Below are 229431 nucleotides of genomic sequence, written 5' to 3' on the forward strand. Positions count from 1 at the left end.
GGTCGCATCGGCCGCATGCGGCGGTGGCGGCGGTGGTGGCGGCAGCACCACTTCGCCAACGCCGCCCGCCGCCCCCGGCGCAACGCCATCCTCGACACCTGCCGCGAGGCTGACGCTGAACGGCGCAAGCATGATCGCACCGGACGGGAATTCAATCATTCTTCGCGGCATCAATGAAGGCACGTGGGGCAAGATGCGAAGCGATGATGCGCCGACAATCGCAGCGCAAGGCGGCAACGTCGTTCGCGTCCTTATCCGCTGGTGGGGCCTGTACGGCGGCGCCGACGTCGAGAGTCGAGCGGATACGGCTCCCGGGCATTTCGACCCGGCCCACCTGGCCCAGTTTCTGCGGGAAATCCAATGGTGCATCGATGCGGGGCTGTGGGTCATACCGGTCATCGATTCCAACTGCGGCCAGAACGGCGTGCAGGATGCGTCCATGGCCCAGTACTGCGATCCGAGCGGCACCTACCCCGGCGGCCGCAACTTCTGGACCGACCTGACGCAGCGCCAGCTGTTCAAGGAAGCATGGATCTATCTTGCCGGCATTCTCAAGGATTACCCGAAGATCGCCTTCTATGAACTGCTGCCGGAACCGCTGGCGGGCAGGGTTTCCACCTATGGCGACGACGTGTCCGCGTTCTACCAGGAGCTCATGGCGGCCATCGAAGACGTCGCCGGCGACAAGAAAACGCCGTTTCTTGTCGGCCCGCGCGACGCCTACAACATCAACCTGTGCGATGAAGCGTATATCGCGGCAAGCCGATGGGCGAACCGGGTCGTCTATACCGGCAACCTCTTCATCCGCACCGGCAAGTCGCAGGCAGAAAACATTGCCAACATCGAGACGCGGCTGGGCGCACTGGCGACGATGAAGACATCGCGCAACGTTCCCGTTTTCATCCAGCAGTTCGGCGTGCGCACCGGCGACGATCCGAGCGGGTTCTATCTGGATGCGGGATTAAGCCGCATGAATGCCGCTGGGATCGGCTATACCGGATGGCAGTGGCGCCAAAACACGTCGAGCCCCGATGAATATGCCGTCATTGTCGAAGACCCGGCTACGGGGGCCGATGTCGTCAAGCAGGATGTGCTTGCGACTTACTCGAAGTACTGGAAGGCGTAGCGGCCGGCAGCTCTTGCGTCCGAGCCGCCCCTTCATCGGGTGCGGCCCATAGTGTCGCTCGGGCACCGCACGTTGACGCAAGGCGCCCGCCCATGTTTTGATTGGCCCTTGCTCACGCCTCGTATTTGCAGAACGATTGTTGCGAGCCGATGCCGTATTGTTATTCCATACCTGTAAAACCAGACCGATGCATGAAGAATCACAAAACAAGTTGCCCACGAATGCCGAGCAAGCCAGGCAGTGGATTGCCGACCTCCTTGGGCAGCTAGCGCAACGGGGAATGTCGTTTCGCAATCCGCCGGAAGAGCCGACCAGCTGTTGCGGCCGGGGCTGCAATGGCTGTGTTTGGGAAGGCTATCTCGGCGCGGCCGGGTACTGGTGCGAGCAAGTGCGGGAAATCCTGCTCAATAAATCGCAAGCGTAGCAAGCGCCCCGCGCACGGGGGCCGGTCTCCCGATATACTGTGCCCCTTCCCCAACTCGACCCACGCCGCGCCTCATGCCAATGACCTACGAAGCCTATCTGGACGAAGTCACCACGCTTCTGACCGAGATGTTCGACATGAGCGACGAAGCGGCGATCAAGCATGTGATGCGCGTGCAGGCGGCCGACTTTTTTACCCTGCATGATGACCATCCCGAGATGCGCACGCAGGAACGCGCGGTGCAGGACGCGAAAACCATCTTCAGGCAAATCGAACAGTCGCGTGCCCACACGCCGCCCAGGCAATCGGGCAAGCGCAATAAATAGTCGGCCCCGGCCAGAGAGCGGCTGCGGGAGAGGCGTGCAAACGGCAACAGCATGCATGCTGATACACTCCGCTAACCACACGATCGCGGCGACCGCCGTTTCCCCCACCCCCGCCCTTTCCACGGCCGAGCCATTTAATGAAAATCCCGAAAAGAATCCAGCCGCTCGTCGAAGAGGGCTTGGTCGATGCCGTCGTCCGCCAGCTCATGAGCGGCAAGGAAGCCACCGTGTACGTGGTGCGCTGTGGCGACGACATCCGTTGCGCCAAGGTCTATAAGGAAGCCGCCCAGCGCAGCTTCCGCCAGGCTGCGTCATATCAGGAAGGCCGCAAGGTGAGGAACAGCCGGCAGGCGCGCGCGATGGAGAAAGGCACGCGCTACGGGCGCAAGATGCAGGAAGAGGTGTGGCAAAACGCGGAAGTGGATGCCCTGTACCGGCTTGCCGCCGCCGGGGTGCGGGTGCCGCGCCCGCATATCTGCTTCGAGGGCGTGCTGTTGATGGACCTGGTGACGGATGCGCGGGGCGAGGTGGCGCCGCGGCTCAACGACGTGGAACTGACCGAGGCGCTGGCGCTGACCTACCATGCCTGCCTGCTGCGGCAGGTGGTGCTCATGCTGTGTGCCGGCGTCATCCACGGCGACCTTTCCGAGTACAACATCCTGGTCGATGCCGATGGTCCCGTCATCATCGACCTGCCGCAAGCCATTGATGCGGCCGGCAACTCGGAAGCCGGACCGATGCTCGAGCGCGACGCCGCCAACCTCGCGAGCTATTTCAGCCGCTTTGCGCCACAGCTTGCCGATACCCAGTATGGGAAGGAAATCTGGGCGCTCTACGGCGCGGGCTTGTTGACTCCGGAGACCGTCTTGAGCGGTCGCGTGGCCACCGACGATAGGCCGGCGGATGTCGGCGCCGTCATGCGCGAAATCGCGCTCGCCCGCAAGGAGGAGGAAGAACGGTTGCGGCGCGAGCAGGACATGCGCGAGGCCAACGCGGTTTCATGGTCATATCGCTAGCAAGAACGGGATCACACACTTCTCACAGGAAAAGACGATGGACGACAGTTTGACGAAGGATGAATTTGCCGCACTGGCCGAGATCCGGCAGGCAAAAAAGGGCCAACGTGCCAGCGCATGTGTGGCAAGGAACGCCAAGCGGCTCATCGGGCTGAAATATATCGCCGCAGGCAGGGATGGCGCATTCGCGCTCACCGAAAAAGGACAGCAGACCTTGTTTGTTAAGCGCTGTATCGACGGGTTGCGCACAGTGGCGAACGCTGCGGTGGTGGCTGCGGCGCCGGCGTCGCTGGAGACCGATGTCGCCACCTTCCTGAGCAGGAAAGGATTGATTGCGCCGACGGCAGAGCCACGCGGCTTTGCGCTGACCGAGCGCGGCCGCGAGTCGCTGGCGGATATCGAAGCAAGGGAAGACAAGCCCGCTTAGCCGTGCGCGTCATTCGAGGCGAGTGACTTCCTCGCCCTTGTGGGTCAATTCGATGAGCAAGCCGTTACGGCGCGCGATGCCGGCGGCCAGTGCCGCTTCGTGGGCCGCCAGCCCCGGCTGATATACGGTATCGGGGCGATTGATGAGGAGAGCGGCTTCGTAAAGTTCGCGGCTGATGATGTGCATACGGCGTCCCGGTAGGATAAGGTCGTCGATGGTACCCGTTTCCGGGCTTCTGCGCGAGACGATGCGTGACGAGCCGGAGGCGATCGAGACCGGACACGATCAGGCTTGCCATCGCATCCGGGCTCGCGTTTTCCAACACGGGCGGTTTAGCCCAGCGCCTTCAGATCGGCTTCGATCTTTTCGAGTGCGTCGTTGGAGATGAGTCCGCCGGAGAAGCCGGCTACGGTCTTGAGCGGAAAACCGCGTCCCATGCCAATCTGCGGATGGGTGGATACGCCGGGAAGGTGCTTTTCGAGGATGGACTTGCTTGCCTCGTCGTCGAGCAGATCACCGAGCGTCGAGTTGATGGAAAGGGACATACATTGCTCCTGTAGGTAAGGACAGCATGGAAGCGCCGTCTAGTTGATGAAAGGTAATGGGATCATATATGGGGTGCGACGCGAATTGAAGCGGAATCGAGCCGTGCCTCTAATTTGCGCAGGCACGCGGCCGGGAGGGTATCGACGCCGCTTGAACATCCCGTCTTGCGGCGTCGGCGCCGGGCCGAAAGTTGCCGTTCTCCATCAATGAAACCTGCCATGGCAGTCACCAAAATCCAGCCCGGCTGCCGCGCTGGTGCTTTTTCGATTTCCCTTATCGCTCATCAATATCTTGCCAGATCAATTCGGGCTGCCCAATGATCTAAAGAATGACGTCCCGCGCTTACGGCGGCCGTGGACGAAGCTTGACGCGGCAATGAAAAAAATTCTCGCTTTCGCGTTCCTTTCCTGTTTCCTGCTTCGCGCCGTGGCGGGAGGATTCGTCGTCAATGCAGCCAACCTCCCGCCATTTTGTTATGAGATCAACGGCAAGCCCGGCGGCATTGCGATCGAAATCCTCGACCAGGTAGGCCAGACAACGGGGATCGATTTCCGGTACCGCTTTTTACCCTGGATACGTGCGCAATTGGAGACGCAAGTGGCAAACGATGCCCTGGTGATCCCATTGACGCGCTTGGAAGAGCGCGAAAGGGATTACGAATGGATCGCACCGCTGTTCGAGTACCGGTTCGTGATTGTCACGAAGATAAATGCGCCTCCCATCCGCACACTGGACGACCTGCAGTCGCTGACGATCGGCGTATTGAGAGGCAATCCGATGGAGGCGCGGTTGCTGCAAATGGGGCTCGACAATATCCGGTCGGTGAAATCGGAAGATGACCTCGCCAGGCAGCTCAGAACCGGGCTGATTGATGCATGGGTGGTCGCCGATCTGGCCGCCAAACAAATCTACCGCCGCACCGCTGGCACGCCGGACGAACTGCGCTTCAGCATGAAGATCGGCGACCCGATGTGGGTCTATCTGGCGGCTTCGCGCGGATTTCCCATTAGCGAACAACGCAGGATCGCCATGGCAGTGGCGCAACTGCACCGCACCGGTGCGATCGATCGCATCGTCGATAAATACCGCGCCCAGCAATGAGCCTGCACTGACACGGCCGGCACCTGGCGCCAGTGCAGCCAAGAATGCGCGATACATCTTGTTGCAAAAATGTTGCCTTGCAGCACATGCATGGCGCAACACTGCTATAAAATCGCTTGGCATCGCGTTGCATCGGCACACCGGGAAGCAGGTCAAGACTGGTTGCGCGGCGATGCGCGGACCTTCCGGCTCGAACGACGAGCCACTCTCGATTCAAAGGCAAAAATATGTTGCGCAAACTACTGAGCACCGGCGTGATTGCCGTCCTGCCCTTGATGGCAGCCGCAAGCGAATACCAAATTGTCGAGCGCCCGCGCCAGGAGTGCTGGAACGAGCAAGTCCCGGTACAGTCGGGCGGACAGGGATACGGCGGCGCCATTGTCGGCGGCATTGCCGGCGGCCTGCTCGGCAACCAGGTCGGCGGCGGGAATGGGAAAACCGTGGCGACAGCGGTCGGTGCGGCCACCGGCGCCGTGGTCGGCGACAGGATGGCCGGACAGGGTTCTGCCCAAGGCACGTCCTACCAGACGGTGCAGCGCTGCCGCACCGTGACGGAGCGGGTGCGGGTGCCGGTCGAGCACGAGCGCGGCCGGTTCTGCCCCCCGGGCCAGGCAAAGAAAGGCAATTGCTAGAATTCAGCCGATCATGCGGGATGAATCGTGATGCTTCGCGGCTGCACCGCGATCGCACGCGCCCGTAACTGCCCGCAGCCGCCATCGACTTCCTGCCCCGCCGAATTGCGCAGCTTGGTCAGCACGCCGCGCTGATGCAGGCGGCCCGCAATGGCACGCGCACGCTCCCATGACGGGCGCTTGAACTGCAAATCGGGAATCGTGTTGTAGGGAATCATGTTCAGCACCGCATACTTCCCCTTGAGCAGGTCCACGATGCCATCCATCTCGTCCTCGCCATCGTTGACGCCTTCCAGCAGGGTCCATTGATATTGCACCGGGTAATGGGTAAGGCGGGCGTACTGCTCGCCCAGCGCCACCAGTTCTCCCGGCGTCAGGCGCGGCGCGCGCGGCAGCAGCTGGGCGCGCAAGTCCGGCTTGGTCGTATGCAGTGACAACGCCAGCGCCGGCTTGACCACGCCTTGCGGCAAGCGCTCGAACACGCGCGCATCGCCCACGGTCGAGAACACCAGATTCTTGTGCCCGATATTGCCCTCGATGCCCAGCAATTCGATCGCTTCCATCACGTGACTGAGGTTATGGGCAGGCTCGCCCATTCCCATGAAGACCACCTTTTTCACCGGGCGCTGGGTGCGTGCCAGCGCGACTTGGGCGACGATCTCGCCGCCAGTGACTTGCCGGATCAGTCCGCTGCGCCCGGTCATGCAGAACTGGCAACCGACCGCGCAGCCGACCTGGCTGGAGACGCACAGCCCGCCGCGCGGCAGCAGCACGCTTTCGACGGTCTGGCCATCGCTGAGTCCGACCAGCAGACGGGCTGCGCCATCCTCCGTCGGATGGGAAGACAACAGGCGTGCCAGTCCATGCAGTTCGGCGTCGAGCGCCGGCAATGCCTCGCGCAGCGTCTTGGGCAGGAAGTCGTCGAGGCGCCGGCGCACCTGGTCATGCGGCCGGGCCCGCACCCAGTCGCGCAGCAGGCGTTGCTCGTGGATCGGTCCGGCGCCCAGCGCGCGCAAGCGCTGGCGAATGAATTCGATTTGCATAGGGGAAGATTCGCAGGCAATGCAGCGTTGAAAGCCGCCTGCTTCCGTGTGATAGGCGGCATCTTCCAATCTTTCCGGGTATTGCGCAAGGCCGGGTACGGCCGCCGGCTGGCGCAGCGCCACCCCTGCGTTTCATGCAACAATTCCGCTTCCCTCATTTATTTCCCGCATTCATGTCGTTCGCCAAGGATTTCTCGCTGTCCGCCGTCGCCGCCGGCTTTGTCACCGTGCTGGTCGGATTCACCAGTTCCGCCGTCATCGTGTTCCAGGGAGCGCGCGCGCTGGGCGCGGGGCCAGCCGAGATTGCGTCGTGGATGTGGGCGCTCGGGCTTGGCATGGGGCTGACCTGCATCCTGCTGTCGCTGCGTTACCGCGTGCCGGTGGTGACGGCCTGGTCGACGCCGGGCGCGGCCATGCTGATCACGGGCGCGGCCGGGGTGTCGCTGCAGGATGCGACCGGCGCCTTCCTGCTGTCGGCGGCGATGATTACCTTTTGCGGCTTTTCCGGCCTGTTCGAGCGCATGATCAGCCGCATTCCGGTGTCGCTCGCGTCCGGCATGCTGGCCGGCGTGCTGCTGCGATTCGGCATGGATGTGTTCGTCGCGATGAAGACGCAGTTCGGGCTGGCATTGGCGATGTTCATCGCCTACCTGGCCGGCCGCCGTCTGTTTCCGCGCTATGCGGTGATCGTGACGCTGTTGCTCGGCATTGCCATTGCCGCCGCTCAGGGCTTGCTGCACATGGACGGCGTGCGGCTGGAACTGGCGCAGCCGAAATGGATCACGCCCGGGTTTTCGCTGGCGGCAACGATCGGCGTGGCGCTGCCGTTGTTTGTAGTGACGATGGCCTCCCAAAATGTGCCGGGCGTGGCGGTCATCCGAACCTTCGGCTATGCGGTGCCGATCTCGCCGGTGATCGGCTGGACCGGCGTCGCCAACCTCTTGCTGGCGCCCTTGGGCGGCTACGCGCTGAACCTGGCCGCGATCACGGCGGCTATCTGCATGAGCCCGGAAGCGCATGAAGACGCGAAGCGCCGCTATGTGGCGGCGGTCGCGGCGGGATGCTTTTACCTGCTGGTCGGCGTGTTCGGCGCGACGGTCGGGGCGGTGTTCGCCGCATTTCCGAAAGAGCTCGTGCTGGTGATTGCCGGACTCGCGCTGTTCGGCACCATCGGCAACGGGCTGGCCGCCGCGCTGTCGAACGAGCGCGAGCGCGAACCGGCGCTCGTCACGTTCCTCGTGACTGCGTCCGGTGTCACGCTGTTCGGCGTGGGTTCGGCGTTCTGGGGATTGGTGGCTGGCGTGGCAGCGATGCTGGCGCTGCAGGGAGGCAAGAAATAGCCGGGCAGCAGGTTCTCAGTGATCGTATTTCAGTGTCTTCATGCGCAGTATCCAGGCGCTGACACCGAGGCCGATTGCCATGAGCATGCCTTTGAGCAGCAGCGGACGCACGGTATAGATGGAAAATGCCAGCGAAGCCCAGAGCAAGATCAGCGTCATGACCTTGCCCTTGAGCGGAATGCCCCGCTTTTCCTCGATATTGCGCAGGTATTCGCCGAACAAGCGATTGGTCAACAGCCAGCCGTGCAAGCGTTCCGAGCCGCGCACGAAGCAAGCCGACGCCAGCAGCAGGAAAGGCGTGGTCGGCAAAAGCGGCAGGAAGATGCCGAGGATCGCCAGCACGACGGCGAGGATGCCAATGATGTTCAACAGGATTTTCACGGTTGCCGTGGCCATGTTTCTTCCATGTGAAAATAGAGGTAAAGACGCACCCGGACACCGGGAGCAACCCAGTTAATCCCAAGACATTGGGCGTGCGCTTTTTCGCTTCAATGTAATCGAAAAATACGCATCGTTGAAAAAAATACGAATTCTGTTCCCGCATGCGCCAGACTGCCGGGCGTACGTGCCCGATGTCCGGGACGGTAATCGCTGAATGAAAAAGAAAATGAAGAGGAAAAAAATGCAAACATGGTATGTATTGCTCGCCATCGCCGCGGGCGCGGTCTTGCCGCTGCAGGTCGGCGTCAACAGCACCTTGCGCCAGGGGATCGGCAGCCCTGTCGTCGCCGCGCTGATTTCCTTTGCCGTGGGAAGCGCATGCCTGCTGGCATATGCGATTGCCTCGCGCGCGGCCTGGCCCAGCGCGCAAATGCTCGGCAAACTGCCGGCATGGGCCTGGATCGGCGGCGCGCTCGGCGCGTATTACGTGGCAACGGCCATCCTTGTCGCGCCGAAACTGGGCGCGGCCAACCTGGTGTGCCTGACCATCACCGCGCAATTGCTCGCCTCGCTGCTGCTGGACCACTACGGCCTCATCGGCTTTGCCCAGCATGGCATCAATACGGCGCGCGTCGCCGGCGCCCTGCTGCTCGTGGCGGGAACGGTGATGATCGTGAAGTACTGACCTATTGTGCACCGGGGGCCGCGTCGAGGCGGCCTGTGCCCTCGCCGCCCTCCTTCGACCAGCGCTGCGCCAACTGTCCCGCTTCGGCAATCTGCCCGGCGCTCATGCCGCGCTCGATCGCCTGCATCTTCCGCGCGGCATCGGCATAACCGCCCTTGCCGGCCAGCACAAACCACTTGTACGCCTGAATCGCGTCTTGCGGCACGCCGCGTCCGGCTTCATATAACGATGCGAGGCGATACTGCGCAATGGCATACCCCTTGTCTGCGGCTTTCGCAAACCAAGTCGCGGCCTGCGCGGCATCCTGCGCGACTCCGCGCCCGTCCTCGTACGCGGCGCCTAACGCGAATTGCGCGCGCTCGTCGCCCTGGGCGGCCGCTTTCTCGAACCAGTAGATCGCCTGCGTATAGTTCAGGGCGATTTCCTGTCCCAGGTAATTCATCACGCCAATGCGCATCTGGGCGTCCACTTCCCCTTGGGCGGCGGCCTTGGCGAGCCAGGGGATGGCCTTCCTGACATTTTTCGGCAAGCCGCTGCCGTGATAGTAGGCCACGCCTAGGCTGTACTGGGCCTTGGGATGCCCCTGCGCCGCCGCACTCGTCCACCAGTGCTCCGCCTTTTCGTAATCCTGGGGCACACCCCGGCCATCGAAGTACATCTTGCCCAGATTGAACTGGGCGCCGGCATTGCCGTATTCGGCCGACTTGGCGAGCCAGGATGCGGCAAGGCGATCATCCTGCGGCACGCCTTTGCCGAGCAAGTACATGGAACTGAGCTGGCGATAGGCATCGTCGAGCCCCAGCGACGCGGCCTTTTCGAACAAGGCCAGCGCCTTGCCGGTATCGCGGGAAATGCCTTCCCCCTCAAAGTACAGCTGGCCCAGGTTGAAGCATGCCACCGCGTTATTCTGCACGGCCGCGCGCTCGTACCACTGCAGCGCCAGCCGGTAGTCGCGGTCGACGCCTTGTCCGTTCTCGTACATCGCCCCCAGGTAGAGCTGGGCATCGGGATTGCCGCGCTCAGCCTCCCCGGAAAACACCGCATAGGCGCGGTCGAACCTTCCGGATGCGTAATCGTCCTGCGCGTCCTCGAATCCGCCCGCCGATGCTGCGCTCATGGCGACGGAAAGCGCCAGGAACAGGGTTGGAACGAGCCGGTCTCTGATGGATTTCACGTTGCTCCTCCTGCGCGTGAATGCGGCCTTGGTTGTTTTTTATGGAGCGTACAGTTCTACATTCAAATTAGCAAAAAATCAATAAAAGACCGCAACGATGAATAAGCTGCGTTGCCTGCCGGTACGCTCGACGCGACAGAGCAACCAACAGTTGCTCCCGCATCGGCCGGGCTGGCACGCGCCCTGCTGTATCCGCTGCCGAGCACCGCCCATACCACCGGCAATGCTCGGATCGTTTCAAGACGCGTTGTGCTTTTATTGGAGCGAAACTGCCATGTTATCCACCTTGAAGGTCTTTCCAGCGGCCAGCCTGCTCATGTTGCTCGGTGCATGCGGCGGCACAGGAAACCCGGACGCCGGCCCATCCGGCGCTCTACTCCTGCCCACCACCTTTACGTCCGAAGGCAGGTTACTCAATACCTGCAGCCTCGACCCACGCTGTTCCGGCGTGCCGACAGCCCCCTTTTTTGCATCGACGTCGATGGCGCCAGCCGAGGGGGCAGTGCTTGCCGGCCTGGTGCGGCTCGAAGTGAGCGGCAATGACATGGCCAACGTCGAATTGCTGCCGGCGACCGGCTACACCCCGCAGCTGGGCGTGTTCAACCTCTCCGGGGACAAGACCCGGGCGTGGATGGATCTCGATACCACGGTGCTGCCCAACGGTCCCTTGAACGTACGGATCAGCGCTTTCAATGTGCCGGCGGGGCAGGCGGGTGCGACTGAAATCGTGGCGATGCCGGCGCGCACTTGGAACATCAGCAACACGGCCGCGCCGCCGGCCAGTTTTGTCGCCACGCTCACTGCTGCGCCTGCCGATGGCGCGATAGTCAGCGGCACGACGCGTCTTGAAATTCGCGGCAGCGCGATTGCTAATGCCGAACTCTTGCCGGCGAGCGGCTATGCGCCCCGATTAGGCGTATTCAATGTCTCGGCAGACAAGACGCTTGCTTGGCTGGATTTCGATACCCGGTCGTTGCCGGATGGCGTGCGCGACGTCAGGGTCAGTGCGTTCAACGTGACGGATGGACAACCCAATGCCCGGGAAATCGTCGCCATGTCCGCCCGGCGCTGGGACTTCAGGAATGGATCGGCCTCCTTTACGGCATCAGTGACGATGGCGCCCGTGCATGGCGACATCGTCAGCGGCGCCACCCGGCTCGAAGTGCGCGGCAGCGACATAATGAATGTCGAGCTGTTACCGGCAAACGGTTATGCGCCGCGCCTGGGCGTGTTTACCGTGTCGGGCGACCGCAAGTTCGCATGGCTGGACTTCGACACGTCCGCATTGCCCAATGGCGTGCTGGAAGCGCGGATCAGCGCATTCAATGTCGCCGCGGGCCAGCCAAATGCGAAGGAAATCGTCGCCATGCCAGCGCGGCAATGGAACCTGCGCCACTGACCGATTTCGCCGCGAGCGCGGCACGCAGCAGCAACGGCAACGATAGGCAGGACGAAAAAAAAGCCCGTCATTGACGGGCTTTCGTTCTCCACAGTGATCGATACCCAAGCTATCTGCGAGGTGTCTTCAATCCCATCCGGCACTCAGGCGCCGGACGGCATGCGAAAAAGGGGTTCGCCTTAGATGGGGCGGATATTCGTTGCCTTGGCGCCCTTGGGGCCCATGCCGCGCTCGAAGGACACGCGCTGGTTTTCAGCGAGGCTCTTGAAGCCGCTGGACTGAATGTCCTGGAAGTGCGCGAAGAGGTCGTCGCCGCCCTCGTCGGGTTTAATGAAGCCGAAGCCCTTGGAGTCGTTGAACCATTTTACGGTGCCGGTTTGCGTAGTCATGTGATTTCCTATCAATGCAAAATAAGGGCGTGTGCCCGAAATGCACTCGACACCAAGGAATACGACCGAAGGGAATCAGACAGGAATGGCTCTTCGTTGAAGAGCAAGACGGGAACGAGACCAGCAAAGACGACGACTTGATACAAGTGCGGAAACCCACTATACAGGCAATTGGGCCAAACGCCTAACACTATCTCCAGTTATTTTGAGGTATTGGCCAGCATTGATGCCACCTTGCATTTCTATGCTGGCATGCAACGCGCGCATGTTCTGCCCGGCACGCTTTCGTGCTCGGCAAAGCCAGCTTCGAACAGTTGTCCCCTGCCGGCATGGATGCGATCAACGCGGCTGCCGATGCCGGAACCCGCTGCGTGCAGGAAGCGGGAGAGGCCAGTTTTCGCACGCAGGGAACAAGTCCTCGAGCGGAACGGCCTGCTTGCATTGATCGACACCGTACTGGTAGACCGCGCTGCCGATTTGAATCAGCTCCGCAAGTTCTTCATCGCATAAACGTTCGGACAATGGTTCCAGACAGGAAGCCAGTTTTGCAGCAATGGTAAACGGATCCCCGTCGAACTGACTTTCCTTGCGCATAATCAGGGCCATGATTTCATACTTAGTCATGATGACTTCTCCAAAGGAGAAGAAACAAGCATAAGGCGTACCGCAACCGATGCGTCATTTACGCACATCACTGGCGTGACGATGAAAATTGGCGGCATGGATTCGCGGCGCATAGTCGGCGATCGCCGGTGTTGACATGTCCCGGCCACAGGCTGCCAGCAGGCAGCGTAGCCACTGCTCTCTCCATGCATCGACACGTTTTCTTGACAGCGAATGCCATGAATACATTGCAGCCATGCCCCCCATGACTGCGCCCCTAACGCAGCATTCCCAAAGGAACATCATGAACCAACCGGTCAGCACCCCGCGCCTCTCGCCCGAAGGCGTCGCCTTTACAGTCGTCGTGGACTATGCCAGGCACGATTGCCTGATCACGACGCAGGCACTATGCAAACTGCGCGCATTCGACAGCAATGATCCGGATGCCGATATCATGGGCATTTTCAAGGCCTTTGAAGCGAACATCCATGGAATCGCCCGCCGGTTGGCTGCCGCCGGCGTGGCCGGCTCGCCGCTGGTGTTGCGCCCGGAAACCTTCACGTCGCCGCGCACGCAGTAAGCCTTGCAAAGCGCGCTTGTCTTCCCTTCCTCGCTGCCGAACGACGCCGGCATGACGTTTGGCATCGGCAGCGTTGCATGACCGCGTGTGGTATAGTGCGGCAGTCCGATGGCGATTGTCCGCTTGGCCGGAACCCGGTTTCCGCATCCGCCTTTTCCAGTTCCTCGGTCGCGCAGAGATCACCCCTTTACGTGCGCTGACCACCTTCATCGTTCATTGCCGTACTCGTCGCCGCCCTTTGCGGCGCCCTATTCGCGCTCCAGCCTGCTTGCAGCCGGTGCAGCGTTGTTTGCTTTTCTCCACCTGGCGCTTGCGCGTTCACTGGCTCGCATACCCGCATCGATGTTACGCGGGCACCCCATCGGGCTTGGGTCCTCAGGCGCAATTTGATATTGGATTACATCATGGCTAAAGAAGACTTGCTCGAAATGAATGGCCTCGTCACCGAAGTGCTCCCGGACTCGCGTTTTCGCGTCAATCTCGAGAACGGGCACCAGCTGATTGCTTATACTTCGGGAAAGATGCGCCAGCACCATATCCGCATCCTGGCAGGCGACAAGGTATCGATTGAAATGTCGCCCTACGATTTGAGCAAAGGCCGGATTACCTTCCGTCATCTCGAACAGCGCGGCCCTGCCCGCACGGGCTACCAGCGTCGCCGCTGATGCCGCTTTGGTCCCGGCATGACGCCGGGACCGACTGATCGGGAATTCGAGGCAAAAACAGAAAAGGGGCCACATTTCGAAAAATGTGGCCCCTTTAAATATGGTGCGGCTGGCAGGAATCGAACCCACGACCCCTTGGTTCGTAGCCAAGTACTCTATCCAGCTGAGCTACAGCCGCAAGGGGCGCAAGTGTAACACGACTGTCGAAAAAAGTGGCGCTTTTCGTGATGCGGACAGCGCCTCGCGCCTCATCAACCCACTACTTAGTGCGGCGGGTGCGCCCTGCCATGCTCGCCCAGGGCATCGGTCTTGCCAGTCAATATTCCTTTTGCCAAGCCATACAGGCGTTTGACGGCGCTGCCGGGTGCATCCCAGTAGTAGGCCTGCTCGATCCTGACCTTCAGCAGCGCGAGATTCGGGTCATCCAGGCCGTCGCGAAACCAGGGCTGCAGCCAGGGCGTCCATAACTCTTCCATTTTCTTGCGATCACGCACCAGTTCCGCAGAGCCCGCAATCGACAGGTAGTCTTGCTTGTCCGGACGTGCATAGGCCAGGTTCACGCTGGCTTGCTCGTTGACGTCGTCAACCTTGTAGGAATCCAAGCCCGTAAAAAACCAGAGGTAGCCGTCGCTATCCAATTGCAGCGTCGTCATCGGCCGGCTATGCAGGGTCTCGTCGCTCTCGCGCGTCGTCATCATCGCAAACTTGATTTCTTCAACAAGCTCTGCAACCTTTTCCATGCCTTCATTTGCTTGCTGCTGCACATCCATATCGATCTCCGTGGATTTTGGAAAAGAACCGGTTGGACCGTACTTGAAGCGGATATATCCCGCCAGTTCCGCAGGCAGCAATGCGGCTCCAGAGGCGACCCTCAAGAAACCGGTAACAATGACGATAACGACGGTAGATCAGCGGAGGGTTCCATGGAAATCAGCGGCATCGCCAATGTGGCGACAACCATGCAAGCAGCAGCGACACAGCAAGCGGTGGAAATTGCAGTTCTTAAAAAAGCCATCGACATGCAGGCCGCCAGCGGCGCAGCCCTGATCGATGCGCTCCAGCCGCCGACGGCAGACCACCGCCTGCCGCCCCATCTTGGTCAACACATCAATACCACAGCGTAATCCGCGCATTGTTTTGCGCCAGTGCCGCTTGCGCTCGGATAGCTACCGATCCGATCAGGGGTTCGGGCTCTTGCCGGGTGTTAGCCACCGACCGGATTGGAGCCGGCACCACCCGATGAACCGCTGCCGGTTGCGCCGCTGCCGGTTGCACCGCTTCCCGATGCCGGAGTACTGGCCGCTGTCGGCACCGCCTGTGCAGTGCAGGCAAACGATGGTGCCGCGCTTGTGCTGGCGCTGGTGCTTGTGCTGGTGTTCGATTGGGCGCAGAACACCACCAAATTCCTGGTCGTATCAATGAACCATGCCGAGCTGGGTGTCGTCGTGCCGGTCAGCGTGCTGCCACCGCCATTGGAAATCAGCGGGATGAAAGGAATCGTCCCGGATGAGGTAGTCGTAGTGCTGGGAGTAGTTGGAGTTTGCGCGGATGCAATGACTGCGGGGATCGCGAGGGATGCCGCCAGGAGAGTAAAAGACTTCATGAGTCGCTCCTTGTATAAGGGTTAAAGGATTTACCATTATGTGGAGCGATTCGGGATGATCAATGCGGGCACGGAAATTTCGGCCGGCATTGACAGAGATCGCGACCGGTATTTGACCGATGTCCGACGCTGTGCACTTTCAGGAACTTACGTTAACCAACCATCAGTGCAACAGCTGCTCCCGGGAGAGAGTCGAGATAAAAAATAGTCGCCAGTTAGCCATTCCTCAATAGTAACGTTCAATCGCACGCATAGACCCAAGATAGGTGTGGCGGATCTGTTCGTCGCTATACCGGTGGCTGCTGCCCACGGGGCAACTGATCCTGGCCAGGCATGTCTCCTTGCAACGCGATCCCTCGCGCTTGCGATAGTTGACGCATTTCGCCAGATCAAATTTTTCTGCATCCAATGCGCCGGCCGGACAACTGGCGACACAGATCCGGTGCGCGCACTCCCCGCACGGATGCGCGCCATGGATTGGCGAGGTCGGCTCGAACCGGGTATCGGCCAGCACCAGCGCGCGATAGGCATACCACGACCCCCACTCGCTATCGATGCCCATCATGAACGGGCTGGCATGGTGCCAGCCCGCCAACTGGCCGAGGCGCTGCAAGCCGATCGCCTGGCTTCCCGGGTAAATGATTTCGTAGGTATGTTGTGCGAGGCTGCCGGCGAACCATTGATTTACCGTTTTCACGGTGAAGTCGTCGATTGGATCCTCCGAGGCGATGCCGGCGGCGGTGACGGATTGCCAGAGTTTTCTGCCGGCGTGCGCGATCAATATCAGCTGGCGATAGGCGCGGCCGGGAGTGCAACTTGCAGCGAGCGAGGCGGCGACGTCCGCCGGCAGCGCGTCGATATCGAACACCGCTTGCCGGTTCAAGCCCACGCTGTCGAGCAGGGTGGGATTAAATGTCTGGAAATTTTCCATCATTTTTCCATGATTTCTTTTTATAGTTGCGCTGAAGACGTCACGTTACCGCAGGAAATTGCAGTGTCGCGCGTGAAGTCAACGATTCTCGCAGTTCTGTCATCCGGAGTCATCCATGAAACGGTTCGCCCCCGCTGCCCTTGTCCTTGCGCTGTTCTCCTGCGCCATCGCCTTTCTGCCGCCATCGGCCGGCGCCGAGGACGGGCCGTTCCGGCAGCGGCTGAAAGAGCGCCGGCTGCAGCGGCAACAGAACGCCCCCGAAGCCGATGCCGACATCGCGGGCCGCATCACGCAGCCGGGCGACTATCGTTTTCAGCTTGAGCACGACGGGCTGGCGCGCATGTACCGGGTCCATGTGCCGGAGAAGTACGACCCGGCCGCGCCCGCCCCGCTGCTGGTGGCGCTGCACGGGGGCGGCGGCAGCATGGATTACCAGGCCGACGACTCCCGCTACGGCTTGATCAGCAAGTCGGAGCGGGAAGGCTTTGTCGTCCTGTTCCCCAATGGCTTCAGCAAACTACGCTCCGGCAAGCTGGCGACATGGAACGCCGGTAACTGCTGCGGCGGCGCGCGCGATGAACATATCGACGACGTCGGATTCATCCGCACGGCCGTCGATCGCCTCACGCGCCAGATGACTATCGACCGCAACCGCATTTACGCCACCGGCATGTCCAACGGCGGCATGATGGCTTATCGCCTCGCCTGCGAGCTGCCGGATGTGTTCAAGGCCATTGCATCGGTAGCGGGCACCGACAACACGCGCAGCTGCAATCCGACGCATCCGGTGGCGGTACTGCACATCCACGCCAAAAACGACAACCATGTGCTCTTTGCGGGCGGCGCGGGACCGGGGGTGCCGAGCGAGTCGAAGGTCACCGACTTTACGTCGGTAGCCGACACGGTGGCCAAATGGGTGAAGCTGGATGGCTGCAGCGCCGCGCCGCGCCGCATCCTCGACAAGGACGGCGCCTATTGCGAAGTGTATGCGCCGTGCCGGGGCCAGGCCGAGGTCCAGCTTTGCGTGACCGAGAGCGGCGGCCATTCCTGGCCCGGAGGCCAAAAATCGCGCGGCGACGAACCGCCCTCGCAAGCGATCTCGGCCAACGATGTCATGTGGGATTTCTTCAAGCGGCACTGAGCGGACATGGCGCTTCATGCATACCGGTGCCGATTTGCGGTGCAGCTATCCTGATTAGAGCCCCTACTACTGGTCGCATGACCTATTTGATTGAGGAAAGTCCAAATCGTGCTTGTTCAATATGGAAGACTGACGCGTTTCCCGACCAGTCAGTCCACATAGGAGAAGCAATGAAACAACTCAGCGGCCTGGATGCGGCATTTCTGCATCTGGAACTGCCGGAAATGCCCATGCATATCGGCGCTCTGCACCTGTTCGATCTTCCGGAAGGCTATCGCGGCGACTTCTATGAAGAGGTGAAGGCGCATGTGGCAAGCCGCATGCACCTGGCACGACTCTTCACCAAGAAGCTCGCCCACCTGCCCCTCGATTTCGCCAACCCAGTATGGGTCGAGGATGACGAGGTCGATCTCGATTACCATGTGCAGCGCGTCATGCTGCCCAGGCCGGGCACCATGGTGCAACTGGAAGCCGTCGCGGCGCGGCTGCATTCCCACCTGCTCGACCGCAGCCGGCCGCTGTGGGAGTTCCATGTGATCGAGGGCTTGAGGTCGGGGCAGGCAGCGCTCTACATCAAGGTCCATCATGCGGCAATCGACGGCGTGGGAGCGGAATCGCTGTCGCGCGCCGTGTTCGACCCGAGCCCGGAGCCGCGCGAGGCCGCTGCCGTGCCCGAGCGCAAGAAAACGGCTCAACCCAGCGTCAACGCCATGATCGCCAACGTGCTGCGCCACACCGCAACGCAATACTGGAAGATCGCGAAATACCTGCCGACCACGGCCAAAGCCGTGGGCAGCCTGATGCTGCCGTCCAAGGGGAAAAGTGGCAAGCGCAGTGGTGGCCTGGCGAACCGTCTCAAGCCGGGCCCGAGAACGCCGCTCAATGTCACCGTCACCAACCAGCGCGTCTTTGCCACCGTCAGGGTTCCCCTGAGCGAAGCCAAAATGCTCGGAAACGCGTTCGGCGGCAGCCTCAACGATGCCGTGCTGGCCATCTGCAGCGGCGCTTTGCGCCGCTACCTCGACGCCAAGGGCGCGTTGCCCGCCGAGCCGCTGAAGGTAGTCATGCCGGTGAATCTGCGCGCACAGGGCAATACCGAACAAAACAACCAGTTCAGCCTGGCGCTGGCCAGCCTGCCGACGAACCACTCCAGCGCCAAGGAGCGCATGCTGGACATCGTCCAGTCCTCCAGTTCCCTGAAGACGACGCTCAACCGGGTCAAATCGGTGCTGCCCACGGATCTCCCCAGCCTGGGCGTGCCCTGGCTGATGAGCGCGCTGGCCTCGCTGTACAGCCGCACGCGCCTGGCCGACAAGATTCCGCCGCTTGCCAATGTGCTGATTTCCAACGTGCCGGGCGTGCAAGCGCCCTTGTACATGGCAGGCGCGCGCATGGCGAGCTATTACCCGTTGTCGATTCCATTGCACGGCATCGCGCTCAACATCACCGTGATGAGCTATAACGGCGCGCTTGAATTCGGTTTGATCGCGTGCCGCCGCGCCATGCCGGACGTGCGCGAACTGGCGAAGTACATGAGCGAAGCGCATCTGGAACTGATGGCGCTGCTGCAGGAAGAAAAGAAGGAAGCGCCCGCCACCCGGCGCAAGGCCGCCAGAAAGACGGCCAAGGCACACGCCGGAGCGGAAGAACCAGCCCGCGCCAGCGTCACGCCCTTACCGCTGAAAGCAGCGGGCAAGGCGGTGCGACGCGCCAGGCGGGTAGCCGCCGAGGCAGCCTGAGTTCGGCGGGCAGCCGTTGCCCGCCGCAGGAAGGCGTTATTTGGCAGTTGCCGCCAGCGCGCCAGCCTGTGGGATGGCGCCGGCACGTTCGCCCCTCTCGACGTCGAGGGCCGGACGATATTCGTCCGCCTTGACGAACTTCCATTTGCCGCCGATGGCCGCGATCAGGAACGCGGCCACGCCTTCGATAAGCACGATGCCCAGCGCGTTCAGCCAGACCTCGGCTGGCGCGCCGGACAGGCTTGCGCGCAGCGCATGAACGACACCGCTCATCGGCAGATAGGGTTGCACTGCGTGATAGGCGCCGGTGGTCAGTTCTACCGGCATCAGTGCGCCTGCAGACGTCAGCTGCACGAGCAGGAGCAGGACGGCGGCAGCCTTGCCGGCCGCACCGAACACCCTGACCAGCGCCAGCAGGATCGCAAGGTAGGCGAATGCCGCCACCGCCAGCGTCGCGCCGAAGCTTGCTATGTCGGGGATACGGACCTCGAACAAGAGAACCAGCGCCAGCAGCATGATGATGGCCTGCATCAGCACCAGTACGCTTGGGGCCGCCAGCTTGCCGATCATCTTGGACAATCCCGGCGCCTGCTGCACGGAAGCCGGCAAGCGGTTGAAATAAAACAGGAAGGCCATCGATACCACGCCCAGCCACAGGGCCACCGCCAGCAGGTTCGGCGCCAAGCCGCTGCTGCGGCTGGTCACGGGTGCGGCCACCTGCAGATCGATCTTCACCGCGCCGGCCGGAATGGCGGTGCCGGTGTCGCCGTCGGCGCCCGGTGCCGGCAGCGATGCATCGACTTGTTGCAGGCCGGCGGAAATGGCCGATGCGCCCTCGTTCAGCTTGACCAGGCCGGCGGCCAGCTTGCCCGCGCCGTCGTTCAGGCGCATGGTGCCGCTGGCAAACGCCCCGGTACTGTCGGCCAGCTGCTTCATGCCGGCGCCAAAGGCATCGATTCGGGCGTCTTCCGGCATCTTGCCTGCCATGGCGTGGATGCCTTCATTGAATTTCATCAGGCCGGCGGCCAGCTTGCCGGTGTTTTCATCCAGCCGGCGCGCGCCTTCCGCCAGCCTGGCCTGCCCTTCGCCGGCCTTGCCCATGCCTGCGGCGAGCTGGGCTGCACCGGCGTCGAGCGGGGCCAGCGCCTGGGAAATCATCGGATCGGGCGCCCGTTCTTTCAGCTGGTGCACGCCGCCGGCCAACTGCTTGGCGCCTCCCTGCAGCTGCGCCAGGCTCTTGCCGAACTCGGCCTCGCCAGCCACCAGGCCGTGCGCGCCATCGGCCAGCGCCTGCAGGTCGGCATTCGAGGGCTTTTTCGCATCCATCATGCGCAGGCCCGCACCGAGCTGCTTCATCCCCGGAACCAGTTCGCCGGTGCCGGCATTGAGCTTCTTGGCGCCTTCCTGCAACTGCAGCGCGCCGTCCTTCAGAACGACGGTGCCTTTTTCCAGCTCGCCGCTACCCTTGACGGCGCCTTCCAGGCCAAACGTCAGCAGGGATGCGCCGACGTTGAGCCGCATAACCGCTTCTTTCAGTTTTGAGAGGCTTTGCAGGGAACCGGCGGCATTCAGTTCGGCGCGCTTTACGCTCATGAGGGCGTTGACGCTTTGCGCGAGTTCCGGCGCAAAGCGCTTGGCAAAACCGGCGCCGACATAGTTATTGGCTTCCGAGGTATAGACGGACAGCTTGGTCGCGCCCGGCTGGGTGCCGGCGACGACATGCTGGCTGAAGTCCTTCGGAATCAGCACCGCGAAATGCAGTTTCCCGTCCCGCACCGCCTGCTGCGCCGAGAGCGCGTCGGAAAAGCGCTGGTAGCCGAACTGCCCCTGCTTTTCCAGTGCAGCGGCCACGTCATTGCCGAGCTTGACATCCTGCCCGCGAAAGCTTGCCCCGCTATCCAGGTTGACCAGGCCGACCGGTAAGGCCGACGTTTTCGCATTCGGATCCCAGACGCTGCCCAGATAAATCGCGGCGTAGATCGCTGGCACAAACACCATGCCGAGCGCGGCCAGCTTAAGCGCGGGGAATCGTTGAAACAAATGGCGGTCGGCTTGAATGACTGCGGCGACGCCCTGCATGAAGCGACGGATTGATTTCATGGTTCTCCTCTCCCATTGTTTTTTCATGGCTCCAATCTGTGTTGGATCTGGTCATCATCCCATGAAATGCGCTAGCAGAGTTGATGACTTATTGTCTTGAGCGGCCACAATCTTTTTAAGATTAAGCCATCCATCCCTGCTACGCATTATTTTTCTTATATGAAATAAGCTCTCACAATTCCTCACTTAAATCAAATGCACGATGCCGAAAAGCGGTGATCTCGGCCGGCATGAGCAGGTGCGCGCAATAGACGTCGGGCGGCCTTCGCGCACTCGCGCGAACGCCTGGTGGCGGTGCTGCAGGAGCGGCAGGAAAGGCTAGCCAGCGGGGGCCACTTCGGACTCCGGCGCGGCCCCCGAGCTCGGCTGGCCGGTGCGCCGCCCGGCGACGGCCATGGTCTTCATCAGTTTGAAAAAGCCGAACGGCCCCATGAGCGCGCCGGCGGTTTTCACGCCGCCGATCATTGCCCCGACCACGCCGGGAGACATGACGTCGCCCCCGGTCAGGTAAAGGTTCCGGACTGGGGTTTTGGCGCTGGTCCACGGCTGGAACAGGCGCTCGGGCGTGGCGGGCAAACCATAGAATTCGCCGCGCGAGTTGCCCTGGAAATGCTCCATTGTCAGCGGCGTCGAGACGTCGATATAGTCGACCAGGGCGGCAAAGCCCGGAATGCGGCGCTCGACCTGGTCGATGAGCTGCCGCGCGATGTCCTGCTTGAGCCGCTCGTAATCGTCGCCGCGTTTCTTCCAACGGCCGTCGGCCCATTGGGCGAAGCGGTCATATGGTGCGAAGGCGATGATCTCGGCGGTATGCGATCTGGCCTGCGGATTTTTCAGCGACGCGAACGACAGGTAATAGCCTTGCGTGAAGCTGGTATCGGCCGCCGCCCGGTTGTGGTCGTAGCCGCTGTAGACCCAGTGGTTCTCGCCGCGAATGCCCAGCGTGGCCGGCGACGCTTTCAGGCCGAGGTAGACCGAAATGGCGCTGGTACCCGGCGGCAGCTGGTGCAGGCGGTCGCGGAAGGGAATGTCGACATGGCGCGGAAGGAGCTTGAGATAAGTGTTGACCGCGCCGGCGCCGGAGATGACGATCGGTGCGGCATAGTCCACCGGAGGCCGGTTGGGCTTGAGGGTGGCGACGGTGCGAACGCCGGTGGCGCGGCCGCGTTCGACCAGGATTTCGGACACGGTCTTGCCGGACAGGACTTGCCCGCCACTGCGCTCGATGACGGGGATGATGGCGCGCGCGATCTGCTTGGCGCCACCGACCGGATACCACGCGCCGCGCCAGTAATGGGTGACGATCAGCGCATGCATGCCGAATGCCGCCTGGCGTGGCGGCAAGCCGTAGTCGCCCCATTGCGACGCCAGCAGCGCCTTGAGGCGCGGATCCCTGAAGTGCCGCTCCAGGTACGCTTCGACAGTCAGTGCCGCCAAGCCGCCTTTCCAGCGAAACGCCAGTTTCAGCAGCGGCCGCAGCACCGCAGGCAGGGCATCACCCAGATGCCCCATCGAATACCAGCCGGCCGCCGTTTTCACGTCGCGGAAGTATTGCTCGATGGCAGCGCGCTCGGCCGGAAAGCGCTCGACCAGGCGCTGGCAGTACAGCTTGCCATCGGACGGCACATTGAATTCCATGTCCGGGTAGACAAATTTCTCAAACTCGTCCGGCATCTTTTGCCAGTGCAGGCGCCCCTCGGTGAGGTAGTCGAATACTGCCTTGCCGCTGCCCTTGTCCATGCCGCCGATGTAGTGCAGGCCGACGTCGAACTCGTACTTGCCCTTGCGCTTGAATTCATGGGTCTGGCCGCCGACGTTGAAGTGCTTTTCCAGCACCAGCACGCGCATGCCGCGCTCCTTCGCCAGCAAGGCGGCGGTGGTCAGCGAGCCGATGCCGGAACCGATAACGATGGCGTCGAACGAGGCATTATTCTGTTGCATGGACTTTCTCCCGCTGCCGGAGTTTAATGTTATCAACGATTACATTTGATCGGGCCACGATAGCACCGCGCGGCGCCCGGCGTCAATCGAAATGTAAGTACCGCTTACATTTCATCATGGCGGTGCATGTGAGAAACAGAGCGGCGATAATGCGGGGATGAAAAAATCAACCAAGGGCTATCACCACGGCGACCTGCGCAATGCCTTGCTGGATGCGGCGATCCGCCATATCGCAGCGGCGCGCGAAGTCAGTTTTACGTTGCGCGAGCTGGCCGGCACGCTGGGCGTGAGCAGCGCGGCGCCGTTCCGGCATTTCCCGAGCAAGCGGGCCTTGCTGGCGGCGATCGCCCAATCCGGCTTCCAGCAACTGGCTGCGGCATTCGAGGCCATCGATGCCCAGTTTTCGGGCGACCCGGTGGAGTGCTTTCGCCGCAAAGGGGTCGCATACGTGCAGTTCGCCGTCGCACATCAGCCCTATTTCCTGGCGATGTACCACCCGGATTTGAGCGACAAGAGTGACTTTCCGGAGCTGAAGGCAGCGTGCGACCAGGCGTTGGCGAGCATGCGGGAGACCGTGCGCAGCTGCCAGGAAAACAAGCTGCTGCATGATTTCGGCGTCGAGAAAATCACGCTGACTGCGTGGTCGGCGGTGCATGGCTTAGCGGCGCTCCTGATCGATGGTCAGCTCGCCGACCTGGGCATCGACGCCAGCGAGCAAGCCGCAATTCAGGCAGCGGAAGCGGTGACCATGATTGCCGGCACGGGTTTTCTGAAACTTGACCGGATCAAGCCGAAAAAATGAGGGCAATGCGCGTGCTTGCGCCGCCTAGTCAGCGCTACCGAGGCAATGCGCATTGATTGGGTGTACCGGCAAGGGCTCTTGCCCCGGAGGATTGAACTTGCTGGGATGACGCAACCCCTGGCGCAGCAGGTCGATTGCCCGTTCCTTGCCGACCTTGTCGACCAGGCGGATCAAGTCGGTGAAGGCGGTAACGCCAAGCACTTCCGCCGCCCGGCGCATGCCGTGCACGATGGACGGCGAGTAACGGCTACTGTTGCCGAGCAGGATAAATACCGGAATATCGCGCCCCGCCGGATGGGTGCGCACATGGCGCAAATAATCAAATACCTTGCCGTTATCGAAATGGATGCCGCATACCACCGCGTAAATGTCTTCATCCAGGCAGGCTTGCGCCTGCTCATAGGTATGGCAGTACACGGCGTGGTAATCGTCGTCGATGATGGCGGTTGCCAGCGGCTTGTCGTCTGGCCGGATTGCCAATAATAACGTTCGCTTTTCCTGCTGCATGGTGGGCCGAATCAGAAATGGCGCGGATGCTCACGTCCTGCAAAACGCGGCTCCTGACGGGCTGCCATTGTATCGCACGCAAAACCGGCTTCCCGCCCCGCGCGTCGCGGCCGCCCTGGCTCAGGATTACTTTCCGGGGGCATCAGTCCGCTCGAGGCCGCTGCCGGCCGGAATTGTTTCTTGGCGACCGGCGTCGCCTGGCATCGCCGGTTCCGGCGGGGTGCTCGTGCTTCCGGTGTCGGGCGCGCCGCTGTCTTGCACGGGGTCGTCGGCCTGATTCATGATCCGCTCCATTTCATCCGTGCGCGGATCGGCCGCCTCGGGCAGCGCCGGTGCGCGCGGCTGCGCCGCCGGTTTGGCGGGATCGGGCGCCGGCTTGGGCTGTGCCGTGTTCCAGCCGAACCACCCGCTGACCTTGTTCATCATCGATTGCAGGAAGGAGTCCGGCGGCTTCGGGAAATGCGCGCCGGCATCGATCAGCCGGGCGCGGAACGTGCGCCGGTAAAAATCGCCGACCAGCGGCAGCGCGGCATGCGCGCCCTGCCCCCAGTAGTTGCTGCGCAACGTCACGCGCGCATCGTTGAAGCCGACCCAGGCGCCAGTCACCAGGCGCGGATGCATGAGCATGAACCAGCCGTCGGTATTGTTTTGCGTGGTGCCGGTCTTGCCGGCGACATCGGCGCGCGTGCCGATCTGCCACTTGACCGGGCGCCCCGTACCCTGGTTGATCACGCCGCGCAGCATGTCGGTCAGGTCGTAGGCGGTTTTTCCGGACAATACGCGCTTGCCGTCGCTGGTGAAGCTGTCGAGCTCCTTGCCGTTCTTGTCGAGGATGCGGCTGACCAGGATCGGCTTGCGCAATTCGCCGCCGCTGGCGATGGTGCTGTAGGCGGTCGTCATTTCCAGCAGCGTGACCGGGCTGGTGCCGAGCGCCAGCGCGGGCACCGCCTCCAGCGGGCTTTGATCGACGCCCAGCTTGCGCGCGAAGCTGATCACTTTCCGGGGGCCGACTTGCTGCATCACTTGCGCGGTGATGGTGTTCTTCGAATAGGCAAGGCCTTCGCGCAGCGTCATGTCGCGTCCGCTCGGGCCGGACATGTCGGTCGGGCGCCACACGCTGCCGTTACCCATCGGGATGTCGACTTCCTTGTCGGTGAAGCGCGTCTCCGGCGTCATGCCGTCTTCCAGCGCCGCGCCGTACACGAAAGGCTTGAAGGTCGAGCCGGGCTGGCGTCTTGCCTGTGCCACATGGTCGTACTGGTCGACTTCGAAATCGCGGCTGCCGACCCACGCCTTCACCTGGCCGTTGGCCGGATCGATGGCGACGAATCCGGTTTCCAGCCGCGTCTTGTCGGCGATCAGCTTGGCCATGAATTCGCCGTTCGCCTTGAGCTGCCGGAGCGCCGTCTCGGGCGTGACGCCATCGCCGAGGGACTTGCGGTAGGCGGCCGACTCGCGCACGAAGGCATCGAGCAGTTCGCCGCGCGTTTTCCAGAGATAACCCGACTGACGCACTTGCCGCAGTCCGCGCAAGGCAGAGGGGTTGTTCGCCAGCCGGCGCTCGGCAGCGACGCCCCATTCGGTGTCGGCCACCGCCTGCAGCATCTGCATCTGGCGCACCACCGCCTGCTCGGCAAACTGCTGCAGGCGCGAGTCGACCGTGGACACCACTACCAGGCCGTCGGAATACAGGTTGTAATCGTTGCGGTCGGCCCAGTCGATCAGCCATTTGCGCACTTCGACCGCCAGATGGGGTGCCGCGCCGACAGGTTCCGGCTGGCGCTCGAAGTCGAGCCGGATCGGGCGCGTCTTCAGCCTGTCGAATTCAGCCTGGCTCAACACGCCGCGCTTGGCCATCTGCGCCAGCACGACATTGCGGCGCTCAAGCGCGCGCTCCGGGCGCAGCACCGGGTTGTAGTAGCTCGTGCCCTTCAACATGCCGACCAGGGTCGCGCTTTCCAGCACGTTCAATTCCGCGGCGGACTTGTCGAAATAGGTGCGCGCGCCCATTTCGATGCCGAAGGCGTTGTACAGGAACGGCATCGTGTTCAGGTAGGTGAGCAGGATCTCCTTTTTCGAATAGGCGTATTCGATCTTCAGCGCAGTGATCAGCTCCTTGAGCTTGCGCGTAACCGAGCGCGAGCGCCCGATATCTTCAGGGTAGAGGTTGCGCGCGAGCTGCTGGGTCAGCGTGGAGCCGCCTTCCGGCCGCCCCTGCAGCGTACGCACGATGCCGGCCGCGGTGCGCTTCAGGTCGACGCCGTGGTGTTCGTAGAAGCGGTGATCCTCGGTGGCGATCAGCGCCTCGACGACGTGCGGCGAAATATCGCTCAACTCGACCCACTCGCGGTTCATGCGCTTGAACACGGCCAGTTCCTTGCCGTCGGCCGACATCAAAACGCTCGGCGTGTCGGCCTTGGCCTTGCGCAAGTCAGCAATGCTGGGCGTAAACGGGATCAGGACAATCGCGTACGCCAGCAGGAGCACCGCGCCGATCGCGGCGCTGGCCAGCGCCGCCTGGAGCGAAGCCGTCAGCCTGGCCGGCCAGGGCAGCGTGGAGTCGATGACCGATTTGAAATAACCTGCGATGCGCGCGGCAATGCGCGCCAGGCGCGTGCGCGGCTTTATGTCTGCTTGCAAGATGAATTCCTACGTTGTGGCGCTCCCTGAATTCGGGATGCGCCATTACTGTAGGGTAATTATTCCATCTCCTTCAGTTTTTTGCCGGTAAAAGTGCGGTAATGCGCCTGTTATCCGGCTCAGAAGTGGTAGCCGACGTTCAGTCCGGCGCCCCAGTCCGGGCTGCCGTCGGAAAAGCCCTTGGTTGCGTATGCCTGCAGCTTGTAGGCCTCGCCCAGCTTGCGGGAATAGAAAGCCGTCAGCTCGCGCTGATCGAAGCCGGCATCGCTCGCCTTGCTTCGGTAATCGAAGACCGCACCGGCGCTGGCCTGCGCATCGAGCTTGTAGGACAGGCCGGCATTGGCGCTGACGACGTTATTGAGCTGCAGCGTGCTGGAACTGCCGAGGATGCCCAGGCCCACACCGCCGAAATACGTCACGTCGCCGAGCTTCTTGTAGGGGTCGATCATGAGCCAGTAATCGTTCTCGCCGGTGCCCAGGCCCTTGTCCTTGTCGGCGGTGCCGAACTTGATCTTGCCGGTGACGTCGACGCCGAACTGGGTCTTGGGATCGGCGACCAGGGAATAAGTCGCCGCGGTCGTCAAGTCGCCCAGCCCCGACTCGGTGCGCACCGCGGTCGTGCTCTTGCGCACCGCGCCGACTCCGGCAATGACATTGTCCGAGCCAGTGATGCGCACGTAAGGCAGCGTCGCCTTGAAGGTCCAGTTGCCGGTTTCGTAGCCGGCGATAAAGGGAACCGAGGTAATCTCGGTACGGTTATTGGTGCCGTAAGTGCCGGTGGTGTAGTCATACCCGGTCTTGAACGAAACACCGCTGTCCGCCAGGGCCACGTGCGAAAACAGCGGCGACAGCAGGGCGACAGCCGCAAAAGTCAGTCTTTTCATTCGAATAACAATCAAAAATCCAATAAAAAACCGGGCAACATCGGTTGCCCGGCCCATCGTCGCACCAGCCTGACAGGCTGATTAGTTACGGCGCGTGCGCTCGACTTTTTCGGGGCGCTCGACCTTTTCGATCCTGGCCACCTTTTCAATTTTTTCAATCTTCTCGACTTTTTCCACCTTGTCGACTTTTTCAGCCTTTTCCACTTTTGCCAGCTTTTCCGCCGTGAACGCGTCGATGGCTTCGCGCTTTTCCGCAGCGAAGGCCTTGCCTGCCAGTGCTTGCGCCGGCAGCACGACGGTGGCGCCATGCTTTTTCGCAGTCATGCCGTCCGGCAGGGTGGCGCCCCGCTTGTAGACGGTTGCCCCTTTCTTCACGGCCGCGGTGTTGGTCGTGGCCGTCGCGGTGGTGGAAGTGGTCGTGGTGGTAGCCGTTGCGGTGGTCGTGCTCGTGACCGGAGCGGTGCTCACGTCGGCGGTCGTGGTGCTCGTCGCAGTCGTCGTCGGCGTCGATGCGGTCGTGGTGGTGGTCGGTGCCGTCGTGGTGGTCGGTGCCGTCGTGGTGGTCGTTGCGGTCGTATCGGCGGAGGTGGTCTGGGCGAATACGGTACCCGTCATCAGCATGGCAGAAGCGAGTGCGCTCAGAATTGCGGCGTGGCTAACGATCTTGGTGTGTTTCATGGTTTTCCCCGTTGACGGTTTTTAAATAAGTGATGCCATGGAGATATTACGGATGAAGCGCCGCCGCGTGAGCCACCTAAGTTGTATCAGCTGTAAGAGAACGTTACCGCTATCCTGGGCTCCCTGTTGTGAACCGCCGCCTTCCTGTCCGATCTACCCGACTGGGGCGCTCGAGGGCGCAACGTTTTTCCGGATACGCGCAACATCAACCAGGAGGAGGCATGAAAACGGAAAAAGAGAAGATGCTGGCCGGCGAACTGTATAACCCGCTCGACCGCCAACTGTCCGACGAGCGCCACCATGCGCGCCTGCTCCTCAAGGCATTCAACGACACGCGCGACGACCAGGCCGGGGAGCGCAGCCGCCTGCTGAGGGAGCTCATTCCCGCCGCCGGGTCCGGCGTCTGGATCGAACCGCCCTTCTATTGCGATTACGGGAGCAATATTGTCCTGGGCGACAAGGTCTACTTCAATTTCAATTGCGTCGTGCTCGACATCGCGCCAGTGCGCATCGGCTCGCGCGTCTTGTTCGGCCCGGCCGTGCAAATCTATGCCGCCAGCCATCCGCTCAGTGCGCTGGACCGCAGGACCGGACTCGAACTCGGCAAGGGCATCGAGGTCGGCGACGATGCCTGGATCGGCGGCGGCACGATCCTCTGTCCGGGCGTGCGCATCGGAGCGCGCAGCGTGATCGGCGCCGGCAGCGTCGTGACCAGGGATGTTCCGGAAGACGTACTTGCGGCCGGAAATCCTTGTCGCGTGCTCAGGCGCCTGAGCGGGTGATCGTGCCTCGCGCGCCAGGCATTACGCGAATGCATGAGGCTATAATCTCGCCAATTCTTTTCCACGAGGTTGGCCGTGCCCAAGCGAATTTCCGTATTACACCAATATCTGTTGCCGAAGCAGGCGCTTACCACGCTCGCCGGCCGGGTCGCGCGCGCCGAGGACGAGCGTTTCACGCCGCAACTGATCCGCTGGTTCGCGAAACGCTATGGTGTGAACATGGAAGAAGCGCTCAATCCCGACCTCGCGAGCTACACCAGCTTCAACGATTTCTTCACGCGTGCCTTGCGCCCCGATGCGCGTCCGCTGGCTGCGGCCGACTTCGTGTGCCCGGTCGACGGCGCGATAAGCCAGTGCGGCGCGATCGAGCGCGATCAGATCATCCAGGCCAAGGGGCACCGCTATTCGACAGCCGCGCTGGTGGGCGGCGACGGCGCCCTCGCCGCGCAATTCGACCACGGCAGCTTCGCCACGCTGTACCTGAGCCCGCGCGACTACCACCGCATCCACATGCCGTGCGACGGCCGCTTGACGCGCATGATTTACGTGCCGGGAGCGCTGTTTTCAGTCAATCCGGCCACGGCACGCGGCGTGCCGGGACTGTTTGCGCGCAACGAGCGTGTGGTGTGCGTGTTCGAGTCGGCATTCGGCCCGTTCGTGCTGACTCTGGTGGGCGCCACCATCGTCGGCAGCATGGCGACCTCCTGGTACGGCGTAGTCAATCCGCCGCGCACGCGCACGGTGCGCGAGTGGCGCTACGACGACCAACAGATCGTGCTGAAAAAAGGCGAGGAAATGGGACGCTTCCTGCTCGGCTCCACCGTCGTGATGCTGTTCCCGAAGGGCGTGCTCGAATTCAATCAGGACTGGACGCCGGGACGGGCGATCCGCATGGGCGAGGCGATGGGGCGCAAGCCGAAGGCGTGAGCCAAGGTCACGCGCCGGCGATAACGGAGATCGGATGACGCAGCAAACCATACTCGAATTCACGACGCCCGGGCGCGGCACCAGCAACATCACCGGCGCGGTCGCGCAAGCCGTGGCCGCCTCCGGCGTACGGACCGGCCTTGCGCACGTCTTCGTGCAGCACACCAGCTGCTCGCTGACGATCACCGAGAACGCCGACCCCGACGTGCGGCGCGACCTCGACACGATCCTCGCGCGCCTGGCGCCCGACGGCGACCCGGCCTACCGCCACCACCTCGAAGGGCCGGACGACATGGCCGCGCATGCGCGCAGCGTGCTGACCGGCACTGCGTTGACGGTCCCGGTCGGCGCCGGCCGCCTGCTGCTCGGCACCTGGCAAGGCATCTTCCTGTGGGAGCACCGCACCGGCGCGCAGCGGCGCAGCGTGGTCGTCACGGTGCTGGGGGCCTGAGCCCGCGCACCCATGCGGCAGCTGACTTTCCTGATCGTCTGTTGCACTTAAATCAACGCGATGTTTTAACATGATGCCTTCGCAAAGCGGGAAGGCAGGGCAGGCCCGATTTTTTCGGCGGTCCGCCCTCCCCGCCATTTTGTAAGGAGCACGAGTGCAACCAGTCATTTCGATCAAGGCACTGACCAAGACCTACGCGTCCGGTTTCCAGGCGCTCAGGGAAATCAATCTCGACATCCGGCGCGGAGAAATCTTCGCGCTGCTCGGCCCCAACGGCGCCGGCAAGACCACGCTGATCAGCATCATCTGCGGCATCGTCACGGCCAGCACCGGCAGCGTCACGGCCGACGGCCATGACATCGCCCGCGACTACCGCGCCGCGCGCATGAAGATTGGCCTGGTGCCGCAGGAACTGTCCACCGATGCCTTCGAAAGCGTGTGGGACACGGTGAAATTCAGCCGTGGCCTGTTCGGCAGAGCGCCGGACGACGCCTACCTGGAAAAGGTGCTGAAAGACTTGTCGCTGTGGGACAAGCGCGACGCCAGGATCATGGCTTTGTCGGGCGGCATGAAGCGTCGGGTGATGATCGCCAAGGCGTTGAGCCACGAACCGGCCATCCTGTTCCTCGACGAGCCGACCGCCGGCGTCGATGTCGAGCTGCGCCGCGACATGTGGGCCATGGTGCGGCGGCTGCGCGAGAGCGGCGTGACCATCATCCTGACCACGCATTACATCGAGGAAGCCGAAGAAATGGCGGACCGCATCGGCGTGATCAACAAGGGCGAGATCCTGCTGGTCGAGGACAAGACGGTGCTGATGAAAAAGCTGGGCAAGAAGCAGCTCACGCTGCTGCTGCAGCATCCGCTCGATGCCGTACCGGCGGACCTGGCCTCCTATCCGCTGGAGCTGTCCGCCGACGGCAGCCAGCTAGTCTATACCTTCGATGCGCAAAGCGAGCATCCGGGCGTGCCGGACCTGCTGCGGCGTCTCGACGAGCACGGCATCCAGTTCAAGGACTTGCAGACGCGCGAAAGCTCGCTAGAGGAAATTTTCGTCAATCTGGTACGCGGAGAAGGAGGACGGGCATGAACCTGCACGGGATGAAGGCCATCTACCGTTTCGAAATGGCGCGCTGGTGGCGCACGCTCCTGCAAAGCATTGCGTCGCCGGTCATCTCGACGTCGCTCTACTTCATCGTGTTCGGCTCGGCCATCGGCTCACGCATGGCCCAGATCGACGGCGTCAGCTACGGCGCGTATATCGTGCCCGGACTGGTCATGCTGTCGGTGCTGACCGAGAGCATTTCCAATGCCTCGTTCGGCATCTACATGCCGAAATGGGCCGGCACGATCTACGAGGTGCTGTCGGCGCCGGTGTCGCCGTTCGAAATCGTGGTCGGCTATGTCGGCGCGGCGGCGACCAAGTCCGTGCTCCTCGGCCTGATCATCCTTGCCACGGCGCGGGTGTTCGTCGATTTCTCGATCGTGCACCCGTTTTGGATGGTGGCCTTCCTGGTGCTGACCTCGGTGACGTTCAGCCTGTTCGGCTTCGTCATCGGCATCTGGGCCGACGGCTGGGAAAAGCTGCAGATCGTGCCGGTCATGATCGTCACGCCGCTGACCTTCCTCGGCGGCAGTTTTTACTCGATCAACATGCTGCCCGCGTTCTGGCAAAAGGTGACCCTGTTTAATCCGGTGGTCTATCTCGTCAGCGGCTTTCGCTGGAGCTTCTACAGCGTGTCCGATGTCGGCATCGGGCTCAGCCTGGGGATGACGCTGATGTTCATGCTGCTTTGCCTTGCCGCGATCTGGTGGATATTCAGGACCGGCTATCGGTTGAAGAAGTGAGCGTGCGCGGGCGGGGACGCACCGCGCGCAGCAAGGCCCGGCCCAGACACGCCGCCCAGTTGGCCTGGGTGAGCGGACACAGGCATACCAGGTCGTCGCCGCGCGGCTGGCCGGGATTGACGCGGGAATAAAACGCCACGTCCGCATCGCGCAGGTCGTCCGGGTTCACGCCGATGCCGCCGTCCACGTAGACCAGGCCGGGATGGCTCATGACGCTGGCCCCGGGTCTGTACAGCGGATCGTCGAACTCGCGCGCGACCGCATCGAGCAGCGCCCGTTCGCGCGCCGGCAGCTCGGCGCCGGGCCGCGGCCAGTAGGTGTGGAAATTCCGAGGCAGCAAAAGATAGCTCTTGAACGAACCGGCGCCGAACATCCAGTAGATGCGGCGCAACGGGTTCGCCTTCAGCCGCTGCATGTAATACCTGAAGCCGATGCGCTGCAGGATGCTGTTGCCGCGCACCGAGGGATGGAGGCAGACGCGGCCTGTAAAAATCACGCAGCACTTGCGCCCGCGCCACTCCGGATGGAAGAGGCGCACCCCGCCAAAGCCCATGACGACGCCGTCAACCTCCAGCAGCCAGATTTCATCCATCTTGTTGACGCCACGTTCGAATTCCTCGCGGCTGCCGCGCACGGCCAGCAACACGACCGCCCACATCGCATCGCGCATCCCCTTCGACAGCTCGGACGGACGGTGAAAGGTCAGGCGGCGCATCGGCGCGGCACCGGAAGGCGGCAGAGCGTGAGTGGACACGGCGGATAACGAACGGCGGCAAAAAGAGCCGGCGATTATCGCATCGCCCCCGGCACCGCGCGTCGGCCTATTTTAGAACGATCCGTCGAATACCGGCCGCAGCGCATACATACCCATGGAAAAACCCCAGGCGACACCGGCTGTAATTTTCCAGTAAGCTACTCGCCACTATACTTGCCCCAGATTGACCGGCGACCATCCCGGCACGCCAGATCCTGTCCTTACCGTTGCGAGGAATCCGATGCTTGTCTCCAGACTGATGCGCACAGCGCTGATCTGTGCGCTATCGCTGCGCGCCCTTGCCGCATTTGCCGAAACCGGCGTTACCGACAACACCATCGTGCTCGGCATGTCGACTCCGCTCAGCGGCGTCAACGGCGCCTACGGCGTCGAAATGAAGGAAGCGATCGCCGGTTATATCCGCCAGATCAACGCCGAAGGCGGCATACACAACCGCAAGATCGAGCTGGTGGCGCTGGACGATGGCTACGAAACCGAGCGCGCGGTCGCCAACACCAAGGCGCTCATCGATAACCACAAGGCGTTTGCGCTGCTGGGCTATTACGGCACTTCCCCGACCACTGCGGCGCTGCCGGTCATCTCGGCGGCCAAGGTGCCGCTGATCGGCACCATCAGCGGTGCGGACAACCTGCGCACGCCGGTCAACCGCTACCTGTTCCATGTGCGCGCCAGCTATGGCGACGAAACCGAGGCCATCACCGATCAGCTGGTGTCGCTCGGCCTCAAGAACATCGCCGTGTTCTACCAGAACGACGGTTTCGGCAAGTCCGGCCTGGATGGCGTGACCGCCGCCCTGAAAAAGCATGGACTGGCGCCGTCGGCGCTGGGCACGGTGGAGCGCAACTCGACCGACGTGAGCGCGGCCGTGCAAGCCATCGCGAAGGTGCGGCCGCAGGCGGTCGTCATGGTCAGCCTGTACAAGCCGACCGCCGCCTTTGTGCGCCAGATGAAGAATGTGGGCTCGCATCCGCAGTATGCGACGCTGTCGCCGGTGGGCGCCGACCTGCTGGTGGCGGAACTGGGCAACGATGCGCGCGGCATCGGCATTTCGCAGGTGGTGCCCTATCCATGGAATGACACGGTTCCGCTGGTAAAGGAATACAAGCGCATGCTATCCCAGCAGAGCAAGACGCCGACGCTATCCTACTATGGCGTCGAAGGATTCATCACCGCCAAGACCATGGTCGAAGCGCTGCGCCGTGCTGGCCGCGACCTCACCCGCGAGAAGCTGGTGGCCGCACTGGAAGGCATGCAGGGCTATGACGTGGGCGGCTACAAGCTCGGCTATTCGACGACCAGCCATAACGGCTCCAAATTCGTCGACCTGACCGTCATCGGCAGCGCGGGCAAGGTGCTGCACTAGCCCGCACCGTTTTGCCGCCGCTTAGTTTTGTCGCCGCTCAGATTACGAGGGACACTGGCACCAGAAGGCTGACCAGGACCAGCGTGACGACCGAAACGGGATTGGCGCGGCGCGGATGGTGCCCGATGTCGGCGCCGTCCGACGCGTCCCGGTTGCTGGCAAAGAGGCGCTCGTAGTACTGGTTATGTATTACCCGGTAGCGGTAATGGGAATAACCGGCGCCGGCGAGCGCCGCCAGCGCAAGTACCGCCCATAATAAAAATAGCAACATCGCAGCGACCTTGAATGAAAGGCGCGCATTCTAGCACGGCCCCCCGGCGCACTGCTGCGAGCCGTTCTTCGTTGTGGAACTACGCATCAACCGCCTCGGCAAGGCCTGGCAGCCGCCGGCTAGTACGCCATCTTGAAATCCACGCCTTCCGCGTAGCGGCTTTGCCAATGCCGTGCATACGAGGCGGCCAGTTGCGGGTTGTGCCAGACGACGATCACGTTTTCGCTGTTGGAGCTGGCGGCCGCCTGGCTGTAGTTGAACGAGCCGGTCTGCACATGCTCGCCGTCGACGATGATGTATTTGTCGTGGTGAATCGCGTACTCGCCGTTGGTGCGGGCCGGGATATGCGCGCTCGTCAGCAGGTTGAGCGCGGCGACGCCGGACTTCGACTTCGGTCCGCTGTCGTCGACCACCACGCGCACATCGACGCCGCGCTTTTTCGCCTTGATGAGCGCCTGCACGATTTTCGGCGAGGTGAACGAGTACGCTGCCAGGCGCAGTTCGCGCGTCGAGGAATTGATCACCTTCAGGATGAGCCGTTCGGCATCGCCGTCGGGGGAAAAACCGGTTTCGATCTGCGGCGTGGCCGGCGCCTTGTCGGTGCGGGCCTGAACTGCCTGGCTCAGTTCGTCGAGCAGCGAGGACTGCTTGGCGAAGGCGGGGGAAGCAAGCGATAAAAATGCGGATAGTACGACAGGAAAAGCGATCTTCATTGCAAACAGCGCGGTGCTGCTCGAATTGCGGCGATCCGTGTACTGTACACCGTTCGATATTGATTTACAGCAATAAAAGGAGAGGAAAATGGTAACACTTCGTTTCCATTCCGCCACCTTGCGCTGTTCACGCCGGTTGCGCGCCGTCATTCCGCGCAGCCTGCCCACTCTGCCCTGACCTCAGGCCAGCCCATAGCTGACGACGGTCTTGATCCTGGAATCGAACTGCAGCCGCGCCGCTGATGCCGGATAGCTCCTGTTCCTGTAAGTGAAACCGGGGATTTCCAGCGTGCCATTGTCGAGCGCTTCGCAGTCGCTCGGCAGCGCATAGGTCAGTTCCGTGGTGCCGCCGTCGGCACGCCGCGACTTCGGCGCATCGGGTACGACAACCTGCTGTCCCACATAGGTCGTGATGCGGATTTGCGGAACCGCTTGTTCTGCATCCTGCGGCACCCTGATCTTCAGATAGGAAACGTGCTTGTTGACAAACCCGACCGGGACCACCGGTGGCAATGGGTAGAAAAACGAAGTCATCGCGCTGAAGATCTTGGTGGGGCACGAAAACTCGATCGACAAGGGCATGCCGTTATGGGGCTGCAGCACGGCGTGCTGCCGGGCCTGGTCGGCAGCGTTGCCCACAAACGAAACCTTTTCCTCGGTGCCAGATTCGGAAATGACGGCGCAGGCCGACAGCAACAATGCCAACCCGGAAATCAAACTACCACGCATGATTCACCTCCACAGGTGTGTAGGACGACTGTCAATGGAAAACAGTGGCTGTCCTGGTGTGCATGGGAGTGCTCCTGCAGAAGTCATGCCAGCGCGCTCGATATATTTCTTCGAGTGCATGAAAGGGATAGCGAAAAAGAAAGCAGCGCCGACTATCCAATACCACTGTAGGGCGGGCTACGGGAACGGGCAAGGCCGCTTCTGGCGCTCGCGGTGGTGTGGAGTACGCGTTCGCGGTGCCGGTCACGTCCCGTCGTAATGCTTCTGCATGAGCCGGTAGAACCAGAACGCTTCGTCATGGGCCATAAGATCGTCGAGACGTGCTGGCGACAACCCTGTCACCCGGCGAACCTCGCGCCCCATATGGGACTGATCAAGCGGGAGGATGCGCTTTTCCAGCATCCAGGCAGACTGAAGTCGATTGCCTCCAAAGATAAAGGCGTAGTTTCGTAAATACCCTTCACCAGCACTTCCTGTCACAGCAGGTCAACATCCTCAATGCATCATCGACGCGCAAAGCACACCCTATGCTTGCCACTTGTTTGTAACCGAAAGGCGGTCGCTATATCCGCGTCATGGAAAACCTCTCTACAAATGGTCGAACGCAGGCCAACAGCAGTAGCCCTATAGACACACTACTTTATTGCGGCGCACCTTGTGTTTGTACAAATTCAGCTCGAAAATCAATTGGTACGATGTTGGCCATGCGTTTGCTTCGCCAGCGATCAGGCGCGTACCGGGAGCGGCATACAGCCTCTAACGCCGCTCTCAGTAGATTCATCGGGGAGACAGAGGCATCACGTACATAGACTGCCGAAAAGGCAGCAACAGCAGTAAAAAAAACCACCACCAATTCATGGAGACAAAGATGAAAAACCAGCTATGGCGATGGCTGTCCGCAGCCTTTTTAGCCTTTTGTATTTTGCCGGCCCAGTCCTGGGCACTCGGCTACACCCAGACCAGATACCCGATCGTGCTCGTGCACGGACTGTTCGGCTTCGATAACATCGGTCCGTTCGGCTATTGGTACGGCATTCCGTCGGCATTGACGAACGACGGCGCCAAGGTTTATGTGGCACAGGTGTCGGCCGCCAACAGCACGGAAGTGCGCGGCGAACAATTGCTGACCCAGGTGAAGCAAATCCTAGCCGCAACCGGCGCCACCAAGGTCAACCTGATCGGCCACAGCCACGGCGGCCCGACCACGCGCTATGTCGCATCGGTGCGGCCGGACCTGGTCGCTTCGGTCACTTCCGTCGGCGGCGTCAACAAGGGCTCCGCAGTCGCCGATCTCCTGATCGGCGTGGCTCCTCCGGGATCGTTGTCCAATGCCGTGCTGACCTCCGTCACCAATGGTCTGGCCAGCCTGATCAGCTGGCTGTCGGGCAGCCCGACGTTGCCGCAGAATTCGTGGGCAGCCGCCAATTCGCTCAGCACGGCCGGCTCGGCAAAGTTCAATGCAGCCCATCCTGAAGGCGTGCCGATCACCTCCTGCGGCGAAGGCGCGTATCAAGTCAACGGTGTGCGCTACTTCTCCTGGAGCGGCGGAAGTTCTTACACCAATGTCCTGGACGTCGTCGACCCATGGCTGCTGTTGACGTCGGCTGCGTTCGGCGGCGCCAAGAACGATGGCCTGGTCGCGAGCTGCTCCACCCACCTGGGCAAGGTCATCCGTGACGACTACGGGATGAATCACCTCGACGAGGTCAATCAGACGATCGGCATCGTGAATCTTTTCGAAACCAATCCGAAGACGCTCTATCGCCAGCATGCCAATCGCCTGCAAAGCCTTGGACTGTAATGCCCGATAGAGTGAGCCAATGAAAACAAAAAAGGTATATCTTGGCGTGGCGGCGGCAGTGGCCGCCGCCATTTTTTTGACTGTCTGGCTGACGCAACCCGAACCCGTAGCCGAGGCCACGGCTAAGACCGACGGTAATCTCTTCCCATTTGTTAAATCCATGGAGGGCACCCGCCCGGACGGCAATATCGCTGCATCCGCCGACGATACGCTGGAAGTCAATGCGGAGCTGCCGCGCATGTTCGATTACTACCTCGCCGCAGTCGGCGAAAAATCGCTTGACGCGATTCGCGCGGAAATCGAACGCCAACTGGAGCAGCGCCTGAAGCCGAACGCAGCCGAGCAAGCCAAGCGCCTGCTGGCCCGCTACCTCGATTACAAACGCGATCTGGTCACGGTGGAAAAGGACGTGCAAGCCAAGGCTCCCAGCAACGGGGTCGACGCGATCAGGTCCCGCCTGGACGCAATACAGCAATCGCGCCTGAAATTCTTCAGCCCGGAAGAAGTGCAAGCTATGTTCGGCCTGGAGGATGCCTTTGACCGGGACAACCTGGCACGTTATGAAATCAGCGAGGATAAAACGCTGACGGACGCGCAAAAGAAGGAAAAGCTGGCGGCGCTGGATGCAGCCATGCCCCCCGAATTGCGCAAGGAGCGGGAAGCGCCGCTGGCGATTGTGAAGCTGGAAGAGACTGTGCAGCAAATGCGGGTCAGCGGCGCCAGCGATGACGATGTTTACCGCATGCGTGCCGCCGCGCTTAATCCGGAGGCAGCGGCGCGCCTGTCCGAGGTGGACCGCGACGAGGCTGCATGGAAAAGCCGAATTATCGATTATCTGGGCGAGCGCAGCAGACTGCTTAATTCCAATATGGCGGATGCCGACCGGCAGGCGGCCATTCAGCAATTACGCGATAGCCGTTTCACGCAGTTGGAACAAAGACGGCTTCCGGCCTACGAGTAACCGGCCGCGTTCGCGGACGGCCGCCAGAGGCAATTTATAAACGTCGCGGGCGAACCGATTTTTGGCGGAGGAGCGCACACGTACAAGGCGTACGTCGAGCACCGCAGGCTGAAATGCGGTTCGCGCAATTGTTATCAAACAGGCTCTTAACACCACGAGCAGGATCATCATCAAAGCAAAACCGGACAAGACCGTGTCATGGCCTTGTAGCAGGCCAGTAAATCTCTAAGCAAGGCGGCGTCGTACGGTATTCTTAGCCGCCTCGATTTCACTTCGCCAGAAACCACTCATCTTTGCCACATCATCTGCGGCGTCTAGCTTCCGACGCTGATAAAGATATGCGCGTTCGGACGCGGCAGTTCCAAACCAGCCGCCCTGCGCGCTCCACGACCTCCGGTAAATAAAGTGAAGCCTAGTTTGCGGGGCCCTTACTTGTCACCTATATAATATTTCCTAATTAATCGCTGACTGAACCGTATTGCAGCTGTGTGACCCAGACATACTGGGAGAGCGTGCCGAAATCTGAAGTCGCGGAATTGATGAATGCTGGCAGCTTCCAAGGCATTCGTACAAATCAAAAAACGCGCATGGACGCCGCTAAAAGTGCGTGCAAAAAGAAACTAGGCTTTTCAACACCACGTAGCAAGACGATTTGCGTCGATCGAGCGGGCCTACTTACGGCACGCCGCTGCGTTTGCTCGCGTCGGAGGCATCAAGTGCTTATCCCTGAACCAAGGCGTCACAATCGTTGGAGCGACTTCTGATGAGAGTATTGATTTCAGCAGCAGGCAGTCATGGCGATGTTCTGCCATTTATTGCACTCGGCCGGGAATTGGCCGCTCGCGGACACGAAGTCATCTTTTATGCGAATCCCTTCTTCCGCCCTTATGCAACCGATGCATCGATTCCATTCGTACCCATAAGCACTGAAGACGCATACAGAACGCTCTTTAGAGAAACGGCCGACAGCGCCCCTAACAAGGCGTTCAAGCGTGTGGCAAAAGAACTGGCCGAGATTTGCCCCGCGTATTATCGCGCCATGAAAGCCGATGTTCTTCCCGGCGACACAATCACCATCGGCAGCTCCCTACTGTTTGCACCACGCTTGCTGCGGGAGACCGACGGTGTTCCTTGCGCAACGGTCCATCTTGCCCCATCCGTCTTTCAGTCGAATCTCAGTCCAGCGCGGCTGGCGCCCAACTGGATCAATGCCCGCTCCCCGATGTTCGTGAAACGCTTTGCTTGGTGGATGCTCGACACCTTTTTTTATGATCCCAATTTTACGGCGCCGTTGAACCGCTTTCGCGCCACGCTTGGTTTGCCGCGCATCGAGCGGATATTTCATTCGTGGATTCACGAGGCAGACTGTGTGGTCGGACTGTTCCCGGACTGGTTCGCCGAGCCTCAAGACGACTGGCCCAAGCATGTGGTCCTGGCTGGCTTCCCGCTGTATGACCATGGCGAACAAGTTCCACTGTCGCCGAGCCTTGACGCATTCATCAAGGCAGGGTCGCCCCCTATCGGCTTTTCGGCAGGGACTGCGACAGCAACTGCTCACCAATTTTTCAATGCCTCTATCGAGGCTTGCCAGGAAGCGGGGTTCAGAGGGATTCTCCTGTCGCCTTTTCCAGAGCAAATCCCGGCTTCGCTACCGAAAGACATTATTCACGTTAACTATGCCCCGTTTAGCACGCTGTTGCCCAAACTGGCGGCATTTGTCCATCACGGCGGCATCGGCTCCACCAGCCAGGCGCTACGGGCAGGCGTGCCCCAACTCATTCGACCGGTTGCCTATGACCAGTTTGATAACGCCAGCCGAGTGATGCGGCTAGGCGTGGCAAAAGAGGTATTGCCGAAGAAATACAACGGACGAGTTGTTGCTGATGTATTGAAGACGTTAATCGCTGACGAATCGCTTCGCTTGCGATGTCAAGAAGTCGCGTTGCGCCTTGCTAACTGCAACGCAACCACCGTTGCCTGTGACTCAATTTTAGCCCGCCTAGAAAAAATGATGCCTAACCAAACGGTCCAGAAAATTGTCTTGAGCGGCGGCTGACCTTCACCGTTGAACGTTTACGTTCTGGCGTAGGCCATCTCCGCTTGAGTCGGTAGTTGTCTGTTGAGAGAATTTATCGGCTTAAAGCCCACGGTGATCATGAACGCGGGATCGGGTATTGACGTTGCGCCATGGTCGTTCGGCCGGATGGATGCGGCGCCGGCGTTCTTGCTCGCGCCGCAATTCCTCTCGTTGCAATTCCTCTCGGTCTGGCCCTCGCACCCGCACTGGCCGCTGGCACTGGGCTCACGACCTTATCTGGTGCTGGCCGCAGCCGGCTACGGGCTGAAGGCGGCAGTGAGCGCCGGCACGGCTTACTGCTTCAGCGACGCCATGTCGATCACGAAGCGGTACTTCACGTCGCTTTTCAGCATGCGCTCGTAGGCATCGTTGATATCCTGGATGCGGATCATCTCGATGTCCGACACGATGCCGTGCTCGGCGCAGAAATCGAGCATTTCCTGGGTCTCGGCGATGCCGCCGATGAGCGAGCCAGCCAGGCGGCGACGCTGCATGATCAGGTTGAACACCTGCGGCGACGGATGGGGCGTGGCTGGCGCGCCGACCAGGACCATGGTGCCGTCGCGCTTGAGCAGTTCGATGTAGGCGTCGAGGTTGTGCGGCGCGGCCACCGTGTCGAGGATGAAGTCGAAGGAGTTGCGGTGCGCCTGCATCTCGCCGGCATTCTTGGAAATCACGACCTCGGACGCGCCGAAGCGCTTCGCGTCTTCCGCCTTGTCGGGCGAAGTCGTAAACAGCACCACGCGCGCGCCCATCGCATGCGCCAGCTTGATGCCCATGTGGCCCAGTCCGCCCAGGCCGACGATGCCGACCTTCTGTCCCTGGCTCACCTTCCACTGACGCAGCGGCGAATAGGTGGTGATGCCTGCGCACAGCAGCGGCGCGGCAGCGGCGGGGTCGAGCGTGTCGGGGATGCGCAGCACAAACTTTTCGGTGACGACAATATTGTTCGAATAGCCGCCATATGTCATGCCGCCCACATGCATTTCCTCGCCGTTGTAGGTGCCGACGAACCCGTTTTCGCAATACTGCTCCAGCCCTTCGGCGCAGGCGCTGCACCGCTGGCAAGAGTCCACCAGGCAGCCGACGCCGACCAGGTCGCCCGGCTTGAAGCCTCCCACCTGATTGCCGACAGCGCTCACGCGCCCGATGATTTCATGGCCGGGCACCACCGGATAGGTGGTATTGCCCCATTCGTTGCGCGCGGTATGCAGGTCGGAATGGCAGACGCCGCAGAACAGGATGTCGATCTGGACGTCTTTCGGCTGAAGATCGCGGCGCTCGAAATTCAGCAGGCTGAGCGGTTCGGTGGCGTTGGTGGCGCCATAGCCCTTGGATGGCAGCATGGGGAAGATCCTCCTTGCAGAATGGATACTGACTGGGAATACGCGCATGCCGCCGTCAAGACAGGCATACGCAGCCTGTGTTGATGACACCACCATTGGCGCCCGGTTCGCAGTACAGCTTTGACACGGGCGTGCTGTTTCGCAGCACGGGCAACAGGTCTTCCGGATTGCCGTACCCGGTTCCCAGGTTGGAACATTGCTGTGGCGGCGTCGACGTCGGTGCCCCCGTGATGCATACCACCGGCAAATCCGCGCTCGGATCGGTATAGGGAAACCCCATCATCTGGCATCGCGCCGCGCGCCCTTCCTGGGTACCGAACGGCGCCGGCTGGTTGTCGAAGCGCCAGGTTCGGGGCGGCATGGCGATGAGCTCGCTAGCGCCGGCAGCGCCGGGCGGCAGGTTGAAGGCGCTGATGCGCACGCGCAAGGTGCCATTCGGGATGGTGGTGGTATTGAATACCAGCGATGCCGACTGGCGGTCGGGTGCGACCACGAAGACGCCGAGCCGGGGCGTGTAGCCGGTGGCTGGCAGCAATTCCGCGTTCTGGATATTCGTGCCTTCGATTTTCAAGTGCACGTTCCCGCTCAGGGTCGCTCCGTCTTGCGGCGCCGTGACGGCAGTGACGATGACAGGCGTACTGCCGGGCGTGCTGGCGGAAGTCGTTGTCGTGCCAGAACCGCTGATCGCGCCAATGGTGCCGGACGGATTGTCGGGGCTTTGCAGCGGGATCAGTACCGTGTCGCCGCCGCCTCCACCGCATCCGCCCAGCATGAAAAGAAGAAAACCACTGCCTGCCCACAGGTTGAACCGCATAGACGCATCCTCTTGCGAAAGGAACACGCTCCCTGGTCTTCTCTTGGAATTGTCATGCCCGCCTGAAAACCGAATGTCTTCGAACGCGGTCCATCGAGTGTGCCCACGTTATCACCGGGAAGTTTGATGTATTCGAAAAACGGCTTTGCGGCAATCGACACACGATCATTCCCGTGACAAGAACGTCCAACATGATGCATATTTGCATGCGCCGGACCGCGCGACAGCCGTCGCCCCCGCCGGTGGACAGTTTACGAAGAGAAAATCATGCAAAAGAATAAGCGGCCAAACCGGAGCGCTCCCGCCCCATCTCCGGAACAGCAGGATGATGCGTTGACGCAAGAGCTGGTCGACCTGGGCATTGAACTGGCACGCTATGACGATGCAGCCCTGTCCGATCCGCTGAAAAGGAAGATGGGCGACCTGCGCCGCCTGGTCAGGAAATGCCTGCAGCAGAGAAAGGATGACGTGCTCGACGAAGCGCTGGAGCGCGTGCATGACGAGGACCGCGACGCTTACCTGTTCCTGAAGAATAACGTCGAGGAAGCGGCAGAAGTCGCGGTGTTCCGGCGCGAACACGGCCCCGACCTCGAAGTGAATGCCTTTGTCATTCCCCTGTTCGCGCATAGCGAGGGCGGCCTGCAGCGCGACCAGTGCTTCCAGGATGAGGAAGCGTTTGCGCAATTGCGCGACAGCCTGTTCGATGCCCGGCTGGAAAGCCCTGACGCGAAGATCGTCCTGGTAGCCCACGCCTACCATCTCGATGAACTCGAACACATCGGCTACGGGCAGCTGAGCGGCATGGTGCGCGAAGCCTATGAAGCCATGACGCGCAAGAAGGCAGCGGACGCGCCGGACATCGCGCGCAGCATCAGCGGCTGGCCGGAAAGCCGGTTCGCGCCACACGACACGGCGGTCGAGCTGCGCTTCTTGCTGGGCTTTGCGTTGAAGGCGCTGGATGATCCGTTTTACCGGGTGCCGGACAATGAAGCGGCGGCCGACCGCTATTTCGATGCGCGCGCGGCCCGCTTCCGGCAATGGGCGCAGCAGCACGCGTCATTGGTCAAGCGCTGCCTGGTCACGGACGGCCGCGACATTCAGATCGATTTCCTGTACCAGGACCTCTTTTACGGCGGCAAAGAGACAGGCATGGCCGAGTATTTCATGCTGCAAATGATGGCCGACCTGCATCATGCCCTGGAAGAGAATGGACTGGCGCCGGAACGCGCCCATGCCGTCATCGGCCCGGCCGAAGCCGATGGCGACGCGGTATTGCGCGTCAACTTGTATGCGCAGGGAAATGACGAGCCGCTGGTCTCGGTGGACAAGCCAGTCGGCCTCGGCAGCGACTTGCGCATCGAGGCCGACGATGCAGCCGATGCGCTGGCAACGGTCGGCGTGAAATCGGTTGCGCTGGCGATGAAGTTCGATGCCGATGGACGGCCGGTGAATGCGCGGCCGTACAAGAAATCCGCTTAATCGCGGCTACTTTTCCGCCGCCTTTGCCGGCTCCGCGTCGGCATCGAGGCCCCACTCCGCCCAGTCGTCGCCAAACAGCTCGGCCGGGTGCTGCGTGCGTTCCGAACCGTTACCGCATGCCAGCGAATCGGTCGGACAGTACTTGTCGCAGCCCCAGCAAATCCGTTCGGGGTTCTTTGGATGGATGGGAAACTTTTTAGCCATTTGAGGTACATCCCGCAAATTTGCATGACCGCACACGGCGCGGTCATGCCTGCACACTGACTTTGTCCTGCGGCTAGGCCTGGTTGTGAAGAATCAGTTCCGGATCGTCCGCGTGGTCGATCAGGATGCGCCGCACCCGTTCCTGCCAAAGTTCCGCGAATTCGCCGCGTTCCTGCAGCCCGGCCTCGCCTGACAGGATCTTGCGCAACAGCGGCCCGGTGCGCGGGTCGGGCTCGACCCGGTTCATACGCATGGAAAGCATGACAGAGGAACCAGTGTCGAGGCGGTCGAAACGCACCTCGCCTTCCAGAGCGCAAGAAAAATACATCAGGTTCTGGCGCCGGAAATCATGCCCGATGCCTTTGAAGCCACCCAGGCCCGCCGCGCCCGTGACCAGGCTGACGACGCTGCCGATGACGCCGGTCACGCCTTCGTCGAGCGGCGCGGCGAAGCGCACTTGGATCGCGCCGCGCTCGGGCACCTGTTCCGGATAGAGCAGGTTCAGTGCCCTGCGCGTGAGCAGGTAGGCGCCGGCGACCGTCGGGCAGGAGTGCCCGGCCAGGCGCACCGCGTCAAGATAGCGATACGTGATCATGCCATCGCTGCAGGCGCCGAGGAATTCGGCCAAACCGTCGTGGACGGTGATGGCGGGAGCCTGATCGAAGAACGCAGGGTAATTCATCGTCTTCATTGCCTTTTTATCATGGGCGCAAAAAACTCCGGCACACGGCCGGACATATCAGCTGCCGCAGCTGCCGCAGCACATGCCTTCTTCGCCGTGCGCGGGTTTCTTGACGCTAATGCCGGCACGCTGCAAGGTGGCGCGCAATTCCTGCAGTGAAGTCACGTCTTCGTCGAATTCGACATTCACGGCGGCGGATTCGGCAGATACCTTAAGTACGCCATTGACGGCGGCCAATGCGCGGGCAGCGTTGGCGGCAGCGTCTTTATCGAGCGAGTTCAGCAGCGAGAGGGTTTCGGATTTCATGATCGTCCTTCGAAGTTGGGGAAACAGGTTTGAACAACCGGATGGAAGTACTCTATCATAACATTTATTTTAAATGAATGTTTAAAGCCGATTTTTTACACACGCCAGATTCGACTTGGCTCCCCTGCAACACATTAGAAAAAAATGCCGCCTTATCCAAGACCGCCGGACCCGGCGGGGCATTGCGATAGGGAACGCGCGATGGAGAAATGCAAATGGGGATGGTATACAGTCAATCGGCGCCAGAGGCGCCGATTGAGGATGCGGAAGCGTTCATGAGGTCGAGCGCGGAAATGTCCGCCCTGCTCGCCTCTTGCTTCGGCTCACCGAACACCATGCAAGTGTCGGCAGATTGCTCTGTTGAGCAATGCTTGGATGTGCCAGACAGTAAGTTAATCGATTTTCTCGACTTCACGCGTATCGGCACTCGGTTTCGTTTCGATATCTTCCGTTTGCGAAATATCTCCTTTGCCTTTACTGAACGGTGCAAGCACTTTGTGCAGCATGCCTGCAAAGCCTGACTCGGACACCGACGGCGGGTCAGATGCTGCCGACGCCATGGTGTCTTCCCGCGGAGTAAAGACGCTCTCTTTTGCTGAAGAGAGTGTGGATACATCCTTCTCCGCGTCTGCGGGAATTCTGTAACACATGATCAACTCCTTCATGTCAGAGGTCATTCCCCCAATTTCAGAATAGGACGAAGTATCTCGTATGGCAAGGATCGTTGATGTAGCAACGGTGCGGAAGCGGCAGGCTTTCCTATAATGGTTTGCAGCCATGATTTGCAGGCGAAGCAAGCCTTTCCCGGGAGGATGACCGTGACGCGCACCACTCCGATCGAACGCTACCGCAACATCGGCATCAGCGCCCATATCGACGCCGGCAAGACCACGACCACCGAACGCATCCTGTTCTATGCCGGGGTGAGCCACAAGCTCGGCGAAGTCGACGATGGCGCGGCCACCATGGACTGGATGGAGCAGGAACAGGAGCGCGGCATCACCATTACCGCGGCGGCCACCACCTGCTTCTGGAGCGGCATGGCCGGCGACTATCCGGTGCATCGCATTAACATCATCGACACCCCGGGCCATGTCGATTTCACGATGGAAGTCGAACGCGCCCTGCGCGTGCTCGACGGCGCCTGCATGGTGTTCGATGCCGTCGGCGGCGTGCAGCCGCAATCCGAGACGGTCTGGCGCCAGGCCGACAAATACCGGGTGCCGCGCCTTGCCTTCGTCAACAAGATGGATCGCGTCGGCGCCGATTTCTTCCAAGTACAGCGGCACATCCGCGAACGGGTCAACGGCAACGCGGTGCCGGTGCAAATCCCGCTTGGCAGCGAAGACCAGTTCCACGGCGTCATCGACCTGATCAGGATGAAGGCGATCGTCTGGGACGACGCGTCGCAGGGCGCGAAGTTCACGGTAACCGACATTCCTGCGGCATTGCAGGCCAGCGCGGCGCAATGGCGCACCCGCATGGTCGAGGCCGCGGTGGAGGAAAACGACGCGCTGCTGCAGAAATACGTTGGCGACGAAGCGCTGACCGAAGCGGAAATCAAGGGCGCGTTGCGCGAGCGCACCATCGCCGGCGCGCTCGTGCCGATGTTGTGCGGCAGTGCGCTGAAAAACCGCGGCGTGCAGGCGCTGCTCGACGCGGTGATCGACTTCCTGCCCTCGCCGCTCGACATTGCGCCGGCGGCGGGCGTCGACGAGCATGAGCGGCCGGCGCGGCGGCGCGCCGGCGACGACGAAAAGTTTTCCGCGCTGGCGTTCAAGATCGCCGCCGATCCGTTTGCCGGCGACCTGGTCTACCTGCGCGTCTATTCCGGCGTGCTGGCCTCGGGCAGCGTGGCCTACAATCCGCGCAACGGCAAGAAGGAACGCATCGGCCGCTTGCTGCAGATGCATGCGAACCAGCGCACCGAACTGGCCGAAGTGCGCGCCGGCGACATCGCGGCGGCAGTCGGCTTGAAGGACGTGACCACCGGTGACACGCTGTGCGATCCGTCGGCCGTGATCGTCTTCGAGCGCATGGTTTTTCCGGAACCGGTGATCGCGCAAGCCATCGAGCCGCGAAACCAGGCCGACCAGGACGCGATGGCCGCGGCGCTGGCGCGCCTGGCGCGTGAGGACCCGTCATTCCACGTGAAGACCGACGATGAATCGGGGCAAACCGTCATCTCCGGCATGGGCGAGCTGCACCTCGACATCCTGGTGGAGCGCATGCGGCGGGAATTCGGTGTCGAAGCCCGGGTCGGCCAGCCGCAGGTCGCCTATCGCGAGACGATCCGCCATGCCTGCCCGTCCTGCGAAGGCAAGTTCATCCGGCAGACCGGCGGTCACGGCCATTATGGCCACGTGGTGCTGAAAATCGAGCCGCAGCCGCGCGGCCAGGGATTCGCCTTTGTCGACGAAGTCAGGGGCGGCGCCATTCCCGCCGCCTACATCCCCGCCGTCGAGCGCGGCATTCGCGACAGCCTGACGGCCGGCGTGATGAGCAGCTACCCGGTGGTGGATGTGAAGGTCACATTGCTGTCCGGTTCCTGGCACGAGGTCGACTCCGACGACAACGCCTATCGCACCGCCGCCTCGATCGCCTTTCGCGACGGCTGCCGTCAAGCCGGCCCGGCGCTGGTGGAGCCGCTCATGCTGGTGGAGGTCGACGCGCCCGAGGAAGCCATGGGCGACGTGATGGGCGACCTGTCGGCGCGGCGCGGCACCATTCTGGGCGCGGACGAGACGGCGGGCGGCGCGGCCAGGACAATACGCGCGGAAGTGCCGCTGGCCGAAATGTTCGGTTACGCCACCGCGCTGCGCTCGCTGTCCCACGGGCGCGCCAGCTATACGATGCAGTTCAGGTGCTATGGCGAGGTGCCGGACAAGCTGGCCGACGCCGTACTAACCGGGAAATACATGGGCGGCGCGCGCCATTGACGGCGTCCCCGGGCGGTCGCGCCTCAGTCGCCGATGATCTTGACCAGCACGCGCTTTTTGCGGCGGCCATCGAATTCGCCGTAAAAGATTTGCTCCCACGGGCCGAAATCGAGTTTTCCATCGGTAATAGCCACCACCGCTTCACGCCCCATCATCTGCCGCTTGATGTGGGCGTCGGCATTGTCCTCGCCGGTGTCGTTGTGGCGGTACTGGCGCAGCGGCTCATGCGGCGCCAGCTTTTCCAACCACGTATCGAAGTCGTGATGCAGCCCGGGTTCATCGTCGTTGATGAAGACCGATGCCGAGATGTGCATCGCATTGACGAGCGCCAGCCCTTCCCGGACGCCGCTTTCGGCCAGCGCTTCCTCGACCTCAGGCGTGATGTTGAGAAAGGCGCGGCGCGTGGGGATATTGAACCAGAGTTCCTTGCGGTAGCTTTTCATGTCGGATGCTCCTGTCCATGCTCGGGGATCGACGCATGCAACCGATTATCCGCTTCCGGGCAGCCGCCGCCATGATTTCGCTCGGTTCTGACATGCGGCGCCATGCGGGAAGGAACTTCCTCACCGCATGGATTGTCGTCCTGTAAGGGATTTCACAACAGTCACAAAACAAGCGTGGAGAAACGGCGTGAAAATTCTGTTATGGGCGATCGTCATTATTTTCCTGATCGGCTTGCTCGTGGTAACCGGCGTCCTGAAGCTGATCTTCTAGGTTGTCCGAACCGCTAGCGTCGTCGACTAGCCGGGCAGCCAGCGCTGGCTCGTCCACCGGCAGCGCCCAGCCGGACTGCCCGTTGCCTGCGCCGAGCAAGTCGTGCGCGTTCAGGATCGCATAGACGATGTCCGGATGGCGATCCAGGCAGCGCCGCACGGCGGCGGGGATCGACTGCCGGATTTTCCGGCACAAGCCCGGCTGCTCGGCGAGCCGGATGGCCAGCCCGCGCACCGTGCGCACTTCGCGCGCGCCGGGCGTGATGCGCAGCTCGATTCCCAGCTGCGCCTGCATGCGCCGCGCGACATGCTCGAGGTCGGCATAGCTGGCGATCGCCTCGATACGGGCGATCAGCCGTTTTTCTTCCTCCCGCGTCAGCCGCAATACCCGCAAATCGCCGCCGGGCGCTTGCAACAGATCGTCGCGGCCGCAGATGCAGGCGCCGGGCGGGCATTCCTTACGAAGTGGATATGAAACCGGTTCGACCATGAAGCTCGGCTGCTCGCAGGTTGGGAGCGAATTAGAGCTGGCGCCCGCGGTTTTCGTTTCACGAAAACGGGTGCCGGCCTCCTCCTACTGGAATGCGACCTCGGCAAAGCTGCGCAATTTCCGGCTGTGCAACTTGTCGACGCCCTGGCGGCGCAACAGCTCCACGGCGCGAATGCCGATGCGCAGATGCTGGTCGACGCGCTCGCGATAAAAATGGTTGGCCATGCCGGGCAGCTTGATCTCGCCGTGCAGCGGCTTGTCGGAGACGCACAGCAGCGTCCCGTACGGCACCCGGAAGCGGAAACCGTTGGCGGCAATCGTCGCGCTTTCCATATCCAGCGCGATGGCGCGGCTCTGGCTGAAGCGGCGCTCGGGCGTGCGATGCGGCAGCAGCTCCCAGTTGCGGTTGTCGGTGCTGGCCACCGTGCCGGTGCGCATCACCCGTTTCAGGTCGAAGCCGGTCAGCTGCGTGACTTCCGCCACCGCCGCTTCCAGCGCCAGCTGCACCTCGGCCAGCGGCGGGATCGGCACCCACAGCGGCAAATCTTCGTCGAGCACATGGTCTTCGCGCACGTAGCCGTGCGCCAGCACGTAGTCGCCGAGTTGCTGGGTATTGCGCAGCCCGGCGCAATGCCCGAGCATGAGCCAGGCGTGCGGGCGCAGCACGGCAATGTGGTCGGTGATGGTTTTGGCGTTGGCCGGTCCCACGCCGATATTGACCATGCTGATGCCGCTGCCGTCGGCGCGGATCAGGTGGTAGCCCGGCATTTGCGGCAGGCGCGGCGGGCGTACCCCGAGCTCGTCGCCCGGCTGCACGCCCTGACCGGCGCGGCGCGTGATCACGTTGCCCGGCTCGATGAAGGCAAGGTAGTGGTCTTCGTCTGCCGGCGCGTCGGGGTCTGGTGCGCGGTTCATGATTTCGTGGCCGAGGCGCACGAACTCGTCGATGTAGAACTGGTAGTTGGTGAACAGCACGAAGTTCTGGAAATGCTCCGGCGCGGTGCCGGTGTAGTGGCGCAGCCGCTGCAGCGAATAATCCACCCGCGGCGCGGTAAACAGCGACAGCGGATGCGCCTCGCCCGGCGGCGCTTCATAGGTGCCGTTGGCGATGCCGTCGTCCATCGCCGCCAGGTCCGGCAGGTCGAACAGGTCGCGCATGGCCAGGCGCCGCTCGGCGCTCATGTTGCCTTCGATATGGTCGTGCTCGGCAAACGAGAAATGGATCGGGATCGGCTGCGTGCTGGTGCCGATTTCGAGCTGCACCTGCTGGTGGTAACCGTGGTTCTTGAGCAGCAGGCGGAACTGCTCCAGATAGTAGCTGGAGAACAGGTCGGGCCGCGTGATGGTGGTCTCGTAGGTGCCCGGTCCGGCCACGAAGCCGTATGACAGCCGGGAGTCGGCGCGGGCGACGGTATCGGTGTGCACCCGCACGAACGGATAGCAGGCGCGCACCCGGCCGGGCAGGTCTTCGCCGTTGACGAAGCGCTGCAGGCAGTCGCGCAGGTGTGCGATGCTGCAATCGTAGATGGCCTGCACCTGCTTGAGCGCGGCGGCCGGGTCGTCGAATCGGGCGGGTGCGATGAAATTAGGCGTCAGCAACTTGCCACTCCTGAAGAAGAAGTCTGGGGGAAAAGCGGTTGTCGTTGCAGGTATTGTAACGAGGCCGCCCCGCTCCCGCTTGACATCGGCAGGAAATAATTCCGCGCGCACTCCCCATCGCATGGCAGACGAATGATCTCCCGAAACAGCCCTGCGTCGAGGTAAAGTAGCTACATTGGCATGTCGCTATAACGCCCGGGATCGTCGATGGAACACAGTCTGCTATTTAATGCCCTGATTTACCTTGCCGCCACCGTGCTGGCGGTGCCGATTGCCAAGCGGCTGGGACTGGGAGCGGTGCTCGGCTATTTGCTGGCGGGCATTGCCATCGGGCCGTGGGGATTGCGCCTGATCGAAGGCGTCGAAGTGATTCTGAGTTTTTCCGAATTCGGCGTGGTGCTGTTGCTGTTTTTGATCGGGCTCGGGCTCGACCCGAAGCGGCTGTGGTCGCTGCGCCGCTCGATCTTCGGCTGGGGTGCGCTACAGGTCGGCGTGTGCACGCTGTTGCTGTTCGGCGCCGCAGTCGCGCTGGGCGCGGCCTGGAAGATCGCGCTGATCGCCGCGCTCGGCCTGTCGCTGTCGTCGACCGCCATCGCACTGGCCACGCTGGACGAGCGCAACCTCACCAGAACACCGGCCGGCTCGGCCGGGTTTTCGATCCTGCTGTTCCAGGATATCGCCGCCATCCCGATGATCGCGCTCGTCCCCTTTCTCGGCGCGGGCGCGCGGGCACAAGCCGACGACGGCTGGATGGTGGCGTTGAAAGTATCCGCGGTGCTGATGGCGCTGGTGCTGTGCGGGCGCTACCTGATGCGCCCGGCCATGCGTTTCATTGCCAAGACCGGCTCGCGCGAAATATTCACGTCGTTCGCACTGCTGCTGGTGATCGCCATCGGCTGGCTGATGCAGTCGGTCGGCATGTCGATGGCGCTGGGCACCTTCCTGGCCGGCGTGCTGCTGGCCGATTCCGAATACCGGCATGCGCTGGAATCCGACCTGGAGCCGTTCAAGGGCTTGTTGATGGGCTTGTTCTTTACCGCCGTCGGTATGTCGGTCGACTTCGGCGCGTTCCTGGCCCAGCCGTTCCTGGTCGTGGGCCTGGTGCTGGCCCTGCTGGCGATCAAGATCGGCGCGCTGTACCTGCTTGCCAAATGGTTCGGCATTCCGCGCGGCGAGCAGGCGTTGTTCGCCTTCCTGCTGTCGCAGGGCGGGGAATTCGCCTTCGTGGTGTTTGGCGCGGGCGCCGCCGCGCAAGTGTTTTCCGAACAGGTCGCGTCGCTGCTGGTGGTCGTGGTGGCCCTGTCGATGGTGACCACGCCGCTACTGCTGATACTGTACGACAAGCTGATCGCACCGCGCTTCCGGCTGGACAAGCGCCGCGCGGCCGATCGCATCGAGCCGCAGGAAGCCCCGGTCATCATCGCCGGCTTCGGCCGCTTCGGCCAGATCATCGGCCGCATGCTGTTGGCCAACCGCATCCGCGCCACCGTGCTGGACCATGATGCGGACCAGGTCGACCTGTTGCGCAAGTTCGGCTTCACGGTGTTCTACGGCGACGCCACGCGCGCCGACCTGCTGCGTGCAGCGGGCGCGGCGACGGCGCGCCTGCTGGTGGTGGCCATCGACGACGTGGAGGATAGCCTGGCGCTGGTGGACCTGGCCCGGCGCGATTTTCCACACCTGACGATCCTGGCGCGCGCGCGTAACCTCACCCACTACTATGACTTGATGGACCGCGGCGTCACCATCATCGAGCGCGAAACCTTCGAAGCGTCGCTGCAGCTCGGCGGCAAGCTGCTGCAGGAGCTTGGCCATAGCCGCGCGCGCGCCCAGAATGTGGTGAACAAGTTCCGCGAACATAACCTGCGACTGCTGCAAGCTGCCTATCCGCATTACAAAGACCAGCCGCAGATGATCTCGATGGCCAAGCAGGGGCGCAAGGAGCTGGAAGACATGTTCGCGCGCGACGCCGAGGCGCTGCAGGCAGAAACGCGCGAAGCGGCCAACAGGTAGGCCGGCGGCAGGCGCTACGCGGCGGCGGCCATCAGCGACTCGAACGCCTCGGCGGCGAGCGCCTCCGAGAACAGGAAACCCTGCCCGTAATCGCAGCCGGCGCGCAGCAGAATATCCCTTTGCTCGGGCGTCTCGATGCCTTCCGCAACCGCCTGCAAGCCCAGCTCATGCGCCATCACGATGATCGACTTGACGATCGTGCGGTCGCTGGCGCTGCTGACCATTTCACGCACGAACGACTGGTCGATCTTCAGGTAATCGATGTCGAATTTCTTCAGGTACTGCATGGAGGAGTAGCCGGTGCCGAAGTCGTCGATCGCCACCTGGATGCCGGCGTCGCGGTACGCCAGCAGGCGCTCGGCGACCGCCGGCGACGCGTTGAGCAGCAGGCCTTCCGTGATCTCGACCGCCACGGCGCTGCCCAGCAATCCGAGCATGTCGAGGTACTGCAGCCAGCCCACCCCCTGCTCGGCCGCATGGAACTGGGCCGGCGATGCGTTGACGCTGACCTGCACGGTCTTGCCCAGCTGCGACTGCCACTGGCGCGAACGCCCGGCCGCCTGCCGGAACACCCAGTCGCCGATCTCGTTGATCAGGCCGGTTTCCTCGGCAATCGGGATGAACTGAGACGGCGGCACCGGGCCCAGCGTCGGGTGGTGCCAGCGCAGCAGCGCCTCCGCCTTGACGATGCGCCCGGTCGCCAGCTCCACCACTGGCTGGTAATGCACTTCCAGCTGCCCGACGGCGAGCGCCTCGCGCAAGTCGTTTGCCAGCCGCAGGCGGCGCTGCGCCCTTTCCTGCATCGAGGGCGTGAAGTAGCGGAACTGGTTGCGCCCGGCATGCTTGGCGGCGTACATCGCCTGGTCCGCATTCGTGATCAGCTGTTCGGCGGTGGCGGCATCGGCCTCGAACATCGTGATGCCGATGCTGCCCGAGATGTACACGGTCTGCTGGTTGATGAAAAACGGCTTGGCCAGCGCGCGCAGGATCTTCTGCGCCACGTCTTCGACATGCGCCAGGTCGACCAGCTCGGTCAGGATGACGGTGAATTCATCGCCGCCCAGGCGTGCCACGGTGTCCGACTTGCGCACGCAGGCGGTGAGGCGCTGCGCGGCTTCCACCAGCAACTGGTCACCAGCGTCGTGCCCGAGCAGGTCATTGACTTCCTTGAACCGGTCCAGGTCGATGAATATCAGGCTCATGGTGTGCGGCGAGCGCGGCGCCTTCCTGACCTCCTGGTCCAGCCGGTCGCGGAACAGGCGCCGGTTCGGCAAGCCGGTCAGGGCATCGAAATTGGCCTGGCGCCAAATCAGCTCGTCCGATTCCTTTTTCTCCGAGATGTCGGTGACGGTGCCAGTCATGCGCGACGGCAGGTCGCTGCTTTCATGGCCCACCACGATGCCGCGCGCGCGCACCCATTTCCAGCTGCCGTCGCTGCACTGGAAGCGGAATTCGAATGCCACCGGCATACCCACGCGCGCGGCTGCGCGCACGGCGTTGAGCGCGCCCTCCAGGTCGTCCGGATGCACGCGCTCCTTCCATGCCTCGATCCGGTTGGGAAAATCGTGCTCGCCGTAGCCGAACATTTCCCGGAAGCGCCGCGAAAACACGACTTCGCCGGTGCGTATGTTCCAGTCCCAGATGCCATCGCCGGCGCCTTCCACGGCCAGTTTCCAGCGCTCGTTGCTCGCCTGCAGCGCTTCCTTTGCCAGCACGTGCTCCGTCACGTCCTGCCCCTGGATGAAGATGCCCGCCATCTTGCCTTCGAGGTCCGTAAACGGCTGGAACACGAAATCGACGTACCGCTCGCTCAGCGGCGCATCGGGCTGCTGCTGCAGCATGGCCTTCATCTGGCGCCCGACAAAGGCTTCGCCTGTCCGGTACACCTGGTCCAGCAGGCAGCCGTAGCCCTGCGCGACGACTTCCGGCAAGGCCTCGACGACCGGCTTGCCGATCATTTCGCGGTGGCCGAACAGCTGGCAGAACGATTCATTGACCACATCGAGCACATGATCGGGGCCGCGCGTGATGGCGACGAAGCCGGGCGCCTGCCGGAACAGGTGCAATAAATGTTCGCGCTCCTGGTCGAGCAGGCGGTTGGCCGCCTCCAGCGCCTGCGCGCGGCTGAAGACGCTGCCGGCGATTTGGTAGTCGACATCGTCGCGCACCGGCAGGTCGCCCCTGCCCTGCTGCAGCCTGACCAGTTCCGTGACATCGATCGGGCTCTGGAACAGGAATGACACATTGCCCTGCGCGTCGAGCACCGGGGTGTGGATCAGGCTCCAGTAGCGCTCCTCGAACTCGCTTTTTCCCTCCGACGTGCGACGCGGGATGTTGTAGTGGACGAGCGCGAGATGGTCCGGCCGGCGGGTGCTCAGGACGCGTTGCAGCGATGCCTGAATGGTGGTGAGGCCGCGATCGGGAAGCATAGCGGGATCGACGGGAAAAACATCGAACAGACCGCCCCCCACGATCTCTTCCCGGGTACGGCTGGTCAAGCACAGGTAGGCGTCGTTCGCGCCAAGAATGACGAAATCGGTGGATAGCAGGAGGTAGGGAAACGGCGACGCATTAATCAGCGCCACCAGGTCCAGGTCATCGCACAATGCGCCCAGCTCGCTCATCGGATCGAGTCTCCCGCTTCTCATCGTAAAACAGCGCGATGAACAAGTCGCGATGAAAAATTGCTCATCAGCTATATCACCTTGTTAAAGCCGCAAACCCTTTGGTTCCTTCTCCTATGGTTCGTTTTTTTGCAAAAAGTTTAACTGGCAGGCACACATTCATTCCGTTCGTCGTGCTGACGCCACACCTCTTCGCCATTGCGGTCCGATGGCGGTATTGATGTTTGTCGCCGGCAAGATATCGAGCGCTTGCCGTGGTCGGCACGCTCAGCGGACTATCTTTTAAGGCAACAGGCGCGCCGGAATCAGGCGGCGGATTGCGCGGCCTGCGACGTCGCGACAGCGCGGGTTGTGCAGGCATATGCCGCCCATCAATCCCGCCACGCAGCCCAGCACCGTATCGAAGAAGCGCGCCTCGATCAGCATGTAGGGCGAGCCGTGCCCCAGCGTGGCCGCTTCGGCCAGCAGGATGGTCAGCGGCGTGATGAAGACCGCGGCCAGCGCGTAATGCCGCACCACGATCGATTCGATGATGAACGTCAGCGCCATCATCATCAGAGAAATGCTCCACTTGTCCAGCGGGATCAGCAGCAAGCCCCAGGACAGCAGCAGGCCGATACTGGTGCCGATCACGCGGTGCAGCTGCCTGGTCCAGACCGCGCGCAGCGACGTGCCCTGGATCACGGCCAGGCAGCTCACCGGGACCCAGTAGGCCTTTTGCAGCTGCAGCACCTGGGCCAGGGCGAGCGATAGGCCGACGAACACGCCGATGACCACCGAGTCGAATACCACGAAATCGAAGGTTGGCTCCGGCAAGGGAGCGACCGGCTTGGGCGCATGCAGGCGCAGCATGTAGACGCTGTAGAAAAAACCGATCACGCAGGCCAGCACGCTGCCCATCGCGATAAGCCCCACCAGCAGCGGCAGTTGCAGCAACTGGACCGGAGAATACGCGCCGATCGACGCGGCCATGATGAAAAACAGGCCGCCAGGCGGCCCCATGCCGTAAAAGCGGCAGACCATCATCACCAGCAGCGCAAGTACGGCCAGCACGGGCATCATTGCCACCGGAAAAAAGTGACTCATCAGCCCGAGCGTATAGCAGGCGATCATGCCGAAGGCGCAAGCCATCAGCGTGATCATGCGGTGATACAGCGGTGTGCCGGGCAGGTAGAGAAACACCAGGCCCCCGAGCGAGGACACCAGCCCGTAGCCGAGATGATCGAAATAGGCGCCGATCAGCAGCGGCAGGCCGGACGCCAGGGCCGCCGCGAACGGCATTTGCCAGGCCCGGTCGCTGGCTTGGATGATCGTCAGCTGACGCAGCTCTTCCCGCATCAGCGCCTGCAACCTGCTCCATCTGCCGGCGCGCGTCATCGGCTGCCTTTCTCGTTTTTCATTACGCGCTTGGACCGGGCGAACGGGTAAGCATTCCAAGCGACCACGGCGGCTACTTCTTCAGGCTGTCGCGGATTTCGCGCAGCAAGACGATATCTTCCGGTGTGGGTGCCGGTGCCGGGGGCGCCGACGGTTTTTCCTTCCTGAAGCGGTTCATCTGCTTGACCATGATAAAGATGACGAAAGCCAGGATGAGGAAGTTGAGCGTGACGGTCAGGAAGTTGCCGTATGCAAGCACCGCTCCCGCCTTCTTGGCTTCGGCCAGCGTATCGGCGCTCTGGCCCGCCAGCGGAATGAAGTAGTTGCTGAAGTCCAATCCGCCGAACAGCTTGCTGACCACCGGCATGATGACGTCGCCGACCAGCGAATCGACGATCTTGCCAAACGCACCGCCGATGATGACGCCGACGGCGAGATCCATGACGTTGCCCTTGACGGCAAATTCCTTGAATTCACTCATGATGCTCATGGATAGGATTCCCTGAAAGGTTGGAAAAGAGACTGCCGGCCGAAGACGGTTTTTAAGATTATGCCATTCAGAAACGGAATATCGTTGGCGGGCGTTGGTTGGGGGATATCCACAGTACAATAAGATTCTCCTCGCAGTTACCATCGCCCTTCCGCATGACGACTTCACCGACCGGCCTCGCACCCTGGATCCAACGCCTGAGCAATCAGGAAATTCCGGTCTTGCGGCAAACCGCCCGCGCGCTTGCCGATGTGCGCCAGTATGCCGACAGCGTCGGCGTGCGCAAGATCGCCGCCATCGTGCTCAACGATCCGCTGATGACGGCGCGAGTGTTGCGATTCGTGGCCAGTCGCCGCAGCCGGCGTCAGTTGCAGGACCTGTCAACGGTCGAACATGCGGTGATGATGCTGGGCGTCGAGCCTTTCTTTCATCACTTCGCGCAATTCGACATCATCGAAGACCGGCTCAAGCCCTATCCGCAGGCATTGCTCGGACTGCTGCATGTGGTGCGGCGCGCCCAGCGCGCGGCGCGTTATGCGCTTGACTGGGCCACCTGGCGCCACGACCTCAACAGCGAGGAAGTGGCAATCGCCGCGCTGCTGCACGACCTGGCCGAAATGCTGGTCTGGTGCGCGTCGCCGCAGCAGGCGCTGGGCATCCAGGCGCTGCAGGCGGACAACCTCGCCATGCGCAGCGCCGACGCCCAGACGGCCGTACTCGGCTTTGCATTCAACGACTTGCAAACCGTGCTGTGCAAGGACTGGCAATTGCCGGAACTGCTGGCGAACCTGATGGACGACAAGCACGCCGGGCGCGGGCGGGTGAAGAATGTCAAGCTGGCGGTCGATCTGGCGCGCCACTCCGCCCACGGCTGGGACGACCCGGCGCTGCCGGACGACTTCCGCGCCATTGCCGCGCTGATGAATATCGACGAGGCGACGCTGCAGCTCAGGCTGGGCTTGCCGCGTCCCGCCGCAGGCTAAAACGAGCGGCCGAACTCGCTTTTACTCGGAAAAGCCGAGAAGTTGCGCGATGTCATTGCGCCCGGAGCGTAGCGCGAACGGATCAGGCATCGATGGATGCCACCGGACTGGAACCGCCCGGGCCACAAGCGCGTCAGCATCTGGGCCACGGGCGAGCTGGAGGGAAAACGAACGTCCTAGAAATACTTCTTGAGGACTTCGCCGAACGCTTCTTCGACGGACTTGCCCTGCTTCATCAGGGTGGTGATCTCATCCGAATGTTCGGAAATCGTCGACGGCAGCGTCTGGCGATTGTTCTTGAAGTATTCGTAGCGTTGCGCGGCGAACTGCTCTTCCAGGCGGGCTGCGCTGGTGCGCGGCGTACCGCTGGCCCGCACCACGCGCGCGCCGCGCACCGAGGAAGCGGTGCGCACGCCGGCAATCGCCGCCTTCACCTGGTCGAGCGTATAGACCGAGGTCGCGTTGGCGCCTGCGAATTCTTCCTCGGAAGGACGCAACAAGTGGTGGTTGCGGTCGAACGCCATCGTCTTGTCGAGCGACGTGATGATCTGGTAGCTCGGCTCGGCGCCGATGCTGACACGGGAAAACTGCACGCGGTCGCCATAATCGACCATCTTTGCCATGACCGCCTTGAGATATTCGACTGGAAGGCTATCGAAATTGCCGTTCCAGCGCTTGCTTCTAGATGTAACCAATCTGCTCTGCTTTCAAAAAAGTTGCTCATTTTCCTACAGCCTGCATATGCCGCATGCGGCAACGTCAGGCAGGGGGCGCATTATCTCCTGATTATCCTCTGTATTGGCTGAACACGCTTTGATCTATCGGACCAGCCCTTGTTCTGCGCGGGCCATGGCCGTGTTGCACAACCGCATTACCTGTCCGAATCGCATGGCTATTGGGCGCCGGCGGCCATCGCAACTGCGCTCTCATTGTCACAATACTGCATCCGGTGCTTTTCGCCTTGCGCAATGACGACGTGCATGCGCGACAAGTGAACTGGTTGCCTATCCTCCAATCGGATGAGCATGTCCTCCCCCGAGGTACGTATTGGCGCCAACTTGCGTATTGCCAATAATTAGCGTAACCGGCGCTCCGGCCCGCCCGGCGGTAGCCATGACTCTGATATATGAAGGACAAGTAAGTATGCTGCGACAAGCAATGTGGGCGATCTCGATTTCCTGCCTGGGCGGCGGGCTCATCGCAACAGCGACCGCCGTCGCGGCGCCGGCGGTCGAATCGGCGCACGCGGAGCCGTCCCGGGGCGAACTCGTCAATGAATCTGGCCGCCTGCGCATGCTGGCCGAACGCATGGGCAAGGCTTATGCGCAAATCGCGTTGAACGTCATGCCCGACAAGGCGCGCGAACAGATGGCGCAGTCGCAAAAGCGCTTCGAGGACAATCTGCGCTTCGTCGCGCGCGGCGCTAACACGCCGGAACTCAAGAGTCAGTTGCAAGCAGTCACCACCGCCTACCGCTCCTACGCGCTTGCACTGACCGTGCCGCCGACCCGCGACAGCGTGGCGCTGGCGCATCGCCAGACCGAGCAAGTGGTGGCCGACGCGGACCGCCTCACGGCGGCATTCGATGCCCACGCCCAGGGCGGCACCGCCAAGATCGTCAATATCTCGGGGCGCGAGCGCATGCTGTCGCAACGCCTGGCGCGGCTGTATTTCGCCGCTGCGCTCTCCGGCAACAACAAGAGCGACATCGAGAAATACCGCATCGAATTCAAGAATGCGCTCGTGACGCTGGAAGGCGCGCCCTTGTCGAGCCCGGAAATCAAGCGCGAGCTGGAACTGGCCAAGACCCAATGGCTTTTCTTCGACCAGGCCATGCAAGGCATCGGTGATACCGCCAGCAATATCCGCAATGTCGCCACCACCAGCGAGCGCCTGCTCGAAACGATGGACAACATCACGGCCATGTACAGCAATTCGCTCAAGTACCTGGTCGGGGCCTTGCCCGCCTGGATCGCGTCCGGCATCGCCTGATCCAGCCCGGAAGCCGCGCCAGCCGGCACGACGGGAGCTGCGCGCCGCACCGGAAAAGCAGTTCCTCTTGGATTATCCCACGCAGTGCGAGGGGGCCGCAGCGGCGCCGTTTGCGCTGCCGCGCCGCCGGCGTCGGTTATACTTCAGCCCCCAATCATTTCTGCACTAATCGAGGAATCATGTCTGCCATACCCGCCTGCCCCCAATGCGCCATGGAGAACACTTATCCGGACGCGGACAACTATGTGTGCGCCGACTGCGGCCACGAGTGGCCGCAGTCGCAGGCTGCGCAGGCGGAAGAACCGGCCGGCGCGGCAGTCAAGGATGCCAATGGCAATGTGCTCAGCGACGGCGACGCAGTGGTGCTGATCAAGGACCTGAAAGTCAAAGGCTCGTCCATCACCCTGAAGATGGGCACCAAGGTCAAGAGCATCCGCTTAGTCGGCGGCGACCATGAAGTGGACTGCAAGATGGATGCGGGCAATTTCATGCTCAAGGCGTGCTACCTGCGCAAGGCGTGAGCCGCCTCTTCACACCAACCTGTTCCAGCCTAAAAAAATGAAGATCGACGCTTTTCTCAAGAAACTCAACGATGTGCCCGAGTCAGTCACCTTCGACGACACCATGGCCGTCATCGGCGACGCCTATGAATTCACGCCGGCCGCCTTTACCAATGGCGCGCTCAGGAACGAAGCCGGCCAGAATTCCGGCTCGTGCAAGCTGTTTGCATTCGCCAAACTGAATGCCTTGTCGGAGCAGCAGACGCTGGCCTGCTTCGGCGCGTACTACCGCGAAGACGTGCTGAAGAACCCGAACGGCAGCGACCACCAGAACATCCGCAATTTCATGAAAACCGGCTGGTCCGGCGTGCAGTTCGACAGCATGCCGCTGCAGCCCAAGGCGGCGTAACTCCTCCTCTTCGCAACGCCCCAGGGCGCGCCACGCCTGCGCCCTGCCCGGCCCGCGCTCAAGCCGGCATCACGACGGCCTGCCTGCCATAGGCGACCACGTGGCCGCCGTTTTCCCGCCGCCACATGCGGACGCCCCACCCGGTCCAATCCCTGCCTCGCAAAATGTTGCTTTATTGCAAAAATTGATTTTCCTCATGTTTTTCCTGAACATGCCGAGATATAGATAAAAATTGGCGCGGCAATTTCACGTCTTGGCGGCGACAACGCACTGACAAGGTGCAGAAGGAGCGGACAAAGCATGAAAAGAATCTTGTCGATACAGTTCCTGGCGGCCGCGGTCCTTCTGTTGTCCGGCCTCGCGACCATGGCCGGCTGGCTCATGCGCGAAGCGGCACTGGTGCGGGTCACTCCCGAATTCGTCGGCATGGTGTTCAGCACCGCCTTGGGCTTTACGGTCATCGGCGCCGCCTTGCTGCTGCCGCTGGCTGCGCAAAAGCCGGACCGGCCCCAGGCCGCGCTCGGATGGATTCTGGCCGGCCTTGCCTGCACGACGCTGGCCGAGTACCTCGCCGGCGTGCCCTCGCCGTTCAACCTGCCCTGGCTCCATGACTGGCTCGCCGACGGCAACCCGGTGCCGGGACGGATGGCGCCCAATACCGCCGTCGGCTTGCTGCTGGCAGGTTTCGCGCTGATAACGATGCACCGGGTGCAGTCGAAGCTGGCCGGCGGCGCAATCCAGGTCGCCACCTTCCTGCTGCTCGTGCTGGGATTCGTCGGCCTGGCCAGCCATTGGCTGCACCTCGATTTGCTGTATTCCTGGCTGCCCGCCAAGCGCGTGGCGGTCCAGTCCGCAGCCGGCATGATCGTGGCCGGCGTCGGGCTGTGGGACCAGTGGCGCCGCTGCGAATGGTACCGCTCGCAGCGATACTTCCGGGACGACGAAAAGACCGGCTATGTCGCAGCAACCATCCTGAGCGTGATTGCGCTAACGGCCGGCATCGTCGGCTTCGCGGTGCAGCAGGCAACGCTCGGCAAGACCCTGGGCGAGAACCTGCTGGCGCAGCTCGACAACCAGCGCACGCTCTTCCAGACCGTGCTGCTGGAGGCGGTAGCCGACGCCGACAGTATCGCCGAGCGCTCGCATCTGGCGGAGCTGGCTCGCGCGCGCGCCACGCATCCGGACAATCCCGATGCGGTAGCCCGCCTGCGCGCCGCCGGCCAGGGCCTGCTCGCGACGCGCTACAGCGGCGTCGTCATCCACGACGCGCAAGGCCGGGAATTGCTGCGCGCAGGCCGCTTCGTGCAACAGCCCCAGATCGAGGTCGCGCTCGGGCTGAGCCAGCCGTCGTCGCTGCTGTGGCAGGAAGGCGTGGTTTTCCATACGCGCCTTGCGCTGCGCGACGAGCGCGGGGTCGTCGGCACCGTCACGCTCGAACAGCCGCTTCCCTTGATTACCGGCCAGCTCGCACGCACGGAAGGTTTCGGCCAGACCGGAGAGCTGGGCGTGTGCGCGCGCCAGGCGCAGCTGCTGCGCTGCTTTCCGCAGCGCCGCAATCCGCAGGTGCACGTGATCCCGGAACGGAACGCTTCCCGCCAGCCGGGGCCGATGGCGCGCGCCGTGCAGGGCCGCACCGGCATCTTCACCGGGCGCGACTACCGGGGTCGCAACGTCATTGCCGCCCACGGGCCGCTGAGCATGACTGGGCTGGGCATGGTGATCAAGCAGGACACCGAGGAGCTCTATCAGCCGATCCGCGGGCAGCTCCATCTGTTCCTGCCGCTGCTGCTGGTGCTAGTGGTGGGCGGCGCGGCGCTGCTGCGCTCACAGGTCAAGCCGCTGGTCGGCATGCTGCTGCAATCCGAGCGGGAGGCAAGCGCGCGCGAACTGCATATGCGCACCGTCGTCGACAACGTCGCGGAGGGCATTATCACGTTCGACGAAGATGGCGTGATCGCATCGTTCAACAGCGCCGCTGCACGCATCTTCGGCTATTCGCCAGCCGAAGCGGCCGGCATGCGCATTACCGCGCTGTTGGCGGCGGAACCGGGCGCCGGGGACGATGCCGGCGTGCAGCGCCGCCTGTGCGACGGGCTCGCTCACTGCGCCGGCGCATGCACCCGCGAAGTGACGGCAGTGCGGCGCAACGGCGAGCGCTTCCCGCTCGAGCTGTCCATCAGCGCCATGTGCATCGACGAGCGCCGGCTGTTCGTCGGCATCGCGCGCGACATATCGGAACGCAAGAAGGCGGCCGAGCAGGTGCAGCACCTGGCGCACTACGACTTGCTGACCGACCTGCCCAACCGCGCGCTGCTGGGCGACCGCTTGCGGCAGGCGATCGCCCAGGCCAGGCGCGACCAATGCCGGATGGCGCTGCTGTTCATCGATCTCGACAAGTTCAAGCCCGTCAACGACACCTTCGGCCACGAGGCAGGCGACCTGCTGCTCAAGCAAGTGGCGCGGCGGCTGCGCGATGGCTTGCGCGAGTCGGATACGGTGGCGCGCGTCGGCGGCGATGAATTCATCGTCCTGCTGCCGCAGATCGAGTCGGCGCAGACCGCGGTGCGCGTGGCGGAAAAGCTGCTTGCCGCGCTCAACGTCCCATTCATCATCGCCGGCCACGAGATCGGCATTTCCGCCAGCATTGGCGTTGCCATCTACCCGGAAGACGGCAACGATCAGGAAGAACTGATGCGCGCCGGCGATCGCGCGATGTACCACGCGAAAGAAAACGCGGGCGGTGCGGTCGCTTCCTTCAGCCAACTGCGCGCTGCGGCGTTGCCTGGAGCAATGGCCCAATGAGCGCCATTTCATTTCCCGGTTGAACATCCGAAGCGCTGCGCAATGCGTCCTTTGATATCGCTCAAATAATCAAATCTTCACGCGCACGAACCGGAGAAACGGACTTCATAAGCGAGAGTCCGAATCCGTTTGTAGCTCGAACCAGAAGCGGATGGCGCGGCAGGCCCTCCTCTGGCTCGCCGCTGTCCCTTCTCCGGGCCTAGGCAAAGGAACGATGCAATGAGCCTGACCCTCTCTTCCGCCGCATTCGCTCCCGGCGGCAGTATCCCGCCGGTACATACCTGCGACGGCAGCGATGCGTCGCCGCCCTTGTCCTGGTCCGGCATTCCGCCCGGTACCCGCAGCCTGGCGCTGGTGGTGGACGACCCCGACGCGCCTGACCCGGCGGCGCCGCAGCGCGTATGGGTGCACTGGGTGCTCTACAACATCCCGCCGGAGGCTGCCGGCCTGCCGCAGGGCGTGGGCAGCGACAATCTTCCGTCCGGCACGCGCGAGGGAAAAAACGACTGGAAGCGCACCGGCTACGGCGGCCCCTGCCCGCCCATCGGCCGCCACCGGTATTTTCACAAGCTCTATGCGCTCGACATCGTCCTGCCCGACCTGAACCATCCGGCCAAGCGCGATCTCGAGCAAGCCATCGAAGGCCATGTGCTCGAACGCGCCGAACTGATCGGCTTGTACCGGCGGCCGTAACCGATTGACGCGCCAGGCCGCAACGCCCTGCGAGCCGGCACAACAGCACAAGAAGGAGACCGACGTGAAAACCGAATCCGCATCGTCACCAAGATGGATCACCCTGCTGGGCGCCGCCGTGCTGGGTGCAGCCGGCATGTATTTTTCCGATCCGATGCGCGGCCGGCGTCGGCGCGCATTGCTGCAGGACCAGATGCGCCATCTGCGCGCGACGACAGCGCGCGGCGCGGATGTGACCGCGCGCGACTTGTCCAACCGGCTGACCGGCATGCAGGCGCGCTTGCGCAGCCTGCTGTCCCGGCGCAGCGCGATCGCCGACGACGATCTCGTGGTGGCGCGCGTGCGCGCCAAACTGGGCCGGGTGGTGTCGCATCCGCACGCGATCGAAGTCGCTGCGCAGCAGGGACAGATCAGCCTGCGCGGGCCGGTCCTGGCACACGAAACGGACAACCTGCTACGAGCCGTGCGCGCCGTTCCCGGCGTGACCGGCATCGACGACCGGCTGCAGGCGTACAAGCGCCAGAGCGGCGTATCCAGCCTGCAGGGCGGCAACGCACGAGCGGCGATGCGCTCCGCATTCATGCAGGAAAACTGGACGCCGGCGCTGCGTGGCGCGGCCCTGGCCGGCAGCGGCGCCTTGGCCGTGCTCGGGCTGATGCGGCGGCGGCCGGCGGCCCTCGCCCTGGTCGCGGCTGGCGTCACGCTGGCCGCGCGCGCCCTCAGCAACCGCCCGGTGCGGCGCCTGACCGGGTATCACGCGGGGAATCGCGCGGTCGACCTGCAAAAAACCATCGACATCTCGGCATCGCCGCAGGAAGTGTGGGACGCCTGGGCCAATTATGAAAACTTCCCTCGCTTCATGTCCCACGTGCTGGAAGTGCGCGACCTGGGCGACCTGCGGTCGCACTGGGTGGTCCGGGGGCCGATGGGCGCGCGCATCGAATGGAATGCTGGCCTGACCGAATGCAAGCGCCCTTCCGTCATCGCCTGGAAGAGCGAGCCCGGTGCGGTGGTGGAACATGGCGGCATCGTGCGCTTCGATCCGTCCGAAAGCGGCACGCGCGTCACCGTGCGGCTGTCCTACAATCCGCCGGCCGGCGCCCTCGGGCACGGCGTGGCCGTACTGCTTGGCAGCGATCCCAAACGGGAAATGGACGACGACCTGATGCGCATGAAAAGCTTCATCGAGACCGGTATTCTGCCGCGCGACGCGGCGCAGCACGGCACCGTCGCCAGCCGCAGCCTGCACTGATCTTGCTGCCCCCGTTGCAACGGACCTGGCGCCAGCCGGGCCTATTGCCTTCGCCTGCAGCGGCTGCCCGCGCCGCTTCTTGCACGCCAGGAACTGGCTTGCGCAGGCGTATCGTGGCGGCCCCGGTGCTTTCAGGGCCAGTTGACATGGATCATTGAAATCGGCCGGCGCCCCGATTACGGTAGGTCGATGTCAACCCGGACGACCATCATGCCCCTTCCCGCCGCGACCGCCACGCCTACCGATGAGCGTTGCGCCGTATTCCGGCTGCGCGGCGTTTCCAAGATTTATACGATGGGCGAAGTGCGCGTACCTGCGCTGATGGATGTCGATCTCGACTTGTACGACGGCGAGTTCGTGGTCCTGCTGGGCGCTTCCGGCAGCGGCAAGTCAACGCTGCTCAACATCCTGGGCGGGCTGGACACACCCAGCGCCGGCAGCGTGGCCTATCTGGACCACGACCTGAGCCACGCGGGCGACGCCGGCCTGACGCGCTTTCGGCGCGAGCATGTCGGGTTCGTGTTCCAGTTCTACAACCTGATTCCCAGCCTGACCGCCCTGGAAAACGTGCAGCTGGTCACCGAGATCAGCCCGTCGCCGATGGATGCGGCCGAGGCGTTGACGCTGGTGGGTCTGGGCGACCGCCTGCACCACTTCCCGGCGCAGCTGTCGGGCGGCGAGCAGCAGCGGGTAGCGATCGCGCGCGCCATCGCCAAGCGGCCCGACGTGCTGCTGTGCGACGAGCCGACCGGCGCGCTCGACTTCCGCACCGGCAAGCTGGTGTTGCAGGTGCTGGAGCGCATCAATCGCGAACTCGGCACCACCACCGTCATCATCACCCACAATGCCGCCATCGCCGGCATGGCGCACCGCGTGGTGTCGATCAGCAGCGGCCGGATCACCCGCATCGAGCAGAACGCGGCGCGCCTGTCGCCGGACGAGGTGACGTGGTGAGCGCATTGGCGATGTCCTCGCTCGACCTGAAGATGCTGCGCGACCTGTGGCGCATGCGCAGCCAGGCATTGGCCATCGCGCTGGTGGCGATGTGCGGCATCGCCACGTTCGTCACCATGCGCGGCGGCTACGAAGCGCTGCTGGCGGCGCAATCCGCGTACTACGAGCATTACCGCTTTGCCGACGTGTTCGTCAACGTCAAGCGCGCCCCGCTCTCTCTGCTCGAACGGGTGCGCGCCATCCCCGGCATCAACGACGCCGACGGCCGGGTCGTGTTCGACGCCTCGCTCGACGTGCCCGGCCTGGACGAGCCGGCCACCGGGCGCCTGGTGTCGCTGCCGCTGCAGCCGGGCACCGGCCTGAACCGCGTCCACCTGCGCGCCGGGCGCCTGCCGCAGGCCGAGGGCCGGCGCGAGGTGCTGGTCAGCGAAGCGTTCGCCCAGGCGAACAACCTGAAGCCGGGCGACAGTTTGGCGGCCATCATCAATGGCCGCAAGGAGCGGCTGCGCATGGTCGGCATCGCGATTTCTCCTGAATATGTCGCCGAAATCAACGGCAACAGCTTCCCCGACAACCGGCGCTTTGGCGTGATGTGGATGGCGCGCGACGAGCTGGCCGCCGCGCTCGACATGCGCGACGCCTTCAACGACCTGTCGGTGACGCTGGCGCCGCACGCCAGCGAAAAGCAAGTCATCGAAAAGCTCGACGCGCTGCTGGGCACCTACGGTTCGCTCGGCGCGTACGGCCGGGAAGACCATGTGTCGCACCACTTCCTCGACAACGAGCTGGCATCGAACAAGGTCAGCTCGAGCATCATCCCGGCGATTTTCCTGGGCGTCGCCGCCTTCCTGATCCATAACGTGCTGCTGCGGATCACCGCGCTGCAGCGAGCGCAAATCGCCCTGCTCAAGAGCTTCGGCTACAGCGATGCGGCGGTCGGCATGCATTACCTCAAGTTTTCCCTGCTGACCGTGATGACTGGCGCGCTCGCCGGCATCGGCCTTGGCAGCTGGCTGGGCAACGGGCTGGCGGTGCTGTATGCGCGCTTCTACCATTTTCCGGAGCTGGAGCTGAAGCTGTCGGCCTTTTCCATGTTGGTCTCGCTGCTGGCGGCCGTGGCAGCGGCCTCGGTGGGCGCGGCATTCGCCGTCAGGCGCGTGCTGGCGCTGGCGCCGGCCGAAGCCATGCGTCCCGAGGCGCCCGCGCATTTCAAGCCCGGCCCGCTGGAACGCCTCGGCCTGCAACGCTTCATGCCGCTGTCGCTGCGCATGGTGCTGCGCAACCTGGAACGCAATCCGGCCAAGTCGCTGCTGTCCATCCTCGGCCTGGCGCTGGCGATGTCGCTGCTGGTCAGCGGCCAGTACACCTTCGACGCGCTCAACGAAATCATCCGCCTGCAGTTCCGCACCGCCCAGCGCGACGATGTGACGGTGGCCTTCAACGAGCGACGCGACGTCTCGGTGGCGCACAATCTGGCATCGCTGCCGGGCGTGCTGCGGGTCGAGCCGTTCGACAGCGTGCTGGTCAGGATGCGATTCGGGCATCGCAGCAAGAAGACCATCGTCAACGGGCTGGCGCCGGGGCGCGAGTTGCGCATGGTGCTGGACGAACGCGAAAGGCCGGTCGAGCTTCCTCAGGAAGGCCTGGTGCTGACCAAGATGCTGGCGCAGATCCTGGACGCGCATACCGGCGACGTGCTGACGCTGGAACTGCTGCAGGGACAGCGCCAGACCGTGCGGGTGCGGGTGGCCAGCATCGTCGACGAGCCGATCGGCACCTTTTCCTACATGGATCGCGCCGCGCTGGCGCACCTGATTGCGGAACCGGACAGCGCCTCCGGCGCCTTCCTCGCGATCGATCCGCAACGCCAGGCCGAACTCTACCGCACGCTCAAGACCGTGCCCGCGATCCGCAGTGTGACCTTGCGCGAAGCGACGCTGCAAAGCTTCCTGTCGACCGTCGCGGAAAACATGAAGATCAACACCTTCGTGCTGGTGGCGTTCGCCTGCGTGATCGCAATGGGCGTGGTTTACAACTCGGCACGCATCGCCTTGTCCGAGCACGCCATCGAGCTGGCCAGCCTGCGCATTCTCGGCTTTACCCGCGCCGAGGTCGGCCGCATGCTGCTGGGCGAACAAAGCCTGCTGACGCTGGCGGCGATCCCGCTCGGATGCGCGCTCGGCTACGGCCTGTCGGCCTGGCTGTCGGTGCTGCTGAGCCAGGAATTGTTCCGCATTCCGCTGGTCGTCAGCAGCCGCACCTTCCTGATCTCGATCGCCGTGGTGCTGGCATCGGCCACCCTCTCCGGGTTGCTGGTGTGGCGCAAGGTCAAGAAACTCGATTTGATTGAAGTCCTCAAGACACGTGAATAAACCATGGATTCCCGCATAGAAGCCGCTGCCGTTCAAACCACCGAGCACCGCTCACGCCGCGTTCGCACCTGGCTGGGCGCGCTCGCCGCGGCGGCGCTGCTGTTCGCCTTGCTCTGGATGCTGTTTGCGCCGGACCCGATCCGGGTGGAACTGGCCACCGTCACGCAGGGGCCGATGCAAGTGACCGTCGACAACCAGGGCCAGGTGCGCGCGCACGACAAGTACGTGGTGGCCGCGCCGGTGGCCGCCGGACTGTTGCGGGTGGAGCTGCACGACGGCGACCCGGTGCAGCGCGGACAGCTCGTTGCCACGCTCGATCCCCTGCCGATGGATGCCCGCCAGCGGCAGGAAGCGGTGGCACGGCTGGATGCGGCGCGTGCGCTGTCGCGCGAAGCCGCGCTGCGCGTGCAGCGCGCCGACACCGACCTGCAGCTTGCAGTCAACGAGCGCGCCCGCGTGGAGCGCCTGGTCGCAGACCGGTTCGTGTCGCCGCAGGCGCTCGACAAGGCGGTCAGCGCGGAAAGCGCGGCACGCGCCGAGCGGGCCGCCGCGAAATCGCGCGAACAGGCGGCGCAGGCCGACGTCCGAGCGGCCGACGCGGCGTTGCTTTCCGCTGACAGCAGCGGCGAAGACCGCACGCTGGCACTCTCTTCCCCGGTCGGCGGCTACGTGCTCAAGGTGCATGAAAAAAGCGCGCGCACGGTCGCCGCCGGCACGCCGCTGGTCACGATCGGCGACCCGGCCCGATATGAAATCGTGGTCGACGTGCTGTCCACCGATGCCGTCAAGGTCAAGCCCGGCAATACGATGCTGCTGGAAGGCTGGGGCGGCGGCAAGACCCTGCGCGCCAGGGTGCGCCTGGTCGAGCCGGTGGCGTTCACCAAGGTTTCGGCGCTGGGCGTGGAGGAACAGCGCGTCAACGTCATCGCCGACCCGGTCGACGAACTGGGGCCGCTGGGTGACGGCTACCGGATCGAGGCGCGCATCGTGATCTGGTCGGATGACAAGGCCGTCAAGGTCGCGGGTAGCAGCCTGTTTCGCGTTGACGGCGCCTGGCATGTATTCGTAGCCGACGGCAATCACGCACGCGAGCGCGAAGTGCAGGTCGGACAGCGCAACCAGGATGAAGCACAGATCCTATCCGGACTGAAACCCGGCATGACCGTGGTGCGGTATCCGAACAACCAGCTGGCAGACGGCGCGCGCATCGCGGCAGCCAATGGCGAAGGCAAGCGGTAGACGAAAAAAGAAGCGGGCTGCCTCTTCGCCGGAGCTAATCTACAAGTTTCGGCTTCCCCTATTTTCCCGACCCGCCCAGGGCGCGGCACGCCACTTTATTGTAGAGTAGACAATATGCTTTTTCACTGGGCACTGCGTGAAAGGCAGTAGCGACTGTCCGCCTTTTTCGATTTTTTATCTGCCCGCATAAATCAAGTTAAACAGAATATGTACCAATGCCCGCATTGTGATCAGCCAGGAATTTCGTACCTAAGAAAATGGTGGTCCTTTGCTGCTGCGCCGACACAATGTAATCGGTGTGAGAAGCTAAGCTATGTTCCCGATACAGTATCTAACGGAATTTTTAGCGTTGGCGTTCTGCTGCTCGTGCTTACCGTTGTATTTGCGATTGAAACGAAGTCGTTGACCGTAGCGGCGCTAGGATTTGCTGGTTCGGTGGCTTGTTATTGTTTTCTATGGCATGTGGTTAAGCTGCGACCGACGTCGCCCGAGCAAGCTGCATCAGCACGGAAATTGAGCTGGGGTATGCTGATTATTGCTGGAGTTGCTGCGTTACTTAGCTAAAGGAAAAGGTATGGCCGCACGTCTGTTTAACTCGTCGCTCGACGCCCACACTGCGTGTGGGTCAGCTCGGCGTTAGGCATCAGTCAAAGCGGACTTTCAGCATGCGCAGTGTGCGCTTGCTGCTTCATTCGTTCATCTACAGGGAACCTCATGATCAAAATCAGTATTCTGTATCCTAATCAAAGCGGTGCCAGGTTCGATTTCAAGTACTACACCGAAGTGCATATGCCGCGCTCCATTCAGCTCCTGAGTGCGCACCCGGGCTTTAGAGGTATTTCTGTTGAGCGCGGTGTCGGCGGACCAGTGCCTGGCTCTGCACCGACTTATATCGCCATGTGCCACTTTCTGTTCACAAACGTCGAGGCATTTCTGGAGGCTTTCATGCCTCATGCGCCGGAGCTTCAAGGCGATATACCGAATTACACCAGTGTTGAGGCTGTCATTCAGTTCAATGAGGTTCTTATCCAGCAAAGCGTCTGAACACCGGACATAACGCAGCGGCAGCATCGCCGGTCATGCCAAAAACAAACATCCTATAGCCAGTACATTGGAGCGTCACCTTGATTTCCAGATTATTTATCCTCGCTACGCTACCGCTGCTTTTCGCTTCAGGCTGCACCACATCGACCGCTTATCTGTCCCTGCAAGAAATGCAGCGCGACGCATGCGAAAAAAATTCCGACATGCAAGAACGCCAAAGGTGCCGGGCACAGGCGAATACCTCTTACGACGATTACAAGCAGCAGCGCGAGGCGGCAAAGACTGCGCGCTGATAAAAGCGGAGCACAGTCAGCCGTGCAATCCGGACCCGCCAGTCGCAGCGCCTGTCAGACTTCATGCTTCCTATGAACCGAGATTCCTACAATAAAATCGCACGGGAATGGAGTGACGCCCGCAGAGATTTTTTCGGGCGGGAGCGCGCGTATCTCAATTCGGTATTGGAAGCGGCGCCTGCGGGTGCCGCGATTCTGGACCTGGGCTGCGGCACCGGACGCCCGATGGCGGAATACGCGGTATACCGGGGATACTGCATCATTGGGGTAGACCAATCGGAGTCCTTGCTGGACCTGGCGAAGGCCCGTCTCCCGCAGCAGCACTGGATTCTCTCCCCCATTGAAACCGTCGAGATCGGGAACGGGTATGCGGGCGCCATTATCTGGGACTCGCTGTTTCATATTCAGCGTTCCGAACATGAAAGCATATTGCGCAAGGTCGTCGACGGCTTGCCGCCGGGCGGCCGCCTGATGCTGACCGTCGGAGGATCGGCGCACCCTCCATTCTCGGACGTCATGTTCGGGCAGCCGTTCTTCTATGATTCCAACACGCCTGCAGAGACCGAGCAGATTCTGCGCGGCCTTGGCTGCCGGTTGGTACTTGCGGAGTTCATGAACGTACCCGATGGCGCTGCGGACAAGGGCCGCTACGCCATCGTCGCGGAAAAGACATGACGACGTGCTGTCGGCAGCGGCACTGAGACGCCGCCGATCTCTTAGCGCGTTTTACCTGCGCATTCAGGTTCGGCATGCGCAAGTCCACGTTGCGCCCGCCGTGCATCCCGAAAGGCGCGTTCGGTCTCGCTCAGGCCACTCTGACGGACGTCGCGTGCAGATGTTCTTCCGGCAGCGGCGGATGTACATTGGCCCGCCGCAGGAAGCGCTGTTCGCTGCCCGGGTCCTGCAGGTGCAGCATTTGCGCCGCCATCACGTCGAACACCGGCACGTCGCCGGCTGGATGGGCGCACAGGCGGTGCCGCACCCTGCCCTCGGGCGTGAGCACATCGATGTTGGCGAACGCCGCGATCCGGATGCGGTAGCGGTTGCCGCTGCGCCCGCCGGTGACGTGGAAGTACCGGAAATTGCGGAACTCCTCACGCTGCTGCGGGTTGAGCAGCTTCATCAGCAGGCTGAGCGAACGGCGCTTGGCGCGCCGCTCATCCCGCATTTCCCCCTGCCGCACCAGCTCGTTGTTGCGCTGGTTTTCGACCACCTGGTCCCTGAGCCAGCCGTACAGCCCGTGCAGGCTGGAGCCGCCCTGCGCGTCGCCGGCGCGCCGGGCATCGGGGCGCGTGTCGCGCGTATCGGCGCCGCCGAGGAAGCGGCGCAGGGCCCGCCATGCGGCGCTCAGGATGGGCATGTCAGCCTCCTACCGTCCTCGGCACCATCACTACTTCTTCCATCGTCGGGTCGAATTCCTTGAGCGTATGCTTCGCCTCCGCCTTGGTTTTCGAGCCGAATCCCGTGTAACCGCGCTTGACCAGGTTGTCGAACGTATCTTTCGCGACCGCGATCTCCTCCAGTTTGTCGGTGTTCCACTTCAATTCCTTGTGCCCGGATTTGTCCATGATGCTCATTTCGCCGACCAGCGATTGAGGTGCCTTATCCATCATTCATACTCCTTGCTAACTGACTTCCAAATAAACTCCCTGATGGTGCCGACTGCAGTTTTTTCGTATGCGAAGTTCATGCCTGGACTTGAGACGTTATCCGGCCACTCCATGCACTCTAGACATCACCGCTGCAAACAAGATCAATTTGCGCCTAAGAAGCTGTGATTTATCTCAATGACGATGCGCCATATCAACAAAACCGCCGCTTGCGTTCAACATTCCTTGTCTGCGGGGCGGTGAATGGACCTTAGTTCCGAAGTGAGGGCGGAAAGATCCGGAAACAGCGTGTATTTTCTGATACCCAGTGCGGTAAGCTCTTCAAAGAAGCCCGCGACGGCGCAGCGGTCGACCACGTATTGGCGCAGCCAGGCATCGGCCCCGTCCATCAGGTTGAGCGGTGTGCGGCTGGAATGGATCGTAAATGCGCCTTGCTGCAACTGGATGCGGGGATCGTGTTCAATCGCCATGGCAACGCCGACAGTGTTCAGCTCTTCCCGGTTCTTGAACGCGGGCACGATGAGCGGCTCATAGGAAGAGGCATCGAGCGGGAAGATCAGCGGCTCGAACCCTTGGGCTTCATTCAGTTTCCTCGCATCCAGCGCCCAGATACAGGCATCGCAACCGCCGTTCCTTGCCGCGACATAATCCGGATGGACCGAGAAAAAGGCGGCGATCAGCGGCGAATACGTCCAGTCCAGCAACCGCGTCGGCAGCCCATAGTGCTGCATGAGGGCAAGCCAGCCCGGATAATCGTCGCTCGACGGGCAGACGGCGTGCCGGCTGCGCGCCCGCACGCGGAATTCGTTGGTCAGGTAGCGTTCCTGCTGCGGCGAATAGCCGCGTTGAACACTCGGCGTAAGGTTCCAGTCGGCATCGGTCTGGCCGCGAAACAGCCATTGCTGGTCTCCCGACGCAAGAGCCAGCGCTTCGCGCGACAAGTCGCCGATGGTCCTGATGGGGGTTACGGTGATTGTCATGATCGGCTCGCCAGGCACACTCGGTCGATGGCGCTTACGCCATGCGCTCCCTGCGGCGCGAGCGCGCCTCCAACAGCAGATAAGCCGGGATCGCCAGCGCCAGCGGCACCAGATAGTAAATGGTGCGGTACGCCAGCAATGCAGCCAGCACTTCGCTTTTGGGCAGCTGGGCGGACAGCAGCACGACAAACACGCCTTCGAGCACGCCAAGGCTGGCCGGAATGTGCGCGACGACACCGGCGATGGCGGCTACCAGCATCACGTTGAGCACGGTAGAGAAGCCGACCTTCTGCTGCATGAGCAGGAACAGCAGCGCCGCAATCAGCAGCCAGTTGACCGACGACATGGCCAGCTGCAGCAGCGCCAGCCGCAGCGACGGCAGCATGATTTCATGCCCGCGCACGCGCCAGACGCGGCGGTGCGCGCGCGCGCACAGCAGCAGATAGGCGACGATTGCCATGCACAACAGCGCACCGAGCGCGCGCAGCCCGGGGAGATCGAGCTGCCATTCGGGCGGCAGCGCCAGCGGCACGAACCAGAAGGCCAGGCCGGCCAGCAACACATAGCCCAGCCAGTTGGTCAGCATGCTCATCACCACCACGCCGGTCACGGTTTGTGCATCCAGCCCGAGCAGCGAATACATGCGGTAGCGGAAGGCGACGGCGCCGACCACGGAACCGAGATTGAGATTGAATGCATAGCTGATGAAGTTGACCACCATGACTTGACGCGTCGGCACGGTATGGCCGGTGCTGAAGCGCCCCAGCAAGTCGAAGCAGCAATACAGCAGGTAGCTCGCCACCCCCAGCGCCACGGCGCCCAGCAGCCCCGGCGCCGAATGCCGGCGCAGCGACGCCAGCACCTCGGCCCAGTCAACCGAGCGCGCCTGGACCACGAGCAGATAGGCGACCAGAATGAAAAACGCCAGCGTCAGCACGCGCCGCACAGGCGGCCACCACGCCCGCACGGCAAGGCGATCCGGCGGCGGACACGGCTCGGGGTGCGGCGCTTCGCTCATGGGCATGCCGTCTCGTCCAGGCCGTCGGCCGCATCGGGCCGCGCCTCGGGCTGCAGCAGCGCCAGGCGCGGCGCGTGGGCCGGCAGGCGGCCTGCCCAGTACGGGTAGCGCCGCAGCAGATGGAACAGGAAAAAGCTGCGCACCTTGCGCCATGCCTTGGCCTCGGTCAGGTCGCGCGCGGCGATCTGCCGGCAATGGTGGGCCATGAGCCGTTGCAGACGCTCGTCCAGCACGCGGTTGAATGCGCGGTCCCGGATCAGCAGGTTCGCTTCGAGGTTGAACGCCAGGCTGAGCGGATCGAGGTTGCTGGAGCCGACGGTGGCCCATTCATCATCGACCAGCGCCACCTTGCTGTGCAAGGGCCGGTCGCAGTACTCGAAGATTTGCACGCCGCCGTGCAGCAAGTGCTCGTAAAGCATGGCAGCGGCGGTCTGCACGATCGGCATGTCGGGATTGCCCTGCAGGATCAGCGAGACATCGACGCCGCGCCGCGCCGCATTGCGCAAGTCACGCAGAAAGCTATAGCCCGGGAAAAAGTAGGCATTTGCAATCACTACGCGCCGGCGCGCCAGTCGCAGCGCCAGGCGGTACTGGCGCTCGATGTCGTTGCGGTGCGCGCCATTATCGCGCCACACGAAAATCGCATCGGCAGCGCCGCCCGGCGGTGCCGTCGGCTGCGGACAACGGCAGCGCCGCAGTGCCGGCTCGCCCGTCTCCATGGCGGCGTGGATAAAACGGTGGATCTCGGCCACGACCGGCCCCTCGGCTTCAACAGCGTAATCTTGCTTGGCAGCGGGGCCATCGTGCACCAGATGTTCGGCGGAGAAATTGATGCCGCCGACGAAGGCACGCACCCCGTCCACCACCAGCAGCTTGCGGTGCAGGCGACGAAAATAACTGATGTGCCGCAGAAAGCGCGATACCGGTGCGTACATATGCACCCGCACACCGGCGGCGACCAGCGCGGCAATGAATTGCTGCGACAAATCATGCGAGCCGAAGCCGTCGATGGTCAGATCGATATGCACGCCACGCCGCGCCGCTTTCAGTATTGCCGCCTGTAAGCTCTTTCCGACTTTGTCCTCGCGCAGGATGAAGGTTTCGATCAACACTTCGTGCTGCGCGCAGGCAATCGCCTCGCACACGCGCGGAAAAAATGACTCGCCATTTTCAAGGAGCGTGAATTTATTACCGCTAATCCATGGCTGGCTCAACGTTCGCTATCCCTTCGTCTGTCAATCATTGCCGGCTGTGGCGTGATGCATAAAACGCACCAGAAAGCGCGTCGCGCGCCAGTAGGAACATGCGTAAAGGTGCGCCCTCGGATCGCGCAGGCATTGCTATGGAGACGACTCCGGACGAAAGGTTTTCTGCCATGGCGCAATTAGCGCTTCATATGGATACACAGCGCTGCACGGACGGCACTATGCAGCGCTGTGCAGTATCAGCGCCCGATACCGTTGGTCGGGCCGCTTTGCGTGCCAGTGGGCGCGCCGGCAGAACCGCCGCTGCCGACCGCGCCGCTGCCGGGCGACACTGGGTAGGCGGACGAATTGGTGGCCGGCGAGGTGCCGCTCGTGCCCGAAGTGCCTTCCGTGCGGGATGGGCTTCCCGACCCGGAAGCGGCGCAATCGGTATTCCCGGTCGGCGCAACAGGCCCGGAAAGGTTGCTCCCGCCCGTCGTACCGGAACTTCCTGTGGCTGGATTGTTGTTGCGCATCACCGCTGGCGGGCAATCGACCGTGGCGCCGGAAGCCGAGGTGGCGGGCGTACCGGAGTTGCCGCTGCTATCGGGAACCGGCGACGGCGTGGCTACGGTGCCCGGCCTGCTGCTTGGGGAACCGGGCGGTAGATCTGGCATGGCCGGGCTGCCGCTGCCAAAGGTGCGCGCGTCGCCTGCGGCCGCATCCGGGGACGGCGCTTGCGCGCTAGTCAGTCCTGCGGCCGCCGCCAGCGCCGCACAAAGAATCGTTGACGATAGTGCTTTCATCTTGTTTTCTCCTCGAAAAGACAACTCCGTGCCGTAATTGGCTGCAGAAAAAGTAGGTAAACGCCACTTACCTTGCATTGCCTGCGGGTAGATTACGGCCGCGATGGCTAGACGCGTCCTCACTCGGTGCGGCGCCGGTATTGCCCGTGCCCGTGCCCGATGCCTTCTTGCCGCTTCCCGATGCGCCCGACGCCGCTGCCGCGCAATCGGCGCCGGCCGAAGGCGTGCTCGGCCCAGACAAGGCATAGCCGCTTCCGGTGCTGGCGCTGCCGCCATCCTTGTGCGCACTGCGCGCAATCGCGCCGGGGCAATCTGCCTTCTCGCCGGAAGCGGAGGTATCGGGCGTATGCGATCCGCCCGTCGAATTGGGCGAAGCCGGTGCCCCGCCCGAAGCGGCGCTGCCTGCGGTGCCACTGGCGCCGGAACTCTGCGCCGACGTGTGCTGATCCTCCGGGCCACTCGTGCCGAGCGTGCGGTAACTCACCCTGGAAGTATTGTGCGAAGGCACTTGCGCCGGCGCCGTTGCACTCGCCGCCATGAGTGCAGCAAAAACCAAGGTCGATGATGCTTTCTTCATCATTCCTCCACGATGACAGTCAATAGGGTGCGCTATCGTCTGCAAAGACCATGCCATTGGCAATGCCGGCAACCGTGCCATCAGGCCATGTCCTGCCTTGCCGCATGTCACGCAATGGCTTGCGATGTCAAGCCTTTGTCCCTGGAGGACAAGAGGCGGCGTGAATGCGGCGGCGTGCCCGCTGTCTATCGGTGGCGATATGCATTCGTTTTTTTTCGTATGTAGTCGAATACGATCGTTTGCATACCAAAAAAAATTAAAACACCGATCCCACGGACAGGAGACAAAACGTGCACCCCATCCCATTCCGCTTGCCGCACCACTAGCTTCAGCCTGACTGCCCGTTGCAGTCGTTCGCCTCGCGCGAGGTGACGACGCGTCTGCGCGCATATCCGCCGGTGCGCGCCGCTGGCGTACGCCTGTTTCTCATCCGCGTCAGTCAGCAACGGGCCTGTTTTTTGTTGACGAGAGTTTTTGACCAAGGCTCTGCCAAGAGAGTCCCCCACCACAACCAGCCATCTTTATTGGAGACATTTATGGTTATATGGAAATCAGTAATGAATCGAGCGGCCAGCGCGCTGGCCTATGTGACGGTCGCAGCCTCTGCGCTGGCACTGATGCCATCGGCATTCGCGGCCAACAACGATCCTGTCGTACTGGTGCACGGCTTCCTCGGCTTCGGCCCCGCTGAATTGCAGGGCACCGGCTTCAAGTACTGGGGCGGCTACAACGATGTCGAAGCCCACATGAAGACGTACAACGGCTCGCATCTGGTACGCACCGCGAGCGTCGGCCCGGTCAGCTCGAACTGGGACCGCGCCGTCGAGCTGTATTACCAGATCAAGGGCGGCTGCGCCGACTACGGCGCCAAGCGCACCGCGCAATTCGCCGCCTACGGCAAGATCCAGAAGCCGGCTGGGAAATGCTGGGCCGCCGATCCCAACAACAACCCGAACCACTACCCGGTCGCACTGTATCCGCAGTGGGATGCGGCCCATCCGATCCACCTGGTGTCGCACAGCCAGGGCGGGCAATCCGTGCGCACCCTGATCCAGTTGCTGGAAAACGGTTCGCCCAACGGCGACGAGGGCGGCGGCGAACTCTACACCGGCGGCAAGATCGGCTGGGTCAAGAGCGCCACCACCATCTCCACCCCGCATAACGGCACCACCTTGCGCGACGTGATCATCGATTACGTGCCCAAGGTGTCGGAACTGGCGGGCGACATCATCCAGGTCGCGGGCCTCGGCGGCAGCAACGCGCTCTACGGATTCGATCTGGAGCAATACGGCCTGGCGCAAGGGCCGGCCGAATCGTTCAGCGATTTCATCGAGCGCACCAAGGGCGCGCCGTTCTGGTCCTTGTCCAATCGCGATTCGGCACAGTGGGACCTCGGCCCGGATGGCGCCAAGGAGCTGAACAACTGGGTCAAGACTTCGCCCAACGTGTTCTACTATTCGATCGGCAGCAAGGCGACCGAACAAGGCAGCTTCTGCTGCAACTCGACCGACCGCCTCATCGCGCCGTTCCAGAGTTCCAGCTACCAGTACGCGCGCGACGACATGATCTTCTTCACGAAGAACACAGCCGGCGAATGGGTGGTGCCGTCGATCCTGATGCGCGGCATGGGGTCGTATACGCAGACCGATCCGAGCCGCGTGATTATCGACAGCAACTGGTTCGCCAACGACGGCGTGGTCAACACGATCAGCATGAAGTCGCCGGCCGGACAGTCGGTGCGCAGCTATGACGGCACGTCGGTGCGTGGCACGTGGAACTACATGGGGTATTACAATCAGTACGACCATTTCGACGTGATCGGCTGGTTGCTTCCGGGTTCTTCGGTCTATCCGATCTACGACAACTTGACGAAAATTCTGTATGGCTTGTGACCGTGCAGCGCATGCTCGGAAAACGACGATGGAAATGAAACAGATACTTGCATGGACAGGAGCGGCGGCGCTGACCACATCCTTTTTCGTGTTTGTGATGTGGCCGGACGAAAAAGCGGCACAGCGCGGTGCCGCCGAACCCAATCTTTTCAGCTTCATCAAGCCGATGGGCGCCGACGCATCAGCGAGCGGCAGCGCGCGGCCGGCACCGGTTGCCGGCGTCACGGCAGCAGAGCAAGCGGCGTCCTACGCCGCCGAGCAGCCTTCACTGCGCGACGTGCCTGACGCCACCATGAAAGTCGCCCGTGTTCAGGAAAGCGTGCAAAGGATGCGCCTCCGGGGCGCGAGCGAGGATGAGGTGTACCGCATGCGTGCCGCCGAATTGTCGGCGGACGCGGCAACACATCTGGCGGGAATGGAGCGGGATGAAAATGCATGGAAATCCCGCGTCGGCGCTTATCTTGCCGAGCGAGATAAGCTACTTGGCAGTAATTCCGGCATGTACCCTGAAGAGGCATTGCAGCAGTTGCGCAATGCCCGTTTTACCGCCGACGAACAAAAACTGCTCGCCACCTACGAAAGCGCCGGAATCCCCCGGTTGACGCTGGAGTGAGTCTCCGGCGCGCGGCCACCCGGGCTATGATGCCTGAGTGAGCCGCGACCCAGATATTCCCGTCCTCCTGTTCGGCGCCTTTGACCGTCACAACTTCGGCGATCTCTTGTTTCCGCATGTCGCCGCAGCCTTGCTCGTCCGGAAAAAGCTGATCTTCGCCGGATTGAGGCAGCGCGACTTGCGCCGTTTCGGCGGACATCGGGTGCAGGCGCTGCCGCAGCTTGTCAGACAGTGGAAAAACCGGCCGCTGCATATCATTCACGCCGGCGGCGAACTCCTGACTTGCGATGCATGGCAGGCTGCGGTGATGCTGTTGCCGCCGGACCAGGCACAAGAAACCGTCATGCGCTTCGCTGCGCGCCCGGAACAAGGACGGGAATGGGCGTGCCGCATGCTGGGGCTTTCCGATCTGGCACCCTATGTCGTGTCGCGTGACCTGTTTCCCGGCGCAGGCAAGGTGATCTGCAATGCCGTCGGCGGCATGGACCTCGATGTGCGCAATCCTGCCTTGCAGGATGAAGTGCGGGCGAAACTCCGTGCGGCTGACTGGATCGGCGTGCGCGACGGCCGGACGCAGGCATTGCTCAGTGCTGCGGGAATTGCGGCGCGCCTGATGCCCGATCCCGCAGTGATGGTGGCCGAACTGTTTGGCGACACGATAGGCGCGCGCTGGCGGCAAGGCGAAGTTGCCCGAGTGTCGAACGCTTTCCCGGAAGGGTATGTGGCCGTGCAATTCAGCAACGACTTCGGTGATGACAGGACGCTGGCTGCCATTGCCGCCCAGCTTGACGGCCTCGCGTTGTCCAGCGGCCAGGGCATCGTGTTCTTCCGCGCCGGTGCGGCGCCTTGGCACGATGACGTCGATGCCTACCGGCGTATCGTGACCCGCTTGCGCGCGCCATCGGTCATCTTCAACTCCCTCCATCTCTGGGATATCTGCGCGCTGATTGCCGGCAGCCGGGTGTACGCGGGAAGCAGCCTGCACGGCCGGATTGTCGCGATGGCGTACGCGGTCCCCCGCGTCAGCCTGCGCTATCCGGCGCAGGCAGGGCAGCTGGCCAAGCCGGAAGCCTTTGCCGCTGCCTGGGACCCGGCGCTGCCGGCCGCGGTCGAGGTGCATGACATTGCGCATGGCATCGAGCAGGCACTGGCGGCCGACCCGGCACAGTTGCGCGATACCGCCAGACATCTGGCGGCGCGCTACCGCACGGAATTCGCGGCGTTATGCGCCGGGATCCAGTAATGTGTCGCGGCTTCAGCTTCCCGCAGGCCATTCGTTGAAGGGGAAGGGCACGTCTTCCGAGACAAAGGTCAGGAAGTTCACCAGCTGCCGCATATAGAGCCCGAGGCTGCGTCCGAAGGATTGCAGGCGGGCGTTGGGGGCGCCGTTCACCAGGGCCAGCACTAGCTGGATGATTGCGACGCAGAACAGCACCGTGCCGGACAACTGGTACGCGAACGCCATCAGCACCATGAACAATGCGCGTACCAGCAGGCTGCGTTCGCCGGTCGTGATAACGGGAGGATGATTCATGATGACTCCTTTCAAAACATGGACTAATCGTGCACTAATCGCCGTCGCGGCCAAGCCTTTCCAGCTTGGTGAGATGTTTTTTCACCGCTTCGGGTTTCATGTCGCCGGCCATGCCGATCAGGGTTTCATTGACCGGCGCAATGCCGACAAAGCCGAGGATATTGCGTTCGAGCGACTTGATGCTATGTGCGCGGAAATACCACCGATAGATGGCGGCGGGCATACCCATGGTGACGACGACGCGCGCGGAGCGGCCGGTCAATCCCTTGTTGTTGAGCGGATTATTCCTGCCTTCGCGCGCGAACGCGAAGCCGGGACGGGCCACCTGCTCGAGGAAGCCCTTGAGCAGCGCGGGCATGTCGCCCAGCCAGAGCGGAAAAAACAGCACCAGGTGTTCGGCCCATTTGATGGCGGCCTGCGCATCGGCCAGCCCCGGCGGAAGTGCTCCGTCTTCCCATTCATGCTGGCTGCGCAGCAGCGGAAACTCAAGAGCCGCGACGTCGATGCGTCGCAGTTCGTGGCCGGCGGAAGAAGCGCCTGCTGCATAACTGTCTTCCAGCGCATGGCACAAATGGTGTTGGCCATTGTCCGGATGACCTTGAATCAAGAGAATTCGTTTGCTCATGATCGGCTCCCTAGGTATGGTTCAGGCTGTCATACCGTCGTCGTAAATTCCTTGATCCATCACAAAGCGTTCAGGATTCGGAGTGCCAGTCCACCTTCCACCATCGGGGCAACAGTGTTCGCACGTTCAGGCGCGCGAACCGATCATCGATCAGGTACACGATGCCGCGGTCGGATTGCGTGCGGATCACGCGGCCTGCCGCCTGCACCACCTTTTGCAGGCCCGGATACAGATAGGCATAGTCGTAGCCGGCGCCGAACGCGGCATCCATGCGCTCCCTGATCTGTTCGTTGACCGGGTTGAACTGCGGTAGTCCGAGCGTCGCGATGAAGGCCCCGACCAGGCGTTCGCCCGGCAAGTCGATGCCCTCGGCGAACGCGCCGCCCAGCACGGCAAAGCCGATGCCGCAGCCGGCAGGAGTAAAGCGCGCCAGGAATTGCTCGCGCTCTTGCTCGTCCATGCGGCGCGACTGTTCCCACACCGGAATCGCGGGATGGCGCGCGCGAAACAGCTCGGCCACGTTATGCAGATACTCGAAGCTGCTGAAGAACGCGAGGTAGTTGCCGGGCCTCTCGCGGTACTGCCGGGCCATGAGTTCGACGATCGGCGCGAACGACTGCGCGCGATGCTGGTAGCGGGTGGAGATGCTGCCGGCGATCCTGACCGTCAACTGCTCCGCCGTGAAGGGCGACTCCACGTCGATGCAGGCCGTGTCCTGCGGCAGGCCCAGCATGTCGCAATAGAAGTGCCAGGGACTGAGCGTGGCGGAAAACAGGGTGATTGTGCGTGCCGCCCCAAAGCGGGGCGCGAGAAACGGCGCCGGGAGGATGTTCCTGATGCAGAGCACCGAGCGGTCACGCCCGCCATGCTGCTCCTTGGCGACATCGAACAGCGAGTGCGCATCGAATGACTCGATCAGGCGCGAGAAATGCAGCGCATCGAAATAGAAGCGCTGCAGACCGCTGTCGAAATAGGTCGGATTTTCGGCCAGAAAATCGGTGATCGCACTGATCGCCTGCTGCAACGCGCCGGCAAACTTGGGCGGAATTTCCGGATAGGCGCAATAGGCCTGCCCCTGTTCCTTATGCAGCGCATTCCAGGCGCGGTTGAGCCGGTCCAGGCTTTTTTTCAGCGCTGCGGGAGCGGACTGGCGCATGAAGTGGAATGCCGCCTGATCCAGTTCGGCGCTGTACATCTTGCGGGCGCGCTCAATTAGGTTGTGCGCCTCGTCCACCAGCACGGCGGCGCGCCACTGGTTATCGAGCGTCAGGCCATGCAGCACCGCGCCGGTGTCGAAATAATAGTTGTAGTCGCCCACGACGACATCGCACCAGCGCGCCAGCTCCTGGCCCAGATAGTAGGGGCAGACCCGGTACTCGAGCGCGATGGCGCGCGTGGTCGCCTTGTCCAGTGCGCCAGTGACGAGTGCGGCCTGCCTGGCTTGCGGCAGGCGGTCGTAGAAACCTTGCGCGAGCGGGCAGGACTCCCCGTGGCACGCCTTGTCCGGATGCTCGCAGGCCTTGTCGCGTGCGATCAGTTCGAGCGTGCGCAGCGGCAGCGTCGGCGCCCCCTGTCTTATCTGCGCCAATGCATCGAGCGCCAGCGCGCGGCCGGAGGTTTTCGCCGCCAGAAAAAAAATCTTGTCGAGTTTCTGTGCCGGGCAGGCCTTGAGCAGCGGGAACAGCGTCCCTATCGTCTTGCCGATCCCGGTCGGCGCTTGCGCCATCAGGCAGCGCCCGCTGCTCGCCGCACGGTAGACGGCCTCGGCCAACTGGCGCTGGCCGGATCGGAAGGCGGCATGCGGAAAATGCAGCGCGGCCAGTGCCTGGTCGCGAGCGATGCGATGCGCCAGTTCCTGATCGGCCCAGGCAAGGAAACGTTCGCACTGTTCATCGAAATGCTGCTGGAGTGCGGTCGCCGCATACTGTTCGACCAGTACCGTTTCCTTCTGGCTCCCGATCTCGAAGTACACCAGCGCCAGGCGCACTTCGGACAGCCCCAGTTTTTGGCACAGCAGCCAGCCGTACATCCTGAGCTGCGCCCAATGCAGGTGGCGGTGATTGTCGGGAATGGCTTCGAACTTGCCCTTGTAGGTCTTGATTTCTTCCAGCTGGTTCGAGGCCGGGTCGTAGCCGTCGGCACGCCCGCGCACCAAGAGGTGCTTGTATTGGCCCGCCAGGCTGACTTCAGCCTGATAGCCGGCGGCGCGGCGCGCGGTGACGGTAGCATGCCCGGCTATGCCTTCCTGCGCCGACGGCGCGGGCGTGAAGCGTAGGTCGAGGTCGCCTTGCTTGGCGGTGAACTCGGTCAGTGCACGTACCGCGACCGTGTATTTCACGTGCGCTCCTGGGTCCATTGCACATAGCAGACCGCGACCGGCATGCCGTGTTCGACGCAGTAATCCAGCCAGCGCAGCTGGTTGTCCTGCAGCCGGTCGCCCGGGCCTTTCACCTCGATCATGCGGTAGCGCTTGTCGGCGGGCCAGAACTGGATCAGGTCGGGAAAGCCGGCGCGATTGGACGGGATGTCCTTCAGGATGCGCTCGAACCATTTCTTCAGATGGGCGGCAGGAATGCAGGCCAGCGCCATGTCCTTGAGCTCCTCGTCCAGGATGTCCCAGAACACGAAGGGCGACTGTATTCCTGCCTTGTCCGCGAAGTGGCGGTTGATGGTATCGATGTATTGTCCGGAATCGAGCTGGGCCAGGCAGTGCGCGAATTCCCGCTCGCGCCGCCACTGAAAGTCCGCGCTGTGCAAGTCGGCCGGGCCCACATGGAAGGGATGGAAAAAGGCGCCGGGCACGGCGGCGAAGATCGCTTGCCAGCACAGCAGCCCGAACAGTGAATTGATCAGCGTGTTTTCGACGTAGCGCAGCGGCGCGTCCGGCTGCGCGAGATGGGTACCGGCCAGCGCTTCCACCGAAAAATCGGTGTCGGGGCGGGGCAGGACGAGGTCGATGCGCGCCACCGGATGCGCCGGGCGCGGCGCAGTCTTCGGCAAGCCGAGCCGGCGCTGCAGGCGCGGCAGGATGCGCGACAGCTGCTGGCTTTCGGCTTCGCTTTCGGGCTCCCGGCTGGCGGCACCTGCCAGCGCGAACGCTTCCGGGATCTGCCCGCAGCGCTCCAGCACGCGGATTGTGCGCAGGCGTGCTTCAGGAAAGCGGCATGCCGAATAGATTGCCAGCGCCTCGGACAGCGCGGCGTTGCGCTCGTAGTGCTGGGCGATCCGGAACAGCAGCTTCTGGCGCCGGCGCTCCAGCCAGTCGTTGTCCAGCGCGCCGGGGAGATCGCGCAGTATGTCTGCCGCTTGCTCGCCCTGTTCGAAGCGCTCGCCGCACTGATGCAGATGCAGGCAGGTATCGACGTCGGCCCGCGTGCGAAATGCCAGCGAGGACGCGGAAAACGCGACCTTTTCATACATGTAGATGCCGAGGTCGGACAGCACGAATTCTGACCAGTCCTGGCGGCAGTTGCCGAAGAAGATGAGTTTCAGGCGGTCGCACAGCGCATTGACCTGCACCTGGTACACGCAGTCGCCGGCGCCGGGATGCCATGCCTCGAAAGGGCGGGCTTCGGGAAAGTCCACTTGCAGCGCTTCGAGCAGTTCGGCCTTGCGCGCATGGGGATTGGGCAGGCGGAAGGCTTGCGCAATTTCCATTTTGGTCAGCAGGGCGAACGCCTGTTCCAGCGTGAGCAGCGGCCGGTCGTCGATCCAGCCCAGCTGCACCAATGCTTGTGCCGCTTCCCGCGTGCAGCCGATTTCGTCGTAACGCAATTTGCTGGCACGGAACAGCTCGCCCTTGCGCATCACCATGCGCACTAGCAGCGCGCGCGATGGCTGCGCCAGCGCGGTAAAGCGCACGATGAAGGCATGTTCATCGTGCGTGAGCAGGGCACCGTAACGTTCGCTGATCCACTCCAGCACCCGATGGAAATTGTCGAGGTAGTAGAAGCGGTTTTCGAGCGTCCGGATCATCGAAGGAGGTGGCAAATCGGGCAAGGCATGCAGCGCTTGTGGGGCTGAAAAGGCAATGAGGGAGTCCACGGCATTATCGCGAAGCACCGCTTCATCCGCAACTTGTCAGGAATGCGTGACATACGAATAACGCTTGCAGTTGCACTGCGGATCGATTGAATTCTTCAATGAAAGATTGCGGCAGGAAATGGCATAATCGGCGAATCAAAAAATTGCCGTAGGTCAAAACGCTTCATGTATACATCACCGTTTTCCCGCACCACACTTCATGACCTGTTCTCACGCAAGGGCTTGTCTTCCATCTCGGTACTGATCGGTGGCATCTGTTTCATGCTATCGCTGGTGATGGCATTGATCATCGCGCAAGCCAATCCGGGCATGCTGGCAATCTGGGTTGTCGCGATACTTGCAACACTGGCATTCATGCGCATCCATCGCAGATGGCGCGCCATGTTTGAGAGGATTTATGCATTTCAGCCGGCACAGACGGTCCTGGCGGCGCGCAAGGACTGGCGGGGAAATGTGGAAGACGTGGCTTTTCGGGAAATAACTACTTGAGTGGCTGGCATCCCTGACGCTGTCAGACAGCATCAGGGAAAACGCAGGGCGGCAAGCGCCGCTGCGTCGTCGTAATACTTCAGAGTTCTTCGCCGGCGCGCTTGATGCCTTCGTGCTGGTGACTCTGGATCTTTTCCTTGTGCTTCAGCACCTGGCGGTCGAGCTTGTCGGCCAGGCTGTCGATGGCTGCATACATATCGTCGGCGACGCTATCCAGATGAATCGCATTTCCCTTCATGCGGACATTGACTTCGGCACGTTGACGTTTTTCCTTTTCGGTCAGTTGTTCCACGCCGAGGATGACCGCAATATCGGTGATCTGGTCGAAATGGCGCACCACCCGTTCCAGCTTGCTTGTTACATAGTCGCGAAGCGCTGGCGTGACTTCGAGGTGCTGTCCGGTGATTGTCAGGTTCATGCAGTTAACTCCAATTAAGATAAGAAACAGTGGCTGCCCCCGACATGCCGGTCGGCAGGTACTGTCGGCTGTGTACGCCTAGTGTGATCTATTTACAGGTTTGACACAGGGTTCGCGGATGATATGACGCTGGCAGATGGTCGATAAATGATTTAAATCAAAAACTCATGCAAACAAGCCATGCAAAAACCAGCAGATTTCCTCGCCGCTGCGTTCGCGGTAAATCCAGTAGCAAGCCGATGCCGCATCCTGCGCAATGAAGTAGTCGCGCACCACCAGTCCACCATCCCACCAGCCGCATTCGATTCTTTCCGGACCCTTGAGCATTTTTAACGGCGAACCGTAAAACGGCCGGTGCTGGCGCACGGTCAGCGCAACCGGCTTGTCCAGTATCCAGAATGGCCGCTCGGCATGCGGCAGGAACGAGGCGGTCGGACGGGAAACCGTGGCGGCCGGAATCCAGGCGTTGCATATTTCGGGCCGGTGATCCGCGCGCGGCGCCGGTACCAGCACACCCTGGCTGCCCAGGCGCGCGGCCAGCAGTTCCAGCAGGCGGTGGTAATCGGCGCAGGTGCCGCCAGGGTCGGGGAACAGCGACCCGGTCGGCGGCAGCATGGGTTGTGCCTGCGCTGCTTCCAGGTGCAGCGCGATCACCGGGGCGGTGAGTTCGATGCGGCCGAGCCGTTCCTTCAGCAGCCGGGTCAGGTGCTCTTCATGCCAGGCCGGCGCGGCCAGCGCGATCTCGACTGGCGTGGGCGCAATTGCGCTGCGTCCGCGCTCGTGCTGCAGCAGCAGCACGAAGCGCGATATCGCCAGCTGCTGCGCCACCAGCCAGCCGGTCATCTGCAGCAGCAGGCGGCGCGTGGCGAACAAGACGGCTTCCGCATGCTCGATGCGGCCGGGCAGCTCCAGCCCCGCGGAAAATGCCTTGGGCGCCTGCACCCACTGGCACAGTTCGGGCGCCAGTCCGTATGCGCGGTCGAGTGCCTCCAGCACCTCTTTGCCGGTGCGCCGCTGCAGCCCGGCGCGCGGTAGCCGGCGCAGCTCTCCCAGGGTGCGGCAGTCGATCCCGGCCAGCCATTCATGATAGGGCCGCAGCGCGGGCAGCAGGTTGCAGGGCAGAAGATCGAGCCGGCGCATCATGCTGTCGATGCGAATTGCGCGCCGTTGCAGCGGCATGCGGCTGCGGTGGCGCGCAAGCAGCCATGCGCCCTGAGCGGTCGGTCCCATGCCAAGCTGCGGCGTGAAGCCGAGGGCGGCGACGGTGCCGCGCACCAGGCGGCACAGCGCCAGCCGTCCGCCAAACGCGCGCAGGCTGGCCGTCACATCCAGCAGCAGGCTCGACTCTTCGGCAAGTGCGACTTCCGGCGTGTACTGCAGCAGCGCGAGCGCGATGCCGCCGAGCGCTTCCTGCTCCCGCAGGGTGTCGCGCTCGTGGAGTTGCGCATCGGGGCAGATGGCCTGCACCCCGGCGCGCCGCATACCGCTGCGCACTCCGGCAGCAGCGGCAGGTGCGCTCATCGCCAGCACCCGCTCGCGCTCGACGACGACGTGCCTGCCCGGCTCACACCAGCGCGGCAGGAACGCTTCGAGCGGCAGCTGCGGCAGGTGCACGGCGATCCAGGCGCGCATGGGCGGAAGGGGCAAGAAAGAATGGGGATGACGGCATGCCGTCCAGCTTGAGATGAAGCGTTTCGCCATGCAGCGGGCCGCGCCGCTTGATGATGGCGATCCTGACGCCGCCGTTGGCGGGATGCAGCGCCAGCCGCAGCGGCGCGGGCGAGGCATCCTGACCGTCGGCGAGCGGCCGCATGGCCCAGAACAGGATGTCTGCGGCTTGCGCCGCCAGATGCAGGCGTCGCAGCGCTTCCGGGCGTGTGTGTGTTTGCCAGAACAGCAACGCGCCGCAGCTGCCATTGCGCAGGATCTGTTCCGCGCTCCACAAGGCATCGGTATTGCGCGCGGCCTTGACCCAGAGCAGGCGCTCGGCAGGCAGGCCCCATGCGCTCCAGGCCGCTGCCTGCGGCGCATGGGGCGGCTGTACCAGGGCGATGCGGCGTTTTTGCGCGATGGCGCCAAGGGCCGGGCGCAGCAGATGCATTTCGCCGATGCCCGCTTGTGGCAGCAGCAATTCGATCAAGGCTGCACTCGGCCAGCCGCCGCCGGGCAGTTCCCGGTCCAGTGTTGCATAACCGGTAGGCGTGACCGCGGCCCGGTACGAACCCATCTGGCTGGCGCGCCAGACCGCATCCGGCAAAGTGGCCGGGTGCGCAGCCAGCTCCGGGGTAGGGGAAACTAATGCGGGCATCGCACCTCCTAGTTATTCTTTTGAGCGATTGTTTATTTGTTCTGCACTGTATAAATATACAGTATTATTTCGAGCCCGGATAGTTATACCTCAAGTGATTGAGGCCTCGCATTTTCCCGAAGCTGCTTTTCATGCAAACCCGCATTACATCGGTCGGACTATTGGTCAAGGCCGGCCCCGACGACAAGTTTAAATACCCGCACCACATCGATCGCGCCAGCCTCGATGCGCTGCCGGCGAAACCAGGCATTTACATCTTCCGCGACGAACAGGACCGGCCGCTTTATGTCGGCAAGAGCGTCAGCATCCGCACGCGTGTGCTGTCGCATCTGCGCACGCCGGAAGAGGCGCGCATGCTCAGGCAAAGCCGTTATGTGGAATATCGCCGTACCGCCGGCGAGATTGGCGCGCTGCTGCTGGAGGCCCGTCTGATCAAGGAAATGCAGCCGCTGCACAACAAGAAGTTGCGTCGCACCCGCGAAATGTGTTCATTGCACCTGCTGCCGGAAGCGGGCGCAGTGCCCGAAATCGTCTATGCGCGCGAGCATGACTTCGCCTGCACGACGGACTTGTATGGATTGTTCGCCACGCGCAAGGCGGCGCTGGAAAAACTGCGCGAGATCGTCGATGCGGAACGGTTATGTCCGGCCATGGCAGGGCTGGAAACGTTGACGCGCGGCCGTGCCTGCTTTGCGCGCCAGATCGCGCGCTGTCTTGGCGCATGCGTTGGGGAAGAATCGGCGCAAGACCACCATCGTCGCCTGCACGCAGCGCTGGACGCCATGCGGGTCGTGGCCTGGCCCTATGCCGGTCCGATGGGCATTGTTGAGGAGTGCGATGGGTGGATGCAAACCCATGTGATCGACCGCTGGTTTTATCTCGGGTCGATCGACCATGCCGAAAACGCGACGCAGCTCAAGCGTCCGACCAGGCGCGCCTTCGACATCGACACCTACAAAATTCTCGTCAAACCGATAATGCGCCGGGAATTGCGCATCGAGCCTGTGGCGTTCTCAATCAAAAAATAGCGTCACCATCAGGCCGCGTCCGACACGGTGTTCATTGACTTTTCGCCAATGAGCACACCGGTCAGGCCGCCGCTTTTCTCCAGTTATTTGGATGTGCCCGGCGTAGAGGAAGACGAGGAAGAACCGCCCGGTGGTGGAGTGGTGGTGGTGGTACTGCTGCTTCCGTCCGGCGCCGTGGTGGTGCTGCTGCTGCTGCTGCCCGGCGGAGGAGTCGTGCTGCCGGCGCTGCTTTCGGTGCCGCCGGCGCTGCCCGTAGTGCCGCCAGTTGTGCCGCTCGTGCCTGGCGTGCTCGCACTCGGGGCGCTGCCTGGGGCGCTGCTGGTTGCGCCGCCAGTCGTGCCGGTCGTACCACTCGTCGATCCAGCGGTGCTGCCGGCCGTACCGGAACTGGGAGCGCTGCTGGTGGCGCCGCTGCTAGGTGCTTCCGTCGACTCTTTCTTTCCGCATGCAGTGACTGCAAGAGTGGCTACCAACGCCGCGAGCAATACTGAGTATTTCATATCGGTTCCTCTCAAGAAATATAGTTGTAAATTGAGTACTCGGCTTATTGGAGGAACCACAAAAGCGTAAGTGCCGATGCAAACATTGATTAATATCAGTAGCTGATATGTTTTTTTCAATATCTGCTGCCGGCCTGGTTGCATGGGAAATGCGTTGCTATAAAATATTGACTATGGGCAACTTTTTCTGCCGTTATGAAAAGTTGTAGGAACTTAATAATAAAGGCTATGCAAATAGCCTCGGCCTCAGGCAGCACTCAAGGCCGCAGGCCGATTTCAGCCTGCCGGGAGTTACATGAACAAATCATCATTACGCCGGCAACTGGTCTGGCCGTACGTGCTGCTCGTACTGTTCGTTTCAGCGACGATCGGCTGGGTGTCGTACCGCGCCGGCGAGGAAGCCGTCCGGGAGCTCTCGCAGCGCCTGCTGACGGACATGGCGGACCGCATCGGCCGTGCAACCGAACAGCATCTGGCCGGCGCGCTGACCGCGCTGAACGCGGTGGCGCCCGATCCACGCACGCTTCCCCGGGAACAACCGTTTTCCGACGACCTCGCCGCACTCGAGCGGCGCTTCTGGGTAGCCACTGGCTTATCCATGGACATCAACAACTACGTCTATTTCGGCGGCGCGGACGGGCGCTTCATCGGGGTTGACCGGGTCAACCGGGATCTGGTGGAACTCTATCTGCGCGAGCCCGGCGCCGGCAAGCGCACGGTGTATGCAGTGGAGGCTCCTGGCGACTGCAGCCGCGTACTGCGCACCGACGACTATGACGCGCGCAAACGCCCCTGGTACGCCACGGCCGTCAGAAGGAGCAAGCCGGTGTGGTCGCCGGTATATAACGATTTCACCTCGAAGGAGCCCACTATCACCCTGGCCAAGCCGGTGTATCGCGCGGACCACAGCGTGGCTGGCGTGCTGGCGACCGATGTCACGCTCCGGATGCTGACGGACTTCCTGCGCACGCTGAAGATCAGCGAGCATGGCTTGGCATTCGTGATGGACAGCGATGGCGTCATGATCGCCACTTCAGGCGGCGAGCTGCCGTTCAAGATGGTGCAGGGCGTGCCCGCTCCCCGACGCATCGAGGAAATGCAGACGCCGCTGATCCGCGAGGCCTATGCCAAGGTACTGGAATGGAAAAACCGGGAAACAGACGGCGGCGCACCTGGCGAAAACGACTTCACGGCCGTTGCCGGTTCGCTTGAAATTGCCGCCAGCCGGCTTGGGCAGAAGTACGGCGTGGACTGGATCAGCGTGGTCGTCGTGCCGCGCTCGGATTTCATGGGCGGCGTCACGCGCAGCTTCATCCAGGGCATCTTCATCGCCGCCTTCTGCGTCATCGTCGCGCTGGTGCTCGGGCTGTCGCTGCTTAACCGGGTACTCAACGACATTCGCCAGCTCACCGACGCAGCTAGGAAGATCGGCGACGGCGAGCCGCTGCCTGCGCTCAACATCCGCCGTCGCGACGAGATCGGCCAGCTGGCGATGAGCTTCAGCGAGATGGAGCACAACCTGCGCATCGACAAGCTGACCGCAGTGTTCAACCGCGCATCGCTGATTGCGCAGATCGGTTTCTTGCGGCGCCAGCTGGCGCAGAAAGGAAGCGAGCAGCCCAGCTTCGCGCTGCTGTTCATCGATCTCGATAATTTCAAGACCATCAATGACCACTACGGTCACGGCGCCGGCGACCGGGTGCTGGTCGCCGTTGCGGCGCGCCTGAAGGAGGCGGTGCGCGTGAGCGATGTGGTGGCGCGCTACGGCGGCGATGAATTCGTCGTGCTGCTCAAGGGCGTAACCGACGTCCATGACGTGATCGCGACCGAGAACAAGATCCGCGATATCGTGGAAGAGCCGGTGCAGCTCGAGCATGGCTCGGCGCAGGTCGGCATGTCGATCGGCTGGGCGCTGTTCCCGCAGGATGGCGAGGATGTCGACGCGCTGATGAAGATCGCCGACCAGCGCATGTTCGAAGCCAAGAAGGGCCGCAAGGCAGCGCGCTAGAGTCTGTCATGCCGGCTTCACATAATCGCGCAGGAAGGTGCGGGTTTCGCTGTCGGGGAAGACGATTGTCACCTTGTTGCCTTGCGAAGAAACGACCCGCCCTTCGCCGAACTTGGGCACCCTGACGGCGCTGCCGCTGGCCAATGGCGGAGGCACTTCGCCGGACGGCGGAATATGATGCCGCACGTGTTCCGGCGTGAGCGACTGTTCCGGTGGGCGCAGGCAGTTGTCGCAGGTGCCGCAACGTTCCCAGCGGACTTGCTCGCCGAAATAGTCGAGCATTACCTTCCATCGGCAAAAGCCGGTCTGTGCATAGAACACCATGCGTTCCAGCGCTTCGTGGTCGCGTGCGCTCTTGTCACGATAGGTGTCGACCAGTTGTGCCAGTTCGCGCGGCTTGGCCTGGCGCTTTTGCAAACGGTAGGAAAGGTTGTCGTCCTGCGCCACTAGCCCGCCATCCTTGAGCAGCTTCAGCGCCACATGCAGCTTGCTGTCCGAAATTTGTTCCAGCGTTTCATGCAGTCGTGCGAACGGGACGGCCGGATGCTCCGCTGCCATTTCCTGCAGTGCCGCATAGATGGTCGTCAGGTCATCCACGCCGGGATAGCGCCGCGCCAGGAAAAACTGCTGCACCTGCTTGTCCTTCAGATAGTGCAGCAGCGTGCATTCGGATGGCACACCATCGCGCCCCGCGCGCCCCGATTCCTGATAGTACGCTTCCAGGTTGGCAGGCAACTGGTAATGAATCACGAAGCGGATGTCGCGCTTGTCGATTCCCATCCCGAATGCGTTGGTGGCCACCATGACGCGCGCTTCGCCCCCCATGAAACGATCCTGGTTCTGGGTGCGTGCCTTGGCCGGCAACTGGCCGTGATAATGCGTCACGCTTTCGCCGGCTTGCCGCAACATCTCGGCCACTTCCTCGACTGCCTTGACAGTGGCGGCATAGACGATGCCCGCGCCGTGCGACTCGCGCACCAGACGCAGGACATGGCTCGCCTTTTCCGCCTCGTCGGTTGCAGCAATTACACGATAGTGCAGATTTGGCCGGTAGATGCCGGTGTTGATAACCTGCATTTCCGGCAAGCCAATCTGCTTGCGTATATCCGCGACTACATCATCCGTAGCAGTGGCCGTCAACGCCAGAACGGTCGGATGGCCGAGCGCCTCGATGGCGGCGCCGAGCTGCAGATAGCTTGGCCGGAAGTCATGCCCCCATTGTGAAATGCAATGTGCCTCGTCGATGACGAACAGGCTGACCTTGCCTTGCCGGAGCGTCGCCAGGAAATCGGGATCGGACAGGCGTTCCGGCGTGGCGAATACGAATTCGTTACTTGCGTTTTCGATGCTCTGCAGCGCGGATTCCTCCTCGCGGCTGGTAAGCGTGCTATTGACTTCAGTAGCGGCGACGCCATTGTCTTCCAGCTTGGATGCCTGATCCTTCATCAGGGCGATGAGGGGGGAAATCACCACCGTCGTGCCGGGAATTTTCAGAGCGGGAAGTTGATAGCACAATGACTTGCCGGCGCCGCTAGGCATGACGGCGAGCGTGTCGCGACCCTGCAGCACGCTTTCGATGACATCCTGCTGCCCCGGACGCAGGCTTTCGATGCCGAATGCTTCCTGCAATGTTTCCTGCCAGGTTTCCTCCTCGGGAGCATGGGGATCGCGCCCCGGCTTGAGGGAAGGCGGAATGCGATAGCGTGGCTTTCTCGATGAGGAACTGATTGCGCTTGTCATGACAGCGATGCGTTGAGGCGGATGAAACTCACCTTAATGCAGCAATCATGCCAATGAGAGTGTTCGCGGCTGTCCAGCGGCGTGCCGCGAAGACCGTGCGGGCCGACGACTGCAAGCGGGAAGCCTGGCCATCGACTCGATTAATTCAGGTAAAAATTGGCAAACCTGCGCTGGTGTTGGGATGAAATATATGCGTAGAGGAGGGTGCGAATAATTTGCACTATGGTGTTTGCATATGGGGTACAATGCGACACCGATTGAAGTTTGAGCTAGCAGTGCAGTGTCGATCTGTCATTTCTTTTCTTGCTTCAAAGGATAGACCGGGCGCAAGCCCATTAACTGAAATAGGAATGTAGTAATGGCAACAGGCATTGTTAAGTGGTTCAATGACGCAAAAGGTTTTGGTTTCATCACTCCGGACGAAGGCGGCGAAGATCTGTTCGCACACTTCTCCGCAATCCAGTCCAACGGATTCAAGTCGCTGAAGGAAAATCAGCGCGTATCGTTTGAAGTGACGACTGGCCCGAAGGGCAAGCAAGCATCGAACATTCAGCCCCTGTAATTTCGGACTGATTCAGTAAAAACCCCGGCATGCCGGGGTTTTTTCATTTCTGCGTACAATTTTTTGCCGGTCCTTGATTGGCGCGCCGCGATGTATTGTTCAGGATTGCGGCAGCAAGACGGCGGCGCCGTCGAATTGTCCGGTGCGCAGTTCCGCCAATGCGCGGTTTGCCTCTTCCAGCGGATAGGCAACCGGCGCGGTTTGGATATCGATATCCTGCGCAAGAGAAAAAAATGCATCGCCGTCGGCGCGCGTCAGGTTGGCAACCGAGCGCACCGTCCGCTCGCCCCATAGCAATGCATAGGGAAAGGACGGGATGTCGCTCATGTGGATGCCGGCACAAACCACAGTTGCTCCCTTGCTGGTTGCCGCCAGCGCCGCCGGTACCAGTGCGCCCAGCGGTGCAAAAATAATTGCCGCATCGAGCAGCTGCGGTGGCTTCACCGTAGAGTCGCCGGCCCATGCAGCACCAAGCGAACGCGCAAACTGCTGCGAGCGGGTATCGCACGGGCGCGTGAAGGCATAAACTTCCTTGCCTTGCTGGCGCGCGACCTGTGCAATGATGTGCGCTGCGGCGCCGAAACCGTACAATCCTAGCCGCTGCGCATCGCCGGCCATGGCGTAGGCGCGATAGCCGATCAGTCCCGCGCACAGCAGTGGCGCCGCGTGGATATCATCGTAGCGCGATGGAAGATCGAAGCAATAGCGCGCATCGGCCACAGCAAATTCCGCATACCCGCCGTCGCGGTCATAACCGGTGAAGCGCGGCGTGTCGCACAGGTTTTCATGCTGTGTTGCGCAATACGCGCAATGGCGGCAGCTGCCGCCCAGCCACGGCACGCCGACGCGCTCGCCGATGGAAAAACGCCGCACCCGCTCGCCCACGGCGGCTACCGTGCCGACCACTTCGTGCCCCATGACGAGCGGGGCTTTATGCGGAGGCAGCTCTCCGTCCGCGATATGCAGGTCGGTACGGCAAACGCCGCAGGCGCTGACCCGGATCAGCACGTCGTCCGGGCCCGGCGTCGGTATGGGGATGTGCGCCAGGCGCAGCGATGTATGAGGCTGGTCCAGCAGCATAGCGCGCATCATGCCGCCGTGGGCGTGCTCCGGCATGGCCTGATCCCTTCATCGGTCGTTAATGGCTTCATGATATACATCGATCCGTTGCCCGGGTAAGGTGATGCCGGCTGCTGGCGAAAAAAAAGCGGCCATTAACATGGCCGCTTGCGCATTGTCTGGAGCCGCTTGTCCGGATTCGGACGCGCTCAATGCATGACGCTCATTGCTTGTAGATGCCGGCGCCCACGATCATGTCATCCACTTTTTCGACATAGCTTGATTTCGCTTCGACTTTCTTTGTGACTGGGTTGGGCCACTTGTAGTCGACCCAGCCCTTGCCCTTGGCATTCAGAATGTCGATGAAGCTGCGGATGATGTATTTGCCGTCCGCATCGCGCATGTCGAGCATGTTCTTGCCGACCATGCGGCCAGCGTTGCCATTGCCGATCGCCATGTTGTTTCCCTGCATATCGTAAACAAAGATATACAAATCGCGGTCGATGAACTGTCCCTTCGTGTCATTGAATGCGGCAAATGCTTTTTCCTTGCCATTCGCCTTCAGATAGGCGACGGCTTTCTTCACCAGCGCGCTTGCTTCATCGGCGCTGGCGCGCTCGGCTGCGCTGGCGGCGCTGACAAAACCGGCAAGCACGATTATTGAGACTGCTTTGAGAATGGCTTTCATTGGTATCTCCTTTACTCTTCCTGAACATCGGTGGCTTTCCTTGCAGCGTGTGCGGTCCGCTCGTGGCGGCGCAGATGGCGGCAAAAGGAAAGAATTATCCTAGTTGTTTCACTACAGAAACACCAGCTTTGTCGCGCTAAAGCATTTCCATCGAGAAATAGTAGCGCCGATTATGGCGTATAAGCCACAGTGCTCGGATGAAAAACTTGCAAGTGTGACGTGAAAGCTATTGCTTTAGGTATTGCGCCAGTAATCCGGCTGGGCATAGGCGTGGCGCAGGAAATCCACAAATGCCCGAATGCGCAAGGGGAGGTGGCGGCGTTGCGCAAACACTGCATAAATGTCGTTGCCCGGCGCGGCAAATTCATCAAGCACGGTCACCAGCCGGCCGGATTCGATCGCCGTGCCGACTTCCCACATCGAGCGCCATGCCAGTCCCTTGCCGCCCAGCGCCCATTCATGGAGCACCGCGCCGTCGTTGCATACCATGTTGCCGGTGACTTTCAGGGTCACATTCTTGCCGTTCTGGCGAAAGGTCCAGCCGCGCTGGCTGCCTTCGCTGCTGATGGCCAGGCAATTGTGCTTGGCCAGGTCGTCCAGCGAGGCCGGCGCGCCATGGCGCTTGATATAGGCAGGAGAGGCCACCACCACCCGCTTGTTGTCGGCCAGTTTCACACCGATCAGGCTGGAGTCCGACAGTGCCGCGATGCGGATCGCCACGTCGATGCCTTCGCCGATGAGGTCGACCACGCGGTCGTTCAGGTTCAGCGTTACTGATACGTTGCGGTGCTGCGCCAAAAACGATGGAATCAGCGGCGCCACGTGCTGCCGGCCGAATCCGGCCGGCGCCGAAATCAGCAGATGTCCGCTCGCGTTCGCGCTGCGTTCGGATACCGCCGCTTCCGCATTTTCGAGGTCGGCCAGGATGCGCTGGCAATCTTCGAGAAACGTGATGCCTTCATTAGTCAGGGCAATCTTGCGTGTCGAGCGTTGCAGCAGCTTCACGCCCAGACGCTCTTCCAGCGCATCGAGGCGCCGGCCGATCATGGCTGGCGCAATACCTTCGGCGCGTGCGGCGGCCGACAGGCTTCCTTTGGCAGCAACGTCGACGAAGGTGGAAATCTGCTTGAAATGATCCATTTCGAGGGTTTCGGCTTTTACTTAAATGAAATAATAAAGTGATTATTCGTTTCGGTTGTGAGAATTTATATTGAATATACTTTGCCACATATAAACTCGACAGATTGCCATGACCTCTCACGCCATAAATGCCGATGTTTGCCGGACGCTATCCAGCCTGGTTGCATTGAGGGACTTTATTCAACCATGGAGCGGAGCAATACGATGAGCGCATGGCAAATCGCCCTGGTGGGTTTCGCCGCGTTCTGCGCCGGCGCGATGAACTCGGTCGCCGGTGGAGGAACCTTCTTTTCCTTTCCGGCCCTGCTCGCGGTGGGGGTGCCGCCTGTGGTGGCCAACGCCAGCAACTCTGTGGCCCTGTGGCCGGCCAGCCTCTCGGGCGCTTGGGCCTACCGCAAGGAACTGGCGCGCTACAAGCGCTACCTGATCCCGATGGGCCTGGTGTCTTTCGTTGGCGGCATCGGCGGCGGCTTGCTCTTGCTGGCGACCAAGGATGCTACCTTCTCGCGCTTGATTCCTTGGTTGCTGCTGTTCGCTACCGTCCTGTTTGCCTTTTCCGGCAAGCTTTCCCTCCTGTTGCGCGGCGCCGAGTCCGGACAGCCTGGCAACAGTCCGGTCGCGCTGGCCGGGCAGGCGGTGGTGTCCGTCTATGGCGGTTTTTTCGGGGCCGGCATGGGCATCCTGATGCTCGCCAGCCTGGCCATGGCCGGGCATGACGATGTACACGAAATCAACGCAATCAAGAACTTGTTGTCGGCCGTCATTTATAGCGTGACGGTGCTGACTTTCGTGATTGCCGGCGCAGTCAGCTGGCCGTACACCCTCGTTATGCTCGTCACCGCCACGCTGGGCGGCTATTGGGGCGCCAGCATTGCGCGCAAGATTCCGGCGCTTTGGTTGCGCCGCTTCATCATCGCGGTCGGCTTCACCCTGACCGGGTTTTATTTCTACAAGACGTTTTAAGAGGCGCTGCCGTTGGCACTTTCTGTCCGGCAATCGGAGAGAAAAAACCGGCGCCGATCGTTTTTTCTTGTGCAGTTTGGGTAACATGCATGGTACCGGGATGGTCGGAGGGATTATGTACAAGCTCAAACTGACGCAAATCGGCGATGCCGTCGGCATCGTGTTGCCGCCCAAGGCGCTCGGCATGCTCAAGAGGCGCAACGGCGAAACGATCTATGTGTCCGAGATCGAAGAAGGCTTGCTCATGCTGTCTGCGTACGATCCGGCGCTGCAGGACCAGATCGATGCGGGGCGCGAATTTATCCAGGATTACGGCGACACCCTGACGGCGCTGCTCAAATGAACCTGCGTTCCATCGATGCCGAGGCGCTGCTTTTCCTGCATCAGGAAAATATGGGCGCGGACACCCTGTCCTGCGACCGCGGCATGCTGAACGCCGCGCTTGCCTATCCGCTGGTGCAGGCAGAAACCGCCGCCGCTGATGTCGCCACGCTTGCCGCCGCCTACGCCTTCGGCGTGCTGAAATACCAGCCTTTTGCGAAGAACAACGAGAGCGCGGCCTTCGTGGCGATGGGACTGTTCTTGTATTCCAATGACTGGCGGCTTTCGGCCGCCCCGGAAGAGGCAACCGCGATCCTGCAGCGCGTTGCGGCCGGTACGGCGGATGAAGCGGAATTGGCGAACTGGGTACGCGCCAATCTTTGAAGGTTGCTTAAAGCGACTTGATATAGGCGCGAATCCCTGCAAGTAGCATTTCCACCGCCATCGCCGTCAGGATCAAACCCATCAGGCGCTCGAACGCGGTCATGACGCGCTCGCCGAGCGCTCGCTGCATGCGTTCGGCGCTCAGCAGCACCGCCAGCCAGACCACCGCCACCAAGGACAGCACGGCGAGGTGCAGCAGGGTCTCTAGCGTGCTGTTCGACGAAAACAGTAGCACGGTGACCAGCGCCGACGGGCCCGCCAGAGCGGGAATTGCCAGCGGGACGATGAACGGTTCGTGCGCACTTTCGTGGTCGCCGAACACGCCGCCCTGCTGGGGAAAGACCATGCGCAACGCGATCAGGAACAGGATCACGCCGCCGCCGATGCGCAGCGCGATTTCGGACAGCTGCAGCGCGGCCAGGAAGTGCCTTCCGAAGAACATGAAGACCAGCAGGATCAGAAAGGCAATCGCGCATTCGCGTACAATTACGCGCCAGCGCCGTTCGGCGGGCACATGGGCCAGGGTGCTGACGAACAGCGGCACATTCCCGAACGGATCTGTCACCAGCAGCAAGAGGATGAAAGCCTGGAAAAAACTCTGGGTCATGATGAGTCGCCGCAAGTGCCGGTTGCTTTAGGCAGCGGGCTCTAACGTGTGGATTGAATAATTCGCGTAGGATGCCACAAACAATTCAAAACAATATACGGAGAGAGCATGCGGTCTGCTGAACTGAAAAAGAAGTCGCGGCGCAGTTTCATACTGGGAGGGCTGGGTGTGACCGGCGCCCTCATCGTCGGCTGGGGCATTCTCCCGGCGCGCCAGCGACTCAACGCCTCCCATCCCATGCCAGTCGAGAATGGCGAAGTGGCACTCAATGGCTGGATCAAGATCGGTTCGGACGGCACCGTGACGGTGGCCATGCCGAGCAGCGAAATGGGGCAGGGCGTGCATACCGCATTGCCGATGCTGGTCGCAGAGGAACTCGATGTGCCGCTGGCGGCAGTAAAAATCGAACAGGCGCCGATCGATAAGATCTTCGGCAATGTCGCGGTCATGCAGGACAGCCTGCCTTTTCACCCGGACGACAACGGGATTTACAAGCGAACCGCGCGCTGGCTGACCGGCAAGGCTGCGCGCGAACTTGGCATCATGATCGTCGGCGGTTCTTCCAGCATCAAGGACGCCTGGGCGCCGATGCGCCAGGCGGGTGCGACCGCGCGCGCGATGCTGGTGGCAGCGGCGGCGGCCGAATGGAACGTGCCGGCGGCGCAATGCCTCACCGATGGCGGAGCGGTGACGCACCCCAGTGGCAAGCGCGCCGCCTATTCGGAACTGGCCGCGAAGGCGATGTCGCACGCGCCGTCCGAGATCCGTGTGAAAAGTCCTTCGGAGTTCAAGCTGATCGGACGTTCGCAGCCGCGCCGCGATGCCGCCGCCAAGGTCAATGGCCGGGCGGGCTTTGGCCTGGATGTCCGGTTGCCGGGCATGGTGTATGCGGCAGTGAAAATGTCTCCCGTCATCGGCGGTGCCGTTGGCAAGGCGGATGGCAACGCAGTGCGGTCGATGCCGGGTGTGCTGAAGGTTGTCGATTTTTCGCACGCAATACGGGATAAGTTCGGTGCCGGCGCGGGTGTCGCCGTGATCGCCAAATCGTTCTGGCAAGCCAGGCAGGCGGCGGCAGCGTTGCCGGTCGAGTGGCGCCAGGACGAGCACGCGCATTTTTCCAGTGACGACATGTTCAGGGAGCTGGCGCAGAAACTGGACAGCGAAGAGGGTGATGTATATGCCCGGCACGGGGACATGGAGGCCGGGAAGGCTGCTGCAAAAACGGTCAGGGCGGAATATCGCGCGCCGTTTCTGGCGCATGCGGCAATGGAGCCGATCAATTGCACTGCGCAAGTGAAGGATGGCAGGGTGAAGCTATGGGTGTCGACCCAGGCGCCGAGCATTGCGGTGGACATGGCTGCCAAGGTGGCCGGCGTGAAAGCCGACCAGGTGGACCTGGTCGTCACTTACCTTGGCGGCGGCTTCGGACGCCGGCTGGAAACGGACATGGTGGCGCAGGCGGTGGCCATCGCGATGGAAGCCAATGGCGCGCCGGTGCAGATGATCTGGACGCGCGAGGATGACATGACGCACGACGTGTATCGTCCAGCCGCACTCGCGCGCTTTTCGGCTACGCTCGATGCCGCGGGCAATGTCCTCACGTATGACAACAAATCGGCCGGTGGCGCATTGATGCAGCAATTCCTCAAGCGCAATCTGGACCTGGATCCGATTTCGATCAAATACGAGGTGCTGCGGCAGCCGCTTCCCGGCATGGGGCCGGACAAGACCACCGCCGAGGGCGAATACGACCTGTGCTACGAGTTCCCGAACCAGCGCATTGCGCACGTCATCGTGCCGACGCCTGTTCCTCTTGGTAACTGGCGTTCAGTCGGTCATTCCCATAATGCGTTTTTCAAGGAAAGCTTCATTGACGAACTGGCCCATGCGGCGGGCAAGGATCCGGTCCGCTTCCGGCGCGACTTGTTGAAGAACCGCCCGCGTCATCTGGCTGTCCTCAACGCGGCGGTCGACAAGGCCGGCAAGCCGGCGCCGGGGCGCGCGCACGGCGTCGCCCTGCATCAGTCGTTCGGCTCGATTGTCGCCGAAGTGGCCGAGGTGTCGGTCGAAGACAATGAAATTCGTGTGCACAAGGTGACCTGCGCGGTCGATTGCGGTATCGCCGTCAACCCGGATGGCGTCGCGCAGCAAATCGAATCCGGCGTCATCTTCGGGCTGTCGGCAGCACTGTTTGGGGAAGTGACGATCAAGGACGGGCGGGTCGAGCAGCAGAATTTCCACAATTATCCGCTGGTGCGCATGCAGCAGGCACCGCAGGTCGACACCGTGATTATCCAGAGCGCGGAGCCGCCCGAGGGCGTCGGCGAGCCGGGAACGCCGCCGATCGCGCCGGCGGTAGCCAACGCCGTGTTCGCGCTCACCGGACAGCGCTTGCGCACCTTGCCGCTGCGCCTGGCTTGAGCACCGCTTTGCCTTAACCGAGCACTTCGCTCAAGCGCACGCGCAGATTGCAATCCTGCTGCCAGCCTTGTCGCTCGGCGCTGCTGACTGCTTCTGCGCGGATTTCGCTGTCGCTCTTTGCTGCCTGCGCGGCAATCAGGCGGTCGGCTAGCTTCGCGTCCGGCAGGACCGTGCCGAAAAAGGCCACGGTATCACTGCGCTGAATCAGCAGGGTCGGGAAATTCTCGACATCGATGTCGCCCACCACGTCAGCCTCATCCTCGATATCGATCCACACGAAACGCTTGTCCGGATGGCGCGCTGCCAGCTCGTCGAACGCGTTGCGATAGGCGCGGCACGTATCGCACCACGCTGCGCACAAGCAGGCAATCACCCATGCGTCGCCGCTGAGCCATTCCGCCAGCTGTGCACGGGTATTCGGTTGTAGGGTGAGAATGGACATGGATGCTATTGCGAAAAAGGTAACTGCATGCGTGATATCGGCGCCGCTATTGTACGGGAACGAAGGCATTGTTGCGGACATGCAGGCCGCATGAAAAGACTTGCAATATCAACATTGTCCTCTGGTACATGTCATTGCCCGAAGCCTAGGAAACGGACAACAAATTCGGCGCAAGGCAGTCGCGGGGCAGACGGCCCACGGTAAAATATCGTCATGCGTACCATTCTTGCCATCGAAACATCTTCCGAACTCGCTTCCGTCGCATTGCTTCATAACGGGAGCACCTTCGCGCACGAGGCGGCCGGCGTACAAACCCATTCGCAGACCGTGCTTCCACTGGTGCAGACATTGTTGACGCAGGCCGGGATCGCGCTGGCCCAATGCGACGCGCTGGCATTCGGCGCCGGGCCGGGGTCGTTTACCGGCGTGCGCACGGCGTGCGGCGTCATCCAGGGACTGGCATTTGGCGCCGGCCTGCCGGTCGTGCCGGTCGTGACTTTTCAGGCGGCGGCGCAGGCGTGCCGCGATCTGTCCGGCGCGGCTGATGTGCTGGTGGTACTTGATGCGCGCATGGAAGAAGTCTATTGGGCGCAGTACCGCTATCAGGATGGATGGCAGACCGTGATCGCGCCAACTTTGTCGGCGCCGTCCGATGTCGCGCCGGAAGGCGCGGTAGTGGCGTGCGGGAACGGCCTGAGCGCATATCCCTCCCTCTTTGACAAGGCACTGTTGAGCCACGGTTCGCATCCTGATGTGATGCCGCATGCAATTCAGATTGCACAACTGGCACAGTCCGAATTTGCAGCGGGGCGCACCGTCCATGCGCGCGACGCGCAACCGATTTACCTGCGCAACAAAGTCGCTTTTACCACCGCCGAACGTATGGCGAGGGCGGGCACATGAGCGCGGTCTATATCGCAAGCGGCGAGACGCCCGAACCGGCGACGATGCACTTTGCCCCGATGAAGGTCGACGATTTGCCGGAAGTGCTGGTGATCGAAAACGACGTATATCCCCATCCTTGGACCCGCGGTAATTTCCTCGATTCGATGTACAGCGGCTACCAGACTTGGACCTTGCGCGAAGCGTCGGGCGCGCTCGCCGGATATTTTCTTTTGATGCTTGCCGTCGACGAGGCGCATCTGCTCAATATCAGCGTGCGGCGCGACTTGCATGGTCATGGCGTGGGGCGCCTGGAGCTCGACAAGGTGGTGGCGCTGTCGAAGGAAAGCGGCATGCAGTCGGTGCTGCTGGAGGTGCGGCCGTCCAACCGGAGTGCGCTCGCGGTGTACCAGCGTTACGGATTCGTTCAGATCGGCCAACGCAAAGGATATTATCCGGCCGCAGGCGGCGCGCGCGAGGATGCGATCGTGATGAGGTTTCACCTATGACGTCGAACACGCAACGCCGTGCTGCATTTCTGGATGAAATCGGGGTCGGTCCGCTATGGGTGCGCCGCGATGCCACACCGGGCGAAGCCGTTCACCCTAAGGGCAGGGTAGCTGACGACATCGAGCCGATGGCTGCTGCCTTCGATGCCGCGTCGGTCGTGCCTGAGCACGCGGTGCCGGCGGACGCATTCGTGCCGCTACATGCCCCGAATACGCCGAACGCAGACGAAGTCGCCCATATGGACTGGACGGCACTCAAGGCTAGCGTGGCTGGATGCACCAAATGCCGTTTATGCCATGGCCGCACCCAGACCGTGTTTGGCGTCGGCGACGAAAAGGCCAAGTGGCTGTTCGTCGGCGAAGGCCCCGGCCGTAACGAGGATATGCGCGGCGAGCCGTTTGTCGGCCAGGCTGGCAAGCTGCTCGACAACATGCTGCTGGCGATGGGCTTGCGGCGTGGCGAGAATGCCTATATCGCCAATATCGTGAAGTGCCGCCCGACCGACGACAATGGCCGCGACCGGCCTCCGGCGCTGGACGAGGCGGCCGCTTGCCTCCCATACCTGCAGCGCCAGATCGCGTTGATCCAGCCGTCTGTCATTGTCGCGCTAGGCAAGACCGCCGCCCTGTCCCTGCTAGGCCTCGATCCGGAAACGCCGGTCTCGAAGTTGCGCGGCAGCGTGCACCGTTACGCGGACCGGCCTTTGATCGTGACTTATCACCCCGCCTATTTGCTGCGGAATATGGCCGACAAGAGAAAGGCATGGGCCGACCTGTGCCTGGCGATGGCCATCTATGCCGGCGCCGACTGACCCGCGGCGAGACACTTACCAGGCGTATTTCCATCGCCGCTGGAATCACTTGCGCGACCCGCACGTGCGCACGCTCGCGTGGCTGCTGGACGCGCCGGACCTGCTTGATCCAGCGGCACCCGAATGGCAAGGGCGCATCGCCTCGATCGGTGCAATGGATGAGGCTACCTTGAGCTGGCTGATGACGATCGACCGCGATCCGTCCGCCTTGCACGCCTGGCTGGATATTAAGCCCTTCACCCGGCTCGGCCGTTATGCGGAAAAGCTGATGGCCTTTTATCTGCGGCATCAGGGCAGGCTGTTCGCGCACGGAGTGCAGGTGCGCGCCGGGAAAAATGAAACGATAGGGGAATTCGACTTCCTGTTGCGGCAGAGCGATGCGTTGGTGCATTGGGAATTCGCGACCAAGCTGTATCTGCTGGAGGCGAGCGGCAACGGGCGTCATGCCGACTATTTCGTCGGCCCCAATCTGGCCGACACGTTGGGCGCGAAGGTGCGCAAGATCATGGACCGGCAGTTATCGCTGTCGCAGCACCCGGCGGCCAAACTCCATGTGCCCGAACCGATTGTGCAGGCCCAGGCGCTGGTCAAGGGCTGGCTGTTTTATCACGGGAAAACGCCATTGCCGGCAACGCCAGCGGGCGTTTCAAGCGGGCACTGCCGGGGATTCTGGTGTGCCCATGAAGAGCTGCACTGGGTCGCAGGCGAGCGTTTCGCCATTCTGCCGCGGCTGAGCTGGCTTGCGCCGGCGAAGGTCGCCGTCGAGCAGTCGCTCGACAGGCATGCTGTGCAGGAAGCGCTCGCCAGTCATTTTCAAACGGCGTCAACGCCACTGTTGATCGCGCAGCTGGAACAGCGCGACGGTTACATGCTGGAGGTCGATCGTGGGTTCGTGGTGCCGAACGACTGGCACAGCCGGGCCGAGCAACGCGTCAAACAGGCCGGGTAGGAAGGGCGGACGTCTGAAGTCAGTACCTGTGCTCGCCGATTAACGCCAGTGAATCGAACTTGCGCTGATTGTTGGCATGCCTGCGCATGGTCAGCAGCATCGTACCGGAAACAAACAGCCCGAACAGGATGATGACGATGTTGACGTTCAGGTTCAGCTTCACCATCATCGCGTACAGCATCAGCATGGTCAGCACTGACATGTTTTCGTTGAAATTTTGGACTGCAATCGAGTGGCCGGCACTCATCAGCACGTAGCCGCGATGCTGCAGCAACGCATTCATTGGCACCACGAAATACCCGGACAACGCGCCAATCAAGACCAGCAGCGGATAGGCAATCCACACCGAATGCACCATGGTCATGGTCATCACGAGCAAGCCCATCGCGACCCCCAGCGGCATGACTGTAAGGGACTTTCTTAACGGTACGACACGGGCTGCAGCGCCAGCGCCAAGTGCAACGCCAATGGCGAAAATGCCTTGCAAGACCGCAGCCTTATCCAGCGGCATCTGCAAGGATTTTTCCGCCCATTTCAGGACGATGAATTGCAGGGTGGCGCCAGCCCCCCAGAACAATGTAGTAACGGCTAGGGAAATCTGGCCCAGCTTATCCTTCCACAGGGTAATGAAACACCCGGAGAAATCGGCGATCAGTCTGATCGGATTGCGTTCCTGGTGCGGATAGCGCGCTCCGGTATCGGGAATTTTCGTGTTAAACACCATGGCGACGATATAAACGATCATGATGATCGTGAGGGCGGCCGCCGACGGCGTATCAATGAATGGAATCTTGATGCTTAGTAAGGCTGACGAAATGGTGGGGTTGACCAACGCGCCCCCCATGACGGTGCCAAGAATGATCGATACCACGGTCAGGCCTTCGATCCAGCCGTTGGCCGCGACCAGCTTTTCTGGAGGCAGCAACTCGGTCAGGATGCCGTACTTGGCCGGCGAGTAAGCCGCTGCGCCGAATCCGACCACGGCATAGGCAATGAGCGGGTGAATGGCGACGAACATCATCCCGCAGCCGACAATCTTGATCAGATTGGTGATGAACATAACGCGCCCCTTGGGCAGCGAATCGGCAAACGCCCCGACGAAGGCCGCCAGCAGCACGTACGAGAGCACGAAGAACAGCTTGAGCAGCGGCGTCATCCAGGGCGGGGACTTCATTTCTGCCAACAGCGCGATAGCCGCGATCAGGAGGGCGTTATCCGCGAGCGACGAAAAAAACTGCGCCGCCATAATGGTATAAAAACCGCGATTCATCCGCATGTTGACTAAGAACAGTGTATCTCCGGCTTGCTTTATACCATGAAAATGGGAGCGTTCCCCGGAATTAATATGCGTGACACCCAGCGCTCCGGTAAAATGAAAGACTACTTGGATCTATCATAAGTCATCCCCTCAATGCCAAGACCGCTCGTCGCCACCATTCACCTCGCTGCATTGCAGCATAATCTCGCCGTCGCAAGAAAATCAGCGCCATCTTCGAAAATCTGGGCAGTCGTCAAGGCCAATGCCTATGGGCATGGGTTAGCGCGCGGCATGCGTGCGTTTTCGTCCGCTGATGGACTGGCGCTGATCGAAGTGGACGGTGCAGTGCGCCTGCGTGAAATGGGCTGGCGCAAGCCAGTTCTATTGCTCGAAGGCTTTTTCGATCCAGCCGATGTGCCGGTTCTGGCGGCGCATCAGGTGCAAACCGCCGTGCATTGCGTCGAGCAGATCGAGATGCTTGAACAATCGCCCGTGCGCTCCCCAATCGATGTTTATTTGAAAATGAACAGCGGCATGAACCGCCTCGGCTTTCCTCCGGAAACCTATCGCGCCGCCTATGAGCGCTTGCGGGCAACTCCGATGGTGCGCCATATCGGCCTGATGACGCATTTTGCCAATGCCGACGACGTTCTTAATCCGGGCTTGCCGCTGGAAGAGCAGCTGCGGCGCTTTCAGCGCGGCACCGACGGTATTTCCGGGGAGCGCAGCGTGGCCAACTCCGCCGCAGTGCTGACACGTCCCGAAACGGCATCCGACTGGATACGCCCCGGCATCATGCTCTACGGCGGCACGCCCGGTGGCGCTAGCGCGCAGGAGTTCGGATTGCGACCGGCTATGACGTTAACCAGCGAGATCATCGGCATGCAGGAGATCGATGCATCGGAAGCGGTCGGCTATGGCAGCCGTTTCATTGCCGACAAGCCAATGAAAATCGGCGTCGTCGCCTGCGGTTACGCGGACGGCTATCCACGCCATGCGCCGAACGGCACGCCGGTCCTGGTCAATGGCGTGAAAACGCGCATCGCCGGCCGGGTATCGATGGACATGCTGACCGTCGATTTGACCGACGTCCCCGGCTCGCGTATTGGCAGCAGGGTCACGCTGTGGGGCGAAGGCCTGCCTATCGACGAGGTTGCTGGCGCGGCCGGAACCATCGGTTACGAGCTGATGTGCGCGCTGGCGCCGCGCGTCAAGGTGATCGAGCAATAATGGCGTTTTGATGGCAAAGCAAAAAACCAACTACACCTGCACAGAATGCGGCGGCGTCAGCAGTAAATGGGCTGGACAGTGCCCCTCATGCGGGCAGTGGAACACGCTCGTGGAAACCGTGGTCGAGGCTGCCGGCAACCGCTTTTCGGGCCAGTATCGCGGCCTGGCGCAAACTTCCCCCGTGCTCAGCTTGGCCGACATCGAGGCGATCGACGTGCCGCGCTTTGGCACCGGCATCGAGGAATTCGACCGCGTGCTTGGCGGCGGCTTGGTCGCCGGCGGCGTGGTCCTGATCGGCGGCGACCCCGGCATCGGCAAATCAACCCTGCTGTTGCAGGCGCTGGCCAACATGTCGCGCCTGAAGAAGGTGCTGTACGTCAGCGGCGAAGAATCCGGCGCCCAGATTGCACTACGCGCCAGGCGCCTTGCCATCGATGCCAAGGAACTGCAGCTGCAGGCCGAGATTCAGCTGGAAAAAATCCTCAATACGCTGGCCGAACACAAACCGCAGGTAGCGGTGATCGACTCGATCCAGACCATTTATTCCGATGCCCTGACGTCGGCTCCCGGCTCGGTGGCGCAGGTGCGCGAATGCGCGGCCCAGCTCACGCGGGTCGCCAAACAATCCGGCATCACGATCATCATGGTCGGCCACGTTACCAAGGAAGGCGCCCTGGCCGGACCGCGCGTGCTGGAGCACATCGTCGATACCGTGCTGTATTTCGAGGGCGATACGCACTCCAGCTTCCGTCTGGTGCGGGCATTCAAGAACCGTTTCGGTGCCGTGAACGAGCTGGGCGTGTTCGCGATGACCGAGAAGGGGCTCAAGGGCGTATCGAATCCTTCCGCCTTGTTCCTGTCGCAGCATGACAGCCAGGTGCCGGGCTCCTGCGTGATGGTGACCCAGGAAGGCACACGCCCATTGCTGGTCGAGATTCAGGCGCTGGTCGATACCTCGCATGTGCCGAATGCGCGGCGGCTGTCGGTTGGCCTGGAACAGAACCGGCTGGCGATGCTGCTGGCAGTGCTGCACCGTCACGCCGCCATCGCGGCATTCGATCAGGACGTGTTCATCAATGCCGTCGGCGGCGTGAAGATCACCGAGCCGGCAGCCGACCTGGCGGTGCTGCTGGCGATTCATTCATCGATGCGCAACAAGCCCTTGCCGCGCGGGCTGGTCGTGTTTGGCGAGGTCGGCCTGGCCGGAGAAATCCGGCCGGCGCCGCGCGGGCAGGAGCGCCTGCGCGAAGCAGCAAAACTGGGTTTTTCGCTTGCATTGATCCCGAAGGCGAATGCACCCAAGCAGCCGATCGAAGGGCTCAACATCATCGGCGTCGAGCGTATCGACGAGGCGATGAACCGCATACGCGACGCGGAATAAGACGTTCAGGATGCGGCAAAGAGCGTGCGCGCGGCCATTACGCCGCTGCGCACAGCGGACTCGAGCGTGGCGGGATAGTCCCCTGCGGTATAGTCGCCGGCAATCGCAAGACCGGGGATGCCGGTACGATTGGTCGGGCGCGAAAGCCCTGGCGTGCAGGAAAACGTCGCGCGCTTTTCAGAGATGACCTTTGTCCAGCGCGGCGCCGCCAGCGACGGCTGCATGAAGGCGCCTGCGAGCTGCTCGGCCACTGCACTTGCCAATGCTTCGTGGCCGCATGAGATCGCTTCACCCGATGCGCTCACGACCACCGCCAATAATCCCGCCTGCTTCGCATCGAGCTGGCCGCGGTCGAACACGAATTGGCCCCACAACCCGGACGCGCCATCGTCCGGCAAGGCGAAGAAGGGGCGAGCAAGACGGGTTTCCGGTGCATACTGCAGGAAGCACGTCGTGATCGGTTCGTGCTCGAATTCCGGCAGGCGCTGTGCTTCGGAGAAGTCTGCGAGCAGACGCGCTGCTTGGTTGGACTGCGTCGCAACGATAACCGCATCGAATATCGAAACATCCTCCTTCGAGGCGTCAGAGCTAGCCGCAAGGTGCCAGCGTTCGCCATCGCGCACCACGCTGCTGATCGTCGTGCCGCAACGGACTTCACCACCACGGCGTGCGAGATAGGCGGCGGCATGTTGCGGCATCAGCGTGCTCAGGTCGACGCGCGGAACAAGCATGTCGGACGCGGCGCGTCGTGCGCCAAGGCTGTCGCGCAGCACGTTCAGGAATATTTGCGCAGAGGCCCGTTCCGGCGGCGTGTTCAGTGCCGCAATGCATAGCGGGCGCCACATCAACCGAATCAGGCGGTCGGTTTGGTCAAACTGGTCCAGCAGTTCGTTAACACTGCAGTCGTTGTCGAGGCGCCAGTCCATCCAGCGCGCAGCGGTCGAGAAGCGCGCCAGCGACAATTTGTCTTGCCGCGCCAGTCCGGTTGCGCACCAGAGGCCGGTGAGCACATGCAGCGGTGCAGGCAGGCGCGGCGCGACGAACTGCATGCCGTCGCACCGCTCCGGATAGCACATCTGCAAGGGCAGGCGCAGCAGAGCCGCGGCGGTATCGATGCCCAGCGTATGCATGAGGCGCAGAGTTTCGGTGTAGGCCCCCAACAGGATGTGCTGGCCGTTATCCAGCGATAACCCGTTGATGTCGACGCACCGCGCGCGTCCGCCAAGTGTGCGTGCCGCCTCGAACAGGACGACCGCATTGCCCTGCCGCGCCAGTTCGACCGCCGCGGCGCATCCGGCCCAGCCGCCGCCGATGACGGCGACGCGGCTGCTGCTAGCCGCGGACATACGTCTTCCACGCCATCCACAACTTGCGGATCGGCGTGAGGGAAATTTTCTGGTTCAGCACATGAAAGCCGTCGCGCTCGATCTCGTCGAGCAGCGCGCGGTAAATCGCCGCCATGATCAACCCGGGACGTTGCGCGCGCCGGTCGGCGCGCGGCAGCAGGGCGAACGCTTCGGCATAAGCCGCGCGTGCCCGCTCGGCCTGGAATCGCATCAGCTTTTCGAAATTTTCGCTATGCTTCCCTTTCAGGATGTCGGCGGCAGTGACGTTGAACTGCTGCAGGTCATTCACTGGCAGGTAAATGCGGCCCTTGCGCGCATCCTCGCCGACATCCCGGATGATATTGGTCAGTTGAAAGGCAAGGCCGAGCTTTTCCGCGTATTGCAGAGTCTCCGGCTGCGTCGCGCCGAAGATGTTGGCGGACAGGATCCCGACCACGCCGGCAACATGCCAGCAGTACCGCTTCAACCCGGCGAAATCCAGATAACGCGTCTGGTCCAGGTCCATTTCCATGCCGTCGACAATTGCCAGCAAGTGTTTTCCATCGAGCGAACAGGTTTTCAGGTGCGGCTGCAGCGCCTTCGTCACCGGGTGAGTAGGGGCGCCGTCGAGCATTGCTTTAATTTCTTTGCGCCACCATTGCAGCTTGTTACGGGCAATTGCGACATCGGAGCATTCATCCACCGTGTCATCAACTTCTCGACAGAGTGCGTACAGGGCGGTTATGGCGCGCCGCCGCTCCACGGGAAGGAACAGGAAACTGTAATAGAAACTGGAGCCGCTTTGTACGGCTTTTTGTTGGCAGTATTCGTCTGGCGACATGGGCGTGGCGGCGTGAGGTCTGTGTAAAAGGCGCTATAGTAGCCCGGATGCCGCGCAAGTGGCACTGGCTTTTACCATATACGCTTTGGGCTTGTCTTCAGCGGCACCGGAAATACGATGTGACGAGCCAGATTACATGCGGATTGCCCGTCCGAGCATAATGCACCAATCCCGCGGGCCCAGCTGCGGCCGGTGCCGGAATACATCAAAGCCTGCCGCTTCGATGCGCTCGAGAATGCGCAGGCCACCCTGCACAACCAGGCGCAGTTCCCAGCCGATACGCCCCCCCAGGCGCACAGCGAGCGGTGCGCCGGACAGCATCATTGTGCGCGCACGTTCAACTTCATAGCGCATCAGGGCGCGCCACGCGTCATCGATCCTGGCTTCAGCGATATGAGTAACAGTAACGCCAAATCGTTCGAGATCTTCCTCGGGAAGATAGATGCGCGACTTGGACCAGTCAATTGCGACATCCTGCCAAAAATTAATCAACTGCAAGGCTGTGCAAATCGCATCCGAATCCCTGAGGTTTTCCTTAGTGGCGCTTTCATAGAGATGCAGCATCAAGATGCCGACCGGATTTGCAGAGCGCCGACAATAGTCCAGCAGCGACGTGAAGGTATGGTAGCGGGGCGTCGATACATCCTGCTTGAATGCCGATAGCAGGTCGCGCAACGGTTGCAGGGGCAAGCGGTGGGCTTTGATAGTCGCGGCCAGTCGGCGGAACAGTGGCTGCTCAATTTCATCGCCGTATTCGATGGCGTCAAGCGCGCGTTCGTATGCCGTCAGTGCATGCAAGCGTGTATCCGGAGTAGCGTCTCCTTCATCAGCCAGATCATCCGCACTGCGGGCGAAAGCGTAAATCGCCTCGACGGCAGGGCGCAATCGTGCTGGCAGCAAGATGGAGGCGACTGGAAAGTTTTCGTAGTGATCGATAGACATTAGGGCATTAATGACCAAAAAGTCATATGCAAAACATGTTTGGCGTGCTTATAATTACTAACCAGTCAGTCATTAATTGTATAGCGCATTTAACAACATGCGGCGCCGCCACCCGAAGCGGCGCATTTTTTATGCCGGAATAGTAAAGGAAAAAGCATGGCCGTTCATAGAAATCCATGTCAATCAGCATCGTCATGGCAGCCTCGTCCTCGCGTTGCGCTGTTGGCGCTGTCGAGTCTTATTCTTCTGGCCGCGTGTTCCAAACCGGTCGAGAAGACGGAGGAAATACGGCCGGTACGAGCAATTCAATTGGCAGCGGACAATGTCGACGTGGCCGCCGAGTTTTCCGGCGAGGTGCGAGCACGCGTCGAATCGCGTCTGGGATTTCGCGTCGGCGGCAAGATTATTTCGCGCAAGGTGGATGTCGGTGCCATCGTGACGCGCGGCCAAGTATTGATGCAGCTCGATCCGCAAGACATGCAGTTGGCGCAGTCGCAAGCCAACGCGGGCTTGAAGGCGGCAGAAAGCAATCGCGATCTCGCCAAGGCGGAATTGAAGCGTTACCAGGATTTGCGCGAAAAGAATTTCGTCAGCCAAGCCGTCCTTGATAGCAAGGAAACAGCGTTCAAGGCTGCGCAAGCCAGCTACGATCAGGCGCTTGCCGCCTTCCGCAATCAGTCGAACCAGGCGGGTTACACGACACTCGTTTCTGATGTGAATGGCGTCGTGACCGGGGTCGATGCCGAGGTGGGGCAGGTCGTCGCGCCGGGCACGCCAGTGGTGCGGGTTGCCCAAACCGGTGAAAAGGAAATCGTGATCGGCATTCCTGAAGATAAGGTCGACGCATTGCGGCGAATGACGGACGTGCGGGTGCGCACATGGGCCAAGCCGGAAGTGGTTGTTCCCGGTAAGCTGCGCGAACTCTCGCCGGTCGCCGACCCGGCTACCCGGACCTATACCGCAAAAATCGCCATTCCAAATGCACCCGACCACATCAAACTCGGCATGACGGCATACGTCATATTTTCCGCGCGATCGCAGAATGCGATGATCAAGCTGCCGTTGACGGCTTTATTCCAGGATAAGTCGGCAACCGCCGTGTGGATCGTGGAAAACGGCGCCGTAAAGCCCGTGCAGGTTCAAGTCGCCGGAACTTCCGGCAATGACATCGTCATCGCCGGCGGCATCACTCCTGGCCAGACGGTCGTTACCGCCGGCGTCAATCTTCTCAAGCCGGGCCAAAAGGTGAAAATCCTGGGGGCTGACGCCCCTGTGTCAGATGAGCAAAAGGTGGCGTCCGGCAGCAGCGCCTCGTCGATTGCGCCCGCCATCCTCAACGCCGGAGCCGGCAAATGAGGGGCGGCTTCAATCTTTCTCGCTGGTCCCTCGAACATATCCCGCTCATACGGTATCTGATCGTGGCACTGCTGCTCGGCGGCATCATCAGCTACGGCCGTCTCGGCCAGGATGAGGATCCGCCTTTTACCTTCCGCGCCATGGTGGTCCGCGCGATCTGGCCGGGCGCCACGGCGCTTCAGATGGCGGACCAGGTGACCGACAAGCTGGAAAAGAAGCTGCAGGAAACACCCTATATCGACCGGATTCGCAGCTATTCCAAGCCGGGCGAAACCACCATCATCCTGCAACTGCGCGAATCGACCCCGCCCAAGGAAACCCCGGGCGCCTGGTATCAGGTGCGCAAAAAGATCGGCGATATCAGGAATACCTTGCCGCCTGGCGTCATCGGGCCCTTCTTCAATGACGAGTTCGGCGATACCTACGGTTCGATCTTTGCGCTCTCCGGGGACGGTTTCAGTTATGCGGAAGTCAAGGACTACGCCGATTTCGTGCGCCAGCAATTCTTGCGCGTGCCGTCGGTGTCCAAGGTCGAACTGTTCGGCGTGCAGGACGAAAAGATCAACATCGAGTTCTCGCACAAGAAATTCGCGCAGCTTGGCATTCCTTTTGATTCCATCATCGCCCAACTGAACGCTCAGAATGCGGTCGAGGCTACCGGCGTGCTGGTGACGGCGACCGATAACCTGCAGGTTCGGGTAACCGGCGCGATGAAGTCGGTTAAGGACCTCGAAGACATGGAGTTGCGCGCCAACGGGATTCCTTTCCGCCTTGGCGACTTCGCCAAGATCAAGCGCGAGTACAAGGACCCACCGCAGGATAAGATGCGTTTCAACGGCAAGGAGGTGATCGGCCTGGGCATCTCGATGGAGAAGGGTGGCGATATCATCGTGCTCGGCCGTAATCTCGAGAATACCGTCAATGAAATCAAGGGCAAGCTGCCCGTCGGGATCGAACTGGAACGCGTATCGAACCAGCCCAAGGCGGTCGCGTCGTCGGTCAATGAGTTTCTGCGTACCCTGGCCGAAGCGGTCCTGATCGTGCTTGCGGTGAGTTTCATCGCACTCGGCTTGCATACCAAGCCCTTCCGGGTCGATGCACGTCCGGGGCTGGTCGTCGCATTGACGATTCCGCTGGTACTCGCGGTTACCTTCCTGTTCATGCGGATCTTCGACATCGACTTGCACAAAATTTCGCTTGGGGCGCTGATTATCGCGCTCGGACTTTTGGTCGACGACGCCATCATCGCGGTCGAGATGATGGTGCGAAAAATGGAGGAGGGTCTATCGCGCTTCGAAGCAGCGACTTTTGCTTACACGTCGACCGCGATGCCAATGCTGACCGGCACGCTCATTACGGCCGCCGGATTCCTTCCGATCGGACTGGCTAAGTCTGCAGCGGGCGAATACACGTTTTCGATGTTTTCCGTAAACGCACTTGCGCTGCTCATTTCATGGGTGGCCGCCGTGCTGTTTACGCCATATATCGGGTACATGCTGTTGAAAGTAAAGCCGAAAGCCAATGCCGACGGTCAGCACGAGCTGTTCGATACGCCGTTTTACACACGCTTTCGTGCGCTCGTGAACTGGTGCGTCGAATGGCGCAAGACCACGATCCTGCTGACACTTGCTGTTTTTGCGCTGGGCGTGTTCGGCTTTCGCTTTATCGAGCAGCAGTTTTTCCCCGACTCCAGTCGCCCGGAATTGATGGTTGAGCTATGGATGCCGGAAGGTACGGCATTTAACGCCACCGAGGCGCAGGCGAAGAAGTTTGAGACCTTCATCCGCAAGCAGGATGGTGTCGAGAGCGTCACCAGCTATGTGGGCACCGGAAGCCCGAGGTTCTATTTGCCTCTTGATCAGATATTCCCGCAGACTAATGTCACGCAAATCGTGGTACTGCCCAAGGATTTGCAGGCTCGCGAAGCATTGCGCCTGAAAATCATCGACGCTTTCAAGAACGATTTTCCGGAGGTGCGCGGGCGCGTGAAATTGTTGCCGAACGGGCCGCCGGTGCCTTATCCGGTCCAGTTCCGCGTCACAGGCACGGAGGTTGGCAAGGTGCGTGCCATCGCCGATCGGGTGAAGGAAGTTATGCGCGCCAATCCCAATTCGGTCGGCGTCAATGACAACTGGAATGAGGCGGTGAAGGTGCTGCGACTCGATCTTGACCAGGACAAGTTGCGCGCGCTCGGCGTCAGTTCGCAAGCGCTCATGCGTACGGCAAACACGATCCTGACCGGCACCACCATCGGCCAGTTCCGTGAAGAGAATAAGTTGATTGATATCGTGGTCCGACAGCCTGTCGAGGAACGTTCGACCATTTCAGCGCTCAACGAAGCCAATATCCAGACTGCGAGCGGCCGTGCTGTTCCGCTGGCTCAGGTGGCCCGCGCCCATTTTGTCTGGGAGCCGGGCGTGGTATGGCGCGAAGGGCGGGAATGGGCGATTACCGTGCAATCGGACGTGATCGACGGCATTCAGGGGCCAACAGTATCCAGTCAAATCAATCCGAAACTTGACTTGTTGCGTGCCGAGCTGCCCGCAGGGTACAAGATTGAGCTTGCCGGTGCGGCTGCGGATAGCGGCAAGGCGCAACAATCGATCGCCGCCAACGTGCCCTTGGTCGTCTTCATCATTTTCACGTTGTTGATGCTTCAGCTGCACAGCTTCTCGCGCTCGCTGCTGGTATTCCTGACTGGTCCGCTCGGTGTTGCCGGTGCCGCGATGGCGTTGTTGATCCTGCATCGCCCGTTCGGGTTTGTCGCTCAGTTGGGCGTGATCGCGCTGTTCGGCATGATCATCCGGAATTCGGTGATCCTGATCGACCAGATTGAGCACGACATCCGTGAAGGCGTAGCACCGTGGAATGCGATCGTGGAGTCGGCGGTGCGCCGGTTCCGGCCGATCATCCTGACGGCGGCAGCAGCCGTGCTGGCGATGATCCCGTTGTCGCGATCCGTGTTCTGGGGGCCGATGGCAGTTGCCATCATGGGCGGCTTGATCATTGCAACGGCGCTGACGTTGCTGTTTTTGCCGGCACTGTACGCGGCATGGTTCCGGGTGAAGAAGCCCCAGCCCGACGTCGCGGTTATCCCGTAAGTGCCGGATGCAAGGTCATTGCTTACGGCAGAAACGATGTGTCCGCCTGTCCCGCGAAAAATCGGGACAGGCGGTGCAAAAATCCAGTAAAATGCCGGGTTGAAGTTGAAGAGCTACTAACAAAGGCAGGGCGACCGAATTATTCACTTCATGGTCGCCCTTTGCTTTTGTGCAAAATCAACGCAAATAAAATTGCAAATTTGCGCGAGGATGGCGAAATTGGTAGACGCACCAGGTTTAGGTCCTGACGCCAGCAATGGTGTGGGGGTTCGAGTCCCCCTCCTCGCACCACAGAATATTAATTTTTGGGACGATTCTCATGGCAACTGCAGTCGAAACCTTGGATAAACTCGAGCGCCGCATCACCATCAAGCTGCCGGTGGCAGACGTGCAGGCGGAAGTTGAAAAACGTTTGAAAATTCGCGCCCGCACAGCAAAGGCGCCTGGTTTCCGTCCGGGCAAGGTGCCGATGAAGATGGTTGCGCAGCAGTACGGCTATCAGGTTGAGACTGAAGTGTTGAATGACAAGGTCGGCCGCGCATTCAGCGAGGCTGCCAGCGAAAACAATCTGCGCGTCGCCGGATACCCGAAGATCGAACCGAAGACTGGCGATGGCGTGAGCGAAGGCGAGGTCGCATTCGACGCTACGTTTGAAGTCTACCCGGAAGTCAAGATCGGCGATCTGTCCGGCGTCGAAGTGGAAAAGGTTACGAGCGCCGTTACCGACGCTGAAATCGACAAAACTATCGATATCCTGCGCAAGCAGCGCGTGCATTACCACACGAAGGGCGAGCAAGGCGCGCATGGCGACGGTGGCGCTGATCAGACGGCCCAAAGCGGCGACCGCGTGACGCTCGACTTCGTCGGCAAGATCGACGGTGTTGAGTTTCAGGGTGGTAAGGCGGAGGATTTTGCATTCGTTCTGGGGGAAGGCCGCATGCTTCCTGAATTCGAGGCAGCGGCGACTGGCTTGAAGGTCGGCGAATCCAAGACCTTTCCTCTGACTTTCCCGGCCGATTACCACGGTAAGGAAGTTGCCGGCAAAACAGCTGATTTCACGATCACGATTAAGAAACTGGAATGGGCGCACCTGCCGGAAGTCGATGCCGAGTTTGCGAAGTCCCTCGGCATTGCCGACGGCGATTTGGGCAAGATGCGTGCGGACATCAAGCAAAATCTTGAACGTGAAGTGAATGGCCGCGTCAAATCCAAGACTAAAGACAGCGTCATGAACGCACTGATCAACGTGTCAGAACTGGATGTGCCGAACGCTCTGGTCGAGCAAGATGTGGATCGTTTGATTGAAATGGCGCGCCAAGACATGGCGCAGCGCGGCATGAAGGTTAACGACATGCCGTTCCCGCGCGAACTGTTTACTGCTCAGGCAGAACGTCGCGTGCGCCTCGGACTGATCCTGGCTGAAGTCGTCAAGTCGAACAAGCTGGAAGCGACTCCGGAGCAGGTCAAGGCGCAGGTGGAAGAGTTCGCGCAAAGCTACGAAGATCCGCAACAAGTTCTGAAGTACTATTATGCAGATCGTCGTCGTCTGGCTGAAGTGGAGGCCCTTGTTTTGGAAGAAAACGTCGTTAACTATGTGCTTGGTCAGGCAAAGGTAAACGACAAGCCGGTTTCGTTCGACGAATTGATGGGTAATTCCGCGCAAGCCTAATCAGCTTGTGCGTACTCCTTGAGGAAAGCACATGTCAGGCATGATTAGAAATTCTGCACTAGAGACCGAAATGCTCGGTATGGTGCCGATGGTGATTGAACAAAGCGGACGCGGTGAGCGCGCATACGACATCTATTCGCGCCTGCTGAAGGAGCGTGTGATTTTTCTGGTTGGTCCGGTCAATGATCACTCGGCCAACCTGATCGTCGCGCAAATGCTGTTCCTGGAAAGCGAGAATCCCGACAAGGATATTTCGCTTTACATCAACTCTCCGGGTGGCTCGGTTTCGGCAGGCATGGCGATTTATGACACTATGCAATTCATCAAGCCGGACGTGTCGACGCTTTGTACCGGCTTGGCTGCGTCGATGGGCGCTTTCCTGCTCGCGGCCGGAGCGAAGGGAAAGCGGTTCTCGCTGCCGAACTCGAGGATTATGATTCACCAACCGTTGGGCGGCGCTCAAGGGCAGGCCGCAGATATCGAAATTCAGGCTCGCGAGATTCTCTATCTGCGTGATCGCCTGAACCACATCCTGGCTGAAAAAACCGGTCGATCTGTGGAACAAATCAGCAAGGATACAGACAGAGATAATTTCATGTCTGCTGCGGAAGCAGCAGAATATGGGATGATTGACAAGGTGCTGACCAGCCGCGCCTAAGGTGCCTGTCCAAGCGGAAAACGCCCGGGCGCACCGCGTTCGGGCGTTTTGTTTTATAGCGACGAAATTTGTCAACTTTGCTCTAAATTCTTGAGCGCTGTCGTGACGAATTGGGATTTCGCAGGTAATATCGAATTCATACCTAACCACACTGTGCCCTATGTCTGACAAAAAATCCTCCAGTGGCGAGAAATTGCTCTATTGCTCCTTCTGTGGCAAGAGCCAACACGAGGTAAAGAAACTTATTGCTGGTCCGTCGGTTTTCATTTGCGACGAGTGCATCGATCTGTGTAATGACATCATTCGTGACGAAGCATCCAGTATGGAGTCGGTTACCGGCCCAAAATCGGATTTGCCGACGCCGCAAGAAATTTTCGAGTTACTAGGGCAGTACGTAATTGGCCAGGAAACAGCTAAGCGCATCCTTTCGGTAGCGGTATATAACCACTACAAGCGCCTCAAGCATCTGGGGAAGAAGGATGATGTAGAACTGGCCAAGAGCAACATCTTATTGATCGGCCCAACGGGGTCAGGCAAGACCTTGTTGGCGCAGACGTTGGCTCGCATGCTTAATGTGCCGTTCGTGATTGCAGATGCAACGACGTTGACCGAGGCGGGTTACGTCGGTGAGGATGTGGAAAACATTATTCAAAAGCTTTTGCAAAACTGTAACTACGAAGTTGAAAAAGCGCAGAAAGGTATCGTATATATCGATGAAATCGACAAGATTTCGCGCAAATCCGACAATCCATCGATAACCCGTGATGTATCTGGCGAAGGTGTGCAGCAGGCCTTGCTGAAATTGATTGAGGGAACAATGGCCTCAGTGCCACCTCAAGGCGGCCGCAAGCATCCAAATCAGGATTTCGTGCAGATTGACACCACCAATATCATGTTCATCTGTGGCGGTGCTTTCGATGGTTTGGCAAAAATCATTTCGAATCGCTCGGAGAAGAGTGGAATTGGTTTTTCGGCCAGTGTGAAAAGCCAATCGGAACGCAGCGCCAGCGAAGTTTTGCTTGATGCGGAACCGGAAGATTTGATCAAGTTTGGTTTAATTCCGGAATTGGTTGGCCGTCTGCCAGTCGTTGCGACGTTGAGTGAACTAAATGAGGAGGCATTGATCCAAATCTTGCTTGAACCCAAGAATGCACTGATCAAGCAATATGCAAAGCTGCTTCAAATGGAAGGTGCAGAGTTGGAGGTTCGGCCGGCAGCATTGCATGCAATTGCCAAAAAAGCGCTTGAACGCAAGACTGGTGCACGTGGTCTACGCTCTATTCTTGAACATGCTTTGTTGGATGTAATGTTTGAATTACCGGGGCAGCAGAACGTAGCTAAGGTGGTTATTGATGAAAATACGATCGTCAATGGAGCTAAGCCTTTGTTGATTTATCACGAGCAGCCTAAAGTGTCAGGGGCCAAGTAGTATTCCACTGAATCTGTTCTCACAGTCGCATGTTCCACAATTTTAATGAATTGTGGAGCATCTAACTGAAGGCCAAAGCCCGTTTTTTCCTAGAAGCAGTACAATTTGAATCACAGGAATCACTTCAGGCTTCCAATGCAAGGCTACCCGAAGGCGACTTCGTGTGTGGCCTTTTTTATTGGTGAATTCTGTAGTGATTTTTGTTGCCGCTTGGACTTGAGTTTTTGGCTGTCGGGCCAACATCATAAACAAGCTCTTAAATAAGGTTCGCCATGACGACTACTACATTTACTGAAAACACCCAACTGCCGCTATTGCCGTTGCGCGACGTTGTTGTCTTTCCGCATATGGTGATCCCTCTATTCGTTGGTCGTCCTAAGTCGATCAAGGCATTGGAAGCTGCAATGGAGCAGGGCAAGAGCATTATGCTTGCAGCTCAAAAGGCGGCTGCCAAGGATGAGCCGTCAGCCGCGGATATTTATAAGATTGGTTGTGTCGCCAATATTCTGCAAATGTTGAAGTTGCCTGACGGGACGGTTAAGGTCCTAGTCGAGGGAGCTCAACGTGCTCACATTCATAACATTACTGAATTGGAAACGCATTTTGTTGCAGAATTGACTCCGGTTGAATCTGAGCCCGGGGACGAATCTGAGGTCGAGGCTATGCGCCGGGCCATCGTGCAACAATTTGATCAGTATGTGAAACTGAACAAGAAGATTCCGCCGGAGATACTGACTTCTCTCGCTGGAATCGATGATGCTGGGCGACTTGCCGATACCATAGCAGCGCATTTGCCGCTTAAGCTTGAGCAAAAACAGATCATTCTTGAAATCTTCAATGTAGCCAAACGTCATGAGCATCTGCTCGGGCAACTTGAGGCGGAACTCGATATTCTCCAAGTCGAGAAACGCATTCGCGGTCGTGTCAAGCGCCAGATGGAAAAGTCCCAGCGCGAGTATTACCTTAATGAGCAGGTAAAAGCGATCCAGAAAGAACTTGGCGAAGGAGAGGAAGGTGCCGATCTCGAAGAACTCGAGAAGCGGATTATCGCTGCCAAGATGCCAAAGGAAGCGCGTGAAAAGGCCGAAGCTGAACTGAAAAAACTGAAGCTGATGTCGCCAATGTCGGCCGAAGCGACCGTGGTGCGCAATTATATCGATACCTTGGTTGGCCTTCCGTGGAAAAAGAAATCGAAGGTTAACAACGACCTTGCTCATGCTGAACAAGTGCTTGAAAGCGAACACTATGGACTGGATAAGGTCAAGGAACGCATTCTTGAATATCTCGCCGTCCAACAGCGAGTTGACAAGGTAAAGGCACCGATTCTCTGCCTCGTTGGACCTCCAGGCGTAGGCAAAACTTCGCTGGGCCAATCAATTGCACGCGCCACCAATCGCAAATTTGTCCGTATGGCCCTTGGCGGTGTACGAGACGAAGCCGAGATTCGCGGCCACCGTCGCACATATATCGGTTCGATGCCAGGCAAGATTCTTCAAAGCTTGGCAAAGACTGGCGTGAGAAATCCGTTGTTCCTGCTGGATGAGGTGGACAAGCTTGGGCAAGACTTCCGTGGCGACCCGGCTTCTGCCTTGCTTGAAGTACTCGACCCGGAGCAGAACCATACATTCTCGGATCATTACATCGAAGTCGATTTTGATTTGTCGGACGTGATGTTCGTTGCCACGTCGAACTCCTACAACATTCCGCCGGCACTGCTGGACCGAATGGAAGTGATTCGATTGTCGGGGTACACGGAAGACGAAAAAACGAATATCGCTCAGCGTTATCTGCTGCCTAAACAGATCGCAAACAATGGTTTGAAGGATGATGAAATTACTGTTTCCGAGTCAGCAATTCGCGACATCATCCGGTACTACACGCGAGAGGCGGGCGTTCGCTCATTGGAGCGCGAAATCTCCAAGATCTGCCGCAAGGTGGTGAAAATGCTTTTGTTGAAGAAACAGGATCATAAGATTACGGTTTCTTCAAAGAACCTCGACAAGTTCCTCGGTGTGCGTCGGTACGATTTCGGTATTGCGGAGAAAGAGAACCAGATTGGACAAGTGGTCGGTCTCGCATGGACCGAGGTGGGCGGCGATCTTCTGACGATTGAGGCCATGACGATGCCTGGCAAGGGCGATATTATTCGTACCGGGACCTTGGGCGACGTGATGAAGGAGTCGATTGAGGCGGCGCGTACTGTCGTGCGCAGCCGTGCGAAACGGCTTGGTATCAAGACTGAGTTGTTTAGCAAGACCGATATTCATATCCACGTACCGGAGGGTGCGACACCGAAGGATGGTCCTTCGGCTGGCATTGCGATGACGACGGCGTTGGTTTCCGTGTTGACCGGTATACCAGTGCGTGCGGATGTGGCGATGACGGGTGAAATTACCTTACGTGGCGAGGTGCTGCCGATCGGTGGTTTGAAGGAAAAGCTGCTTGCGGCGCATCGCGGGGGAATTAAGACGGCATTGATTCCGGAGCAAAACGTGAAAGACCTCACGGATATTCCCGATAACGTGAAGAACAAGCTTGAAATCATTCCGGTTCGTTGGATTGACAAGGTATTGGAAATTGCCCTTGAACGGCAGCCAGCCCCATTGGCAGATGAGGCTGCGGTGGACACCGCGGTTGCGCAAAGTCCCGGAACTACCGACCCGAATGTTGTGAAGCATTGATTTCAAATCGGTAATTTAAAGCGCTCTTCGGAGCGCTTTTTTTTGCCTGGAAATTAGCCTTTGTGGAGCAGCGTTTGCCAACAATTTAAGTTTTCGATGCTCGTTTCCATAAAGCTAAATTGCCGGGGATGCGCTTGACACAAGGGATTGAGGCTTGTCTAATACGGGCTGCAGAAAATTTCTTTTCTGCATTTCATAACGGATAAGCTGGCAAAAAAAGTAATAAAAGCTGTTATGAAATCCAACCTTTTGAGGGGGCGTCAGTGAATAAGACAGAATTAATCGATCACATTGCCGGTACGGCCGACATTTCCAAAGCAGCAGCGACGCGGGCACTGGATGCGTTGGTCGGTGCGGTTAAGACCACGTTGAAAAAGAATGGAAGTGTTACGCTGGTCGGCTTTGGTACATTTTCCGTTGGTAAGCGCGCAGCGCGCACAGGACGTAATCCGCGCACTGGAGATGCGATCAAGATCAAAGCAGCAAAAGTTCCGAAATTCCGTCCAGGAAAAGCACTGAAAGACGCGGTTAACTAATTAGTGCATCTTGTTAAAAGATGCGCTATAATTTCGGTCTTTACGACGTGGTGACAAACGTCTGAACATGGCTGGCTAAGTGGCACCTCTTGCGGGTGCTTAGCTCAGTTGGTAGAGCGGCGCCCTTACAAGGCGTAGGTCGGGAGTTCGAGCCTCTCAGCACCCACCAGTACAGCCAGGTTATGCAGTAGATTCAGGAGTGGTAGTTCAGTCGGTTAGAATACCGGCCTGTCACGCCGGGGGTCGCGGGTTCGAGTCCCGTCCACTCCGCCAAATCCAGAAAAGGCGAACGCAAGTTCGCCTTTTTTCATATGCGGGCAGATTTCTGTTTTCGCTGCGTGCAAAGCTAGTTAATATGCTGCGCTGAAATCGCATTTTCGTGTTCCGTTCGAGATAGGCTCTACGATGTTTGAATTTATCCGCACTCATCAACGTTTGATGCAGTTTCTGCTGCTCCTGTTGATTTTTCCATCCTTTGCGTTTTTTGGAGTGGAGAGCTATACACGCTTTCGCGAGCATGACAATGCGGTGGCCAAGGTCGCGGGACATTCGATTACGCAGCAGGAATTCGATGCAGCGCAACGTGAACAGATGGATCGGTTGCGGCAAATGTTCGGCGCTCAGTTCGATCCTAAAATGTTCGATACGCCGGAGGCCAAGCAGGCCATACTCGACAATCTGATTGCCCAGCGCGTCATGGCCGAGACCGCAGCACGCAACCATTTGTCGGTATCGGATCGCACACTGCAGCAGACGATCCTGGCCATTCCCGGACTGACTACCGCAGACGGGAAGTTCGACGCGGATCGTTACAAATCGCTGCTCGCGATGCAGGGTATGACCCCGGCAGTCTACGAGGCGCGCCTGCGTCAAGACTTGGCTTTGCAGCAAGTGAGCAGCGCAATCCAGTCATCTGCATTTGCACCGAAAACAGTTGCGAATCGCCTCTCTGATCTCAATGATCAGGAACGTGAAGTCCAAGAGCAATTGTTTAAGGCGGCGGATTATGTGTCTCAAGTAAAAGTCACCAACGAGATGCTGAAGGCGTATTACGAGAAGAACAGCGCCGACTTTCAGATCCCTGAGCAAATCAAGGCCGAATTCGTCGTTCTGAACAGCGCTGCGCTGGCTGCGCAAATTCCGGTCAGTGACGCCGACATCAAATCGTACTACGAACAGAATTCAAAGCATTATGCGGAGGAAGAGCAGCGTCGCGCCAGTCATATCCTGATCAAGGTCGACAAGAACGCGTCGGCCGCAGATAAGGCCGCAGCCAAAGCGAAGGCTGAAGCCGTGCTTGCACAAGTTCGTAAAAACCCGGCCGATTTCGCCAAGCTGGCGAAAGCAAATTCGCAGGATCCCGGTTCAGCCCAAAATGGCGGAGACCTCGGTTACTTCGGCAAAGGCATGATGGTCAAGCCGTTTGAAGATGCGGTCGACAAACTCAAGCAAGGGGAAATCAGCGACCTCGTGCAATCCGATTTCGGCTACCACATCATTCAGCTCACCGGCACCAAGCCAGCATCAGTCAAACCGCTGGCCGAGGTGAAGGATGAGATCGCCGCCGAAATCAGAAAGCAGCAAGCAGCGAAGAAGTATTCGGAGCTGGCGGAGTCGTTCACCAATACCGTCTATGAACAGTCGGACAGCCTCAAGCCGGTGGCAGACAAGCTCAATTTGAAAATCGAGACCGTATCGAACCTGACGCGCACGCCGAATCCGGCGGCTTCTCCAAATGCGCCGTATAACAATCCCAAGTTTTTGAAGGCGCTGTTTTCGGATGACGCGATCAAGAACAAGCGCAACACCGAGGCAGTTGAAATTGCTCCGAATACGTTGATTGCCGGGCGGGTACTCGAATATAAACCGGTGACCAAGCGGCCTTTCTCGGAAGTTGAAGCTATCGTACGCGAACGTGTGACACAGATTGAAGCCGCCAAGCTGGCGAGGCAGGCAGGTGAGGCGAAACTTGCGGCAGTGAAGGCGAATGGCGACGCGAGCGGCTTTTCAGAGCCAAAGACCGTCTCGAGGGTGAAAGCCGACGGCATTAATAGCGCGGCCTTGGGTGCCGTTATGAAAGCGGATGCTGGAAAATTGCCGACCTATGTTGGCGTTGATCTGCCACAGGGATATGGCGTTTATCGGGTCAACAAGGTGCTGCAGCCGAAGACAGTGGATACTGTTCGCCGTCAAGCGGAGCAGCAGCAGATCGGCAACACGCTGGCACAGCAGGAGGTGTTGGCTTACCTGAACGCATTGAAAAAGAAGGCAAAGGTTGAAATCCTGAAGCCCGCCGCTCAGAAGACTGAGGTGGATGCCGGCGAAACCAAGTAGCCATTCCTTTTCCCTGCAAACGATAAAGAGCCGCCATTCAACTGGCGGCTCTTTTGTTTTTCGGTAGCCTAATGCCGCGCTTGCTTGCGTAGCAGCGGTTTCAGATGTGGCCAGATATTATCGAGAATGATCGGCTGCGCCTCCGCAAGCGGGTGCAGTCGGTCGGCTTGAAAAAGCTGCGGATTGTCTGCTACGCCGTCGAGCAGGAACGGAACAAGAGGTACATCCAATTCTCCGGAAAGCTCCTTGTACATCGATGAAAACCGTTCGGTGTATTGGCGCCCGTAATTCGGCGGAATTTGCATGCCCACAAGAAGAGGCTGTGCATGCGCCTTGCGCACCGCGGCAATCATTGTCCTAAGGTTTGCTTTTGCAGATGCAACGGGCAATCCGCGCAAGCCATCGTTCGCCCCGAGTTCGATGATGACGATAGCTGGACGATGCTGTTCGAGCAGTGCCGGCAGGCGTGCTTTGCCGCCGCTCGTGGTTTCTCCGCTGATGCTGGCATTGATGATGCGCGTATCCAGCTTTTCCGCGTTCAGGCGCTTTTCCAGCAGTGCTGCCCAGCCGCTTCCGCGCGCCAAGCCATATTCGGCCGCAAGGCTGTCACCGAGCACAAGCACGGTTTTTGATGCAGAATAGGCCCAATTTGTCATCAGGGCTAGCATGAGTGCCGTGATGATCTGCAGCGAACGTACCGATCTTCCGAATCTTATTAAATCGTTTGGCATGCCGGATCTTTCCTCTCTACCTGACACCATTGAAGTTATCCATTTGTGCAAGCGTGTCGCGGATGCAACCGGTGAATTGAGTATTTTGCATGACATCGATTTTACCGTGCGTGCGGGAGAGACTCTCGCCATCGTCGGTGCTTCCGGTTCCGGCAAGTCGACCTTGCTTGGTTTGCTGGCGGGCCTCGATACGCCATCAGACGGTACGGTAAAACTTGGCGGGGTCGATATTTTCGCGCTGGATGAGGACGGCCGCGCCGCACTTCGTCAAGCCAAACTGGGCTTCGTATTTCAATCATTTCAGTTGCTTGCGCATCTGACAGCGCTGGAAAACGTGATGCTACCCATGGAATTGCGGCGCGACGGCGATGCCAGGGAAAAGGCGGAGGCCATGCTGGGACGCGTCGGACTTTCCAGTCGCTTGCGACACTATCCGAAATATCTGTCTGGCGGCGAGCAGCAGCGCGTGGCGCTGGCGCGCGCGTTCGTGACCGAGCCGCCACTGCTGTTTGCGGATGAGCCTACCGGAAGCCTTGATGCAGCCACTGGCGAAGCTGTCATCCGGCTGATGTTCGAACTGAATCAGGAGCGCGGCTCAACCTTGGTGCTGGTTACGCATGATCCGTCCATTGCCGCACGCTGCCGGCGTACGATTACCATCGCTGCGGGGCATCTGGTAGTGTAAGCAGGGGCGTTTGCAGGTTTTTCTTATCTATTTGCTGGTGCTTTGATGCGCATGCTCGGCGGTGAGGCGATTAAGAAGCGTGCGAACGCAGGGAATAAGTTCGCTTGCGGTCATTCCGATCGGGCCTACGCCTTGCGACACTAGTGTGTCGGCCGCAGCGCCATGCAGCCAGCAGCCCGCCAAGGCTGCATGCCATGCGCGCCATCCTTGTGCAAGCAGGGCACCGCATATCCCGGCAAGCACATCGCCGGTTCCAGCCGTTGCCAAGGCGGGATTGCCGGTGGTGTTCACCACCAGTTCGCCGCTTTTCTGCGCAATGACGCTTCCCGAACCCTTTAGCAGAACCACGCAATTCAGTTCGGCGGCCAGCTGACGTGCCGCTGCCAAGCGGTCGGCTTGTACTTGGGCCGCAGAGGTATTCAGCAACCGGGCTGCCTCCAGAGGGTGGGGCGTCAGGAGGGCTGGATGGGCGCGGTCGTGGAGTTTTTGGCGCAAATCGCCCTGCGATGCGATCAGGTTCAGTGCGTCGGCATCGATGACTAGCGGTGCATCGGCCAACAGGGCTCGCGCCAGCATTTCTTGCGCAACATCTGCATTGCCGAGGCCGGGGCCGATGGTGACTGCCGTGGATGCAAAATTCATTTCTTGTGCAAGGCGACACATCAATTCGGGCTGCATGCAGTCATAGGCCGGCGGATCCGCAAGGAATGCTGCAAACACGCGTCCGGCACCGCACTTTGCCGCGGCGCGTGCTGCCAGAACGGCTGCGCCGCTCATCCCACGCGCGCCGCCGACCACGATGAGATCGCCGAAAGAGCCTTTGTGCGAGTTGTGCGGGCGGGGCCGCATGGATTCGGAAAACAGTTCCGGCTGATTGAGGTGCGCTTTCGCGGCGACGAAGAATTCGGATCCGATATCCAGGTCTGACACCTGCACGCGTCCGGCATAATCACGGCCATGTCCGGTATGCAGACCCGGCTTGTTGCCAATGAAGGTGATGGTGTCGGTCGCCCGAATTGCAATCCCTTCGGCGCCAACGATATTCCCGGTATCGGCATCGAGACCGCTAGGTATATCCAGTGCCAATGCCCTGCAATCAAGGTTGTTGATTTGTTCTATCACTCCGCGCAGCGGGGCGGAAATGCCGCGCTTCAGGCCGATCCCGAACAAGCCATCGATGACGAGCGACCAGGGCGATGAAGTAATGACTTGGTCGGAGTTGGCCGGCTCCGCAAATTGCGCCGCGCTATTCCTCACATGATCGTACGCAAGCCTGGCATCGTCCGGCCGACGGCCTGCATCCGCATATAACAGCACGGTGACTGATGCACCTTGCTGCGCAAGGCAGCCAGCAGCTTCCAGCGCATCGCCACCATTGTTGCCGGGGCCGGCCAGAACAAGAATACGCGCCAAGTGCGGCGGCGAGCCGACGAGCTCCAGGGCGCGATTTGCAGCGGCCTGGCCGGCGCGTTGCATCAAGGTGAAGGGCGGCAGCGCAGCGAGGGCAGCCTGCTCGATGGTGCGAATTTCCGCTACCGAGTACAGCGCGTTAGGCGAGGACATGAAGCAATGACGGGGCTGATTGGTTGGATGGATGCCAGAGGTCGAGATGTCGCTTGATTTTATGCCAAGTCTGCACCCGTTGCGAATGTCCCAGGCCATTGAAAAAAACATTCATTTTGTTTGCATCATTTAAAAGCTGCATTTAAAATAGATGTTAAATCCGGGCAACGCGGCGGATTAATGAGAGCGTCCCGCTGCGGACGTTTAAACCAAGGAAGATTTCATTTCACATCAGGAGTAGTTTCATGGCACACGATTGTTCCCATCCGGTGATTGCTGAAGGCGTTTATCCATTCGATGCGCGCGGTATCGCAAAGCGTTTTCGCCATGCGGCGATCTTCGGCGCGCTCAGCGCCTTGCAACCGGGCGAGACCATGCGCTTTTGTAATGATCACGATCCGTTGCCGCTGCTGTCGCAAATTCATGCGCACTTTGGCGATGGAGTCAAAATGGCTTATGTGCAGCGTGAGCCGGGCGCAATCGTGATCGACTTCCTGGTAACCGCCTGACGCGCTCAGGAGTGCGATAACAGCTTGGCCGCATGCGCCGCAATGGCGAGCGATGCGGTCAGGCCGGGCGATTCAATGCCATACAGGCCCAGATATCGTAGGTTGCCGTGTGACGCGAATAGGAAGTCGGCATTGCCGTCTGGCGGGGCGATTTTCGGGCGTACGCCGGCATACGCGGGCTGCAGGGATGCATCCGGCAACTGCGGCCAGTACGCGCGGATTGCGCAGTAAAACTTGTCGGCCCGTGTGGGTTCAACGGTGTAATCGACTGCTTCGTCCACGTTGTCGAGCCATTCCACGTCCGGTCCGAAACGCGCCTGCCCGGCCAGATCGAGCGTCAAGTGCACGCCCAGGCCGCCCGTTTCCGGGACTGGATAGATCAGCCTCGAAAAAGGGGCAGGGCCGGCGAGCGAATAGTAGTTCCCTTTGGCGAAGTAGGGGGGCGGGATGCTTTCTGCATTCAAGCCGGCGATGCTACGCGCAAGGCGCGGCGCCCAAAGTCCGCCGCAATTGATAAGCGTTTTTGCCAGTACTTCCGTTTCCTGTCCTGTCCCATCGCATACCCATACCGCAATGCCATCGGCAGTTGCGATGCCGCCGACGACTTCGCTGTCAAAAGCGAATAACGCGCCAGCGTTCTCGGCATCCGCGCGCAGCGCGAGCATATAGGCGTGACTATCGATAATGCCGGTGCCGGGGGATGAGAGCGCTGCCGCACAGGACAAGGCCGGCTCCATTGCCTGCGCTTGCACGGCGGTGAGCATCGTGACCTCATGACAGCCGTTGGCATGCGCCTGCGCATGGATTGCGGCGAGCTTTTCAAGCTGGGTCTCCGAAGTGGCGACGATTAGCTTGCCGCACCGGCGGTATGGAATGTGCCGCTCTTCGCAATAGGCATACAACGAATTGCGGCCTTCCACGCAAAGATGCGCTTTCAGGCTGCCTGTCGGGTAGTACAGGCCGGCATGAATCACTTCGCTATTGCGCGAACTGGTTTCCATGCCGGCGTCCTGATGTTTTTCTGCTACCAGCACCTCTCGCCCGAGCTGTGCGAGCGCCCGTGTGATCGCAAGGCCGACGACGCCCGCGCCGACGACCAGGCAATCGACCTTATCCATAGCGGGCGAGGGTCAGTCCATCCAAGTCGATGTCGGGAGAGCGTCCCGATATGATATCGGACAGCACCTTGCCGGAACCGGCTGCCATTTCCCAGCCGCTGTTGCCGTGGCCGATATTGAGGTAGACATTGCGCACCGGCGTGGCGCCCAGAAGTGGTGGGCCATCCGGCAGCATGGGGCGGACGCCGCACCAGAAATTGGCTGTCGCATAATTGGCCGCGTCCGGGAACCAGTCGGCACCGACCTTGACGAGCGTACGCAATGCGGCTTGATTCATTTGCGTGGTGTCTGCACCGAGTTCTGCCGTACCCGATACGCGCACCCGGCCTCCCAGTCGCGTGATGGCGACATTGTAGGTTTCATCGAGTAACGCGGCGTGCGGCGCCTGATCGAAGTTCTTGATCGCGGCGGTCGCCGAATATCCCTTGACCGGATACATCGGAACGGTGATGCCGATCGACTTGAGCAGGGACACGCTATCGATGCCGGCTGCCAGCACGACCGCATCGGCAGCAAAACGGTTATCGTCGATGTTTATCCATACCTGTCCGCTTTCCTGTTCAATCGAGCGCACCGTGCTCGAGAAATGGAATTGCACGCCCATTGAACTGGCGACATGGCGCAGCCGCTTTGCAAACAGCGGGCAGTTGCCTGCGTGATCCTGCGGCAAATGCAATGCACCGGCCAGTTTCGTTTTTGTAGAAAGTGACGGCTCGATCAGGCGTGCTGTTTCGGGATCGACCAGCTGGTGCATTACTTCGTATTCAGCAAGCAGTTCCAGCGCCGGTTCGGCCAGCTTCATCTCTTGCTCGGTGCGGAAAAGCTGCAGCACGCCTTCGGTCTGCTCGTAGTCGATCTCGTAGGTTTCTCGCAACTGATGCAGCAGTTCTCTGCTGTAGAAGGCGATGCGCTGCATCCGGGTCGTGTTAATCCGGTAGCGCTCCAGGTCGCATTCGGCGACCCAGCGCCGCATCCAGCGCCACAAGGTGCGGTCAGTGCTCGGCTTGAGCAGGACCGGCGCTTCCGAGCTGAAGAGCGACGACAGAATCTTGCGCGGCATGCCCGGTGCCGCCCATGGCGTTACATATCCTGGAGCGACGATGCCGGCATTGGCAAAGCTTGCTTCGTGAGCGACATTCTGGTGGCGCTCGATGACGGCGACGTCATGTCCTGCTTCGGCAAGAAAATAGGCGGTGCAGACGCCGACGACGCCTCCGCCGATAACTACGACCTGCTTTGTCACTTATTTAACCTGTCATTGGGTGTGTGGACGGGAGTCTTGCGGGCCGCGCTGTATCTGACGATGCAGAAAGCTGCCCAAAAAGGCTCGGAAACGCGCTTGCATGAACAAACAGGTTTGCTACGCCATTGCAGTACAAAATGTGTTGAAAGATAAAGGTGCCATCCGGCTTGCGCCGTCACTTGCTGGGTGACAGCATAGACTGCCGGACATATATCTAGTTCGCAGGCATCATTTTATTCTTTCAGCAGGGAAAGTGGTTGCTCGATTCATCAGGCATGTGACTGCGGTGCATCATGTTTGATCGTTCAGATAACATCCTACGGAAGGCAGTGCCGATCATGCATTGCGTGCATGCTATTTCCCTGTGCTGCAGGGGCCAGCATACCCAGGTAAATCCCGGGCTTCCGGCTGGCACGCCAGTTTTTCCGCCGTCTGCAGCGCGGAAAGCAGGTTCAGTCGGTCAATCGGTTGCCAGCCCATGCGAGAGCCGAAGTAGCGCGCCCACACGAATTCCATGAAGTAGGCATCGGTCTTCTTGAAAAAGCCGGCGTTCTCCGCGTAGCCGGCAAGTGATCGGTAGGCATCGTCGCCCATGTCTCTGATATGCGCTGGCAGAGCCTCCGGCGTAATGGGCTTGCCATGGGAGTCGAACAGATACACCCAGTGCCGGACCTGCATCTCATTCCAGAAGGTGGCAGGATTGTCGAAGCGGTGAATGACTTCAGCCGTAATTTTTGTGGCGCCAACGCGGGTGAGCACGCTGGCAAGATGATGACCGTCGGTAAGGTAAAACTTGCCATCCGGTGCCTGTACGACCGGAACTGCCCACTTGCTGGTGTATTCGGCGCCGTCGATACCGGGAGTCATGCGCGCTACGCGTTCTTCGACCTGCATTGCACCGATCGCCGACTGGGTCGGATGCAGCGCATCCAGTGCAATTTCACATTTTCCATGAACCGGAATCGTCCGGCTGCATTCCGATGCGGCCAGCGCGCTACTGCCGGCGAATGCGAGGGACGCGAGCAATGTATAGCCGAACGCTTTGAAATTCGGCCGGGAGCAGCGTCGGACAATACGAGTGCGTGACATGAAATTTCCTGCGTATGCAAAGGCGCCATGATAACGGCAAGTCTCGAGCATGGTGGTCAAATCAGGGTGTTATTGACGCAATGCGGCTTCGGCGGCGCGTGCAATGGCCAGCACCTTTGCATCCGCCATTGCCGGTCCGGCGATCATCAATCCTACCGGCAGGGTGCCTGGCGCATGGCAGGGCAGCGAGATGGCGCAGCCGTCGAGCAGGTTGATGGTGGACGGGTTGCGCAGCAGGAGGGCATTGGCCTTGAAAAAGGCCTCTTCCGATGCCTCGAGGTCGGCGATGGGGGGCGCGACGATCGGGACGGTCGGAATGACCAGCGCGTCGAACGCGTCCAGTTCCCGTTCCATCCTTGTGATCCAGTCGCGTCGCTGTCGGTGCAAGTCGATGTAATCGGCGGCGCTCATCGCAGCGCCCAGCCTGATCCGCTTGGCCACGCGGAAGTCGTACTTGTCCTCGTGTGCCGCAAGCAATGCGCGATGCCAGGAATAGGCCTCTGCGCTGGAAAATTTGTTGAGCGCGGCTGCTTCTGCCAGCAGGGCGAACGGCGCATCGATCACTTGGGCTCCGGCCCTGGACAGGCGCGCCAGCGCGGCGGAGAACGACGCCGCGACATGCGGTTCCAGAGCGTCAAGCACCACCGTTCCGGGCACCGCCAGTCGCACGGAATTGAGCGGCAGCGCGGGCACGGCTAACGGCTCGTCCGCAATCAAACTGTCGATGAGGATGCAGTCGTCAACCGAGCGTGTCGTCGCGCAAATCGTATCGAGCGTTGTCGACAGCGGTAACGCTCCCGCGGTCGGAACGCGCCGGGCCGTCGACTTGAAACCAACGATGCCGCACAGGGCCGCTGGAATTCTGATCGAGCCGCCCGTGTCCGAGCCAAGTCCCGCGACGCAAAGGCCACTTGCCACCGATACCGCGGCGCCGGAGGATGAGCCGCCCGGAATGCGCATGACGCTGTCATCCGCAGGATTTGCCGGTGTGCCGTAATGCGGGTTCAAGCCGACGCCGGAGAATGCGAATTCGGTCATGTTGGTTTTGCCGAGGATGGCCGCGCCGGCACTTCGCAAGCGCTGCACGGCGGGGGCGTCAGCCGTGGCCGGCGGCATGGCACCCAATATAGTCGAGCCCGCCAGCGTGGTTTCGCCCGCAATATCCGTCAGGTCCTTGACCGAGACCGGCAGGCCGGCCAGAGGCGACAATTGCACCCCGGCGGCCCGCATCGCGTCCGCGTATGCGGCACTGGCGCGTGCGGCATCCGGATAAAGTCGGGTAAAGACTGCCGTGGCCTTTTCGGCATGCGCCAGGATGGCATCCATCAGGGGGCTGCGTGAGGTCTTGGTCAGTGCGGCGATAGATTGGGAAATGATGGCGTTCATGCGAAAATCGTCGGTTTTTACTTTGCAAGGCAACTAGTATATCGAGTTGCATGCGTTCAGCGTTTCCTCGGGAGAGACACGATGGTGCAGGGCTTCGCAGGCAGGAACATCGGGGAGAGAACGGCGCTTTCCATTCCGCTATGGCTGGTGTGGGCGGCGGCGCTCGTGTTCGTGCTGGGCGGGCTCGGCAGTTTCGGCATCCTCGACAATAACGAAGGGTTGTACGCCGAAATTCCGCGCGAGATGCTGGCGTCGCACGACTGGCGGCTGTGGATCATTCCGCATCTGAACGGATTGCCTTACATGGAAAAGCCGCCCTTGCTGTACTGGCTGACGGCATTGTCGTTCGCGCTATTTGGCGAGTCGGAATGGGCGGCGCGCCTGGTCCCTGCCATCTCGTCGCTGTCGTGCGTGGCCATGCTGCTGTGGTTCGGCAAGGCGGTTCGACGGCCGCAAGCCGCGCGCCTGGCTGCTTTGATGTTTGTGAGCGGCGTCGGCGTGACGGCGATGTCGCATGTCCTGATGTTCGACATGTTGCTGACGGCGCTGCTGACGGCCGCGCTGATGTTAGGTTATCGCGCTCTGCAGGAAGAAAAACCGGCGTTGCTGCGCTGGTCGTATGCGTTCCTGGCGCTTGCCTTGCTGGCCAAGGGGTTTGTCGCTGTCATTCTGTTCGGGCTGGTTGTCGTGGTGTTTCTGCTGGCATCCGTTCGCGCGCCGGCCGGATTCCTGCGCCGGTGCGCCGGGTTGTTCGAGCCTTATGCACTGCTGGTGTTTCTGGCGATTGCGGCGCCCTGGCATATTGCGGCCAGCATGACGGAACCGATTTTCGCTTGGTTCTATTTCATCAATGAGCATGTGCTGCGGTTTCTCGGCAAGCGCGAGCCGCATGACTATTACTCGGGCAGCTGGTGGTACTACCTGCCGCGCATGGCGATCTATCTCTTTCCGTGGTCGTTTCTTCTGTTCGGCATGGCCGTCTCGCCGCGCTCGCACGCCAGGCGGGAGGAGGGGGGGCTGAAGCGGTTTCTGTTTGTCGCATGGCTGGTACCGCTATTGTTCTTTTCGATTTCGAGCGCAAAGGCGAATTACTACCTGGTGGCGGTGATGCCGTTTGCTGCCTTCCATCTCGCGCTGGCACTGGAAGATCGCGATTTTCTCGCACCCCGGGCGCGCTTGCTGCCGGGAGTGCTGATTGCCACCCTTGTCGTGATTGCCTATGCGGTACTGTCGGCACGCGGCGAGCAATCGCAAGAGCCGCTGTTCATTCTGGGGTTTTCGCAACACCAGTTTCTACTTTATTTCTTTGACGGGCTGGGCGCGCTGGCAATGCTGGCGGCACTGTGCGCATGGCGCGCCGCAAGAATCGGCGTGCTGGCATACCTGCTTCTGCCGATATGGACTTGCGCCGGGCTGACAGTGACATTGCAGGCGATGGAGCCGCAGATTTCGACGTGCCAGCTTGCGGGCTGGCTGCAACATGAGCTCTCTGGCCATACCGTTTACCTGTACCAGAAGTTCGAAGAACAATCTTCCTTGCCTTTTTACCTGAAACATCCGGTGCCAATTGTGGATGGGCACAGCAACGACCTTTTTTGGGGGAACAGGTTGCGCAAGAATGACATCATGATTTCGACGGATCAGTTTCTGGTGGCGCTGAAACAGCATCCAGTGGCAATCGCGGTGATGCGGCGCCAGCTTGCTGAGTTTCGCGCAGCCGGATTGCATGCGTATTTCAAGGGCGAAAAACGTATCGGCGACACGACCATCTTCTTCAACTGATGCACGTCATTGCAGGGGCAGCCTTACTGCGGTGACAAGGTATAATCTCGGTTTCTGAAATAACCCGCAGTCATGCTGTCCTCGCAGGCAGCGGCGCTGCCTCAAACTTCTCACCGCCATGTTGATTCTGCCGGGCTCGAACGCCCTGTCTGCCTTTCGCACACAACGCCTATTAACACAATTGCAAGCAGTCGAGCCGGCCATTGTCGGCGTCACGGGCCGCTTCCTGCATTTCGTCGATGCGGCCAGCTCACCGAGCCAGGAGGATATTGGCCGGCTCGACGGGCTCCTGACGTACGGCGAGCCATTTACCGGAGCGGCTGACGGCGACGAATTCGTCGTCATTCCGCGCTTCGGCACCATCTCGCCGTGGGCCAGCAAGGCGACGGATATCGTTCATAACTGCGGGATGTCGCACATCAAGCGCCTCGAGCGCGGCGTGTCGTATCACGTGCAAATGAAATCCGGCTTGTTGGGCGGGGCCAAGAAGATGTCGGCGGCCGTTGCGCAGGAAGTCGCCGCGCTGCTGCACGACCGCATGACCGAGACGGTATTGCGCGATGCGAACGACGCCGCTGCCTTGTTCCGCGAACTCGAGGCAAAGCCGCTGGAGTTTATCGATGTGCTGGCAGGGGGGCGAAATGCGCTCGAACGCGCCAACGGCGAACTCGGTCTCGCATTGTCGGACGACGAAATCGACTACCTGCTCAATGCCTTCACCCAGGCAAAGCGCAATCCGACCGATGTCGAACTGATGATGTTCGCACAAGCCAACAGTGAGCATTGCCGCCACAAGATTTTCAATGCCGACTGGACCATTGACGGCGAACAGCAGGACAAGTCGCTGTTCGCGATGATCAAGAACACGCACCAGCTGCAGCCGAAGGGGACGATCGTCGCCTACAGCGACAACTCGTCGGTTATCGAAGGTGCAACCATCTCGCGTTTCTATCCGCGCGGCGCAGCCGGCGGCAACGTGTATGAGGCGTCGGACGAGCTGACTCACATTCTGATGAAGGTCGAGACGCACAACCATCCGACCGCGATTTCGCCTTTCCCTGGAGCTTCCACCGGCGCCGGCGGCGAAATCCGCGATGAAGGAGCGACCGGGCGCGGTGCGAAGCCGAAGGCCGGCTTGACCGGATTCACCGTTTCCAACCTGATGGTGACACACTCGGTACAGCCGTGGGAAAACGCACGCGACGTTACCGAGCCGGTAGCGCAACGTGTAGCGCATGGCCAGGCCGGCATCTACGGCAAGCCGGACCGCATCGCCTCGCCGCTGCAAATCATGATCGACGGCCCGATCGGTGGTGCGGCTTTCAACAACGAGTTCGGGCGCCCCAATCTTGGCGGCTACTTCCGTACGTATGAGCAGAACGTCGGCGGCAAGGTGATGGGGTATCACAAGCCGATCATGATCGCCGGCGGCATGGGCAACATTTCGGACAAGCACACCAAAAAGCACGAGTTGCCGGTTGGTAGCCTGCTGGTCCAGCTTGGCGGCCCCGGCATGCGCATTGGCATGGGCGGCGGAGCGGCCTCTTCGATGGCAACCGGCACCAATACCGCCGACCTCGATTTCGATTCGGTCCAGCGCGGCAATCCGGAAATGGAGCGGCGCGCGCAGGAAGTGATCAATGCATGCTGGGCGATGGACGACAACAATCCGATCCTGTCGATTCACGATGTCGGTGCCGGCGGCCTGTCCAACGCGTTCCCGGAACTGACGAATGATGCCAAGCGCGGCGCGGTGTTTGACCTGCGCCAAGTTCCACTGGAAGAGAGCGGCATGGCGCCCAAGGAAATCTGGAGCAACGAGTCGCAGGAACGCTATGTGCTCGCAATTGCGCCGGAATCGCTGCCACTGTTCCAGTACCTGTGCGAACGCGAGCGCTGCCCGTTCGCGGTGGTCGGCACGGCGACCGAAGAGCGCCAGCTGAAGGTGATCGATCCGGAGCACGACAACAGCCCGGTGGACATGCCCATGGATGTCCTGCTCGGCAAGCCGCCCAAGATGCACCGCGATGTCACGCGCGTGCCCAATATGCTCCCGCCGGTGGACCTGACCGGAATGGATCTGACCGAAGTGGCACAGCGCGTGCTGCGCCTGCCGACCGTGGCGGACAAATCGTTCTTGATCACCATCGGCGACCGCACTGTCGGCGCGACCTCGGTACGCGACCAGATGGTCGGCCCATGGCAGGTCCCGGTGGCGGACTGCGCGGTCACGGCGATGAGCCTCGAAGGCTATCGCGGCGAGGCGATGGCAATGGGCGAGCGCACGCCGCTGGCGGTGATCAATGCCGCCGCGTCTGGCCGTATGGCCGTGGGCGAGGCGATTACCAATGTCGCCGCCGCGCCAATCGTCGATCTCTCCGATATCAAGCTGTCGGCGAACTGGATGGCCGCTTGCGGGCAGCCCGGGCAGGATGCCGCGCTGTTCGATACCGTCAAGGCGGTGGGCATGGAGCTGTGCCCGGCGCTGGGCATCAGCATCCCGGTCGGCAAGGATTCGCTGTCGATGCGCACGACCTGGACCGATGCCGAGGGCAGCAAGTCGGTGACATCGCCGGTGTCGCTGATCGTTTCCGCCTTCGCGCCGGTGCCGGACGTGCGCCTTGCGCTGACGCCGCAGTTGCGCACCGACCTGGGCGACACCGTGTTGATCGTGATCGATCTCGGACGTGGCAAGAACCGTATGGGCGCCTCCGCGCTGACGCAGGTAATGCAGCAGATCGGCGACAGCGTGCCGGACGTCGACAGCGCCGAAGACTTGAAAGCCTTCTTCAACGCGATCCAGCAACTGAACAAGGAGCGCAAGCTGCTGGCCTATCACGATCGTTCGGACGGCGGCCTGTTCACAACGCTGTGCGAGATGGCATTTGCCGGGCGTTGTGGCGTGTCGGTCAATCTCGACATCCTGGCGATGGAAGGCGAGTATGCTTCCGACTCTGGCGAAGCCAAGAACTGGGCAACCCAGATCGCCGAGCGGCGCAACGAGATGACGCTGCGCGCACTGTTCAACGAAGAGCTGGGAGCGGTAATCCAGGTGCGCGCCGAGGAAAAATCGGATGTGATGAATGTGCTGCGTTCTTACAACCTGGGCGCCTGCAGCCATATCATCGGCAAGCCGAACGATCGCGGCGCAATCGAGTTCACGCGCGATGCGAAAGTGATCTTCAGCCAGCCGCGCGTCGAATTGCACCGCCTCTGGAGCGAAACCAGCTGGCGCATTGCGCGCCTGCGCGACAATCCGGCCTGCGCCGATGCGGAATACGACCGCATTCTCGACAGCGCCGACCCGGGTATTACGCCGAAGCTGACGTTCGATCCGCAAGTCGATGTGGCGGCACCATTCATCGCCACCGGCGTCAAGCCGAAGGTCGCGATCCTGCGCGAGCAGGGCGTCAATTCCCATATCGAGACCGCCTATGTCATGCACAAATCCGGTTTCACGGCTGTCGACGTGCACATGAGCGACCTGATTGCAGGCCGCGCGAAGTTGGACGACTTCAAGGGCTTCATCGCGGTGGGCGGCTTCTCTTATGGCGACGTGCTCGGTGCGGGCGAGGGCTGGGCCAAGACGATCCTCTTCAATGCCAAGCTCGCCGAGCAGTTTGCCGGGTTCTTCAACCGCGGCGACACTTTCGCACTGGGTATTTGCAACGGCTGCCAGATGATGAGCAACCTGAAGTCCATCATCCCGGGCGCTCACGATTGGCCGAAGTTTACGCGGAATAAATCGGAACAGTTCGAGGCGCGTTTTGCAATGGTGGAAGTCGCCGAGTCGCCGTCGATCTTCTTTGCCGACATGGCAGGCACGCAGAGCGCAATCGCCGTCGCCCACGGCGAGGGGTTCGCCGATTTCTCGCAAACCGGGGATATCAGCAAGGCGATCGTGGCCATGCGCTATGTCGACAACAAGGGGCAGGCCACGGAAGGCTATCCGTACAACCCGAACGGTTCGCCGCAGGGGATTACTTCGGTCACGACGCCGGACGGCCGCTTCACGGTCCTGATGCCACATGCGGAGCGCGTCTTCCGCACCGTGCAGCACTCCTGGCATCCGGATTCCTGGGGAGAGTATTCGCCGTGGATGCGCATGTTCCGCAATGCGCGCAAGTGGGTGGGATGACGGTTACTACGGGCTCTGCCCGTATATAAAAAAAGGCGCTCTATCAAGAGCGCCTTTTTATTGGAGCGAAAGAATTACTGGATCTTCGCTTTCTTGCGCAGGTCTTCCTGGAAGGCCTGCAGTTTCTTCTGCTGCAGCGACTCTGCGATCTGCGGCTTGACTTCTTCCAGCGACGGGATTTGCGCCTGACGCACGTCTTCCAGCTTGATCACGTGATAGCCGTACTGCGTCTTGACCGGAGTTTCGGTGATCTGGCCTTTTTGCAGGCCGACCATGGCGTCGGAGAACGGCTTCACGAAGGATGCCGGCGATGCCCAGTCAAGGTCGCCACCGTTGGCTGCCGAACCCGGGTCCTTGGATTGCTTGGCCAGGTCTTCGAATTTTGCGCCGCCTTTCAGCTTGGCGATGATGGCCTTGGCATCTTCTTCCTTGTCGACCAGGATATGGCGCGCGTGGTATTCCTTGTCGCCGGCCTGAGCCTTGAAGCGGTCGTATTCAGCCTTGATGTCGGCATCCTTGACCGGATTCTTTTTCAGATAGTCCTGCACCAGCGCGCGGATCGCGATCGACTGGCGCGCGATTTCAACCTGATTCTTGACTTCCGGGGTATTCGAAAGGCCCAGCTTGTCCGCCTCCTGGATCAGGACCTCGCGGTTGATCAATTCTTCCTTGACCATCGCACGCAGTTGCGGCGAATCAGGCTGGCCTTGCGCCGCCAGCTGTTTGATCATTACGTCGGCGCGGGATGAGGGTACAGGCTTGCCGTTGACGACGGCGATGTTTTGCGCCATGACGGGCAGCGCGACGGCGGCGACGAGCAGCATCAACAAGCGTGCGGGTTTTACGGTCATTGTGTTATTCCTAAATACAAAATGAGTGAAAGGTAAAAAAATACGCCGTATTACGACGATAACTCAGACGGCGCAAATGCAATGATGGTAAGGGCGTGAATATCGCGGTGCATCATGTCATGCAGACAATCATACACCAGGCGATGCCTGGCAACGCGATTTAACCCCTCAAATCGGTCGGAAACCAGGTGAAGTTTATAGTGACCGGCGCCCGAGGCAGCGCCTGCATGTCCGGCATGCAAATGAGACTCGTCGATCAATTGACATTCGGTCGGTGAAAAAGTTGCGACCAGCTGGCTGCGAATGCGTTCCATGCGTTCGTTCATCTGGAATCCTTCACATACTTGGACAGGAACAGGCTTTGCCCGATGATGAATGCGAACATCAGCCCGGTGAAACCGAACAGCTTGAAGTTGACCCAGGCCGCCGTCGAGAAGTTATAGGCGACATACAGATTCACTATGCCCATGACGCCGAAAAAAGTTGCCCAGGAAAGGGAAAGACGTTGCCATATTGCGTCCGGCAGCGTGATCTGCTTTTCCATCATTAACCGGATCAGGTTTTTGCCGAACACGGCCTGGCTAATCAGAAGCGCAGCACCGAAGCACCAGTACAGCACCGTCGGTTTCCATTTGATGAAGGTCTCGTTGTGGAAATATATCGTTGCCCCGCCGAACAGGGTGATGATGGCCAGGGAAATCCAGAGCATGGCGTCGACTTTGCGCCCGCGCAGAAGCAGATAGGCGATCTGCGCCACGGTGGCGAGAATAGCGATTGCCGTGGCAAGCATGATGGGCGCTTGCGCGGGGCTGGCGATACCGCCGGAAACGAGGCCGGACAGGTATTGCTGGGCCAGCGCTTGGGCGGCGTCGGGATGGCCTTCGCCCCATTTAAACATGGAAAAGAACAGGATGACCGGGAACAGGTCGAACAAAAACTTCATGTGAATGGGATTCCTTTATTGGGGTTCGAAGCTCAGTGATGCTGAATTAATGCAGTAGCGCAGCCCGGTCGGGGGTGGTCCGTCCGGGAACACATGTCCGAGATGGGCGTCGCATACATTACATAAAATTTCGGTGCGTATCATGCCATGACTGCGGTCGATGCGCTCACGTACATTGGCGGGGTCGAGCGCCCGAAAATAGCTCGGCCAGCCGCAACCCGAGTCAAACTTGGCGTCGGACTCGAACAGCGGCGTGCCGCAGCACACGCAGGTATAAATGCCATGCTCGTGATGATCCCAGTAATGACCGGTAAAGGCACGCTCGGTTGCCGCATGGCGCGTCACTTCGTATTCGAGCGGATCGAGCTGATCGCGCCACTCGGCATCCGTTTTCACTACCTTATCTGTCATGATGAGCAACTCACTTCCAGTCCACTGGCCCAGTCCGGCGGCAACTGGGCATACCTTTCATTTTCCGGCTGCTCGTCGAACGGCCTTTCCAGCAGCCTGAGCAGCTTGTCCACTTCGGAAAAGTCCTTATTTTGCGCCTTTTCGATGGCAATTTGTGCAAGATAATTGCGCAGCACATATTTCGGATTGACGCTGTTCATTGTTTCTTGTCGTTGTGCATCGATGCTGTTTTCTTGTTTCAGGCGAGAGCGATACTGGGCTGCCCAGGCATCGAATGCTGGCCGGTCAATGAACAGGTCATGCAAAGGCTCGTCGCCTTCCGGGCGATCGACCTGCAAGCCGCCGAGGCGACGGAAAAACAGCGTGAAATCGACGTGGTTTTGCTGCATGAGGTCGAACACGGCCTCATGCAGCTTGCCGTCTTCGGGCTGCGTGGAATGCAGGCCCAGCTTTGCGTGGAGCAGTTGATCGAACTTCGCCTCGTAGGCCGGCTTGTAGATTTCCAGCGCTGCCTGCGCATCCTCGACTTCGCCAATCAGCGGAAGCAGTGCCTGCCCAAGTGCGAAACAGTTCCACTGCCCAATGCTCGGCTGCATATGATATGCGTAGCGGCCTTGCGTGTCGCTATGGTTGCAGATATGCCGGAAGTCGAAGGCTTCCATGAATCCGAACGGTCCATAGTCGATAGTCAGGCCGAGGATGGACATGTTATCGGTGTTCATGACGCCATGCATGAATCCAACGGCCTGCCACTGGGCGATCAGTTCAGCCGTGCGGCGCGTGACTTGCGTGAGCAGGGCGCGATAGGGGTTGGACTCGGCGCGCAACTCCGGATAAAAGCGATCGATTATGTAATCGGCCAACACCTTTAGTTCCACCTGGCAATCGTTGTAGAACCAGTGCTCGAACGACCCGAAACGCACGAAACTGGGCGCCATGCGGGTCGCCACCGCTGCGGTTTCCGGTGTCTCACGCATCACCAGCATGTCCGATCCGGTAACGCACAGCGCGCGCGAGGTTGGAATGCCGAGCGCAGCCATCGCTTCCGAGCATAGGAATTCGCGGATCGACGAGCGCAGAACGGCGCGCCCGTCGCCCATGCGCGAATACGGAGTCTTGCCCGAACCTTTCAGTTGCAGTTCCATGCGCCCTTGCACCGCGGGAACGTCGCCCAGCAGGATTGCGCGGCCATCGCCGAGCTGGCCCGCCCAAACGCCAAATTGATGGCCTGAATACACAGCCGCCAGCGGCTGCGATTGCGCCAGCGTACGATTGCCGGCAAACGCCTCGATGAATTGCTCGGTAGCGAATTCCCCAGGATCGAGCCCGATCAGATCCGCCGCCGCGTCGCTTGCGGCCACAAGATAGGGAGCCGGCAGTTGCGTCGGCAGCAGCCGGGTATGGAACGCCGGCAGAAGGCTGCCGAATGAATTCTCCAGCGGCAGGGTAGCGAGGCGGTGGCGGGCGATGCCGACATCGGGTGCATTCATGGCGAATCCTTGTCGTCGCGTGTGTCGTGCGACATCGAAGGTGCAGCTTTGCGCTGCACCGTGGTGCGCTCCGGATAGGCGATGCGGCCGAGCGACTGTGGCTGCCTGATCGAGACGCGGCCATATTTGGTCTTGACCAATCCGTTTTGTTCCCACTGGCGCAGCAGCTTGGCGATACTTTGACGCGACTTTCCGAGCAAATGTCCGAGTTCTTCCTGCGTCAGCGGCACTTCGCGCCCGCGCGCAAGCGTTGCCACATTCATGGCGGAAGGGGCGATATGCGCAAGCTCGAGCATGCGCCGCGCCAGCCGCTGAGGCAATGGCGCCGTCGCCGCCTCCTCTACCAGATCGAACGTGGTGCGTAGCCGCAGGCACAGCATCTTGGCAAAGCATTCATAGATCGCGGGATGGCGCGCCAGCAAGCGCTGGAAATCCGTCTTCGCGTGAAACAGCAGCACGGTGGGCCCGGAGGCGTGCCCGTCATGCGAACGCGGCAGGCCGTCGAACAGAGAGATTTCCCCGAAACAGCTGGGCGCATCCAGTACGGCGATCGTGGTCGCGTGGCCGTCGGCGGTGGTACGCGTGAAGCGGACTGCGCCGCGCGCGATCGTGTAAAAGCCGTCCGCCTCGGCGCCGCGAGCATGCAGCAGAGTGCCGTCTTCGACCGCGCGCAGCGAAGCGCACGCAGCCGCGTCTTCGACTACCTGGTCGGGATAGCCTTCCAGCCACGACTGCTTCAGCAGCGCGACTTTGTCGATGTCATCGATTATTCGGTTCGGCATGGCGATTGTAAAAGAGTTGACAGTATTGTGCGGTGCGGTGTGCCGATACTGACAAATCCTGTACCCATAGGTCAGGCAAACTTGATCTGAAATAAATCTCAGGATCCATGTATTCTGACAGAGAAGAGGAGACCCCATATGAATGCACCGGAAAAGCTGTCGATCCCATCCATGAAAGAGCGTGTATCGGCCGAGGAATGGCAGGCGCGCGTCGACCTCGCGGCGTGTTACCGCCTGGTGGCGGATTTTGGCTGGAGCGATCTGGTTTTCACCCACGTCACCGCCCGCGTGCCGGGTACTGAAAACCAGTTCCTCATTAATCCCTACGGCATGATGTTTGACGAGATTACGGCGTCGTCGTTGGTGAAGATCGACTTGGAGGGGAACAAGATCGAAGAATCGCCGTTTCCGATCAATCCCGCCGGTTTTACGATCCACTCCGCTATCCATGCAGTGCGGCATGACGCGCAATGCGTCCTGCATGTGCATAGTATCAATGGCGTCGCGGTGTCGGTGCAACAGGAGGGCGTGCTGCCGCTTTCCCAGCAATCGATCTTCGTGCTGTCGAGCCTTGCCTACCATGACTACGAAGGCGTGGCATTGAACGCGGATGAAAAGCCGCGCCTGGTGGCCGATCTCGGGGACAAAACTTATTTGATGCTTCGCAACCACGGCTTATTAACATTAGGAAAAACAGTTGCCGATGCGTTCCTTAACATGTATATCTTCGAATCGGCATGCATGATTCAGATCCGCGCGCAGTCCGGCGGTGGCGAGCTGGTCCGGATTCCCGAAACGATCATCCGCGGCGCGCAGCAGCAGGCAAAGAGCGTGACGAAGGCGCAGGGAGGCATGCTGGCCTGGCCGGGACTGCTGCGCCGTCTCGACCGGATCGATTCCTCCTATCGCACTTGAGACAAGGAGAAAATATGGAGACAAGCATCAAGGCGCAGGCCACGTTCCGCGACATGCAGGACAGCACGCAGGAGGACTGGAAGATTATCGCCGACGAATTCAAGCCGTATGCGGCTGCCTTGCCCGACCGCGTGCTGGATCACCTGCGGCTGCTGGAGGGGGACTGCGGGGGCTTTCCGGTGGACCGGCTGACGCATAGCCTGCAAACCGCGACGCGGGCCTGGCGCGACGGACGCGACGAAGAATACGTGGTGTGCGCACTGCTGCACGATATAGGCGACACGCTGGGCAGCTACAACCATCCCGATATCGCTGCCGCCATCCTGAAGCCTTTCGTCAGCCCGGAAAACATGGCCATGGTGGAAAAGCACGGCATTTTCCAGGGCTACTACTTCTTTCATCATCTCGGCATGGACCGCAATCTGCGGGACCAGTTCGCCGGGCAGGCGCTTTATGACGCGACCGCCGAGTTCTGCGAAAAATATGATGCGCCGGCCTTCGATCCTGCCTATGACACACTCCCGCTGTCATTCTTCGAGCCGATGCTGCGCCGCGTAATGGCTCGCCCGAAGAACACGATTTACAAAGCTGTATCCTAGAGAAATGTCAAAAAGAAGATATTTGTGCGGCGCGCAATCGAAAAACGTTGACGTTTTTAGTACGGTCGTTCAAAAATCATGACATGAATTAGTGGAAATATTCTAAACTTCAAAAAAGACAATTCGGAGACACAATGGCGCAATACGCGAAGAGCCCCTTGATGGGCCAGATGATGAGCCAGCCCTTGCTCATTTCGGGCCTGATCCAGCACGCGGACCGCTATTTCGGCGACAGTGAGATTGTTTCGCGCCGCGTCGAGGGCGATATTCACCGCTATACCTATCGCGACTGCCACATGCGGGCGCGACGCATGGCCAACGCGCTCGGCAAGATGGGCGTGAAGATGGGCGATCGCGTCGCGACGCTGGCATGGAACGGTTATCGCCACCTGGAGCTGTATTACGCGATTTCCGGCTCGGGCGCTGTCATGCATACGATTAATCCGCGTCTGCACCCGGAACAGATTGCCTATATCGCCAACCATGCCGAAGACCAGTACCTGTTCTTCGACATGACCTTTCTGCCGCTAGTCGAAGCGTTCGCCGCGCATTGCACCACCGTCAAGGGCTTCGTGATGATGTGCGACCGCGATCGCATGCCGCCGCAGAGCAAGGTGCCGAACCTGATGTGCTACGAGGATCTGATCGCGGAAAACTCGGACAAGTACGACTGGCCCGTGTTCGACGAAAACTCCGCTTCCAGCCTGTGCTACACGTCCGGCACGACAGGCAATCCGAAGGGCGCGCTGTACTCGCACCGCTCGACCGTGCTGCATTCCTTTGCCTCGGTCATGCCTGATGCGCTCAACGTGTCGGCGCAAGACGTGGTGCTACCGGTGGTACCGATGTTCCATGTGAATGCGTGGGGGCTGCCGTACTCGGTGCCGATGGTTGGCGCCAAGATGGTTTTCCCAGGACCCGCACTGGACGGTAAATCGATTTACGAATTATTCGAGCAAGAGAAAGTGACGTTTTCTGCCGGCGTGCCGACCGTATGGCTTGGGTTGTTGACCTATGTCGGGCAGAACAATCTGAAGTTTTCGACCTTTCGTCGTACCGTGATCGGTGGCTCCGCCTGTCCACCGGCGATGATGAAAACGTTCCGCCATCAATACGGCGTCGACGTGGTGCATGCCTGGGGCATGACGGAAATGTCTCCGCTCGGTACGGCAGGCACGCTGCAAAGCAAGCACGCCGATCTGCCGGAAGAGCAGAAGCAGGCGATCCTGGAAAAACAGGGGCACGCCATTTACGGAGTCGACATGAAGATTGTGGACGATTCCGGCAAGGAGCTGCCGTGGGACGGCAAGACCTATGGCAATCTGCTGGTCAAGGGGCCATGGGTCATTGAACGCTATTTCAAGGGCGAGGGTGGCAATGTGCTGCAGGACGGATGGTTCCCGACCGGTGACGTTGCGACCATCAGCCCCGACGGCTACATGCAGATCACCGACCGCAGCAAGGATGTGATCAAGTCCGGCGGCGAGTGGATCGGCACCATCGATCTCGAGAATATCGCGGCCGGACATCCGGCGGTGCAGCAGGCCGCTTGTATTGGCGTGTTCCACCCGAAGTGGGACGAGCGGCCGCTGCTGGTGATCGTGAAGAAGCCGGACGCTGAAGTCAGCAAGGAAGAGCTGATTAAATTTTTTGACGGGAAAATCGCCAAGTGGTGGACGCCAGACGATGTCGTGTTCGTCGATGCGCTGCCGATTGGCGCAACTGGGAAAGTCTTGAAAAACAGGATACGCGAGCAGTTCAAGGAGTACAAACTGCCGACGGCCTGACAGGATTGAATAATAGAAGAAGCCGAAAAGCCGAAGTTCCAACAACACACCCTGAGATAAGGAAGAGACAAATGATGAAAAAGATCCGCCCCCTCCTGCTGACGCTTTCGATTGCAGCAGCCTTTTCAGCACCGGCTGCGCAAGCAGAGCATGTCAAGATCGCAATGATCGATACGCTGTCGGGTGCGTTCGCACCGATCGGGCAGAACCAGTTGCACAGCTTCCAGATGTTCACCGAAATGGCGAACCAGCAGAAATGGGCCGGTGCCGGCAATACACTCGAAGTGGTCGGATTCGACGGCAAGGGCAGCCCTCAGGAGTCGCTTAACCAGCTCAAGACGGTGATCGACCAGGGCTATCGCTACATCGCTCAGGGCAACGGTTCCGGCGTCGCGCTAGCCTTGATCGATGCGGTCAACAAGCACAACGAGCGCAATCCGGGCAAGGAAATCGTGTTCTTGAACTACTCGGCGATCGACCCGGATCTTACCAACAGCAAGTGCAGCTTCTGGCACTTCCGCTTCGACGCCAATTCCGACATGAAGATGGAGGCGCTGACCTCGTACATGGCGAAGGACCAGAGCATCAAGAAGGTCTATATCATCGGCCAGAACTATGCCCACGGCCACCAGGTGACGCGTGCGGCAAAGGAGTACATCAAGCGCAAGCGCCCGGACGTCCAGATCGTCGGCGACGACCTGCATCCGATCGCGACCGTGAAGGACTTCTCTCCGTATATCGCGAAGATCAAGGCGTCCGGCGCCGATACCGTCATCACAGGTAACTGGGGCGCCGACCTCGCATTGCTGGTCAAGGCGGCAAAAGACGCCGGCCTGACCGCCAAGTTCTACACCTACTACGGTGGCACCTCCGGCGTGCCGACCGCGATGGGCGGTTCGACGGCGGGTCAGGTCAAGCAAGTCGCCTACTGGACGCCGAATAATGAAACCTTCTCCGGCAAGGAGATCGTCGATGCGTTCAAGAAAAAGTACAACGACGACTTTTACGTGGCCGATACCTATACTGTGGTGCAGATGCTGTCCAAGGCCATCAAGGATTCCAATTCGACGAATCCGGTCAAGGTCGCGTTCGCGCTGGAGGGCATGAAGGTCAAGGCGATCAATGGCGAAGTCGAGATGCGCGCCACTGACCACCAGTTGCAGCAGCCACTTTACATTTCGACCTGGACCAAGGTCGACGGCAAGAAGATCAAGTACGACCAGGAAAACACCGGCTACGGCTGGAGCAACGATCAGAAGATCGAGCCATACGTCGCTACGCAGCCGACTTCGTGCCAGATGAAACGGCCGTCTCGTTCGTAATATCGGCAATGCGGCATGAACCGTTCGCGGTTCATGCCGTAATTGCGCGTTCAATCTAAACACCGCCAGTCGTTCCGAGCATGGGCGAGGAAAGCAAAAATGACATGAAAAATACCGGCTGATTCAACGTGTATTCGTTGCTTTACATCAAGTAAAACCATGGATATGCTGTGTGTACACAATACCTATAAGGAAGAGACAAATGACCACACAAAGCAAAGCCTTATTTCTCGCGCTGCCCATCACTTCCGCCTTTGCTGCTCCTGCCACGGTAGCCGCAGATGCCGTGAAAATGCCATTCGTTGATCCATTTTCAGGACCGCGCACGCCGGTGAAGCGGGGCATCCTGACAAGCTGACCGTACATCGCTGATATCGCCGACGCCCAACTAGGGTGAAGGTCAACGGTAAGGCCTTTAGGTATGACCAGGGGAACACAGATTTCATCTGGAAAACCGATCAGAAGCTAATCTATGTCGCAATGCATCCAACGTCATGCCAGATGAAGCGCCCGTCGTCGAACTAACAGGTTATATCCCTTGCAGCGTGCGGGCGTCGCGAGACTGCACGCTGCTTTTTTGCTCCCAGAAAATAGTACGGTCGTACACGAATTTTACTTAGAGGTGTCGTGTGGAATTCACATTAATTACCCTGCTGAACGGTCTGAGCTACGGGCTGTTGCTGTTCATGCTGTCGTCGGGCCTGACGTTGATCTTCAGCATGATGGGCGTGCTCAATTTTGCCCATGCCAGCTTTTACATGCTGGGCGCCTACTTCGCCTATACCATCAGCACCAAGCTCGGCTTCTGGCCGGCGCTGTTCATCGCGCCGCTGGCCGTCGGCGCCATCGGCGCCGTGGTCGAGCGCTACGGCCTGCGCTCGGTGCACAAGTACGGCCATATCCCGGAACTGCTGTTCACCTTCGGCCTGTCGTATGTCGTGGTCGAGCTGGTGCAGCTGGTGTGGGGCAAGGCGGCCGTGCCGTACCCGATTCCCGCCGAGCTGGACGGCCCGCTGTTCACGCTGTTTTCCACCACCTTCCCGATCTACCGCGGCTTCATGATGTTGATCGCGCTGCTCATGCTGCTGTCGATCTACCTGGTGCTGACCAAGACCCGCATCGGCCTGGTGATCCAGGCGGCCTTGACGCACCCCGATATGGTCGAGGCGCTCGGGCACAACGTGCCGCGCGTGTTCATGCTGGTGTTCGGCAGCGGCTGCGCGCTGGCCGGCCTGGCCGGCGTCATCGGCGGCAATGCGTTCGTCACCGAGCCGGGCATGGCGGCCACCGTCGGCAGCATCATCTTCGTGGTGGTGGTGGTCGGCGGCATGGGCTCGCTGGTGGGCGCCTTGCTGGCCTCGCTGCTGATCGGCGTGCTGCAGACGTTCGCCGTCGCGCTCGACTACTCGTTCCTGAATCTGTTTTCGACGATGGGCATGGCGCTGGGCGCCGAGACGTTCGGCTATCCGGTATTGAAGCTCACCATTTCGCAGGTGGCGCCGATCATGCCGTATTTGCTGCTGGTGCTGATTCTGATCTTCAGGCCGCGCGGCCTGATGGGAACGCGGGAGGGTTGAGATGAGTGCCGTAACGATGAGCCATACCATGAAATACAAACCGATGAATCTCGCCCGCTGGCTGCTGTGGACCAGCTTCGCACTGATCCTGATCGTCGCTCCGCTGGTCTTCGACAAGGGCGCATCGCTGTCGGTACTGTCCACCATGGGCACCGTGATGATCTTTGGCTTGTCCTACAACATGCTGCTGGGGCAGGGCGGCATGCTGTCGTTCGGCCATGCGGTGTACTCCGGGCTGGGCGCGTTCTTCGCCATCCATGCGATGAACCTGGCCGCGGCCGGCACCATCTGGATGCCGGTCACCCTGGTGCCGCTGGTGGGCGGGCTGGCCGGCATGTTCTTCGGCGCCCTGTTCGGCTATGTGACGACCAAGAAGTCGGGCACCACGTTTGCAATGATTACGCTGGGCATCGTTGAACTGGTGTTCGCCTGCTCGCTGATGTTCCCGGAATTCTTCGGCGGCGAGGGCGGCATCACGACCAACCGCGTCTATGGCGAACCGTTCCTGGGCATCACCTTCGGGCCGCAGATCCAGGTGTATTACCTGATCGCGTTCTGGCTGTTCATCGCCACCATCGGCATGTATGCCTTCACGCAGACGCCGCTGGGGCGCATCATCAATGCCGTGCGCGACAACCCGGAACGGGTCGAGTTCATCGGCTACGACACGCAGTGGGCGCGCTACCTGACGCTGATTCTGGCAGGCTTCTTCGCCGGCATTTCCGGCGGCCTGTCGGCCATCAACTTTGAAATCGTCACCGCCGAGAATGTCAGTGCCATGCGCTCCGGCGCAATCCTGCTGTTTACCTTCATCGGCGGTGTCGGCTTCTTCTTCGGCCCGATGATCGGCGCCATCATCGGCGTGTTCCTGACCGTGCTGCTGTCGGACTTCACCAAGGCGTGGCAGCTGTATCTGGGCGTGTTCTTCATCGTCATCGTGATGTATGCGCCGGGCGGCGTGGCCAGCATCCTCATGATGAACCTGCGGCTGGTGAAGTTCGGCAAATTCAAACCCGTTGCCCCGCGCCTTCTGGCCGTGTGCGCCACGGCGGCCGTGGCCTTGCTGGGCGTGGCGGTCGCCATCGAGATGCTGTACCACCTGACGCTGGATTCGGCGAACGGCACCGAAATGAAGCTGTTCGGCTTCCTGGCCGATACCGCCCAGCCGGGCCCCTGGCTGATCGCCGCTATCCTGTTCGCCCTCGGCGCCGCCGGCTTCTGGCTGGCCAGGAAAGGCTTCATTCAAGCCTGGGGCCAGGCCAATAGCGACATTGAAGAACTGATCCGGAGACAAGCATGAGCGCCTGGTCCCTCGAACTCAAGGAAGTCCGCAAGAGCTTCGGCAAATCCGAAATCATCCGCGGCGCCAGCCTGCAAGTCGCCAAAGGCGAGCGCGTGGCCATCATCGGCCCCAACGGAGCCGGCAAATCGACCCTGTTCAACCTGATTTCCGGGCGTTTCCCGGTCACCTCGGGCGACATCCTGTTGAACGGCAACAGCATCATCGACAAGCGGCCGTTCGAAATCAATCGCGCCGGCCTGTCGCGCAGCTTCCAGATCACCAACATCTTCCACCGCCTGTCGGTGTACGAGAACCTGCGCTGCGCAGTGCTGTGGTCGCTCGGCTACAAGTACTCGTTCTGGCATCGCCTGAATGGCTTGAAGGATGCGCACGAGCGCGCCGAGCAGGTGCTGGAGCAGATTGGCCTGAAGCGCCGGCGCGACACGCTGGCCGGCTTGCTGACGTACGCGGAGCAGCGCGCGCTGGAGATCGGCATCACGATCGCCGGCGGCGCCGAAGTGATCCTGCTGGACGAACCGACGGCCGGCATGAGCCGCTCGGAGTCGGATGCGGCGGTCGAGCTGATTCGCAAGGTGACGGTCGGCAAGAGCCTGCTGATGGTGGAACACGACATGAGCGTGGTGTTCGGCCTGGCCGACAAGATTGCGGTGGTGGTGTACGGGGAAGTGATCGCGTGCGATACGCCGGTCAATATCCGCGCCAATGCCAAGGTGCAGGAAGCATATCTGGGTGGACACGCAGCGGAGGCGGCATGACGATGGCACTACTGGAAATTAGAGATCTGCACGCATATTACGGCAAGAGCCATGTGCTGCACGGCGTGGACATGCACGTGCAGGAAGGCGAAATCGTCAGCCTGTTGGGACGCAACGGCGTGGGGCGGTCGACCACGGTGAAGTCGACGATGGGGCAAGTCGCCGTGACTGGTTCGATCCGTTTCAAGGGCGAGGAGATCACCGGCCTGAAGGCGTTCGAAATCGCGCACAAGGGACTCGGCTATGTGCCGGAAAACCGCGACATCTTCCCGACGCTCACCGTCGAGCAGAATCTGCTGCTGGGCGAAAAGAAAGGGAAAAAGTCGCGCTGGAGCATCGACGACATGTACCAGATGTTCCCGCGCCTCAAGGAGCGCCAGCACACGCCGGCGGGCGTCCTGTCGGGCGGCGAACAGCAGATGCTGACCTTGTGCCGCACGCTGATGGGCGACCCGGACCTGATCATGATCGACGAGCCGACCGAGGGGCTGGCGCCGAAGATCGTCGAGCTGGTGGGCGAATACCTGAAGGAACTGAAGAACCGCGGGATATCGGTGCTGCTGGTGGAGCAGAAGCTCGACATTGCGATGAAGATCTCGCAGCGGGTGTATGTGATGGGGCACGGCTCGATCGTGTTCGAGGGCACGCCCGACGACCTGCGTGCCAACGCCGCCATCCGCAAGGAGTGGCTGGAAGTCTGAGGCGGCTGGTGGACGCGTCGATCATGCCAATCCAAAGGACTGGAAACACGGTGTGGGCGCAGAGATAAGCTCTGGCAAATCAAGGTGATTCGGCGCGGCAAATGGCGCGCCGAATTTTTTCGCCAAAAAATAATACGATCGTTCTATTTTGCGGTATAGTTAAGCACGACAGATTCGAAGCTCCCGGCTAAATGCCGATGGCAAGGCGGCAGCGACGCTTCAAGAGGTATTTCGCCGGGCGCTTCATAAGCGGTTCCAACACCCCCTACGACTCTAAACATAAAGGAAGAGATATGACTGCCGAATACAAGGTCAATGGCGCTGTTGCCGTCATTACGCTCAATAATCCTCCGGTGAACGGCCTGGGTCATGCGACTCGCAGCGCGATTGTCGACGGGATGAAGAAAGCACTGAACGACGACGCCGTCAAGGCGGTGGTCATTACCGGCGCCGGCAAGGCCTTCTCCGGCGGTGCCGATATCAAGGAATTCAATTCGCCCAAGGCAATGGCAGAGCCGACGCTGCATACGGTCATCAATGTTATCGAAAATTCCACCAAGCCCGTGGTGGCCGCCATTCACAGCGTCGCGATGGGCGGCGGGCTGGAACTGGCGCTGGGTTGCCATTACCGCGTTGCCGCGCCGGGCGCGCAAATCGCGCTGCCGGAAGTGAAGCTGGGCATCCTGCCGGGCGCCGGCGGCACGCAGCGTCTGCCGCGCGTGCTCGGCCTGGAAATGGGCTTGAACATGATTGTGTCCGGCAATCCGGTTCCGTCCGAAAAGCTGGCCAAGACCGCGCTGTTCAATGAAATGGCCGAAGGCGACCTGATGGAAGCCGCGCTGGCATTCGCGAACAAGGTTGCCGACGTGCGTCCGCTGCCGAAAGTACGCGACATCAAGATCGATTACCCGAACTACGAAGGATTCCTGCAATTCTCCCGCAACACGGTCAAAGCGATGTCTGGCCCGTTCCCGGCGCCGTTGAAGTGTGTGGAAGCCGTGGCGGCCGCAGTGACAATGAAATTTGACGACGGCATCAAATTCGAGCGCGAGCTGTTCGTCGACCTGGTACAAACCACCGAATCGAAGGCGCTGCGCCATGCCTTCTTCGGCGAGCGCGCCGCCAGCAAGGTGCCTGACGTTCCGGACGATACGCCGACCCGTGCCATCAAGTCGGCTGCCGTGATCGGCGCCGGCACCATGGGTGGCGGCATCGCGATGAACTTTGCGAATGCCGGCATTCCGGTCAAGATCCTGGAAATGAAGCAGGAAGCGCTGGAGAAGGGCCTGGGCGTGATTCGCAAGAATTACGAAAATACGATGAAGAAGGGCAAGCTGACGCCGGAGAAGTTCGAGCAGCGCGTCGGCCTGATCACCGGCACACTGTCGTATGAAGAGATCGCGCAAGCCGATATCGTGATCGAAGCCGTATTCGAAGATATCGGCGTCAAGGAACAGGTGTTCAAGAAGCTCGACGAGGTGATGAAGCAAGGCGCCATTCTGGCTTCCAATACCTCGACGCTGGACGTCAACAAGATCGCTGCTTTCACCAAGCGCCCACAAGACGTCATCGGCCTGCATTTCTTCAGCCCGGCCAATGTGATGAAGCTGCTGGAAATCGTGCGCGGCGAAAAGACGGGCAAGGACGTGCTGGCAACCGCATTGCAGTTGTCGAAAAAAATCAAGAAGACCGGCGTGGTGTCGGGCGTGTGCGACGGCTTCATCGGCAACCGCATGATCGAGCAGTACAGCCGCCAGGCGGGCTTCCTGCTGGAAGAGGGCTGCACGCCGGAGCAGGTCGACAAGGCGATCGAGAAGTTCGGTTTTGCGATGGGTCCGTTCCGCATGGGCGACCTGGCCGGCAACGACATCGGCTGGTACATCCGCAAGCGCCGCTACATCGAGAAGCCGGAAGTCACCTACTCGAAGACGGCCGACCTGCTGTGCGAAATGGGCCGCTTCGGTCAGAAAACCGGTGCCGGCTGGTACGACTACAAGCCGGGCGACCGCAAGGCTTATCCGTCGCAAGTCGTCAACGACATGATCGTCAAGCACTCGGCCGACCTTGGCATTGAGCGCCGCAAGATCAGCGATCAGGAAATCGTCGAACGCCTGGTGTTTGCGCTGGTTAATGAAGGTGCATATATCCTGGAAGAAGGTATTGCGATGCGCGCTTCCGACATCGACATGGTGTACCTGACCGGCTACGGCTTCCCGTTGTTCCGCGGCGGCCCAATGTTCTATGCCGATACGGTCGGACTGCAAAATGTCGTGATGTCGATGGAAAAGTATGCGAAGGGTCGCCACGGCGATGCCTGGAAGCCGGCACCGCTGCTGGCCAAGTTGGCAGCCGAAGGCAAGACCTTCAACTGATTCAGTTCGAAGGAAGAAAAGGCCCGGGATAGTTTCCGGGCCTTTTTTATTTACGCCTGTGTATTGGTCTCGCTACCAGTAATTTTCGGTTACGAATTGGCCTGGGAGTGCTCGCCTGCACGGACGCAGGCCGCGCTGGTGCAAAAGGCGCCGGGTCTCTTCGATCATCTCCGGGTTCCCGCACAACATAATGCGGGATGATTTTTCCGTCAAAGGAATTCCGCCTGCCCGTTCTAGCTCGCCGTTTTCCAGCAGTGTCGTGATGCGTCCGCTCAGACGTGGCGGAGCAACGGCAGGATCGCGGGTCGTGCTTTGGATGATTTGCAGTGTCGCTGGGAAGGGCGCGTTTGTTGGTGGGTTGCGAGCGAGGTCGGTCAACTGTGTCTGGTACGATAATTCGGTAGCGTGGCGAACGCAATGCACCAACCGCAGATGGCGAAACTTTTCCCACACCGACGGGTCGCGCAGGATGGAGATAAAGGGCCCGATTCCTGTTCCCGTCGACAGCATCCACAGATCGTCTCCATCCTCGAAACGGTCGACCGTCATGAAACCGAAACTTTGTTTCTCCAGCAGGATACGGTCGCCCGGCTTGATTTCCTTAAGCAGGGAAGTAAATAGCCCGCCGGGCACCAGAATGCCGTAAAACTCGAGCTGCTCCTCGTGTGGCGCGGAGACCATGGAATAGGCGCGCCAGATCGCGTCATGTTCGCCCGGAAGGCCGAGGCGCGCATATTGTCCGGCGACGAAGGAATAGTTTGGCGGCCTTGTGGTCGTAAAGGTGAGCAGCGACTCGGTCCACCAGTGCATGCTGGTGATGGTTTCAAGTGTGCTTTTTCCCTTCGCTAATATGTCGTCGATCATTTCGCCTCCATCATGTCGTTGCCAGCACCGCTACTTTGATTATAAGATATATTGAAAATATATGTTTAAAAGGATTTGCCATGGCGAAGATTGTCCTGCTCGAAAAAATCCATGCGAGTGCCGCGCAGCTTCTGAACAATGAAGGTATTGCCGAGATCGTTCAATTGCCCACCGCGCTACAAGCCAATGAGTTGAAGAAAGCGCTGGAAGGTGCCGACGCAGTCGGGATCCGTTCTGCCACCCATATCACGGCTGAAGTGTTACAGGCATTGCCCCAGCTTCGCGCCATTGGCTGCTTCTGTATTGGCACCAATCAGGTCGATTTGACAGCGGCAGCGGCGCATGGTGTCCCTGTTTTCAATGCGCCATTTTCCAATACGCGCTCGGTCGCGGAACTGGTGATCGCCGAGTCGATTCTGCTGTTGCGCCGGATTCCCGAGAAAAATGTGCGCACCCATCGCGGGCAATGGGACAAGACGGCGCAGGGCGCGTACGAGGTGCGCAACAAGCTGCTTGGCATTATCGGATACGGCAATATCGGTGCGCAGGTCGGCATACTTGCTGAAAGCGTCGGCATGCGGGTGTGCTACTACGATGTCGAAAGCAAGCTGCCTCTTGGGAATGCCAAGCCCATGGCGACCATGGAAGCACTGCTGGCAGAAGCGGATATCGTGACCCTACATGTACCCGGGGGCAGCGCCACTGAACGCCTCATTACCGGCGAGCGCCTCGCGCTAATGAAACCGTCGGCCGTGCTGCTCAATGCGTCGCGCGGCGGCGTGGTCGATATTGACGCGCTCAATGCCGCCTTGCGCGAAGGGCGCTTGGCCGGCGCGGCGCTCGATGTGTTTCCGAAGGAGCCGCGTAACGACAAGGAGGAATTCATCTCGCCGCTGCGTGGGTTGGATAACGTCATCCTGACGCCGCACATTGGCGGCAGCACTGAGGAGGCGCAGGAAAATATCGGGCGGGAAGTCGCGGATAAGCTCGCGCGCTTTCTGAAGGCGGGCACGACCCGCTGGGCAGTCAACTTTCCGGAAATTCCTCACCTCGAAAAGCAAACCAAGAGCCGCGTGCTGAATGTCCACCGCAACGAACCCGGCGTGATCGCTCGCATGAATGCCGATTTTGCCCAGGCAGGGTTGAATATCGTTGCGCAACACTTGCAAACGCGCGGGCCGATCGGTTATGTGATTACCGATGTCGATGACGGGATTTCTACAGCGTTGCTGCAAAAATTGAGAAGTGAGCCGGCAACGATACGCTGCGAGCTGATTTGATTCGCTATGTTTCAGGGAGCCGTTTTATGCGGCTTCCACTTTCTTGCGCGGGTAGATCTCGATCTTGGCCAGCTGACCCAGACTGCCACTGTTGCGCAGTAAGTCGGCAAGTGTGACGCCGTGGAGCACTTGCAGATAGGCGGCCGTTGCTTGCCGCAGAACGCCCTGCAATTCGCACGAGGGAGCAAGGATGCAATTATTGTGGCTGCGATCGAAACATTCAACCATCGTGAAGTCGGGCTCCGTGCCGCGTACCACGTCGCCGATATTGATGTCTTGCGGTTCCTTCTTCAGGCGCAAGCCGCCGCTGCGGCCACGGATGGTTTCGACCAGTCCGGCGAGGCCGAGTTGATGCACCACTTTCATCAAGTGGCTCTTGGAAATATTGTAGGAATCTGCGATATCTTGGATCGTGACTAAGCGATCCCGGTTCATCCCGAGATACATGAGAGTTCGCAGCGAATAATCGGTATAGTCGGTCAGGCGCATGGCACTCAAGGCAGCGCGGTTGGCGCGCAGCCGGATCGGAATAAGATGGATTAATTATATATCTTAAGTGATCCGGCAGGAGTGCTTGTTGTATCTGTATCAAAACTGCAAGAGATATTCTTTACATGCGCTTGCTCGTGACCACGCGCGCTTCGCCGCGTTCGCCGACGGTGTGCAGCGTGACAGGGCGCCGCCACACCTTGCCGATATATTCCAGCACGCGTTCGGCGCGGAACAGGTCGACACCGCGTCCGTCGCTCTGGTTGTCATGCACCAGCTGCAGGCTACCATCGACATGCAGGTGATTGGCGGCGATGCGCGGTGCACCGTAATTGAATTTCGGCGCGAGTATGGCTTCGTGTACTGCGTGCACATCGTTTTTCGCGATGCGAATATCGCCGTCGTCACGCGCTTCATAGACGAACAGCTCCAGCTTTTCGATCAGCTCGCGGCTCAGGTAATTGCGGATGAAGCCGAAATCGTCTTCCTCACGCACGATCCGGCGCGCCGCTTCCAATCCCTGCTTCTCGATAATATCTTCCCACATTGAAAAGCCGAGGTGGTAGGGGTTCACCGCCAGTGCCAGCTGTCGTTCCGCCGCATAAGGACGTACCACGTCGGAATGCGCCTTGATCGCCGACAGGTACAGGTCGTGTGGCAGGAAGTCGGCTTCGCGCAGCAGGCGGGCATGCCAGTACGAGGCCCAGCCTTCATTCATGATTTGGCAGGCAAACACCGGATAGAAATAATAGGATTCCTCGCGTACAGCCAGGAAGATGTCGCGTTCCCAGTCTTCCATTTCAGGCGCGTAGTGCGCGATGAACCAGAGCAGATCGTATTCCGGTTGCGGTGGGATCGACACGCGTTTGGCCAGCGACTGTGTATCGGGCATGGATTTTTCGCCCGGTAGCGCATGGTAGCGCTGGTGGAACGGATCGCGCGGCTGTTCGGGTTCCGTCTTTTGCGCGGGTTGTGTCGGATACAGGGAACGATGCAGCTCCCGGTTGATATCGATATGCGGTTCCAGCGCAAGCGCGGCATCCAACACGGCCTCGACACGCTCCTGCCCGTGTTCCTGGATCGCCGTCTCGATACGATGGGCGCGCGCGGCTGCCTGTTCCAGGATATGGCCGCCAGCCATTTCCATGAACTGGGCGAACAGGTGGTTGTTTTTCGCAAAATCCGCATGACCCAGTACATGCGCGGTGACCAAGGTGTTTTCCGGCAGGGTGTTGCCGTTAACAAGGTAAGCGCGGCACGGGTCGCCCGGAAACATGACCTCGAAGATGCGCGAGTGGCCCATACCTTGACGGATCAGCTGATGGATATAGCGCACACCGAACGACCAGTGGTGCATGCGAACGGGAAGCCCGTAGACCGCGATTTCCATCATGAAGTTATTAGGCACCAGCTCGAAGTCGACCGGGTAATAATCGAGGCCGAGCTTGCGCGCCAGTTCTTCGATCTGCGTCGAATACTGCTTGAGCTGTTCAATCGATTCGGCGGAAGAGGTGGTGCACATAGAGGGATATCCATTCCGGTTGAGTGGCGGGGCCGCAAAGGAAATGTCTCATGCACTCTCCTTTGCCCCTGATCCGTCTCCCGTTGGCGGAAAACGGATGCGTGCGCAGGCGGCCCTTAGTCTGGCTTCATTCCGATTCCTGCTGGATGAAGAACTTGCGTATTGCCTTCCATACATCTTCATGGCGGGTGAGGATGGAACTGCCGAGCGGTGCGCCGGCGCGTTCGATCTCGCCGCACAGCATCTTCATTTCCGTCTCGCTGGTACGCGGCGAGCCGGGTACCGTTTCGACATAGCCGATGAAGTTCAGTAGCTTCGACAGCCGAGACAGGTAGTCGACGGCGGCGGAACGGTCCTCGGTAAAATTCTCGCCGTCGGAGGCGTAGAACAGATAGCCGTTGTAGCGCGACGGATCGTATTCCGTTTCGATCATTTCCAGCGCCAGCTTGAACGCGGTCGAAGCGCCGGTGCCACCGGTGCCGCTGACGTTGAAGAATTCACTCTCGGAAAATTCCCATGCCTGGGTGGTGTGCGCGATGAAGCGCGTTTCCACCTTGCCATACCGGCGGCGTATGCCTTGCAGCACAAAGAAGAAGAAGCTCTTGGCCAGCTTGCGCTCCGCATCGGTCATGCTGGCGGAGACATCGAGCGCGAAGATCACGACGGCATTTGTTGCAGGCTTGCGCCGCTGCACCAGCTGCTTGAAGCGCAGATCGTCGTTCGTGAACGGCACCGGATTTTCCGTGGTTTTTTCCTGCGTGGCGCGCCGCTTCACCGCTTCCTTCACGGTGCGGCGGCGGTCCAGGCGGGCACGCGCACCATGCTTGTCCCAGCCTTCGCGCACATACTCGTCGTCCTCGACGCTGGTATTACGCTTGGGCTGCAGGTCGGGCAGCTGCAATTCTTCCCACAGCCAGTCGATGATGTCGTCGACCTTGAATTCCAGCAGCATCTTGACTTCGCCATCATTATTGCCGCCTTCACCTTCTTCATCGCCCATGTCCGGCTGCGCCTGGCGCAGCACGTCGCCAGGCTTGCCCTGTCCTTGCCCCGCGCTGGTGAAGGGTTGGGACGACGAATCGGACAGACGGAAACGCGCATGCTCCAGGAGCCGCACCGGCACTTGCACGGTGCGGTCCTGCGAACCGGTAATCACATCCGGACCGGCCACCAGGTTCGGCAGGTTCTGCTGCACCGCCTCTCGCACTTTCTGGTTGTGCCGCAGCCAGTCGCGCGATCCGCGTGAGAACAAGTCGTACCAGGGCGTTTCTGCAGAGATCGTAATGTGATCAGTCATAGGTAGATAAACCTTAAAGTCGCTACTCTTGCGCCATCAGCGTGGTCACATAGTTCAGTGCCTCGCGCGCGCTGTGGCTGTCGTAGCCGTATTCGTCGACCAGGCGCCGCTCGACGACGGAGATCTTCTGACGCACCTCCTCGTCCGGCCGCGCGCTGGAAGACACCAGGCGCAGCACGTCGCGCCGCTGTTCGAACAGGTACTGCTGCACCGCGTTATGCAGTTGCGCGTGGCTGTCGAGCGTAAATTTCTCGCCGCGCTTGAACGCGCCCATCGCCTTGCGCACCACCTCTTGGCGGAACGACTGCTTGCCTGAGTCGGAGATGTGGATTTTCTCCTCCACGGCGCGCAGGAAGCGTTCGTCCGGCTTGCGTTCTTCGTTGGTGATCGGGTCCTTGATCTGGCGGTTGTCGAGCGTGGCTTCCACCTCGTCCAGATACTTGTCGAGCAAGTCCTGCGCCTCCTGTTCGAACGAGACGAACAAGGCCTTGTGCACGTCTTCCTTGACCCAGCGGTTGTAGAAGTCCTTACGCGCCAGCACCAGGTAATCGATCCACTTGCGCTTGCGCTTCGGATCGATGCGCGCATCGTTTTCGATCGCATCCTTCAGGGCCAAAAGCACGTCCATCGTGGTTAGGCTCTTCGCATTCGACTGGATGATGGCGTTCGACAAGGCATTGATCACGAAGCGCGGCGAAATGCCGGACAGTCCTTCGTCTGGCATGCGCTGCTTGAGGCGCTGGGTCTCGGCATGCGCGTAGCCTTCCACCTCTTCACTGGCGTAGAGGCGGACTTTCTTGCTTAGTTCAAGTTCCTTTTCCTCTCCTTCATGCAGCCGCGTCAGGATCGCGAACACGGCAGCGGTGTGCAGGACATGCGGATCGAGGTGCACTTCGCGGAAGGCGGGGGCGGCTGACGAAATCAATTTCTTGTAAATTCGCGCCTCGTCCTTGTAATTCAGCGTATAGGGCACCTGGATGATCACCATGCGGTCGAGCAGCGCTTCGTTCTCGCTCTCCTGCAGGAACTTGCGGAATTCGGCCAGGTTGGTGTGTGCGAGGATCGTCTCGTCGAGATAGATCAGCGGGAAGCGCGAGACCTTCACATTTTTTTCCTGCGTCAGCGTCAGCAATAGGTACAGGAATTCACGCTTGACCTTCAGGATTTCGATCATCTCCAGCATGCCGCGCGAGGCGGCATACACAGCGCCGGACCAGGACCAGGCGCGCGGGTCGCCCTCGTCACCGTATTCTGCAACCTTCGACAGGTCGACCGAACCGACCAGGTCGGCCAGGTCGGCCGTGGTCGGGTCGTGCGGCGCATAGGTGCCGATGCCGACGCGCCCGGCTTCGGAAATGAAGATGCGCTCGACCGGCATTTGCAGGAAATCGCCGTTGTATTCGGTATCGAGGCGGCTGCGGCAGTGCGGGCACATTTCGCCGATGATCTCGACGCCGTAGGTGTCGCGAAAGCGCGGCCGCAGCGAATGCGGAACCAGGTGCAGCGGCGACTCGTGCACCGGGCAACCCTGGATCGCGTACATGGCGCCGGCTTCGGTGAGGCTGTATTCCTCCAGTCCGCGCTTGAGCAGGATCACCAGCGTCGACTTGCCACCGGACGGCGGTCCCAGCAGGAGCAGGAGCCTGCGGCCGACTTCGGATCCGGCGGCTGCCGCCTTGAAATAGTCCACCACGCGGTCAATCGCTTCATCGACGCCGAACAGTTCCTGGTCGAAAAGGCGGCAGCGGAAGTTGCCATTGCCGTCTTCGCCTCCCATCCATCGGATCATATCCCACATGTACTGGTGCGAAGTGCGCGCCACGCCTTGCGGGTCCGCCGGCAACATTCCTTCGAGAAACTGGGAGAGTGTGCCGGACCAGTAGGTGGCACGGTGTTCCTGAGTGAAGGCAATCAGGCTCTGGATGAAACCTTCTTGCTGCTCAGTATGATTTGCTTCCTGTTGCGTCGTCATCGCATCTGCTCCCCGTAAGGTTATTCCGATGTAATAGAGACACCCGAAAATGGATTACGTTTCTGCCACCCTCGATTTAAGTATAGGGCGCTTCGAAAATTTCGAATGATGAGGGTGATCAATGAATGCACCCTAATGAACGTTCCCCTCATGCACCTGCCTCGTCCAGTCAGGACGGCACGTGCCGCCCGTAACTACAGTGATAGCAAGATGCATGCAAGCATATGTAAGAAGTAAAAAATGGCTCGCATGCGATCAAGTGGTGCGCAACTCTCCCGTTGCGGTGCATGACTGCGTCGGTTTGCCGGGCAGTCAGTGCCAACCTCTCGCGCATGGCTATGGTGCCGGAAAAATTTACATGCGAAGTTTGCGCATCGCCTGCGCGCGCCGCCTGTTATCCTGCGACGCTATTCGAGTGTCGATGACAAAGCACTGTTCCCGACGATCCGATTTTTGGATGCATGCGTGCTCATGTGCAAAGATCGAATATGCCTTGGCAATGATTGACCTGGATCAATGGAGGAAATTTCAGGATTTACGATAGTGTGTACAGATACATTTCCTTGTGCCAACAAACAGCAATGCGGGGCCGCCCGGCCCGAAGGAGAAGCTTCACATGCAGATTCAGTTTTTAGGGGCGACAGGAACCGTCACCGGATCAAAATATCTTGTCACCGCTGGCCGTACCAATATCCTGATCGACTGCGGGTTGTTCCAGGGTTACAAGCAGCTGAGGCTGCGCAACTGGGCGCACTTGCCGGTAACGCCTTCAACGATCGATGCTGTCGTGCTGACCCATGCGCACCTCGATCACAGCGGCTACATTCCGCTCCTGGTAAAAAACGGCTTCAGAGGAAAAATTTACTGCAGCGAAGCGACCTATGACCTGTGCAAGATACTGTTGCCGGACAGCGGACATCTGCTGGAAGAGGAAGCCGCTTACGCGGATCGGCATGGCTTCTCCAAACACAAGCCGGCGCTGCCCTTGTATACCCAGGACGATGCGGTCCGTTCGCTCCAGTTCGTCGCGCCGGTCAAGTTCGACGAGCGCTTCGTGCCGGGCGACGGCCTGCATGCCCGGCTGGTCCATGGCGGGCACATCCTTGGCGCCGGCATCCTGACACTCGACGATGGCGCGGCCACCATTACCTTTTCCGGCGATCTCGGGCGCCTGCACGACCCGGTCATGCTGCCGCCGGCGCATATCGAACGCTCCGATTACCTTGTGGTGGAGTCGACATACGGCAACCGGCGCCACGACCCGGCGGATCCGATGCTCGTCCTCGGCAATACGATCAGGGAGACGGTGGCACGCGGCGGCATCGTCGTGATTCCATCGTTTGCCGTCGGGCGCGCGCAGGAATTGATGTATTACATACACTTGCTCAAGGAATCGGGAGCCATTCCACGCTTGCTCCCGGTCTATCTGAACAGCCCGATGGCGGTCGATGCCACCGTGTTGTACCGGAAACACCGCAGCGACCATCGCCTGGATGTCGAGCAGTGCTCTGCCATGTGCCAGGCGGCAAAGATCGTCAACAGCGTCGAGGAGTCGATTGCACTGAACCAGCAACGAATGCCGATGGTCATCATCGCCGCGAGCGGCATGGCCACCGGCGGGCGTGTCTTGCATCATCTCAAGGCCTTCGCTTCCAATCCGCGCAACACCATCCTGTTTGCCGGATACCAGGCTGGCGGCACGCGCGGCGCCGCCATGGTGGCGGGTGCCGAGGCGGTCAAGATCCATGGGGAGTATGTGCCGGTGCGGGCGCAGGTGGTCCAGATCGAAAACCTTTCCGCGCATGCAGATGGAGAAGAAATCCTGGATTGGCTGTCTCACTTCCAGTCCCCGCCGCGCAAGACCTTTATTACGCACGGTGAACCGGATGCCGCCGATACGTTGCGCAAGAGTATCGAGGAGCGCTTGCATTGGCAATGCGAAGTGCCTGAGTATCTGTCCACGGCGGAACTGTCATGAGCGACCGGCTGAATCCCGACCAGACTCCCCATAACGGCCCGGCCCATGTGCTGCGCATGCGTCGCATTGGTATCGATACCTATCTCGAACCGGTCATCTACATGCGCAGCGAATGCCATATCTGCCGTTCGGAAGGTTTCGAGGCGCATTCCCGCATCGAAGTGTGGCGTGGCGGGCAGCACATCGTCGCCACCCTGAACGTCGTCCATTCCCCCCTGCTGGCGCTCGATGAAGCAGGACTGTCGGAAGCCGCATGGCGCGCGCTGGGCGGCGTCGATGGAGAGCAGATCAAAATATTCCATCCGCAGCCGATGCACTCGTTTTCTTACGTGCGCGGAAAAATCTTCGGCAAGCCGATCGACGCCGAAGGCGCCAACGCGATCATGCGCGACATCGTCGACGGACGCTACTCGGACATGGAAATGGCGGCGTTCATCGCCACCTGCGCCGGCAACCGCATGGATACCAACGAGATTACGGCGTTTACCCGCGCCATGATCAACGTCGGCAAGCGCCTGGAATGGGGACGTCATCCCGTGGTGGACAAGCATTGCGTCGGTGGATTGCCGGGCAACCGTACGACGCTGATCGTGGTCCCGATCGTCGCGGCCTGCGGCCTTACCATTCCCAAGACATCGTCACGCGCGATTACGTCGCCGGCCGGCAGCGCCGATACGATGGAAACGCTGGCGCCGGTGACGCTCGACCTGGCCCGGATCCGTCGTGTGGTGGAGCAGGAAAGTGGCTGCATCGCCTGGGGCGGGGCGGTCAGCCTGAGCCCGGCCGACGATATCCTGATTCGCGTCGAGCGTCCGCTCGGGCTGGATAGCGATGGCCAACTGGTGGCGTCGGTGCTGTCCAAAAAGGCCGCGGCCGGTTCCACCCATGCATTGATCGATATACCGGTAGGGCCGACTGCCAAGGTGCGGTCCGAGCAGGCGGCGCAACTCCTGGGCGCGCGCCTGATCGAGGTCGGGCAGGCACTCGGCATCCAGGTGCAGACTATCGTGACCGATGGCCGGCAGCCGATCGGGCGCGGCATTGGGCCCGCGCTGGAAGCGCACGACGTGCTTGCAGTTTTGCAAAATCTCCCCGACGCGCCGGACGATCTGCGTCAGCGCGCGCTGCTGCTGGCCGGCCAGGTGCTCGAAATGGGTGGCAAGGCGCAACCGGGAAAAGGCATGGCGCTGGCGCACACGGTACTGGCAAGCGGCGCCGCATGGAAAAAGTTCCAGGCAATCTGCGATGCGCAGGGAGGAATGCGCGTTCCTCCCCGGGCGGCGCACCAGCACGTACTGACGGCCGCCGCCGGCGGGCGGGTGGTGGAAATCGACAACCGGCGCCTGGCGCGTGCAGCCAAGCTGGCCGGCGCACCCAGGGCACCTGCTGCGGGCGTCCTGCTGCACGTGGCGCTCGATACGGTGGTGCAGAAAGGGCAGCCGCTGCTGACCATTCATGCGGAATCCCCGGGCGAATTGGCTTACGCGAAAACCTATGTGCAGGCCGAGCAAGACATGATTTTGATTGACGAGGACCGATGAACATGCGATCTGATACCAATACCGTGACGCTGTATCCCGACGCCGCAGTCTTGAACAGGGAGGTGGCGCAATGATTCCGATTCTTTTTGCCATGCCGGGCAACGAAGCTTTTGTGCTGCATCTGGACCGGGCAATGTCGTGCGAAGTCGGACAAATGGAAATGCGGCGCTTTCCCGATGGTGAAACCTATGTCCGCCTGTTGTCGCAAGTGCGCGAGCGCGACGTGATCTTCGTCTGCACGCTCGACCATCCGGACGAGAAAATGATGTCGCTCTACCTTGCCGCGCGTACCGCGCGCGAACTCGGGGCACGGCGCGTCGGGCTGGTCGCGCCGTATCTGGCGTACATGCGGCAGGACGCGCGCTTTCTTGAGGGCGAAGGCATCACTTCCGTGCATTTCGCCAGCTTCGTTTCCGATTTCTGCGACTGGCTGGTCACGGTCGACCCGCACCTGCACCGGCACCATCGGCTCAATGAAATTTATAGCATCCCCACCAAGGCAGTGCGCGCGGCGCCCCATATCGGTGAGTGGATCGCCGCCAACATCGAGCAGCCGGTGATTGTCGGCCCCGATGCCGAAAGCGAACAATGGGCCGCTAAGGTCGCGAAGTCGGTCGGCTGTCCTTATACCGTGTTGAACAAGATCCGCAAAGGGGATCGCGACGTGGAGGTCCTTGCTCCCGGAAAAGGCGATTGGCAGGGTGGAACGCCGGTGCTGGTGGACGATATCGCATCGACCGCGAATACCATGATCGCGGCGGCGGAAAAGCTGAAAGCGGCCGGGCTGCCGCCTCCAGTATGCATCGCCGTGCATCCGATCTTTGCCGGGAATGCGTACGCGGAGTTGCAGGCGGCCGGCGTGGCGCGCATCGTCAGTTGCAACACGATCGCGCACCCCTCCAACGGGATCGATATCAGCGACGACGTAGCTGTGGCGGCGGTCGAACTGATGGCTATCCTGCCGATTGACCGTTGATGTTGTTGGCAGCTAGTGGCGCCGGCTGCCAATAGGTGTATGTTTTTCGTTTAATTTCAGACACAAGGATTGACAGGAAAAATCGTTTTCGATGGAATGGTCAAAGCCGTTATCCGACAGCATGTTTAACGGTTGGAACGAATTTTGCAGGATAAGGCCAGTGCAGCAGCAGATGTTCCCGTCATCAAGTTTTCTCGGAAATACTCGATAACGGAAGTAACGCGGCAAATGCCATATCAGTACCTGTCGGTTTGTTCCGATCGTTAAGGCAGCATGCATTCAGGAGTTTCATCATGACGATCACACTGGCCCGTTCTCATTCGGTCTACAACACCAAGGACGTCGAATCCGCGCAGGAAAGAGCGCGCGCCCTGAAATCCCCCGAGCTGGAAGCCTTCTACGACAACATGCTGGCGCTGGGCGGCGATCGCTTCGTCACCACGCCATCGTCGACTGACGCGCTCGATCCACTGTACGGGGATTGCCCGAATTTCGAGGAAGTGCTGGACGATTTGGCGCGTTACGTTGGACTCTCGCTGGCAGGCGGCGCGGGAGTCAACGTGATGCCGATCCTGCTGCTGGGTGATCCGGGCGTGGGGAAGACCCATTTCGGCAAGCGGCTGGCGGCCGCCCTGGGCACCGAATTCGAGTTCATCAGCATGAATGCGCTGTCGGCCGGATTTGTCATCACCGGCAGTTCGTCGACCTGGAAGGGAGCGAAGTGCGGCAAGGTGGCAGAACGCCTGGTGCGCGGCAAGTTCGCCAATCCGGTAGTGCTGCTCGACGAAGTGGAAAAGGCGACCGGCTCGACCCAGTCGGACCCGATGGCTGCCTTGTACCAGTTGCTGGAACCGGAAACGTCCCGCGCGTTTCATGATGAATTCATCGATGTCGACCTCGATGCCAGCCAGGTTTTCTGGGTGCTCACGGCCAATAGCCTGGACGGCATTCCGCCGGCGCTGCTGAGCCGGATGGCGGTCTACGAAGTGCCTGCGCCGAACGCCGAACAGGCAGCTACCATTGCCCAGCGCGTGTATGCGGGACTGCTGCGCGAGCTGAAGCTGCAGAACATGGATGCCGAGCTGACAGGCAAGGTGCTCGACAAGCTATCGGAAATCTCGCCGCGGGAAATGCGCAAGTCCTTGCTGGACGGCCTGGGTTATGCCGTTGCCGCCGGCAGAACAGAGCTGCTACCGGAAGACGTGCGTGTCAAGACCGATGGCGGCAAGCGCCGGATCGGTTTTTGAATCACTCCGCTTCCACGCCGCGTGGATTCACCAGCAAGCGGCGGTAGCGCAAGGTCGACTTGAGCTCGACGTGCCCGGCCCATTGCTGCACCACGTCGACCGGCTTGTCCTTTGCAAGTTGCCGCATCAGGAAGGAATTGCGCAATACCTGCGGGCCGAATCCGCCGCGCGGGCGCAAGGCCGCACTGTTCGACTTCAGTACCGACTGCACCTTGCGATATAGCGTGGCCGGCAGCATTTTTCCTCCTTTGCCTGACACAAACACCGCCCTTTCGCCGCGCAATGGCAGCGTCGCGCGCAATGCCAGCCATTTGCGCAAGGGCTCGCGTGCGAACGCGACGATGGGCGCTTTGCGTTCCGGAACCTTGCCGTGTGCCGCGATGTGCAGGTAAGGTGGATCGGCGTCGAGGAAGATCTGGTCCATTTCCAGGCCGATGATTTCGCTGGTATACAGACCGGAACCGATGATCAGCACCATCATCGCTTGGTCGCGATAATCGCGCCAGGTGCGCGGCTGCTGCGTCAGCACGGCCGCAATGAATCTTTCATCCTCTTGAGAGGCAAGTGCGCCGGGATTCTTTACGGGTGCCGGCCGATAATATTTATATAGCGGCGCACACGGATTGCCTCCACGCCGCACACCTGTTTTTTTCAGATGCTCGAATACCGGCGCCAGCAGTTTCAGGTAGCGCCGCTTGGTGGAGTCTTCCGCTGCGCCGCCGCTCTTGCTCTGCAGACAGTCAAGAAATTGCACCAGCTTGTCTGCCTGAATCGAGCGGACATCGAGGCTGTTAGCGTCGAGAAAGTGCACGAAGCGCCGCCACATAGCGCAGTGCTGGCGCACCGAGCGCTCCGCGTACAGGAAGCCGTTTGCATGTGGAATACTACGCTGCCAAGTTTCGAAGGCTGCATGTGGATTCTTCAGCCACAACTCGCCGGAATGGATTTGCGGCAGGTCGAGCAGATCCAGTTGTTCCATTGTTCCTCCCGCCAAATGCATTGATTCACATGGGAACCAGCTGCTTGCTATTTCGAACGTTGCATCGCTCGCAAGCTTAGGAGTGGTGGGGAGTCTGAGTGGTTCAGTTGCGACGGCCAGCGCGATGGTCTTTGTGCTTCACTATGTTCAAGTGGTGGGCAGGAACGGCGCAGCAAGAAAAATGCAATATACCGACTTCAGATATGTCACCGATGCCTCGTGCTCTTGCTTGCAAGGGTTTGCATTGGACTTGAGTAAGACATATTCTGAACCGGTATATTGTATTCTTTGGCGGCCATGAGACTTTCTTCCAGTTGTCATGGACAGGGCGGTATGATACCCATCAACGATTGAACGAAGGCGATGCAACGTATCGCCTTCGTCGACCTCTTAATTTTTCGCTGCGGCCTGCACCCATACCAAAAACATGATCCGGATCTTTCGTTATTTCCTCCTGCTTGCCACCAGCTTGCTTGCGCTTGGCTGTGACCGGCAAGGACGGCTGATCGAGGAATTCGGTCTCGACCGGCTGGAGAAGGGGATCTCGACCGAGGGGGACGTGCGCGTCGTGATGGGTGAGCCCGACACGGTGTGGGAGGAGAAGGACGGCACCCGCACGCTGGAATATCCGAAGGGGCCTGAGGGTGCGCGTACCTGGTTTTTCCATATTGGCCGCGATGGCAAGCTGCAGGACTACAGGCAGGTGCTGACCGACGAGAACTTTGCACGCATTCATGAAGGCATGAGCAAGGACGAGGTGCGGCATATGCTGGGCCGCCCGCGAACAATCATGCAGTTCAAGCTCAAGAACGAGGAAGTATGGGATTGGCGTTACCTGAGCAATCACGAGACGCGCTTCTTCAACGTCCATTTCGATATGACAACCGGCAAGGTTGTCCGTACCACAAGTGCGGACGCGATGCCGAGTTAAGGCGTGACAGGCGCCAAGTAGGGTGTGGTTTGCCTTATCTCAACAAAAAATAGCAACATTGACGAAACCGAAACTTCAGACGCGAGTCCTAATGCAAGAAGCGTTAATACCGGCCTTGTTTTCAAGCGCCGTTTTTCGAGCTTGCTTATGGAGAATACGATGAAGAAAACTTCTTTTGCCCTTGGCATTTCCCTGTTATCGCTTGCCTGCGTGTCATTCGCTGCAGAATCGCCGAAGTCTGAAATTCGCGAGAGCACCGACCCGGCGCGCGCCGCGGAGGTCGAACGGCATGCGGCCGAGCTCCAGTCGCAGCAGCAGAATGCCAGCGACCAGGCATCGGGCGAGAGTGGAACGGCGAGCAACAAGCCGGCCAAGCGGATGCATTCGAAGAAATATAAGTCCCATGGAGGGAAAGCGTCGAAGTCGATGGAGCGCAGCTCCGACACTTCCGGCACCTCGGGCGGCGCATCGGGTGCAGGCAGCAGTGCCGAGCAAGGTTCGGATTCGGGCAGCAAATAAGCGCCTTCGGCTGGCAAGAGGAGCGGCCTTCGCCGCTCTTTTTTATTGCCGACGTGGAGCGGTGGCGGCATTGATCCAGTCGAAAATCTCGGGCCATAGCTTGTCGTGTGCATTGCGTCCGACAAGTGCGCCGACATGTGCGAGCGCAATTCCCGTGTCGCCATGATAGGCGAGCAAGCGTTTCTCGGCACTGGCGGCTGCGCGGTGGAAGTCGATGATCGAGGCGGGCGGGATAATCAGGCTGCGCGGGTCGTACACTGCGAGGAATGGCGAGGTGATGCTGAACGGGCCGATGTCTTTCCCATGGATATGAAGACAGCCTTGCATGAACCGGTCTTCGCGGTACAGCTGCTCGACTACCTGTTCGAACAGGCTGCACGACATCGGCGCTTCATCGAGGGTCCAGCGCTGCACCTTCCAATGTCCTTCCAGCGCTTGTGCGGAACCGAGGCTCTTGATCAGGTCCAGATAGCGTTCGGCTTGAAATGAGGTGGGCGACGCCGTAATGCTTGCCTGGCCCAGTACGGAGCCCGGCACGGCATTGAACCATCGGGTCACGCTGGCGGCGCGCGGGCCGAACGCGAGCAAGGGAAGGAAGGAGCCCGCCGCCGCGCCAAAATGCAGTGGGGCTTCCACCGTAATCAGACCGGCGACGCGTTCAGGCTGCAGCGCCGCATAAATCGCGGCTAACACGCCGCCCAGCGAGTGCCCAAGAAGAAAGACCGGCTGTTCCGCCGATGCGCCGGACGTAATCGTGTCGATGCAGCGGTCGATCAGCGCATAGCCATATTCTTCCAGCCCAGGGCTGGCATCGGTGCCGGGCGGGTCGAGCCATTCCATCAGGTAGACTTGCATGCCACGTGCGAGCGCATCGCGCACGACGCTTCGCCCCGGAGACAGGTCCCAGATATAAGGACGCTTGATGGGGGCGGGGACAATCAGGGCGGCCGGTTGCGACGCGCTGCCACCGTAGTGCCGCAAGCGCACACCGCCGTATGTAATCACCGTCCGGTAAGATGACTCTTCCGGGCCCAAGCCCCATCGATCCAGCGCCATCCCACGCTGCCGGCGCAAGCGGTCGAGCGATTCGTACCACCAGCGGACTGCGTTTGAGGATGGATACATGGGGCCGATCTCCAGCGTTGAGCAATCCACATTTGCTATTGTCTAGTGAGATGCGGATACGCTTGATTCGGTTCAATTGGCGTCGTTGCGCCGGCATGGAACAAGATGGCCGCGACGAATATTTGTCTCAGCATAACTTGCTCGGTTGCTGCCTTGTAGGAACTCCACGGAGTGGCGCCGGCTGAAGAGGCGCCGTTCGATGCGACATGTCTGCCGGACAGCCGCGACGACGGCATCGTCGACAGTCAGTGCTTTAAAGGAAACGGTCGAGCAGTTTGCGGCTGTTCTTGTCCAACGCCTGCAAGTCCTTGATGAGGAACTGAATGCCATTGCTGTCGGCAATCAGCAGCGTGACATGGCCGATGCGGCGGATATCCTCTTCGCCTTTGAGCACGAAACTTGTATCGCCGCGGTCGGTCTCCACATCCCAGGTACTTGGCGTGGCAAAGCTCGACACGTGGCGGATGCGCCGGATCTGCGGCAGGAATTCGCGGCTGGCCAGTTCTTCTTCCACCAGCTGGCGCACTTCCGCCGGCAAGGCCGCGCGAGACTCGATCCATGCCAGTTCGCGTCCGTCGGCACTGACCAGCGCCAGGCCCTCGTCTGGCGCGGCGATCGGAAAGGCGCGCACCGGCACCACGCCTTCATGCACCTGGCCGTCGGCCCCGGTGAAGACCAGCCGGCCGAATGCATTGCGCTGCAATTGAAAAGGCTTCATGCCGCCACCTCCTGTTCCGGTGCTTCGCCAAGCACGGCTTCATTCTCCGCCAGGCGGGCCTGCGCCTGATGCAGCTGGTAGTAATGTCCTTCGCGCGCCAGCAATTCCTCATGATTGCCTACTTCCACGATCTGGCCGCGGTCCAGCACGACCAGGCGCGACGCGCGACGCAGCGTCGAAAGCCGGTGCGCGATCGCAATGGTGGTACGGCCGCGCACCAGGTTGTCGAGCGCCTTCTGGATTTCGCGCTCGGTGGTGGTGTCGACCGAAGAGGTCGCTTCGTCCAGTATCAGGATGTGCGGATCGATCAGCAGCGCGCGCGCGATCGAAATGCGCTGGCGCTCGCCGCCAGACAGGGTCTGGCCACGTTCGCCGACGAGCGAGTCGTAACCGTGCGGCAGTCGCAGGATGAATTCGTGTGCATGCGCGGCGCGCGCGGCGGCGACGATTTCTTCGCGCGTAGCCTCCGGCTTGCCGTAGGCGATGTTTTCGGCAATGGTGCCGAAGAACAGGAAGGGTTCCTGCAGCACCAGGCCGATATTGCGGCGGTAATCGGACACCGCGTAAGAGCGGATGTCGGTGCCGTCGACCTTGATCGCCCCGTCGGCTACGTCGTAGAAGCGGCAGATCAGGTTGACCAGCGTACTCTTGCCCGAGCCGCTGTGGCCGACCAGGCCAATCATTTCACCCGGTTCGATGGTCAGATCGACGCCGCGGATGACTGCGCGGTTGCCATAGCGGAAACCAACATTCTGCAATTCGATCTTGCCCGCAAGTTTCCCCTGTACGCGCGGCAGCGGCACCGGGTTCGCCGTCTCCGGCACGTTCGATACATGGTCAAGGATGTCGAAGATGCGCTTGGCGCCGGCTGCGGCTTTCTGCGTCACGGATACGATGCGGCTCATCGAATCGAGGCGGGTATAGAAGCGGCTGATGTAGGCGATGAAGGCGGTCAGCACGCCGACCGTGATCTGGCCGTGCCCGACCTGCCAGATGCCGACGCCCCACACCACCAGCAGGCCGATCTCGGTCAGGAGCGTGACGGTCGGGGAAAACAGCGACCAGACCTTGTTGACGCGGTCGTTGACCGCGAGGTTGTGCTGGTTTGCTTCGCGAAAGCGCGCGACTTCCCGCTTTTCCTGTGCAAATGCCTTCACCACGCGGATGCCGGGAATGGTATCGGCCAGCACGTTGGTCACTTCCGACCAGATGCGGTCGATCTTTTCGAAGCCGTGGCGCAGCTTGTCGCGCACGACATGAATCATCCATGCGATGAAGGGCAGCGGCAGCAGTGTCACCAGTGCCAGCCAGGGATTGATCGACACCAGGATCGCTGCGGTCATCACGATCATCAGCACGTCGGTGGCAAAGTCGAGCAGGTGCAGCGACAAGAACACGCAGATGCGGTCGGATTCCGAGCCGATGCGCGCCATCAGGTCGCCGGTGCGCTTGCCGCCGAAGTACTCCAGCGACAGCTTCATCAGGTGTTCGTAGGTGGAGGTGCGCAAGTCGGCGCCGATGCGCTCCGATACCAGCGCCAGGATATAGGTCTTGGCCCATCCGAGACCCCAAGCGAACAGGGCCGAACCGAGCAGCCCGGACAGGTAGAGCGCGGCCAGCTTGACATTGATTTCCTTGCCGTTCTGGTAAGGGATCAGCACGTTGTCCATCAGCGGCATGGTCAGGTAGGGCGGCACCAGGTTGGCGGCAGTGGCGACCAGCGTCAGCAGGAAGCCGGCCAGCAGTTGCCCCTGGTACGGCCGCGCGAAGCGCCATAGCCGAAACAGGGTCCAGGTTGACGGCGGCGTGTGAATTTCCTTGGTGCAGACTGGGCATTCCTCCTGGTCTGGCGGCAGCGGTGCCTTGCAGCTCGGGCACAGCGACTGCTCCAGCCGCCTGACCTGCGTGCCGGCCTGGGCGGCGGCGCATTGGGCATCGAAGTGGTCGATCAGCCGCAGTGCGGCCGGATTGCGGCCCAAGGTGTAGCGCCAGCAAGCCAGCCGCGCACGCTCGTCCTGCAGTTCGAGCGTGCCGACACCGGCGTGATCGTGATGCGTCAGTTTCAGGCCGTGCTGGAGCGGCCAGGATTGCCAGTCTTGTTTGCCCGGCGCCTTGGCCAGCAGGCGGCGCTCGGTGACAACGAGCAGGCCGGCGTTGAAACATAATTCGGTGTCGAGGTCGAGTTCCAGGCAGGCGACGGCGGTTTCGCCAACGGCCAGTTGCGACTGCAGGTCGGGGCGCCAGGACTCGGGAAGCGGATAATTGGATGACGACATTGAAAATTCGGTTTTCTTCGAGGCGGCGCGGGGCGCCAGGCCGGAAGTATAACGGTATGAGCAGCTGAAGTTGTGGCTTCGGGTGTTCTGTTTGCGATCACATTAGGACGAACCAAGCGCAACATAGTATATTACTGCGCGGAAAAATTCTTTTGTTTCCGAGTAAACCTATTTTCAAGCAGAGCGTTATCACGTTGTGTTTTTGAAATTTTGCACTTGCACGCACTGCCTGACAGCACCGACATGAATAAAAGATACATTGACATTATCAATGTGATATCGCTGCGCGGACCAAATATCTGGACTTACCGTCCGGTCCTCGAAGCATGGGTCGACATCGGCGATCTGGAAGACGCCCCTTCCAACACCATCCCCGGTTTCTACGAGCGGCTGACGGCATGGCTGCCCGGCTTGATCGAACATCGCTGCGGCATCGGCGAACGCGGCGGCTTCCTGCTGCGCCTGAAGGAAGGCACCTGGCCCGGCCACATCCTGGAACACGTCACGATCGAGCTGCAAAATCTGGCCGGCATGCAGACCGGATTCGGCAAGGCGCGCGAGACTTCCAAGCGCGGCGTGTACAAGGTTGTGGTGCGATCCCGCAATGAACAGGTCAGCCGCACGGCGCTGTATGCGGCACGCGACCTGGTGATGGCGGCAATCGACGACCAGCCGGTCGATGTGGCGGCGGTGGTCGACAAGCTGCGCGATATGGTCGACTCGCTCTGCCTGGGGCCCAGCACCGCGTGCATCGTCGATGCCGCCGCGGACCGACGCATTCCATCGATGCGCCTCAACGATGGCAACCTGGTGCAACTCGGCTACGGCGCTCGTCAGCGCCGCATCTGGACCGCTGAGACCGACAAGACGCCGGCCATTGCCGAGAGCATTTCCAGCGACAAGGACCTGACCAAGCGACTGCTGTCGTCGTGCGGCGTGCCGGTGCCCGAGGGACGGATCGTGAAAAGCCCGGAAGATGCCTGGGAAGCGGCGCAGGATATCGGCACGCCGGTTGTGGTCAAGCCGTCCGACGCCAACCATGGGCGCGGCGTGTCCATGGACCTGAACACCCGGCAGGAAGTGGAGGCCGCCTGGAAGCTGGCTGAAGAAGAGGGCAGCGACGTCATCGTCGAGCGTTTCGTGCGCGGCGACGAGCACCGCCTGCTGATCGTGGGCGGCAAGCTGGCCGCCGCCACCAAGGGCGAGATCGCCACCGTGACCGGCGACGGAGTGTCCAACATCACGCAGCTGATCGACAGCCAGCTCAATACCGATCCGCGCCGCGGCGAGCACGAGGATTTCCCGCTCAGCCTGATCACGTATGAAGAAGATCCGACCGTGCTGCTGGTGCTGGAACGCCAGGGGCTCGGCCCCGATTCGGTGCCGCCGCAGGGCAAGGTCGTGTTGATCCAGAGCCGCGGCAACCTCGCCTTCGATTGCACCGACGACGTTCATCCCGAGGTCGCCGCCGCCGCCGCGCTGGCTGCGCGTATCGTTGGCCTGGACATCGCCGGAGTCGATCTGGTGACGCAGGACATTTCCCGCCCGTTGGAAGAGCAGGGCGGCGCCATCGTCGAAGTCAATGCCGGACCCGGCCTGCTGATGCACCTGAAGCCGGCTTCCGGCAAGCCGCGCCCGGTCGGGCGAGCGATCGTCGACCATCTGTTCGGCGAACAGGACAGCGGCCGCATTCCGGTGGTGGGCGTGGCCGGCAGCCATGGCACGACCCTGGTGGCGCGGCTGGTCGGACGCCTGCTGCACCTGCACGGCCTGTATGTCGGCGTGGCCTGCGGCGACGGCCTGTATGTGAACGAGCGCCGCATCGAACAGGGCGACTGCGCGAACTGGCAGTCCGGCAACCGGATTCTGATGAATCGCGCCGTCGAGGCCGGTGTCTTTGAAAACGCTTGCCGCACCATCCTGGCCGATGGTCTGGCGTACGACCGCTGCCAGGTTGGCGTGGTCACCGGCATTGATCCGGCCGGGCTGGTGCCCGACTTCTATGTCGACGACGTGGAGAAGCTGGTCAACGTGGTCCGCACCCAGGTCGACGTTGTCTTGCCCGATGGCGTAGCCGTGCTCAACGCCGGCGACGATCGGGTGGTGGAACTGGCATCCCTGTGCGACGGCGACGTGCTGTTCTTCGGTCTGCAGGCCGACTTGCCGCGGCTGCAAGCGCACCGGCAACAGGATGGTCGTTCGGTCTACGTGCGCGATGGACAGCTGATCATGGCAGTCGGCGCGGAAGAGTCGGCGATTTGCCGCATGGCCGACATTCCCATGGCTGCGGGCGGCGTCAACGGGGAACGCCATGCAGCCATCCTGGCCGCCGTCGGCGCTGCCTGGGCGCTGGGGCTGCCGGCCGACCTGATTCGCACCGGACTGGAAACATTCGATAACGGATTGGCCGCGGCCAAATAAGATGACTACAAAAATCCCGTCCGCAGCTGCGGACGGGTAAAGAAGGAAAGCTGTTCATGGAAATATCGCGGATCCGTGCGCTGCGCGGCCCAAACCTGTGGAGCCGGCATACGGCGATCGAAGCCATTGTCCGATGCACGCCGGAGGAATGTTCGATGACCTCGATGCCGGGGCTGGAAACCCGGCTGCGCGCGCGCTTCCCGGAGGTGGAATTTCTGCCGTCGGCGGACAATCCGCAACCGGCGTCGCTGGCACATGCGCTCGAAAGCGCCGCGTTCTGCCTGCAGGCGCAGGCCGGATGCAAGGTGGCCTTCAGCCGCACCGTGCAGACGGTCGAGACGGGCGTGTTCCAGGTGATCGTCGAATATACCGAGGAAGCGGTGGGGCGCCTGGCGCTGGAGCTGGCCGAGGAACTGTGCAAGAGCGCGATGGAAGACCGCCCGTTCGACCTGGCGGGAAGCCTGGCGCGCCTGCGCGAGCTGGACGAGGATGTGCGCCTTGGCCCGTCGACCGGCTCGATCGTGGATGCGGCGCTCAAGCGCGGCATTCCTTACCGCCGGCTGACCGAGGGCAGCATGGTGCAATTCGGCTGGGGCAGCAAGCAGCGCCGCATCCAGGCGGCGGAAACCGACAGCACCAGCGCAATTGCCGAATCGATCGCGCAGGATAAGGAATTGACCAAGGCCTTGCTGGATGCCGCCGGCGTTCCGGTACCGCGCGGGCGTTCCGTGGAAAGCGCGGAACAGGCGTGGCAGGTCGCAAGCGAACTGGGCGGCCGGGTGGTGGTCAAGCCGCGCGACGGCAATCAGGGCAAAGGTATCACGGTCAATATCAGCACCCGCGGGGAAGTCCTGACGGCATTTGCGGCCGCCAGCGAAATCAGCTCCGATGTGATCGTGGAACGCTACCTGCCCGGCCACGATTTTCGCTTGCTGGTGGTCGGCAATCAGCTGGTGGCAGCGGCACGGCGCGCGCCACCCCAAGTGATCGGCGACGGCGTGCACAGCGTGCGCGAACTGGTCGAGCAGGTCAACCGCGATCCTTTGCGGGGCGACGGCCATGCGACTTCGCTGACCAAGATCCGGTTCGACGCGATCGCCCTGGCGACGCTGGCCAAGCAAGGCTATAACGCCGATAGCGTGCCGCCCAAGGGCGTCAACGTTATTTTGCGCAACAATGCCAACCTATCTACCGGCGGCACCGCCACCGATGTCACTGACGATGTGCACCGCGAAGTGGCGGCGCGCGCGGTCGAGGCGGCGCAAATGGTCGGGCTCGACATCTGCGGCGTGGACGTGGTGTGTGAAAACGTGATCCAGCCGCTGGAAGCGCAGGGTGGCGGCATTGTCGAAGTCAATGCCGCACCCGGTCTGCGCATGCACCTGCAGCCATCGTTCGGCAAAGGCCGTGCGGTGGGCGACGCGATTATTTCGATGATGTACGCGGATGGCGATGACGGGCGCATTCCGGTCGTCGCGGTTTCCGGTACCAACGGCAAGACCACCACGACGCGCTTGATCGCTCATATCTTGGCAAGCAAAAACTTGCGCATCGGCATGACAGGTACCGACGGCGTCTATGTTCAGGGCAGGCGCACCGATACCGGCGACTGCAGCGGTCCGCGCAGCGCGCGCAACGTATTGCTCCATCCCGATGTCGATGCGGCCGTATTCGAGGTGGCCCGCGGTGGTGTGTTGCGCGAAGGCCTGGGTTTTGACCGTTGCAACGTGGCGGTCGTAACCAATATCGGCGTCGGCGACCACCTCGGTCTTAACTACATTTCTACTGTGGAAGATCTGGCGGTCGTCAAGCGCGTGATCGTGCAGAACGTCGCACCCAACGGCACGGCGGTGCTCAATGCCGCCGATCCGATGGTGGCGGACATGGCCAAGGCTTGCCAGGGAACGGTCACCTTCTTTGCCGCCGACCGCCATCATCCGGTCATGGCGACCCATCGCGCCAAGGGCTTGCGCGTGGTCTACCGCGACGGCGACGATATCGTTGCGTCGCAAGGCATCGAGCAGCAACGCATTGCGCTGTCGGATATTCCGCTGACCCACAACGGCACGATCGGCTTCCAAATTGAAAATGCCATGGCAGCCATCGGCGCCGCCTGGGCGCTCGGCGTGGATTGGGCAGTCATGCGCGCGGCGCTGAAGACCTTCGTGAGCGACGCGCAAAGCGCGCCGGGCCGCTTCAACCTGTTTTCCTATCGCGGCGCCACGCTGATCGCCGATTACGGCCACAATCCGGATGCGATCGCCGCGCTGGCGACGGCGGTAGAGTCGATGCCGGCAAAGGCTCGTTCGGTGGTCATTAGCGGCGCCGGGGACCGGCGCGACGAAGACTTGCGGCGCCAGACCGAGATCCTGGGCCATGCGTTCGACCGGGTTGTCCTGTATCAGGACCAGTGCCAGCGCGGCCGGGGCGACGGCGAGGTGCTTGCACTGCTTCGCGAAGGCCTGGCAGGTGCGAGCCGGACCCGCGACGTGAAGGAAATTACCGGCGAATTCCTCGCCATCGACACCGCGCTCGCGGACCTGCAGCCGGGCGACCTGTGCCTGATCCTGGTCGATCAGGTGGAGGAGGCGCTCGCGCATATCGCGCGCCGCATCGCCGAAAGCGCGTAAACCGCAGCGGCGGACGCGTCATCGCGTCTGCCGCCAGGCCGCACGTGACGACGGCGGCTTCACGCGACAACGGAAACAACTTGTTGCAATCCTTACCGGCCATTCGCAGCTTGGGCCGAGCGTTTGACGTTAAATAAAGACGTCATTCATTGAGGATTGTCATGAAAAAGTCTTTCGCCATTGCCGTCGCGACCGCGACGGCAATCATGTTGCTTACCGCTTGTGCAAGCCCTGGCTATTATGGACAGGGCAACGCCGGGTCCTATCCGGCCACGCCGGCGCCCCAGTCCCAGCCTTATCCTCAGGCTTACCCGCAGCCTTATCCGCAGCCCGCTTCCGCCGCCTATTCCAATTCCTACGGCACCGTCGATTCGATCCGCATGGGCCAGGCGCCCGCCGCCGGTAGCGGCACGGGAGCCGTGGTCGGCGGCCTGGTCGGCGGTTTGCTGGGCAACCAGGTCGGTGGCGGCAACGGGCGCACTGCCGCCACGATTGCCGGTGTGATCGGCGGCGCCATGATGGGCGACCAGATCGAGCAGCGCAACGCCCAAGCGCGCAACGCGTATCAGATCGGGGTGCGCCTGGATAACGGCGGCTATCAGACCATCACGCAGGACAGCGTGGCCGGCCTTCAGGTCGGCAATCGCGTGCGCATCGAGAACGAGCGCGTCTATCGCTATTGACTGCGGCGCGGCGGGTGGTGCCGAAACCGGATTCGCGGCAATGAAATTCAATCTTGCTCCGAACTGTCCGAGCAGCAGATAGTCGAATTGTCATCGGTTCGCAGTTTGCCTGCGCTTGCCTGTGCAAGTGGCAGGCGAATTACCGTCGAATCGCTTGAAGGAGGTGGAAGTGAGTATCCTTGATACGGTATTTCGGCGGCGCGAGCCGGCCGTCAAGTACCGCACCATCGACGGCGGCCATCCCGCGCCGTATCCCGACATGACGGACGAGCAGTTGTATAACTACGAAATGACCTTCAATGTACCGAAAAGGACGTTCGACAAGCCGCCCGGAGGTGCCGCCGTGCCGCACGAGGCCGTGACCGGCACCGGCAGGACCGAGCCGCATGCGGACGCTGACGAGCCGAACGTGACGGCTTTACACACCGGCGGAGCACGGACCACGACAGGCAGAGGGTATGGTCGCGCGAGACCGGGAGGGGCGCACGTCTCGGCCGCGCAAACCAACGACGACCCGGAGGTGACCCGCACGCTGGTTGCCGAACGCATCGCCCCCGCACGGGTGGACATGCCGCTCGACTTTTCCAAGCCGGTACGCACCATCACCACAAAACAGCCGGTGGATATTGTCACGACCAGGGCGCGCCATCCGCTGTTCAAGGTGCTTGGCTATATTGGCGACGATCAGGTTGTAACGATGTTTACATTGGAGGGGCAGATTTCGGAAAACGGGCCGCGCTTTCTCGAAAACGTGCCGCAAAAGCAGTCCCTGTTCATCAACATCTACCCGAACCGCTCCATGGGCGGGCGCGAACGGTTTCTCCTCACCCAGCACGATTCCAGGGAAGCGGCGGACGCCGCGGCCACCGGGGAACGGATTGCATGTATCCCAGTGGAATTTGACTTGTAAATATGAACTTTTCTGAAAAGATGTACTCTTGATAAGAACGTGCAGTTGGACGTCTTCTGACGATGCTGTGCGATAGGATGAATTTCCGGCGTGATGACCCATGGCCGGCGCTGCGCAGGGAGCGCTGCCGCACGCCCACCGGTCGATGCTCGACATTGCCGGAAAACCGTGCCGCTAATTCATTCGTGTTGGTCGACCGCGTATGGCCTGCACATTTTCAAACAATAAAACAACGCATGAAGACAGTACGCGGAGACGAAAAGCTGGAGCGTGTTTTCCCCGGCAATAGCAAAATGGCGCGCCGCATGCGCGCATTCGACTGGCCGGAAAGCGCGCTCGGACCCGCCGCAGCCTGGCCGCCTGGCCTGCGCAGCGCACTTTCCATCATGTTGGGCAGTCCGCATCCGATGCTGATCTGGTGGGGGCGCGAACTGATCCAGTTTTACAACGACCGCTATGCGGAACAGATGCTTGGAACGGAACAACCGTGGCCACTGGGCCGATCGGCGCGCATCCTGCTCGCCGCCGCATGGGATGAAATTGGCCTGCGTGTCCAATCCGTCATCCAGACAGGTGATCCGGCCTGCGACGAGGAATTGCAGATCATTCTCGAACGCAAAGGCTTCTTGGAAGAAACCTATCACCGCCTTGACTATGCCCCGCTGCAGGAGGATTGCGGTACTGTGAGCGGTATTGCCTGCCATGTCGTTGAAACGACGCAACGCGTGCTGGAGCGACGACGCCGGCAGACGCTGCGCGACTTGGCGGCTTGCGCAGGGCATCAGGATTCACGCTCGGAAGCGGCTTTGCAGGCCGCCGGCCGCATCCTCGCCGCGAATCCGCACGATATTCCTTTTGCGCTGATTTATCTGGTCGATCACGACAATGGCGGCATCCGCCTGTGCGTGGCGGCGGGCCTTGCGTGCGGCGCTTCCGGCGCGGCCCCGGCATTCGACCGGGATGCGCTGTCGGCCGAGGCGGACGGCTGGTCGATCGCCAGGGTCATGGCGACTGGCCGTACCGAGGTCGTCACGCGGCTGGGGCGCCGCTTCGGCGCACTGCCGGGCGGCGCCTGGCCGGAGCCGCCGCATACCGCCGTGGTGATGCCGATCAGGGCCGCGGGCACCGGCAGCGTGGCCGGTTTTCTCATCGGCGGCATTAGCCCCCGCCGCGAGCTGGATGCGGACTACCACGGATTCTACGAAGGGATCGCCCGTTCGCTCGGGGACCTGGTCGAGCAGGAGGCGCCGACATCGTACGCGCAACCCGCGCCGGCGCTGGACGGGCCCGCATGCGGGGCGGACCATGCGCAGACCCGGAGCGAAGCCGCCGAACGCGCCCGTATCGAAGAAGCCCTGCGCCGCAGCGAGGCGCAGCTGGCCTTCGAGCTGGCGGCCATGAGCCGGCTGCACGACTTGAGTTCGCGCCTGCTTGTGACCAGCGACATGCAATCGGCCCTGCGCGAAGTGCTGGATGCGGCGCTGCTGATGCTGGGCGCGGCGATGGGGAGTATTCAGCTTTACCAGCCGGCGGCGCGCATGCTCGAAATCGTCGTGCAGCGCGGCTTCGAACCGGCCTATCTCGAGCGGTTTCGCTCCATAAGCGTGGATGAGAAATATGTATGTGCAGTCGCCGCGCGCAACCGGCAGCGGATCGTGGTCGACGACCTGCACACCCATCCGGATGGCGCGCCGTTGCGCGAGATGGCCGCCGCCGGCGGTTATCGCAGTGTCCAGTCGACGCCGCTGGTGAGCCGCAACGGCAATCTGCTGGGCGTGCTGTCGACCCACTTCCGGCATGCACACCGTCCGTCGGAGCGCGACTTGCGCACGCTGGACCTGTATGCGATCCAGGCGATCGACCAGATCGAACGCATTCGCGCCGAAGAGGCGCTCAAGGAAGCGGACCGCCGCAAGGACGAGTTCATCGCAACGCTGGCGCACGAACTGCGCAACCCGCTGGCGCCGATCCGCAACGCGATCGGAATGATGCAGGTGGCGGCGGAGCAGGGCGGCCTCGGACGGCTGCAACAGATGATGGAGCGGCAGGTGGACCATATGGTGCGGCTGGTGGACGACCTGATGGAGGTATCGCGCATCACGACCGGTAAGATCGAACTGCGCCGCGGCCTGGTCCGGCTCGCTGACGCGCTCGACAACGCAGTCGATACCAGCATGCCGCATATCGATCATGCACGTCACCGCTTGAGCGTATCGGTGGCGCCGGAAGAAATGCTGCTGGAAGGCGACCCGGTACGCCTGGAGCAGGTATTTGCCAATCTATTGAACAATGCCGCGAAATATACCGAGGACGGCGGCTGCATCTGGCTGAGCGCCTGGCGGGAGGGGGGCGTGGCGACGATCGAGGTGCGCGACAGTGGAGTCGGTATTCCGCCCGACATGCTGCCCCACGTATTCGACATCTTTGCGCAGGCGGGTGATGCGGAGGGGCGCTGGCAAGGCGGCATCGGGATCGGTCTCTATCTGGTGCGTCGCCTGGTCGAAATGCATGGCGGCAGCGTCGACGCCAGCAGCGCGGGACCAGGCAAGGGCAGCCGCTTCGTGGTGCGCCTGCCGCTGGTCGAAGGCTGCATCTACCAGCCCGATTCGGGGAACAGCGCGGCGCAGGCCGCCCCGATGCGCCGCAAGCGCGTCCTGATCGTGGATGACAACCATGATGCAGCGGAAAGCCTGGGCATGCTGCTTGAGCATTTTGGTGCGGAAACCCAGGTGGCGCATGACGGGCAGGCGGCGCTGCAGGCGCTCGACACCAGCCATCCCGAAGTCGTGCTGCTGGATATCGGCATGCCCGGCATGAACGGCTACGAGGTGGCGCGGCACATCCGGCAACAGCCGCGCTTCGACGGGCTGCTGCTGATCGCGTTAAGCGGCTGGGGCGGCGAGGAAGACCGGCGCCGCTCGAAGGAATGCGGTTTCGACCATCACCTGGTCAAGCCGGTCGACATCAACGCGCTGCGCTCGCTGCTCGACGCGGCCTGAAGCCTGCTGCATGCGGCAGGGGAGGTCCGGCGCTCGGCGCGCCTGTTCTGTGTATCATTCGGCCTTTGAAACATGACAATGCCGTATGAACATCAAGCCTCTATTTGCGACAGTACTGCTTGCCCTGGGAGCCGCCGCCAGCGCCGCCGAGCCGATCCGGATCGGCATGATCGACGGGCTATCCGGCCCCTTTGCCAATGCCGGCCAGGCAGTCGTACGCAACCTGAACTACGCTATCGAGCAGGTCAATGCCCGCGGCGGCGTGAAACTGCCGGATGGCCGCCATCCACTGGAACTGGTCACTTATGACAACAAGCAAGGCGTGGAAGAAGCGCTGACCGGACTGCGCCATTTTGCCGATCAGCACATCCACTTCATCGCACAAGGCAACAGCTCCGCAGTCGCGCTGGCCTTGAGCGAAGCGATCGAAAAGCACAACAGCCGTGTGCCGGACCAGCGCATGCTGTTGCTGAACTATGCCGCGGTCGATCCGGCGCTGACGAACGAGAAGTGCAGCTTCTGGCATTTCCGCTTCGACGCCAACTCCGACATGCGCATGAATGCGCTGACCGAAGTGATCAAGACCGACCGCAGTGCCAGGCGCGTGTACCTGATCGGCCAGGACTACAGTTTCGGCCAGCATCTAGCCAAGGTGGCGCGCGCCCAGCTGGCGGCGAAACGCCCGGACATCGCCATCGTCGGCGACGATTTGCACCCGATCGGAAAAATCAAGGATTTTTCGCCCTATGTCGCCAAGATCCGGGCCAGCGGCGCCGATACGGTCATCACGGGAAACTGGGGGAACGATCTCACCCTGCTGGTCAAGGCGGCCAGAGATGCCGGCCTCAATATCAAGTTCTACACTTTTTATGGCAACAGCCTGGGCGCGCCGGCAGCCATCGGCGATGCCGGCGTCGGGCGCGTGCGGGCGGTGGCGGAATGGCATCCGAATGCCGGCCAGGGCGCGAGCGACTCGGCCAGCGACGCGTACTACCGCGCATTCCGCCGGCGGTATCCCCAGTCCGAGCAAGACTACGTTCACTTGCGCATGCACCTGATGATTGACATGCTCGCCGGCGCCATCGAGAAAGCCGGGTCTAGCGACGCGCTGGCAGTGGCAAAGGCGCTCGAAGGCGCCGTTTTCCGCAATGCGTTTCATGAGGCAAGCATGCGGGCCGCCGACCACCAGCTGCAGCAGCCGCTGTACGTTTCGGTGATGCGCAAGGTCGCCGACGGCAGCGTCCAGTTTGACAACGAAGGCAGCGGCTATGGCTTTCGAACGGAACGCTACCTGCCGACGTCGTTTTCGGCCTTGCCGACGAGCTGCAGGATGCAGCGGCCGCGCTGAGCTTTGGCGAAAAAAAAGCCCCGTCGTAAAACGGGGCTTTTGCATGGCGCCTGGCTGATCAGGCAACCTTCAGGCAGGGCTCGCTCATTTCTTCCAGCAGCTCGAACACTTCATCCTTGGACAACACATAGCGTTCCAGCAGCGTGTCCTTCAGTTCCGCGATGGTGGACTTGTAGCCCTTGATCGCTTCCAGCGTGCGGGTGTAGAGCTCGTCGGCCTTGGCTTCCACCTGCTTCAGCGATTCCTCGTGCGACTCGCGCTGCAGCTGGGTGTAGTCGAGCTTGGAGCGCGAGTACATCGACAGGCGGTTGACCATCAGGTCGAGCTTGGCGGTGACCTTCTGGATGTCGTTCTGGCTGCCCACGGAAATGCCGCGCGCACCGTAGAACAGCTCTTCGGCTGCCACGCCGCCATACAGCTGCATGATGTCCTGTTCCATCTCTTCCAGCGTCTGCAGCGCCACGTCTTCGCCCGACGACAGCACGTAGCCGAGCGCGCCGATCTTGGATACCGACTCGGTACTGATCTTCAGCAGGTGCGATTTTTCCTTCACTTCATCCCACGACATGCCGGCACGCAGGTACGGATCGATCTGCATGAAGAAGTGGCCCAGTTCGTGCAGGGCTACGCGCTCGCGCTGCTTGTTCAGTTCCGCCGTGGTCGCACGGTCGGTCATGCCGATGGTCGAGCGCTCGAAGGCGCGGAACAGGACATCGGTAGTGATCAGCGTCTTTTCCTGGATCGCGATCATGCTGGCGCGGTCGACCACGGTTTCCAGCAGCGCGGGGCTCAGGTTCGCAGTGATTTCCGCGGCATAGTCGAGGTTCAGGTGGCTCCAGTCGATGCAGCCCGGATCCTTCTTCGACAGGAACACCTTCAGCAGTTCGCGGCGTTCCGACTTGTTCGGCAGGCGGAAGTTGATCTTCACGGAGAAACGGCGCAACATCGCCTCGTCCATCTGCGAGTTCATGTCGTCGAAGTTCGAGGCGACCACCCAGATCACGCCTTCGCCTTCATCGCTCTTGACGCCGTCGAGCAGCGAGAGCAGGGTGTTGGCGGTGTCGTCTTCCCACTTCTTTTCGCCACGGCCGCGCGGCATGAACAGGCTTTGGGCTTCGTCGAGGAAGATGATGCACTTGCCTTGCTTGCATGCCTTCTTGTAAATCGCATTCAAGGCCTTCGAGCCGCCGCCGACGAAGCCGGATTCGAGCGCCGAACCGGATGCGGTGATCAGCGGCACGTCGAGCTTTTTCGCCAGATAGCCGGCGAGCTTGGTCTTGCCGGTACCGGCCGGGCCGGTCAACATCACGTTGAACGGCTTGTCGATGTTATGCGAACGATAAAGGTCGCGATTGCGGATCATTTCTTCCAGGTGGGCGACTTCCTGCTTGATGTCTTCCATGCCGACCAAGTCGTCCATGCTGCCCTTGAGGTGCTCAGGTTTGATCATCGCGGCTGGTGCGCCGGTCATGCCCGGAAGGCCCTTTTTCATGGCAAAGACGATAAACAGCAGCAGCACGATGCCGAAGGCGTTACGGGCGAGCAGGGAACCTGCTTCGCTCCACATGCCGCCTTGCTCGGCGTCGTCCGCCAGCACCGACTTGTGGCTGTCGAGGTAGGCATCCTGCGCAATCGCATAGGGAATCGCGTTCTTCAGCAGCACTTCGCGCTCCAGGTTGGCGTGCGTCGTGCTTGGCACCTTGACCACGTGGATCTGCGGAGAGTCCTTGTACTTGATCACGTAGCGTGGGAAATCCGACAGCGGCTTGGCCAGCAGCAGGTATTCCAGGCGAGCCTTGTTGGCGGCCAGGTGCGTGATCTCGGAAATATCCTGCGACTGTACCACCGGGCTTGCATCGCGCAGGGCGATCGGCTTGTACGCGAATGCCACTGCGGCTGCCGCAATCAGCGCAATCAACGCGGCACGCACGTAGTTATTTTTTGAAATTTCGAAAAATTTTGAAAAATCAGGCATTAAGAAGTCCTTAACAATCAATCTGCCCGTGCAACGTCATGTTGCACGCATCGTTTCTTTCAGCACACATAGGACCAAGCCGATTGAGCAGAGTTGCCGCGGACAAAAAAAATTTTCGACTTTTTAGTCATTAAGATGACGAACAGTCAAAAGCGGGGCGCCGCACGCGGCAAAGAAGATATTGATTGTGTAACGCCGGATGGTCAGCGTTGGCTGGTATGCAAATACAACGAGGTTTCGCGCAGCAATTGCTCGAACTCCAGCGGCGACAGCGGCTTGCTGATGCAGGAGCCTTGTACTTCGTCACACGAGGTATTGGAGAGAAACTTCAAGTGTTCTTCGCTTTCGACGCCTTCGGCGACGACAGAGAGATTAAGGGTGTGTGCCAGGTTGATAATGGCTTCGGCGAGTTTCCAGGTATTCACCGCCTCGGACTGCTGTTGTAGCAGGAAGGACCGGTCCAGTTTCAGGCTGTCGAGAGGGAAACGGCACAGATAGGCCAGCGAGGAATAGCCGGTCCCGAAATCATCGACCGACAGCTTCAGGCCGAGCGCCTTGAGTTCCTTGAGCAAGCCGGCGGCCAGTTCCGGGTCTTCCATCAAGCCGCTTTCGGTCAGCTCCAGTTCCATCTGGTGCACGGGCAGGCCGCTGACCTGCAGCGACTGCTTCACCAGTGTCAGCAGCTTGCGGCTACGCAATTGACGCGCCGACAGGTTAACGGACACTTTCAGCGGCTTGCGATAGCGGATGGACCATTGCTGCGCCTGCGCCGCCGCGTGCTGGATCACCCAGCCGCCGATTTCATCGATCAGCCCGGACTCCTCGGCCAGCGGAATGAACTGGGCGGGCGGGACGGCGCCGAGTTGCGGATGCGTCCAGCGCAACAGCGCTTCCATGCCGGTCATTTCCATGGTGCGCAAGTTCACGCGCGGCTGATAAAACACTTCGAATTCGTCGCGCTCCAGCGCATGACGCAGCGCACCTTGCATCAACAGCCGCGCACGGGATGCTTCGCCCATCTCTGGAGTGAAGAAACAATAGGCATTGCCGCCAGACGCCTTGGCACGGTACAGCGCGGTATCGGCGTTTCGCAGCAAGGCTTCGCTGGTGTCGCCGTCTTGCGGGTACATGCTGATGCCGACCGAGGCAGCAGCCTTGACTTCATGGCCGGCGATGATCACGGGGGTGTCGAGCGCCGTGCTCAGCTTTTCCGCAATGCTGATGGCAGAGGTATCGCCGTTGCGGCATTCGGCCAGCACCACGAATTCATCGCCGCCCAGGCGCGCCACCATGTCGTCCGGGCGCACGCATTGGCGCAGGCGGGCGGCGATTTCCTTCAGCAGGATATCGCCAGCACCATGCCCGAGCGAATCGTTAACTTCCTTGAAATTGTCGAGGTCGATAAAAAAGACGGCTTCGCACACGCCTTCGCGCGGATTGGTCAGGCGCTGCTTGAGCCGTTTTTCCAGCATCGCCCGGTTCGGCAATTCGGTCAGCGCATCGCAGGTGGCCAGGCGCTCCAGCGAGCGCGCGGTGCGCACTTCATGCGTGACATCGCGACTGACGCCGCGGTAGCCGCAGAACACGCCGTTTTCGCTGAACGGCTCTCCCGAAATGCGCAAAAAGCGCACGATGCCGGGATGGGCGGCCCATTCGGCCGGATAAATCAGGTCATGGAACGGGCGGCGCGCCTTTACCGCGTCCATGGCGGCGACGAAACCGGGCGCGCTCGGGTCCTGAACGTGGGCATCGAACGACGATCCCAGCAAGTGCTGCGCATTGATCCGGAGCCGGTTGTAGATGCCTTCGGAAAAAAACGTGAAGCGGATATCGGTGTCGGTTTCCCAGTACCAGTCCGACGACAGCGATGTCAGGCTGCGAAAACGCTCTTCGCGCCGCGCCAGTTCGCGCTCGGCTTCGAGTTGCGCGGTGATGTCGCGTGCAATCGACACGATGCCGAGCTTTTCGCCGCTCTGCCGGTCGCGCACGGCGCGGGTGCTGGCGCCGATCCATACCCAGTCGCCGTTCTTGTGGCGGAAGCGGACGTTGGAGAGCCGGCGCCGCGCGCCCGTCCGGGCCGCTTCGAGGTCGGCGGCGAGATCGTCCGGGTGGATATAGTCGTACAAGCGGGTGCCGACCAGTTCCGGCGGGTCGTAGCCCAGGGTGTCCTTGTGCGACGGCGACGCATACACATAAATGTTGTCGGTGTCGCTATGCGAGATCATGTCGTGCGCGTTCTCGGTCAGCAGGCGATGCACCGCTTCACTCTTGATCAGGCGCGCCCGGGCATCATGGTGTTCGCTCACATCGACCAGCGTTCCGATATAGCCCTTGTGGCGGCCGTCGGCAAAAAAACGCGGCGACGCCGCGCTCATCATCCAGCGCGTCGATCCGTCGCTGCGGACAATCCGGTAGTCGACCTGGTATTCCCGCAGCTCGGCCCTGGCAACCCGGATCGCCGCGACTGCGCTTTCAAGGTCGTCCGGATGAATGAATTGTAGCCAGTCAAGAATATTAATTTCCGGCAGCTTCGCGACGGTCGTCATGCTGGCCGGATTCAGGTAGATGATGCGCGCGTCCGCGTCGGCTTCCCAGACCACCACCTGGACGTGGTCGGCTACGTGGCGCAACAGCTGTTGCGCACTATCGACATTGTCTTTTTGGATGGTCACTGGATAAATATCGTCCGGTTGGATGGTCGGCCAAATCGCGTCTACTATGGCCGGAATTTGTACCACGTATGGTACACCAAGCAACTTTTCCACAGGTATTTTTAACAATTTGTAGCGGATTGGCATTGATTTCGCTGGCTGGAGATGTCCGGATGCGGCATCTGCTACGCTAGGATATGGAAATCTTGCTTGAAAACGTTTCCGATATTCAATATGAGACTGCTGCTGGTTGAAGATGATCCGATGATCGGGGAGAGCGTGCGCAAGGGCTTGCGCCAGGATGGCTTTACGGTCGACTGGGTGCAGGATGGCCGCGCCGGCGAGAGTGCGCTCGACGATAAGGTCCACGACCTGGTGCTGCTCGACCTTGGCTTGCCGGGCAAGGAGGGGCTGGACGTGCTGAAATCGATCCGGCGCAAGGGCAACCGCATTCCGGTCCTGATCCTGACGGCGCGCGACGCCGTGCCGGATCGGGTCGCCGGCCTGAATGCGGGGGCCGACGATTACCTGATCAAGCCGTTCGACCTGGAAGAGCTGAGCGCCAGGATAAGGGCGCTGTTGCGGCGGCAAGCCGGGCGCGCCGAGGAAGTCATCGTGCATGGCGAACTGACCCTGGTGCCGGCCACCCACGAGGCGAGTTTCGCGGGGCAGCCGCTGGCTCTGTCGGCGCGCGAGTTCGCGTTGCTGGAAGCGTTGCTGGAACGGCCGGGCGTGGTGTTGTCCATTGCCCAAATGGAAGAAAAAATTTATGGATGGGATGACGAAGTTGGCAGCAATACGATTGAAGTCTATATCCATTCGCTCAGGAAAAAGCTCGGCACCGGCTTCATCAAGAATGTGCGCGGCGTCGGCTACATGATCCCTGCATTGCCATGAAATCGATCCGTCATACGCTATTGATGTGGCTTTCGGCGGGCCTGTCGGCCGGCATCATCGGTGCGGGCGGCATGCTGTACGTGCAGGCGCGGCAGGAAGCGAACGAGATTTTCGACTACCAGATGAAGCAGCTGGCGGCATCGCTTCCCAACCAGCCGTTCGCTCCGCTGTCGCCGTCCCATCTGGCCCAGCCGGACCTGGAGCGCGACATCGTCATCCAGATCTGGGATGGCAGCGGACTGCGTATTTATCACTCGCATGAGCAGCTCGCGCTGCCGCAACGGGCCGAGCTGGGGTTTACCACGATCGGGACGCGCAACGGTCCCTGGCGCGTGTACAGCATGCAACGCGGCAATACTGTCGTGCAGGTCGCGCAGCCATTATCGGCGCGCCGCGAGGTGGCGGCCGACATGGCCCTGCGTACGGTGGCGCCGCTGGTGCTGCTGTTTCCATTCCTCGGCGCCCTGATCTGGATGACAGTGGGACGCGGCTTGCTTCCGGTTAAGCGCGTGGCACAGGAAGTGCAGTCGCGCGATGCCGGCACGCTCACGCCAATTGCCGATGACAGCCTGCCGCAGGAAATCAGACCGCTCACCCATGCCCTCAACGATCTGCTGGGCCGACTCGATCATGCGCTCGACGCGCAGCGCGCGTTTGTGGCCGATGCCGCGCACGAATTGCGAACGCCGCTGACGGCGCTCAAGCTGCAGATCCAGCTGGCGGAACGCGCCAGCGACGAAGCGGAGCGGCGCGCCGCTTTTGGCGAACTGCGGCAAGGTTTCGAGCGCGCCATGCACCTGGTGCAGCAATTGCTGACACTGGCGCGCCAGGAGCCTGCCGCATCTGGCACCGCACACGTGACGGTCGATCTGGCCGAACTGTCGCGCGCGGTCGTGTCCGATCTCGCACCGCTGGCGGCGGCCCGAGAAATCGACCTCGGTGCACTGGGCGATGCTGCCGCGTCGGTGAGCGGCGATCCGGAAGCATTGCGCATTCTTCTGAGTAACTTGGTGGAAAACGCGATCCGCTATACGCCTGAAGGCGGCAAGGTCGATGTTTCTGTACAGCATGAAAACGGCTCGCCTGTACTGCGCGTCCAGGATTCCGGCCCCGGCATTCCGCAACAGGAGCTTGCCCGCGTCTTCGACCGCTTTTACCGGGTGCCGGGCACGCGCACGCCAGGCAGCGGTTTGGGTCTGGCGATCGTGCGCCGGATCGCAGATGCGCATGGAATCAGGGTCGACTTGCGCAATACCGGTCATGGCTTGTGCGCTGAACTGATTTTTCCGCGAGTGGAAAAGAGCATCTGATCGCGGCGCAAGATTTTTAAGTGCAATTTAAGTTTGCCTCCTTACGATGGACTCCATGTTGGAAAGCCTTCCATGAAAGGAGTGCATCGTGAAACAGAGAACCATCAAGCGCAGCGTGATTGCTGCTTCCGTTGTTGCCTTGTCTGTCGCCGGTTACGCCCGTTTCGGCGAGGTCGGCTGGGGGCGGGCCGACGCGGCTATTCCTGCCGTGGGCGCGCAACCCGCGCAATCCGTCGTGACGTCGGTGCCCGGCGTCGCAACCGCCACCGATTTTTCCGGCATTGTCCAGCACTACGGCCCGGCGGTCGTCAACATCAGTGTCGTCGGCAAGGCCGAACGCACGCCGGCCATGAACGATATGCCCGAACTCGACCGGGACGATCCGTTTTCGCAATTTTTCCGGCGCTTCGCTCCCCAGGTGCCGCGCGGTCCGCGTGGCGGCTTGCTGGTACGCGGCCAGGGATCGGGCTTTATCGTCAGTGCCGACGGTCTGATCCTGACCAATGCCCACGTGGTCGACGGCGCGCAGGAAGTGACCGTAAAGCTGACCGATCGCCGCGAGTACAAGGCCAAGGTGCTGGGCGCAGATCACCAGAGCGACGTGGCGGTGATCCGCATCGATGCCCATAACTTGCCGACCGTTAAGATCGGCGATCCGGCCGCCGCCAAGGTCGGCGAACCGGTGCTGGCGATCGGTTCGCCCTATGGCTTCGAGAATTCGGCCACGGCAGGCATCATCAGCGCCAAGTCGCGTTCGCTTCCGGATGGCACCTACGTCCCGTTTATCCAGACCGATGTCGCTGTCAATCCGGGCAATTCCGGTGGACCGCTGTTCAACATGAAGGGCGAAGTAATCGGTATTAATTCGCAGATCTACAGCCAGACCGGCGGCTACCAGGGCTTGTCGTTCGCGATCCCGATCAATGTCGCGACGCAGGTGCAAGACCAGCTTGTTCGCCACGGCAAGGTATCGCGCGGCCGACTGGGCGTGACCATCCAGGAAGTGACGCAGGGGCTGGCTGATTCCTTCGGTTTGCAAAAACTGCAGGGCGCGCTGGTCAGCTCCGTGGAAAAAGGCAGCCCCGCCGACCGTGCCGGCCTCGAGCCGGGCGATGTGATCGTCGGCTTCAACGGGCGTGAGATCAACCGGTCGTCTGACTTGCCGGCGCAGGTCGCGATTACCGCTCCCGGCAGCACGGCCAAGCTGGACGTCATCCGCAAGGGAACGTCGAAAACGTTGTCCGTGACGATCGGGGCACTGAAGGATGAAGCGCTGGCGCAGCGTGGCGACGCGCAGCAGGAGCAAGGGCGCCTCGGACTGGCGGTGCGGCCGCTGCAGCAAGACGAACAGCGCGAGGCAGGCGTGCATGGCGGCTTGCTGGTGCAGGGCGTGAGCGGACCGGCAGCGAAATCGGGCATCCAGGCCGGCGATATCGTCCTGTCGCTCAACGGCACGCCGGTCAGCTCGATCGAGCAATTGCGTGCGCTCGTCGCCAAGGCCGGCAAGCACGCGGCTGTTCTAGTGCAAAGGGAAAACGCCAAGATCTTTGTCCCGATCGAACTTGGCTGACAGGCATGCCTGCTGCGCATCTTTCCTTGTAATGCATGCCCCGTCATCCTATAAATGGGTGATCGGGGCATGGCCCTTCCATTATCGGATTGCGGCATGGAACACACGGCTGGCGAACACGTGAAATACAAGGGCTATACGATCTTTCCGATGCCCGCCCTGAGCGCCGGCGCGCTCTGGCTCGGCGGTTATGAAATCACGAAAGATGGTACGCCGGTCAGCGTCCGCAAGAATATTTTCCCCGGTTTCTTCTATTCCGAAGCGGCGTGGAACGACAGCATCGGCCACGCCAAGATCGAGATCGACAATCTTGCAATGTAACAGGAGCGCAACGAGCTTCAAGCGTTGCGGGGAAGTTTCATTGCTCACTGTGTCAATGCATTCTTGACGGCGCGGATGCCGATAATGGCAATGCATTGCTTGCAACGATACTGGAGCCGCCAGTAGGGACATAGGCGGAAGAAATTGCAATTGGTTTCCGACAGGTCTAAAGTTCGGTAGAGCAACATGCGGTGATCATCGGGACTTTCTCTCACGGTTCTCCTCAGTAATGACTCTCTGCATCGGGATGTGAACGCACCGCATGCACCGAAGGCCATGAATCGACTCATCGCGCATCGCCTTTCGCCGGATATGAATAAAGAAATGCCACAAGACGACTGGGCCCCCCGGTCGGAAGCCGTGCTTGACGACCAGATCGCAAGTTACGATGAAATGCGCCGGCGCTGCCCGGTTGCGCACAGCGAGTATCTGCACTGGTCCCTGTTCCGCCATGAAGACGTCGTGCGCGCGCTGCACGATCACCACACCTTCAGTAATGCTGCCTCCAGCCATCCGTCGGTACCCAACGGAATGGACCCGCCGCAGCACACCCTGTACCGGCAGCTGATCGAACCTTATTTCAGTGCAGAGCGGATGGCCGCGTTTGAGCCTGTGTGCCGCGACATTGCCGTCAAGTTGGTGGATGGCTTGCCGGCGGCGGGCGAAGTCGAATTGATGGCGGCATTTGCCGAAGAATTTGCGCTGCAGGCCCAGTCGGCATTTCTCGGCTGGCCGGCGGAATTGAATGAGCCGCTGCGGCGCTGGACCCGCAAGAACCATGCGGCGACCCTGGCGCGAGACCGGAATGCGATGGAAGAGGTGGCCTTCGAGTTTGACGGCTATATCCGCGCCTTGCTGGCACAGCGCCGAGCCGCCGGCGACGGCACGCCCAGCGATATTACCGCTTGCCTGCTGCGCGAGCGGGTGGCGGACCGCCTGCTTAACGACGAAGAAATCATCAGCATCCTGCGCAACTGGACAGTCGGGGAATTGAGCACGATGTCCGCCAGCGTCGGCATTCTGATGCACTACCTGGCGGCACGGCCCGCGCTCCAGCAACAGTTGCGGGAGCAGCCTTCGCTGTTGCCTGTGGCAATTGACGAAATCCTGCGCATCCACGCCCCGCTAATCGCCAATCGGCGCATCACCACGCGCGAGGTGGAAATCGGCGGCCGCCGGCTGGCCGCGGGTGAACGCGTCACGCTGATATGGGCCTCGGCCAACAGGGACGAGGCCGTCTTTGGCGACCCCGATGACTTCCGGCTAGACCGTGATCCGTCGAAAAACCTCTTGTATGGCGCGGGCATCCATGTCTGCCCCGGCGCGCCGCTGGCGCGGATGGAACTGCGCGTGATTCTCGAAGAACTGCTGCAGCGCGGTTGCCGCCTGCAACTGGTGCCGGGCAAGGAGCCGGTCAATGCCGTCTATCCGGCAAGCGGATTCGCGGCATTGCCGCTGCGCATAGAGCGCGAATAGCAGGCGTTGCTCGCCCGGCCCGGCTGCGTCACGCCGGGCGCCGCCGCCTTCGCGCTCGTACGGCAGGTCGCGGACGGCCTGCCTTACTTCTTCACTTCACGAAAGTCGGCATCCACGACGTCGTCCTGGGCGGCTTGGTGCGCTTCGCCGCTTGGCTGAGCCCCCGGCGCGCCTGACTGCTGCGTCTGCCGGGCCGCGCCCTGCGTCTGTTCGCTCATCTTTTGCGCGGCGCTGGTCAGCGCGGCGATGCGGGATTCGATGGCGGCCTTGTCGCTGCCTTTCATCGCTTCTTCCAGTTCCCTGACGGCGCCTTCAATGCGATCCCTGTCCGCCGCTGCCAGCCTCTCGCCGGAGTCCTGCAGAGATTTGCGTGTGGCATGCACCAGCGCATCGCCCTGATTGCGAGCCTCGATCACTTCCTTCTGCCGCCTGTCGTCGGCGGCATGTGCCTCGGCGTCGTGCAGCATGTTCTTGATTTCCGCTTCGGACAGGCCCGAATTGGCCTTGATCGTGATCCGGTTTTCCTTGCCGGTTACCTTGTCCTTCGCGCTGACGTGCATGATGCCGTTGGCGTCGATGTCGAAGGTCACCTCGATCTGGGGCGTGCCGCGCGGCGCCGGCGGGATGCCTTCGAGGTTGAATTCACCGAGGAGCTTGTTGGCGGAGGCGATCTCGCGCTCGCCCTGGAATACCCTGACCGTGACTGCGGGCTGGTTGTCGTCGGCAGTGGAGTACACCTGGCTGGCCTTGGTCGGGATGGTGGTGTTCTTCTCGATCATCTTGGTCATGACGCCGCCTAGCGTTTCAATACCGAGCGACAGCGGCGTGACATCCAGCAGCAGCACGTCCTTGCGCTCGCCGGTGAGTACCGATCCTTGGATCGCCGCGCCGACGGCCACCGCTTCATCCGGATTGACGTCCTTGCGCGGGTCGCGGCCGAAGAACGCTTTCACCTTTTCCTGCACCTTCGGCATGCGGGTCTGACCGCCGACCAGGATCACGTCATCGATGTCGGCAGAGTTGATGCCGGCATCCTTGAGCGCAATGCGGCATGGCTCGATGGTGCGCTCGATCAGGTCTTCGACGAGCGATTCCAGCTTGGCGCGGGTGACCTTCATGTTCAAGTGCAGCGGCGCGCCGCCGGCCATCGCAATGTACGGCTCATTGATTTCGGTTTGCTGGGTCGACGACAGCTCGATCTTGGCACGCTCCGCCGCGCTCTTGATGCGCTGCAGCGCGATTGCATCCTTGCCCAGGTCGAGGCCGTTGAGTTTCTTGAATTCGTCGATCACGTAGTTGATCAGGCGCTGGTCGAAGTCTTCGCCGCCAAGGAAGGTGTCGCCGTTGGTGGAGAGCACCTCGAACTGCTTTTCGCCGCTGACGTCGGCGATCTCGATGACCGAAATGTCGAAGGTGCCGCCGCCCAAGTCATACACGGCGATCTTGCGGTCGCCCTTCATGGACTTGTCTAGGCCGAAGGCCAGGGCCGCTGCCGTCGGCTCGTTGATGATGCGCTGCACGTTCAGGCCGGCGATGCGTCCCGCATCCTTGGTTGCCTGCCGCTGCGCATCGTTGAAATAGGCTGGTACCGTAATAACTGCATCCGTGACGGTTTCGCCGAGATAATCCTCGGCCGTCTTTTTCATCTTGCGCAGCACTTCGGCGGAGATTTGCGGTGGCGCCAGCTTCATTCCGCGCACCTCGATCCATGCATCACCGTTATCGGCCTTGATGATGCGATAGGGCATGAGGTGGATATCCTTTTGCACCTCCGGCTCGTCGAATTTGCGGCCGATCAGGCGCTTGACCGCATATATCGTGTTCTGCGAGTTGGTGACCGCCTGGCGCTTGGCTGGTGCTCCCACCAGGATTTCGCCGTGTTCCATGTAGGCGATGACGGACGGGGTAGTGCGTGCGCCTTCCTCGTTCTCGATGACTTTCGGCTGTGTGCCTTCCATGACGGCGACGCAGGAATTGGTGGTGCCTAGGTCGATACCGATGAGTTTGCTCATGATTTCGCTCCTTTAACAAAATAGGGGCGTACTGCCCGCTCCCTGTTTAGATGAGGCGCAACGTGGTTGCGTTCAAGGGAGCGGGCAGTTTGGGGGCGCCGATTTCATGGCGAAGGTACGGTGTGCGGAAGGGACGGTCAGATCTTGAGGCGCGTCACCTTCGTGCCCTCCAGCGTCAGGTTCGCCATCAGGCCGGTATTGGTCATGACGAATGCGACCACGGGTCCCACTGCCGAGGTGGTATCGATGTCGCCGTTGGCGCCGACCTTGATGACGGCCACGGAGGCATCGACGCCGACCGACCAGCCTTGGGAATTGCGGAACTTGTTGAGCGCGTCCGGCGTCATGAACAGGAAAATGATCGCTTTCGACTGTGCGCCGATCTGCAGTCCAATCGACACCGAGGCCATGCTGTAGTAGCCGAGGACATCGCCTTTCGTGCGCAGGACGCCTTCGCCGTACTCGCCGCCGACGCCGAGGCCGGCTGCGATGACCGATGGAAATATCAGCATGCCATTGGACTTGGCGACGATTTCGCGCGATCCCTTGACCGTGGTGTACAGGCGTTCCAGCGTGGAATTTGCCGCCGTATCGATTCCATGGCGCCGTTTTGCAGCGTCGGCATCCGTATTGGTAGTGGTGGTTGTGGTTGCGGTTGTCGTGCAGGCCGTCACCGCCAGCCCGGTTGCCGCCAAGGATGCCGCCTTGAGCATGAAGTCGCGTCTATGCATACTGATCTCCGCCGAATCGAACAAGAATCCAGATGCCGGATCGTTGGCCCGGCACATCCTCTGGCCATCTCCTGATCGCCATCGTTATTCAGTATGTGCGGAATCGGACGCTTATCAGTAGTACTTGTGACTGGATTGATTTAGGTCAGTGGTATTTTTTCCGCTGGGCTGCAGGCCGGAGTCTGGGCACGGCATCGGCTTTTCTCTTGCGGTCCTCAGGGAGAGCGATGATGCAGCGTTATTGCTTGGCGGCGAATGTCGGCCAGATTCTTTATTGCCTGTATGGATGCCGATAAGGGCCATGCATTGGATAGACGTACCGGCGTTTATCTCGTTGCCGATAAGCGGCCTGGATATCTTCATGCTGATGTCAGTGATGGCCGCAATGGACTGGTCGGAACCATCGCTGCCGCGCCTGTCTCCAATTGACTGGGAATGCCTATTCGGCCAGCGGGCGCATTGCGCATTCATTCCGTTCGCCGACGTCGGTCTCGCATTTGGCATAGCAAGGGAAAATCATGTTGCCACCCTCTCAAGATATACCGTTGAAAGACGATTCCGCAAATTCCTTCGCCGCCGGCCAGCATTACCTGGCCAATGCGCAAAACGGAGTGGGATTCCGTTGCGACAAAACGGCGCTGCTTGTGATCGATCCGGTCAACGACGTCCTTTCGGAAGGCGGCGCCGGCTGGGACATGACCAAGAATACCGTGCGCCTGCATGATGTGGTGGGCAACCTGCGGCGAGCGATCGACGGCGCGCGCAAACGCGGATTGCCGTTGCTGTTCGCGCCGATGGCCTATACCGAAGAAGATTATGCGGAGGGAAAACTGCAGTGCCGCAGCAGCACTAACCGCATCATGTTCGAGAAACGCATGTTCATGGCCGGCAGCTGGGGGGCCGATTTTCACCCCGACCTGCGTCCGCGCGACGATGAAGTAGTCCTGCTGCCGCACAAGGGAACCGATGTGTTTGAAACCGATCTGCCGCAGCACCTGGCCAGGCTCGGCACGACTCACCTGGTCATCGCCGGCATGACGGCCAACCTGTGCTGCGAATCGACCGGCCGGCGCGCAGTCGAACGCGGCTATGACGTTACCTACCTGTCGGATGCGATCGGTGCGGAAAGCATGCTGGGCTACGAAGCGTCGGTGCACGTCAACTATCCCTTGCTGGCCAACGCCGTGATGACGGTTGCCGAATTCCTGGAAGCGCTGGATACGCCGCCGCTTGCTCTGCTGGAGACGGTGCCGGGCAGCGTAGTGCGCGGTTCTGATCATGGTGACATCGGCACGGTGCTGGAGGTGGTGCCGCCGACGGACGCGACCGACGGCTACCTCCTGGTGTCGCGCGGGATGTTAAGCCGGGATATTTATGTTCCGTTCGATGCCGTGGTCAACTGCGCCGGCAGCGAAGTATTCGTCAATGTACCGAAGATGGCGGTGGACGACATGCCGTGGACCTATGCCGCGTCGCGCCAGCAGCGCATGGAAAAATTCGGCCCGCAGGCCGGCAGCGTCGAAAAACCGTACGGCGCGCGTGCGCCGCGTCGCTAATCAGGCGTCGACTTCCACGCCGGACGCTCCGGCCGTCATTTCGCCGATCACGGCGGCATGCGCAAATCCCTCGCGCGCGAACAGCGCGAGCACCTCCTGCACCGACTCCGGAGCGCAGGACACGAGCAGGCCGCCCGAGGTCTGCGGGTCGGTCAACAACATCTGCTGCACCGGCGTGATGGCGTCCGCCAGCTTCACGTCATTTCCGTAGCCGCTCCAGTTGCGTCCTGATGCGCCGGTGACAATTCCTTGCTCTGCCAGGTTCTGCACCTGCGGCAGCAGCGGAACCTGGCTCATGTTCAGGCGCGCGCGCAAGCCGGCGCCACGCGCCAGCTCGAGCGCATGTCCGAGCAGGCCGAAGCCGGTGACGTCGGTCAGGGCGTGCACCCCAGGCAGGTCGGACAGGGACCTGCCCGGCTTGTTGAGCTTGGTGGTGTTGTCGATCATCGCTGCATAGCCGGCGGCATCGAGCGCATTCTTTTTCAGCGCGGCGGACAGGATGCCCACGCCGAGCGGCTTGCCAAGGATGAGCTTGTCGCCCGCCCTGGCATCGGCATTGCGCTTGACCTTGGATGGGTGCACCAGCCCCATGACGACCAATCCGTAGATCGGTTCGACTGAATCGATGGTGTGGCCACCCGCCACCGGAATGCCGGCTTGCGCGCAGACCGATTCGCCGCCTTGCAGGATCTTGCCGATGACGTCGAGCGGCAGCTTGTTGATCGGCATGCCGACCAGCGCCAGCGCCATGATCGGCGTGCCGCCCATGGCGTACACATCGGAAATCGCGTTGGTAGCCGCGATCCGCCCGAAATCGTAGGGATCGTCCACGATCGGCATGAAAAAGTCGGTGGTCGCGATCAATGCCTGTTCGTCGTTGAGCTTGTACACTGCGGCATCGTCGGCCGTCTCGATGCCCACCATGAGTTCCTTCGGCACCGGAAATCCGCTCGATTTCTTCAGGATTTCGGCCAGCACGCCCGGCGCGATCTTGCAGCCGCAGCCGCCGCCATGGGAAAAGGAAGTGAGTTTGATGTCGTGCTCGATTGCGGTGTTCATTGCGTGTCGGTCCTTGTGCGTGCGTCCTGCATAGGCGGACGAGGGATCAGATTATCCAATAATTGCAGCAGCGCCGCTTGCTCGCGTTCCGGCGCGAACAGTTCAGCGCACGCGTCGCATTGCGCGCGCAGCTGCGCGTAAAAGGCCGGCTCGGCCACAGCGCGGTCGATCAGTCGTGCCAGCGCTGCGCTGTCGCCAAGGGGGAAATAGCCGGCGTAGTCGTCGCCCAGCATGCCGCGGTTGCCGGAAATGTCACTCGCAAGCACCGGAACACCGCTGCGTATCGCCTCGATGATGACGTTGGCACCGCCTTCCATCCTGGAGGCGAGCACCGCCAGATAGCTGCGCCTGAGGTATTGGCGGGTTCTGGCGTGCGGCATGGCACCGAGCCAGCGGTAGCGTGCGACTGTACTTTGCGTGGACTGCGCCTGCGCGCCCAGATCCGATTCGAGCGCCGCGCCGATGTGCGTCATCCGTACTTGCGGGGCTGTGACCAGCGCGGCGGCTCGCATGAAGACGAGCGGGTCCTTTTCTGCGCGCAAATGGCCGACCATCGTGACATCGAGGTGGCGTGCGCGCATGGCGCGAACGAAGGGACGGAGGGCAGGTGCCGACTGGTGAATCACGCATGCCTTGGCCCGTGCCGCCTCATCCAGTTCCCGCAGCCCGTCCGCCTGCAGTACGACCAGCCGCGAGGCCAGCGCCAGCGACGCCTGCGCGCTTGCATCAGTGTGGATGTCGCGATACAGGTCGGTGCCGGTCAGCACGACGATACGCGGGCAGGCCGGCAGGGTACGCGCGACCGCGGCTATCGACGCGGCCGAGCGGCGCGCGTGCAACGCAATAATGGCGTCGCAGGCGCGGCCATCCCATTCGGACAGCAGCGCCACCCGGTAATGCGCACGCAGGAAACGTGCCCAGCGGCTGGCGGTTTGCCAGTTGCCATTGTTGGCATTTGCGGTTGCCGGGCTGATAATAGCCACCTGCGGTTTAGTCAATTCCATGCCCCGTATCGCACGATGCGCGCGATTATACGCCCGCTTCGCGCCGTGCACGGGCAGGATTCTGAGCCAACGTTCTGTTGACGGAGCACTGATAGATGGCGAACAAAGGCAAGAAAGCCGGACATGCAAACGGACCGGAAGCCGAGCTTCCGCATCTCGATACACTCAAGAAGCTGCGCATCGTGATCCGCGCGGCGCAACGGCATTCGGCCTGGATCGAAAAGCAATGCGGCGTCGCCGGCGCCCAGTTGTGGCTCATGCAGGAGCTGGAGGAAATGCCCGGGCTGCGCGTAGGGGAAATCGCGGACCGCATGGCGATACACCAGACCACCGTCAGCAATCTCCTGGACGCACTCGAAAAGCGCGGTCTGGTGGTTAAAACGCGCGACCCCGAGGACCAGCGCGCCGTCAAGCTGGCGTTGTCGGACGAAGGGCGCAAGCTGCTGGAGTCGGCCCCCAAGCCGGCGCGCGGGCTGTTGCCGGAAGCGCTGCGCCAGATGGAGCCGGAGCAGCTTGCGCTGCTCGATCGCGGCTTGCAGGAGCTGTTGAACAGCATTGGCATGCTGGACGACAGTTACGGCTTGCAGCCGATGCCTTTCACTATGTGACGCGGCACCTGCCTTTGATCGGTGCGACACGCCTCTCGCGCCGACCTGCTCCTTGAGCAGTGACAAAGCATCGGAACGGCGCGCGCGCGAAGATTCGAACAGAATTATCCGAGCCGGAAATCAGGAGGAGGGGCGAAGTCACATGCACGCAATTCATTCGGTCTTTGAAAGGCGCTGGCGCGCGCCGTGCGCGCTAGTCTTGATGGCGCTGTGCTGCCACACGCATGCGGAAGATTTTGTGGCCGGCGACGCCCCCGCGCCAGGACCGGCGCAGACGACTCCGGGGCTGGGCTTGGTTGCACCGGAATCCGGGCATGGCCAGCACTGCCAGGTGGGGGCAGGATGCGCTGCAGGCGAGCAGCAGCAATCCAGTTATCTGCTCGGATTCAAGAAATTCTTCGATGCGGAGCGCCTCTTTTCACGTCTTGGGCTCTTCGGCCACGGAACCGCGCGGCCGGAAAGCCGTGATAGCCTCGGTGCGCAATCCGAGGAAGCGGAAGCCGGCCGCCTGAGCAGGCACGCGCCGCGCCTGAACCTGCATCCGCTGTCGGCAAGCGCGATCGAAGCGCGCTTTGGCGGAAGCGGATTCACCTATATCGCGCGCGACGAGATGCCATTGCAGGCGGGGCTGAAGACGCGCGGCGTGAAGTACTCGCTGTATGTCGATGATTGCGGCCGGCTGGAAGGGCTGTACGGCCGCGCGTCGGGCCAGGGCCGTTACGGACTCGGGTTCGCGCAGGACAACTGGAGCGTGGCGCTGGCGGCGGGAGCGGGCGACGCGCGCATGTCCCTGCATGTCGGTTACGCCATTCCGCTGGGCCAGTCGGGCGCAGGAGGCGGCATGTGCAGTGTGGCGTCGAGCGCCGGCAGCCGATCCCTCAGCCCCGGCGCCTGGCTTGCTCAATAGGCATAGTACGGCCCCTGGCCGGCCGGCGTGCCCCTGCCACGGATCGCGGTGAAGACGCTACGCCCGTAGAAGAACGGCAGCCCCCAGTCGAAGTATGACGACCACGAGGTATCGGGTGTCGTATTGTCGATGGCAGACATCGGACCTGCCAGTGTCGGGAATGCGACAAAGGAAGGGTTGGCGTGGAACAGGTTATCGGCATTGGCGACACTGAATGACACCAGTCCGCTTGCTGCGTCGGTGCTGCCGACCTTGGCGCCGACCATGGTGGCAGTCAGGCTCACGGTCGATGGTGGGCAGTAGAAGCCGTGGTCGTAACCGGTGCAGATGTTAATGCCGGCGTCATCGAAATAGATGGCGTTGGAGCCGCTGTCAATGAAGCTCTGCGTGTACTGGTGATTTTTGTAGATTGTTGTGATGTAGCTGGAGGTCGGATCGAGGTTGAACACCTTGGCCGCGCCAAGCGCATTGTTCGCTTGAGTGCCGATGCCGAAAATGAGCGATCCCGATACGGTCGCCGCGCCGCCCGCCGCCACGCCAGGTAGCTTCAATACCACGCCATTGTTGTCGTTTGCCAGGCGTGCCACCGGGTTCGGCACTTGTTGCGCCAGCGACGCAGTCGATGGCGAACAGTTTGAAGTACAGGCGTAATAGAAGCCGTTTTGTACGACGAGTCTGCACACCTCGCCGCAATCCTGGTCCAGGAAACCGACACCGAGGACTCCGTTTGCCCCGAACTGGGCAGGGGTGGTCGCCGGTGTGAGGGAGTTGGAACATGCATTGGGGATAGGGGCGAACCCGACATCGCCGACCACATGAACGGGCAGGGATGACACGCGTTGGCCGGCAAGCTTCACATCCGCCAGCTTGACTGCCCCCCATACGGAACTGCCGTCGGCAAACTGGACGCATTCCGCGAGCGTACCTCCTCCGGACGCGGATTGGAGAGGAAACGAAAGCGCAGGCTGCGAAGCCGTCGCCGCCAGTGCCGAAGCGAACAGCCTGAGCCCGTTCGAGCCGGTGTCCACCAGCACATGATCGATGGCCCGGCAATTCACATCGCTGCCTGGCTCGCATACCGTCACCGTCACGTAAGGAATGTTGACGTTGTTGGAAGGTCCCAGTTCGACGGTGACGGCCATCACATTGGGCGCGGCATTGGCCGGAGAAGCTACGGTCGTGCTGGAACTGCTGGCAGGGTCCGATCCACTTCCGCCACCGCATCCATGCAGCGAGGCAATCAACGCGCACAATAGAAAAACCGAAATGAAGCGCATCTTTCTGCCTTATTGCAAAACGTCCGGGCTCACGCCTTGCGGCAGTGCCTGGGGCAGATAGGCGCGGCCGGAGAATGCTCCCATGCGGCCGTGTGACTGCACCACGAGATCCGGCTGACGGACTACCGCGTGGCGCTGTGCCCGGGGCTTGCCCTCCATCGCATTGGCATAGCGCTCGAAATAGGCGCCGAGCAACTGCCGGATGTCCGGCAGGGACGGCCCCTGCCAGGCGACCCCAAAGATTTTTCCGTCCGCCGATGCATATTCCCGTACCACGGTGCCGGAAGGGAGCTGGATTTCATGCACGGTATAGCTGCCCGCGCCGGGCATCACCTGCGCTTTGGCATGCATTGCGGTTTTGTCCGCCTGCACCGACTCGACCGTGCCGCCAAGCGCCGCGTGGGCGTACGCGGATATACCGAACGCTCCCGCAGCAAGTGCGGCGGCCAAGGTTTTTGCAGGCATCTTAGTGATCCGCATGGGATGAACGAATGGACAGCAGCGCATGCAGGATGATCGCGCCAAAGGTTGCGGTGCCTATCCCGCCGAGCGAAAACTGGCCCAGCTTGAGGGTGAAATCGCCCGCACCGAGCACCAGCGTGACGGCGGCGACGATCAAGTTGCGGTTGTTCGAGAAATCGACCTTGTTCTCCACCCAGATGCGGGCGCCGGCCACCGCGATCAGGCCGAATACCACGATCGACACGCCGCCCAGCACCGCGCCGGGGATGGTCTGGATGACCGCGCCGAACTTGGGCGAAAAGCCCAGCACCAGCGCGATCAGTGCCGCCACTACGAACACCAGCGTCGAATAGATTTTCGTGACCGCCATCACGCCGATATTTTCGGCATAGGTGGTGACGCCGGTGCCGCCCACGCTGCCCGACAGGATCGTGGCCACGCCGTCGCCCACGAAGGCACGGCCCATGTAACGGTCCAGGTTCTTGCCGGTCATCGCACTGACGGCCTTGATATGGCCGAGGTTTTCAGCCACCAGGATCACCGCCACTGGCGCCAGCAGGGCCATGGCATCTGCCTTGAATACCGGTGCCACGAAGTGCGGCACGCCGAACCAGGCGGCATTGGCGACCGCCGTGAAGTCGATCGGCTTGCCCAGCCCGGCGCCGTTGGTCAGCAGCGCATAGATGACGTACGCCAGCAGCAGGCCGATCAGGATCAGCAGGCGCTGCACCATGCCGCGCGTGAATACCGCCACCACGCCGACGCAGAGCACCGTGGCCAGCGCCATCCAGGCATCGAAATTATTACCGCTAACGCCCTTGACGGCGATCGGGGCCAGGTTCAGGCCGATCACCGCCACCACCGCGCCGGTAACCACCGGCGGCATCAGCTTTTCAATCCAGCCGGTGCCGACCGCCATGACCAGCAAGCCGATCAGCGCATAGACGACGCCGCAGGCGATGATGCCGCCCAGGGCGACTGCCGTGTTGGCGTTCGGCCCCTGGCCGGCGTAGCCGGTGACGAGGATGACAAGCCCGATGAAGGCAAAGCTCGAACCGAGATAGCTCGGGACGCGCCCGCCGACGAACAGGAAAAAGAGCAGCGTGCCGATGCCCGACATGAAGATCGCAAGATTGGGATCGAAACCCATCAGCAAGGGAGCGAGCACGGTGGCACCGAACATCGCGACCACGTGCTGCAGCCCCATGGCGATCGTCTGCGGCCACGGCAGGCGGTCTTCGGTACCGATGACTGCGCCGAGGCCGTCGTTGGTGTTGTGGCGTATGCGCCATTTCGGGAAATACGGTCCTGCCATCGGGATTCTCCAGGTTGTGCAGCCGGCTGCGGACAGCCGTATATTAAGTCAGCAATAATTTACCGACGGAAAGTGTATTGAGGTCCGGAATAAATGACAATCGCCAGCGCGAAAAGCATTACACTTTCATGCTCTTCACGGGCCGGTCTGATCGGTTCGGTGCCAAATTCATAACGTCAAACTTCGAAACGCCGATGAAACAAGATCAACGCTTCCCTAATCTGCATATCCTCGACCACCCGCTGATCCAGCACAAACTGACGCATATGCGCGACCGCGACACTTCGACGCGCACCTTCCGCGAACTGTTGCGCGAAATTACCCTGCTCATGGGGTACGAAATCACGCGCAACCTGCCGCTGACCACGCTGCGCATCGAGACGCCGCTGCAAAGTCTGGATGCTCCGGTAATCGCCGGCAAAAAAATGGTGGTGGTGCCGGTGCTGCGCGCCGGAATCGGCATGAGCGACGGCTTGCTGGAACTGGTCCCGTCGGCCCGCGTGGGGCATATCGGCGTCTACCGCGATCCGGACACGCACCGCCCGGTGGAATACCTGGTGCGCCTGCCGGACCTGGCGGAGCGTCATTTCATCCTGTGCGACCCGATGCTAGCGACCGGCAACTCTGCGGTGCATGCGGTCGACGTATTGAAAAAGCGCGGCGTAGGCGACGACCAGATCGTGTTTCTGGCGCTGGTTGCCGCGCCGGAGGGCGTGCAGGTGTTCCAGGATGCGCATCCCAACGTGAAGGTCTACGTGGCGTCGCTCGACGAGCGTCTCAACGAGCACGCCTACATCGTTCCTGGCCTTGGCGACGCCGGCGACCGCCTGTTCGGAACGAAATAGGGAAGGGGCCGCAAGCGAGGTTCGTCCGGCCGGCCCGCTTCCTTGCGGTCTTCCCGTCGCTTATTGCTTGCGCGCCGCGAGCGCCTTCGCGACTTCCATTTGCGATTGCTGGAAGCCGGCGCTCGGCACGATTTCCTTGCTGCGGTCGGCCAGCGTATCGAGCTTGGCCACGAGCTGCTCGACCGCGTCCGGGCGCTCGCCGATGTGCACGCCATCGCCCAGCGTGATGTAGGAGCGCGAAAACGTGCCTGCGCCGGCGCACAGGATGGCGCGGGTTGGCGCATCCCGCGATGCCAGGTAGAGCATGCCGGGCGTGACGCTTTCCGGCGTCAGGAGCGCCAGCACCTCGGCCGGCATCAGGTCCTCCGTCATGCGCGTGGCTGCGGTCGGCGCCAGGCAATTGACGCGGATGCCATATTTTTCGCCTTCCAGGGACAGTGTCTGCATCAGGCCGACCAGCGCCATCTTGGCCGCGCCGTAGTTGGATTGGCCAAAATTGCCGAACAGGCCGGACGACGAGGTGGTCATCACGATACGGCCGTAATTTTGCTGTTTCATGATTTCCCACACCGCCTTGGTGCAGATGACGGCCCCCATCAGGTGCACGTCGACGATCGCGCGGAAGTCGTCGAGGGTCATCTTGGTGAAACTCTTGTCACGCAGGAATCCGGCGTTGTTGACCAGGATGTCGATGCGCTTCCATTCGCGCATGGCTTGATCGACCATTTCCTGCACGCCCGCCGGGTCCGTGACGGACGCCGCACTGGCGATCGCCTCGCCGCCTGCCGCGCGGATTTCCGCCACAACGTTTTCAGCGGCGGTCAGGCCGTTACCGGTGCCGTCGCGGGCCGCGCCGAGGTCGTTGACGACAACCTTGGCGCCGCGCGCGGCGAGTTGCAATGCATGGGAGCGGCCAAGGCCGCCGCCGGCGCCGGTCACGACGGCGACTTGGCCGTCAAAACGAATGGTCGCTGGCATGGCTTGCGAATTGGTGGTCATGATGGAATTGAAAATAATTGACAGACAGCAATATTAATCGGAATTCGCGATCCGTGAGAAAAGACGCAATGGAGGCGCGATGGGCCGATGAAAAGAACAAGCGGCGAAGGCCTCGCCTTCTCTGCTTTTGAGCTGACACCATGGTTGTTAAACTGCCTCGCATGAAAAATACTCTGTCGGCACTGGCACTGTGCATTGCCACTGGCGCGTCTGCAGCGTTCGCCGCCACTCCGGGCGAAGTTCCGGTCGGCGGCGTGCTGCGTGAAGCGCAAATGCAAGGACTTTCGGGTTCACCCGCCAGATTGTCGGCTTATCGCGGCAAGCCGCTGGTCATCAACGTCTGGGCCAGCTGGTGCAGTCCCTGTCGCCAGGAAATGGGTTCGCTGGAACGGCTGTCGCGCCTTTTCGGCGGCAAGCACTTCGACGTGATCGGCATCTCTACCGACGATTACCGCGAGCCGGCACAGGCCTTTCTGCGCCAGTCCGGCACAACCTTCCCCAATTTCATCGACAGCCGGCTCTTCATGGAAAACATGCTGGGCGCCGACCGGATTCCGCTGACGCTGCTGGTCGACACCAACGGGCGGGTGCTTGCAAAATACTATGGCGCCCGTCAGTGGGATAGCCCGGAGTCGGTGGACATGATCGCCCGGGCGTTCCACATTAAATTTTAGCCAAGCAGCTTCAGTCCCGGCGGCAGCGAGTCGCCCAGGAAGTTGCGCTCGCCGGATTCGTCCAGCTGCACGGTCTCGCGAATCATGTCGATCCAGGCTTGCGGAGCGCCAGCCGCCTGCAGGCGCCGGATGACTTGCTCGCGCGTCGCATCGGGAAGGTCGCGCGAGCGGTCCCCGGTCATGCGCGCCAGGTGGGACGCAGCGAACGGTGCCGCTTCCAGATGCTTCCAGTCGAGCGTCATCACAAAGTCGATCCAGGCCGCCGCGGTTTCCGGCGGCACGACGTCGTGTGCGCTGCCGTGGAAAGGCTGGCGCGCGCCGACCCGGGCCAGCGTCCAGAGGATCAGGCTGTCCGGCACGGCTACGCCCCGCCGCAGCGGCTTTTCCCTTCGCAGCAAGCCGATCAGCCAGTCGCCGATCTCGATCTTGTAGCTTGCCGGGATGCGTTCCAGTGTTGCCACCAGGCGCAGCATGTCGTCGTGGCCTGCCTTGACGAAGCCGGCCGCGCGTTCTCCGGCGTCGTCTTCCGCCACGTTCTGCGCGAAGTCATCGAGCAGGCGCAACTGCGCATCGCGCTCCAGCCCGCCGGCCACCCGGCGCCACATCGTCCACCATTCGCTGCATACCTGCGCGTCGTTGCGGTATTGTGCGCCGGCCTCGAACAGCATCCAAAGCTGGCCCACGCGCCAGTCGTCGAGCGGAAAGCCGAAGCCGGGCCGCAGGCAATAACCGGTCAGATTGATCCAGACCCGTTCATGGTCGGCGGAGCGCCGGCGGCCGCGTGCGCGCTGGATAAGGGCGTCGGCCAGGCGGCGCAGCAGGGGCGTATGCCAGCCGTCGCGCTGCCCGATCAGCTTTTCCAGTTGCGCGCGCAGCTGCCTGACTTCCTTGGGTTCGACCTTCTGGGCGCGCGAGCCGAAGATGCGGTCGATCTTCGCCAGTGCATCGAAAAACCGCGGAGGCAGATCGGACGTCCCGCCATGTTCGGGGCCGTTGGCTTCGTCGCCGTGCAGCTGGAATTCCAGCTTCCAGCGCTGCTCTGGATGATCGATGCTGACGCAGTACATTTCGAGCGTGCCGATCTCGGTCAATGCCGTCGCCAGCTGAACCGGGATTTCCTGCTTTTTCTGTGGCCCACCGGCCGATATTGGCCGCAGCACCGTGGCAATCGGCGGCAGGCGCACGAAGTCGCCCGTATCGAGATCGACCAGGTCGCCGGCGCGGTGGGACTGCCCGCCGCTTTCGCCGGCCGTCGACGACACCAAGTGAAATCGCACCGGCTGGCCCAGGCGCAGGGCAAAGCTGCGCTCCCGCAGCAGCAGCTCCTTGCCTTGCTCGCTGCCGCGCGGCAGGACGCAGACGCCGTGATGCCCGTTCGAGCGGTCGTCAAGGACCAGAAAATAGCTGCGCGGCGAACCGCCGCCAATCCTCGCGCCAAAGCCTGAGCGCGCCAGCGTATAGGCGACCGCTCCGCGCGCCACTGCCACGTCCGGATTGTCATTGTTTAGTAGCCGCAACGGTGCGCCACGCCAGTTCGCCAGCGTGCTTTCCAGCCGGCGGGCGAGGAGGGGCGAGCGGAACACGCCGCCATTGAGCAGCAGCGTATCGGGGACGGGGACGCGGGTGTCGTCGTCCCGCCAGCCGAGCGCCGCGCGCGACGCCGCCGCATGCCGGGACAGGAAAGCGGCAATGTGGCGGGTGATGGCCGGATCGCTCGCGTATGGCAGGCCGAACTCGACGATGCCGCTACGCCTTTGCTGCACCTGCTCGGTGGGAGCAACGGCGGGAAAGAAGCCGTCGAGGATGATGCGTTCCGCTTCCTCGCGCGTCAGTTCAGCCGAGCGCGCGCCGCCGATGACGCGCGAGCCTGCGCCCAGCAGCGTGACCGTGGCGGTAGCCGGGGCGTTCGGCCCCAGCAGCAGCTCCTTGGCGGCCCGGCAGCGTTCCAGCAATTGGGACAGCCTCGCGGCCGACAGCTTGGTGCCGCCGCTTTGGTCGCCGTTTGCCAGGCGCGACTCAGCGAGACGCGCGAGCACCAGGTCCATGTTATCGCCGCCCAGCATCAGGTGCTTGCCGACGCCGATGCGCGTCAGTTGCGGCTGGTCATCGCCCATCTCGACCGTGATCAGGCTCAGGTCGGTGGTGCCGCCGCCAACGTCGCACACCAGGATCAGGCGCGTATCCGCCAGTTCGTCAGCCAGGGCAGCGCGGTGTCGGAACAGCCAGTCATAGAACGCCGCCTGCGGCTCTTCCAGCAAGCGCAGGCGTGGCAAGCCGGCCATACGCGTCGCCTTCAGCGTAAGTTCGCGCGCGCCCTCGTCGAAGGAGGCGGGGACTGTCAGGACGATGTCCTGTTCTTCCAGCGGGTGCTGCGGAAAGCGCCAGTTCCAGCCCGCTCGCACATATTCCAGGTAGCTCGCGCTGGCCTCGACCGGCGACACCTTGCGCACGTCGTCGCCGGCGCCCCACGGTAGTATCGGTGCCATGCGGTCGACCGCGCCGTGCGACAGCCAGCTCTTGGCGCTCGATACGAGCCGGCCAGGCACCTGCGCTCCTAGTTTTCGCGCGAGCATGCCGATGACGACCGGTTCCCGTTCGGCCCCGCTCGCCGGCCACGGCAGTTGAAGTTCGTTCGCCGGCAGCTCGCCCGGCGCGGGATGAAAACGCAGCGACGGCAACAGCGGGGCGGCCTTGACTTCGCCGGGAGCCACCAGCTGTTCGATGTCGAACAGGCGAATGTCGCTGCCGCCGGGCTCGGCGTAAGCGACGACGGTGTGGGTGGTGCCGAGATCGATGCCGACCGCAAATTGCTTCATTGGCTATGGCCGCGCACGTCGAATTCCACGTTCCAGCGCTCGCCGCCGCTGCGCGGCGCGGCCGACAGTTCCAGCGTACCGGCCTCGGTCACCCTGGCGTGCAGCCTGACCTGCACCACGTCACCCGGCTCGCGTCCTTCGGCCGGCAGCGTGGCCTGGATTTCGTCCAGTTCCTGCAATTCGTCCGGCTGCCAGTACTCGAGCATGGTGCCGAGCTGGTCCTGGCGGCGCGTGGACGAGCCGAAGAAGCGGAAATGCACCGGTTCGCCCACCACCAGCCCGAACTCCTGCGTCTGCAGTTCGGCGTCGGTGCCTTCCTCCATGCCGAACGGCGCCACGCACAACGCCTGGATCGGCGGTTCCATGCCGGGAATGGCCGGCATCGCCGATTCGACGCCGACGTAGTAGGCGCGCGCGGTCCCGCCACGGATACGCACGCCGCGCCCGTGCCGCACATAACCGTAATAAGCGGCGCCGCGCGACACCGCCAGGTCGAGGTCGGCACCGCTCAACAGGCGCGCCGGCTGTGCGTTTTCGGCGGCAAGCCAGCCGTTGATAGTGTCCATGGTGCGCTGCGCGAGCAGGTCGGACTTGAATACGCCGCCGTTGAACAAGACTGCCGTCGGATGCAGGAAGCTGGCGCCGGGAGCGACGCGCCCGGCGAAGCCTTCCAGCTCCGCCAGCGCGCCGGCCTGCCGTGCGAGAAAGCCGGCAAGATGGCGCGTGACTGCAGCGTCCTGCGCAAACGGCAGGCCGAGCTGGGTCAGCGCAGCGCGGGTACGGGTGGCCGGCCGCGCCGACGCTTCCACCTGCGGGAAAAAGCCGTCGAGGATGACGGCGGCGACTTCCTCGCGCGTGAGCTCGGTGCGGATCGATCCGCCGATCAGCTTCGAGCCGCGGCTGGGCACGACGATCGGCACCGACTGGGCCTCGGCTGCCGACAGCAGGGTTTCCTTTGCAGCCCGGCAGCCATAGGTCAGCGCGCGCATCTGCCATGGATCGAGCTGGGTGCCGTTCGCTGACAGCTTGCGCGCGACGACATGCGCCAGGGTCAGGTCCATGTTGTCGCCGCCGAGCAGGATATGGTCGCCGACCGCCACCCGGTGCAGCTCCAGGTTGCCCTCGCGCTCGACCACGGCAATCAGCGAAAAGTCGCTGGTGCCGCCGCCTACGTCGACCACCAGGATGATGTCGCCCGGCTTGACTTCCTTGCGCCAGCGGCCCTGGCTGGCCTGTATCCAGTTGTACAGCGCGGCCTGCGGCTCTTCCAGCAGCGTCAGCGACTGGTAGCCGGCTGCGCGTGCGGCTTCCGCGGTCAGCTCGCGCGCGGCCGGGTCGAATGAGGCGGGAATCGTGATGGTGACATCCTGCTGATCGAACGGCGCCTCCGGATGCGCATGGTCCCATGCATGGCGCAGGTGGGCCAGGTAACGGATCGATGCCTCCAGAGGCGAGACGCGCGCCACTTCCGGCGGTGCATCGACCGGCAGGATGGCGGCGCGCCGGTCCACGCCGGGGTGGCACAGCCAGCTCTTGGCGCTCGACACCAGGCGGATCGGCGTGGTTGTGCCGCGGCTGCGCGCCAGTTCGCCGACCACGTAGTCCAGTTCTCCCGTCCAGGGCAGGCTGAGCTCGCCGCGCGCGAATTCGTCGCCGTGCGGCAGGTAGAGGAAGGATGGCAACAGCGCGTGCGCCTCCACTGCGCCCGGAGCGGTGAGCTGCGGGATGTCGAGGACGCCATGCAGGGTTTTTTCGCCGTCGCTGGCTTGCATGTCGGTATAGGCGAGGGCGCTGTGCGTGGTCCCGAGGTCGATCCCGATCGAATAGCGCGACGCGGTCATAGCTCCACCTCCGCTGCCGCCAGCACAGTCGCATCATGTTGCTCGGCCAGCTTGGGCAGCCGCACTTCCTTGGCCCGCCAGCCGCGGTGCGTGAGGTTGCCGTGGAACGGTGCCTTGCCGACGACGATGCCGGTGAGGCTGACCGATGCCGCATCGAAGCCTTCGTTTAAGGTGATGCGACTGCCTTCGTTTTCTTCGCGGATCGGTGCGATCGTGAAGTGTTCGTTCAAGACCTTGCGGCAACCTTCATGCACCACGCGTGCCGCGGCGCCGATTTCTGCATCGGTGTAATTGGCGAGATTTTCCATCGTGAAGTCGATCAGGCGTGCATCGCGTTGCAACAACGCCAGTAATTGCAACGCTGCATCCGGCGAGGCTTCCTTCAATTGGGGTGGAGGGGGCTTCGGCGGCTCTTGCGGTGCGACTGCGGGAGTCGGCGCCGGCGCGGCTGCCACCGCTTCCGGCTGGCGCAGATGGTCGATGCGGCTGGCATAATCCACATCGGAAAAAGTCCGAAAAAAGGCGCCGAAGGCGAGCGGGATACGGCGGAAAAATGACGGCTTGGCGTTTTTCTCCGGCCTGGGTTTCGTGTCGTTCATGTCGTGCTCCTGGTTTATTTATAAGATGCGCCGGGCAGTGGAACGTTTCGGCATGCCGTCGTGGACTGGCTGTGCCGCGCCATGGGCGTGGCAGGCGTCGAGGTATAAGATTTGCAAAAAAATCGGATGGTTCACCACGCGTGCTTGTCGGGACCGTGAATCCGGCGGGAGTGGCAGCCGGGATTTGCCTGGTGCATACAGTTGCGTGCCGGCATCTCAGCGCGGTAATGCAGCCATTAGACGGGGAATCAGCGCATGACGTATTGCGCGAAAGCTGAAGAGAAGCAAATAAGACGGCGATAGTGTCTAAGGACGCTTATCGCTTTTTGTCAGGGGAAAAGACTGTCAATGAGAGGATTGCCAAGCGCCAACAGAGCATGCAGTCCTTTGAGCTGTTCCGCCGAAATCCTCTTGTTTTTCGCCCGCGCAGCGACAAAGAATTCCAACGCGCCGCTGAGGTCGTTGATGCGAATGCGGGCGGTCTCCAGAGCGGCGACAAGACGTGAATTTTCGGCAAGTAGCTCCTCGGCTGTGTGCTCGGTGCCCCCATCAACAGGCTGCACCCGGCTTGGTGGTGCGCTTGGCGCTGCTGCCAGACGCGCCCGCTTGTTGTCGCGATAGCGCTTGGCCCGCTGCGCCGGCGTCAACGCATTCGGCAAGCGAGGGCGGCCTCGGCCACGTTTCGGCTCGGCTTGGTTCGATTTGCGATCTGCGGACATTGGCGGACGGCCTCCTGTGTTGTCCGATATTTTACGTGACGCGTAACTTTTATTCCGTTTTTCCGTAATGCGTCACAAAAATTTTCGGCGACGGCGTAGGAAGTAGGGCGGGCAAGGACGCCGTTTCCCCGGTAGGGCATCGAAATGCGTCCAAAAATCAATTGCCATTGCGGCAATTCGACATTTTTTTTTAAAACTCTTGTATCTTATAGAAGAGTTGCGCGGTCGCAATAGTATAATGCGGCCGTGCCTATTCCATTTGTCGGCATCACGGACATCGTGGAATAGCGAACTCGCACCTTTTTCCTAAACCAACCCGATGAGCACACACATGCTGGAAGCATACCGTCAACATGTCGCCGAACGCGCCGCGCTTGGCATTCCCCCGCTGCCCTTGTCCGCAAAACAGACAGAAGAGCTGGTGGCGCTGCTGAAGAATCCTCCCGCTGGCGAGGAAAAATTCCTGGTCGACCTCATTACCCATCGCGTTCCGGCCGGCGTGGACGATGCTGCCAAGATCAAGGCTGCCTTCCTGGCAAAAGTCGCAAAGGGCGAAGAATCGTGTGCGCTGATTTCGCGTGAGACCGCGACCCAGCTGCTGGGCACGATGCTCGGCGGCTTCAATATCAAGCCGATGATCGACCTGCTGGGCGATGCAACCGTTGGCGGCGTTGCTGCCGATGGCCTGAAGAAGACCCTGTTGATGTTCGACTACTTCCACGACGTCAAGGAACTGGCCGACAAGGGCAATGCGAACGCCAAGGCCGTGCTGCAATCGTGGGCCGATGCCGAGTGGTTCACTTCCCGTCCGGAAGTGCCGCAAAGCATGACTCTGACCGTGTTCAAGGTCTCCGGCGAAACCAATACCGACGACCTGTCGCCGGCTCCCGACGCAACCACCCGCCCGGATATCCCGATGCACGCGCTGGCGATGCTGAAGAATGCGCGCCCGGGCATCAATCCGGATGAGCCGGGCAAGGTCGGCCCGATCAAGCAGATCGAAGCGCTGAAAGCCAAGGGCAACCTGGTTGCCTACGTCGGCGACGTGGTCGGCACCGGCTCGTCCCGCAAGTCCGCGACCAACTCCGTGCTGTGGTTCACCGGCGAAGACATCCCGTTCATCCCGAACAAGCGTTTCGGCGGCGTCTGCCTGGGTTCCAAGATCGCCCCGATTTTCTACAACACGATGGAAGACGCCGGCGCGCTGCCGATCGAACTCGACGTGTCCAAGATGGACATGGGCGACGTCATTGAACTGCGCCCGTATGAAGGCAAGGCACTGAAGAACGGTGAAGTGATCGCCGAATTCAAGGTCAAGTCCGACGTGATCTTCGACGAAGTGCGTGCTGGCGGCCGTATTCCGCTGATCATCGGCCGCGGCCTGACCGCCAAGGCACGCGAGTCGCTCGGCTTGCCGCCTTCCACGCTGTTCCGCCTGCCGCAAAACCCGGCCGATTCCGGCAAGGGCTTCTCGCTGGCGCAGAAGATGGTCGGCCGCGCCTGCGGTCTGCCGGAAGGCCAGGGCATTCGTCCGGGCACCTACTGCGAACCGAAGATGACTACCGTCGGCTCGCAAGACACCACCGGCCCGATGACCCGCGACGAGCTGAAGGATCTGGCTTGCCTGGGCTTCTCCGCCGACCTCGTGATGCAGTCGTTCTGCCACACCGCCGCTTATCCGAAGCTGGTCGACGTGAAGATGCACCGCGAACTGCCGACGTTCATTTCGAACCGTGGCGGCGTCGCACTGCGTCCGGGCGATGGCGTGATCCACTCGTGGCTGAACCGCCTGCTGTTGCCGGACACCGTCGGCACCGGTGGCGACTCGCACACCCGTTTCCCGATCGGCATTTCGTTCCCGGCAGGTTCCGGCCTGGTCGCGTTCGCAGCGGCTACCGGCGTGATGCCGCTGGATATGCCTGAGTCCGTGCTGGTGCGCTTCAAGGGCGAAATGCAGCCGGGCGTTACGCTGCGCGATCTGGTCAATGCAATTCCGCTGTATGCAATCCGCCAGGGCATGCTGACTGTCGAGAAGAAGGGCAAGAAGAACATCTTCTCCGGCCGCATCCTCGAAATCGAAGGTCTGCCGAAGCTGAAGGTCGAGCAGGCATTCGAGCTGTCCGACGCCTCCGCTGAGCGTTCCGCTGCCGGCTGCACAGTGCACCTGGACAAAGAGCCGATCATGGAATACATGAACTCGAACATTACGCTGATGAAGTGGATGATCGCGAACGGCTACCAGGACAAGCGCACGCTGGAGCGCCGCATCAAGGCGATGGAAGCATGGCTGGCCAAGCCGGAACTGCTCAAGGGCGACGCCGATGCAGAGTACGCAGCCGTCATCGAAATCGATCTGGCCGACATCAAGGAACCGATTGTGGCTTGCCCGAACGATCCGGACGATGTGAAGACCCTGTCCGAAGTCGCCGGCGACAAGATCGACGAAGTGTTCGTCGGTTCGTGCATGACCAATATCGGCCACTTCCGCGCAGCCTCCAAGCTGTTGGAAGGCAAGACCGACATTCCGGTCCGCCTGTGGATCGCTCCGCCGACCAAGATGGACCAGCAGGTGCTGACGTCCGAAGGCCATTACGGCAACCTCGGCCGTACCGGCGCGCGCATGGAAATGCCGGGCTGCTCGCTGTGCATGGGTAACCAGGCACAGGTGCGCAAGGGCTCCACCGCGATGTCGACCTCGACCCGCAACTTCCCGAACCGTCTCGGCCTGGATACGCGCGTCTATCTCGGCTCGGCTGAACTCGCGGCTGTCTGCGCGATGCTTGGCAAGATCCCGACCAAGGAAGAGTACATGGCGAATATCGGCGTGATCGACAAGAACGCGTCCGACATCTATCGCTACATGAACTTCGACCAGATCTCCGAATTCCGCGAAGTGGCGGATACCGTCCAGATCTGACGCCTGCCGGCCTGCGCATGGCGACATGCGCAGGTTGACATGGACCAAGAACAAGGCCCGCATTTGCGGGCCTTTTTTTGTCTTCTGGTGACGCTACTACCTTGGTGCCAGGATCAGCGAGGTGCCAGTAAGGTCGACCGCCCTGATCGAAATGCTGCCGAAGCTGGCTCCCGGTGCGGCGCCCTTCACACGAATATCGTCAAATCTGACTTCACCGATCGAACTGGGCAGAATCTGGGTGATCGAGCCGTCCGCATTGAGAAAGGTCTTTGCGCGCACCGGATCGTAGCTGACGTTGGTGAGCGTGGTTTCCACGTCAAAAAAGCGCAAGCCTTTTTCCAGGGAGGACGACAGCGTACCGATCACCTTGTTCCCACCCGCCGGTACATTGAAGGGATGCAGCAGATCATTCGTCAGTCCGCGCGCCGACACTGCGCTCAACTCAGCTTCGCCCATTGCCCGCATGCCGCCCGCTGTTGCCGAGGCATGTAACGGCGCCAGCATGGTGGCTGCAAGAAGGGCAGCGAGCCGGTAAGTGTATTGCCTGCGGCAAGCGGTCATGTCGCGCTCCAGAAATAGTGTTCGATCGAGCGCAGTCTATCTATTGCGCGCTGCAAGAAAAACAGCATTGCAGGTGATGAACTATTGCAAAAATAGGAATAATGAGCGGTAGCAAAAGAGCGCTCGTGCTGCTCGATTCGGGCACTGGGGCTGGTCAATACCATCTGGCAAAGCACGGCATCGAGGAAGCACTGTCTTAACCGGCGCGGCGTTTCGAGCGAACCTTGCATTATTCTCCATGTCCTAATTTTCCCTGGCCCGGGGGGCCATAGCAGACAAGGAGAATCACATGTTCGGCAAAATCTTTACCGTGGCGGCCCTGGCCGTCGGTGGCGCCATTCTATCGAAGCAAATGAAGAAATCCGGGAATCTAGCGGGAATGTCCACAGTGGAAGAATCGATCGACGTCGATGTGCCGATTAGCACTGCGTACAACCAATGGACCCAGTTTGAAGATTTTCCGCAATTCATGAGCTCGGTGCACGAAGTCAGGCAATTTGACGACACGCGGCTGCACTGGAAGGCAACAGTGGCGGGAAAGGAAAAACAATGGGATGCCGAAATTACGCACCAGATTCCGGACAAAAAAATTGCATGGCGCAGCACCACCGGCGTACCCAATGCTGGCGCGGTCACCTTCGACCGGCTATCCGATACGCGCACACGCATTAACCTGAAAATGAGTTATTCCCCGGAAACATTTACCGAGAAAGTAGGTGATACGCTAGGTGCAGTGAAGCTGCAGGCGAAACAGAATCTCAGCCGCTTCAAGGAAATGCTGGAAAGCCGGGGAACGGAAACCGGGGCATGGCGCGGTACGGTGGCACAACCCCATCATTAAAGGGACGCCGAAGGAGCAAAACGAAAAATGGCAGGCGCGTTCGCCTGCCATTGATTGAAGAAGGGCGGCTTGGCGCTTAACGGCGGCCGAATCGTCCGTAGCGGTCCAGTCTTTCTTGTTCGTTGCGTTGCGCTCTGTTGAGGGGGCGCGTCGGGGTGCCCGGCGCTTGATTTCCGCTAAGTCGCCATGCTCCTGCCGGAGAGGAAGGCTGGCGGATCGTGCCAATCGCTGCAGGTTTTTCAGACATGGTTGATTCCTTATGAGGTTGACGCCACATTTGCCTCATCGCCGTCTGCCGGCAAATGAGTTCCAGAAATAGTCCCACAAGAAGCTTAGGCCACGCTTAAACCGTGAAAACTTGCCGTGCCATGCCTTTCCTGTAACGCTTAAGGGAGTAGCGGCAAGCCGTCTTCTTTTTTCGTCTTGATCTCTCTGATGGTCTGGTCGACTGTTGGCATGTGTGCGCTTGCAACAGTCGTAGCGGGGCGGATACCACGTTGCCCTGCGGATTCCAGTCTTTCCCAAAACGACTGGAATCCATCGAGATCGTAACCGGCGCGCGCAAGCAGATAGATCGCTAGCTTATCCGCGCTGTCGTCCGATACGGAATAGGAACCCTGGGCCGCCGCAGGTGCATCGCCTGATGCCGTTCGGGCATCGATCGTATGCAAATGATCGATCAGCTCGGCCATGGCGGGGCGCGCTTCCGGCATGACTTCATTGCGGGCGATTTCCCTGGCCAGCGCATAGGCGAGTTCATCATCCGACTGCGCGAAGTCGAGCATGCCGCGCGTGACCATTACACGGCGACCGTCGGAAAAACTGCGTGCGTCATCCGTATTGCCGAGATCCAGTGCCATGGCACATGCCGGAGTCAGAGGGACATCGAGGGCCATGCGTTCACCATCGCGCATGACCGTCAAATGGAGGCTGTCCCGGCCTTGCATTTCCTCACCGATCAAGGCCGCGGCAACGTGTTCCGCATCCGGACCCTGCGGAGCCGGTTCGATCTCCACCGCGACGAGCACGTCGCCCTCGCGCAATCCCGCTTGCGCGGCTCCGCTGGCAGGCAACACGTTCATCACGCGTAACTCTTCGCCCAGGCCGAGAGACGACTGGGCCGCGTCGATGAATTCGCGTGAAAATGAATACTTGTTTTTTGCGGTGAAACCGAGGATCGGCTTCACATGCCGCGGGCATAACTCGGTATTGTTTATGAGTAACGGTGCTGCCACGCGATAGATGCGATTCTGTTGATCGACCCATTTACGCAGCGCCGCGTCTTTGTCGACGTGAGATGGTACAGGAGGTGTTTCCTGCACCACCTCCGGCGGTGGTGATGCCGGCGGAATGGCGGGCGCGACCACCGCGGGACCCGGCGGCGTCGGAACTGGAAGGGAAGGTGGTTTCGCTTGGCTGACGACTGGTGCGGGCGGAGCCGATGCAGTGGGCGGTGGCAGCGCGCATGACGCCAAGGCAAGCATCGGCACCAAACAGAGCAATCGGACCGCAGGACGGTGGACACGCCGCATGGCGCGCGATTTGGAGCGGACAGGATTTCTTTGTGTCAATATCATCGGATCGTGCATAAACCACCGGTATGCAATGTGATGAATGAACCGCAAAGGCACGCAAGTCGTGCCGCGCGGGATGCGCCGCCGCCTCCGCGCCTGGATCTGGCGATTATGGCGAAATCTTCAAACAAAGTATTTTCAAGACCGGAAAAAAAGTGCAGAATTCGTTCGCAGCAAATAAAAAATCCATCTCAGAAGAGGGTGGGAGACAATCGTAAGGCCGTGCCCAAAAGGCACGGCCTTTCTTGTTTCGGGACCGCTGGCATGATGTGCCGGTTGGCAGCGGGCGGCGTTTGCCTCGATGATGTCGCGGCCATCATGCGCCCTGCAGCTTAGGCCAGCCTTAAATGGTGAGCGGCGAGGGGCTGGCCGTTGCCACCCTGCGCACCGGCGCCTACAATCGCGAAACCCCGGCATGATCGCGCAGCGATCGATTTCCCGCATCGTCGAATGATCCAATGAAGATACTCCTGGTAGAAGACGACCCCATGATCGGCGAAAACATCCAGATTGCCCTGGATGGCGAAGGCGTGACCATTGAATGGGTGAAGGATGGCGTGGCTGCGGAAGCGGCGCTCGCCGCCGATAGCTATGATGCAGTGCTGCTTGATCTCGGGATACCGGGCAAGGATGGCACCGAAGTGTTGCGCGGCTTGCGCGCGCGCGGCGACAACACGCCTGTGCTGGTTATCACCGCGCGCGATACAGTGGCGCAACGCGTGCAGGGCTTGAACATCGGTGCCGACGACTATCTGGTCAAGCCGTTCGACCTGGAGGAGCTGATTGCGCGCATGCATGCGCTGGTGCGCCGTGCGAGAGGTTCGGTACAACAGGTCTATCGGAAGAACGATATCGTGATCAATCCGGCCACCAGGCAGGTACTAGTCGCCGAGCGGCAGGTGGTGCTTTCTTCCCGTGAATGGATGATCCTGGACGCGCTGATTGCACGACCCGGAGCGATTCTTTCGCGCGCGCAGCTGGAAGAGCGCCTGTACGGCTGGTCCGGCGAAGTCGAGAGCAATGCGATCGAAGTGTATGTGCATGGATTGCGCAAGAAGCTCGGCGCGCAGTTCGTCGTCACCGTGCGCGGGCTCGGCTACATGGTCGAGAAAGTCTGATGCAGTCGCTGCGCATCCGCCTGATCCTGCTGCTGGGCGCCGCCATCGTGATTGCCGCCGGACTGCAGTTCGCGACGTCGTTTCGCGCCATGATGCGCGCCTCAAACACGCTGTTCGACTATCACATGGAGCAGATGGCGCTGGCGCTGCAGGATAGCGGCTTCCAGCAGACGGACTGGTACAAGGCGCCGTCCGAGGTCGACGATTTCAGCTTCGTGATCCAGATCTGGACCGACGACGGCGTGCGCGTCTACCAGTCCCGCAACTACCGGGTGCTGCCGGAGCAGGGGGCGCTTGGTTACTCGAACGTCACGCTGGACAATGGCGATTGGCGCGTCTACGCCGTGCAGAAGGAAACACGGGTCATCCAGATCGCGCAAAAAATGGATGCCCGGCGAGACCGCACCATCTCCATGGCACTGCATTCGCTGTGGCCAGTGCTTCCCGTCTCGCTGCTGCTGATTGCCGCTGCTTGGTGGGTTGTCACAACGGCCCTCGCGCCGCTGAACCGGATTGGACATGACCTGGCGCACCGCAACACCGATTCGCTGGCACCGGTTTCTGACAAGGGCGTACCGAAGGAAGTGTCGCTGCTGGTGGCGGAACTCAATTCCCTGCTTGACCGGATGTCGCGTGCATTGCAGTCGCAGCAGCGTTTCGTAGCCGATGCCGCGCATGAACTGCGCTCGCCGATCACCGCCTTGAAGCTGCAGGTGCAAACGCTGGCGCGCGCCAAGAACGATGCGGCGCGCGATCAGGCGGTGCAGCGCCTGCTGGGCGGCGTCGACCGCGCATCGCGCCTGGTCGAGCAGCTGCTGGCGCTGGCGCGGCAAGATCCGCTGGCCGATGCAGGGGGGCCGGTGTTGCTCAATCTGAATGCCTGCGTCGAACTGGCGGCCAGCGATGTAGGCCCGCTGGCGCAGGCGCGGCAGATTCAGCTGCAATACGGCGATTTTGCCGATGTCGATGTCCACGGCGATGCCGACAGCCTGCGCATCATGGCGCGCAACCTGCTCGATAACGCTGTCCGCTATACCCCGGAGCATGGAAAAATCCGGATCGAAGTGGCAACGGCGGATGCCGGCGTGACGCTGACGATCGAGGATTCCGGTCCCGGCATTCCCGAGGAAAACCGTGGCCGCATCTTCGACCGCTTTTACCGCGTGCCTGGCACAGAGCCAAGCGGCAGCGGCCTTGGCCTGGCGATCGTGAAGGCAATCGCCGAGCGGCACGATGCAACCATCGAGCTCGGAAGTTCGCTACTCGGCGGCCTGAAGGTGAAAGTGATTTTCCCGCTTTCCGGTGCAACGATGGCCAGCGTCGTGGCGGCAGACGAAGCTGCCTGAGCGCCGGTCTGACACTTTATTCCCGCCATTTAAGATTCACCTAAGTATCGTCGTGCAATATGGCACGTATTCCTGGTGAATGCATATCACTCCCTGGCGGCCCTCGTGTCGCTTGTCATTCCCGGGAAGGAGCAACAGCAGCAGCGTTGTGCGATCGAAAGGGAATTACCGGCCCTATTTTCCCCCCGGGATTCCGGGGGGAATTTTTTTCGCTTTCACTCAATTTGCCGCCCCTCTTGCAGGCTTGTTTTCGGCGGTAAATGAGCAATATTCGATTTCGTAAATGAACGCGCCGCCGGCCGGCATGCGGAAGTGCGCCAATTCCGGTTGTCGCAAGGTCTGTAGACCATCCAGTCGAGTCCGCATGGCATACGCCTCGATGTCAATGTAAGGCCTTCGTGCCGCCAGAACATCGGCGCGTCGCGCCCAGCGTAAGAACCGAAAAAATGATGGGGAAGTTATGAATCGCAATCGGGAAAATATCCCCGATGATGTAAAGAGTTTTGTGATGGAACGTATTCCATCCGTCTCGTTTCTGGAAGCCTTGCTTCAGCTCCGCGCGAGCGAAGCGGGTGAGTGGAACAGGGAACAGCTCGCGAAGAAAATTTATGTCAGCGAGGACGTGGCCGAGGCGTTGCTCAATGCGCTGCACAGCGGCGGTTTTGCCGAACGTGTCGCCGTTACGTCGCCGACATACCGCTATCGGCCGCAGTCGGAGGAATTTCGGCATAAGATCGACAAGCTAGCCGTCACGTATTCCCGGCATCTTGTCGGAATAAGCCGCCTTATCCACGGCAATGGCGGGTCGCGTTCTTGACCATTCGCGCGCCGCTTGCCGGTAAGTGCTTTCGATAGATGTTCTCGAGAAGCGCTTGCATCGGAAATGTGTCCGATGCCGGCTCTGGCTTTAATTCTCGCACCGCAACAGGAGTACGAATGCCGAACTTCATGATCGAGGCCGCGGGACTCGTGTGGCCCTTTGCCCTTGCTCTGGCATGGTCGCTGGGCGAACTGATGTTCAAATGGTCCGGCTTCCCGCGCGTCTGCACCTACAGCCTGACCGGGTTTGTCCTGTCGCAGGCGCAAGCCGGAATTCTTCCGCGCCCCGGCGAAAGCACGGTGCTGTTGCTGGCCAATATCGCTTTCGGCCTGATCCTGTTCGAATTCGGTTACCGCATCAACCTGCGCTGGCTGCGCGCCAACCGCTGGATCGGCGTGACCGGCCTCGTCGAGTCCGTCGCGACATTCATCGCCGTCTATATCGTCGCCACCATGCTCGGCATGGCCGCCATCAGCGCCATGCTGCTGGCGTCGCTGGCCATCGCCACGTCGCCGGCGGAGTTGATGCGCGTGGTGAACGACGAGCACAGTTCCGGGCAGGTGACCGAGCGTGCGCTGCACTTGGCTGCCCTGAACTGCGTCATAGCCGTATTTGCGTTCAATATCATTGTCGGCCTGTGGACGTTCGAGAGCTCGGGCAGCCTGTGGGGAGCGATCTCGAACAGCGCGCTGGTGCTGCTGGTGTCAACCGCGCTGGGATGTGCGCTCGGCATTGCCGTCCCTGGCTTGCTGCGCAAGCTCGGCGAACTGAGTCAGCATGCCACCGTCGCCTTCGCGGTCGCGGTGATCCTGCTCGTGGCGCTGGCGCAATCGCTGAAGATGTCGCCGGTGGTGGCGGCGCTGAGCTTCGGATTCATGGCGCGGCATCG

204 protein-coding genes, 4 tRNA genes and 2 pseudogenes (1 of these 210 only partly in view) are annotated in these 229431 nt (G+C 61.1%); 114 read left to right on the forward strand and 96 right to left on the reverse strand.

What is annotated here, in order from left to right; genetic code table 11:
• The first annotated feature begins 130 nt into the window (after positions 1-130).
• The 5 genes from TSA66_RS01280 (at position 131) to TSA66_RS01300 (ending at position 3319) form a co-directional block, all read left to right on the forward strand.
• Positions 131-1126, forward strand: coding sequence for a glycoside hydrolase family 5 protein (locus TSA66_RS01280; RefSeq protein ID WP_040038694.1), 996 nt, complete (start codon positions 131-133; stop codon positions 1124-1126).
• 187 nt (positions 1127-1313) lie between these two features.
• Positions 1314-1550, forward strand: coding sequence for an oxidoreductase-like domain-containing protein (locus TSA66_RS01285; protein WP_040038695.1), 237 nt, complete (start codon positions 1314-1316; stop codon positions 1548-1550).
• Between the two features lie 80 nt (positions 1551-1630).
• Positions 1631-1876 (forward strand): hypothetical protein, encoded by a 246-nt coding sequence (locus tag TSA66_RS01290; protein WP_052452597.1) that lies wholly within the window; start codon positions 1631-1633, stop codon positions 1874-1876.
• Positions 1877-2013: 137 nt separating this feature from the next.
• On the forward strand, positions 2014-2892 hold the full coding sequence (locus TSA66_RS01295) for a PA4780 family RIO1-like protein kinase (RefSeq protein WP_040038697.1): 879 nt from the start codon (positions 2014-2016) through the stop codon (positions 2890-2892).
• A gap of 37 nt (positions 2893-2929) precedes the next feature.
• A complete protein-coding gene (locus TSA66_RS01300) occupies positions 2930-3319 on the forward strand; it encodes a hypothetical protein (protein WP_040038698.1) in 390 nt (129 codons plus the stop codon).
• A 9-nt stretch (positions 3320-3328) separates the two neighbouring features.
• Here TSA66_RS01300 and TSA66_RS26675 read toward each other — a convergent pair whose 3' ends face one another.
• Both TSA66_RS26675 and TSA66_RS01305 read right to left on the reverse strand, forming a co-directional pair.
• Entirely contained in the window at positions 3329-3505 is a 177-nt protein-coding gene (locus tag TSA66_RS26675) for a hypothetical protein (RefSeq protein ID WP_157691554.1), read from the reverse strand.
• A gap of 146 nt (positions 3506-3651) precedes the next feature.
• Positions 3652-3864: a hypothetical protein gene (locus TSA66_RS01305; protein WP_052451995.1), complete on the reverse strand. Its 213-nt coding sequence runs from the start codon at positions 3862-3864 to the stop codon at positions 3652-3654.
• 376 nt (positions 3865-4240) lie between these two features.
• On the opposite strand from TSA66_RS01305, the gene TSA66_RS01310 reads away from it, so the two are divergent.
• Positions 4241-4966 carry a substrate-binding periplasmic protein gene (locus TSA66_RS01310; RefSeq protein WP_040038699.1) on the forward strand — a complete coding sequence of 242 codons (726 nt, stop codon included), beginning with the start codon at positions 4241-4243 and terminating at the stop codon, positions 4964-4966.
• Between the two features lie 227 nt (positions 4967-5193).
• Positions 5194-5598: a glycine zipper 2TM domain-containing protein gene (locus TSA66_RS01315; protein WP_052451996.1), complete on the forward strand. Its 405-nt coding sequence runs from the start codon at positions 5194-5196 to the stop codon at positions 5596-5598.
• 11 nt (positions 5599-5609) lie between these two features.
• Here the strand turns inward: TSA66_RS01315 and TSA66_RS01320 are convergent, their stop codons facing one another.
• Complete coding sequence (locus TSA66_RS01320) at positions 5610-6641, reverse strand: RNA methyltransferase (RefSeq protein ID WP_040042031.1); 1032 nt, start codon at positions 6639-6641, stop codon at positions 5610-5612.
• Positions 6642-6775: 134 nt separating this feature from the next.
• Between TSA66_RS01320 and TSA66_RS01325 the strand changes: the two genes are divergently transcribed.
• Positions 6776-7981, forward strand: a complete 1206-nt coding sequence (locus TSA66_RS01325) for a benzoate/H(+) symporter BenE family transporter (protein WP_269748347.1) — start codon at positions 6776-6778, stop codon at positions 7979-7981.
• A gap of 15 nt (positions 7982-7996) precedes the next feature.
• On the opposite strand, the gene TSA66_RS01330 is transcribed toward TSA66_RS01325, so the two are convergent.
• Positions 7997-8377: a YbaN family protein gene (locus TSA66_RS01330; RefSeq protein ID WP_232429376.1), complete on the reverse strand. Its 381-nt coding sequence runs from the start codon at positions 8375-8377 to the stop codon at positions 7997-7999.
• Positions 8378-8603: 226 nt separating this feature from the next.
• Here TSA66_RS01330 and TSA66_RS01335 point away from each other — a divergent pair, with 226 nt between their 5' ends.
• Positions 8604-9047 (forward strand): DMT family transporter, encoded by a 444-nt coding sequence (locus TSA66_RS01335; protein ID WP_040042033.1) that lies wholly within the window; start codon positions 8604-8606, stop codon positions 9045-9047.
• A 1-nt stretch (position 9048) separates the two neighbouring features.
• On the opposite strand, the gene TSA66_RS01340 is transcribed toward TSA66_RS01335, so the two are convergent.
• The gene (locus TSA66_RS01340; protein ID WP_052451997.1) at positions 9049-10221 is read right to left on the reverse strand and encodes a tetratricopeptide repeat protein; all 1173 of its coding nucleotides are present in this window, start codon (positions 10219-10221) and stop codon (positions 9049-9051) included.
• A 274-nt stretch (positions 10222-10495) separates the two neighbouring features.
• Between TSA66_RS01340 and TSA66_RS01345 the strand changes: the two genes are divergently transcribed.
• Positions 10496-11620, forward strand: a complete 1125-nt coding sequence (locus tag TSA66_RS01345) for a hypothetical protein (protein ID WP_157691555.1) — start codon at positions 10496-10498, stop codon at positions 11618-11620.
• Positions 11621-11799: 179 nt separating this feature from the next.
• Here the strand turns inward: TSA66_RS01345 and TSA66_RS01350 are convergent, their stop codons facing one another.
• Both TSA66_RS01350 and TSA66_RS01355 read right to left on the reverse strand, forming a co-directional pair.
• Entirely contained in the window at positions 11800-12009 is a 210-nt protein-coding gene (locus TSA66_RS01350) for a cold-shock protein (RefSeq protein WP_040038702.1), read from the reverse strand.
• A gap of 339 nt (positions 12010-12348) precedes the next feature.
• Positions 12349-12633 (reverse strand): hypothetical protein, encoded by a 285-nt coding sequence (locus TSA66_RS01355; RefSeq protein WP_040038703.1) that lies wholly within the window; start codon positions 12631-12633, stop codon positions 12349-12351.
• Between the two features lie 283 nt (positions 12634-12916).
• Here TSA66_RS01355 and TSA66_RS01360 point away from each other — a divergent pair, with 283 nt between their 5' ends.
• On the forward strand, positions 12917-13192 hold the full coding sequence (locus TSA66_RS01360) for a DUF1488 family protein (RefSeq protein WP_040038704.1): 276 nt from the start codon (positions 12917-12919) through the stop codon (positions 13190-13192).
• A gap of 404 nt (positions 13193-13596) precedes the next feature.
• Positions 13597-13857, forward strand: coding sequence for a translation initiation factor IF-1 (infA, locus tag TSA66_RS01365; protein WP_040042035.1), 261 nt, complete (start codon positions 13597-13599; stop codon positions 13855-13857).
• Between the two features lie 101 nt (positions 13858-13958).
• Here the strand turns inward: infA and TSA66_RS01370 are convergent.
• Positions 13959-14035 (reverse strand) — tRNA-Arg (locus tag TSA66_RS01370).
• An 85-nt stretch (positions 14036-14120) separates the two neighbouring features.
• Positions 14121-14708: a pyridoxamine 5'-phosphate oxidase family protein gene (locus TSA66_RS01375; RefSeq protein WP_232429377.1), complete on the reverse strand. Its 588-nt coding sequence runs from the start codon at positions 14706-14708 to the stop codon at positions 14121-14123.
• 72 nt (positions 14709-14780) lie between these two features.
• Here TSA66_RS01375 and TSA66_RS01380 point away from each other — a divergent pair, with 72 nt between their 5' ends.
• A complete protein-coding gene (locus tag TSA66_RS01380) occupies positions 14781-14981 on the forward strand; it encodes a YjfB family protein (protein WP_040038705.1) in 201 nt (66 codons plus the stop codon).
• A gap of 80 nt (positions 14982-15061) precedes the next feature.
• Here the strand turns inward: TSA66_RS01380 and TSA66_RS26680 are convergent, their stop codons facing one another.
• Positions 15062-15460: a hypothetical protein gene (locus TSA66_RS26680; RefSeq protein ID WP_157691556.1), complete on the reverse strand. Its 399-nt coding sequence runs from the start codon at positions 15458-15460 to the stop codon at positions 15062-15064.
• A gap of 226 nt (positions 15461-15686) precedes the next feature.
• Entirely contained in the window at positions 15687-16394 is a 708-nt protein-coding gene (locus tag TSA66_RS01390) for a hypothetical protein (protein ID WP_052451998.1), read from the reverse strand.
• Between the two features lie 112 nt (positions 16395-16506).
• Between TSA66_RS01390 and TSA66_RS01395 the strand changes: the two genes are divergently transcribed.
• Positions 16507-17532 carry an extracellular catalytic domain type 1 short-chain-length polyhydroxyalkanoate depolymerase gene (locus tag TSA66_RS01395; protein WP_052451999.1) on the forward strand — a complete coding sequence of 342 codons (1026 nt, stop codon included), beginning with the start codon at positions 16507-16509 and terminating at the stop codon, positions 17530-17532.
• A 170-nt stretch (positions 17533-17702) separates the two neighbouring features.
• A complete protein-coding gene (locus tag TSA66_RS01400) occupies positions 17703-19271 on the forward strand; it encodes a WS/DGAT/MGAT family O-acyltransferase (RefSeq protein ID WP_052452000.1) in 1569 nt (522 codons plus the stop codon).
• Positions 19272-19307: 36 nt separating this feature from the next.
• Here TSA66_RS01400 and TSA66_RS01405 read toward each other — a convergent pair whose 3' ends face one another.
• Positions 19308-21371, reverse strand: coding sequence for a YhgE/Pip family protein (locus tag TSA66_RS01405; RefSeq protein ID WP_040038708.1), 2064 nt, complete (start codon positions 21369-21371; stop codon positions 19308-19310).
• A gap of 318 nt (positions 21372-21689) precedes the next feature.
• The gene (locus TSA66_RS01410) at positions 21690-23312 is read right to left on the reverse strand and encodes a phytoene desaturase family protein (RefSeq protein WP_052452001.1); all 1623 of its coding nucleotides are present in this window, start codon (positions 23310-23312) and stop codon (positions 21690-21692) included.
• 157 nt (positions 23313-23469) lie between these two features.
• Here TSA66_RS01410 and TSA66_RS01415 point away from each other — a divergent pair, with 157 nt between their 5' ends.
• The gene (locus TSA66_RS01415; protein ID WP_052452002.1) at positions 23470-24114 is read left to right on the forward strand and encodes a TetR/AcrR family transcriptional regulator; all 645 of its coding nucleotides are present in this window, start codon (positions 23470-23472) and stop codon (positions 24112-24114) included.
• A gap of 24 nt (positions 24115-24138) precedes the next feature.
• Here TSA66_RS01415 and TSA66_RS01420 read toward each other — a convergent pair whose 3' ends face one another.
• From TSA66_RS01420 to TSA66_RS26685, 4 genes are all read right to left on the reverse strand, one after another.
• Complete coding sequence (locus tag TSA66_RS01420) at positions 24139-24594, reverse strand: hypothetical protein (RefSeq protein WP_157691557.1); 456 nt, start codon at positions 24592-24594, stop codon at positions 24139-24141.
• 153 nt (positions 24595-24747) lie between these two features.
• The gene (locus TSA66_RS01425; RefSeq protein WP_232429378.1) at positions 24748-27261 is read right to left on the reverse strand and encodes a penicillin-binding protein 1A; all 2514 of its coding nucleotides are present in this window, start codon (positions 27259-27261) and stop codon (positions 24748-24750) included.
• Positions 27262-27380: 119 nt separating this feature from the next.
• Positions 27381-28145 carry a transporter gene (locus TSA66_RS01430; RefSeq protein WP_040038710.1) on the reverse strand — a complete coding sequence of 255 codons (765 nt, stop codon included), beginning with the start codon at positions 28143-28145 and terminating at the stop codon, positions 27381-27383.
• 81 nt (positions 28146-28226) lie between these two features.
• A complete protein-coding gene (locus TSA66_RS26685; RefSeq protein WP_157691558.1) occupies positions 28227-28823 on the reverse strand; it encodes a hypothetical protein in 597 nt (198 codons plus the stop codon).
• Positions 28824-29044: 221 nt separating this feature from the next.
• Between TSA66_RS26685 and TSA66_RS01445 the strand changes: the two genes are divergently transcribed.
• The 5 genes from TSA66_RS01445 (at position 29045) to TSA66_RS01465 (ending at position 32831) form a co-directional block, all read left to right on the forward strand.
• On the forward strand, positions 29045-29605 hold the full coding sequence (locus tag TSA66_RS01445) for a sugar O-acetyltransferase (protein WP_040038712.1): 561 nt from the start codon (positions 29045-29047) through the stop codon (positions 29603-29605).
• Between the two features lie 75 nt (positions 29606-29680).
• Positions 29681-30532: an archaetidylserine decarboxylase gene (gene asd, locus TSA66_RS01450; protein WP_052452598.1), complete on the forward strand. Its 852-nt coding sequence runs from the start codon at positions 29681-29683 to the stop codon at positions 30530-30532.
• A 34-nt stretch (positions 30533-30566) separates the two neighbouring features.
• Positions 30567-30983, forward strand: a complete 417-nt coding sequence (locus tag TSA66_RS01455) for a secondary thiamine-phosphate synthase enzyme YjbQ (RefSeq protein ID WP_040038714.1) — start codon at positions 30567-30569, stop codon at positions 30981-30983.
• Positions 30984-31137: 154 nt separating this feature from the next.
• Positions 31138-32073 carry an ABC transporter ATP-binding protein gene (locus TSA66_RS01460; protein ID WP_040038715.1) on the forward strand — a complete coding sequence of 312 codons (936 nt, stop codon included), beginning with the start codon at positions 31138-31140 and terminating at the stop codon, positions 32071-32073.
• On the forward strand, positions 32070-32831 hold the full coding sequence (locus TSA66_RS01465) for an ABC transporter permease (protein ID WP_040038716.1): 762 nt from the start codon (positions 32070-32072) through the stop codon (positions 32829-32831). Before TSA66_RS01460 ends, TSA66_RS01465 begins: the two co-directional genes overlap by 4 nt.
• Here the strand turns inward: TSA66_RS01465 and TSA66_RS01470 are convergent.
• Positions 32803-33585 (reverse strand): hypothetical protein, encoded by a 783-nt coding sequence (locus TSA66_RS01470; RefSeq protein ID WP_157691559.1) that lies wholly within the window; start codon positions 33583-33585, stop codon positions 32803-32805. The genes TSA66_RS01465 and TSA66_RS01470 overlap by 29 nt on opposite strands.
• 241 nt (positions 33586-33826) lie before the next feature.
• On the opposite strand from TSA66_RS01470, the gene TSA66_RS01475 reads away from it, so the two are divergent.
• The gene (locus TSA66_RS01475) at positions 33827-34969 is read left to right on the forward strand and encodes an ABC transporter substrate-binding protein (RefSeq protein ID WP_040038718.1); all 1143 of its coding nucleotides are present in this window, start codon (positions 33827-33829) and stop codon (positions 34967-34969) included.
• Positions 34970-35006: 37 nt separating this feature from the next.
• Here TSA66_RS01475 and TSA66_RS01480 read toward each other — a convergent pair whose 3' ends face one another.
• The 3 genes from TSA66_RS01480 to TSA66_RS01490 form a co-directional block, all read right to left on the reverse strand.
• Positions 35007-35240 carry a hypothetical protein gene (locus tag TSA66_RS01480; protein WP_040038719.1) on the reverse strand — a complete coding sequence of 78 codons (234 nt, stop codon included), beginning with the start codon at positions 35238-35240 and terminating at the stop codon, positions 35007-35009.
• 119 nt (positions 35241-35359) lie between these two features.
• Positions 35360-35953 carry a phospholipase D family nuclease gene (locus tag TSA66_RS01485; RefSeq protein ID WP_040042043.1) on the reverse strand — a complete coding sequence of 198 codons (594 nt, stop codon included), beginning with the start codon at positions 35951-35953 and terminating at the stop codon, positions 35360-35362.
• A gap of 180 nt (positions 35954-36133) precedes the next feature.
• Positions 36134-36682, reverse strand: coding sequence for a hypothetical protein (locus TSA66_RS01490; protein ID WP_157691560.1), 549 nt, complete (start codon positions 36680-36682; stop codon positions 36134-36136).
• An 868-nt stretch (positions 36683-37550) separates the two neighbouring features.
• Here TSA66_RS01490 and TSA66_RS01495 point away from each other — a divergent pair.
• The 4 genes from TSA66_RS01495 (at position 37551) to TSA66_RS01510 (ending at position 41884) form a co-directional block, all read left to right on the forward strand.
• On the forward strand, positions 37551-38483 hold the full coding sequence (locus TSA66_RS01495; protein WP_040038721.1) for a lipase family alpha/beta hydrolase: 933 nt from the start codon (positions 37551-37553) through the stop codon (positions 38481-38483).
• A gap of 19 nt (positions 38484-38502) precedes the next feature.
• Positions 38503-39444, forward strand: coding sequence for a lipase secretion chaperone (locus TSA66_RS01500; protein ID WP_040038722.1), 942 nt, complete (start codon positions 38503-38505; stop codon positions 39442-39444).
• 763 nt (positions 39445-40207) lie between these two features.
• Positions 40208-41500 carry a glycosyltransferase gene (locus tag TSA66_RS25255; RefSeq protein WP_052452003.1) on the forward strand — a complete coding sequence of 431 codons (1293 nt, stop codon included), beginning with the start codon at positions 40208-40210 and terminating at the stop codon, positions 41498-41500.
• Positions 41501-41599: 99 nt separating this feature from the next.
• Entirely contained in the window at positions 41600-41884 is a 285-nt protein-coding gene (locus TSA66_RS01510) for a hypothetical protein (RefSeq protein WP_040038723.1), read from the forward strand.
• Here the strand turns inward: TSA66_RS01510 and TSA66_RS01515 are convergent.
• Together TSA66_RS01515 and TSA66_RS01520 are read right to left on the reverse strand one after the other, a co-directional pair.
• A complete protein-coding gene (locus TSA66_RS01515) occupies positions 41815-42867 on the reverse strand; it encodes an NAD(P)-dependent alcohol dehydrogenase (protein ID WP_040038724.1) in 1053 nt (350 codons plus the stop codon). The genes TSA66_RS01510 and TSA66_RS01515 overlap by 70 nt on opposite strands.
• Positions 42868-42922: 55 nt before the next feature.
• Positions 42923-43681, reverse strand: a complete 759-nt coding sequence (locus tag TSA66_RS01520; RefSeq protein ID WP_040038725.1) for a hypothetical protein — start codon at positions 43679-43681, stop codon at positions 42923-42925.
• Between the two features lie 267 nt (positions 43682-43948).
• Here TSA66_RS01520 and TSA66_RS01525 point away from each other — a divergent pair, with 267 nt between their 5' ends.
• Positions 43949-45160 carry a DUF2863 family protein gene (locus tag TSA66_RS01525; protein ID WP_040038726.1) on the forward strand — a complete coding sequence of 404 codons (1212 nt, stop codon included), beginning with the start codon at positions 43949-43951 and terminating at the stop codon, positions 45158-45160.
• A gap of 6 nt (positions 45161-45166) precedes the next feature.
• On the opposite strand, the gene TSA66_RS01530 is transcribed toward TSA66_RS01525, so the two are convergent.
• From TSA66_RS01530 to TSA66_RS26690, 4 genes are all read right to left on the reverse strand, one after another.
• Positions 45167-45364: a DUF3079 domain-containing protein gene (locus TSA66_RS01530; protein ID WP_040038727.1), complete on the reverse strand. Its 198-nt coding sequence runs from the start codon at positions 45362-45364 to the stop codon at positions 45167-45169.
• A 73-nt stretch (positions 45365-45437) separates the two neighbouring features.
• Complete coding sequence (locus TSA66_RS01535; protein ID WP_040042045.1) at positions 45438-46046, reverse strand: hypothetical protein; 609 nt, start codon at positions 46044-46046, stop codon at positions 45438-45440.
• A gap of 57 nt (positions 46047-46103) precedes the next feature.
• On the reverse strand, positions 46104-46352 hold the full coding sequence (locus TSA66_RS01540; protein ID WP_040038728.1) for a hypothetical protein: 249 nt from the start codon (positions 46350-46352) through the stop codon (positions 46104-46106).
• Between the two features lie 392 nt (positions 46353-46744).
• Positions 46745-47149 carry a hypothetical protein gene (locus TSA66_RS26690; protein ID WP_198358966.1) on the reverse strand — a complete coding sequence of 135 codons (405 nt, stop codon included), beginning with the start codon at positions 47147-47149 and terminating at the stop codon, positions 46745-46747.
• Positions 47150-47170: 21 nt separating this feature from the next.
• On the opposite strand from TSA66_RS26690, the gene fusA reads away from it, so the two are divergent.
• Complete coding sequence (fusA, locus tag TSA66_RS01545) at positions 47171-49291, forward strand: elongation factor G (RefSeq protein WP_040042046.1); 2121 nt, start codon at positions 47171-47173, stop codon at positions 49289-49291.
• A gap of 23 nt (positions 49292-49314) precedes the next feature.
• Here the strand turns inward: fusA and TSA66_RS01550 are convergent, their stop codons facing one another.
• Positions 49315-49734, reverse strand: a complete 420-nt coding sequence (locus TSA66_RS01550) for a secondary thiamine-phosphate synthase enzyme YjbQ (protein ID WP_040038729.1) — start codon at positions 49732-49734, stop codon at positions 49315-49317.
• A 187-nt stretch (positions 49735-49921) separates the two neighbouring features.
• On the opposite strand from TSA66_RS01550, the gene TSA66_RS28275 reads away from it, so the two are divergent.
• The gene (locus TSA66_RS28275) at positions 49922-50005 is read left to right on the forward strand and encodes a small membrane protein YohP (protein WP_456299442.1); all 84 of its coding nucleotides are present in this window, start codon (positions 49922-49924) and stop codon (positions 50003-50005) included.
• Positions 50006-50095: 90 nt separating this feature from the next.
• On the opposite strand, the pseudogene TSA66_RS01555 reads toward TSA66_RS28275, so the two are convergent.
• A pseudogene (locus TSA66_RS01555) lies at positions 50096-50494 on the reverse strand (hypothetical protein); the annotation flags it as partial.
• Positions 50495-50578: 84 nt separating this feature from the next.
• On the reverse strand, positions 50579-52093 hold the full coding sequence (locus TSA66_RS01560) for an AMP nucleosidase (RefSeq protein ID WP_040038730.1): 1515 nt from the start codon (positions 52091-52093) through the stop codon (positions 50579-50581).
• 207 nt (positions 52094-52300) lie between these two features.
• Here TSA66_RS01560 and kefC point away from each other — a divergent pair, with 207 nt between their 5' ends.
• Complete coding sequence (kefC, locus tag TSA66_RS01565; protein WP_040038731.1) at positions 52301-54106, forward strand: glutathione-regulated potassium-efflux system protein KefC; 1806 nt, start codon at positions 52301-52303, stop codon at positions 54104-54106.
• Between the two features lie 14 nt (positions 54107-54120).
• Here kefC and TSA66_RS01570 read toward each other — a convergent pair whose 3' ends face one another.
• The 3 genes from TSA66_RS01570 to mscL form a co-directional block, all read right to left on the reverse strand.
• On the reverse strand, positions 54121-56754 hold the full coding sequence (locus TSA66_RS01570; protein ID WP_084199186.1) for a sensor domain-containing protein: 2634 nt from the start codon (positions 56752-56754) through the stop codon (positions 54121-54123).
• A gap of 258 nt (positions 56755-57012) precedes the next feature.
• The gene (locus TSA66_RS01575) at positions 57013-58107 is read right to left on the reverse strand and encodes an FUSC family protein (RefSeq protein ID WP_040038732.1); all 1095 of its coding nucleotides are present in this window, start codon (positions 58105-58107) and stop codon (positions 57013-57015) included.
• A 73-nt stretch (positions 58108-58180) separates the two neighbouring features.
• On the reverse strand, positions 58181-58597 hold the full coding sequence (mscL, locus tag TSA66_RS01580; RefSeq protein ID WP_040038733.1) for a large conductance mechanosensitive channel protein MscL: 417 nt from the start codon (positions 58595-58597) through the stop codon (positions 58181-58183).
• 155 nt (positions 58598-58752) lie between these two features.
• Here mscL and TSA66_RS01585 point away from each other — a divergent pair, with 155 nt between their 5' ends.
• Positions 58753-59580, forward strand: coding sequence for an HDOD domain-containing protein (locus TSA66_RS01585; RefSeq protein ID WP_040038734.1), 828 nt, complete (start codon positions 58753-58755; stop codon positions 59578-59580).
• A 176-nt stretch (positions 59581-59756) separates the two neighbouring features.
• Here the strand turns inward: TSA66_RS01585 and TSA66_RS01590 are convergent, their stop codons facing one another.
• The gene (locus TSA66_RS01590; protein ID WP_040038735.1) at positions 59757-60275 is read right to left on the reverse strand and encodes a hypothetical protein; all 519 of its coding nucleotides are present in this window, start codon (positions 60273-60275) and stop codon (positions 59757-59759) included.
• A gap of 448 nt (positions 60276-60723) precedes the next feature.
• On the opposite strand from TSA66_RS01590, the gene TSA66_RS01595 reads away from it, so the two are divergent.
• The 11 genes from TSA66_RS01595 to TSA66_RS01650 all read left to right on the forward strand — a co-directional run bounded on the left by TSA66_RS01595 (position 60724) and on the right by TSA66_RS01650 (position 73805).
• Positions 60724-61572, forward strand: coding sequence for a type IV pili methyl-accepting chemotaxis transducer N-terminal domain-containing protein (locus tag TSA66_RS01595; RefSeq protein ID WP_198358669.1), 849 nt, complete (start codon positions 60724-60726; stop codon positions 61570-61572).
• 179 nt (positions 61573-61751) lie between these two features.
• Positions 61752-62093, forward strand: coding sequence for a zinc ribbon domain-containing protein YjdM (locus tag TSA66_RS01600; protein ID WP_040038737.1), 342 nt, complete (start codon positions 61752-61754; stop codon positions 62091-62093).
• 37 nt (positions 62094-62130) lie between these two features.
• The gene (locus tag TSA66_RS01605) at positions 62131-62481 is read left to right on the forward strand and encodes a HopJ type III effector protein (RefSeq protein WP_040038738.1); all 351 of its coding nucleotides are present in this window, start codon (positions 62131-62133) and stop codon (positions 62479-62481) included.
• A 300-nt stretch (positions 62482-62781) separates the two neighbouring features.
• Complete coding sequence (locus TSA66_RS26695) at positions 62782-65283, forward strand: diguanylate cyclase domain-containing protein (RefSeq protein ID WP_052452005.1); 2502 nt, start codon at positions 62782-62784, stop codon at positions 65281-65283.
• A gap of 219 nt (positions 65284-65502) precedes the next feature.
• Positions 65503-65976 carry a YbhB/YbcL family Raf kinase inhibitor-like protein gene (locus tag TSA66_RS01615; protein ID WP_040038739.1) on the forward strand — a complete coding sequence of 158 codons (474 nt, stop codon included), beginning with the start codon at positions 65503-65505 and terminating at the stop codon, positions 65974-65976.
• Positions 65977-66040: 64 nt separating this feature from the next.
• Positions 66041-67228, forward strand: coding sequence for an SRPBCC family protein (locus TSA66_RS01620; protein ID WP_157691562.1), 1188 nt, complete (start codon positions 66041-66043; stop codon positions 67226-67228).
• A gap of 210 nt (positions 67229-67438) precedes the next feature.
• Positions 67439-68182, forward strand: coding sequence for an ABC transporter ATP-binding protein (locus TSA66_RS01625; RefSeq protein ID WP_040042051.1), 744 nt, complete (start codon positions 67439-67441; stop codon positions 68180-68182).
• On the forward strand, positions 68176-70554 hold the full coding sequence (locus tag TSA66_RS01630) for an ABC transporter permease (protein WP_198358671.1): 2379 nt from the start codon (positions 68176-68178) through the stop codon (positions 70552-70554). Before TSA66_RS01625 ends, TSA66_RS01630 begins: the two co-directional genes overlap by 7 nt.
• A 3-nt stretch (positions 70555-70557) precedes the next feature.
• A complete protein-coding gene (locus tag TSA66_RS01635; protein ID WP_052452007.1) occupies positions 70558-71793 on the forward strand; it encodes an efflux RND transporter periplasmic adaptor subunit in 1236 nt (411 codons plus the stop codon).
• 714 nt (positions 71794-72507) lie between these two features.
• A complete protein-coding gene (locus tag TSA66_RS01640; protein ID WP_040038740.1) occupies positions 72508-72837 on the forward strand; it encodes an EthD family reductase in 330 nt (109 codons plus the stop codon).
• A 365-nt stretch (positions 72838-73202) separates the two neighbouring features.
• Complete coding sequence (locus tag TSA66_RS01650) at positions 73203-73805, forward strand: class I SAM-dependent methyltransferase (protein WP_040038741.1); 603 nt, start codon at positions 73203-73205, stop codon at positions 73803-73805.
• A 130-nt stretch (positions 73806-73935) separates the two neighbouring features.
• Here the strand turns inward: TSA66_RS01650 and TSA66_RS25265 are convergent, their stop codons facing one another.
• The 7 genes from TSA66_RS25265 to TSA66_RS25280 form a co-directional block, all read right to left on the reverse strand.
• Complete coding sequence (locus TSA66_RS25265; protein ID WP_052452009.1) at positions 73936-74490, reverse strand: hypothetical protein; 555 nt, start codon at positions 74488-74490, stop codon at positions 73936-73938.
• A 1-nt stretch (position 74491) separates the two neighbouring features.
• A complete protein-coding gene (locus TSA66_RS01660; RefSeq protein ID WP_040038742.1) occupies positions 74492-74743 on the reverse strand; it encodes a hypothetical protein in 252 nt (83 codons plus the stop codon).
• Between the two features lie 212 nt (positions 74744-74955).
• The gene (locus tag TSA66_RS25270; RefSeq protein ID WP_052452010.1) at positions 74956-75720 is read right to left on the reverse strand and encodes an FRG domain-containing protein; all 765 of its coding nucleotides are present in this window, start codon (positions 75718-75720) and stop codon (positions 74956-74958) included.
• A 34-nt stretch (positions 75721-75754) separates the two neighbouring features.
• Positions 75755-76744 carry a lysylphosphatidylglycerol synthase domain-containing protein gene (locus TSA66_RS01670; RefSeq protein WP_332309923.1) on the reverse strand — a complete coding sequence of 330 codons (990 nt, stop codon included), beginning with the start codon at positions 76742-76744 and terminating at the stop codon, positions 75755-75757.
• On the reverse strand, positions 76735-77952 hold the full coding sequence (gene clsB, locus TSA66_RS01675) for a cardiolipin synthase ClsB (protein WP_040038743.1): 1218 nt from the start codon (positions 77950-77952) through the stop codon (positions 76735-76737). The genes TSA66_RS01670 and clsB overlap by 10 nt, the downstream gene beginning before the upstream one ends.
• A gap of 230 nt (positions 77953-78182) precedes the next feature.
• Positions 78183-78728, reverse strand: coding sequence for a hypothetical protein (locus tag TSA66_RS26700; RefSeq protein WP_157691563.1), 546 nt, complete (start codon positions 78726-78728; stop codon positions 78183-78185).
• Between the two features lie 67 nt (positions 78729-78795).
• Positions 78796-79308, reverse strand: a complete 513-nt coding sequence (locus TSA66_RS25280; protein WP_157691564.1) for a hypothetical protein — start codon at positions 79306-79308, stop codon at positions 78796-78798.
• Between the two features lie 554 nt (positions 79309-79862).
• On the opposite strand from TSA66_RS25280, the gene TSA66_RS01690 reads away from it, so the two are divergent.
• From TSA66_RS01690 to TSA66_RS01700, 3 genes are all read left to right on the forward strand, one after another.
• Positions 79863-81197 (forward strand): esterase/lipase family protein, encoded by a 1335-nt coding sequence (locus TSA66_RS01690; RefSeq protein WP_040038746.1) that lies wholly within the window; start codon positions 79863-79865, stop codon positions 81195-81197.
• A gap of 97 nt (positions 81198-81294) precedes the next feature.
• The gene (locus tag TSA66_RS01695) at positions 81295-81810 is read left to right on the forward strand and encodes a lipase secretion chaperone (RefSeq protein ID WP_198358675.1); all 516 of its coding nucleotides are present in this window, start codon (positions 81295-81297) and stop codon (positions 81808-81810) included.
• A gap of 37 nt (positions 81811-81847) precedes the next feature.
• Positions 81848-83053 carry a polysaccharide pyruvyl transferase family protein gene (locus tag TSA66_RS01700; RefSeq protein ID WP_040038747.1) on the forward strand — a complete coding sequence of 402 codons (1206 nt, stop codon included), beginning with the start codon at positions 81848-81850 and terminating at the stop codon, positions 83051-83053.
• A gap of 12 nt (positions 83054-83065) precedes the next feature.
• Here TSA66_RS01700 and TSA66_RS01705 read toward each other — a convergent pair whose 3' ends face one another.
• The 4 genes from TSA66_RS01705 to TSA66_RS27275 form a co-directional block, all read right to left on the reverse strand.
• Complete coding sequence (locus tag TSA66_RS01705) at positions 83066-83344, reverse strand: DUF4389 domain-containing protein (protein ID WP_052452015.1); 279 nt, start codon at positions 83342-83344, stop codon at positions 83066-83068.
• Between the two features lie 34 nt (positions 83345-83378).
• Positions 83379-83969 (reverse strand): NAD(P)H-dependent oxidoreductase, encoded by a 591-nt coding sequence (locus TSA66_RS01710; protein WP_040038748.1) that lies wholly within the window; start codon positions 83967-83969, stop codon positions 83379-83381.
• 70 nt (positions 83970-84039) lie between these two features.
• Entirely contained in the window at positions 84040-86307 is a 2268-nt protein-coding gene (locus tag TSA66_RS01715) for an ATP-dependent DNA helicase (protein ID WP_198358677.1), read from the reverse strand.
• On the reverse strand, positions 86304-88013 hold the full coding sequence (locus TSA66_RS27275; protein ID WP_332309924.1) for a VRR-NUC domain-containing protein: 1710 nt from the start codon (positions 88011-88013) through the stop codon (positions 86304-86306). The genes TSA66_RS01715 and TSA66_RS27275 overlap by 4 nt, the downstream gene beginning before the upstream one ends.
• Positions 88014-88178: 165 nt before the next feature.
• Between TSA66_RS27275 and TSA66_RS01725 the strand changes: the two genes are divergently transcribed.
• Complete coding sequence (locus tag TSA66_RS01725) at positions 88179-88502, forward strand: hypothetical protein (RefSeq protein WP_040038751.1); 324 nt, start codon at positions 88179-88181, stop codon at positions 88500-88502.
• 79 nt (positions 88503-88581) lie between these two features.
• On the opposite strand, the gene hpf is transcribed toward TSA66_RS01725, so the two are convergent.
• The 3 genes from hpf to imuA form a co-directional block, all read right to left on the reverse strand.
• Positions 88582-88920 carry a ribosome hibernation-promoting factor, HPF/YfiA family gene (gene hpf / locus TSA66_RS01730; protein ID WP_040038752.1) on the reverse strand — a complete coding sequence of 113 codons (339 nt, stop codon included), beginning with the start codon at positions 88918-88920 and terminating at the stop codon, positions 88582-88584.
• A 165-nt stretch (positions 88921-89085) separates the two neighbouring features.
• On the reverse strand, positions 89086-90552 hold the full coding sequence (locus TSA66_RS01735) for a Y-family DNA polymerase (RefSeq protein WP_040038753.1): 1467 nt from the start codon (positions 90550-90552) through the stop codon (positions 89086-89088).
• The gene (gene imuA, locus TSA66_RS01740) at positions 90485-91228 is read right to left on the reverse strand and encodes a translesion DNA synthesis-associated protein ImuA (protein WP_052452016.1); all 744 of its coding nucleotides are present in this window, start codon (positions 91226-91228) and stop codon (positions 90485-90487) included. The genes TSA66_RS01735 and imuA overlap by 68 nt, the downstream gene beginning before the upstream one ends.
• Positions 91229-91359: 131 nt before the next feature.
• Here imuA and TSA66_RS01745 point away from each other — a divergent pair, with 131 nt between their 5' ends.
• The 3 genes from TSA66_RS01745 to TSA66_RS01755 all read left to right on the forward strand — a co-directional run bounded on the left by TSA66_RS01745 (position 91360) and on the right by TSA66_RS01755 (position 94764).
• Positions 91360-92256: a hypothetical protein gene (locus tag TSA66_RS01745; protein WP_040038755.1), complete on the forward strand. Its 897-nt coding sequence runs from the start codon at positions 91360-91362 to the stop codon at positions 92254-92256.
• A 48-nt stretch (positions 92257-92304) separates the two neighbouring features.
• Positions 92305-92826 carry a hypothetical protein gene (locus TSA66_RS01750; RefSeq protein ID WP_040038756.1) on the forward strand — a complete coding sequence of 174 codons (522 nt, stop codon included), beginning with the start codon at positions 92305-92307 and terminating at the stop codon, positions 92824-92826.
• Positions 92827-93051: 225 nt separating this feature from the next.
• The gene (locus TSA66_RS01755; RefSeq protein ID WP_040038757.1) at positions 93052-94764 is read left to right on the forward strand and encodes a sensor domain-containing diguanylate cyclase; all 1713 of its coding nucleotides are present in this window, start codon (positions 93052-93054) and stop codon (positions 94762-94764) included.
• A 6-nt stretch (positions 94765-94770) separates the two neighbouring features.
• Here TSA66_RS01755 and TSA66_RS01760 read toward each other — a convergent pair whose 3' ends face one another.
• Positions 94771-96504 carry a RecQ family ATP-dependent DNA helicase gene (locus TSA66_RS01760; RefSeq protein WP_084199192.1) on the reverse strand — a complete coding sequence of 578 codons (1734 nt, stop codon included), beginning with the start codon at positions 96502-96504 and terminating at the stop codon, positions 94771-94773.
• A 358-nt stretch (positions 96505-96862) separates the two neighbouring features.
• On the opposite strand from TSA66_RS01760, the gene TSA66_RS01765 reads away from it, so the two are divergent.
• A complete protein-coding gene (locus TSA66_RS01765; RefSeq protein ID WP_040038759.1) occupies positions 96863-97066 on the forward strand; it encodes a cold-shock protein in 204 nt (67 codons plus the stop codon).
• 99 nt (positions 97067-97165) lie between these two features.
• Here the strand turns inward: TSA66_RS01765 and TSA66_RS01770 are convergent, their stop codons facing one another.
• The 3 genes from TSA66_RS01770 to TSA66_RS01780 form a co-directional block, all read right to left on the reverse strand.
• Positions 97166-98155: a zinc-dependent alcohol dehydrogenase family protein gene (locus TSA66_RS01770; RefSeq protein ID WP_040042060.1), complete on the reverse strand. Its 990-nt coding sequence runs from the start codon at positions 98153-98155 to the stop codon at positions 97166-97168.
• A gap of 193 nt (positions 98156-98348) precedes the next feature.
• On the reverse strand, positions 98349-98813 hold the full coding sequence (locus TSA66_RS01775; RefSeq protein ID WP_040038760.1) for a cache domain-containing protein: 465 nt from the start codon (positions 98811-98813) through the stop codon (positions 98349-98351).
• 234 nt (positions 98814-99047) lie between these two features.
• The gene (locus tag TSA66_RS01780) at positions 99048-99953 is read right to left on the reverse strand and encodes a LysR family transcriptional regulator (protein ID WP_040038761.1); all 906 of its coding nucleotides are present in this window, start codon (positions 99951-99953) and stop codon (positions 99048-99050) included.
• 204 nt (positions 99954-100157) lie between these two features.
• On the opposite strand from TSA66_RS01780, the gene TSA66_RS01785 reads away from it, so the two are divergent.
• From TSA66_RS01785 to TSA66_RS01795, 3 genes are all read left to right on the forward strand, one after another.
• Positions 100158-100916, forward strand: a complete 759-nt coding sequence (locus TSA66_RS01785) for a sulfite exporter TauE/SafE family protein (protein WP_040038762.1) — start codon at positions 100158-100160, stop codon at positions 100914-100916.
• Positions 100917-101031: 115 nt separating this feature from the next.
• Entirely contained in the window at positions 101032-101259 is a 228-nt protein-coding gene (locus TSA66_RS01790) for an AbrB/MazE/SpoVT family DNA-binding domain-containing protein (protein WP_040038763.1), read from the forward strand.
• Complete coding sequence (locus tag TSA66_RS01795) at positions 101256-101621, forward strand: hypothetical protein (protein ID WP_040038764.1); 366 nt, start codon at positions 101256-101258, stop codon at positions 101619-101621. Before TSA66_RS01790 ends, TSA66_RS01795 begins: the two co-directional genes overlap by 4 nt.
• 7 nt (positions 101622-101628) lie before the next feature.
• Here TSA66_RS01795 and TSA66_RS01800 read toward each other — a convergent pair whose 3' ends face one another.
• The gene (locus tag TSA66_RS01800; RefSeq protein ID WP_040038765.1) at positions 101629-102228 is read right to left on the reverse strand and encodes a MarC family protein; all 600 of its coding nucleotides are present in this window, start codon (positions 102226-102228) and stop codon (positions 101629-101631) included.
• A 108-nt stretch (positions 102229-102336) separates the two neighbouring features.
• On the opposite strand from TSA66_RS01800, the gene TSA66_RS01805 reads away from it, so the two are divergent.
• Entirely contained in the window at positions 102337-104649 is a 2313-nt protein-coding gene (locus TSA66_RS01805) for a xanthine dehydrogenase family protein molybdopterin-binding subunit (RefSeq protein WP_040038766.1), read from the forward strand.
• A gap of 13 nt (positions 104650-104662) precedes the next feature.
• On the opposite strand, the gene TSA66_RS01810 is transcribed toward TSA66_RS01805, so the two are convergent.
• Complete coding sequence (locus tag TSA66_RS01810) at positions 104663-105091, reverse strand: thioredoxin family protein (RefSeq protein WP_040038767.1); 429 nt, start codon at positions 105089-105091, stop codon at positions 104663-104665.
• 213 nt (positions 105092-105304) lie between these two features.
• On the opposite strand from TSA66_RS01810, the gene tsaB reads away from it, so the two are divergent.
• Genes tsaB through TSA66_RS01830 form a run of 4 tightly spaced genes read left to right on the forward strand, consistent with a single transcriptional unit; the run spans position 105305 to position 108243 of the window.
• Complete coding sequence (gene tsaB / locus TSA66_RS01815; protein ID WP_040038768.1) at positions 105305-105994, forward strand: tRNA (adenosine(37)-N6)-threonylcarbamoyltransferase complex dimerization subunit type 1 TsaB; 690 nt, start codon at positions 105305-105307, stop codon at positions 105992-105994.
• Entirely contained in the window at positions 105991-106482 is a 492-nt protein-coding gene (gene rimI, locus TSA66_RS01820; RefSeq protein ID WP_040038769.1) for a ribosomal protein S18-alanine N-acetyltransferase, read from the forward strand. Before tsaB ends, rimI begins: the two co-directional genes overlap by 4 nt.
• Complete coding sequence (locus TSA66_RS01825; protein WP_040038770.1) at positions 106479-107294, forward strand: uracil-DNA glycosylase; 816 nt, start codon at positions 106479-106481, stop codon at positions 107292-107294. The genes rimI and TSA66_RS01825 overlap by 4 nt, the downstream gene beginning before the upstream one ends.
• Positions 107278-108243 (forward strand): DUF1853 family protein, encoded by a 966-nt coding sequence (locus TSA66_RS01830; protein WP_040038771.1) that lies wholly within the window; start codon positions 107278-107280, stop codon positions 108241-108243. Before TSA66_RS01825 ends, TSA66_RS01830 begins: the two co-directional genes overlap by 17 nt.
• 19 nt (positions 108244-108262) lie before the next feature.
• Here TSA66_RS01830 and lplT read toward each other — a convergent pair whose 3' ends face one another.
• A complete protein-coding gene (gene lplT / locus TSA66_RS01835; protein ID WP_040038772.1) occupies positions 108263-109513 on the reverse strand; it encodes a lysophospholipid transporter LplT in 1251 nt (416 codons plus the stop codon).
• A gap of 141 nt (positions 109514-109654) precedes the next feature.
• Between lplT and alr the strand changes: the two genes are divergently transcribed.
• On the forward strand, positions 109655-110731 hold the full coding sequence (gene alr, locus TSA66_RS01840; RefSeq protein ID WP_040038773.1) for an alanine racemase: 1077 nt from the start codon (positions 109655-109657) through the stop codon (positions 110729-110731).
• Positions 110732-110741: 10 nt separating this feature from the next.
• Positions 110742-112112, forward strand: a complete 1371-nt coding sequence (gene radA, locus TSA66_RS01845; RefSeq protein WP_040038774.1) for a DNA repair protein RadA — start codon at positions 110742-110744, stop codon at positions 112110-112112.
• Between the two features lie 5 nt (positions 112113-112117).
• Here the strand turns inward: radA and hpnE are convergent, their stop codons facing one another.
• The 3 genes from hpnE to hpnC all read right to left on the reverse strand — a co-directional run bounded on the left by hpnE (position 112118) and on the right by hpnC (position 115220).
• On the reverse strand, positions 112118-113458 hold the full coding sequence (hpnE, locus tag TSA66_RS01850) for a hydroxysqualene dehydroxylase HpnE (protein WP_040038775.1): 1341 nt from the start codon (positions 113456-113458) through the stop codon (positions 112118-112120).
• Positions 113445-114278 carry a presqualene diphosphate synthase HpnD gene (gene hpnD, locus TSA66_RS01855; protein ID WP_040038776.1) on the reverse strand — a complete coding sequence of 278 codons (834 nt, stop codon included), beginning with the start codon at positions 114276-114278 and terminating at the stop codon, positions 113445-113447. The genes hpnE and hpnD overlap by 14 nt, the downstream gene beginning before the upstream one ends.
• 132 nt (positions 114279-114410) lie before the next feature.
• On the reverse strand, positions 114411-115220 hold the full coding sequence (hpnC, locus tag TSA66_RS01860) for a squalene synthase HpnC (RefSeq protein WP_040038777.1): 810 nt from the start codon (positions 115218-115220) through the stop codon (positions 114411-114413).
• A 156-nt stretch (positions 115221-115376) separates the two neighbouring features.
• Here hpnC and TSA66_RS01865 point away from each other — a divergent pair, with 156 nt between their 5' ends.
• From TSA66_RS01865 to TSA66_RS01915, 11 genes and pseudogenes are all read left to right on the forward strand, one after another.
• Complete coding sequence (locus tag TSA66_RS01865; RefSeq protein ID WP_084199194.1) at positions 115377-116576, forward strand: efflux RND transporter periplasmic adaptor subunit; 1200 nt, start codon at positions 115377-115379, stop codon at positions 116574-116576.
• On the forward strand, positions 116573-119677 hold the full coding sequence (locus tag TSA66_RS01870; RefSeq protein WP_040038778.1) for an efflux RND transporter permease subunit: 3105 nt from the start codon (positions 116573-116575) through the stop codon (positions 119675-119677). Before TSA66_RS01865 ends, TSA66_RS01870 begins: the two co-directional genes overlap by 4 nt.
• A gap of 204 nt (positions 119678-119881) precedes the next feature.
• Positions 119882-119968: transfer RNA gene (locus tag TSA66_RS01875), tRNA-Leu, on the forward strand.
• 28 nt (positions 119969-119996) lie between these two features.
• Entirely contained in the window at positions 119997-121346 is a 1350-nt protein-coding gene (gene tig, locus TSA66_RS01880) for a trigger factor (protein WP_040038779.1), read from the forward strand.
• A 31-nt stretch (positions 121347-121377) separates the two neighbouring features.
• Complete coding sequence (clpP, locus tag TSA66_RS01885) at positions 121378-122004, forward strand: ATP-dependent Clp endopeptidase proteolytic subunit ClpP (RefSeq protein WP_040038780.1); 627 nt, start codon at positions 121378-121380, stop codon at positions 122002-122004.
• Between the two features lie 160 nt (positions 122005-122164).
• Positions 122165-123433 (forward strand): ATP-dependent Clp protease ATP-binding subunit ClpX, encoded by a 1269-nt coding sequence (gene clpX / locus TSA66_RS01890; RefSeq protein ID WP_040038781.1) that lies wholly within the window; start codon positions 122165-122167, stop codon positions 123431-123433.
• Between the two features lie 272 nt (positions 123434-123705).
• Complete coding sequence (lon, locus tag TSA66_RS01895; protein ID WP_040038782.1) at positions 123706-126114, forward strand: endopeptidase La; 2409 nt, start codon at positions 123706-123708, stop codon at positions 126112-126114.
• Between the two features lie 230 nt (positions 126115-126344).
• Positions 126345-126650, forward strand: a pseudogene (locus TSA66_RS01900) (HU family DNA-binding protein); the annotation flags it as partial.
• Positions 126651-126743: 93 nt separating this feature from the next.
• Positions 126744-126819, forward strand: a tRNA-Val gene (locus TSA66_RS01905).
• Positions 126820-126846: 27 nt separating this feature from the next.
• A tRNA-Asp gene (locus tag TSA66_RS01910) sits at positions 126847-126923 on the forward strand.
• A 132-nt stretch (positions 126924-127055) separates the two neighbouring features.
• Entirely contained in the window at positions 127056-128984 is a 1929-nt protein-coding gene (locus tag TSA66_RS01915; RefSeq protein WP_040038784.1) for a SurA N-terminal domain-containing protein, read from the forward strand.
• A gap of 68 nt (positions 128985-129052) precedes the next feature.
• On the opposite strand, the gene TSA66_RS01920 is transcribed toward TSA66_RS01915, so the two are convergent.
• Positions 129053-129652, reverse strand: coding sequence for an arylesterase (locus TSA66_RS01920; protein WP_269748348.1), 600 nt, complete (start codon positions 129650-129652; stop codon positions 129053-129055).
• A gap of 61 nt (positions 129653-129713) precedes the next feature.
• Here TSA66_RS01920 and TSA66_RS01925 point away from each other — a divergent pair, with 61 nt between their 5' ends.
• Positions 129714-130400, forward strand: coding sequence for an ABC transporter ATP-binding protein (locus TSA66_RS01925; RefSeq protein WP_040038786.1), 687 nt, complete (start codon positions 129714-129716; stop codon positions 130398-130400).
• Between the two features lie 27 nt (positions 130401-130427).
• Here the strand turns inward: TSA66_RS01925 and TSA66_RS01930 are convergent, their stop codons facing one another.
• A complete protein-coding gene (locus TSA66_RS01930) occupies positions 130428-131963 on the reverse strand; it encodes a bifunctional ADP-dependent NAD(P)H-hydrate dehydratase/NAD(P)H-hydrate epimerase (RefSeq protein WP_040038787.1) in 1536 nt (511 codons plus the stop codon).
• Positions 131964-132208: 245 nt separating this feature from the next.
• Between TSA66_RS01930 and TSA66_RS01935 the strand changes: the two genes are divergently transcribed.
• A complete protein-coding gene (locus TSA66_RS01935) occupies positions 132209-132472 on the forward strand; it encodes a DUF2249 domain-containing protein (RefSeq protein WP_040038788.1) in 264 nt (87 codons plus the stop codon).
• A gap of 5 nt (positions 132473-132477) precedes the next feature.
• Here TSA66_RS01935 and TSA66_RS01940 read toward each other — a convergent pair whose 3' ends face one another.
• The 4 genes from TSA66_RS01940 to TSA66_RS01955 form a co-directional block, all read right to left on the reverse strand.
• A complete protein-coding gene (locus TSA66_RS01940) occupies positions 132478-133590 on the reverse strand; it encodes an NAD(P)/FAD-dependent oxidoreductase (protein WP_040038789.1) in 1113 nt (370 codons plus the stop codon).
• Positions 133583-134833 (reverse strand): D-amino acid dehydrogenase, encoded by a 1251-nt coding sequence (locus TSA66_RS01945; RefSeq protein ID WP_040038790.1) that lies wholly within the window; start codon positions 134831-134833, stop codon positions 133583-133585. Before TSA66_RS01945 ends, TSA66_RS01940 begins: the two co-directional genes overlap by 8 nt.
• Before the next feature lie 354 nt (positions 134834-135187).
• Complete coding sequence (locus tag TSA66_RS01950) at positions 135188-135922, reverse strand: ParB-like protein (RefSeq protein ID WP_052452017.1); 735 nt, start codon at positions 135920-135922, stop codon at positions 135188-135190.
• A 69-nt stretch (positions 135923-135991) separates the two neighbouring features.
• Positions 135992-137308 (reverse strand): amidase, encoded by a 1317-nt coding sequence (locus TSA66_RS01955; RefSeq protein WP_052452018.1) that lies wholly within the window; start codon positions 137306-137308, stop codon positions 135992-135994.
• An 81-nt stretch (positions 137309-137389) separates the two neighbouring features.
• On the opposite strand from TSA66_RS01955, the gene TSA66_RS01960 reads away from it, so the two are divergent.
• Positions 137390-139090, forward strand: a complete 1701-nt coding sequence (locus tag TSA66_RS01960; RefSeq protein WP_040038791.1) for a glycosyltransferase family 39 protein — start codon at positions 137390-137392, stop codon at positions 139088-139090.
• Positions 139091-139208: 118 nt separating this feature from the next.
• Positions 139209-143228, forward strand: a complete 4020-nt coding sequence (purL, locus tag TSA66_RS01965; protein ID WP_040038792.1) for a phosphoribosylformylglycinamidine synthase — start codon at positions 139209-139211, stop codon at positions 143226-143228.
• A 74-nt stretch (positions 143229-143302) separates the two neighbouring features.
• On the opposite strand, the gene TSA66_RS01970 is transcribed toward purL, so the two are convergent.
• The 6 genes from TSA66_RS01970 to TSA66_RS01995 are packed head-to-tail and all read right to left on the reverse strand — an operon-like array spanning position 143303 to position 147705.
• Entirely contained in the window at positions 143303-144079 is a 777-nt protein-coding gene (locus TSA66_RS01970) for a peptidylprolyl isomerase (protein WP_040038793.1), read from the reverse strand.
• Positions 144080-144129: 50 nt separating this feature from the next.
• Positions 144130-144405 carry a BolA family protein gene (locus TSA66_RS01975; protein WP_040038794.1) on the reverse strand — a complete coding sequence of 92 codons (276 nt, stop codon included), beginning with the start codon at positions 144403-144405 and terminating at the stop codon, positions 144130-144132.
• The gene (locus TSA66_RS01980) at positions 144402-145022 is read right to left on the reverse strand and encodes a septation protein A (RefSeq protein WP_040038795.1); all 621 of its coding nucleotides are present in this window, start codon (positions 145020-145022) and stop codon (positions 144402-144404) included. Before TSA66_RS01980 ends, TSA66_RS01975 begins: the two co-directional genes overlap by 4 nt.
• A gap of 15 nt (positions 145023-145037) precedes the next feature.
• Positions 145038-145433, reverse strand: a complete 396-nt coding sequence (gene msrB, locus TSA66_RS01985; protein WP_040038796.1) for a peptide-methionine (R)-S-oxide reductase MsrB — start codon at positions 145431-145433, stop codon at positions 145038-145040.
• Positions 145430-146923, reverse strand: coding sequence for a protein adenylyltransferase SelO (locus TSA66_RS01990; protein ID WP_040038797.1), 1494 nt, complete (start codon positions 146921-146923; stop codon positions 145430-145432). The genes msrB and TSA66_RS01990 overlap by 4 nt, the downstream gene beginning before the upstream one ends.
• On the reverse strand, positions 146920-147705 hold the full coding sequence (locus tag TSA66_RS01995) for a Crp/Fnr family transcriptional regulator (protein ID WP_040038798.1): 786 nt from the start codon (positions 147703-147705) through the stop codon (positions 146920-146922). Before TSA66_RS01995 ends, TSA66_RS01990 begins: the two co-directional genes overlap by 4 nt.
• Positions 147706-147843: 138 nt before the next feature.
• Here TSA66_RS01995 and TSA66_RS02000 point away from each other — a divergent pair, with 138 nt between their 5' ends.
• The 10 genes from TSA66_RS02000 to TSA66_RS02040 all read left to right on the forward strand — a co-directional run bounded on the left by TSA66_RS02000 (position 147844) and on the right by TSA66_RS02040 (position 159036).
• Positions 147844-148620 (forward strand): class II aldolase/adducin family protein, encoded by a 777-nt coding sequence (locus TSA66_RS02000; RefSeq protein WP_040038799.1) that lies wholly within the window; start codon positions 147844-147846, stop codon positions 148618-148620.
• A 14-nt stretch (positions 148621-148634) separates the two neighbouring features.
• On the forward strand, positions 148635-149219 hold the full coding sequence (locus TSA66_RS02005) for an HD domain-containing protein (RefSeq protein ID WP_198358678.1): 585 nt from the start codon (positions 148635-148637) through the stop codon (positions 149217-149219).
• 134 nt (positions 149220-149353) lie between these two features.
• On the forward strand, positions 149354-151006 hold the full coding sequence (locus TSA66_RS02010) for a 3-(methylthio)propionyl-CoA ligase (RefSeq protein WP_040038800.1): 1653 nt from the start codon (positions 149354-149356) through the stop codon (positions 151004-151006).
• 74 nt (positions 151007-151080) lie between these two features.
• On the forward strand, positions 151081-152328 hold the full coding sequence (locus TSA66_RS02015) for a branched-chain amino acid ABC transporter substrate-binding protein (protein WP_040042065.1): 1248 nt from the start codon (positions 151081-151083) through the stop codon (positions 152326-152328).
• A gap of 202 nt (positions 152329-152530) precedes the next feature.
• The gene (locus tag TSA66_RS26705; RefSeq protein WP_157691565.1) at positions 152531-152686 is read left to right on the forward strand and encodes a hypothetical protein; all 156 of its coding nucleotides are present in this window, start codon (positions 152531-152533) and stop codon (positions 152684-152686) included.
• A gap of 271 nt (positions 152687-152957) precedes the next feature.
• On the forward strand, positions 152958-153905 hold the full coding sequence (locus TSA66_RS02020; protein WP_040038801.1) for a branched-chain amino acid ABC transporter permease: 948 nt from the start codon (positions 152958-152960) through the stop codon (positions 153903-153905).
• A gap of 28 nt (positions 153906-153933) precedes the next feature.
• Positions 153934-155205 carry a branched-chain amino acid ABC transporter permease gene (locus TSA66_RS02025; protein WP_232429372.1) on the forward strand — a complete coding sequence of 424 codons (1272 nt, stop codon included), beginning with the start codon at positions 153934-153936 and terminating at the stop codon, positions 155203-155205.
• The gene (locus tag TSA66_RS02030; RefSeq protein WP_040038670.1) at positions 155202-155963 is read left to right on the forward strand and encodes an ABC transporter ATP-binding protein; all 762 of its coding nucleotides are present in this window, start codon (positions 155202-155204) and stop codon (positions 155961-155963) included. Before TSA66_RS02025 ends, TSA66_RS02030 begins: the two co-directional genes overlap by 4 nt.
• Positions 155960-156664, forward strand: a complete 705-nt coding sequence (locus TSA66_RS02035) for an ABC transporter ATP-binding protein (protein ID WP_408639466.1) — start codon at positions 155960-155962, stop codon at positions 156662-156664. Before TSA66_RS02030 ends, TSA66_RS02035 begins: the two co-directional genes overlap by 4 nt.
• A gap of 293 nt (positions 156665-156957) precedes the next feature.
• A complete protein-coding gene (locus TSA66_RS02040; RefSeq protein WP_040038802.1) occupies positions 156958-159036 on the forward strand; it encodes a 3-hydroxyacyl-CoA dehydrogenase NAD-binding domain-containing protein in 2079 nt (692 codons plus the stop codon).
• 72 nt (positions 159037-159108) lie between these two features.
• Here TSA66_RS02040 and TSA66_RS02045 read toward each other — a convergent pair whose 3' ends face one another.
• Positions 159109-159900, reverse strand: coding sequence for a ferredoxin--NADP reductase (locus TSA66_RS02045; RefSeq protein WP_040038803.1), 792 nt, complete (start codon positions 159898-159900; stop codon positions 159109-159111).
• Positions 159901-159980: 80 nt separating this feature from the next.
• On the opposite strand from TSA66_RS02045, the gene serA reads away from it, so the two are divergent.
• Positions 159981-161180, forward strand: a complete 1200-nt coding sequence (gene serA, locus TSA66_RS02050; protein ID WP_040038804.1) for a phosphoglycerate dehydrogenase — start codon at positions 159981-159983, stop codon at positions 161178-161180.
• Positions 161181-161204: 24 nt separating this feature from the next.
• Here the strand turns inward: serA and TSA66_RS02055 are convergent, their stop codons facing one another.
• From TSA66_RS02055 to TSA66_RS02070, 4 genes are all read right to left on the reverse strand, one after another.
• Positions 161205-161669 (reverse strand): RrF2 family transcriptional regulator, encoded by a 465-nt coding sequence (locus tag TSA66_RS02055; RefSeq protein ID WP_040038805.1) that lies wholly within the window; start codon positions 161667-161669, stop codon positions 161205-161207.
• A gap of 121 nt (positions 161670-161790) precedes the next feature.
• Complete coding sequence (locus TSA66_RS02060) at positions 161791-163191, reverse strand: SpoVR family protein (protein ID WP_040038806.1); 1401 nt, start codon at positions 163189-163191, stop codon at positions 161791-161793.
• A gap of 127 nt (positions 163192-163318) precedes the next feature.
• Complete coding sequence (locus TSA66_RS02065; protein ID WP_040038807.1) at positions 163319-164488, reverse strand: DUF444 family protein; 1170 nt, start codon at positions 164486-164488, stop codon at positions 163319-163321.
• A 22-nt stretch (positions 164489-164510) separates the two neighbouring features.
• The gene (locus tag TSA66_RS02070; protein WP_052452019.1) at positions 164511-166460 is read right to left on the reverse strand and encodes a prkA protein; all 1950 of its coding nucleotides are present in this window, start codon (positions 166458-166460) and stop codon (positions 164511-164513) included.
• Positions 166461-167076: 616 nt separating this feature from the next.
• Between TSA66_RS02070 and TSA66_RS02075 the strand changes: the two genes are divergently transcribed.
• The 4 genes from TSA66_RS02075 (at position 167077) to TSA66_RS02090 (ending at position 172202) form a co-directional block, all read left to right on the forward strand.
• The gene (locus tag TSA66_RS02075; protein ID WP_040038808.1) at positions 167077-168438 is read left to right on the forward strand and encodes an MBL fold metallo-hydrolase RNA specificity domain-containing protein; all 1362 of its coding nucleotides are present in this window, start codon (positions 167077-167079) and stop codon (positions 168436-168438) included.
• Positions 168435-169979 carry a thymidine phosphorylase family protein gene (locus tag TSA66_RS02080; RefSeq protein WP_052452020.1) on the forward strand — a complete coding sequence of 515 codons (1545 nt, stop codon included), beginning with the start codon at positions 168435-168437 and terminating at the stop codon, positions 169977-169979. The genes TSA66_RS02075 and TSA66_RS02080 overlap by 4 nt, the downstream gene beginning before the upstream one ends.
• Positions 169980-170049: 70 nt before the next feature.
• A complete protein-coding gene (locus TSA66_RS02085) occupies positions 170050-170955 on the forward strand; it encodes a ribose-phosphate pyrophosphokinase (protein ID WP_040038809.1) in 906 nt (301 codons plus the stop codon).
• A 293-nt stretch (positions 170956-171248) separates the two neighbouring features.
• Positions 171249-172202 carry an AAA family ATPase gene (locus TSA66_RS02090; RefSeq protein WP_040038810.1) on the forward strand — a complete coding sequence of 318 codons (954 nt, stop codon included), beginning with the start codon at positions 171249-171251 and terminating at the stop codon, positions 172200-172202.
• Position 172203: 1 nt separating this feature from the next.
• Here TSA66_RS02090 and TSA66_RS02095 read toward each other — a convergent pair whose 3' ends face one another.
• Positions 172204-173181, reverse strand: coding sequence for a tyrosine-type recombinase/integrase (locus TSA66_RS02095; RefSeq protein WP_040038811.1), 978 nt, complete (start codon positions 173179-173181; stop codon positions 172204-172206).
• Between the two features lie 427 nt (positions 173182-173608).
• Between TSA66_RS02095 and bamE the strand changes: the two genes are divergently transcribed.
• Both bamE and TSA66_RS02105 read left to right on the forward strand, forming a co-directional pair.
• Positions 173609-174112: an outer membrane protein assembly factor BamE domain-containing protein gene (gene bamE / locus TSA66_RS02100; RefSeq protein ID WP_040038812.1), complete on the forward strand. Its 504-nt coding sequence runs from the start codon at positions 173609-173611 to the stop codon at positions 174110-174112.
• 159 nt (positions 174113-174271) lie between these two features.
• On the forward strand, positions 174272-174631 hold the full coding sequence (locus tag TSA66_RS02105; RefSeq protein ID WP_052452021.1) for a hypothetical protein: 360 nt from the start codon (positions 174272-174274) through the stop codon (positions 174629-174631).
• 42 nt (positions 174632-174673) lie between these two features.
• Here the strand turns inward: TSA66_RS02105 and TSA66_RS02110 are convergent, their stop codons facing one another.
• From TSA66_RS02110 to TSA66_RS02120, 3 genes are all read right to left on the reverse strand, one after another.
• Positions 174674-175756 carry an alpha/beta fold hydrolase gene (locus TSA66_RS02110; protein ID WP_040038813.1) on the reverse strand — a complete coding sequence of 361 codons (1083 nt, stop codon included), beginning with the start codon at positions 175754-175756 and terminating at the stop codon, positions 174674-174676.
• 253 nt (positions 175757-176009) lie between these two features.
• Positions 176010-176474 carry a cyanophycin metabolism-associated DUF1854 family protein gene (locus tag TSA66_RS02115; RefSeq protein ID WP_040038814.1) on the reverse strand — a complete coding sequence of 155 codons (465 nt, stop codon included), beginning with the start codon at positions 176472-176474 and terminating at the stop codon, positions 176010-176012.
• On the reverse strand, positions 176471-178750 hold the full coding sequence (locus tag TSA66_RS02120; protein WP_040038815.1) for a cyanophycin metabolism-associated ABC transporter: 2280 nt from the start codon (positions 178748-178750) through the stop codon (positions 176471-176473). The genes TSA66_RS02115 and TSA66_RS02120 overlap by 4 nt, the downstream gene beginning before the upstream one ends.
• Before the next feature lie 243 nt (positions 178751-178993).
• On the opposite strand from TSA66_RS02120, the gene TSA66_RS02125 reads away from it, so the two are divergent.
• The 6 genes from TSA66_RS02125 (at position 178994) to TSA66_RS02150 (ending at position 189741) form a co-directional block, all read left to right on the forward strand.
• Positions 178994-181171 carry a cyanophycin synthetase gene (locus TSA66_RS02125; protein WP_040042069.1) on the forward strand — a complete coding sequence of 726 codons (2178 nt, stop codon included), beginning with the start codon at positions 178994-178996 and terminating at the stop codon, positions 181169-181171.
• Between the two features lie 56 nt (positions 181172-181227).
• Positions 181228-183801, forward strand: a complete 2574-nt coding sequence (gene cphA, locus TSA66_RS02130) for a cyanophycin synthetase (RefSeq protein WP_040038816.1) — start codon at positions 181228-181230, stop codon at positions 183799-183801.
• A gap of 161 nt (positions 183802-183962) precedes the next feature.
• Positions 183963-184484: an outer membrane lipoprotein gene (locus tag TSA66_RS02135; RefSeq protein WP_040038817.1), complete on the forward strand. Its 522-nt coding sequence runs from the start codon at positions 183963-183965 to the stop codon at positions 184482-184484.
• 169 nt (positions 184485-184653) lie between these two features.
• On the forward strand, positions 184654-185394 hold the full coding sequence (locus tag TSA66_RS02140; RefSeq protein ID WP_157691566.1) for a hypothetical protein: 741 nt from the start codon (positions 184654-184656) through the stop codon (positions 185392-185394).
• A 236-nt stretch (positions 185395-185630) separates the two neighbouring features.
• Positions 185631-188393: a hybrid sensor histidine kinase/response regulator gene (locus tag TSA66_RS25285; protein WP_052452022.1), complete on the forward strand. Its 2763-nt coding sequence runs from the start codon at positions 185631-185633 to the stop codon at positions 188391-188393.
• Positions 188394-188478: 85 nt separating this feature from the next.
• Positions 188479-189741 (forward strand): branched-chain amino acid ABC transporter substrate-binding protein, encoded by a 1263-nt coding sequence (locus TSA66_RS02150; RefSeq protein ID WP_052452023.1) that lies wholly within the window; start codon positions 188479-188481, stop codon positions 189739-189741.
• A gap of 58 nt (positions 189742-189799) precedes the next feature.
• Here the strand turns inward: TSA66_RS02150 and TSA66_RS02155 are convergent, their stop codons facing one another.
• Together TSA66_RS02155 and TSA66_RS02160 are read right to left on the reverse strand one after the other, a co-directional pair.
• Positions 189800-191716, reverse strand: a complete 1917-nt coding sequence (locus TSA66_RS02155) for an AAA family ATPase (protein ID WP_040038819.1) — start codon at positions 191714-191716, stop codon at positions 189800-189802.
• A 203-nt stretch (positions 191717-191919) separates the two neighbouring features.
• On the reverse strand, positions 191920-194388 hold the full coding sequence (locus tag TSA66_RS02160) for a sensor domain-containing protein (protein ID WP_198358680.1): 2469 nt from the start codon (positions 194386-194388) through the stop codon (positions 191920-191922).
• Between the two features lie 213 nt (positions 194389-194601).
• On the opposite strand from TSA66_RS02160, the gene TSA66_RS02165 reads away from it, so the two are divergent.
• The 5 genes from TSA66_RS02165 (at position 194602) to TSA66_RS02185 (ending at position 199941) form a co-directional block, all read left to right on the forward strand.
• Entirely contained in the window at positions 194602-195264 is a 663-nt protein-coding gene (locus TSA66_RS02165; RefSeq protein WP_040038820.1) for a response regulator transcription factor, read from the forward strand.
• Positions 195261-196574, forward strand: a complete 1314-nt coding sequence (locus TSA66_RS02170; protein ID WP_040038821.1) for an ATP-binding protein — start codon at positions 195261-195263, stop codon at positions 196572-196574. The genes TSA66_RS02165 and TSA66_RS02170 overlap by 4 nt, the downstream gene beginning before the upstream one ends.
• Before the next feature lie 88 nt (positions 196575-196662).
• Positions 196663-198144: a DegQ family serine endoprotease gene (locus TSA66_RS02175; RefSeq protein WP_040038822.1), complete on the forward strand. Its 1482-nt coding sequence runs from the start codon at positions 196663-196665 to the stop codon at positions 198142-198144.
• Between the two features lie 96 nt (positions 198145-198240).
• Positions 198241-198465, forward strand: coding sequence for a hypothetical protein (locus tag TSA66_RS02180; protein WP_040038823.1), 225 nt, complete (start codon positions 198241-198243; stop codon positions 198463-198465).
• Positions 198466-198789: 324 nt separating this feature from the next.
• A complete protein-coding gene (locus TSA66_RS02185) occupies positions 198790-199941 on the forward strand; it encodes a cytochrome P450 (protein WP_198358682.1) in 1152 nt (383 codons plus the stop codon).
• A gap of 83 nt (positions 199942-200024) precedes the next feature.
• Here the strand turns inward: TSA66_RS02185 and dnaK are convergent, their stop codons facing one another.
• Together dnaK and TSA66_RS02195 are read right to left on the reverse strand one after the other, a co-directional pair.
• Positions 200025-201953 carry a molecular chaperone DnaK gene (gene dnaK / locus TSA66_RS02190; RefSeq protein WP_040038824.1) on the reverse strand — a complete coding sequence of 643 codons (1929 nt, stop codon included), beginning with the start codon at positions 201951-201953 and terminating at the stop codon, positions 200025-200027.
• A 137-nt stretch (positions 201954-202090) separates the two neighbouring features.
• Positions 202091-202684 (reverse strand): BPSL1445 family SYLF domain-containing lipoprotein, encoded by a 594-nt coding sequence (locus tag TSA66_RS02195; RefSeq protein ID WP_040042074.1) that lies wholly within the window; start codon positions 202682-202684, stop codon positions 202091-202093.
• Between the two features lie 518 nt (positions 202685-203202).
• Between TSA66_RS02195 and TSA66_RS25290 the strand changes: the two genes are divergently transcribed.
• Complete coding sequence (locus tag TSA66_RS25290) at positions 203203-204240, forward strand: cysteine hydrolase family protein (RefSeq protein WP_084199206.1); 1038 nt, start codon at positions 203203-203205, stop codon at positions 204238-204240.
• Here the strand turns inward: TSA66_RS25290 and selD are convergent, their stop codons facing one another.
• A complete protein-coding gene (selD, locus tag TSA66_RS02205) occupies positions 204241-205299 on the reverse strand; it encodes a selenide, water dikinase SelD (protein ID WP_040038825.1) in 1059 nt (352 codons plus the stop codon).
• Positions 205296-206303: a selenoneine biosynthesis selenosugar synthase SenB gene (senB, locus tag TSA66_RS02210; protein ID WP_052452026.1), complete on the reverse strand. Its 1008-nt coding sequence runs from the start codon at positions 206301-206303 to the stop codon at positions 205296-205298. Before senB ends, selD begins: the two co-directional genes overlap by 4 nt.
• A gap of 95 nt (positions 206304-206398) precedes the next feature.
• Here senB and TSA66_RS02215 point away from each other — a divergent pair, with 95 nt between their 5' ends.
• Positions 206399-206911, forward strand: a complete 513-nt coding sequence (locus TSA66_RS02215; protein ID WP_040038826.1) for a MarR family winged helix-turn-helix transcriptional regulator — start codon at positions 206399-206401, stop codon at positions 206909-206911.
• 142 nt (positions 206912-207053) lie between these two features.
• The gene (locus tag TSA66_RS02220; protein ID WP_040038827.1) at positions 207054-207818 is read left to right on the forward strand and encodes a hypothetical protein; all 765 of its coding nucleotides are present in this window, start codon (positions 207054-207056) and stop codon (positions 207816-207818) included.
• On the opposite strand, the gene TSA66_RS02225 is transcribed toward TSA66_RS02220, so the two are convergent.
• The 3 genes from TSA66_RS02225 to TSA66_RS02235 are packed head-to-tail and all read right to left on the reverse strand — an operon-like array spanning position 207812 to position 210872.
• Entirely contained in the window at positions 207812-209095 is a 1284-nt protein-coding gene (locus tag TSA66_RS02225; protein ID WP_040038828.1) for a DUF3443 domain-containing protein, read from the reverse strand. The two genes, TSA66_RS02220 and TSA66_RS02225, sit on opposite strands and share 7 nt — an antisense overlap.
• Positions 209096-209104: 9 nt before the next feature.
• Complete coding sequence (locus tag TSA66_RS02230) at positions 209105-209560, reverse strand: DUF2844 domain-containing protein (RefSeq protein ID WP_040038829.1); 456 nt, start codon at positions 209558-209560, stop codon at positions 209105-209107.
• 1 nt (position 209561) lies between these two features.
• Complete coding sequence (locus TSA66_RS02235) at positions 209562-210872, reverse strand: solute carrier family 23 protein (RefSeq protein WP_040038830.1); 1311 nt, start codon at positions 210870-210872, stop codon at positions 209562-209564.
• Between the two features lie 194 nt (positions 210873-211066).
• Between TSA66_RS02235 and upp the strand changes: the two genes are divergently transcribed.
• The gene (gene upp / locus TSA66_RS02240; RefSeq protein ID WP_040042077.1) at positions 211067-211717 is read left to right on the forward strand and encodes a uracil phosphoribosyltransferase; all 651 of its coding nucleotides are present in this window, start codon (positions 211067-211069) and stop codon (positions 211715-211717) included.
• A gap of 60 nt (positions 211718-211777) precedes the next feature.
• Here the strand turns inward: upp and TSA66_RS02245 are convergent, their stop codons facing one another.
• Complete coding sequence (locus TSA66_RS02245; protein WP_052452027.1) at positions 211778-212716, reverse strand: SDR family NAD(P)-dependent oxidoreductase; 939 nt, start codon at positions 212714-212716, stop codon at positions 211778-211780.
• Between the two features lie 161 nt (positions 212717-212877).
• On the opposite strand from TSA66_RS02245, the gene TSA66_RS02250 reads away from it, so the two are divergent.
• Positions 212878-213390: a TlpA family protein disulfide reductase gene (locus TSA66_RS02250; RefSeq protein WP_040038831.1), complete on the forward strand. Its 513-nt coding sequence runs from the start codon at positions 212878-212880 to the stop codon at positions 213388-213390.
• Here TSA66_RS02250 and TSA66_RS02255 read toward each other — a convergent pair.
• The 4 genes from TSA66_RS02255 to TSA66_RS02270 form a co-directional block, all read right to left on the reverse strand.
• A complete protein-coding gene (locus TSA66_RS02255; RefSeq protein WP_040038832.1) occupies positions 213387-216206 on the reverse strand; it encodes an Hsp70 family protein in 2820 nt (939 codons plus the stop codon). The two genes, TSA66_RS02250 and TSA66_RS02255, sit on opposite strands and share 4 nt — an antisense overlap.
• A complete protein-coding gene (locus tag TSA66_RS02260; protein ID WP_040038833.1) occupies positions 216203-218047 on the reverse strand; it encodes an Hsp70 family protein in 1845 nt (614 codons plus the stop codon). Before TSA66_RS02260 ends, TSA66_RS02255 begins: the two co-directional genes overlap by 4 nt.
• Positions 218044-218646 (reverse strand): DUF2760 domain-containing protein, encoded by a 603-nt coding sequence (locus TSA66_RS02265; RefSeq protein WP_040038834.1) that lies wholly within the window; start codon positions 218644-218646, stop codon positions 218044-218046. Before TSA66_RS02265 ends, TSA66_RS02260 begins: the two co-directional genes overlap by 4 nt.
• Before the next feature lie 329 nt (positions 218647-218975).
• Entirely contained in the window at positions 218976-219365 is a 390-nt protein-coding gene (locus TSA66_RS02270) for a hypothetical protein (RefSeq protein WP_040038835.1), read from the reverse strand.
• 331 nt (positions 219366-219696) lie between these two features.
• Here TSA66_RS02270 and acnB point away from each other — a divergent pair, with 331 nt between their 5' ends.
• Complete coding sequence (gene acnB / locus TSA66_RS02275) at positions 219697-222282, forward strand: bifunctional aconitate hydratase 2/2-methylisocitrate dehydratase (RefSeq protein ID WP_040038836.1); 2586 nt, start codon at positions 219697-219699, stop codon at positions 222280-222282.
• A gap of 96 nt (positions 222283-222378) precedes the next feature.
• Here the strand turns inward: acnB and TSA66_RS02280 are convergent, their stop codons facing one another.
• Positions 222379-222843, reverse strand: coding sequence for a hypothetical protein (locus tag TSA66_RS02280; RefSeq protein WP_157691567.1), 465 nt, complete (start codon positions 222841-222843; stop codon positions 222379-222381).
• A complete protein-coding gene (locus TSA66_RS26710) occupies positions 222840-223073 on the reverse strand; it encodes a hypothetical protein (RefSeq protein WP_157691568.1) in 234 nt (77 codons plus the stop codon). The genes TSA66_RS02280 and TSA66_RS26710 overlap by 4 nt, the downstream gene beginning before the upstream one ends.
• 59 nt (positions 223074-223132) lie before the next feature.
• Between TSA66_RS26710 and TSA66_RS02285 the strand changes: the two genes are divergently transcribed.
• The gene (locus TSA66_RS02285; RefSeq protein WP_232429380.1) at positions 223133-223684 is read left to right on the forward strand and encodes an SRPBCC family protein; all 552 of its coding nucleotides are present in this window, start codon (positions 223133-223135) and stop codon (positions 223682-223684) included.
• 386 nt (positions 223685-224070) lie between these two features.
• Here TSA66_RS02285 and TSA66_RS02290 read toward each other — a convergent pair whose 3' ends face one another.
• Positions 224071-224871: a M48 family metallopeptidase gene (locus TSA66_RS02290; RefSeq protein WP_198358684.1), complete on the reverse strand. Its 801-nt coding sequence runs from the start codon at positions 224869-224871 to the stop codon at positions 224071-224073.
• Positions 224872-225716: 845 nt separating this feature from the next.
• Here TSA66_RS02290 and TSA66_RS02295 point away from each other — a divergent pair.
• The 4 genes from TSA66_RS02295 to TSA66_RS02310 all read left to right on the forward strand — a co-directional run.
• The gene (locus tag TSA66_RS02295; RefSeq protein ID WP_040038838.1) at positions 225717-226376 is read left to right on the forward strand and encodes a response regulator transcription factor; all 660 of its coding nucleotides are present in this window, start codon (positions 225717-225719) and stop codon (positions 226374-226376) included.
• A complete protein-coding gene (locus tag TSA66_RS02300; RefSeq protein WP_052452029.1) occupies positions 226376-227722 on the forward strand; it encodes an ATP-binding protein in 1347 nt (448 codons plus the stop codon). Before TSA66_RS02295 ends, TSA66_RS02300 begins: the two co-directional genes overlap by 1 nt.
• A 460-nt stretch (positions 227723-228182) precedes the next feature.
• Positions 228183-228539 carry a hypothetical protein gene (locus TSA66_RS02305; protein ID WP_052452030.1) on the forward strand — a complete coding sequence of 119 codons (357 nt, stop codon included), beginning with the start codon at positions 228183-228185 and terminating at the stop codon, positions 228537-228539.
• Positions 228540-228658: 119 nt separating this feature from the next.
• A protein-coding gene (locus tag TSA66_RS02310) for a cation:proton antiporter (protein ID WP_040038839.1) crosses the window boundary here: on the forward strand, positions 228659-229431 show its 5' portion. 421 nt of this gene lie beyond the right edge of the window; the window shows 773 of its 1194 coding nt (coding positions 1-773); it begins with the start codon at positions 228659-228661; its stop codon lies beyond the right edge, outside the window.

The organism is Noviherbaspirillum autotrophicum (genome assembly GCF_000818395.1).
GTDB classification, from domain to species: domain Bacteria; phylum Pseudomonadota; class Gammaproteobacteria; order Burkholderiales; family Burkholderiaceae_D; genus Noviherbaspirillum; species Noviherbaspirillum autotrophicum.

Excerpts from the sequence above, each read along its gene's own strand:
- TSA66_RS01280 (WP_040038694.1), top strand. The coding sequence starts at position 131 with ATGATCGCACCGGACGGGAATTCAATCATTCTTCGCGGCATCAATGAA.
- TSA66_RS01285 (WP_040038695.1), top strand. The coding sequence starts at position 1,314 with ATGCATGAAGAATCACAAAACAAGTTGCCCACGAATGCCGAGCAAGCC.
- TSA66_RS01290 (WP_052452597.1), top strand. The coding sequence starts at position 1,631 with ATGACCTACGAAGCCTATCTGGACGAAGTCACCACGCTTCTGACCGAG.
- TSA66_RS01295 (WP_040038697.1), top strand. The coding sequence starts at position 2,014 with ATGAAAATCCCGAAAAGAATCCAGCCGCTCGTCGAAGAGGGCTTGGTC.
- TSA66_RS01300 (WP_040038698.1), top strand. The coding sequence starts at position 2,930 with ATGGACGACAGTTTGACGAAGGATGAATTTGCCGCACTGGCCGAGATC.
- TSA66_RS26675 (WP_157691554.1), bottom strand. The coding sequence starts at position 3,505 with ATGCACATCATCAGCCGCGAACTTTACGAAGCCGCTCTCCTCATCAAT.
- TSA66_RS01305 (WP_052451995.1), bottom strand. The coding sequence starts at position 3,864 with ATGTCCCTTTCCATCAACTCGACGCTCGGTGATCTGCTCGACGACGAG.
- TSA66_RS01310 (WP_040038699.1), top strand. The coding sequence starts at position 4,241 with ATGAAAAAAATTCTCGCTTTCGCGTTCCTTTCCTGTTTCCTGCTTCGC.
- TSA66_RS01315 (WP_052451996.1), top strand. The coding sequence starts at position 5,194 with ATGTTGCGCAAACTACTGAGCACCGGCGTGATTGCCGTCCTGCCCTTG.
- TSA66_RS01320 (WP_040042031.1), bottom strand. The coding sequence starts at position 6,641 with ATGCAAATCGAATTCATTCGCCAGCGCTTGCGCGCGCTGGGCGCCGGA.
- TSA66_RS01325 (WP_269748347.1), top strand. The coding sequence starts at position 6,776 with ATGCAACAATTCCGCTTCCCTCATTTATTTCCCGCATTCATGTCGTTC.
- TSA66_RS01330 (WP_232429376.1), bottom strand. The coding sequence starts at position 8,377 with ATGGCCACGGCAACCGTGAAAATCCTGTTGAACATCATTGGCATCCTC.
- TSA66_RS01335 (WP_040042033.1), top strand. The coding sequence starts at position 8,604 with ATGCAAACATGGTATGTATTGCTCGCCATCGCCGCGGGCGCGGTCTTG.
- TSA66_RS01345 (WP_157691555.1), top strand. The coding sequence starts at position 10,496 with ATGTTATCCACCTTGAAGGTCTTTCCAGCGGCCAGCCTGCTCATGTTG.
- TSA66_RS01350 (WP_040038702.1), bottom strand. The coding sequence starts at position 12,009 with ATGACTACGCAAACCGGCACCGTAAAATGGTTCAACGACTCCAAGGGC.
- TSA66_RS01355 (WP_040038703.1), bottom strand. The coding sequence starts at position 12,633 with ATGACTAAGTATGAAATCATGGCCCTGATTATGCGCAAGGAAAGTCAG.
- TSA66_RS01360 (WP_040038704.1), top strand. The coding sequence starts at position 12,917 with ATGAACCAACCGGTCAGCACCCCGCGCCTCTCGCCCGAAGGCGTCGCC.
- infA (WP_040042035.1), top strand. The coding sequence starts at position 13,597 with ATGGCTAAAGAAGACTTGCTCGAAATGAATGGCCTCGTCACCGAAGTG.
- TSA66_RS01380 (WP_040038705.1), top strand. The coding sequence starts at position 14,781 with ATGGAAATCAGCGGCATCGCCAATGTGGCGACAACCATGCAAGCAGCA.
- TSA66_RS26680 (WP_157691556.1), bottom strand. The coding sequence starts at position 15,460 with ATGAAGTCTTTTACTCTCCTGGCGGCATCCCTCGCGATCCCCGCAGTC.
- TSA66_RS01390 (WP_052451998.1), bottom strand. The coding sequence starts at position 16,394 with ATGATGGAAAATTTCCAGACATTTAATCCCACCCTGCTCGACAGCGTG.
- TSA66_RS01395 (WP_052451999.1), top strand. The coding sequence starts at position 16,507 with ATGAAACGGTTCGCCCCCGCTGCCCTTGTCCTTGCGCTGTTCTCCTGC.
- TSA66_RS01400 (WP_052452000.1), top strand. The coding sequence starts at position 17,703 with ATGAAACAACTCAGCGGCCTGGATGCGGCATTTCTGCATCTGGAACTG.
- TSA66_RS01405 (WP_040038708.1), bottom strand. The coding sequence starts at position 21,371 with ATGAAATCAATCCGTCGCTTCATGCAGGGCGTCGCCGCAGTCATTCAA.
- TSA66_RS01410 (WP_052452001.1), bottom strand. The coding sequence starts at position 23,312 with ATGCAACAGAATAATGCCTCGTTCGACGCCATCGTTATCGGTTCCGGC.
- TSA66_RS01415 (WP_052452002.1), top strand. The coding sequence starts at position 23,470 with ATGAAAAAATCAACCAAGGGCTATCACCACGGCGACCTGCGCAATGCC.
- TSA66_RS01430 (WP_040038710.1), bottom strand. The coding sequence starts at position 28,145 with ATGAAAAGACTGACTTTTGCGGCTGTCGCCCTGCTGTCGCCGCTGTTT.
- TSA66_RS26685 (WP_157691558.1), bottom strand. The coding sequence starts at position 28,823 with ATGAAACACACCAAGATCGTTAGCCACGCCGCAATTCTGAGCGCACTC.
- TSA66_RS01445 (WP_040038712.1), top strand. The coding sequence starts at position 29,045 with ATGAAAACGGAAAAAGAGAAGATGCTGGCCGGCGAACTGTATAACCCG.
- TSA66_RS01455 (WP_040038714.1), top strand. The coding sequence starts at position 30,567 with ATGACGCAGCAAACCATACTCGAATTCACGACGCCCGGGCGCGGCACC.
- TSA66_RS01465 (WP_040038716.1), top strand. The coding sequence starts at position 32,070 with ATGAACCTGCACGGGATGAAGGCCATCTACCGTTTCGAAATGGCGCGC.
- TSA66_RS01475 (WP_040038718.1), top strand. The coding sequence starts at position 33,827 with ATGCTTGTCTCCAGACTGATGCGCACAGCGCTGATCTGTGCGCTATCG.
- TSA66_RS01480 (WP_040038719.1), bottom strand. The coding sequence starts at position 35,240 with ATGTTGCTATTTTTATTATGGGCGGTACTTGCGCTGGCGGCGCTCGCC.
- TSA66_RS01485 (WP_040042043.1), bottom strand. The coding sequence starts at position 35,953 with ATGAAGATCGCTTTTCCTGTCGTACTATCCGCATTTTTATCGCTTGCT.
- TSA66_RS01490 (WP_157691560.1), bottom strand. The coding sequence starts at position 36,682 with ATGCGTGGTAGTTTGATTTCCGGGTTGGCATTGTTGCTGTCGGCCTGC.
- TSA66_RS01495 (WP_040038721.1), top strand. The coding sequence starts at position 37,551 with ATGAAAAACCAGCTATGGCGATGGCTGTCCGCAGCCTTTTTAGCCTTT.
- TSA66_RS01500 (WP_040038722.1), top strand. The coding sequence starts at position 38,503 with ATGAAAACAAAAAAGGTATATCTTGGCGTGGCGGCGGCAGTGGCCGCC.
- TSA66_RS25255 (WP_052452003.1), top strand. The coding sequence starts at position 40,208 with ATGAGAGTATTGATTTCAGCAGCAGGCAGTCATGGCGATGTTCTGCCA.
- TSA66_RS01510 (WP_040038723.1), top strand. The coding sequence starts at position 41,600 with ATGAACGCGGGATCGGGTATTGACGTTGCGCCATGGTCGTTCGGCCGG.
- TSA66_RS01515 (WP_040038724.1), bottom strand. The coding sequence starts at position 42,867 with ATGCTGCCATCCAAGGGCTATGGCGCCACCAACGCCACCGAACCGCTC.
- TSA66_RS01520 (WP_040038725.1), bottom strand. The coding sequence starts at position 43,681 with ATGCGGTTCAACCTGTGGGCAGGCAGTGGTTTTCTTCTTTTCATGCTG.
- TSA66_RS01525 (WP_040038726.1), top strand. The coding sequence starts at position 43,949 with ATGCAAAAGAATAAGCGGCCAAACCGGAGCGCTCCCGCCCCATCTCCG.
- TSA66_RS01530 (WP_040038727.1), bottom strand. The coding sequence starts at position 45,364 with ATGGCTAAAAAGTTTCCCATCCATCCAAAGAACCCCGAACGGATTTGC.
- TSA66_RS01535 (WP_040042045.1), bottom strand. The coding sequence starts at position 46,046 with ATGAATTACCCTGCGTTCTTCGATCAGGCTCCCGCCATCACCGTCCAC.
- TSA66_RS01540 (WP_040038728.1), bottom strand. The coding sequence starts at position 46,352 with ATGAAATCCGAAACCCTCTCGCTGCTGAACTCGCTCGATAAAGACGCT.
- TSA66_RS01550 (WP_040038729.1), bottom strand. The coding sequence starts at position 49,734 with ATGAAAAGCTACCGCAAGGAACTCTGGTTCAATATCCCCACGCGCCGC.
- kefC (WP_040038731.1), top strand. The coding sequence starts at position 52,301 with ATGGAACACAGTCTGCTATTTAATGCCCTGATTTACCTTGCCGCCACC.
- TSA66_RS01570 (WP_084199186.1), bottom strand. The coding sequence starts at position 56,754 with ATGAGAAGCGGGAGACTCGATCCGATGAGCGAGCTGGGCGCATTGTGC.
- TSA66_RS01575 (WP_040038732.1), bottom strand. The coding sequence starts at position 58,107 with ATGACGCGCGCCGGCAGATGGAGCAGGTTGCAGGCGCTGATGCGGGAA.
- mscL (WP_040038733.1), bottom strand. The coding sequence starts at position 58,597 with ATGAGCATCATGAGTGAATTCAAGGAATTTGCCGTCAAGGGCAACGTC.
- TSA66_RS01585 (WP_040038734.1), top strand. The coding sequence starts at position 58,753 with ATGACGACTTCACCGACCGGCCTCGCACCCTGGATCCAACGCCTGAGC.
- TSA66_RS01595 (WP_198358669.1), top strand. The coding sequence starts at position 60,724 with ATGCTGCGACAAGCAATGTGGGCGATCTCGATTTCCTGCCTGGGCGGC.
- TSA66_RS01600 (WP_040038737.1), top strand. The coding sequence starts at position 61,752 with ATGTCTGCCATACCCGCCTGCCCCCAATGCGCCATGGAGAACACTTAT.
- TSA66_RS01605 (WP_040038738.1), top strand. The coding sequence starts at position 62,131 with ATGAAGATCGACGCTTTTCTCAAGAAACTCAACGATGTGCCCGAGTCA.
- TSA66_RS26695 (WP_052452005.1), top strand. The coding sequence starts at position 62,782 with ATGAAAAGAATCTTGTCGATACAGTTCCTGGCGGCCGCGGTCCTTCTG.
- TSA66_RS01615 (WP_040038739.1), top strand. The coding sequence starts at position 65,503 with ATGAGCCTGACCCTCTCTTCCGCCGCATTCGCTCCCGGCGGCAGTATC.
- TSA66_RS01625 (WP_040042051.1), top strand. The coding sequence starts at position 67,439 with ATGCCCCTTCCCGCCGCGACCGCCACGCCTACCGATGAGCGTTGCGCC.
- TSA66_RS01635 (WP_052452007.1), top strand. The coding sequence starts at position 70,558 with ATGGATTCCCGCATAGAAGCCGCTGCCGTTCAAACCACCGAGCACCGC.
- TSA66_RS01640 (WP_040038740.1), top strand. The coding sequence starts at position 72,508 with ATGATCAAAATCAGTATTCTGTATCCTAATCAAAGCGGTGCCAGGTTC.
- TSA66_RS01650 (WP_040038741.1), top strand. The coding sequence starts at position 73,203 with ATGAACCGAGATTCCTACAATAAAATCGCACGGGAATGGAGTGACGCC.
- TSA66_RS25265 (WP_052452009.1), bottom strand. The coding sequence starts at position 74,490 with ATGCCCATCCTGAGCGCCGCATGGCGGGCCCTGCGCCGCTTCCTCGGC.
- TSA66_RS01660 (WP_040038742.1), bottom strand. The coding sequence starts at position 74,743 with ATGATGGATAAGGCACCTCAATCGCTGGTCGGCGAAATGAGCATCATG.
- TSA66_RS25270 (WP_052452010.1), bottom strand. The coding sequence starts at position 75,720 with ATGACAATCACCGTAACCCCCATCAGGACCATCGGCGACTTGTCGCGC.
- TSA66_RS01670 (WP_332309923.1), bottom strand. The coding sequence starts at position 76,744 with ATGCCCATGAGCGAAGCGCCGCACCCCGAGCCGTGTCCGCCGCCGGAT.
- TSA66_RS26700 (WP_157691563.1), bottom strand. The coding sequence starts at position 78,728 with ATGAAAGCACTATCGTCAACGATTCTTTGTGCGGCGCTGGCGGCGGCC.
- TSA66_RS25280 (WP_157691564.1), bottom strand. The coding sequence starts at position 79,308 with ATGATGAAGAAAGCATCATCGACCTTGGTTTTTGCTGCACTCATGGCG.
- TSA66_RS01690 (WP_040038746.1), top strand. The coding sequence starts at position 79,863 with ATGAATCGAGCGGCCAGCGCGCTGGCCTATGTGACGGTCGCAGCCTCT.
- TSA66_RS01695 (WP_198358675.1), top strand. The coding sequence starts at position 81,295 with ATGTGGCCGGACGAAAAAGCGGCACAGCGCGGTGCCGCCGAACCCAAT.
- TSA66_RS01705 (WP_052452015.1), bottom strand. The coding sequence starts at position 83,344 with ATGAATCATCCTCCCGTTATCACGACCGGCGAACGCAGCCTGCTGGTA.
- TSA66_RS01710 (WP_040038748.1), bottom strand. The coding sequence starts at position 83,969 with ATGAGCAAACGAATTCTCTTGATTCAAGGTCATCCGGACAATGGCCAA.
- TSA66_RS01725 (WP_040038751.1), top strand. The coding sequence starts at position 88,179 with ATGTATACATCACCGTTTTCCCGCACCACACTTCATGACCTGTTCTCA.
- hpf (WP_040038752.1), bottom strand. The coding sequence starts at position 88,920 with ATGAACCTGACAATCACCGGACAGCACCTCGAAGTCACGCCAGCGCTT.
- TSA66_RS01735 (WP_040038753.1), bottom strand. The coding sequence starts at position 90,552 with ATGCGCGCCTGGATCGCCGTGCACCTGCCGCAGCTGCCGCTCGAAGCG.
- imuA (WP_052452016.1), bottom strand. The coding sequence starts at position 91,228 with ATGCCCGCATTAGTTTCCCCTACCCCGGAGCTGGCTGCGCACCCGGCC.
- TSA66_RS01745 (WP_040038755.1), top strand. The coding sequence starts at position 91,360 with ATGCAAACCCGCATTACATCGGTCGGACTATTGGTCAAGGCCGGCCCC.
- TSA66_RS01750 (WP_040038756.1), top strand. The coding sequence starts at position 92,305 with ATGAGCACACCGGTCAGGCCGCCGCTTTTCTCCAGTTATTTGGATGTG.
- TSA66_RS01755 (WP_040038757.1), top strand. The coding sequence starts at position 93,052 with ATGAACAAATCATCATTACGCCGGCAACTGGTCTGGCCGTACGTGCTG.
- TSA66_RS01760 (WP_084199192.1), bottom strand. The coding sequence starts at position 96,504 with ATGACAAGCGCAATCAGTTCCTCATCGAGAAAGCCACGCTATCGCATT.
- TSA66_RS01765 (WP_040038759.1), top strand. The coding sequence starts at position 96,863 with ATGGCAACAGGCATTGTTAAGTGGTTCAATGACGCAAAAGGTTTTGGT.
- TSA66_RS01770 (WP_040042060.1), bottom strand. The coding sequence starts at position 98,155 with ATGCGCGCTATGCTGCTGGACCAGCCTCATACATCGCTGCGCCTGGCG.
- TSA66_RS01775 (WP_040038760.1), bottom strand. The coding sequence starts at position 98,813 with ATGAAAGCCATTCTCAAAGCAGTCTCAATAATCGTGCTTGCCGGTTTT.
- TSA66_RS01780 (WP_040038761.1), bottom strand. The coding sequence starts at position 99,953 with ATGGATCATTTCAAGCAGATTTCCACCTTCGTCGACGTTGCTGCCAAA.
- TSA66_RS01785 (WP_040038762.1), top strand. The coding sequence starts at position 100,158 with ATGAGCGCATGGCAAATCGCCCTGGTGGGTTTCGCCGCGTTCTGCGCC.
- TSA66_RS01790 (WP_040038763.1), top strand. The coding sequence starts at position 101,032 with ATGTACAAGCTCAAACTGACGCAAATCGGCGATGCCGTCGGCATCGTG.
- TSA66_RS01795 (WP_040038764.1), top strand. The coding sequence starts at position 101,256 with ATGAACCTGCGTTCCATCGATGCCGAGGCGCTGCTTTTCCTGCATCAG.
- TSA66_RS01800 (WP_040038765.1), bottom strand. The coding sequence starts at position 102,228 with ATGACCCAGAGTTTTTTCCAGGCTTTCATCCTCTTGCTGCTGGTGACA.
- TSA66_RS01805 (WP_040038766.1), top strand. The coding sequence starts at position 102,337 with ATGCGGTCTGCTGAACTGAAAAAGAAGTCGCGGCGCAGTTTCATACTG.
- TSA66_RS01810 (WP_040038767.1), bottom strand. The coding sequence starts at position 105,091 with ATGTCCATTCTCACCCTACAACCGAATACCCGTGCACAGCTGGCGGAA.
- tsaB (WP_040038768.1), top strand. The coding sequence starts at position 105,305 with ATGCGTACCATTCTTGCCATCGAAACATCTTCCGAACTCGCTTCCGTC.
- rimI (WP_040038769.1), top strand. The coding sequence starts at position 105,991 with ATGAGCGCGGTCTATATCGCAAGCGGCGAGACGCCCGAACCGGCGACG.
- TSA66_RS01825 (WP_040038770.1), top strand. The coding sequence starts at position 106,479 with ATGACGTCGAACACGCAACGCCGTGCTGCATTTCTGGATGAAATCGGG.
- TSA66_RS01830 (WP_040038771.1), top strand. The coding sequence starts at position 107,278 with ATGCCGGCGCCGACTGACCCGCGGCGAGACACTTACCAGGCGTATTTC.
- lplT (WP_040038772.1), bottom strand. The coding sequence starts at position 109,513 with ATGAATCGCGGTTTTTATACCATTATGGCGGCGCAGTTTTTTTCGTCG.
- alr (WP_040038773.1), top strand. The coding sequence starts at position 109,655 with ATGCCAAGACCGCTCGTCGCCACCATTCACCTCGCTGCATTGCAGCAT.
- radA (WP_040038774.1), top strand. The coding sequence starts at position 110,742 with ATGGCAAAGCAAAAAACCAACTACACCTGCACAGAATGCGGCGGCGTC.
- hpnE (WP_040038775.1), bottom strand. The coding sequence starts at position 113,458 with ATGTCCGCGGCTAGCAGCAGCCGCGTCGCCGTCATCGGCGGCGGCTGG.
- hpnD (WP_040038776.1), bottom strand. The coding sequence starts at position 114,278 with ATGTCGCCAGACGAATACTGCCAACAAAAAGCCGTACAAAGCGGCTCC.
- hpnC (WP_040038777.1), bottom strand. The coding sequence starts at position 115,220 with ATGTCTATCGATCACTACGAAAACTTTCCAGTCGCCTCCATCTTGCTG.
- TSA66_RS01865 (WP_084199194.1), top strand. The coding sequence starts at position 115,377 with ATGGCCGTTCATAGAAATCCATGTCAATCAGCATCGTCATGGCAGCCT.
- TSA66_RS01870 (WP_040038778.1), top strand. The coding sequence starts at position 116,573 with ATGAGGGGCGGCTTCAATCTTTCTCGCTGGTCCCTCGAACATATCCCG.
- tig (WP_040038779.1), top strand. The coding sequence starts at position 119,997 with ATGGCAACTGCAGTCGAAACCTTGGATAAACTCGAGCGCCGCATCACC.
- clpP (WP_040038780.1), top strand. The coding sequence starts at position 121,378 with ATGTCAGGCATGATTAGAAATTCTGCACTAGAGACCGAAATGCTCGGT.
- clpX (WP_040038781.1), top strand. The coding sequence starts at position 122,165 with ATGTCTGACAAAAAATCCTCCAGTGGCGAGAAATTGCTCTATTGCTCC.
- lon (WP_040038782.1), top strand. The coding sequence starts at position 123,706 with ATGACGACTACTACATTTACTGAAAACACCCAACTGCCGCTATTGCCG.
- TSA66_RS01915 (WP_040038784.1), top strand. The coding sequence starts at position 127,056 with ATGTTTGAATTTATCCGCACTCATCAACGTTTGATGCAGTTTCTGCTG.
- TSA66_RS01920 (WP_269748348.1), bottom strand. The coding sequence starts at position 129,652 with ATGCTAGCCCTGATGACAAATTGGGCCTATTCTGCATCAAAAACCGTG.
- TSA66_RS01925 (WP_040038786.1), top strand. The coding sequence starts at position 129,714 with ATGCCGGATCTTTCCTCTCTACCTGACACCATTGAAGTTATCCATTTG.
- TSA66_RS01930 (WP_040038787.1), bottom strand. The coding sequence starts at position 131,963 with ATGTCCTCGCCTAACGCGCTGTACTCGGTAGCGGAAATTCGCACCATC.
- TSA66_RS01935 (WP_040038788.1), top strand. The coding sequence starts at position 132,209 with ATGGCACACGATTGTTCCCATCCGGTGATTGCTGAAGGCGTTTATCCA.
- TSA66_RS01940 (WP_040038789.1), bottom strand. The coding sequence starts at position 133,590 with ATGGATAAGGTCGATTGCCTGGTCGTCGGCGCGGGCGTCGTCGGCCTT.
- TSA66_RS01950 (WP_052452017.1), bottom strand. The coding sequence starts at position 135,922 with ATGTCACGCACTCGTATTGTCCGACGCTGCTCCCGGCCGAATTTCAAA.
- TSA66_RS01955 (WP_052452018.1), bottom strand. The coding sequence starts at position 137,308 with ATGAACGCCATCATTTCCCAATCTATCGCCGCACTGACCAAGACCTCA.
- TSA66_RS01960 (WP_040038791.1), top strand. The coding sequence starts at position 137,390 with ATGGTGCAGGGCTTCGCAGGCAGGAACATCGGGGAGAGAACGGCGCTT.
- purL (WP_040038792.1), top strand. The coding sequence starts at position 139,209 with ATGTTGATTCTGCCGGGCTCGAACGCCCTGTCTGCCTTTCGCACACAA.
- TSA66_RS01970 (WP_040038793.1), bottom strand. The coding sequence starts at position 144,079 with ATGACCGTAAAACCCGCACGCTTGTTGATGCTGCTCGTCGCCGCCGTC.
- TSA66_RS01975 (WP_040038794.1), bottom strand. The coding sequence starts at position 144,405 with ATGAACGAACGCATGGAACGCATTCGCAGCCAGCTGGTCGCAACTTTT.
- TSA66_RS01980 (WP_040038795.1), bottom strand. The coding sequence starts at position 145,022 with ATGAAGTTTTTGTTCGACCTGTTCCCGGTCATCCTGTTCTTTTCCATG.
- msrB (WP_040038796.1), bottom strand. The coding sequence starts at position 145,433 with ATGACAGATAAGGTAGTGAAAACGGATGCCGAGTGGCGCGATCAGCTC.
- TSA66_RS01990 (WP_040038797.1), bottom strand. The coding sequence starts at position 146,923 with ATGAATGCACCCGATGTCGGCATCGCCCGCCACCGCCTCGCTACCCTG.
- TSA66_RS01995 (WP_040038798.1), bottom strand. The coding sequence starts at position 147,705 with ATGCCGAACCGAATAATCGATGACATCGACAAAGTCGCGCTGCTGAAG.
- TSA66_RS02000 (WP_040038799.1), top strand. The coding sequence starts at position 147,844 with ATGAATGCACCGGAAAAGCTGTCGATCCCATCCATGAAAGAGCGTGTA.
- TSA66_RS02005 (WP_198358678.1), top strand. The coding sequence starts at position 148,635 with ATGGAGACAAGCATCAAGGCGCAGGCCACGTTCCGCGACATGCAGGAC.
- TSA66_RS02010 (WP_040038800.1), top strand. The coding sequence starts at position 149,354 with ATGGCGCAATACGCGAAGAGCCCCTTGATGGGCCAGATGATGAGCCAG.
- TSA66_RS02015 (WP_040042065.1), top strand. The coding sequence starts at position 151,081 with ATGAAAAAGATCCGCCCCCTCCTGCTGACGCTTTCGATTGCAGCAGCC.
- TSA66_RS26705 (WP_157691565.1), top strand. The coding sequence starts at position 152,531 with ATGACCACACAAAGCAAAGCCTTATTTCTCGCGCTGCCCATCACTTCC.
- TSA66_RS02025 (WP_232429372.1), top strand. The coding sequence starts at position 153,934 with ATGAAATACAAACCGATGAATCTCGCCCGCTGGCTGCTGTGGACCAGC.
- TSA66_RS02030 (WP_040038670.1), top strand. The coding sequence starts at position 155,202 with ATGAGCGCCTGGTCCCTCGAACTCAAGGAAGTCCGCAAGAGCTTCGGC.
- TSA66_RS02035 (WP_408639466.1), top strand. The coding sequence starts at position 155,960 with ATGACGATGGCACTACTGGAAATTAGAGATCTGCACGCATATTACGGC.
- TSA66_RS02040 (WP_040038802.1), top strand. The coding sequence starts at position 156,958 with ATGACTGCCGAATACAAGGTCAATGGCGCTGTTGCCGTCATTACGCTC.
- TSA66_RS02045 (WP_040038803.1), bottom strand. The coding sequence starts at position 159,900 with ATGATCGACGACATATTAGCGAAGGGAAAAAGCACACTTGAAACCATC.
- serA (WP_040038804.1), top strand. The coding sequence starts at position 159,981 with ATGGCGAAGATTGTCCTGCTCGAAAAAATCCATGCGAGTGCCGCGCAG.
- TSA66_RS02055 (WP_040038805.1), bottom strand. The coding sequence starts at position 161,669 with ATGCGCCTGACCGACTATACCGATTATTCGCTGCGAACTCTCATGTAT.
- TSA66_RS02060 (WP_040038806.1), bottom strand. The coding sequence starts at position 163,191 with ATGTGCACCACCTCTTCCGCCGAATCGATTGAACAGCTCAAGCAGTAT.
- TSA66_RS02065 (WP_040038807.1), bottom strand. The coding sequence starts at position 164,488 with ATGACTGATCACATTACGATCTCTGCAGAAACGCCCTGGTACGACTTG.
- TSA66_RS02070 (WP_052452019.1), bottom strand. The coding sequence starts at position 166,460 with ATGACGACGCAACAGGAAGCAAATCATACTGAGCAGCAAGAAGGTTTC.
- TSA66_RS02075 (WP_040038808.1), top strand. The coding sequence starts at position 167,077 with ATGCAGATTCAGTTTTTAGGGGCGACAGGAACCGTCACCGGATCAAAA.
- TSA66_RS02080 (WP_052452020.1), top strand. The coding sequence starts at position 168,435 with ATGAGCGACCGGCTGAATCCCGACCAGACTCCCCATAACGGCCCGGCC.
- TSA66_RS02085 (WP_040038809.1), top strand. The coding sequence starts at position 170,050 with ATGATTCCGATTCTTTTTGCCATGCCGGGCAACGAAGCTTTTGTGCTG.
- TSA66_RS02090 (WP_040038810.1), top strand. The coding sequence starts at position 171,249 with ATGACGATCACACTGGCCCGTTCTCATTCGGTCTACAACACCAAGGAC.
- TSA66_RS02095 (WP_040038811.1), bottom strand. The coding sequence starts at position 173,181 with ATGGAACAACTGGATCTGCTCGACCTGCCGCAAATCCATTCCGGCGAG.
- bamE (WP_040038812.1), top strand. The coding sequence starts at position 173,609 with ATGATCCGGATCTTTCGTTATTTCCTCCTGCTTGCCACCAGCTTGCTT.
- TSA66_RS02105 (WP_052452021.1), top strand. The coding sequence starts at position 174,272 with ATGAAGAAAACTTCTTTTGCCCTTGGCATTTCCCTGTTATCGCTTGCC.
- TSA66_RS02110 (WP_040038813.1), bottom strand. The coding sequence starts at position 175,756 with ATGTATCCATCCTCAAACGCAGTCCGCTGGTGGTACGAATCGCTCGAC.
- TSA66_RS02115 (WP_040038814.1), bottom strand. The coding sequence starts at position 176,474 with ATGAAGCCTTTTCAATTGCAGCGCAATGCATTCGGCCGGCTGGTCTTC.
- TSA66_RS02120 (WP_040038815.1), bottom strand. The coding sequence starts at position 178,750 with ATGTCGTCATCCAATTATCCGCTTCCCGAGTCCTGGCGCCCCGACCTG.
- TSA66_RS02125 (WP_040042069.1), top strand. The coding sequence starts at position 178,994 with ATGAATAAAAGATACATTGACATTATCAATGTGATATCGCTGCGCGGA.
- cphA (WP_040038816.1), top strand. The coding sequence starts at position 181,228 with ATGGAAATATCGCGGATCCGTGCGCTGCGCGGCCCAAACCTGTGGAGC.
- TSA66_RS02135 (WP_040038817.1), top strand. The coding sequence starts at position 183,963 with ATGAAAAAGTCTTTCGCCATTGCCGTCGCGACCGCGACGGCAATCATG.
- TSA66_RS25285 (WP_052452022.1), top strand. The coding sequence starts at position 185,631 with ATGAAGACAGTACGCGGAGACGAAAAGCTGGAGCGTGTTTTCCCCGGC.
- TSA66_RS02150 (WP_052452023.1), top strand. The coding sequence starts at position 188,479 with ATGAACATCAAGCCTCTATTTGCGACAGTACTGCTTGCCCTGGGAGCC.
- TSA66_RS02155 (WP_040038819.1), bottom strand. The coding sequence starts at position 191,716 with ATGCCTGATTTTTCAAAATTTTTCGAAATTTCAAAAAATAACTACGTG.
- TSA66_RS02165 (WP_040038820.1), top strand. The coding sequence starts at position 194,602 with ATGAGACTGCTGCTGGTTGAAGATGATCCGATGATCGGGGAGAGCGTG.
- TSA66_RS02170 (WP_040038821.1), top strand. The coding sequence starts at position 195,261 with ATGAAATCGATCCGTCATACGCTATTGATGTGGCTTTCGGCGGGCCTG.
- TSA66_RS02180 (WP_040038823.1), top strand. The coding sequence starts at position 198,241 with ATGGAACACACGGCTGGCGAACACGTGAAATACAAGGGCTATACGATC.
- TSA66_RS02185 (WP_198358682.1), top strand. The coding sequence starts at position 198,790 with ATGCCACAAGACGACTGGGCCCCCCGGTCGGAAGCCGTGCTTGACGAC.
- dnaK (WP_040038824.1), bottom strand. The coding sequence starts at position 201,953 with ATGAGCAAACTCATCGGTATCGACCTAGGCACCACCAATTCCTGCGTC.
- TSA66_RS02195 (WP_040042074.1), bottom strand. The coding sequence starts at position 202,684 with ATGCATAGACGCGACTTCATGCTCAAGGCGGCATCCTTGGCGGCAACC.
- TSA66_RS25290 (WP_084199206.1), top strand. The coding sequence starts at position 203,203 with ATGTTGCCACCCTCTCAAGATATACCGTTGAAAGACGATTCCGCAAAT.
- selD (WP_040038825.1), bottom strand. The coding sequence starts at position 205,299 with ATGAACACCGCAATCGAGCACGACATCAAACTCACTTCCTTTTCCCAT.
- senB (WP_052452026.1), bottom strand. The coding sequence starts at position 206,303 with ATGGAATTGACTAAACCGCAGGTGGCTATTATCAGCCCGGCAACCGCA.
- TSA66_RS02215 (WP_040038826.1), top strand. The coding sequence starts at position 206,399 with ATGGCGAACAAAGGCAAGAAAGCCGGACATGCAAACGGACCGGAAGCC.
- TSA66_RS02220 (WP_040038827.1), top strand. The coding sequence starts at position 207,054 with ATGCACGCAATTCATTCGGTCTTTGAAAGGCGCTGGCGCGCGCCGTGC.
- TSA66_RS02225 (WP_040038828.1), bottom strand. The coding sequence starts at position 209,095 with ATGCGCTTCATTTCGGTTTTTCTATTGTGCGCGTTGATTGCCTCGCTG.
- TSA66_RS02230 (WP_040038829.1), bottom strand. The coding sequence starts at position 209,560 with ATGCCTGCAAAAACCTTGGCCGCCGCACTTGCTGCGGGAGCGTTCGGT.
- TSA66_RS02235 (WP_040038830.1), bottom strand. The coding sequence starts at position 210,872 with ATGGCAGGACCGTATTTCCCGAAATGGCGCATACGCCACAACACCAAC.
- upp (WP_040042077.1), top strand. The coding sequence starts at position 211,067 with ATGAAACAAGATCAACGCTTCCCTAATCTGCATATCCTCGACCACCCG.
- TSA66_RS02245 (WP_052452027.1), bottom strand. The coding sequence starts at position 212,716 with ATGACCACCAATTCGCAAGCCATGCCAGCGACCATTCGTTTTGACGGC.
- TSA66_RS02250 (WP_040038831.1), top strand. The coding sequence starts at position 212,878 with ATGAAAAATACTCTGTCGGCACTGGCACTGTGCATTGCCACTGGCGCG.
- TSA66_RS02255 (WP_040038832.1), bottom strand. The coding sequence starts at position 216,206 with ATGAAGCAATTTGCGGTCGGCATCGATCTCGGCACCACCCACACCGTC.
- TSA66_RS02260 (WP_040038833.1), bottom strand. The coding sequence starts at position 218,047 with ATGACCGCGTCGCGCTATTCGATCGGGATCGACCTCGGGACCACGCAC.
- TSA66_RS02265 (WP_040038834.1), bottom strand. The coding sequence starts at position 218,646 with ATGAACGACACGAAACCCAGGCCGGAGAAAAACGCCAAGCCGTCATTT.
- TSA66_RS02270 (WP_040038835.1), bottom strand. The coding sequence starts at position 219,365 with ATGTCCGCAGATCGCAAATCGAACCAAGCCGAGCCGAAACGTGGCCGA.
- acnB (WP_040038836.1), top strand. The coding sequence starts at position 219,697 with ATGCTGGAAGCATACCGTCAACATGTCGCCGAACGCGCCGCGCTTGGC.
- TSA66_RS02280 (WP_157691567.1), bottom strand. The coding sequence starts at position 222,843 with ATGACCGCTTGCCGCAGGCAATACACTTACCGGCTCGCTGCCCTTCTT.
- TSA66_RS26710 (WP_157691568.1), bottom strand. The coding sequence starts at position 223,073 with ATGCAAGGTTCGCTCGAAACGCCGCGCCGGTTAAGACAGTGCTTCCTC.
- TSA66_RS02285 (WP_232429380.1), top strand. The coding sequence starts at position 223,133 with ATGTTCGGCAAAATCTTTACCGTGGCGGCCCTGGCCGTCGGTGGCGCC.
- TSA66_RS02295 (WP_040038838.1), top strand. The coding sequence starts at position 225,717 with ATGAAGATACTCCTGGTAGAAGACGACCCCATGATCGGCGAAAACATC.
- TSA66_RS02300 (WP_052452029.1), top strand. The coding sequence starts at position 226,376 with ATGCAGTCGCTGCGCATCCGCCTGATCCTGCTGCTGGGCGCCGCCATC.
- TSA66_RS02305 (WP_052452030.1), top strand. The coding sequence starts at position 228,183 with ATGAATCGCAATCGGGAAAATATCCCCGATGATGTAAAGAGTTTTGTG.